Annotated in this window: 184 protein-coding genes, 4 tRNA genes and 3 rRNA genes (2 of these 191 cut by a window edge); 158 read left to right on the top strand and 33 right to left on the bottom strand. The window is 43.1% G+C overall.

Going from position 1 to position 230,686, the window contains the following annotated elements; all coding sequences use genetic code 11:
- The 18 genes from CC90_RS0114340 to CC90_RS0114255 all read left to right on the top strand — a co-directional run.
- Window positions 1-951, top strand: the 3' portion of a protein-coding gene (locus CC90_RS0114340; RefSeq protein WP_031391449.1) for a 6-phosphofructokinase. It extends 123 nt beyond the left edge of the window; only the last 951 of its 1,074 coding nucleotides appear in the window; its start codon lies beyond the left edge, outside the window; the stop codon is at window positions 949-951.
- Window positions 952-954: 3 nt separating this feature from the next.
- The gene (gene dnaX / locus CC90_RS0114335; RefSeq protein WP_031391448.1) at window positions 955-2,526 is read left to right on the top strand and encodes a DNA polymerase III subunit gamma/tau; all 1,572 of its coding nucleotides are present in this window, start codon (window positions 955-957) and stop codon (window positions 2,524-2,526) included.
- Window positions 2,527-2,559: 33 nt separating this feature from the next.
- Window positions 2,560-2,910 (top strand): YbaB/EbfC family nucleoid-associated protein, encoded by a 351-nt coding sequence (locus tag CC90_RS0114330; RefSeq protein ID WP_031391447.1) that lies wholly within the window; start codon window positions 2,560-2,562, stop codon window positions 2,908-2,910.
- Window positions 2,910-3,506, top strand: a complete 597-nt coding sequence (gene recR / locus CC90_RS0114325; protein ID WP_031391446.1) for a recombination mediator RecR — start codon at window positions 2,910-2,912, stop codon at window positions 3,504-3,506. The genes CC90_RS0114330 and recR overlap by 1 nt, the downstream gene beginning before the upstream one ends.
- 37 nt (window positions 3,507-3,543) lie before the next feature.
- On the top strand, window positions 3,544-4,590 hold the full coding sequence (locus CC90_RS0114320) for an aldose epimerase family protein (RefSeq protein ID WP_031391445.1): 1,047 nt from the start codon (window positions 3,544-3,546) through the stop codon (window positions 4,588-4,590).
- A gap of 174 nt (window positions 4,591-4,764) precedes the next feature.
- A complete protein-coding gene (locus CC90_RS0114315; protein WP_031391444.1) occupies window positions 4,765-5,394 on the top strand; it encodes a chloramphenicol acetyltransferase in 630 nt (209 codons plus the stop codon).
- A gap of 54 nt (window positions 5,395-5,448) precedes the next feature.
- A complete protein-coding gene (locus CC90_RS0114310) occupies window positions 5,449-6,321 on the top strand; it encodes a hypothetical protein (RefSeq protein WP_031391443.1) in 873 nt (290 codons plus the stop codon).
- A 90-nt stretch (window positions 6,322-6,411) separates the two neighbouring features.
- Entirely contained in the window at window positions 6,412-7,332 is a 921-nt protein-coding gene (locus CC90_RS0114305) for an acyl-CoA thioester hydrolase/BAAT C-terminal domain-containing protein (protein WP_031391442.1), read from the top strand.
- Window positions 7,333-7,620: 288 nt separating this feature from the next.
- Entirely contained in the window at window positions 7,621-8,292 is a 672-nt protein-coding gene (locus CC90_RS0114300; protein WP_031391441.1) for a hypothetical protein, read from the top strand.
- 256 nt (window positions 8,293-8,548) lie between these two features.
- Entirely contained in the window at window positions 8,549-9,754 is a 1,206-nt protein-coding gene (locus CC90_RS0114295) for a DUF5711 family protein (protein ID WP_031391440.1), read from the top strand.
- Window positions 9,755-9,765: 11 nt separating this feature from the next.
- Window positions 9,766-10,239, top strand: coding sequence for a CvpA family protein (locus CC90_RS0114290; protein ID WP_031391439.1), 474 nt, complete (start codon window positions 9,766-9,768; stop codon window positions 10,237-10,239).
- 404 nt (window positions 10,240-10,643) lie between these two features.
- A 16S ribosomal RNA gene (locus tag CC90_RS0114285) occupies window positions 10,644-12,175 on the top strand.
- 241 nt (window positions 12,176-12,416) lie between these two features.
- A 5S ribosomal RNA gene (gene rrf / locus CC90_RS0114280) occupies window positions 12,417-12,534 on the top strand.
- 4 nt (window positions 12,535-12,538) lie between these two features.
- Window positions 12,539-12,611: transfer RNA gene (locus CC90_RS0114275), tRNA-Ala, on the top strand.
- 342 nt (window positions 12,612-12,953) lie between these two features.
- Window positions 12,954-15,878: ribosomal RNA gene (locus CC90_RS0114270) — 23S ribosomal RNA — on the top strand.
- The 16S, 23S and 5S rRNA genes sit together here with 4 tRNA genes alongside, the layout of an rRNA operon.
- Window positions 15,879-16,044: 166 nt before the next feature.
- Window positions 16,045-16,116: transfer RNA gene (locus tag CC90_RS0114265), tRNA-Asn, on the top strand.
- Between the two features lie 82 nt (window positions 16,117-16,198).
- Window positions 16,199-16,270 (top strand) — tRNA-Glu (locus tag CC90_RS0114260).
- Window positions 16,271-16,362: 92 nt separating this feature from the next.
- Window positions 16,363-16,433 (top strand) — tRNA-Cys (locus CC90_RS0114255).
- A gap of 266 nt (window positions 16,434-16,699) precedes the next feature.
- Here CC90_RS0114255 and CC90_RS0114250 read toward each other — a convergent pair.
- Window positions 16,700-17,347 carry a TetR/AcrR family transcriptional regulator gene (locus tag CC90_RS0114250; protein WP_031391438.1) on the bottom strand — a complete coding sequence of 216 codons (648 nt, stop codon included), beginning with the start codon at window positions 17,345-17,347 and terminating at the stop codon, window positions 16,700-16,702.
- 519 nt (window positions 17,348-17,866) lie between these two features.
- Between CC90_RS0114250 and CC90_RS0114245 the strand changes: the two genes are divergently transcribed.
- The 20 genes from CC90_RS0114245 to CC90_RS0114150 all read left to right on the top strand — a co-directional run bounded on the left by CC90_RS0114245 (window position 17,867) and on the right by CC90_RS0114150 (window position 53,870).
- Window positions 17,867-18,787 carry a transporter substrate-binding domain-containing protein gene (locus tag CC90_RS0114245; RefSeq protein WP_031391437.1) on the top strand — a complete coding sequence of 307 codons (921 nt, stop codon included), beginning with the start codon at window positions 17,867-17,869 and terminating at the stop codon, window positions 18,785-18,787.
- 89 nt (window positions 18,788-18,876) lie between these two features.
- Window positions 18,877-19,581, top strand: coding sequence for an amino acid ABC transporter permease (locus CC90_RS0114240; protein WP_035315723.1), 705 nt, complete (start codon window positions 18,877-18,879; stop codon window positions 19,579-19,581).
- Window positions 19,582-19,592: 11 nt separating this feature from the next.
- The gene (locus tag CC90_RS0114235; protein ID WP_031391435.1) at window positions 19,593-20,300 is read left to right on the top strand and encodes an amino acid ABC transporter permease; all 708 of its coding nucleotides are present in this window, start codon (window positions 19,593-19,595) and stop codon (window positions 20,298-20,300) included.
- Window positions 20,301-20,340: 40 nt separating this feature from the next.
- The gene (locus tag CC90_RS0114230) at window positions 20,341-21,114 is read left to right on the top strand and encodes an amino acid ABC transporter ATP-binding protein (RefSeq protein ID WP_031391434.1); all 774 of its coding nucleotides are present in this window, start codon (window positions 20,341-20,343) and stop codon (window positions 21,112-21,114) included.
- A gap of 165 nt (window positions 21,115-21,279) precedes the next feature.
- Complete coding sequence (locus CC90_RS0114225; RefSeq protein WP_031391433.1) at window positions 21,280-22,482, top strand: MalY/PatB family protein; 1,203 nt, start codon at window positions 21,280-21,282, stop codon at window positions 22,480-22,482.
- Window positions 22,463-24,190 carry an ammonium transporter gene (locus tag CC90_RS0114220; RefSeq protein WP_031391432.1) on the top strand — a complete coding sequence of 576 codons (1,728 nt, stop codon included), beginning with the start codon at window positions 22,463-22,465 and terminating at the stop codon, window positions 24,188-24,190. Before CC90_RS0114225 ends, CC90_RS0114220 begins: the two co-directional genes overlap by 20 nt.
- 93 nt (window positions 24,191-24,283) lie before the next feature.
- Complete coding sequence (locus CC90_RS0114215) at window positions 24,284-25,288, top strand: 2-hydroxyacid dehydrogenase (RefSeq protein ID WP_035315722.1); 1,005 nt, start codon at window positions 24,284-24,286, stop codon at window positions 25,286-25,288.
- 13 nt (window positions 25,289-25,301) lie between these two features.
- On the top strand, window positions 25,302-26,717 hold the full coding sequence (locus tag CC90_RS0114210; protein ID WP_031391430.1) for an MATE family efflux transporter: 1,416 nt from the start codon (window positions 25,302-25,304) through the stop codon (window positions 26,715-26,717).
- Window positions 26,718-27,797, top strand: a complete 1,080-nt coding sequence (locus tag CC90_RS0114205; RefSeq protein WP_051869618.1) for a pyridoxal phosphate-dependent aminotransferase — start codon at window positions 26,718-26,720, stop codon at window positions 27,795-27,797. It begins immediately after the preceding gene.
- Between the two features lie 607 nt (window positions 27,798-28,404).
- On the top strand, window positions 28,405-34,947 hold the full coding sequence (locus CC90_RS0114200) for an Ig-like domain repeat protein (RefSeq protein ID WP_031391428.1): 6,543 nt from the start codon (window positions 28,405-28,407) through the stop codon (window positions 34,945-34,947).
- A gap of 68 nt (window positions 34,948-35,015) precedes the next feature.
- Window positions 35,016-36,686 (top strand): hypothetical protein, encoded by a 1,671-nt coding sequence (locus CC90_RS24425; RefSeq protein ID WP_051869617.1) that lies wholly within the window; start codon window positions 35,016-35,018, stop codon window positions 36,684-36,686.
- A gap of 28 nt (window positions 36,687-36,714) precedes the next feature.
- Window positions 36,715-36,960, top strand: a complete 246-nt coding sequence (locus CC90_RS22455; protein WP_051869616.1) for an ATP synthase F0 subunit C — start codon at window positions 36,715-36,717, stop codon at window positions 36,958-36,960.
- Between the two features lie 23 nt (window positions 36,961-36,983).
- Window positions 36,984-37,799, top strand: coding sequence for a hypothetical protein (locus CC90_RS0114185; RefSeq protein ID WP_031391427.1), 816 nt, complete (start codon window positions 36,984-36,986; stop codon window positions 37,797-37,799).
- Window positions 37,783-39,108 carry a hypothetical protein gene (locus tag CC90_RS0114180; RefSeq protein ID WP_051869614.1) on the top strand — a complete coding sequence of 442 codons (1,326 nt, stop codon included), beginning with the start codon at window positions 37,783-37,785 and terminating at the stop codon, window positions 39,106-39,108. Before CC90_RS0114185 ends, CC90_RS0114180 begins: the two co-directional genes overlap by 17 nt.
- Window positions 39,105-39,896 carry a F0F1 ATP synthase subunit gamma gene (locus CC90_RS0114175; RefSeq protein ID WP_031391425.1) on the top strand — a complete coding sequence of 264 codons (792 nt, stop codon included), beginning with the start codon at window positions 39,105-39,107 and terminating at the stop codon, window positions 39,894-39,896. Before CC90_RS0114180 ends, CC90_RS0114175 begins: the two co-directional genes overlap by 4 nt.
- An 11-nt stretch (window positions 39,897-39,907) precedes the next feature.
- Entirely contained in the window at window positions 39,908-41,272 is a 1,365-nt protein-coding gene (locus CC90_RS0114170; RefSeq protein ID WP_031391424.1) for an ATP synthase beta subunit C-terminal domain-containing protein, read from the top strand.
- Window positions 41,262-41,576, top strand: coding sequence for a hypothetical protein (locus tag CC90_RS0114165; RefSeq protein WP_031391423.1), 315 nt, complete (start codon window positions 41,262-41,264; stop codon window positions 41,574-41,576). Before CC90_RS0114170 ends, CC90_RS0114165 begins: the two co-directional genes overlap by 11 nt.
- A gap of 27 nt (window positions 41,577-41,603) precedes the next feature.
- Window positions 41,604-42,137, top strand: coding sequence for a hypothetical protein (locus CC90_RS0114160; RefSeq protein ID WP_031391422.1), 534 nt, complete (start codon window positions 41,604-41,606; stop codon window positions 42,135-42,137).
- A gap of 15 nt (window positions 42,138-42,152) precedes the next feature.
- Window positions 42,153-42,875 (top strand): hypothetical protein, encoded by a 723-nt coding sequence (locus tag CC90_RS0114155; RefSeq protein WP_031391421.1) that lies wholly within the window; start codon window positions 42,153-42,155, stop codon window positions 42,873-42,875.
- A gap of 3 nt (window positions 42,876-42,878) precedes the next feature.
- Window positions 42,879-53,870 (top strand): hypothetical protein, encoded by a 10,992-nt coding sequence (locus CC90_RS0114150; protein WP_031391420.1) that lies wholly within the window; start codon window positions 42,879-42,881, stop codon window positions 53,868-53,870.
- A 132-nt stretch (window positions 53,871-54,002) separates the two neighbouring features.
- Here the strand turns inward: CC90_RS0114150 and CC90_RS0114145 are convergent, their stop codons facing one another.
- Window positions 54,003-54,215 carry a hypothetical protein gene (locus CC90_RS0114145; protein ID WP_031391419.1) on the bottom strand — a complete coding sequence of 71 codons (213 nt, stop codon included), beginning with the start codon at window positions 54,213-54,215 and terminating at the stop codon, window positions 54,003-54,005.
- Window positions 54,216-54,609: 394 nt separating this feature from the next.
- Between CC90_RS0114145 and CC90_RS0114140 the strand changes: the two genes are divergently transcribed.
- The 11 genes from CC90_RS0114140 to CC90_RS0114090 all read left to right on the top strand — a co-directional run bounded on the left by CC90_RS0114140 (window position 54,610) and on the right by CC90_RS0114090 (window position 70,558).
- A complete protein-coding gene (locus CC90_RS0114140; protein WP_242843311.1) occupies window positions 54,610-55,638 on the top strand; it encodes a zinc-dependent alcohol dehydrogenase family protein in 1,029 nt (342 codons plus the stop codon).
- Between the two features lie 92 nt (window positions 55,639-55,730).
- Window positions 55,731-56,795 (top strand): sugar ABC transporter substrate-binding protein, encoded by a 1,065-nt coding sequence (locus tag CC90_RS0114135; RefSeq protein ID WP_051869612.1) that lies wholly within the window; start codon window positions 55,731-55,733, stop codon window positions 56,793-56,795.
- 83 nt (window positions 56,796-56,878) lie between these two features.
- Entirely contained in the window at window positions 56,879-58,369 is a 1,491-nt protein-coding gene (locus CC90_RS0114130) for a sugar ABC transporter ATP-binding protein (protein ID WP_031391416.1), read from the top strand.
- A 9-nt stretch (window positions 58,370-58,378) separates the two neighbouring features.
- Window positions 58,379-59,326 carry an ABC transporter permease gene (locus tag CC90_RS0114125; RefSeq protein ID WP_031391415.1) on the top strand — a complete coding sequence of 316 codons (948 nt, stop codon included), beginning with the start codon at window positions 58,379-58,381 and terminating at the stop codon, window positions 59,324-59,326.
- Window positions 59,327-59,398: 72 nt separating this feature from the next.
- Entirely contained in the window at window positions 59,399-60,175 is a 777-nt protein-coding gene (locus tag CC90_RS0114120) for an SDR family oxidoreductase (RefSeq protein WP_031391414.1), read from the top strand.
- Between the two features lie 42 nt (window positions 60,176-60,217).
- Complete coding sequence (araB, locus tag CC90_RS0114115) at window positions 60,218-61,897, top strand: ribulokinase (protein ID WP_031391413.1); 1,680 nt, start codon at window positions 60,218-60,220, stop codon at window positions 61,895-61,897.
- A 140-nt stretch (window positions 61,898-62,037) separates the two neighbouring features.
- Window positions 62,038-63,168: a sugar ABC transporter substrate-binding protein gene (locus CC90_RS0114110; protein ID WP_051869608.1), complete on the top strand. Its 1,131-nt coding sequence runs from the start codon at window positions 62,038-62,040 to the stop codon at window positions 63,166-63,168.
- A gap of 35 nt (window positions 63,169-63,203) precedes the next feature.
- Window positions 63,204-64,931 (top strand): cache domain-containing sensor histidine kinase, encoded by a 1,728-nt coding sequence (locus CC90_RS0114105; RefSeq protein ID WP_031391411.1) that lies wholly within the window; start codon window positions 63,204-63,206, stop codon window positions 64,929-64,931.
- Window positions 64,924-66,600 (top strand): sensor histidine kinase, encoded by a 1,677-nt coding sequence (locus tag CC90_RS23250; protein WP_051869606.1) that lies wholly within the window; start codon window positions 64,924-64,926, stop codon window positions 66,598-66,600. The genes CC90_RS0114105 and CC90_RS23250 overlap by 8 nt, the downstream gene beginning before the upstream one ends.
- A gap of 3 nt (window positions 66,601-66,603) precedes the next feature.
- Entirely contained in the window at window positions 66,604-68,268 is a 1,665-nt protein-coding gene (locus CC90_RS0114095; RefSeq protein ID WP_031391409.1) for a response regulator, read from the top strand.
- A gap of 217 nt (window positions 68,269-68,485) precedes the next feature.
- Window positions 68,486-70,558, top strand: a complete 2,073-nt coding sequence (locus tag CC90_RS0114090; protein ID WP_031391408.1) for a methyl-accepting chemotaxis protein — start codon at window positions 68,486-68,488, stop codon at window positions 70,556-70,558.
- A gap of 198 nt (window positions 70,559-70,756) precedes the next feature.
- On the opposite strand, the gene CC90_RS23245 is transcribed toward CC90_RS0114090, so the two are convergent.
- From CC90_RS23245 to CC90_RS0114070, 3 genes are all read right to left on the bottom strand, one after another.
- Complete coding sequence (locus tag CC90_RS23245) at window positions 70,757-76,009, bottom strand: S-layer homology domain-containing protein (protein WP_051869603.1); 5,253 nt, start codon at window positions 76,007-76,009, stop codon at window positions 70,757-70,759.
- A 263-nt stretch (window positions 76,010-76,272) separates the two neighbouring features.
- Window positions 76,273-76,935: a response regulator transcription factor gene (locus tag CC90_RS0114075; protein ID WP_031391407.1), complete on the bottom strand. Its 663-nt coding sequence runs from the start codon at window positions 76,933-76,935 to the stop codon at window positions 76,273-76,275.
- Window positions 76,932-78,224, bottom strand: a complete 1,293-nt coding sequence (locus CC90_RS0114070) for a sensor histidine kinase (RefSeq protein ID WP_031391406.1) — start codon at window positions 78,222-78,224, stop codon at window positions 76,932-76,934. The genes CC90_RS0114075 and CC90_RS0114070 overlap by 4 nt, the downstream gene beginning before the upstream one ends.
- Window positions 78,225-78,581: 357 nt before the next feature.
- On the opposite strand from CC90_RS0114070, the gene CC90_RS24840 reads away from it, so the two are divergent.
- Entirely contained in the window at window positions 78,582-78,707 is a 126-nt protein-coding gene (locus CC90_RS24840; RefSeq protein WP_278245478.1) for a hypothetical protein, read from the top strand.
- A gap of 101 nt (window positions 78,708-78,808) precedes the next feature.
- Here the strand turns inward: CC90_RS24840 and CC90_RS0114055 are convergent, their stop codons facing one another.
- From CC90_RS0114055 to CC90_RS0114030, 6 genes are all read right to left on the bottom strand, one after another.
- Complete coding sequence (locus tag CC90_RS0114055) at window positions 78,809-79,246, bottom strand: MarR family winged helix-turn-helix transcriptional regulator (protein WP_031391404.1); 438 nt, start codon at window positions 79,244-79,246, stop codon at window positions 78,809-78,811.
- Between the two features lie 73 nt (window positions 79,247-79,319).
- Complete coding sequence (gene trxA, locus CC90_RS0114050; protein WP_031391403.1) at window positions 79,320-79,631, bottom strand: thioredoxin; 312 nt, start codon at window positions 79,629-79,631, stop codon at window positions 79,320-79,322.
- Between the two features lie 18 nt (window positions 79,632-79,649).
- Window positions 79,650-80,525 carry an NAD(P)/FAD-dependent oxidoreductase gene (locus tag CC90_RS0114045; RefSeq protein ID WP_031391402.1) on the bottom strand — a complete coding sequence of 292 codons (876 nt, stop codon included), beginning with the start codon at window positions 80,523-80,525 and terminating at the stop codon, window positions 79,650-79,652.
- 52 nt (window positions 80,526-80,577) lie between these two features.
- Window positions 80,578-81,000, bottom strand: coding sequence for a flavodoxin family protein (locus CC90_RS0114040; protein WP_031391401.1), 423 nt, complete (start codon window positions 80,998-81,000; stop codon window positions 80,578-80,580).
- A 173-nt stretch (window positions 81,001-81,173) separates the two neighbouring features.
- Window positions 81,174-82,415 carry a sensor histidine kinase gene (locus CC90_RS22445; RefSeq protein ID WP_051869601.1) on the bottom strand — a complete coding sequence of 414 codons (1,242 nt, stop codon included), beginning with the start codon at window positions 82,413-82,415 and terminating at the stop codon, window positions 81,174-81,176.
- The gene (locus tag CC90_RS0114030; RefSeq protein WP_031391399.1) at window positions 82,412-83,086 is read right to left on the bottom strand and encodes a response regulator transcription factor; all 675 of its coding nucleotides are present in this window, start codon (window positions 83,084-83,086) and stop codon (window positions 82,412-82,414) included. Before CC90_RS0114030 ends, CC90_RS22445 begins: the two co-directional genes overlap by 4 nt.
- Window positions 83,087-83,304: 218 nt before the next feature.
- Here CC90_RS0114030 and CC90_RS0114025 point away from each other — a divergent pair, with 218 nt between their 5' ends.
- The 8 genes from CC90_RS0114025 to CC90_RS0113990 all read left to right on the top strand — a co-directional run bounded on the left by CC90_RS0114025 (window position 83,305) and on the right by CC90_RS0113990 (window position 92,904).
- Window positions 83,305-85,206 carry an HlyD family efflux transporter periplasmic adaptor subunit gene (locus CC90_RS0114025; RefSeq protein ID WP_031391398.1) on the top strand — a complete coding sequence of 634 codons (1,902 nt, stop codon included), beginning with the start codon at window positions 83,305-83,307 and terminating at the stop codon, window positions 85,204-85,206.
- Entirely contained in the window at window positions 85,203-87,020 is a 1,818-nt protein-coding gene (locus tag CC90_RS22440; RefSeq protein WP_035315720.1) for an efflux RND transporter periplasmic adaptor subunit, read from the top strand. The genes CC90_RS0114025 and CC90_RS22440 overlap by 4 nt, the downstream gene beginning before the upstream one ends.
- Before the next feature lie 57 nt (window positions 87,021-87,077).
- Window positions 87,078-88,790 (top strand): efflux RND transporter periplasmic adaptor subunit, encoded by a 1,713-nt coding sequence (locus CC90_RS0114015; RefSeq protein ID WP_031391396.1) that lies wholly within the window; start codon window positions 87,078-87,080, stop codon window positions 88,788-88,790.
- Window positions 88,791-88,800: 10 nt separating this feature from the next.
- Entirely contained in the window at window positions 88,801-90,126 is a 1,326-nt protein-coding gene (locus CC90_RS0114010) for an ABC transporter permease (protein WP_031391395.1), read from the top strand.
- A 25-nt stretch (window positions 90,127-90,151) separates the two neighbouring features.
- Window positions 90,152-90,526 (top strand): DUF4179 domain-containing protein, encoded by a 375-nt coding sequence (locus CC90_RS0114005; protein WP_031391394.1) that lies wholly within the window; start codon window positions 90,152-90,154, stop codon window positions 90,524-90,526.
- A gap of 53 nt (window positions 90,527-90,579) precedes the next feature.
- A complete protein-coding gene (locus CC90_RS0114000) occupies window positions 90,580-91,242 on the top strand; it encodes an ABC transporter ATP-binding protein (protein WP_198528791.1) in 663 nt (220 codons plus the stop codon).
- A gap of 298 nt (window positions 91,243-91,540) precedes the next feature.
- On the top strand, window positions 91,541-92,014 hold the full coding sequence (locus CC90_RS0113995) for a sigma-70 family RNA polymerase sigma factor (protein ID WP_051869599.1): 474 nt from the start codon (window positions 91,541-91,543) through the stop codon (window positions 92,012-92,014).
- Window positions 92,015-92,022: 8 nt separating this feature from the next.
- On the top strand, window positions 92,023-92,904 hold the full coding sequence (locus CC90_RS0113990; RefSeq protein WP_031391391.1) for an RsiV family protein: 882 nt from the start codon (window positions 92,023-92,025) through the stop codon (window positions 92,902-92,904).
- Window positions 92,905-93,237: 333 nt separating this feature from the next.
- On the opposite strand, the gene CC90_RS0113980 is transcribed toward CC90_RS0113990, so the two are convergent.
- Both CC90_RS0113980 and CC90_RS23240 read right to left on the bottom strand, forming a co-directional pair.
- Entirely contained in the window at window positions 93,238-93,855 is a 618-nt protein-coding gene (locus CC90_RS0113980; RefSeq protein ID WP_031391390.1) for a manganese catalase family protein, read from the bottom strand.
- Window positions 93,856-94,314 carry a spore coat protein CotJB gene (locus tag CC90_RS23240; RefSeq protein WP_051869597.1) on the bottom strand — a complete coding sequence of 153 codons (459 nt, stop codon included), beginning with the start codon at window positions 94,312-94,314 and terminating at the stop codon, window positions 93,856-93,858.
- A gap of 234 nt (window positions 94,315-94,548) precedes the next feature.
- Here CC90_RS23240 and CC90_RS0113970 point away from each other — a divergent pair, with 234 nt between their 5' ends.
- From CC90_RS0113970 to CC90_RS0113950, 5 genes are all read left to right on the top strand, one after another.
- A complete protein-coding gene (locus CC90_RS0113970; RefSeq protein ID WP_031391388.1) occupies window positions 94,549-95,718 on the top strand; it encodes an amidohydrolase in 1,170 nt (389 codons plus the stop codon).
- A gap of 161 nt (window positions 95,719-95,879) precedes the next feature.
- Window positions 95,880-96,557, top strand: a complete 678-nt coding sequence (locus CC90_RS0113965; protein ID WP_031391387.1) for a response regulator transcription factor — start codon at window positions 95,880-95,882, stop codon at window positions 96,555-96,557.
- A complete protein-coding gene (locus tag CC90_RS0113960; protein WP_031391386.1) occupies window positions 96,554-97,654 on the top strand; it encodes a sensor histidine kinase in 1,101 nt (366 codons plus the stop codon). Before CC90_RS0113965 ends, CC90_RS0113960 begins: the two co-directional genes overlap by 4 nt.
- 92 nt (window positions 97,655-97,746) lie before the next feature.
- Window positions 97,747-98,535 (top strand): ABC transporter ATP-binding protein, encoded by a 789-nt coding sequence (locus tag CC90_RS0113955; RefSeq protein ID WP_031391385.1) that lies wholly within the window; start codon window positions 97,747-97,749, stop codon window positions 98,533-98,535.
- The gene (locus CC90_RS0113950) at window positions 98,535-100,556 is read left to right on the top strand and encodes an FtsX-like permease family protein (protein WP_051869595.1); all 2,022 of its coding nucleotides are present in this window, start codon (window positions 98,535-98,537) and stop codon (window positions 100,554-100,556) included. Before CC90_RS0113955 ends, CC90_RS0113950 begins: the two co-directional genes overlap by 1 nt.
- Before the next feature lie 2 nt (window positions 100,557-100,558).
- Here the strand turns inward: CC90_RS0113950 and CC90_RS0113945 are convergent, their stop codons facing one another.
- The gene (locus CC90_RS0113945) at window positions 100,559-102,610 is read right to left on the bottom strand and encodes a methyl-accepting chemotaxis protein (RefSeq protein ID WP_165919297.1); all 2,052 of its coding nucleotides are present in this window, start codon (window positions 102,608-102,610) and stop codon (window positions 100,559-100,561) included.
- 207 nt (window positions 102,611-102,817) lie between these two features.
- Between CC90_RS0113945 and CC90_RS0113940 the strand changes: the two genes are divergently transcribed.
- The 48 genes from CC90_RS0113940 to CC90_RS0113690 all read left to right on the top strand — a co-directional run bounded on the left by CC90_RS0113940 (window position 102,818) and on the right by CC90_RS0113690 (window position 157,042).
- Entirely contained in the window at window positions 102,818-103,534 is a 717-nt protein-coding gene (locus tag CC90_RS0113940) for an NAD-dependent protein deacylase (RefSeq protein WP_031391382.1), read from the top strand.
- 253 nt (window positions 103,535-103,787) lie between these two features.
- Window positions 103,788-103,970 (top strand): DUF951 domain-containing protein, encoded by a 183-nt coding sequence (locus tag CC90_RS0113935; RefSeq protein ID WP_031391381.1) that lies wholly within the window; start codon window positions 103,788-103,790, stop codon window positions 103,968-103,970.
- A gap of 101 nt (window positions 103,971-104,071) precedes the next feature.
- Window positions 104,072-104,362, top strand: a complete 291-nt coding sequence (gene rpsF, locus CC90_RS0113930; protein ID WP_031391380.1) for a 30S ribosomal protein S6 — start codon at window positions 104,072-104,074, stop codon at window positions 104,360-104,362.
- Between the two features lie 18 nt (window positions 104,363-104,380).
- Window positions 104,381-104,836, top strand: coding sequence for a single-stranded DNA-binding protein (locus tag CC90_RS0113925; protein WP_031391379.1), 456 nt, complete (start codon window positions 104,381-104,383; stop codon window positions 104,834-104,836).
- 75 nt (window positions 104,837-104,911) lie between these two features.
- The gene (gene rpsR, locus CC90_RS0113920; RefSeq protein WP_031391378.1) at window positions 104,912-105,175 is read left to right on the top strand and encodes a 30S ribosomal protein S18; all 264 of its coding nucleotides are present in this window, start codon (window positions 104,912-104,914) and stop codon (window positions 105,173-105,175) included.
- A gap of 343 nt (window positions 105,176-105,518) precedes the next feature.
- On the top strand, window positions 105,519-108,011 hold the full coding sequence (locus tag CC90_RS24420) for a YhgE/Pip domain-containing protein (RefSeq protein ID WP_051869593.1): 2,493 nt from the start codon (window positions 105,519-105,521) through the stop codon (window positions 108,009-108,011).
- 95 nt (window positions 108,012-108,106) lie between these two features.
- Entirely contained in the window at window positions 108,107-108,406 is a 300-nt protein-coding gene (locus CC90_RS0113910; RefSeq protein ID WP_031391376.1) for a WXG100 family type VII secretion target, read from the top strand.
- 188 nt (window positions 108,407-108,594) lie between these two features.
- Entirely contained in the window at window positions 108,595-109,071 is a 477-nt protein-coding gene (locus CC90_RS0113905; protein WP_031391375.1) for a hypothetical protein, read from the top strand.
- Window positions 109,037-109,282 carry a hypothetical protein gene (locus CC90_RS0113900; protein ID WP_031391374.1) on the top strand — a complete coding sequence of 82 codons (246 nt, stop codon included), beginning with the start codon at window positions 109,037-109,039 and terminating at the stop codon, window positions 109,280-109,282. The genes CC90_RS0113905 and CC90_RS0113900 overlap by 35 nt, the downstream gene beginning before the upstream one ends.
- A 37-nt stretch (window positions 109,283-109,319) precedes the next feature.
- The gene (locus tag CC90_RS0113895; protein WP_031391373.1) at window positions 109,320-110,432 is read left to right on the top strand and encodes a type VII secretion protein EssB/YukC; all 1,113 of its coding nucleotides are present in this window, start codon (window positions 109,320-109,322) and stop codon (window positions 110,430-110,432) included.
- 18 nt (window positions 110,433-110,450) lie between these two features.
- Window positions 110,451-114,836 carry a type VII secretion protein EssC gene (gene essC, locus CC90_RS0113890; protein ID WP_051869591.1) on the top strand — a complete coding sequence of 1,462 codons (4,386 nt, stop codon included), beginning with the start codon at window positions 110,451-110,453 and terminating at the stop codon, window positions 114,834-114,836.
- 5 nt (window positions 114,837-114,841) lie between these two features.
- Entirely contained in the window at window positions 114,842-115,261 is a 420-nt protein-coding gene (locus CC90_RS0113885) for a hypothetical protein (protein WP_031391371.1), read from the top strand.
- Between the two features lie 13 nt (window positions 115,262-115,274).
- A complete protein-coding gene (locus CC90_RS0113880; protein WP_031391370.1) occupies window positions 115,275-115,571 on the top strand; it encodes a hypothetical protein in 297 nt (98 codons plus the stop codon).
- 21 nt (window positions 115,572-115,592) lie between these two features.
- Window positions 115,593-115,883: a hypothetical protein gene (locus CC90_RS0113875; protein ID WP_031391369.1), complete on the top strand. Its 291-nt coding sequence runs from the start codon at window positions 115,593-115,595 to the stop codon at window positions 115,881-115,883.
- Between the two features lie 25 nt (window positions 115,884-115,908).
- Complete coding sequence (locus CC90_RS0113870) at window positions 115,909-120,417, top strand: DUF6531 domain-containing protein (RefSeq protein WP_031391368.1); 4,509 nt, start codon at window positions 115,909-115,911, stop codon at window positions 120,415-120,417.
- 19 nt (window positions 120,418-120,436) lie between these two features.
- Window positions 120,437-121,192, top strand: coding sequence for a hypothetical protein (locus CC90_RS0113865; protein ID WP_132038475.1), 756 nt, complete (start codon window positions 120,437-120,439; stop codon window positions 121,190-121,192).
- Window positions 121,193-121,258: 66 nt separating this feature from the next.
- A complete protein-coding gene (locus tag CC90_RS0113860) occupies window positions 121,259-122,011 on the top strand; it encodes a hypothetical protein (protein WP_031391366.1) in 753 nt (250 codons plus the stop codon).
- A gap of 62 nt (window positions 122,012-122,073) precedes the next feature.
- Entirely contained in the window at window positions 122,074-122,829 is a 756-nt protein-coding gene (locus CC90_RS0113855; RefSeq protein ID WP_132038476.1) for a hypothetical protein, read from the top strand.
- 62 nt (window positions 122,830-122,891) lie between these two features.
- Entirely contained in the window at window positions 122,892-123,647 is a 756-nt protein-coding gene (locus CC90_RS0113850; protein ID WP_132038477.1) for a hypothetical protein, read from the top strand.
- A gap of 63 nt (window positions 123,648-123,710) precedes the next feature.
- Window positions 123,711-124,466: a hypothetical protein gene (locus tag CC90_RS0113845; RefSeq protein WP_132038478.1), complete on the top strand. Its 756-nt coding sequence runs from the start codon at window positions 123,711-123,713 to the stop codon at window positions 124,464-124,466.
- Between the two features lie 62 nt (window positions 124,467-124,528).
- Window positions 124,529-125,206 (top strand): hypothetical protein, encoded by a 678-nt coding sequence (locus tag CC90_RS0113840; RefSeq protein WP_132038479.1) that lies wholly within the window; start codon window positions 124,529-124,531, stop codon window positions 125,204-125,206.
- Complete coding sequence (locus CC90_RS0113835) at window positions 125,203-125,589, top strand: hypothetical protein (protein ID WP_031391361.1); 387 nt, start codon at window positions 125,203-125,205, stop codon at window positions 125,587-125,589. Before CC90_RS0113840 ends, CC90_RS0113835 begins: the two co-directional genes overlap by 4 nt.
- A 94-nt stretch (window positions 125,590-125,683) precedes the next feature.
- Window positions 125,684-126,433, top strand: coding sequence for a hypothetical protein (locus CC90_RS0113830; RefSeq protein WP_031391360.1), 750 nt, complete (start codon window positions 125,684-125,686; stop codon window positions 126,431-126,433).
- Window positions 126,434-126,914: 481 nt separating this feature from the next.
- Entirely contained in the window at window positions 126,915-127,667 is a 753-nt protein-coding gene (locus CC90_RS0113825) for a hypothetical protein (protein WP_031391359.1), read from the top strand.
- A 223-nt stretch (window positions 127,668-127,890) separates the two neighbouring features.
- Window positions 127,891-128,019 (top strand): hypothetical protein, encoded by a 129-nt coding sequence (locus tag CC90_RS24835; protein ID WP_278245477.1) that lies wholly within the window; start codon window positions 127,891-127,893, stop codon window positions 128,017-128,019.
- 25 nt (window positions 128,020-128,044) lie between these two features.
- Window positions 128,045-131,539 (top strand): DUF6531 domain-containing protein, encoded by a 3,495-nt coding sequence (locus CC90_RS0113815; RefSeq protein ID WP_031391358.1) that lies wholly within the window; start codon window positions 128,045-128,047, stop codon window positions 131,537-131,539.
- Window positions 131,499-132,749: a C40 family peptidase gene (locus CC90_RS0113810; protein WP_031391357.1), complete on the top strand. Its 1,251-nt coding sequence runs from the start codon at window positions 131,499-131,501 to the stop codon at window positions 132,747-132,749. Before CC90_RS0113815 ends, CC90_RS0113810 begins: the two co-directional genes overlap by 41 nt.
- A gap of 64 nt (window positions 132,750-132,813) precedes the next feature.
- Window positions 132,814-133,380 carry a DUF6287 domain-containing protein gene (locus CC90_RS0113805; protein ID WP_031391356.1) on the top strand — a complete coding sequence of 189 codons (567 nt, stop codon included), beginning with the start codon at window positions 132,814-132,816 and terminating at the stop codon, window positions 133,378-133,380.
- A gap of 215 nt (window positions 133,381-133,595) precedes the next feature.
- Window positions 133,596-133,844, top strand: a complete 249-nt coding sequence (locus CC90_RS0113800; protein ID WP_132038481.1) for a hypothetical protein — start codon at window positions 133,596-133,598, stop codon at window positions 133,842-133,844.
- 970 nt (window positions 133,845-134,814) lie between these two features.
- Window positions 134,815-135,525 (top strand): IS110 family transposase, encoded by a 711-nt coding sequence (locus CC90_RS24650; RefSeq protein WP_031391354.1) that lies wholly within the window; start codon window positions 134,815-134,817, stop codon window positions 135,523-135,525.
- Window positions 135,526-135,555: 30 nt separating this feature from the next.
- Complete coding sequence (locus tag CC90_RS24645; RefSeq protein WP_242843310.1) at window positions 135,556-136,044, top strand: transposase; 489 nt, start codon at window positions 135,556-135,558, stop codon at window positions 136,042-136,044.
- 165 nt (window positions 136,045-136,209) lie between these two features.
- A complete protein-coding gene (locus CC90_RS0113780; RefSeq protein ID WP_031391352.1) occupies window positions 136,210-136,857 on the top strand; it encodes a hypothetical protein in 648 nt (215 codons plus the stop codon).
- Between the two features lie 325 nt (window positions 136,858-137,182).
- Window positions 137,183-137,602, top strand: a complete 420-nt coding sequence (locus CC90_RS0113770; RefSeq protein ID WP_031391351.1) for a hypothetical protein — start codon at window positions 137,183-137,185, stop codon at window positions 137,600-137,602.
- A gap of 111 nt (window positions 137,603-137,713) precedes the next feature.
- On the top strand, window positions 137,714-138,970 hold the full coding sequence (locus CC90_RS22425; RefSeq protein WP_051869589.1) for a WG repeat-containing protein: 1,257 nt from the start codon (window positions 137,714-137,716) through the stop codon (window positions 138,968-138,970).
- 362 nt (window positions 138,971-139,332) lie between these two features.
- Window positions 139,333-140,139: a hypothetical protein gene (locus CC90_RS0113760; protein ID WP_031391349.1), complete on the top strand. Its 807-nt coding sequence runs from the start codon at window positions 139,333-139,335 to the stop codon at window positions 140,137-140,139.
- A 265-nt stretch (window positions 140,140-140,404) separates the two neighbouring features.
- Window positions 140,405-141,022: a hypothetical protein gene (locus tag CC90_RS0113755; protein ID WP_132038482.1), complete on the top strand. Its 618-nt coding sequence runs from the start codon at window positions 140,405-140,407 to the stop codon at window positions 141,020-141,022.
- Window positions 141,023-141,042: 20 nt separating this feature from the next.
- Window positions 141,043-141,714, top strand: a complete 672-nt coding sequence (locus CC90_RS0113750; RefSeq protein WP_051869587.1) for a hypothetical protein — start codon at window positions 141,043-141,045, stop codon at window positions 141,712-141,714.
- A 515-nt stretch (window positions 141,715-142,229) separates the two neighbouring features.
- Complete coding sequence (locus tag CC90_RS0113745) at window positions 142,230-142,493, top strand: zinc ribbon domain-containing protein (protein WP_031391346.1); 264 nt, start codon at window positions 142,230-142,232, stop codon at window positions 142,491-142,493.
- 461 nt (window positions 142,494-142,954) lie between these two features.
- Window positions 142,955-144,712 (top strand): extracellular solute-binding protein, encoded by a 1,758-nt coding sequence (locus CC90_RS0113740; protein ID WP_035315718.1) that lies wholly within the window; start codon window positions 142,955-142,957, stop codon window positions 144,710-144,712.
- Between the two features lie 94 nt (window positions 144,713-144,806).
- Entirely contained in the window at window positions 144,807-145,697 is an 891-nt protein-coding gene (locus CC90_RS0113735) for an ABC transporter permease (RefSeq protein ID WP_031391344.1), read from the top strand.
- 11 nt (window positions 145,698-145,708) lie between these two features.
- On the top strand, window positions 145,709-146,590 hold the full coding sequence (locus CC90_RS0113730; RefSeq protein ID WP_031391343.1) for a carbohydrate ABC transporter permease: 882 nt from the start codon (window positions 145,709-145,711) through the stop codon (window positions 146,588-146,590).
- 11 nt (window positions 146,591-146,601) lie between these two features.
- The gene (locus tag CC90_RS0113725) at window positions 146,602-148,992 is read left to right on the top strand and encodes a glycoside hydrolase family 31 protein (protein WP_031391342.1); all 2,391 of its coding nucleotides are present in this window, start codon (window positions 146,602-146,604) and stop codon (window positions 148,990-148,992) included.
- A 15-nt stretch (window positions 148,993-149,007) separates the two neighbouring features.
- On the top strand, window positions 149,008-150,912 hold the full coding sequence (locus CC90_RS0113720; RefSeq protein ID WP_031391341.1) for an alpha amylase N-terminal ig-like domain-containing protein: 1,905 nt from the start codon (window positions 149,008-149,010) through the stop codon (window positions 150,910-150,912).
- Window positions 150,913-150,990: 78 nt separating this feature from the next.
- The gene (locus CC90_RS0113715) at window positions 150,991-152,013 is read left to right on the top strand and encodes a LacI family DNA-binding transcriptional regulator (RefSeq protein ID WP_031391340.1); all 1,023 of its coding nucleotides are present in this window, start codon (window positions 150,991-150,993) and stop codon (window positions 152,011-152,013) included.
- Window positions 152,014-152,195: 182 nt separating this feature from the next.
- A complete protein-coding gene (locus CC90_RS0113705) occupies window positions 152,196-154,241 on the top strand; it encodes a DHH family phosphoesterase (RefSeq protein ID WP_031391339.1) in 2,046 nt (681 codons plus the stop codon).
- A 46-nt stretch (window positions 154,242-154,287) separates the two neighbouring features.
- Complete coding sequence (gene rplI, locus CC90_RS0113700) at window positions 154,288-154,737, top strand: 50S ribosomal protein L9 (RefSeq protein ID WP_031391338.1); 450 nt, start codon at window positions 154,288-154,290, stop codon at window positions 154,735-154,737.
- A gap of 36 nt (window positions 154,738-154,773) precedes the next feature.
- A complete protein-coding gene (gene dnaB, locus CC90_RS0113695; RefSeq protein ID WP_031391337.1) occupies window positions 154,774-156,102 on the top strand; it encodes a replicative DNA helicase in 1,329 nt (442 codons plus the stop codon).
- Between the two features lie 193 nt (window positions 156,103-156,295).
- On the top strand, window positions 156,296-157,042 hold the full coding sequence (locus CC90_RS0113690; RefSeq protein WP_031391336.1) for a helix-turn-helix domain-containing protein: 747 nt from the start codon (window positions 156,296-156,298) through the stop codon (window positions 157,040-157,042).
- Between the two features lie 32 nt (window positions 157,043-157,074).
- Here the strand turns inward: CC90_RS0113690 and CC90_RS0113685 are convergent, their stop codons facing one another.
- The 5 genes from CC90_RS0113685 to pflB all read right to left on the bottom strand — a co-directional run bounded on the left by CC90_RS0113685 (window position 157,075) and on the right by pflB (window position 160,901).
- On the bottom strand, window positions 157,075-157,245 hold the full coding sequence (locus CC90_RS0113685; RefSeq protein WP_031391335.1) for a DUF362 domain-containing protein: 171 nt from the start codon (window positions 157,243-157,245) through the stop codon (window positions 157,075-157,077).
- Between the two features lie 276 nt (window positions 157,246-157,521).
- The gene (gene pflA / locus CC90_RS0113680) at window positions 157,522-158,283 is read right to left on the bottom strand and encodes a pyruvate formate-lyase-activating protein (RefSeq protein WP_031391334.1); all 762 of its coding nucleotides are present in this window, start codon (window positions 158,281-158,283) and stop codon (window positions 157,522-157,524) included.
- Between the two features lie 74 nt (window positions 158,284-158,357).
- Complete coding sequence (grcA3, locus tag CC90_RS0113675; RefSeq protein ID WP_031391333.1) at window positions 158,358-158,603, bottom strand: autonomous glycyl radical cofactor GrcA3; 246 nt, start codon at window positions 158,601-158,603, stop codon at window positions 158,358-158,360.
- A gap of 20 nt (window positions 158,604-158,623) precedes the next feature.
- Window positions 158,624-158,827, bottom strand: a complete 204-nt coding sequence (locus CC90_RS0113670; RefSeq protein WP_031391332.1) for a hypothetical protein — start codon at window positions 158,825-158,827, stop codon at window positions 158,624-158,626.
- A 34-nt stretch (window positions 158,828-158,861) separates the two neighbouring features.
- Window positions 158,862-160,901 carry a formate C-acetyltransferase gene (pflB, locus tag CC90_RS0113665; protein ID WP_031391331.1) on the bottom strand — a complete coding sequence of 680 codons (2,040 nt, stop codon included), beginning with the start codon at window positions 160,899-160,901 and terminating at the stop codon, window positions 158,862-158,864.
- Window positions 160,902-161,163: 262 nt separating this feature from the next.
- Here pflB and CC90_RS0113660 point away from each other — a divergent pair, with 262 nt between their 5' ends.
- Complete coding sequence (locus CC90_RS0113660) at window positions 161,164-161,355, top strand: DUF1858 domain-containing protein (RefSeq protein WP_031391330.1); 192 nt, start codon at window positions 161,164-161,166, stop codon at window positions 161,353-161,355.
- Between the two features lie 61 nt (window positions 161,356-161,416).
- On the opposite strand, the gene CC90_RS0113655 is transcribed toward CC90_RS0113660, so the two are convergent.
- A complete protein-coding gene (locus CC90_RS0113655) occupies window positions 161,417-162,199 on the bottom strand; it encodes an adaptor protein MecA (RefSeq protein ID WP_031391329.1) in 783 nt (260 codons plus the stop codon).
- 801 nt (window positions 162,200-163,000) lie between these two features.
- Here CC90_RS0113655 and CC90_RS0113650 point away from each other — a divergent pair.
- From CC90_RS0113650 to CC90_RS0113605, 10 genes are all read left to right on the top strand, one after another.
- Window positions 163,001-164,695, top strand: a complete 1,695-nt coding sequence (locus CC90_RS0113650; RefSeq protein WP_031391328.1) for a glycosyl hydrolase family 18 protein — start codon at window positions 163,001-163,003, stop codon at window positions 164,693-164,695.
- A 68-nt stretch (window positions 164,696-164,763) separates the two neighbouring features.
- Window positions 164,764-165,489 carry an N-acetylmuramoyl-L-alanine amidase gene (locus tag CC90_RS0113645; protein ID WP_242843309.1) on the top strand — a complete coding sequence of 242 codons (726 nt, stop codon included), beginning with the start codon at window positions 164,764-164,766 and terminating at the stop codon, window positions 165,487-165,489.
- Between the two features lie 168 nt (window positions 165,490-165,657).
- The gene (locus tag CC90_RS0113640) at window positions 165,658-166,512 is read left to right on the top strand and encodes a hypothetical protein (protein ID WP_031391326.1); all 855 of its coding nucleotides are present in this window, start codon (window positions 165,658-165,660) and stop codon (window positions 166,510-166,512) included.
- Window positions 166,502-166,903: a sigma-70 family RNA polymerase sigma factor gene (locus CC90_RS0113635; RefSeq protein WP_242843308.1), complete on the top strand. Its 402-nt coding sequence runs from the start codon at window positions 166,502-166,504 to the stop codon at window positions 166,901-166,903. Before CC90_RS0113640 ends, CC90_RS0113635 begins: the two co-directional genes overlap by 11 nt.
- Window positions 166,900-167,136 carry a hypothetical protein gene (locus CC90_RS0113630; protein WP_031391324.1) on the top strand — a complete coding sequence of 79 codons (237 nt, stop codon included), beginning with the start codon at window positions 166,900-166,902 and terminating at the stop codon, window positions 167,134-167,136. Before CC90_RS0113635 ends, CC90_RS0113630 begins: the two co-directional genes overlap by 4 nt.
- 196 nt (window positions 167,137-167,332) lie before the next feature.
- A complete protein-coding gene (locus CC90_RS0113625; RefSeq protein WP_031391323.1) occupies window positions 167,333-168,394 on the top strand; it encodes an L-threonylcarbamoyladenylate synthase in 1,062 nt (353 codons plus the stop codon).
- A gap of 24 nt (window positions 168,395-168,418) precedes the next feature.
- Window positions 168,419-168,871, top strand: coding sequence for a ribose 5-phosphate isomerase B (rpiB, locus tag CC90_RS0113620; protein ID WP_031391322.1), 453 nt, complete (start codon window positions 168,419-168,421; stop codon window positions 168,869-168,871).
- Between the two features lie 42 nt (window positions 168,872-168,913).
- Entirely contained in the window at window positions 168,914-169,543 is a 630-nt protein-coding gene (upp, locus tag CC90_RS0113615) for a uracil phosphoribosyltransferase (RefSeq protein ID WP_031391321.1), read from the top strand.
- 37 nt (window positions 169,544-169,580) lie between these two features.
- Window positions 169,581-170,066 (top strand): deoxycytidylate deaminase, encoded by a 486-nt coding sequence (locus CC90_RS0113610; RefSeq protein ID WP_031391320.1) that lies wholly within the window; start codon window positions 169,581-169,583, stop codon window positions 170,064-170,066.
- 41 nt (window positions 170,067-170,107) lie between these two features.
- Window positions 170,108-171,280 carry a cell wall hydrolase gene (locus tag CC90_RS0113605; RefSeq protein WP_031391319.1) on the top strand — a complete coding sequence of 391 codons (1,173 nt, stop codon included), beginning with the start codon at window positions 170,108-170,110 and terminating at the stop codon, window positions 171,278-171,280.
- A 128-nt stretch (window positions 171,281-171,408) separates the two neighbouring features.
- Here CC90_RS0113605 and CC90_RS0113600 read toward each other — a convergent pair whose 3' ends face one another.
- Complete coding sequence (locus CC90_RS0113600; RefSeq protein ID WP_031391318.1) at window positions 171,409-171,885, bottom strand: DUF402 domain-containing protein; 477 nt, start codon at window positions 171,883-171,885, stop codon at window positions 171,409-171,411.
- 189 nt (window positions 171,886-172,074) lie between these two features.
- Between CC90_RS0113600 and CC90_RS0113590 the strand changes: the two genes are divergently transcribed.
- The 5 genes from CC90_RS0113590 to CC90_RS0113570 all read left to right on the top strand — a co-directional run bounded on the left by CC90_RS0113590 (window position 172,075) and on the right by CC90_RS0113570 (window position 178,326).
- A complete protein-coding gene (locus CC90_RS0113590; RefSeq protein WP_031391317.1) occupies window positions 172,075-172,467 on the top strand; it encodes a hypothetical protein in 393 nt (130 codons plus the stop codon).
- A 139-nt stretch (window positions 172,468-172,606) separates the two neighbouring features.
- On the top strand, window positions 172,607-173,740 hold the full coding sequence (locus CC90_RS0113585; RefSeq protein ID WP_031391316.1) for a class I SAM-dependent methyltransferase: 1,134 nt from the start codon (window positions 172,607-172,609) through the stop codon (window positions 173,738-173,740).
- A 96-nt stretch (window positions 173,741-173,836) separates the two neighbouring features.
- Complete coding sequence (locus CC90_RS0113580) at window positions 173,837-176,389, top strand: hypothetical protein (protein ID WP_031391315.1); 2,553 nt, start codon at window positions 173,837-173,839, stop codon at window positions 176,387-176,389.
- 162 nt (window positions 176,390-176,551) lie between these two features.
- Window positions 176,552-177,355 carry a helix-turn-helix domain-containing protein gene (locus tag CC90_RS0113575; protein ID WP_051869583.1) on the top strand — a complete coding sequence of 268 codons (804 nt, stop codon included), beginning with the start codon at window positions 176,552-176,554 and terminating at the stop codon, window positions 177,353-177,355.
- Between the two features lie 2 nt (window positions 177,356-177,357).
- The gene (locus CC90_RS0113570; protein ID WP_031391313.1) at window positions 177,358-178,326 is read left to right on the top strand and encodes a DUF4097 family beta strand repeat-containing protein; all 969 of its coding nucleotides are present in this window, start codon (window positions 177,358-177,360) and stop codon (window positions 178,324-178,326) included.
- A 115-nt stretch (window positions 178,327-178,441) separates the two neighbouring features.
- Here CC90_RS0113570 and CC90_RS0113565 read toward each other — a convergent pair whose 3' ends face one another.
- The 6 genes from CC90_RS0113565 to murC form a co-directional block, all read right to left on the bottom strand.
- Window positions 178,442-178,924, bottom strand: a complete 483-nt coding sequence (locus CC90_RS0113565; RefSeq protein ID WP_031391312.1) for a QueT transporter family protein — start codon at window positions 178,922-178,924, stop codon at window positions 178,442-178,444.
- Window positions 178,925-179,075: 151 nt separating this feature from the next.
- A complete protein-coding gene (locus tag CC90_RS0113560; protein ID WP_157837553.1) occupies window positions 179,076-180,428 on the bottom strand; it encodes an MATE family efflux transporter in 1,353 nt (450 codons plus the stop codon).
- Window positions 180,429-180,653: 225 nt separating this feature from the next.
- Complete coding sequence (locus CC90_RS0113555; protein ID WP_031391310.1) at window positions 180,654-181,844, bottom strand: ribose-phosphate pyrophosphokinase; 1,191 nt, start codon at window positions 181,842-181,844, stop codon at window positions 180,654-180,656.
- Between the two features lie 32 nt (window positions 181,845-181,876).
- On the bottom strand, window positions 181,877-182,845 hold the full coding sequence (locus CC90_RS0113550) for an ATP-binding protein (protein ID WP_031391309.1): 969 nt from the start codon (window positions 182,843-182,845) through the stop codon (window positions 181,877-181,879).
- Between the two features lie 17 nt (window positions 182,846-182,862).
- The gene (locus CC90_RS0113545; protein ID WP_031391308.1) at window positions 182,863-183,960 is read right to left on the bottom strand and encodes a DnaD domain protein; all 1,098 of its coding nucleotides are present in this window, start codon (window positions 183,958-183,960) and stop codon (window positions 182,863-182,865) included.
- A gap of 468 nt (window positions 183,961-184,428) precedes the next feature.
- Entirely contained in the window at window positions 184,429-185,808 is a 1,380-nt protein-coding gene (gene murC, locus CC90_RS0113540) for a UDP-N-acetylmuramate--L-alanine ligase (protein ID WP_031391307.1), read from the bottom strand.
- Window positions 185,809-186,214: 406 nt separating this feature from the next.
- Here murC and CC90_RS0113535 point away from each other — a divergent pair, with 406 nt between their 5' ends.
- The 5 genes from CC90_RS0113535 to mfd all read left to right on the top strand — a co-directional run bounded on the left by CC90_RS0113535 (window position 186,215) and on the right by mfd (window position 193,325).
- Window positions 186,215-187,489 carry a glucose-1-phosphate adenylyltransferase gene (locus CC90_RS0113535; RefSeq protein ID WP_031391306.1) on the top strand — a complete coding sequence of 425 codons (1,275 nt, stop codon included), beginning with the start codon at window positions 186,215-186,217 and terminating at the stop codon, window positions 187,487-187,489.
- Window positions 187,486-188,604, top strand: a complete 1,119-nt coding sequence (glgD, locus tag CC90_RS0113530; RefSeq protein WP_031391305.1) for a glucose-1-phosphate adenylyltransferase subunit GlgD — start codon at window positions 187,486-187,488, stop codon at window positions 188,602-188,604. The genes CC90_RS0113535 and glgD overlap by 4 nt, the downstream gene beginning before the upstream one ends.
- 36 nt (window positions 188,605-188,640) lie before the next feature.
- Window positions 188,641-188,916 (top strand): septation regulator SpoVG, encoded by a 276-nt coding sequence (spoVG, locus tag CC90_RS0113525; RefSeq protein ID WP_031391304.1) that lies wholly within the window; start codon window positions 188,641-188,643, stop codon window positions 188,914-188,916.
- A 232-nt stretch (window positions 188,917-189,148) separates the two neighbouring features.
- Complete coding sequence (gene pth / locus CC90_RS0113520) at window positions 189,149-189,724, top strand: aminoacyl-tRNA hydrolase (protein ID WP_031391303.1); 576 nt, start codon at window positions 189,149-189,151, stop codon at window positions 189,722-189,724.
- 55 nt (window positions 189,725-189,779) lie between these two features.
- On the top strand, window positions 189,780-193,325 hold the full coding sequence (mfd, locus tag CC90_RS0113515; RefSeq protein WP_031391302.1) for a transcription-repair coupling factor: 3,546 nt from the start codon (window positions 189,780-189,782) through the stop codon (window positions 193,323-193,325).
- Here the strand turns inward: mfd and CC90_RS0113510 are convergent.
- Window positions 193,322-194,095 (bottom strand): GNAT family N-acetyltransferase, encoded by a 774-nt coding sequence (locus CC90_RS0113510; protein ID WP_051869578.1) that lies wholly within the window; start codon window positions 194,093-194,095, stop codon window positions 193,322-193,324. The two genes, mfd and CC90_RS0113510, sit on opposite strands and share 4 nt — an antisense overlap.
- 342 nt (window positions 194,096-194,437) lie before the next feature.
- Here CC90_RS0113510 and CC90_RS0113505 point away from each other — a divergent pair, with 342 nt between their 5' ends.
- The 22 genes from CC90_RS0113505 to CC90_RS0113400 all read left to right on the top strand — a co-directional run bounded on the left by CC90_RS0113505 (window position 194,438) and on the right by CC90_RS0113400 (window position 221,363).
- Window positions 194,438-195,019, top strand: a complete 582-nt coding sequence (locus CC90_RS0113505; RefSeq protein WP_031391300.1) for an RNA polymerase sigma factor — start codon at window positions 194,438-194,440, stop codon at window positions 195,017-195,019.
- Window positions 194,988-195,827, top strand: coding sequence for a hypothetical protein (locus tag CC90_RS0113500; protein WP_031391299.1), 840 nt, complete (start codon window positions 194,988-194,990; stop codon window positions 195,825-195,827). Before CC90_RS0113505 ends, CC90_RS0113500 begins: the two co-directional genes overlap by 32 nt.
- Before the next feature lie 148 nt (window positions 195,828-195,975).
- Entirely contained in the window at window positions 195,976-196,410 is a 435-nt protein-coding gene (locus CC90_RS0113495; RefSeq protein ID WP_031391298.1) for a LytTR family DNA-binding domain-containing protein, read from the top strand.
- Between the two features lie 95 nt (window positions 196,411-196,505).
- On the top strand, window positions 196,506-196,934 hold the full coding sequence (locus tag CC90_RS0113490) for a DUF3021 domain-containing protein (RefSeq protein WP_051869575.1): 429 nt from the start codon (window positions 196,506-196,508) through the stop codon (window positions 196,932-196,934).
- A gap of 174 nt (window positions 196,935-197,108) precedes the next feature.
- Window positions 197,109-198,377, top strand: coding sequence for a 5-bromo-4-chloroindolyl phosphate hydrolysis family protein (locus CC90_RS0113485; RefSeq protein WP_051869573.1), 1,269 nt, complete (start codon window positions 197,109-197,111; stop codon window positions 198,375-198,377).
- Between the two features lie 11 nt (window positions 198,378-198,388).
- Window positions 198,389-199,549, top strand: a complete 1,161-nt coding sequence (locus tag CC90_RS0113480) for a toxic anion resistance protein (protein WP_031391295.1) — start codon at window positions 198,389-198,391, stop codon at window positions 199,547-199,549.
- Window positions 199,550-199,552: 3 nt separating this feature from the next.
- Window positions 199,553-200,452, top strand: a complete 900-nt coding sequence (locus CC90_RS0113475; RefSeq protein ID WP_031391294.1) for an SPL family radical SAM protein — start codon at window positions 199,553-199,555, stop codon at window positions 200,450-200,452.
- A gap of 150 nt (window positions 200,453-200,602) precedes the next feature.
- Window positions 200,603-201,430, top strand: coding sequence for a peptidoglycan recognition protein family protein (locus CC90_RS0113470; protein ID WP_242843307.1), 828 nt, complete (start codon window positions 200,603-200,605; stop codon window positions 201,428-201,430).
- A gap of 70 nt (window positions 201,431-201,500) precedes the next feature.
- Complete coding sequence (locus CC90_RS0113465) at window positions 201,501-201,917, top strand: secondary thiamine-phosphate synthase enzyme YjbQ (protein WP_031391292.1); 417 nt, start codon at window positions 201,501-201,503, stop codon at window positions 201,915-201,917.
- 18 nt (window positions 201,918-201,935) lie between these two features.
- Window positions 201,936-202,340, top strand: coding sequence for a secondary thiamine-phosphate synthase enzyme YjbQ (locus CC90_RS0113460; protein WP_031391291.1), 405 nt, complete (start codon window positions 201,936-201,938; stop codon window positions 202,338-202,340).
- A 177-nt stretch (window positions 202,341-202,517) separates the two neighbouring features.
- Window positions 202,518-203,930, top strand: coding sequence for a carboxylesterase/lipase family protein (locus tag CC90_RS0113455; protein WP_051869571.1), 1,413 nt, complete (start codon window positions 202,518-202,520; stop codon window positions 203,928-203,930).
- Window positions 203,852-205,798, top strand: coding sequence for a sialate O-acetylesterase (locus tag CC90_RS0113450; RefSeq protein WP_081906000.1), 1,947 nt, complete (start codon window positions 203,852-203,854; stop codon window positions 205,796-205,798). Before CC90_RS0113455 ends, CC90_RS0113450 begins: the two co-directional genes overlap by 79 nt.
- Window positions 205,799-205,858: 60 nt before the next feature.
- Complete coding sequence (locus CC90_RS0113445) at window positions 205,859-207,625, top strand: sensor histidine kinase (protein WP_031391288.1); 1,767 nt, start codon at window positions 205,859-205,861, stop codon at window positions 207,623-207,625.
- A gap of 21 nt (window positions 207,626-207,646) precedes the next feature.
- Entirely contained in the window at window positions 207,647-209,236 is a 1,590-nt protein-coding gene (locus CC90_RS0113440) for a response regulator transcription factor (protein WP_031391287.1), read from the top strand.
- 154 nt (window positions 209,237-209,390) lie between these two features.
- Window positions 209,391-211,115: a type 2 periplasmic-binding domain-containing protein gene (locus CC90_RS0113435; RefSeq protein WP_031391286.1), complete on the top strand. Its 1,725-nt coding sequence runs from the start codon at window positions 209,391-209,393 to the stop codon at window positions 211,113-211,115.
- 86 nt (window positions 211,116-211,201) lie between these two features.
- On the top strand, window positions 211,202-212,161 hold the full coding sequence (locus CC90_RS0113430; RefSeq protein ID WP_031391285.1) for an ABC transporter permease: 960 nt from the start codon (window positions 211,202-211,204) through the stop codon (window positions 212,159-212,161).
- Window positions 212,162-212,235: 74 nt separating this feature from the next.
- A complete protein-coding gene (locus CC90_RS0113425) occupies window positions 212,236-213,150 on the top strand; it encodes a carbohydrate ABC transporter permease (protein WP_035315713.1) in 915 nt (304 codons plus the stop codon).
- An 80-nt stretch (window positions 213,151-213,230) separates the two neighbouring features.
- Window positions 213,231-214,871 (top strand): type 2 periplasmic-binding domain-containing protein, encoded by a 1,641-nt coding sequence (locus CC90_RS0113420; RefSeq protein WP_031391283.1) that lies wholly within the window; start codon window positions 213,231-213,233, stop codon window positions 214,869-214,871.
- Between the two features lie 77 nt (window positions 214,872-214,948).
- Complete coding sequence (locus tag CC90_RS0113415) at window positions 214,949-216,457, top strand: glycoside hydrolase family 43 protein (RefSeq protein WP_031391282.1); 1,509 nt, start codon at window positions 214,949-214,951, stop codon at window positions 216,455-216,457.
- Between the two features lie 142 nt (window positions 216,458-216,599).
- Window positions 216,600-218,006 carry a family 43 glycosylhydrolase gene (locus tag CC90_RS0113410; RefSeq protein WP_330373234.1) on the top strand — a complete coding sequence of 469 codons (1,407 nt, stop codon included), beginning with the start codon at window positions 216,600-216,602 and terminating at the stop codon, window positions 218,004-218,006.
- Between the two features lie 17 nt (window positions 218,007-218,023).
- Window positions 218,024-220,219 carry a methyl-accepting chemotaxis protein gene (locus tag CC90_RS0113405; RefSeq protein WP_031391280.1) on the top strand — a complete coding sequence of 732 codons (2,196 nt, stop codon included), beginning with the start codon at window positions 218,024-218,026 and terminating at the stop codon, window positions 220,217-220,219.
- A 10-nt stretch (window positions 220,220-220,229) separates the two neighbouring features.
- Window positions 220,230-221,363 carry a glycosyl hydrolase family 8 gene (locus tag CC90_RS0113400; RefSeq protein WP_031391279.1) on the top strand — a complete coding sequence of 378 codons (1,134 nt, stop codon included), beginning with the start codon at window positions 220,230-220,232 and terminating at the stop codon, window positions 221,361-221,363.
- Window positions 221,364-221,605: 242 nt separating this feature from the next.
- On the opposite strand, the gene CC90_RS0113395 is transcribed toward CC90_RS0113400, so the two are convergent.
- Genes CC90_RS0113395 through CC90_RS0113385 form a run of 3 tightly spaced genes read right to left on the bottom strand, consistent with a single transcriptional unit; the run spans window position 221,606 to window position 223,830 of the window.
- Window positions 221,606-222,913, bottom strand: a complete 1,308-nt coding sequence (locus tag CC90_RS0113395) for a DUF4097 family beta strand repeat-containing protein (RefSeq protein WP_031391278.1) — start codon at window positions 222,911-222,913, stop codon at window positions 221,606-221,608.
- Window positions 222,897-223,496: a DUF1700 domain-containing protein gene (locus CC90_RS0113390; protein ID WP_031391277.1), complete on the bottom strand. Its 600-nt coding sequence runs from the start codon at window positions 223,494-223,496 to the stop codon at window positions 222,897-222,899. The genes CC90_RS0113395 and CC90_RS0113390 overlap by 17 nt, the downstream gene beginning before the upstream one ends.
- Window positions 223,489-223,830 carry a PadR family transcriptional regulator gene (locus CC90_RS0113385; protein WP_031391276.1) on the bottom strand — a complete coding sequence of 114 codons (342 nt, stop codon included), beginning with the start codon at window positions 223,828-223,830 and terminating at the stop codon, window positions 223,489-223,491. The genes CC90_RS0113390 and CC90_RS0113385 overlap by 8 nt, the downstream gene beginning before the upstream one ends.
- Before the next feature lie 364 nt (window positions 223,831-224,194).
- Here CC90_RS0113385 and CC90_RS0113380 point away from each other — a divergent pair, with 364 nt between their 5' ends.
- The 3 genes from CC90_RS0113380 (at window position 224,195) to spoVT (ending at window position 225,452) form a co-directional block, all read left to right on the top strand.
- Window positions 224,195-224,566 carry an arsenate reductase family protein gene (locus tag CC90_RS0113380; protein ID WP_031391275.1) on the top strand — a complete coding sequence of 124 codons (372 nt, stop codon included), beginning with the start codon at window positions 224,195-224,197 and terminating at the stop codon, window positions 224,564-224,566.
- 21 nt (window positions 224,567-224,587) lie between these two features.
- A complete protein-coding gene (locus CC90_RS0113375; protein WP_031391274.1) occupies window positions 224,588-224,794 on the top strand; it encodes a hypothetical protein in 207 nt (68 codons plus the stop codon).
- 112 nt (window positions 224,795-224,906) lie between these two features.
- Window positions 224,907-225,452 carry a stage V sporulation protein T gene (spoVT, locus tag CC90_RS0113370; RefSeq protein ID WP_031391273.1) on the top strand — a complete coding sequence of 182 codons (546 nt, stop codon included), beginning with the start codon at window positions 224,907-224,909 and terminating at the stop codon, window positions 225,450-225,452.
- A gap of 105 nt (window positions 225,453-225,557) precedes the next feature.
- Here spoVT and CC90_RS0113365 read toward each other — a convergent pair whose 3' ends face one another.
- Together CC90_RS0113365 and CC90_RS0113360 are read right to left on the bottom strand one after the other, a co-directional pair.
- Entirely contained in the window at window positions 225,558-226,439 is an 882-nt protein-coding gene (locus CC90_RS0113365; RefSeq protein ID WP_031391272.1) for a DegV family protein, read from the bottom strand.
- A 34-nt stretch (window positions 226,440-226,473) separates the two neighbouring features.
- The gene (locus tag CC90_RS0113360; RefSeq protein WP_031391271.1) at window positions 226,474-227,928 is read right to left on the bottom strand and encodes a nicotinate phosphoribosyltransferase; all 1,455 of its coding nucleotides are present in this window, start codon (window positions 227,926-227,928) and stop codon (window positions 226,474-226,476) included.
- 699 nt (window positions 227,929-228,627) lie between these two features.
- Between CC90_RS0113360 and ileS the strand changes: the two genes are divergently transcribed.
- Window positions 228,628-230,686: the 5' portion of an isoleucine--tRNA ligase gene (ileS, locus tag CC90_RS0113355; protein ID WP_031391270.1), read on the top strand. The gene runs 1,103 nt beyond the window's last position; 2,059 of the gene's 3,162 nt are visible here — the first part of the coding sequence; its start codon is at window positions 228,628-228,630; its stop codon lies off the right edge, out of view.

Here is a 230,686-nt window from a genome sequence, read left to right as displayed (position 1 = left end):
GGCTATAAGGGGCTGATTTACGGCAATTTCCGTATGCTGGCCAGTACCGATTTTTCGGGAATACTCACTAAGGGCGGAACAATACTTGGAAGTTCCAGAACTCCTTTTAAGCAGATAAGAGAACCGGATGAGAACGGAATCGATAAAGTGGATGCGATGAAACAGAACTATCACAAGCTGCGTCTGGACTGTCTCGTAATTTTGGGTGGAAACGGAACCCATAAGACGGCCAATCTTCTGCGCGAGGAAGGGCTTAATGTCGTGACCCTCCCCAAGACCATCGACAACGATCTGTGGGGGACGGACATGACCTTCGGCTTTCAGAGTGCTGTTAATATCGCAACAGAAGCCATCGATTGCATCCATACAACAGCAGCTTCCCATGGACGGGTATTTATCGTGGAGGTAATGGGACATAAAGTTGGATTTTTGACGTTGAACGCCGGAATTGCCGGAGGTGCTGATATTATCCTCATCCCCGAGATTCCTTACGATATCGATAAGGTAATTCATAAAATTGAAGAAAGAAGTAAAAACGGACGTAAATTTACGATTTTAGCAGTTGCGGAGGGCGCCATTTCCAAGGAAGACTCCAAGCTGTCGAAGAAAGAATATAAAGAAAAATTAAAAAATTACAAATTCCCTTCTGTTTCCTACGAGATTGCGCAGCAAATCAAGGATAAAACCGGCCAAGATGTGCGCGTTACCGTTCCCGGACATACGCAGCGCGGCGGAAGCCCCTGCCCATATGACAGAGTATTTGCAAGCCGCCTCGGCTCAGAAGCCGGCAAGATGGTTTTGGACGGAGAGTACGGCTGTATGGTAGGCTACAAGAATCGTGAAATAGTAAAGGTTCCTTTGGAAGAGGTGGCGGGAAAGCTGAAGATGGTTTCTCCTGAATCCGGCGTCGTCAAGGAAGCCAAAATGTTGGGAATAAGCTTTGGAGATTAAACTATGTCTTATACCGCGTTATATCGCAAGTTCCGGCCTAAGGGCTTTAAAGATGTCAAGGGGCAGGACCATATAGTAACCACGCTGAAAAATCAAATAAAAGCAGAACGCATCGGTCATGCATATCTTTTCTGTGGAACGAGGGGAACTGGTAAAACCTCGGTGGCAAAGATTTTCGCCAGGGCGGTAAACTGCCAAAGCCCGAAGGATGCAAGCCCCTGCGGGGAATGTGCCCTATGCAGGGCAATTGCATCGGGAGCCAGCATGAACGTTATCGAGATAGATGCTGCCTCTAATAACGGTGTGGATAACATCCGCGAAATCGTAGATGAGGTATCCTACTCTCCCGCGGAAGGAAAATATAAGGTTTATATTATCGACGAGGTTCATATGCTATCCATAGGAGCCTTCAATGCCTTGCTGAAGACCCTGGAGGAACCTCCCTCTTACGTCATTTTTATACTGGCGACCACGGAAGTCCATAAGATACCGATAACGATATTGTCCAGATGCCAGAGATATGATTTTCGCAGAATTACCATAGATACAATTTCCGACAGGCTGATGGAACTGATGCAGGCAGAAGGTGTACAAGTAGAGGATAGGGCTCTTCGCTACGTCGCCAAGACGGCGGATGGCTCCATGCGAGACGCTTTAAGTCTGTTAGACCAGTGTGTTGCCTTTCATTTTGGCGAAGAGCTTACCTATGACAAGGTGCTGGATGTGCTTGGTGCAGTGGATACTGTATTTTTCAGCAGATTGTTCGCACAGGTTCTGGATAGAAACGTATCCGGCTGTATAGAGCTGTTAGAAGAGATAGTCATTCAAGGAAGGGAATTGTCCCAGTTCGTGACTGATTTTACATGGTATTTGAGAAACCTTCTTTTGGTGCTTACTTCTGATGACATTGAGGACGTTATAGATGTGTCCAGCGAAAATTTGGAAAGGCTGAAGGAAGAAGCACAGAAGACGGATATGGATACAATTATAAGATATATCCGCATTTTTTCCGAGCTTTCAGGGAAGCTTCGTTATGCGACCCAGAAAAGGATATTGGTAGAGATATCTCTTATCAAGTTGTGCAAGCCAAGCATGGAGACGGATGAACAGTCCTTGCTCGGCCGGGTGAGAGAGCTGGAGGATAAAGTAGAAAAAGGTGTGACCGTAGTAATGCCCCAAAGTGCCGGTGTTCCGGACAGAGGGCGGACGGAGCAGATAAAACGGGCAAAAGCAGAGCTGCCCAAGGCAGTTCCGGAGGATGTAAAAGCAGTGGTGGAACGGTGGCCCTCTATAGTAATGAATACGGACCAGCCGATGAAGACCTATCTCAAAGATGCCAGACTGAGTCTGGGAGGGGATAACAAGCTGATAATAGTGGTGGCGGACGGGTTGGCCTCCGACTACCTGATGAAGAATCCGGACAATAAGGAGCAGTTGCAGCGCATCATTTCTGATGCGGTACAAAAAGAAATCGAAGTGAACGTACAAGGCATAGGAAGCGATAAAGAATTTGAAGATTCGTATATCGACCTGAGCCAGGTCATTCACATGGATATAGAAATAGAAAATGAATAAAGAATAATTTGAAAATAGGAGGATTGAAAGCAAATGGCAAAGCGTGGAGGATTTTCCGGAGGTATGCCGGGCAATATGAATAATCTGATGAAGCAGGCACAGCGCATGCAAAGACAGATGGAAGAAAACCAGAAGGAAATGGAGACGAAGGAGTTCATCGCGGCAGCAGGCGGCGGGGCCGTTGAAGTTACGGTAACGGGCAAAAAAGAAATCACAAAGGTGAAGCTTTCTGCGGAGGTAGTAGATCCTGAAGATATCGAGATGTTGGAAGATTTGATTGTTGCGGCAACGAACGAAGCGCTTCGTCAGGCAGAAGAGGCGAATGCGGAAGTAATGAATAAGATGACCGGCGGTTTAGGTCTTGGAGGAGGCTTGCCGTTCTAATGGACCTATACAGCGGACCTATTAATAAATTAATCGATGAATTATCGGGACTTCCGGGAATCGGTGCGAAATCGGCGGGGAGGCTGGCTTTTCATTTGATCAATATGCCCAAGGAGAGAGTTCAGCGGCTGGCGAACACCATATTGGAGGCAAAGGAGAACGTCCGCTACTGTCAGAACTGTTTTACGCTGACTGACCAGGAATTATGTCCTGTGTGTGCAAATGGAAAAAGAAACCACGGCATCATTATGGTCGTAGAGAATACCAGAGATCTGGCGGCTTACGAGAAAACAGGCAAATACGAGGGAGTATATCATGTGCTTCACGGCGCTATTTCCCCCATGCTCGGCATCGGACCAAGCGATATTAAGCTGAAGGAGCTTATGGCGAGGCTGGAAGGCGAGGTAGAGGAAGTAATCATAGCTACCAACTCCAGTTTGGAGGGTGAGACTACGGCTATGTATATTAGCAAGCTTATCAAGCCCGTCGGAATAAGAGTGACCAGAATCGCCAGCGGGGTGCCGGTAGGCGGAGACTTGGAGTACATCGATGAGGTAACGCTGCTTCGTGCTTTGGAAGGAAGGACCGAGCTATAACAATATAAGAGCGAAAGAAGAGATGGAGGTAATTAGGATGGGTATAAGAACAACGCGATTTGGAGAGACGAACGACGGAACGGTAATTAATCTTTATTCCCTGGAGAATAAAAATGGAATGCAGGCACAGATAATCAATTACGGTGCTATACTCCAGAGTCTCTGTGTACCGGATAAAGACGGAAAGTTTGCAGATGTGGTTCTTGGCTATGGAGACCTTGAAGGCTATTTTGTCAATGCTCCCAATCACGGAGCGACGATAGGACCGAATGCCAACCGTATAGCGGGAGCGTCCTTCGTACTAGAGGGTGTGACCTATAAGCTGGATATGAATGACGGGCCGAATAACCTGCACAGCCATGCGAGTCTGGGATATCATAAAAAAGTGTGGGATGTGACAGAGGCTACAGAAACCAGTATTGCTTTATCTTTGGAGACCAAGGACGGAGAGTTGGGATTTCCAGGAAATAAGAAGATAACGGTAACCTATACGCTTACCGATGATAACGAGCTGCGGATTCACTATCATGCGACCAGCGATAAGAATACGATTATAAATATGACGAATCATACATATTTTAACCTGGCCGGACATGGCGCAGGCGAAATCTATGACCATGTGCTTACCATAAATGCGGGCAATTATACACCGGTAGTGGAGGGAGCAATTCCCACTGGTGAAATCGCACCCGTGGCAGGAACCCCTATGGACTTCACAAGTCCCAGACGTATCGGAGACAGAATCGACGACGATTTTGAACAGCTTAAGCTTACGGGCGGTTATGACCACAACTGGGTATTGGGTGGAGAAGAAGGTACTATGCGTCATATTGCCACCGTGGAAGAGCCTTCCAGCGGAAGAATTATGGAAACCTATACAGATCTGCCGGGCGTTCAATTCTATGCAGGCAACTTTATGACAAAGGATACCGGAAAGGGCGGCATTACTTACAATAGAAGATATGGCTTATGTCTGGAGACTCAATATTATCCCGATACGGCAAACGAACCCTCCTTCCCGTCAGCGGTTTTCGGGCCGGACAGGGAATACGATACCACCACTGTTTACAAATTCGAAGTATAATACAAACTTGGTCCTCCAATAAGGATGTTTACGAAAATCATAGATGTTTAGCGCATAGCCAAACGATTACTGATGAATTGTAAATAATCTTTATTGGAGGATTTATTTCGTTTTGGAAGTTAAATAATTGCTTGATGAGTAATATTGAAATCATTTATTGAGGAGAGATGATCAATGGCTGATAATTATGAAGTAGTTGATGAAAATAACTGGAAACGAGCATTGCATTGTCAAATATTTAGGAACAGCGTTGAGCCCTCATACTGTGTCACTTTTGAGTTGGATATAAGCAACTTCTTAGAGAAAATTAAAGAACTAGAGTATTCGTTTACAATAGCGTTAATTTTTGCTGTTTCTAAATGCGCAAACGAAATCGAAGAGTTCCGATATCGCTTTGTAGATGGTCAGATAGTACTATATGATAAGATTGATACGGCTTTTACGTATATGAACAAAGACACCGAGCTTTTTAAGGTCGTTAATGTAGAAATGCAGGATACATTAGAAGAATACATGATGTCCGCCATAGAAAAAGCTGAAAATCAAAAGGAATATTTTACTGGACCATTAGGTAATAATGTGTTTCAGTTTTCTCCCCTTCCATGGGTATCATATACTCATATTTCGCATACAAACTCTGGGAAAAAAGATAATGCGACACCTCTGTTTGATTGGGGGAAATTTTTTCAAAGGGATAAGAAATGGATTCTTCCTTTTTCTGTTCAGGTACATCATTCCTTTGTAGATGGGATACATATTGGAAGGCTGGTCGATGGTTTACAGAATTACTTAAACAGGTTTTAATATTGATAAGATAATAATGATTATGTTCAGTAACGAATTTCCAGGAGGTGTAACATGGATTCCGCATTAGTTTTGAGGATTGCTTCTGAAAAAAACGAATATTTGAAGACTGAAGAAATCTTGAGTCTGCTGAGTCAATCGAAATTAGTCGGGAAGCTGACAGCGGATTTTGTAGAGCATCCTCTGTTTGCTGCCTTTCGGATTATGGGTCTGAGCGAAATCCCACATATTGAAAGACTGCCTTATATGCAAAAAATGATTGCCTATATAGATCGGAGTATTGCCACGGCAGAAGGTTTTTCATGCCTAGGTGGAGTGGAAGAAATAGTTCCCTGCTACAATGCCATGCTGTTAGAAGCCTATTGCCGGCTTGGGCTTGCTGCCAGTAAAGAAGCACAGGCAGCTTTAAGCTGGATAGAACAATATCAGCTTTTTGAGCGTAATCAAACTACTTCATGGTCTTATAAAGAGGTTTGCAAGCATGGCGGCTGTCTTGGAAAAACGCCATGCTATATCGGAATCGGCAAAACGGTCCGTGCGCTAGTAACTTATTCGGAATGTATTAAGCACGAAAATCAGAAGGTGGAAAGACTCCTTATGCAGGGAACAGGATATATGCTTGCGCATAACATGTTTCAGCGACTATCGAACGGCAGACCAATCAGTCCTCATATTACGGACATCATGTTTCCCCAGAGCTATGCACTTTCCCTTACAGACTTAATTTATATCGCGGGGAAAAGGCGGCTGGCGGCACATGAAAACACCTCGTATCTGCTATATCTTCTCCGGGAAAAACAAATAGGTGAAAACCAATGGAAGATCGATTATCATTACAGCTATAAAGGCTATATAGGTTTTGAAACCGGACGCAAAGCATCGGAATGGATTTCCTCTTTATTTCCGATATGGCTGTCTGGTTCATGATGAGCAAACTGCGCAGATCATGTAACTGCTCATTATATTTATGAAGCAAAGACTTGCACATAGGAAAATATGAATTTGAAAGGGGATAACATGAAAAGAATATTTTTAGATACAGAGAAAGACGGGTTTTATGGAGCATATTATCCTAACATTGAAAAAAGCAACAAAGCGATCATCCTGATGCTTGGTGATGCTGTTGATGACAGAATGGCTGTTTCAGGTGTGAAATGGTTTCAGAAGCAGGGATGTAATGTATTGGCCATGTCTCCTGCGAAGAAGGACTATGGTCATCATAATTATCCTTTAGAGAGATTCGAGGCAGCCATTCAATATCTTAAAACACAAGAGAACAATAAAATTGGCATTGCCGGAGCCTCCACTACCGGTATGCTGGCTTTGGTTGCCGCGTCATATTATCATGATATTACATTAACGATTGCTATAACGCCGAGCGATTTTATTATGGAAGGCTTTTATCAGGATAGGCTTGATGGTGCCCATGAAAGGCCGGGTATAAATGAATCAAGTGTTTCATATAAAGGAAAGCCTTTGCCGTATCTTCCGTATGCCTATCGTCATCCTACATATTGGCAAATGATTAAAAAGGAATCAAAAGAGAGTGGGAATTTTATTGCAAGCAGAGAAATGTTTCGTGAATCAGAAAGACTGCATCCTGTAAGCGAGGAAGAAAAAATAAAAGTTGAGAATATTAAAGGCAAAATTATCTTTGTAGGCGCTGAAGACGACGTGCTGTGGGACACCTGTAAGTACATTAAAAGAATGGAAAAAAGACTTGAAGCCTATGCCCATGACAGTCAATATCAATCGTTGCTTTATAAGTACGGAACACATTTTGTTTTTCCACAGACTATGCTTGAGTCTATCATACCACTGGTTTCCGGCTTGTTAATTAGATTTGCATTTAAATCCGGGAGGCAAAATCCGAGCGAATGCAAGAAAACAAGAATGGATATTGATGCAAAATTATCAAAAGCGATAGTAAAATGGTAGTTTTTAAATTTCAATTTGATAGGGAGGAATTGCTGTAATTTAAACGCACCATTTTCTCAATTTGCCGTTGAATTTTTATGATAATTCGTCATCTGACAACTGGTATTGATATATTAACCTCGGATGTTATTTCTGTAATACTACTGGCATTTTTAAGCGGAGAGGATAATATAGAAAATTTAGTGCTGTTCTTTGTCGATAAAAGTCTCAAAAACCGTGACATATTCCGATAAAAATATGAGCAAGGCAGTGCTATAATGGGCGCATCCAGTATGAGGAGGTGCGCCCATGAAAGTGCCGGAAATTGTCAAAAGAATTGGGAAAATAGACGGTAAAAGAAAAATTTATATAGAAGATTATGTGCTCTCTTATTTAGAGCGGTTCAAGATTGAGGAGACGGAAGGAAACGAGCGAATCGTTTTATATGGAAAAAGAGAAAGAAATTCCTGTGAGGAAACTTATATCATATATGGTGCAGAAAAAAGGGATATGAGGGGAAATGCTGAAAAAGAAAGCTTTTTTTCAGAATGCGAAGAGGTTGGCTGTCTGAATACGGATATGTGGAAGCATACAGAAGGTATGTGTGAGGGGATACTGATCGGCGATGGCAACGGAGGACAACCTATCGAGGGTTATTATATTTTTTATGAGAAAGAACCTGTCATGGGAAAATATCTGGGTCTTACTTATGAAGAAGAAGTGAAAAGGGTGCCATATGCGAGACAAAGTGGAAAGAAAGAAGAAGAGGAGAAGGCCGCTTCTTCGCAGGCGGAGCTAGTGGCACTAAGTCAGACCGAGGTATTGCCGGAATCGCCGGTATATGATATTATCCGTGCAGTAGTCATATGCATTTTTATTATCATATGCGCGATGGCGATAACTACGGTCAACAATTTTGAGAAGATGGAAGAGTTCAAAGAAGCGGCGGTAGAGATGAATGAAGCGCTGGAGGAACCGTAGTTACTGTTCACTCCGTTCTCAGTAACGCATGATTTCTGCATTTAAATTCGCTTCGCGAAGCAGAAATCATCTCTTGCATCACGTTCTTACGTAGCTTAACAGCAAGTGTTAAGCTACTGTGTGAACAGTAACGAACCGTAACCGTTAAGATATATGGAAACTAAAATAATTGAAGCCGTCCTGCAAGTGTGATAAAATAAAAAGCACATGGTTTAGTGTTTCCAAATAATAGCAGCAAAGGGGCATCGTTATAATAATGGCAAATGTCAGGGAATATTTGCGCTCCAAGGAAAAAAGAAAGAGCGGAAACCGCAATATTAATTATAAAGAGAGAATAAGAAGCCATAAGCTGACGACTTTTTATAGAGTTCTATTGGGAGTCCTGCTGGTAGCTGCCATTGCCGCGATTCTTTTGGTAAGCTGGCAGAACAGATCCTACAGCGAGAGCATAGTGACCAGCTCTGTTCCAATTTCAAAAGTGGAAGGTTCTTATTATTGCTCCTTGGGGACGAGCATCCTTACTTATAGTAAGGACGGTGCTAACTGTATGAACAGCAAAGGAAATGTACAGTGGAACCAGACCTATGAGATGCAGAATCCCATGGTGGATGTGAATGGCTCTGTAGTTGCGATAGGAGATTACAATGGCAGGACAATATATGTAATGAACGAAACGGGGAGCATGGGAGAAATAACTACCAATATGCCCATCCGGAATTTCTGTGTTGCAAGAAACGGTGTGGTTGCCGCGATATTGGACGATGCGGATATTACAAGAATTAACCTGTTCGATACGGCGGGAAATATATTGGTGAAGGCAGAAACGACTATGGACAAGTCGGGATATCCCATAGACATGAGCATTTCCCCTAATGGAGAACTGCTTGCCATTTCTTATTTTTATGTGGACAGCGGCATGATGAAGACTTCTATAGCATTCCACAATTTTGGAGAGGTGGGACAGAACCAATCCTCAGACCGGTTTGTCAGCGGTTATGATTATCAGGGGACGGTGGTGCCTTTTATCAAATTTATAAATTCAAGTACTGTTTTTGCGGTAGCAGATGATAGAATCATGTTTTTTACCGGGAATCAGAAGCCCACAAGCGCGGCGGAGAACCTCCTTGGTGAAGAGGTACAGAGTATTTTTTACAGTGACCAATACGTGGGCTTAGTGTTTCTGGATACGGAAGGCGATGCGAAATATCGATTGGACGTCTACAATGCGGAAGGAAGGCTTGTAACCTCTAAAAAGTTCGATATGGAATACAAGGACATTATTTTTGATAAGGGTGATATTGTTATTTACGGCGAGACGGAATACAGTGTAAGCAATATGCAGGGAGTGGAACGCTTCAAGGCACCTTTTGAAGAAACAGCCTATTTATTTGCGCCTACGGAAAAAACGAACCGCTTTATTATGATGACTCAGGATGCGATGAACATAATCGAAATGAAATAGGAGCGAAATACGTGAATTTATTAGTAATAATTTTTATTGCTTTTGCGCTGTGGCGTGCTTTAAAGGGATTTAAAAACGGATTTGCAAAAGAAGTGAACAGTTTGGTATCGTTATTTATGGCTTTAGTCGTACTTTCCATGGCACTTCTGCTTTTTGCTAGCGTTATGCAGAAAAATACAAAGACCACAATAATTTCTATTGTCCTGTTAGTTGTGGTTAGCATGCTGTATCGTCTAATAGGTGTATTGATGAAATCGCTGGAAACCATTGCAAAGCTTCCGGTCATTAATCTTATCAATAAACTATTGGGAATGGCAGCGGGTGCTTTAGAGGTATTGGCAGTGTTCTGGATATTATATGTCGTTATCGGAAGCTTCCCGACGGGACAGTTCGGTGAAAAGGTTATGGAATGGACTCACCAGAGTACAATCCTCATAAATGTATACAATAAAAATTACATCGCCAATTGGATTGCCACGTTATAGTTAATAGGCTTTAATCCGGGCTTTGTACCCATTATATATAGAAGAAAAACAGTCGGTAAAAAATCCTTAAAGATTTTTCCAAAAATGTGTTGACAATCCCATATCAGTAATGATATACTCATCTTCGTTGCCGACAAAGAATGACAGAGCGGCAGCGAGCAGAACCTTGACAAGTAAACAGTAATACAACCCTGAAAATTCTGAAATACCTGCACAGCTCGAAAGAGCAAGAAGCAGGAAATGAATGAAAATTCAGAGAACGGCATCCGAAAGGATGCAACCTAAAAAAACAGTAAAGAAGTCGTAACGAGTAGAGAACACTCGCATCGGAGTCCGCAAGGAACAAAGATGATGACTACGGGAAAAGATTAGCCAATGTTAATCTTGGATCGGAGAGAACTTTTCAACATGAGAGTTTGATCCTGGCTCAGGATGAACGCTGGCGGCGTGCCTAACACATGCAAGTCGAACGGAGTAATTAAGCGGAAGTCTTCGGATGGAAGCTTAGCTACTTAGTGGCGGACGGGTGAGTAACGCGTGGGCAACCTGCCCTGTACCGGGGGATAACACTTAGAAATAGGTGCTAATACCGCATAAGCGCACGGTCTCGCATGAGACAGTGTGAAAAACTCCGGTGGTACAGGATGGACCCGCGTCTGATTAGCTAGTTGGTGGGGTAGAGGCCTACCAAGGCGACGATCAGTAGCCGGCCTGAGAGGGTGACCGGCCACATTGGGACTGAGACACGGCCCAAACTCCTACGGGAGGCAGCAGTGGGGAATATTGCACAATGGGGGAAACCCTGATGCAGCGACGCCGCGTGAGTGAAGAAGTATTTCGGTATGTAAAGCTCTATCAGCAGGGAAGAAAATGACGGTACCTGACTAAGAAGCCCCGGCTAACTACGTGCCAGCAGCCGCGGTAATACGTAGGGGGCAAGCGTTATCCGGATTTACTGGGTGTAAAGGGAGCGTAGACGGCAGGGCAAGTCTGAAGTGAAAGCCCGGGGCTCAACCCCGGGACTGCTTTGGAAACTGTCCAGCTGGAGTGCAGGAGAGGTAAGTGGAATTCCTAGTGTAGCGGTGAAATGCGTAGATATTAGGAGGAACACCAGTGGCGAAGGCGGCTTACTGGACTGTAACTGACGTTGAGGCTCGAAAGCGTGGGGAGCAAACAGGATTAGATACCCTGGTAGTCCACGCCGTAAACGATGATTACTAGGTGTCGGGGGCTATTAGACCTTCGGTGCCGCAGCAAACGCAATAAGTAATCCACCTGGGGAGTACGTTCGCAAGAATGAAACTCAAAGGAATTGACGGGGACCCGCACAAGCGGTGGAGCATGTGGTTTAATTCGAAGCAACGCGAAGAACCTTACCAAGTCTTGACATCCCAATGACAGCATATGTAATGTATGTTCCCTTCGGGGCATTGGAGACAGGTGGTGCATGGTTGTCGTCAGCTCGTGTCGTGAGATGTTGGGTTAAGTCCCGCAACGAGCGCAACCCTTATCTTTAGTAGCCAGCAGTAAGATGGGAACTCTAGAGAGACTGCCGGGGATAACCCGGAGGAAGGTGGGGATGACGTCAAATCATCATGCCCCTTATGATTTGGGCTACACACGTGCTACAATGGCGTGAACAGAGGGAAGCGAAGGGGTGACCTGGAGCAAATCCCAAAAAACACGTCTCAGTTCGGATTGTAGTCTGCAACTCGACTACATGAAGCTGGAATCGCTAGTAATCGCGAATCAGAATGTCGCGGTGAATACGTTCCCGGGTCTTGTACACACCGCCCGTCACACCATGGGAGTCGGAAATGCCCGAAGTCTGTGACCTAACCCGCAAGGGGAGGAGCAGCCGAAGGCAGGTCTGATAACTGGGGTGAAGTCGTAACAAGGTAGCCGTATCGGAAGGTGCGGCTGGATCACCTCCTTTCTAAGGAAGAAGAAGTAAGGGTTGTATTACTGTTTAGCTGTTAAGGAAGTGGAATGAGTAACGAGTAGAGAACACTCGTAACGAGTAGAGAACACTCGTAACGAGTAGAGAACACTCGTAATGAGTAGAGAACACTCGTAATGAGTAAAAAATACTCATAGGACACTCAGGACACTTAAGAAAGATGATATCCTGGAGGGCGAGAGCTTAAGGGAAGAAGTCAAGGAAGCTAAGAAAAGATTCTGGTGGCGATGCGCTTAGGGGAGACACCCGTTCTCATCCCGAACACGAAGGTTAAGACTTAAGCGGCCGATGGTACTATGCTGGAGACGGCATGGGAGAGCAGGTGGCTGCCAGATTTACGGGGGCATAGCTCAGTTGGGAGAGCACCTGCCTTGCAAGCAGGGGGTCGAGAGTTCGAATCTCTCTGTCTCCATCGTCGAAGGACTGTAACAAGTAAGAACGACTCTTTCGGAGTAAGGAATACTTGCAATCGTTACAGGAAAGCGACGGAAAAAGGGAAGGAAGCAAGCATTGTTCCTTGCCGGAAAAGAACCGTACCTTGAAAACCGAATACCGAAAAACAATCAAGTATCAAAGACATCCGAGGTCCATCCGAAAGGATGACCAACAAGTGTATTACACTTGTATTTATAAATGTTAGAGACAACAAGCCTGACGAAAGTCAGGCGCTGAACGAGTAAAGAACACTCGTAAGAGTGGGACTGCTCGCAGAAGCAGACCAGCCTGCGTTCCTCACGCTAGAGGGACGAGAAGAGGTTAAGCAAGAAAGAGCACAGGGTGGATGCCTTGGCACTGAGAGCCGAAGAAAGACGTGATAAGCTGCGAAAAGCTGCGGGGAGGAGCAAATATCCTACGATCCGCAGATATCTGAATGGGGAGACCCACATAAGAAGACCTTATGTATCCCTGCATGAATCCATAGTGCAGGGAAGGGAACCCGGTGAACTGAAACATCTAAGTAGCCGGAGGAGAAGAAAACAACAGTGATTTCCGAAGTAGCGGCGAGCGAACCGGAAGGAGCCCAAACCGGAGTGCGTGCACTCCGGGGTTCGGACCGCATCAACTGATTCAGGAAGGGTAACGGAATGGTCCTGGAAAGACCAGCCAGAGAGGGTGAGAGCCCCGTACGTGAAACCAGACCTGACAGAGCGGTATCCAGAGTACCACGAGACACGAGAAACCTTGTGGGAATATGCGGGGACCACCCCGTAAGGCTAAATACTACTCAGTGACCGATAGCGCATAGTACTGTGAAGGAAAGGTGAAAAGGACCCCGGGAGGGGAGTGAAAGAGAACCTGAAACCCTGTGTTTACAAGCTGTGGGACCACGTTAAGGTGGGACCGCGTACTTTTTGTAGAACGGTCCGGCGAGTTGTGCATACTGGCAAGGTTAAGCACTTAAGGTGTGGAGCCGAAGGGAAACCGAGCCTTAATAGGGCGCAAGTTAACTAAGTTAACTTTTAGTCAGTATGTGCAGACCCGAAACCGGGTGATCTATCCATGTCCAGGTTGAAGTTGCCGTAAAAGGCAATGGAGGACCGAACGCACATCCGTTGAAAAGGGTGGCGATGAGGTGTGGATAGGGGAGAAATTCCAATCGAACCCGGAGATAGCTGGTTCTCCTCGAAATAGCTTTAGGGCTAGCCTCATAAAGAGTCTTGCGGAGGTAGAGCACTGAATACCCTAGGGGGCGTCAAAGCTTACCGAAGGTTATCAAACTCCGAATGCCGTGAAGATGTTATATGGGAGTCAGACTGCACGAGATAAGTTGGGCAGTCAAAAGGGAAAGAGCCCAGACCTACAGCTAAGGTCCCAAAGTGCGTGTTAAGTGGAAAAGGATGTGGGATTTCAAAGACAACTAGGATGTTGGCTCAGAAGCAGCCACACATTCAAAGAGTGCGTAATAGCTCACTAGTCGAGAGGTCCTGCGCCGAAAATGTCCGGGGCTGAAACACGACACCGAAGCTTAGGAATCATACATTCGTATGATTGGTAGAGGAGCATTGCTGATGCAGGGAAGCGGTACCGTAAGGAGCCGTGGAGCGTCAGGAAGAGAGAATGCCGGAATGAGTAGCGAGAAAGAGGTGAGAATCCTCTTGGCCGAATATCCAAGGATTCCAGAGTAAAGCTGATCTGCTCTGGGTAAGTCGGGGCCTAAGGCGAGGCAGAAATGCGTAGCCGATGGACAACAGGTGGAGATTCCTGTACTGCATAATGACAGAACTGTAGGGACGCATGTGGAGCGCATGAGCCGGGAAAGGAAAAACCGGTGCAAGCGAGGTAGGAGAGAAAGAGGCAAATCCCTTTCTCAATCCAAAGGCGTGAAGCGGAGCGAAATAAAGTAGCGAAGCATGCAAGCCATGTGCCAAGAAAAGCTGCTATTGTTCATTATGTACCCGTACCGTAAACCGACACAGGTGGATGAGGAGAGAATCCTAAGGCCGGCGGGAGAAGCATTGTCAAGGAACTCGGCAAAATGACCCCGTAACTTCGGGAGAAGGGGTGCCCCAGAAATGGGGCCGCAGAGAATAGGCTCAAGCAACTGTTTAGCAAAAACACAGGTCTATGCAAAACCGAAAGGTGAAGTATATGGGCTGACGCCTGCCCGGTGCTGGAAGGTTAAGAGGAGAGGTTAACACGAACTTGTTCGTGTGAAGCCTTGAATTTAAGCCCCAGTAAACGGCGGCCGTAACTATAACGGTCCTAAGGTAGCGAAATTCCTTGTCGGGTAAGTTCCGACCCGCACGAAAGGCGTAATGATTTGAGCGCTGTCTCGACAATGCACCCGGTGAAATTGAAGTACCAGTGAAGATGCTGGTTACCTGCGCCAGGACGGAAAGACCCCATGGAGCTTTACTCCAGCTTGATACTGGGATTCGATGCTGTATGTACAGGATAGGTGGGAGGCAATGAAGTGGAGACGCCAGTTTCCATGGAGCCAATGTTGGGATACCACCCTTGCAGTATTGGATTTCTAACCGAGGGCCATGAATCTGGCCCCGGGACAATGTCTGGCGGGGAGTTTGACTGGGGCGGTCGCCTCCGAAAGGGTATCGGAGGCGCTCAAAGGTTCCCTCAGAATGGTCGGAAACCATTCGCAGAGTGCAAAGGCATAAGGGAGCTTGACTGCGACACCGACGGGTGGAGCAGGTAGGAAACTAGGACTTAGTGATCCGGTGGTATAAAGTGGGATTGCCATCGCTCAACGGATAAAAGCTACCCTGGGGATAACAGGCTTATCACTCCCAAGAGTTCACATCGACGGAGTGGTTTGGCACCTCGATGTCGGCTCATCGCATCCTGGGGCTGTAGTAGGTCCCAAGGGTTGGGCTGTTCGCCCATTAAAGCGGTACGCGAGCTGGGTTCAGAACGTCGTGAGACAGTTCGGTCCCTATCCGGCGCAGGCGTAGGATATCTGAGAGGAGCTGTCCTTAGTACGAGAGGACCGGGATGGACGGACCGCTGGTGTATCTGTTAGGTACCAGACCTATGGCAGAGTAGCCAAGTCCGGCAGGGATAAACGCTGAAGGCATCTAAGCGTGAAGCCCCCCTCAAGATGAGATATCCCCACGAGCAATCGTGTTAAGACCCCTTGGAGAGTACGAGGTAGATAGGCTTAAGGTGGAAGCGCAGCAATGCGTGTAGCTGATAAGTACTAATCGGTCGAGGGCTTATCCTTGTAAGGCTGGTGATGAGTGGGAAATACTCCTAGTGAGTAGAGAGCACTCATAAGAGACAAGAAAGAAACGGATGAAAGAGATATGAGAAAGTAAGGGTGGATTCCTGAAAGGGAAGAAGCTCATTGGTATTCGGTTTTGAGGGTATGGCCCCTTAAAGAAACAGATTCCTCGATAGCTCAATGGTAGAGCACGCGGCTGTTAACCGCGGGGTTGTAGGTTCGAGCCCTACTCGGGGAGTAACAGGTAGAAGACACCTGTAACAAGTAAAGAACACTTGTAGAAATACCTGACCGTGGCAAAGTCCATAGGAAAGAGATAAGGCTCCGTGGTCAAGCGGTCAAGACACCGCCCTTTCACGGCGGTAACACGGGTTCGATTCCCGTCGGAGTCATTTTTAGTCGATAAGTTACAGCAAATCAATGCGATTTTTTGTTGATGTTAATTGACTGTGGTTTATCGATTTGTTATAATTAGACATTGTATGGCGTCTTAGCCAAGTGGTAAGGCATGGGACTGCAACTCCCTGATCATCGGTTCAAATCCGTTAGACGCCTCTCCTATAATCCCCGAAAATGTTCATTTTACGGGGATTTTTTTTGTTCAAAAATGTTATTATACATTTATACATATATATCCGTTCTTTTCCATCTCCGCCTGTATGTAGGTATAATATTTTAACAATACTATCCTGCGCCGAGCAGCGCGAGTGTGCATAAACATACTTTGGCCGCTTGCGGACAAGGTATGTCTTGATAACAACCTTAAATACATTATGGCAAATCCGGACATGCGTGGAGAATAATTCCGACACCAACTATTTTTATAATAATTTAGCCAAAATTGGAGTGAAATTACCTGCAATATTGATATAATACTTTTTTAACATATTTAAGTAGTTGATAGATAAATCGGTATCTATTCCAAAATAGTGTAATTGTTGTTGTAAATAATAATCAATATAAGTATCTATCTTCACTTTCTTATCTAAAGAAAGGGAAGATTCAACCAAAGCAGGCTTAACTGCCGAAACACTTACACCGGCAAGATAAGGATAGTCATCGCTTCCCTCATAGATAGCATGTTTTGTAAACACACCGATAATATAGTTAAGAGTTCTAAAATGTACAGTTGGTTCAAATATAATTTCATGGAAAAAACGACCATAATTGGAATTTTCCAAACAAAGGTATAATTCAACTGCACTAGAAAATAAAAACAAATCTATCTCAGATAAATCAGGTTCGTTTTGTAAAATTAATTTGTCAAATGTATTCCTTATATCATAATAAACGGTAGCACCGATTTCAATTTTTCCCTTAAAATAATAATTTAATAAACCTAGATTTGTATTCGAATGATTTGAAATCATGCGGGCTGTTGTAGCATGATATCCATATTCATAAAACAATTCCCGACTGCATTTAATGATATGTTCTTTTGTGTCCTGCCCCTTACTTTGATTTTTCATTAACCCCTCCATTTATGCAGTTTGTAAAGCACAAATTGGTAGAATAGTCCTCTTAACAGATATGTGGAAAGTATATCATAGAATAAGTGATATGAAAAGGACAGCGAGAGAGCAAAAGGCATATTATGTAACTGTAAAAATTATACTTGTATAAATTTATTGGAATTATCAGAAAATTGAAGTAAATATTTTGTATATAAAACAAGTTTAAAATTCGCTTTTAATAGAATTAATTACTAAAAATAGAAAAAACCATTGACATAAAAATTATACAATGTATAATACTCGCATAGATAACTTTAAATTTGATTTATCTATGTTAGATAAATAAAACCTTATGAACGAAGGCGTTTACTACCTGATTCAGGCAGCAAACGCTTTTTTGTATTGGCAGTGCAAAGAAATAAGGAGCTATATATCTAGAGATGTAACTGATGAAAGCGGGGTAGGAATTTGTAAAAGTTAGCTTTTTGCATCTACCGGATTGTGAGTGCGGCAAACGCACAGATGGAGGTCATTATGAAAAAAGAAAAGGTATTAAAAAAAGCATGTTGTTTACTAATGGTAGCCACGATGATTATTGGCATGACGGGTTGTTCAGGTAGTAAAACTGCTTCGTCTGATGAGGCAACTCCAACAAAGGAGGCAGCTTCAACAAATGAAAATGCATCAGCAACTGATACTGCTTCTGACAGCACAGCAGTTACAAAGGTAAAAGTAGGAACTGGTAATGGAGCGGCTCCGTTTTGCTATCTGGATGAAAATGGAGATTCCGTTGGTTATGACTTGGATGTGTTGGCAGAATTGGATAAGAGACTTGAACAGTATGAATTTGATATTGAGGCCATGGATTTTTCTACTTTAATTGTTTCGATTGATTCCGGAGCGATTGATATGATTTCACATCAGTTAGTTAAGAGCGATGCAAGAAAAGAAAAATATCTATTTCCGGAACAGTATTATTGCTTATCTCCTATGAGTTTATGTGTTAAAAATGACAGTGGTATTACATCTATGGCAGATATGGCAGGCAAAACACTGGATCAGAATCCAAGTGCTTATGAATATCAGATGTTGTTAGCGTATAATACAGCACATCCGGGAAAAGAAGTTGTAATTAATGCAGTAAGCGACCAGACGACCGCAGATGGATATAAGAAAGTATCCAATGGGCAGGTAGATGCATCATTAACTTATCAGGCAACTTATGACAGTGTCGTGAAGGAACTTGGAATTGATAACTTAGTTTTAACAGATGTTGTTATGTGTGAAGACACTTATATGATGTTTGGAAAGAATCAGCCGGAATTGTGTGCGGCAGTAGATTCTGCTTTAAAAGAGATGCTGGAAGATGGCACGCTTTCAGAAATTTCCAATAAGTGGTTTAAAGAAGATGTATTTTCAAAATATGCGGATATAGTGACAATTGTTGCCGAATAAGGAGTAAGATAAGAGCTTTATGTTTCGCCCAAATATAACGCACCAGTTCATGAAGAACTGGTGCATTCATAAAAAAGGAGTGAGTTGAATTGGAAAACACATACGATTTAAGTACGGTTCCAAGCTATATACCTAAAATACTGAAGGCTCTTCCTGTGACGGCAGAAATCTTAATTTTTTCTCTTTTGTTCGGATTGCTGTTAGGTGCATTGGTTACGATGGGAGCACTTGGTAAAAACAAAATGGTGAGAATCATATCCAATGGATATATATCTTTTATGCGGGGAATACCGACTTTAGTTCTGATTTTCTTGCTGTATCTGGGTTTACCGCAGCTCATGGTTGGAATCGGAATTGATTTATCAGCAATCACTAAAACAAAATATATTATTGCATGTTTATCTTTGGGATCTTCAGCAAATATGGCAGAAATGATGCGAGCCTCTTACTTAGCGGTTGATAAGGGACAAAGAGAAGCGGCATACAGTGTTGGAATGAAAGGATTTACTGCATTTCGAAGAATTATTTTACCCCAGGCAGTTGGAATTGCAATTCCGACATTAGGAAATAACATAATTATGTTATTTAAAGAAACGTCGCTGGCATTTACTGTAGGAGTTATTGATCTTCTGGGTAAGGCAAGGGCAATAAGCTCTGCAAGCTACGGAACAAATCGCTTGGAAGTATACATTGCAACAGGAATCGTGTTTTGGATTATTTGTATTTTAATGGAATACATAAGTAAAGCGGTTGAAAAAGTTTATACAAAAGGAAGAAAACAAGCAACTAGTTAGGAGGTGGTAATGTGATAAATCTTGGATTTATATTGGAATCAACACCGGCAATTATAAAAGCAATTCCGATTACGCTCCTAATGGCTTTTTCATCAGCAATCATTGGATGGATACTTGGACTGGGTATTGCATTAATCCGAAAGGCGAATATAGCTATTGTTGCACAGGTATGTGCCGTATTTGTATCCTTCATGAGAGGGGTGCCAATGGTTATCCTGTTATATATTGCTTACTATGCATTACCCATTTTGATATATAACTATGGATTGAGCATAGGAGTTGAAATTGATGTAAATGCTGTACCTCCGGTAATATATGCAATTTCCGCACTATTACTTGATCAGGCAGCATATTCATCGGAAATTTTTCGATCCGCACTATCAGCTGTAGATGAAGGACAAATGGAAGCAGCTTATAGTGTGGGAATGACAAAAACGCAAGCATTGGTACGAATTATTTTTCCGCAGGCTTTTGCGATTGCCATTCCCAATTTAGGCGGATTATTCTTAGGTTTAGTAAAAGGAACTTCACTTGCTTATTATGTAGGTGTATATGAAATAACAGCAACAGCAAACTTATTAGCAATGCCAGCCCTTAATTTTATTGAATCTTATATTATGACAACGATAGTGTACGAGGTAATTAGTTTTATCATTAACAAATTATTCCGCTATAGTGAAAATAGGTTGAAACGATTTCGAGCAGGTATGACAGTATAAAGCAAAATGTGATATAAGGAGGATTAATAGTATGGAAAGCATGGTCGAACTGAAAAACATTCACAAATCTTTTGGCGAAAATCACATTTTAAAAGGGGTTGATATGAAGATTAAAAAGGGAGAGGTAGTCGTAATTCTTGGTCCAAGCGGCTCGGGAAAAACCACACTTCTAAGAACAATTAACTTCTTGGATTCAGCAGATGACGGAAGCGTATCTGTTCATGATTTTAAAGTAAAATGTAAAAAACATACCAAATCCCAGGTAATTGAACTTAGAAGAAAAACGGCAATGGTTTTCCAAAATTATAATTTATTTCAAAATAAAACTATTTTACAAAATGTTATGGAAGGCCTGGTTACTGTTAAAAAATATAAAAAAGCGGACGCGGAGGTAAACAGTAGAAAAATTCTGGAAAAGGTAGGGCTTTCTGAAAGATGCGACTTTTATCCATCCCAGTTATCAGGCGGTCAGCAGCAAAGAGCAGGAATTGCAAGGGCTCTGATTCTGGATCCGGATGTAATATTATTTGATGAACCAACGTCCGCACTTGATCCGGAATTAGTTGGTGAAGTATTAAAAACAATCAAAGTAGTGGCAAAGACAGGTATTACAATGATTGTTGTTACCCATGAAATATCTTTTGCAAGAGAAGTTGCATCAAGAGTCATATTCATGGAAGGAGGAGTTGTAGTAGAAGAAGGACCTCCGTCAGAAATACTGGTCAATCCAAAAGAAGCCAGAACACAGCAGTTTCTGCAACGTATTACTAATCCTGATAACAAAGAGGAGGAAACGTTACTGTTCACACAGTAGCTTAACGCTTGCTGTTAAGCTGCGTAAGAACGTGATGCAAGAGATGATTTCTGCTTCGCGGAGCGAATTTAAATGCAGAAATCATGCGTTACTGAGAACGGAGTGAACAGTAACGAAGAAACTGCCTGAAAGCAGGATACGTGATTAATCTGGAAGGAGAAAACGATGATATATGATTTTGAAACAGTAATTAATCGAAAAAATGCAGGATCAATAAAATGGAATCTTATGCAGCAAATGAATCCCGATGTTTCTGCCGATATTGTTCCTTTCTCTGTAGCTGATATGGAATTAAGAAATCCTCCTGAAATAATAGAAGGTTTAAAAAAATTTTTAGATGAAACAGTTTTGGGTTATACAGAAACATACGATGCCTACTATCAAAGTGTATTGAATTGGATGGAAAAAAAGCATGGATTCCGCCCGAGAAAAGAGTGGTGCGTTGAAACAGCAGGCGTGGTACCGGCACTTGATTTGATGGTTCCGTTGTATACTGATCCAGGAGATGGCGTTATGATTATGACTCCTGTTTATTATCCTTTTAAAATGGTAATTGAAAAAAATGGAAGGCGGGTTGTATCAACAGAACTAATACCGAACGATGATAAATACGAGATTGATTTTGAAGATTTTGAAAACAAGATAAAACAACCGGACGTAAAATTATTGATTTTATGCAGTCCCCACAATCCTGTCGGAAGAGTCTGGACCGAAGAAGAATTAATGAAAATAGCGGATATTTGTCTGGAGAATGACGTTTTTATTCTGGATGATGAAATTCATTTTGATTTAATCATGCCTGAATATCAACATATATCCATGGGGAGATTTGAAAAAAAATATATAGATAATTGTGCTATTTGCACTGCACCGAGCAAAACTTTTAATCTGGCAGGTATGCAGGTGTCAAATATTTTTATTTCAGACTTCACGAAAAGAGAAATGCTCAGACAGAAATTGGGATTTTCATTACTTAATATTATGGGGATGAAAGCATGTGAAATAGCGTATACAAAGTGCGAAGAGTGGTTAGCTCAATTACTTATATTAATTCGGGATAATAAGGACTATGTGGAAAATTTCATGAAAATAAATATTCCTGAAGTAAAAGTTTACGAATTGCAGGGTACTTATTTACAGTGGATGGATTTTCGCTTTCTCGGTATGGAAACGAAAGAATTAGAAAAATTCATGAAACTCGAAGCGGAAATATTTTTTGATGAAGGATATTTATTTGGAGAAGGCGGAAGAGGATTTGAGAGAATCAATCTTGCCTGCCCGAAGAATGTTTTAGAAGAGGCAATGGAGAGGCTGCTGTCAGCAGTAAATAATGTAAAGAAAAGAGGGAATGCGTATGTCGGCAATTAATACAATATGGGTTTTGCTTGGTACGGCTTTGGTTTTCTTTATGCAAGCTGGTTTTACAATGGTAGAAACCGGATTTACACGGGCTAAAAATTCCGGAAATATTATTATGAAGAATATATTGAATCTGTGTATTGGATCAGTTGTTTTTTGGTTTCTGGGATTTGGGGTCATGTTTGGTTCTGGAAATAGCATATTTGGAAAAATTGATTTTTTCATTTTAGGTGACTATACCCCATTTTTATCCGACGGAATATCAAAATGGACATTTGTAATATTTCAAACAGTATTTTGTATTACCGCATCAACTATTGTTTCAGGAGCGATGGCAGAGAGAACGAAATTTTCTGCATATTGTATTTATAGTGTGGTTATTTCTTTGGTAATCTATCCTGTGGCCGGACACTGGGTCAGGGGAGGCGGATGGCTTTCGGGCTTAGGTTTTCACGATTTCGCAGGCTCAAGTATCATACATATGCTTGGTGGCGTGACCGCTATAGTAGGAGCAGTAATGCTTGGCGCCAGAATCGGCAAATACACAGAGGATGGAAAATCGAAAGCAATTCCGGGACATAGTATTACGTTAGGTGCATTGGGTGTATTCATTTTGTGGTTTAGCTGGTTTGGATTTAATGGATGTTCTGCTCTGGGAATTGGAAATGACATGACTACACCGGGTTTAATTTTTATGAATACCAATTTGTCGGCATCAATGTCTGTAATCGTTACAATGCTTTTTACCTTTTATCGATATAAAAAACCAGATGTATCAATGACGTTAAACGGTGCACTTGCAGGTCTTGTAGCAATTACAGCAGGATGTGACGTGGTATCACAGGCCGGAGCGGCTGTCATAGGTGCTTGTGCAGGAATTGTAGTCGTTTTGGTTATTGAGATGGTGGATAATAAGTTCAAAATTGACGATCCTGTAGGTGCGATAGGGGTACATGGTGCATGCGGTGCCCTCGGAACAATTATGGTAGGTTTATTTGCAAGAGAGAATGGATTATTTTACGGCGGTGGTTTTCACTTATTAGGAGTTCAATTCTTAGGAGTGACCAGTATCGCGATATGGGTAGCATTGATGGCATTTTTGACATTTAAGGCAATTGATAAAACCATAGGTCTCAGAGTAAGCAGAAGAGAAGAAATTGAAGGTCTTGATACAAGTGAGCATGGTTTATCCAACGCTTATGCGGACTTCTTACCGACTGTTCCGGTTGACAGCCTTGTAGAAGAAATTGATCAGGTACTGGGTGTCCTGCCGGTTGTAAATGATATCCCTGTGGATGTAGCGATACCGATTAAGAAACATGCAGAAATAAATTATGGCGGTGCAGGTTCGGTATTAACCAAGGTGGATATTATTACGAAGCAATCCAAATTTGAAGAGCTAAAAACAGCGATGAATCAGATCGGGGTTACAGGCATGACAGTTACACAAGTCCTTGGATGTGGTATACAAAAAGGTGCAACGGAGTATTACAGAGGCGTACCGGTAGATGTGCAGCTTTTGCCAAAAGTTCGTGTTGAAATTGTAGTTGCAAAAGTACCGGTAGAGCGCGTTGTGGCCACAGCAAGGAAGGTTCTTTATACAGGGCATATCGGAGATGGTAAGATTTTCATCTATGATGTCAGGGATGCCATGAAAGTACGTACCGGAGAAACGGGATATGATGCAATGCAGGGAATTGAAGAAAAAATTGATTAATGATATAAACTACGGTGTATAAGCAACAGTAAATTATAGAATTTACAGTTAAGATTAAATATATGGGTCAAACAGCATTCGAGGAGGTACATTATGAAAATCGTAATATGTCAGGGAGAGCCTATAGGAGGTTCTCCGTCGAGAGAGGCATTGTTGAATTATTGGAATGAACAATTAAAACCTTTAAAAAAAGAAAATGAAATTATATTTCGCGGTGGATTTAATTACGAGAAAATGGATGAAATAGTAAAAGACGCAGATGCTTTGGTCGGAACCTATATTAAAGATGATTATTATAATGAAGAATTTTTTAAAAAATATCCAAAACTCAAATATATAGCTACCTATGCACATGGATACGGAAGATTTGATAAGGCAGCCGCAAGAAAGTATGGGGTTATCATTACAAATACCATATACGGAGATGTAACAATTGCCCAGTTTGCAATGGCATTGCTTCTTGATATCTGCCACAATGTCAGACTTCAGGATCAGCATTACAAAGAAGCCATGGATAATCATATTACTGTAGCCAGGGGTTCCAACGTAAGAGTAAAGACAAAGCAGATTGAATTATATGAAAAAACGATTGGAATTATTGGACTTGGCAGTATTGGAATATGGACAGCAAGAATGGCTGCCGGATTTGGTATGAAGGTCATTTCCCATAACAGAAGTAAAAAGACTGGTGCAGAATATGACTTTGTAGAACAGGTTTCTATGGAAGAACTTCTTGAAAGAAGTGATGTGATTTCCCTGCATTGTCCATTGACGGATGAAACAAAGCAGATGATTAATAAAGAATCCATTTCGAAAATGAAAGATGGAGTCATACTCGTCAATACTGCAAGAGGAGATTTAATTAATGAGGCAGATCTGGTTGAAGCATTAAATTCAGGCAAGATTTATGCAGCAGGACTTGATGTGGTAGCAAATGAACCAATCAGTGAAAGATGTGCGTTAATGTATTGTAAAAATGCAGTTATTACACCACATATTGCGTGGGCGCCGGAAGAAGCAACGTATCGAACCGTTAGAGTTGCAACTTTGAATTTACAAAATTGGCTGCAAGGTACTCCTACCAGTGTAATAAGTTGAGGCGATGAATCCTATGGAGGTTAATGAGAGTACAAAAAGAATGGGAACTGCCCCTATATTTCCTATGCTTTTATCAATGGCAATCCCAGGACTTCTTGGAACCATGACAACGTATTTGTATCGCACAGTAGACCAAATTTTCGTTGGAAATTATGTCGGTAGAAATGCGTTAGGAGGTATTTCAGTATTAGCGCCATTTAATAATGTCATCATTGCGCTCTCCCTGTTTATAACAGTGGGAGGCGCATCCATTCTTTCCTTGACAATGGGAAGAAATGATTATGAAAAAGCAAATAAATTATTTACTAATATTGTAATACAGTCAATTGGTATGTCACTTATTGTTTCTTCCCTCTTTTTCGTGTTTGCAAAGCCGTTTGTAAGTCTATGCGGAGCAAAAGAAGGAACAGAAGTCTATGATTACGCGGTTACATATTTAAAAATAGTAACATTTGGGCAGGTATTTAATATGCTCAATCAAGGGCTGGCAGCAATAATAAGAACTGAAGGAAATGCTAAATATTCCATGTTTGTCAATATGATTGGAGCGGTCTGTAATGTTGCTTTCAATGCACTGTTTTTAATTGTATTTAAGATGGGGATTGAAGGTTCAGCAGTTGCTACGGTTATAAGCCAGTTCATAGGAGCAGCATTTAGTATCTTATATTTCTTTGGAGGCAAAAGCAATTTACGTTGGGAAGGTTTCAAAGTAGTAGATTTTAAACAAATGCTATATATTGCTAAAATGGGAATTGCCCCATCTATTTTTCAGATGCTTTCTTTCGTCACCAATATTATGCTTAACAAAGCATTGCAGCATTACGGAGATTTAGATCCGGTATTTTCTTTGATTGGCGGTGGAGAATTATGTATTTCAGCAGTAGCAATTGTTAATACAGTAGATAATTTTATTGTATCTGCAACAGCAGGTGTAAATCAGGCAGTGTCACCAATCATCAGCTATAACTATGGAGCACAAAAATATGGCAGGGTGAAAAAAGCATCACTGACAGCACAGGCAATGGCATTTTCCATCGCATTTTTAATTTGGGTTTTCATGATGATTGTTCCTGAATTTGTTGTGAATCTTTTTAGTAACGGTGATGAAGCGCTTATTAAATACGGGGCCATGGCCATGAGAATATGTAAGATTTTTGCTTTGTTTGGTGGGTTCCAGATGTTGGTCAGTATGTACTTTTCGGCAATAGGAAAGCCGCAAATCGCAACATTGGTGTCTTTTTCCAGAAATGGAGTTTTTCTTATTCCGGCACTATACATTCTTCCAAGATTCTTTGGCTTAAAAGGAGTGTTATATGCCAATGCATTTTCAGATGGCTGTTCTTTGATAGTTGTTACTATAATGTATATTTATGAAATGAGCAGGCTGGGACGTATCGTAAATTATAATGAGAAAAGAGAGGTAATATGAATGAATCTAGAAAAATTATTAAGTGAAGCAGTGCTAAAAAAAGAAGAAAGCAAAAGGGCCAGCAGACTGGCACCGGGTACGGATATTTCGAGACTTATCCGCATGGGATTTAATGAACATCCTTTTGGAATGTCTCCTAAAGTTATGGAATCGATGGAAATTGCAAATACAAAGGCTAATTTCTATGGTGATTTCATGGCGATAGGTCTTAAACAAGAAATCGCTAAATTTTATGATCTTGAAATTGAAAATGTATTAACAGGATCAGGATCAAGCTCCTTGATAGAAGTAACAGGCACAGCATTTTTAAATCCTGGAGATGAAGTCTTGATGTGCCCTACATTTGCAGCATTTTTGGATATGGCAGGCATTCGTCAGGCAATACCGGTAATTGTTGAGTTGAAGGAAGATAAAACCTATGACTTAGACGGTTTGTATAAAGCAATTACAGACAAAACAAAAATGATTATTATTTGTAACCCAAATAATCCAACAGGAACTTACGTTGGAAGGCAAAAGTTAATCGAATTTATTAAAAAGGTTCCTGATAATATTGTTATTCTAATGGATGAAGCATACCTTGAGTTTGCCACCGCAAAAGATTGCTGCAGTATGTATCCGCTTATCAATGAAATGCCGGAGAAACCGATTGTTGTGTTAAAGACATTCTCCAAGTACTATGGAATGGCAGGTGTCAGAGTTGGTTATGCACTGGCTAATAAGGAAATTATACAGGCAATGGCAAAATGTCCGAACACAATAGTAAGTAAAGCGGGGCAGGCAGGCGCAATCAGTGCATTAAAAGACCGGGAATATTATAAAAGAGCAAAAGAAAAAGTAGTAGAGGGAATGATTTATTTGGAGCAGGAATTAGAGGCAATGGGATGTACCGTATATCATTCTCAAACGAATTTTATTATGTTTGATCCTCATATAGATCCATTGATGGTAAAAACAGAAATAATGAACCGCGGCATCATAATTAATACTCCTATGCTTTGCAGAGTGTCAGTCGGCACGATGGAAGAGAATAGAATTTTTATTCGAGCTATGAAAGAAGTAATGAAGCTGGTTGCATAGAAAGAGTTATGAAATAAAAGCAGGAGTTAAAATTTTTTGCTTTATGGAGATTTCGTAACAATTTCTAAAACTATGGCTGTTAGAGAGTATGCTTATATTTAGAGCCCAAATAGCATTTTTATAGCATAAAAAACCCCGGTCCATTTTATTCTCATGGTACCAATATTAATTTATTAATAAAAAATAACAAGACTTTTGTTGTAATCATTACTTGCAGCAAAAGTCTTGTTATTTAGTTACGAAGCAGATTATAGAATATTTGAACATGTAAAACATAATCGTATTGATGCCATCGTAAACACCGATTCGGTGTCAACTACTTCCGTTTGATATGAGTACTTTATTAGAAAGAGATAGGAATATCAAATAATTTATTATTTGGTACAGATAACTCGAAGACATATTAAATAAGAATTAAATAGAAATTTTAATTTTTTCTTGTACAAATTTTAATTATATTATATAATATCATAGGCATATTAGGCAAAATAACAGGAATATTGTTGCAAAAAGTCGAATATTAGTGTGAAATGACAAAAATAATAGATATGTAATATACGAAAGAAAGTCCATACAAAAGAACGCAAAGGGCGGGGGAGATAACTGAATGAAAGTAAAAAGAGGCATCTTGATTATCGTGGTAGCTGTATTGTTATTAGCTACCGGGCTTATTTCATTAAGCACTGTTAATTACCGGAAAAATACAAAAGAGTTTCCGGCAGATGGTTTCATATTAAAACCTTCCGAGCAAGTTAATGTAACAATGGAAGTGAATGAACAGTATTATTTCAGCCAAGGAGCAAAATATAAAGAAAGATATGGAGAAAAAGTCCTGTTTAAAGATAAAACGGGGACGGATGTTGCTCTCGATGCCGAACAATTTTTGCACTATGCCGACGGATCGTTAGGTTCGTTTACCAAAGGCGTAATTATGAGCCTGAGCGATATAAAGGAAGGCCAGTTTGGATATTACAGTCTTACAAAAAATACAATTCTTGTAAAAAACGGCAACTCATATGAGATGAGCAGCAGAGGCGAATCGATGAGCCTGTCGGAATTCATATGGAAAATCTCAGACACAGATTATATGATCACTTCTCCTGAGGTAACATTGCGCTTAAGTGAATCTACTGAAATCACATTACCTGGCTATGCCCAAATTAAATATGTAGATAACGGAATCGTTCGAATCGTGCACCAGCAAGGTACTTATCAAACGGTTTCGGCAGACACTTTTCTCAGTACCCAGAATGGCGCTGAGCTTAATTTAGTTGGAAAAAGTTTCTATATAAACGGAGAGCCTGCGGTGTCCTTGGATTCTATGTCAATTGATGATGACAGTTATATCGAACTGGATGAGAATGCCGATTCTCCTGTGTTGAAAATACCTACATTTAATGTCGTAAACGGCAAGGATGGCGCCGCCGGAACAGAGGGAGCAGAAGGCGAAGAAGGCGAAGAAGGTGAAGAGGGAGAAGTAGGAGAAGCAGGAGAAGCAGGAGAAGAAGGAAGTGAAGGAGCAGAAGGTGCAGCAGGAGCGCAAGGAAGCAATGGTATAAACGGCGCAGATGGTTTGGACGGACTCGAAGGCGACAGCGGCGTTATGGGATATGACGGTGCGAATGGAGTCGATGGAAAAGATGGAAAAAGAAAGGAAGATTTATCTGGAATTGTCGGAGTAGAAGTGCTGTCACGCCCTATTGTAACTATGGATAGCAGTAGCTTTGACATTACTCCGGGCGGTGTGCAAATGAAGCTCAATATGTCCGATTCGGATAACTCTCTGTTACAAGGTTCCACTGAAGTAAAGATTTATGATAGAGCAACGATGCAGGAAGTATCGCCGCCAAATAATGGCTGGGGAACCAGTTTAGAGCAGAATGGCAGCTTTCAAATAAATATGAATACGCTTTCGTCGGATAAAGAATATATATTGATTGTTTCCGGCAAGTACGTATCAGAAGAGTCTGATTTAGAAGGAAAAGAGGCTAATCTGTTTACAAAAGTGTTTAAAACGGATGCATTGGGATTAACGCTTGAGAAACAAAGCGTAACAGATGCTTCTCTGACTTTAAGAACAATAATGACATCTACATCTATTGGAAATTATGATGTACTGCTTTATCGGTATGATAATGATGGAAATAAAGTAGAACTGGCGAAATATCCGGCATTATCAAGCAGCAAATCCGACTTATTATTTAACGAAAATACTCCAAGCGACAGCAATAGAATCAGGAATTTCGTAATAGAAAGCAATACTGCATATTATGCTGCGCTTACTAATGTGACAACAGCCGGCAGCGGTGCGGTTATTGCAACAGACGGAACTGAGATTAAAGTTAAAACATTAAAGAAGAAACCCTATAAGGCGGGCAGTGATGAGAATAATAAGGTATTAATTTCTGCAATGGCCCCAACCTTAACTGCAAATGATAAATTCCGTACGCTTACAGTCACGCTGGATGCGCTGACAGACAAGGATAATGGAATTCAAGGATATCGCTATGAACTATATAAAGCTTCCGATGTTACGGCGGCAATTGACAGTAATTCACTGACTAACCTGACACCGGCATATACTTTAGAATCCTCTACCTTAAAGGTACAGACGTTCAATCTTCCAACAGATGACAAGGAAAATTATGTGGCCAGAGTAGTTATCATTTTTGATGATAATGAGAAGGAAGTAGAATATTCTACACTGTTTTCCACAGGAGCCGGCTTGTCCGATGCAACGTTTCCAGCAGTGGAAATTATCCAGGTAAATAAGACACCGGAGACCGGAGGCTTTCATGAGACAATAGACGGATATGTAAGAGTGGTCGATGCAGGAAATATGCTGACTCAATATATTTCAGATACATATCCTCTTGTACTTACCATATCGAGTGAGTATGAAGATGTTTATAGTATAAAGCTGGTAAATACGGTAAATGCACCTGAGACAAACCCGGGAAAGGCAGTTTATTATTATTTTAAGCAGACAGGGCTCAGAGCGAAAACTGCTTATGCGCTATCGGTGAGCGGTCCTGTAGATACGGATAATAACAGCTCGATAAGCGACGCGGAGAAGTTTACTTATCTGGTGGGCATCAGAGCCGAAACAACGGACACATACGGACTGAGTGCGGTTTTCACAACTGTTTCGGATGCAACGACTGCGTTTAAAAAACTTATAAACTTTACTTCAAGCGCGTCAGGAAGTATTCCAACAGATTTTTATAAGTATGAAACCAAAACGATGGAGACTCTGAAACTGGAGTTGGTGCACAGGACGGATGATGGAGTTGAAAAAGTAATCGGGAATCCATATATCATCAAAGATAGTGATGCAGATACGCATGGAAGTATCTTCTTCAGCGGGGGATGGGTTGACCGCGGTGTGGTGACTGCGGACGGTACAAACGGTCTAACTACAGCTAATCCTAAAACCGGAGAAAATAAGCTTTTGATCTCTCCGGCATCTTTCGGATTGGATGATAATGATTCCGTATTCTTTGGCGGCGGAACATTTATTATTCGGGTTGTAACAGCAACTGACTATACGAATCCTCATCAAAATGTCATTCCATTTACAGATAAAGAAAATTTAATGGAATTCAAAATTAAGAAAAAGCATATTCAGGCAGCCGATCCAACAAGTCAGGTAAGTTCTTCCGTCATCTTGAATAAGGATGCGGATGCGGAGCATAAGGATGCGAACCTGAGAGAAGATACACCGGTAGGATTGCTGCTTCAGGCGAACTATCCTTATGCGGATGCGTTGGAAATTACATACCAAATATATAAACTCAAGGATAATGAAGTTTCACCGGACGGAAGCGGTACCGGCACCAGCAAAAATATTTATCCGGGAGGAACGGATCCGGCTTCCATTACAGATGGCGGAACGGTAGGCCTTGGAGAATTAGTCTGTGAACTTACCCTGAAGAATTTACAGGGTAACGTGGGGAACGGAAAAGCAGAGCCGATCACACTCTATTTTAGTGATCTGGCAGAAGCTAATAACGACCTTACATGGGAAAATAAAACAGGTAATCCTGCAAATCAGGTAATAACAAGAGGCGGAAGATATTATGTTGCTTATCAGGTGAAGGCATCGAAAGATCCTGTATTTGGCTATGATTGTGATGATGATGGCAATCCCGATATTTATCCTTACTGTACATATAATGCAGGTGAACCAGTACCTTATTACCGTTCCAAAGTGGTATCGGTAGTAAAACAGACACCGAAAGTACAACGCTATCCATGGACAAGCGATAAAACTTCGATGACATGGAAGTACAAGATGGAAGATCCCGACAAAGCGATAACCTTGGATGCAGGCGGTACGAAAGCTCAGTTGAAGCTAAAGAGCTATGCGTCTATTGGGGCTGCAGCAACATCAATAGCTACTGTTGAAGCAGAATTAGCAAATTATCTTACTGACTTTACACAACTGCAGTTAAAGACTCTTACAAACGGATATTATTATACGGTTACAGTTCCCTATAAACTGCTGACAAGTGAAACGACAGAGCAAGAGATTATTTCTGCACCGGTTCAGTTTATTGCATCTGTAGACACGGCTCCTTCTAATATTGAGGCCCGGGGAAAAGTGGCGGATGAAAGCGTTGCAAGTGAAAACAGAACGCCGGACGGTCATGAGATGGCGCTGATTAATCAGGGGGGATATCTGTATCGTTTGACCCTTCGCGGCAGCGATATTTATAAATATGCGGCCTTACGTGTCACATTTATAGGAAAAGATGCAAGTAATAACGAAAAGGAGAGAGTGGTGTATGACCCCGTATATCTCGATATCCAGCAGGGAACGATGCAGGATACGCAGGGAGGGACTCAATATCCGTACGGTTATGCGTATATGGACACCTCGCCGCTTAAAGCAATGAAGGAGAATGCGGACATTTCCGCGGTGGACGTTATTGTACAGGGATATTACAGCACATTTGAAACAGGTATGTCCGGTTATGCCTCTACACAGGCGATTGGAGACTCAAAAAAGGAACTTGTGGATGAAACCCTTTATGCGTTAAAGAGCTATGACCAAACCGGTAAACCTAAATATATCTATTTTTCGAATAATATTTTCGTTGATACGGCGAAAAGGGAAGACGGAAGTTCTCAATTGAACAAATCTCTTTTTGTACCGGGAGCGGTACAAGGCAATGGTTTTACGGAAAACGAGTTGTCTCAAAGATACGCAGGGATTCCCCTGGTGCTGCTGTCTGGAAATTATTTACAAAGTAAGACGGTAAGCATTGAGTGCGACCAAAGCGGTATGAAGGAAAAGGCGGCGGTAAATGCGTCCTACTATACGGCAGAGAAACTGGCATTGTCCGGGGCACTTAACTTTGGAGGCAATGATACATCCTATCATGTTAATTTGGGAGATATTCTTCCGGCGGTAAAATTAATCAATTCCAGCCAAGGCGTTATGAGTGTACTTCTTAACTTTGAAGTGCTGGGAACAGGTGCGACAAACGACAGTAAGCTTTATGCTCAGATTATGGAGCGGCAGTCGGATGGCAGCTATAAGAATTTGAAGGTAGCCGTAGATAATGAAGTGCGCGACAGTGAAACGATATACTATTATATAACGGATGACAGTGACAGGTATACGGATGCAGCAGATTATTATAGCCAAGGCAACTATAAGGACAACACCATTCCAGTCATTCCAAAGGATGGAAAAATAACACTGCCGCTTCGTGTCAGGGGACTTAAAGCTAATACGGAATATCGTATTATCATGTTTGCTTATGATACCGCAGGCAACAGGAAGGATCTGTATTCCCTTGACGGAGAAACCAGCCCTTATGCTTATGAGATTAAAACTAAAAATCAGATTACGATAAATACCAATGGACCGGACTATATTTATAATTCGTATAGCGATAAACGGGCATCCTTCGGATTTGCGATTCCCGGAGATGAAGGTACAGGAATGATAGTAAAATATTCTATCATAGACAGCAATGGCAATGTCGTATATGGTCCGACGGACCTTGCACCTCTTGGGTCAGGGGATAAGTCATATTATTCTCAGAAAATAGAAGAGAATAATAAAATGACGATTTTGATGAATCCTAGTGCAAGCGGCAATATATTAAAACTGGGAACGGAATATAAGCTTAAAGTTGAAGTCTTTGACAAGCTGCAAAATTCAATAGTGGGAACTAAGGAAGTTATATTTACAACACCTGCTAAATTAGATATCCCTGATTTTTATATCCAGTTAAGCCAGGAGACTACAGGAGAGGATACTGCAAAAGTTACCGCGAATATCGTCTGTACGGATTCGCAGTTCAGTGCTGTTGACAACATGTATGTGGTAGAAATTTATAAGGGGAATACAACAACAGGTTCGCCGATTGAGACTATGACAGTGACAAAACAGAGCGATAAAAAAGTACAGACAGTGGTATTTTCAGATTTAAGCCAAGAATCTTTATATACTGTTTCCGTGAAAGCAAATGCGGATGTTTTGAACAATGCAACATCATCAACCTATGAGCTCGTTGAAAAGAAAATGACGATTACTACTTCCGGCGGAGCTTCTGCAACTTTGGGAGCAGCGGGAACAGCGAAAGAACTGACATTAACATTGTCTAATCTGAAAAACTTTTCCGGTGTCAGAAAGATTCTGGTAACTGCTTATAAAGACGGAGTGAAGCTTTATAACACGACGGATACAGGGTATGATGGTTCCCAGACAACATATGAAATGGTTTTAAATTGGGGTTCCCAGAGCGATATACCTGCAGGAACTTATGAAATACAGGTCCAATATCAGACAGGTTCCGGCGAAATGCTGGGAAATGATGTCATTACAGTTAAAGTATCGGGAACAGGAAATTTTTCTCTGTTTAACTCGGAGGCATCTCAGAATAATAAAAGTACAACAGATCCGTCTCTCATAGAAGAAAACGGCGCCGAAAGTGCGCCGGCGCCGGAGGCTGGAAATAGTGCAGAAACAGGCCAGACAACAGGCCAGACAACAGGCCAGACAACAGGTCAGACAACGGGCCAGACAACAGGCAGCAATACGGTTCAGACAGGGACAGCCGACAATACGAGCCCCCAGACAAACGGAACCAATAATGCTTCGGATACAAACAGCAATACTGCTCCAGCGGAATAAGTGCTTACCTGTAACAGTTCAGCCGAAGGCCGAACTGCAACTCTTACTTATAGTGAGGAAGGAATACTATGAGGAATATTAATAAACAAAATACCATGACATTTAATATATTCGGAGCATTAATAGCAGTGGCATTAATCGCTTTTTCCGTTGTAGTTTATGTTGTTCTTAAACAAAGTGATTCTGATTATGAGATTGGTCAAAACAGCATTGTTTATACGGAAGATAACGAATATGTGGAAATGATATCGGATGCGAAGCTTTCCAAAAAGTGGGATGAAAAGTATTATCTCAAAATGAATCAGGATAAAGCGGTCTATTGCCTTGGAAAGAATACGTTAATTTTTGATAAGGATAAAGGGAGTTTAACTATTTATGGAAGCGCCTACCAGATTCATGAAGACGGAAGAGTTGATAATACTTCCGAAATTACCGAAGTAGAGAATTTACATAATGCAGCTTTATACAAACTGCGCGACAGAATGTATGTTATGACAGGACAAAACATTGTTTCTACGGATAATAGTTTTGGCACAGAAGATTACATAGCGGTAAATATTCATAAATCAGGTACAGCACTGCTTATGAATGATAATTATTATGTAAATATGATTCAACCTATTATGTTAGAGAGTGCGGGGCTATACTTCGATATTGCAAGCGAATATATGGTATATGATAAGCAGGTAGTAAATCTGAAAAATATAATTGGAAGCAGTAATCTATATACCGGAAGAGCTTTGATATATGAGGAAGGTTTAGTCGAAGAGAGCGATGCGCTTCTTGCAGCAAATAATCCGGATGTCATTACTATTGTAGGCGGAAGCGGAGGAGCCGGCGGAAGCGGAGGCGATGGCGGAATCGGAGGCGATGGTGGTGCCGGAGGCATTGGCGGCGATGGCGGAACCGGAGGTACCGGCGGCAATGGCGGTATGGGCGGTGTCGGAGGTATTGGCGGTAATGGCGGTACAGGCGGTATGGGCGGAACCGGAGGCGTAGGCGGAATCGGCGGCAACGGCGGCATGGGAGGCGACGGAGGTATGGGCGGCGACGGCGGAATCGGAAGTGATGCTGCTGTTTCTGCAACCAAGTGGATTAGCCTTAATAAAGTGACTGCCGGTATCGCTACTATTGATGTTGATTATATGGTGAGCGATGTTACAAATGATCTGGTGGATGTCTTTTTAAATATAAAGGATATCAAAAGCGGAACGTTAAAAGAAACGGTGCATTTAGATAAAACCAGTAATTCGTATACTGTGATGGGATTGGATCCCGGTACTTCCTATCAGGTAGAAATGGGATATCGTGCTTATATAAAAGAAACCTCAGACAGTCCGGCACAGCTGAAGGATGTTATTCAGGATATCGTAAAAGTGATGACCAGCGGAGAACTTGCAACAATGGAATTGAATAAAATCAGTACTATCTATAACAGCAGTAAGAATAAAAGCGAAATATCGGTAACCTACACCGTTTATTTGAACAAGACATATCAATTGGAAGAGGGATTACAGCTTTTGATCTATTGTGACAAATATTCAAGCACGGACAAGGCTGCAAGTGATTCGGTCAATATTAAAAAAGCAGTCACCTCTGCAGGTTATCAGTCGACCGTTACTTTCCAAGTGGACGGAACTGCCGATGGTTCAAAAGTATGGTTAAAATTTGCAAATGCAAAATATAACGGGAAGTCAATGGAAGCATATTTGAATGAAACAAATGGGTTAGTACAATAAAAAGATATTATTCAGAATGGAGGAAGTTATGGAATCAATTTTAGCGGCAACTTTACAGGCGATAGGATGGATATTGGGTCTTGCTTTTTTGGGGACGGGAATTGGTATGGGAATACTTGGTTCAAAAGTAGCTGAAGCTATTGGCAGAAATCCGGAAACCAAAAGCGATGTCATACAATCCGTTATGTTTGTGGCAATTGTGCAGACATTATTATTACTTTTATTATTTGCATTTGTACTTGTATTATTGTTTTTTAATCCCTTGGCAGTGTAAGAAAAAGCGGTGGAGGCATAAAGATGACTGCGGTTTTTATCTCTATATTTTTGGTAATGGGTGTCATGATTTATTTTATCATCATATCCTTGAGGCTCGTTATTGAAAATGCGACAAAGAAAGTGAACGCTTATTTTTTATCAAAATTAAGCGAATATGATGATGATTTTCAAAAAAAGATAGACGAGATACAGAATCTGGAGTTTAGCAAAGAAGAGCTGAAGCAGGAAATAAGAATGCTTCAAATGGATCATAACTCTTTGGGAACTTCAAGATTTTACCGGCCGCGTCCGGTTGAAAGAGATATTTTTATTCCTACGGCCAGATATATTGATAACGTATTTTTTGAAGATTATAAATTAGTAAAGAATCTGCTCATTATAGATAAAGAAGAGATTATTCGCACGATTCTGGATAAATTTCCTTATGCAGGCGATAAAAAAAGATATAATGCAGCAAAAAGCATTCTGCAAACTCTTAATTTTGAAGCTGTTTATGACTTGAGCAGCCTCCCGGAAGAAACACAGCTGAAATTACTGGATGAGGAATTGAAACGAGAAGAAAAAAAGTTGCTGAAAGAATATCTGGAACCTTTGCGTGAAGCAAAGGAGTTTAATCTATTAGGATTTCTGAACTGGATCAATGAGGTCATAACGAAAGAAAGCCCCATACTAATGGCTTATTTAGGGGAAAAGGATGAAGATTATTCTTATATAGCGGACAATGTGATATGTCAATTTGACAGCAATGTATGTGAAGGTATCAGAATTGTTTATCAAAACAGGCTATATGATTACAGTGTCTACGAATCGAGGAGAAGAAATGAGTACATTTATTGAAAATCTGGTCAATACAAAATTAAAGAATATGAAAACCATGAATAATGTATATGAAGTAGGTTATGTGTCAAAGGTGAAAGACTATATCCTGGAAGTTGTGGGATTGGAATCCGTAGGATTCTATGAACGTGTGGTCATTGCCAATCATTCGGTAGGATATGTAACTTCTATTGGAAAAAACTCTGTTATGATAGCTATGCTGCAAAGAACGAATGTCATCTATGTAGGCGACGAAGTGGTAACGACTGATCTGGACTTTTGCGCTATGTATTCGAAATCAGCAATGGGGCATATTGTTGATATTTTTGGAGAAGACCGTCTGATAGGTGAAAAATTTGAGAACTTGATTCCATACATGATAGAGACTCCGGCAATTCCTATTATGGAAAGAGGAGAAGTGAAACGCCCGTTTTACACAGGAATCTCAGGCATTGACATGATTTATCCGATAGGATATGGACAGAGGCAGCTGATTATCGGGGATAAAAAGACAGGAAAGACCCAGATAGCTATGGACACAATTATTAATCAGAAAGACCATAACGTAATTTGTATTTACATAGCAATCAATAAAACGAAAAAGAATATAAGAGAGCTGTACGATAGTCTTATGAAAAAAGGGGCAATGGAATATACGTTAATTCTTGCGGCTTTTAATGATGATGAACCGCCGGTTTCTTTCTTCACGCCTTATGCGGGACTTTCTATAGCAGAAGGATATATGAGAGAAGGCAATGATGTTCTGGTAGTCATTGATGATCTGAAATCCCATGCGGATATTCATCGGGAAATTAGTTTATTAGCGGGAAAAGTGCCTGGAAGAGATGCATATCCGCCGGATATTTTTTATACGCATTCCAGACTTCTCGAGAAAGGCTGCCAGCATAAGGACGGCGGTTCCATTACGATCTTGCCTATCGTTGAAACAAGGGGCGGCGATATTACGGATTATATTTCTACCAATATTATATCCATAACGGATGGACAGCTTGTGTTGTCGAAGAAAAACTTTGAGAAAGGTTTAAAACCAGCCATCGATTATGGACTCAGCGTTTCCCGTTTGGGCGGTGCCGTGCAGGAACCGGAGATGAAAAAATTAGGTGCGGTAGTCAGACGTAATTTTTTGAGTTATCTGGAAACGAAAGAAGTATATCAGTTTGTCAATGTCGATGAAATGAGTCAGGAAATGCAGCATAACCTCAAAGAAGGTCAAGCATTGCAGGAAAGATTGCTGCAATATAAATTCTCACCGAGAAATCCGGTAGAGATCAAAGAGCACTTTATGGAAGTTGTGGGAAGCCAATTATGAGTATAAAAAGCGTAGTAAAAGTTATGAATGTTCATTCGCTTTTACGAGTGGAAAAATCCAGGAATAAGGCAAAGAAGTACGCGGCTGTTGAAAACGTATTGACAGACATGATCGATAATATCGTAAATAACAGAAACATTGCGCTCGATTATGCGGTTTTACGCACGAAGGAAAGCAATCCTATTCTGAATATCTATATCGGCAGCGATATGGGCTTTTGTAATAATTTGAATTCCTTGGTAAACCGAGTCCTCCATGATGAGGAAGAGGATGCAGTACAAGTTGTCATAGGGAGAAAAATTCGCCCGACGGTGAGAAAGAAACTGCTTCTTCATTTAACAAGGGAAGAGTACGATAATGATAAGTCAAAAGTAATGGAAATACTTGAAAGCGGAATCAGGGGGCTTAAGTATTCCAAGATCAACATCATTTATAATCATTATTATAATTCATCGCAGGTACAATTTGAGCAAAAGCAAATCTTTCCTTTGGAAAAAAATATGAGGAAAGAAAGCGCATCTGAGCATTATAAGGAAGACTTTACATTTGAAGGCGATGTGAACAAGCTGTTAGAGGATCTGATGGTACTCTATACGAAATATTCCTTAGAAATAGCAACGGTAGCAAGCTATGCGGCAGAAAATATATCGCGGCAGAGTGTGACAACAGAATCTCTTCACCGTATTGCTGAACGGGAAGAGGCGATGGTGATGCGGGAGAGAAAAGCTGAAAAAGATAAACAGTTCGCAAAAGTACTGGATAATTACAATAAGCTGAGACAATATTAGGAGGCGCTTTAATGAGTGATGTATTTGTGGGAAAGATTATCTCCATATCAGAATTAAATGTATCGATATTGGTTAACGATGAGAAAGTAAAATATCATGATATTTTATATGCGGTAAATAATGGAAAGAGAATTGAATTTGAAGTAGCCGAAGAAGATGGTAAAGTGGTTTCTGCGATTCCTTTTCAAAGCGTGGTCGGACTAAAAAAGGGTATTGATGTATTTAAAGCACCTCGCGGACTTGAGATACAATATAGTGATGAAATTCTTGGAAAAGTATTCGATTCCTATGGAAATTTGATCGATGATAATAAGATAGAAAATATTAGTACAAAAAATGTTTACAGCAGAAATGTCTCATTAGAGGAGATTAACTTAAAGGGCGGTATTCTTTGGACAGGCATTAAGGTGCTGGATTTTTTTGCACCTATGCAAAAAGGATATAAAATGGGACTTCTTGGTGGTGCCGGCGTTGGAAAGACAGTATTGATCAAAGAGCTGATCAACAACGTTTATAAAGGATTGAACTCCAATTCTGTTTTTGTCGGTGTAGGAGAACGTTCGCGTGAAGGGAAAGAGCTGTATGATGAAATGAGGGAAGCCAATTTGCTCGATAAGATGGCAGTTGTGTTCGGACAGATGGGGGAAAACTCAGCCGCCCGTTCCAAAGCTATTTTCTCGGGACTTACGCTTGCGGAATATCTAAGGGATGAGAAAGAACAAGACGTGCTTTTGTTTATCGACAATATTTATCGTCATGTGCAGGCGATGAGTGAGATTAATGCAGAACTTAGCCGCATTCCTATTGAAAATGGTTATCCTGCCAATATCAATACTGCGATCAGTCAGGTAGAGGAGCGGATCAATTCTACGGAAAAAGGCTCTATTACCTCGTTTCAGGCTATTTATATTCCTGCAGATGACATTACGGATCAGGCAGTTCAGACAATTACAACACATTTGGACGGTCAAATCGTATTGGACCGAAAAGTGGCCGAAAAGGGCCTGTATCCGGCAGTCGATGTATTCAGTACACAAAGCAAATTGATAGATATTGAAAAAATTGGTGAGCGGCATTACCAATTAGTGGAAGAGGCACTGCGGTATTATTCCCGTTATCAGGAACTGGAGGAAATCATTGCTGTTTTGGGTATTGAAGAACTCTCCATATCGGATACCAACGTATTTTATCGAACGAGAAAACTTAGAAATTATTTTACTCAGCCAATGTTCGTTGCGGAGAATTACACGGGCATAGCGGGTGAATTTGTAGATATTGATGATATTCTCGACGATGTGGAAAATATTTTATCCGGAAAATATGATGACTACGATGAAATTAATTTTTTGTATATAGGTAAATTTAATGGAAGATAAAATCAGGGAAAAGAAAAAGTACAAGATTAGTGCGGAAATTGTGGATTCTGAGACCGGTGTGGAAAAATACGATAATATTAAAATGATTCGGGTAAAAAGCAATCATCATAATTTATTGATCATGGAAGACTTTATACCGGTAATAGGTGAGCTCACAGGGTTTATTCAATTGGTTTTTGATAATAAGACGATTGACTATAAGTCGATTCATGGTTTTTATATGCATAAAAAAAATAAATTCTCCTTACTGATCGAAAACCGCATTGCCGAGGCTGCAAAGCCTGAAGCAGAAGATCTTAAATAAAACAAAAGATAAAATGAGGGTATAGTGATGATTGAAGCGATTGTTGAGCAGATGATATTGCTGAAATCCATGATAATAGTGACGGCAGTAAGTACTATAATACTTACAATACTATGTTTTGTGTATTGCCGCAGATTCAGCTGGGAAAGTTCAAACATGAAACTTATTGGTTTCTTATATGACATGAATATGTCTGATACATTTGTATTAGCGGTTTGTATGCTGAAATTGTTTTTGGTAGTTTCCTTACTTTTCAATAAAGGCAGGATTGAGATTGTTCACATTGCCTTTTTTGGAGTATTGGTACTTATTTATAACTTATCCCGGCGTAAAATAAAGGATGCGGCAGTCAGCCTCTTTAACGGGACAGTAATCATGGCGGTTCTTTTTGTATCCAATCTGCTGCTGTCGTATTTGCGGGAGGTTCTGTTCGATATAAAAATTGCGGCAGCATTGGCCTTTCTTGCTGTTTTCTTAGTATTGTATGCGGTATATGATGTAGGATATTGTATTCTTTCTATTGTGGACAGCGCAGAAAGAAGAAAAGGGATGAAGAAATAAGGAGCGGATGAAAGAATGAGACGCAGAAGACAGCCTACGGCAGGAATGCTGATTCAAATTGGAATTGCAGGTATATTACTTATATTATTAGTTCTTCTTGTTGTATGGTATGGGGACGGTTTGAGCAGTTATAAGCCGGATGAAGCTACATTTCAATATGTAGCGGGCATTAAAGTGGAATATTCAGAAGATGCTACTTATAGAAACAAAGAGGGGATGGTCAGTATAAGGGAAGGTTCTGAAGAAAATGTGGTTGATTCCATACCGATTCTCTATCCCGGAACGAGAAAGATGACTTTGCCTAAAAATATGCTCATAATGACACCTGCCCAGGGGCAGAGTGTAAAAAGAGTGAATTATTTTACAACGCTGAAAGAACAAGATGGCGTTGTTACTTTGGAGAATGATAAGAAAAAGGCGAAAGTATTCGGCGGATTTTTATATGATGGGGAAAATACGTATGTGTTTTTGGAAAAGATGGTATTGAGCATAGGAAAGCAAGAAGTCCAGATGGAGCCATTGTCATATGTAAGGGTGATATACCGCCAGTTTGTTGAATATTACAATAGTGCGGATGAATCCTATGAATGGATTGGAATTGAGAGCACGGATATAAAGGCGGAATCGGAAACCGGATACGTCATCGATTTAGGCAAAGATATTATTGATATGGGGGATGGTGAGGCCTTAATTTATTCAGCGGTAGATTCCCTTCCGGTTATTACAATGAGGAAATAACATATGAAGAAAATTTGGTTAGGCATTGGAGCGGCAGTTATCATTATACTATTGCTTCTGCAAACGAAGTTTAATACATATTTGAGAGTGGAAGATAGCGGATATGCTATTTCCGGTAATGCCATAAAAGAAATGCTCATGGCCGACATAGAAGAGAGAAAAGATGCGGAAACAATTCCTTATTACCGTTTTGACGCGCTTGATTATATTTACAAACGGGGAAGCTCTTTTTATATGGGGGAAAACAAGAAGACGGAGGTGGACCTATCTTTTCCTTTTTATATCAATGGTGATGCGGGAATTATCTTTATGGAGAATTCCGGAAAGCTTTTTGATTTGGAATTCAAAGAAAACGATACTTATCAAGGCCTGACAGTCAGTGAGAGAATTTCATACAATCCGGGAGGCGAGCGGGCTGATGCAACAGAATATCTTTTTTGCAGGCTTACAAACGGTCTTTTTATCAATTTGGATCAAGTCGCTTATCAGGACAGGAATGAACAGCGCGAAATAGCTATGAACAGCATTATTTATTTTAAAGAAGGTTATTTTACCTATTGTGAACCAAATGATGGAGCAGGTGTTTATCAGGTATGCCGTCAAATAGATGACAACGATATCATTACGATAAATAATACCCCTTATACTTACCATGACCTTTTATTAAAGCTGCATGTTATTACTGAAAAAAAGGAAAAGAGTGAGAAAAAAGAAGGAGAGACGGAGTTCCTGATTCCGGAAACAGTAGTGGACGATAGTCCAAGGGAACAGACCGAAGTCTCCGAAGAGCAGAACAAAACAGAGAAAGATAAAGAAGAAGACAAAGAAACTGTAAAAAAAGAAAAAAGGGATGTTCAGAAAGCAAAGCAGCCGGAGGCATCCTCGTCTCAGCAGAAGACGCCTTCCGGCGAAAAAGCAAAGCAGCCCTCCAGACCGCCTCGTTCAGAAAGCGGCGGTTCGGCTAATCAGGGGGGAGGCAGTATGGGAGTGCGCCCGGATTCGATGCGTCCTGACAAGCAGCCCTCCACAGACGATACGAAACAGCCCGATCCGGAATATCAGAAGCCTTCTGTAAAAATAACTTCTATGGAAGAAGGAGTATATCGTTTAATGGTAACGGTAAAGATAAGCGACCCGGCCAGAAGATTACATCCTCTCAGAAAAGTGCAGTTTGAGATTTATGAAGTGGATAGCAGTGGAAAAGAGACTTTGGCTCTTCGTACATATACCGGCTCATCACAAACCATTACAGCAGGAAACGGAGCGATTAAGCCGGATACCAGATACAGAGTAAATGCTTATTTTACCTATTACGATGAATACGATCAAACAGTGGTGGAATCCTTATTGGACACAACATTACATACGAAATCTTATGATGCATTAGGTTCTGTTGCGTTAGATGACAGGGATATTGAGGTATTTTATGATAATAGATTGGAGCTTCCCCATGTGGAATATTTGAAGGGAATTTCCGATGAAGAAGCGGTGTACGGAATTAATCGTTCCGGCGGTTTGCTATTAACCGTAAGTGGAAAAGGTACACAGCTTGGTTTTCATGCGACTACCAATATTGATGCATTGGAAATTCGTAATTTTAAAAACGGTATGGATGTACTGCTGAAATCTATGCCTAATTTAAAAGCGAACAGCGAGTATTCCTATAAGATTGAAGCGATTGACTACTTTGGCAAGAAAATAGAGTTGATCAACAATACGGGCGAATTTATTACTTGTAAATCGCGTCCTGTCGGAGAACTGGAAATTGTTCAAAACAAAATCGGTGATTTTAAGATGAAGGTAACAATGTCAGATCCTGATAAATCCGCGATTTTAGGGGATAATAGCGGAAATTATAATATTTATCTTGTTTTCTCTTCCGAGAAAAATATGGAAACATCACCGATTACGAAGCAGGAATGTGACAAATACATAGAGAACGGCGGAAAAGTTGACGGCGGAAGAATTTATTATGCATATAAATTTACGCAGGAGGAGTATAAAAAGTATATAAGCGGTTCCGATACGGAATATGAAATAAGTATTGACGGTAAAGTTATTTCAGTCAATAGTCTGGAGTTAAACCGGAAATATTATGCTTATTTATTCTGCGATTATAACTTAAATAATGGAGCAGGTAATACCTTGTTTGGCGAAATCACAAATCTGGCATTTACGGCTGCCTCCTTGTCATCTTTGGGAAATATTTATGTGAATGCTGATATTTCCAATATTACGGCACACAGTACGGTTATCATGTATACTTTGAATACCGAGCGTACGAATGATGTCCTGGAATCATTATTATCGGATGTTAAATTTGAAATTATCAGGGGAAACGGAGCGGAAGCGATAACGGATTCCTTTATTCAATTTGATCCTACGGCAATGGCTACATTTAGCGGGTATGACCATTTAACAGATCCGCCGAACAAGGTGCAGAATGGTTCGGTATCCATGGATGCCTCGTTCTTTTCCGGTCAAAAGGAAGGGCAGAATCCGCTGAAAAGTATGACCGATTATATAATCGAACCGACCATATGGGCTACCTATAACGGAATTAAATACCCTATGAACGTAACTCTTACGCAATCCACTTTCAAGACGTTAAGAGAACCGGCTCAGGTGGAAGTGACTGATTTATTACTTGCTGCGGGAACACTGCGCTTTAATGTGAAGGTAACGGATACGGATGAAGCAATTATCGGCAATTCAGGTCATAAAGTAGTAATGAATCTGTACCAGCAGGACGGTACTTTTGTGAAAGCGCTTCGTATTCCTAAGAATACAGACGACGCGGTTCCGGTTGAAATCAAGAATTTAGATCCTAAAGCGAAGTTTAAGCTTACTTTTATTGCTGTTGAATATAATGAAGGCTATACCAATGCAACTTTTGAGTCCAATAAGATTCTGAAGGAGTTGCTGTTAAGCGATTCTATTAACTTGTCGGGAACGATTAAGCTGTATAATATTGCGGGATATGACAGTAAAAGACTTTGTGCAAATACGAAGGTGACATTAGATGATAAGGATAAAGTTCTTCAAAACCTTCCTTATTTTATTCAAGTGAAGAAAAACGGGGTGGATATTACGGGAAGCGCCGGCTATCCGGCAGCGTATACAATAGGAACCGGTGATTATGATGCTTCAAACAGAGTGATACATAATAAATCTTTTCTTGTAGATAAAGGGGATAATACATATACGCTGGTACTGTACGTAATTATTAACGGACAGATACTGGAATTGGATACATTAACCTTTACCGCAGATCAGATTGCAGAAAATATCGATAATGCGAAGGAATTCGTATGGAAAATAAAAAATGGCGGCGGTACCGGGAAATATATAATCACGGGCGACATTAGTTTGGAAAGTGATATTTACTATGAGAACCCTGATAATGCGGGACAATCTGTAAGACCTGTTAATCTGGCATCAATATTTAATGGAATTATTGATTTTCAAGGATATACGTTATCCTATAATTATAAAACCAATGGCAGTTCGTTATTTTCCAATATTGGCCCTAAGGGCGAAATATGTAATATGGTGTTTGATGTAAAGATGGATAATTATACATCGGCAGCTTATGATACAGGAGTGCTGTGCTATAACAATTACGGCCGCATACATGATGTGCATGTAAGATTTAAAGGGGGGGCGGCTGTAGCAAATAGATATTTCGGATTATTATGCCGCATTAATACAGTATCGGGAATTATTGAGAACTTTGCAATCAGCAATGATCCTGAGGATGGAATGATGCCTTTTACTGCCAGATATGAATGCGGATTGCTGTGCGGTTATAATAAAGGGATTATAAGATATGGATATGCTTACGGTGTTGATATCTATGCAGATGTGGGAACTCCGTCACAGAGCGGTGCTATCCGCATTGGTGCAATAGCGGGGGCGCAAGGCTCTAACGGCAGGATTTATAATGTTTTTAGCCTGGTAAATGTGGTGGTTCCCAGCCCTGACAAAGGAACTGCTGCTGTAACAGAGTATGGCTCCGTAGCAGGAAATGCAGGGGGAAGAATCACCAGTATTTACGGAATAGGCCAGTCATATTATAGTTCCGTATACAATAACAGTAGTTATGATGCAGATATAGGGCCTGTTCTTGGAACCAATAATTCCAGGACAAGCAATGTCTACTATTGGAATGAGAATAATATTACATATACCAAATCTGTATATCAAAATAGAATTGGTTTGGAATCATTAAATGATTTCAGCTGGCAGGCATCGGTTTTAGGAGATCAATTTATCACTTCCAATGTTGAAGTCGGATATTATCCGCACGTTAAGATGTCTGCTGAGATGCCGGAGCAGCCATATATACCGCTGCCGAGCAGAATCAATAATCGGTTGGTTGAGATTTTATCTTCGACGGTGATTGAATATACAGATAATGAGCAGGCGGCTGTTGTGGAATTTCGTCTGAGCAATCCAAGAAATGCGGATATCAGGGAAATCGTCATCGATAATCTTACAACAGAAATAGATTCCGCCTCTGTTGTGTCGGAAGATGGCTTTACGACTTTGCGGGCTAAGGTATCAGGTGCCGTCCGTTTTTGTTCAGCGTATGAAATTACAACGGTCGAGTGTTATATAAACGGGAGGATACAGAGCGTAACATTTAACCCGAATCCTATTCTCCTTGTAGATTTTTACCGAAATATTTACAATGCGCAGGATTGGTATGATTACGTAGTATGTGCGCCGACGGAAAACGCCAAATTACAAGCAGATATTGATTTTACGGGAATTGCCGCCAATCGTATTAATGTAGCGAAGGAATATAAAGGTAAGCTGGATGGTAATAAGTACCGTGGCAACACATCGGACAATCCGGCCGGGTATTCCATAAAGAATATAACGATTACAAGCAGTTATCCTAACCTTTTTGCAAATGTGAGCGGTGAGATTAAGAATTTGTGCGTCGAAAATATCACGCTTGGAACAGCGGGAACAACCGGTGCTGATGCGAGCTTGATCAGACTTTTTTATGGAGTGATCAGCAATGTTCATTTAAAACAGGTTTCTTTGACCGGATATGGATATATGGGCGGAATCGCGGCTTACAGCTATGCGATTTCTGAAATTCAGGACAGCAGTATCTCAGGTATTAATATAAAATATCTGGAACCTAAAAATACCAATACAACAGGCCGTATCGGCGGAATGGTAGGATATGGTACGGAAGCCCGTATCAGTAATTGTTATGTTCGTGAATTGAACATGGCGGTAGAAGATATTAGAAACTGCGAAGGTGCCGGAGGAATCATCGGTTTTAATAATTATTGTATTATAGACGGCGCTTATGCTACGGGGGATATGTCCGTCCGCGGTATGAATGTTGGCGGAATTGCAGGTTATTATGTCGCCAACACAACAGATAATGGTATGACTAATGTAATTTCAAGGGTAAATGTAACCGGTTATCAGGATAAAATGGGTGGAATTATAGGTGAAGCAGCATTGGTCTCCGTACTTAATTCACGAAACAATATGAGCGGTATTGCGCTGGGCAGCGTATTTGGCTCCAATCCAAATGCGGAATATGTATCCTATACGATTGGAAGTTATGCCGGCAGCATAGTTTCTTTTTATGGTTCGCAAGTGCAGCTTCTTAACGGTATGAGCGGTCAGCCTAAAGATGATAACACATTGGATTTATTAACTTATGACCAACTGCAGAATCCGGATACCTATACAACAATAGCTCAGATGGATAAAGTATATGATTATTCGGTGGTAACGCGTGGAGTCATGCCCGTATTGTACTATGTCGGAACTACGCTTCCTTTGCCGTTTCAGACCGACACCCCTCTTAGTTTGGTCCATGTTCAAAATAATGATTTGGAAGTAAGGGATGTAGGGATTAATAAAGACCAAAGATATATTTATATGGATTTGAATAATCCTAATGGATATAAAATTACCGGGGTTAAAATAGAAAATCTGAAATATACGTTTGACGATATAAGCAGCGGGAAAAACAGGATATATGCGGATTACCTGCAGGAATCCAAGCAAGAACATTGGCAGGACAGCTATTTATTGACGGAAATTACATACCAGAAAGTAGCGGATGATAACAGTATCACGATTGGGAAGGCAGATTTTTCTGATAATCCTGTCAGAGTTCCGCTCACCATGTTTTGTGATATCAAAGATGTAGATACATGGAATAAATATATTAATCTAACAAACAATTATGGAAATTATGAAAACTACCGAATTGTTAATGATATTTCATTTACCGGTGTTAATCCTACAACGAACGCCAAGATTGGACGTTTAAGGGGGGGAGTAAGTTCCGGGAAGGCGGTTCTTTCCAATGTGAATATCGGACCCGGCAAGGGAAGTCTCCAGGGAAATAATGAAAATTTTATTTTCCGGTTGAATACCGAATTGAGCAATATTGCATTTAAGAACTGCTCGGTAAATTCTGCTCTGCGTGATGGTACAGGAATTATTGGAACCTCGGCCGGAATGATAACAGATGTGGAATTTGAAGGGATTAAGATTGATAACAGGACAGCGGATAAAAATAATGTGGGAATTATAGGATACCAGATCAGCGGTAAGCTGTCAGATATCAAATTGAAAAATATCGAAGTCGGTCTGAATGGAACAAAACAAATTCAGGTAGGCAGCTTTGTCGGATTCTCGACAGGAGGCACCCTATATGAGGATATTACAGGAGAGAATATTTCCGTTAAAGGAAGCGGAAGTGTCGGAGGTCTGGTTGGAAGAACCGAGAAATCAGGCTTTGATAATATAAGCTTTAAAGACATTATTGTTACCGGTGCGGGAAATGATTATGTCGGAGGAATCGTCGGCGTAAATGCAAGTCCGAGAACAACGGTAAATGCTCCTTGTTTCAGGAATATTACATTGACGGGCACGCCAACTTATGACGGCAGCGGTAATATTATTGCTTCTACTACTGTGATCGGTGTACAGGAGACTATGCTGTCAGGTACCAATGGTAATTACGTCGGAGGTCTGGCAGGTCTGCTGTATGGATATGCGAATGGCTGGGAAGGTTCTGCCGGCAACTCGGCGGTTAATGCAAGGCCATTAGTGGTAGACGGCATTATAGTAAAAGGGCATGGCAGCTATATTGGAGGAGCGTTCGGCAGATGCTATGACGCCAGCAATACGACAGTAAAGAATACTTTAGTCACTACAAGTAAGACACCGGCATCTTTGTATTATTATGTCGGAGGAATCAGTGGTTACCATGATTATAGCGATAACTATAATGTAGTGGAAAATACGACGATCGATGTCAAAAACCATTCAAACATAGGCTTGCTCGATGGTTTCAAAGCAAATAATGGAGCGGTTAATTACTGCTATGTTAATACTTCCTCAATCAAGGCGGAAAAAACGATTGCCGGAAGCTTTGAATCTGTCGGCGGATTAGTTGGAAAAAGTGAAGCTACCGTTTCTTACAGCGGCGTTATGAATACGAATATACTTACAAGTTCAGCGATTGCTGATTCCGGCTTTGATTATGTAGGAGGCGTAGTAGGATACTGTTCAAATGGTGTAAATCGCAGCTTTTATTATGCGGAACCGGAAAACACGATATCTCCTGCGGCTAAGCAGCAATATCAGATTGTAGGATATAACGGGACAGGAGGTATTGTGGGTTTCCACAATGCAGGAGCGATAGTTGTCAGCTATTCTAATGCAAACGTGGCAGGCAAGGGGCATTCCGCAGGCGGAATATCAGGAATCTATCAGAACTCTTATACTACGGCTACGATAAACGGTAATCCGGTATACTCCTATTCAGGAGTAGGGATGAGGTATAATTATTTTGCGGGAACGGTTCATGCCAATAAATGGGCGGGAGGAGCTATCGGACGCAATGAAATGGCCTATAGTAATTCCGTAGCGGCATCGCATAAGGCGAGCGGCGGAAGAAGCAGCAAGGCAGATCAAAGCGGATATAAGAGCGGAGCCTCGAATGAAAATGAGTACACATATATGAATTTAATACTTGCCAAATCAGTTACCTCCGATATGGCAGGGACTGCACATGCTTTTTCCGGTTATCAGGATGGATTTGAAGGGAAAGCAAATGGGATATCAATATCAAAAGATAATACGTCGGCAGATAAAGCGAGACGTACTTACTTCTGGGATGGGATGAGGGTCGGAGGAACGACAGAAAATGATACATTGTATTTGGCAAAAAATGCAGATGCTCCGGATTATGCAAAGAACAGCGGTACCTATCGCTTTAAGCGCTGGAACAAAAATGAGTATAGCAGTATTGCCAGTGAAAATGCACCTAGTGATGCATATAATGTCCGTATCGTATCGGCATCAGATATTAGAAATTTACAGATGTTCCGGGCTCTTGGATGGCTTACATGGACAAGCAGTCAGTCAGGTCATGAAACGGAATGGAAAGAGGCGAACGGGACCTATAATGGCCTTAACGTAAAAGGAGACTACCACAGGTTTATTCATTCGGGTATTACAAGTACAGCAGTGTGGGATGCGTTGCTTGATGCAAGTATGTATAAGGACAAAGATTATTTGCCGCATATCCGTATTAATGAAAAATCAAATATAATATCGGATTATTTGGTAAGCTATCAGTCGGCGCACAGATTGGCATTGCCCATACCCGTATGGACACCATCTGCCCAGCGTATCGATGCTTCCCCGTTTATGCTGAGAAGTCTTAATAATACATATGCTATTATTTATCCGGTTGATGTGGATAAGGTAAATATAGAATTCAGCCAGAACTTTGTAGACGGAAACGGTTGCTTTATGCTGTCATATGGGAATCAGACAGTAGATAAGCAACTGATAACAAAACGTGTATATACCTACACCTATGATTACCGGGCGGGACTTAAGCTTCAATTAGGCGTTGCGAATCCTGACCAGTTTGTAATAGATATGGAAGCAGACGGACAGGTGTATGGAACCGATTATATGCTGGAAGATATCTTTGACTATCCGGAGGAGTATTATTGGGAAGATGGTGAACCGATTTATTATAAATCATCTGCGTTGGCAAGGCATGTCATGACGTACGGAACAAAGTATTATTATATTGATGAGGCAGGTATCGTATCGGGAACGGGTTCAACGGTGAAAGAAGAAGCGGAGGAGCAAACGGAGTCAGGAGAAGAGAGTACAGAGCAATCAAAGGGGACGAGAAAAGATCCGAGCGCTCAGACAATGGCAGGCTCTTATATCACCATCTATAATGGGAAAGCGCTGACGAAAGACGGACAGGTTATAGAGATAGAAAGCGGAACGGTACTTGGCAGCGTAGAGGGCATCGGAGCCATCGAACATCCGATACCTCTGCAAACCTTTGATTATGACGGCTATAAAGTAGAAACATATTCGAAGTTTACAGAAATCATAGGTTCAGATATTGTGCAGAGAGAAACCCAAATACTGAAGGGAAGCACAGGAGTAATGGGATTTGTTGACGGTATGATTGAGAATGTGAAAGACTCCATTTTACTTTACGTGAAGGCCGGAGACAGTTACCAGACGATTTTAGGTGATGATGGCATTATGGTAGATATGCAGCAGGGAGAGAATATCAACGCGCCGGAAGACTTTAAAAGAAGCGGAATCGTCTATATGACAAACAATCTGGATTGTTCGGCTCCATTTGTCTTAGTGGAGTATTCCAATGGAGGAATTGTCGGATATAACTATATGACAGGGGAATATTTGTTTGACTACTCATTTGCCGATGAGATAAGCTTATTGGATTATATTAAGGTATATTTTATGGGGGACAAGTCCATGTATGCCCAAATGAGCAACAGCTATGCGGCGAATCATAAGGTTGCGGAAATTGCAGGTACTGCTGACCGTCTTTTTACAATGGTAGAAGGCAACAGTTCAGGAGAAGAAAATGATGAGAATAGTACCGGAGACGGCACAAAGAGCGAACATGAAAAAACGGGAGCGGCAGAAGAAGGCGCTAAGACATCGGGTGTAACAGCGATGTCAGAAGGCGATTCCGATGGGATAAAAAGCAGCCGGGCAGAAGAAATTCCGGCAGGTGGAAAAGCGGACTCCTCCAATGTCATTTTGGATTCTGAAGAGTCGCAGGGAAGCGGCGGGAACGGAAGCGCGTTTGGAACGGATACCAATACTGCCGGACAATCAGGAGTTGCGGAAGGTGGTAATGATGCGCAGAATGGACCGATGGCTTCAGGAGAGGATGACGGTTCTGCAGGGAATCCGCCGGCAGAATCAGCAGGTATTGTTGGGGAAGGCATGGGCAATGGTGACTTGGTTGCTTCCGGAACCGCGCTTGGTAATGGTGCGGAGCCGGGAACAGACGGAAGCATTGGTGAAGTTCTAAGTCCTGATGTAGAGACTGAGTCAAGCCTTGCGGAACAGGGTTCTGCAGGGAAAGAGCCGGATGGCGGGACCCGAAAAGCCTTAAGTACCACGGACAACGATGACGAGCTTGCGGAAGAAATACAAAATAGCGGTAAAATAAAAGAAGCGAAGCCGGAAGCGGATCAGGAAAAAGAGGAGAAAGCGGGGAATGCTTCAAAAGCGTCGAAGTCATCCACCGCGGGAACTTCCGTATCGGATGAAGGAGCAGGAATAGACAACGGGCAAAAGCCGCCGCAAATAAAATCCTCAAACGGGCAGGAGGACACAGATCAGGACAATAGAGGAACGGAAGAAAAGAGCACAAATAGCGGAGATCTTATTACCGTTTACAATCAGGCAACGGGCACTTATGAAATTGTAGATATGAAACAGTATTTCAGCGCACCGGCTTACCAATCGGAAAATGTGAAGCTTGCGATTCGTGATATGAGTGCTTACTCGGGATATGCCCAGGAAAAAGAAGAGAAAAAGCATGCCAATGGTCTGGTGCTCTATATTCTTATTTCAATTGCTATATCTGCGGGAGTGGGGCTTACTATCAGATATCGTAAAAAACAGAGGTATGGAGGATAACAATCTGATATGCTCCTCTCATGATCAATATCATTAAGTTAAGTAAAAATAGAACGTTTGCATCCCAATGAGTAGATGCAAACGTTCTATTTAACAATATTATGATAAAAACAAATCAAATCCTTCCGGTAATTATTTCATCATTTCAAAGAATTCTTTTTTAGAGGAACATACGACGAGCTTACCATCGATCTTTCCATAGTATTTATCCTTTAGTTCAGGGCATTTCTTACGGCACTTGCCTATGCAGTCGAACTTTAATTTACAATTCATGTTCTCTGCCTGTTCCTTGATTTCCTTTGTATCAAAATTAGAGCAATGTTTACATACCTTTACTTTTTTCATAGTGAACCTCCTTCTAGAATAATTAGATTACTTATTCTAAATTCCTTATTGATTTTATTACAATTCCTCTTCGGATTATTTTCTTAGAAGAACCTTTCCCTTATAAATATGTGACAGGCGTTCTGAATGCTTCGTTATAGCCTTCAGGAACCTTATTAATAATATGATAATTCATATGACAAATGAAATCAAATACTTTTAACTCGTGTTTGATCTGTCTGTCAGGGCAGAAAAACAACTTCATAAGATACTTGGATAATTAGAAATCTAATGGGATATTAATTAGTTGGAAAATTAGATAAGCTAATAATATCTTAATGATACACGGATGCCTAAGGAAGCTATAGATATTCAAAAGAGAGTTTCCTATTGAAAGATCGAAGGGGGTACTGCCATGAACATGAGGGCACTAATCTATAACGGACCGAAGGATATTCGAGTGGAGGATGTGAAAGTTTCTGAAGTCGGTGATACGGATGTCTTAATTAAGCTTAAATATTGTGGGGTATGTGGTACCGATATCCATATATACAGCGGAGACGGGGGAGCCTTTGAAGCCGCACCTCCGCTTATTATGGGGCATGAATTCTCCGGAATTGTAGAAAGAACCGGGGCGAAGGTAAGCAAAGTAAAGGTTGGAGATTTGGTAACAGTAGACCCTAACAATATGTGCGGCGAGTGTTACTATTGCAAGAATGCGATGGAGCAATTCTGTGAAAATGTAATTGGAATCGGAACAACCTGTGACGGTGGCTTTGCACAATATTGTGTTGTTTGCGAGAAACAGGTATTCAAATTTAAAGAGGGCATGGATGCGTTAACTGCTGCCATGGCCGAGCCGGTATCCTGCTGTCTTCATGGTATTGATTTATGCAATATTAAGCTTGGAGATGAGGTGCTGGTAATCGGCGGCGGACCTATTGGTCTTATTATGCTGCAGCTTGCGAGAATGGCCGGGGCCAGCAAAATTGTTCTTTCAGAGCCGGTACTTGAAAAAAGGGAAATGGGAATCAAGCTCGGAGCGGATATTACGATCAATCCCCTGGAAGAAGACATAAAAGCTGTGTTGAAGGAAAATTGCAAGAATGTTAACGTAGTAATCGAATGCGTTGGCAGTATCCGGACTATTGAAACAGCCATAAAGTGTGCCGGAAAAGCGGCAACCGTTATGATGTTCGGTCTGACCGGACCGAATACAATCGTATCTGTTGATCCGGAGATGGTATTTAAGAAGGAATTAAAGCTTACCTCATCCTTCATCAATCCTTATACCTTTGAACGTTCTATTGCAATCTTAGAGTCCGGGAAACTGAATGTGACAGATATGATCAGCGATGTCATTCCTCTCGAAGATTGTGTGAAAGCTTTCGAAGATGAGAACTATCGAAGAAAAGGGAAGGTTGTTATTCGATTGAACGACTAGCCAAAGGCCTGTCGAACTACTGTGAAATAGGCAGCTTAAGGCCAAAGCTGTTTATGATATAGAAACTATAAAATTTATTAGGAGGAAAGTAAATGAAAAAAAGAATCATTAGCTTGTTACTGGTTGGAGTTATGGCATTCTCCGGATTGGTAGGATGCGGTACAAAGGCACCTACACAAGAAGCGGCAGCCCCGAAGACGGAAGAAGTCAAGGAGACAGAAGCCGTGGCAGAACCTGCAAAAGAAGAAGCTGCTGATACAGCAGAGGCTGAGAACTTCAAGGTTGGAATTACTCTTCAGTCGCTTGAGAACAGCTACTGGGCAGGAGTATTTGGAGAAGTAGAAAAGCTTTTGAAGGAAAAGGGATGGGAATACACCATTCTTGCATGTAACGATAACTCAGCGACACAGATTCAGCAGATTGAAAACTTCATAACCAATCAGGTAGATCTGATCATGGTTCATCCGTCTGATCCTAATGCAATTGAAGACTATTTAAAACAGGCGAGAGATGCAGGCATTAAGGTAATGTGCTGGGATGATGCGATGACAAATACCGATCTTAACTGGATTCTCGATAATACCAAGTTGGGATATGTAATCGGACAGGAAGCAGCTAATTTCATTAACGAGCATTACACGGATGGAAGCATAGCGGAAGTAGCAATTATGAACTATCCTCAGACTCCTATTCTTCTTGAAAGAGAAACAGGTATTCTGAGTGCTCTTGAAGAGATAGCAAACGGCAAATATAAGGTTGTAGCACAGCAGCCGGCACTTGATGCTCAGGCGGCAATCACCAATATGGAAACGATTCTTCAGGCTAACCCCGATACTAAGATTGTCTGCTCCATCGGTGCAGGCGGTGACATCGGCGCTAACGAAGCATTTATGACAAAGATGGAAGGAAATATTCCCGACGATATGGGTATCTTCTCGGCAGATGCTACACAGCAGCAGTTAGAGGCAATCGTGAACGGTGAAGCAACAAGAGCATCCGTAGGCTTTGAAGGCTCCAATAAGAAAACAGCGGCAGCAGTTGTCGATCTTTATGAGAGACTTCTTAATGGTGAGACCTTTGCAGAGCAGAATTTAGTAAGACCGCTTCTTGTTATCGACAGCTCAAATGCAGCGGAATACTTGGCAGACTATAAATAATAGAAGACAGTAGTACAAATTATGGATGTGGAGTTATTTTAGAATAACTCCACATTCAAAAACAAGAATGCGTGGTGTAAATAATGAAAGATGACTATATTTTGGAACTACAACATATTAGAAAAGAATATCCGGGTGTAGTTGCATTAAAGGATGTTTCTCTGGAAGTAAAAAAAGGCGAGATTCTTGCACTGATCGGAGAAAACGGCGCCGGAAAATCCACGTTGATCAAGACTTGTTCCGGTGCGGTTATTCCTACTTCAGGTAAGATAGTGATTAATGGGAAGGAATTCACCCACATGTCCCCTCAGCTTGCGGCAGAGAATGGGATAGCAATTATTTATCAGGAATTTAATAACGTTAAAGGGCTTTCAGCCGCGGAGAACCTTTTTCTGGGAAATCCGATCAGGAAAGGAATCGTCGTCGATAAAAAAGCGATGGAAAAAGAAGCGGAAAAGGCATTTGCACAGTTAAATATTAAGATTGATCCCAAGACTTTGGTCGGAGATCTTACCGTTGGCTATCAGCAGATGATTGAGATTGCCAAGGCAATTCTACAGGATGCAAAGGTGCTTATTATGGATGAACCGTCTGCACCTCTTACCACCGCTGAGGTTGAAAGCATGTTCAAAGTATGTGAATTGCTAAGACAAAAAGGAGTATCCATTATATATATATCCCATCGGCTTGAAGAAATATACAGGCTGTCCGACCGCATCGTAGTATTGCGTGACGGTGAATATATCAAGACGCTGATTACAAAGGATTCCCATGTAGATGAGCTGATTCAGTTAATGGTGGGTCGTTCTTTGAGTGAGACATTTCCTCCGCGGGAGGAAACATATAAGAAGGATGAAATTATCCTGGAATTACAAAATGTAAGCGGCAATGGAGATAGGAATATTAATTTACAGGTTCGTAAAGGTGAAATTCTTGGACTGGGTGGGCTGGTAGGTGCCGGCCGGACGGAACTGGTACAGATGATTTTCGGTGCGGCGAAGAAGACGGAAGGAAAGATGATATTTAAAGGGGAAGAAATCAATCCGAAGTCTCCAAGGGAGGCGATTGACCTCGGCATTGCGCTGGTACCTGAGGATCGCAAACGTCATGGCGTTTTGCTCGGCATATCCATAAAAAACAATATCAATATGCCGATTTACAAGAAGATATCCAGAGCGTCGGTAATTAACAATAAAAAGGAACTGGAAATAGCGAAGAAATGTGAGGAGGAATTATTAATTAAAACTCCCACACTGCATCAAATAGTAAAGAACCTAAGCGGCGGCAACCAGCAGAAGGTCATTATCGGTAAATGGCTTGCTGCAAACTCGGAATTGCTTATCTTTGATGAACCCACCCGTGGAATTGATGTAGGTGCTAAAGCTGAGATTTATAAGCTGATGAACGAAGTAATCGCAAGTGGCAAAACAATTTTATTAATTTCATCAGAAATGGAAGAATTAATGGGAATGTCAGATAGGATTATAGTTTTGGCGGAAGGCCGGATTACCGGAGAGCTGGGCAAAGAAGACTTTAATCAAGAAACTATAATGAAAATGGCATCTGCCGTTTAGGAGGTAAAGATGAAGAGCACAATCATAAAAATATTAAAGGAAAAAGCTATCTGGATGGTATTTATCATTCTGTTTGTAGCATTTTCACTGGCAAACCCACGGTTTCTATCTTCGAGCAATTTATTTACCATAGCGCGCCAGGTATCTATGTTAGGCATTGCGTCCATAGGCATGACGTTTGTCATCCTGATTTCAGGCATTGACCTTTCTACCGGCTCGATTATTACCTTTGTTAATATCGTTGCCGCATTCTTAATGGTAAATATGGGATTTGGCATGGTAACTGCCATTATCTTATCTTTGATATTATCGATACTCGTCGGCGTTTTAAATGGCTGCCTTATATCGACAATCGGAATTCCTGCAATTATCGCTACTTTTGCGACACAGATCGTTTTTGAGGGCGCTTCCTATCTTATTAGCGGAGGTACACCGATTTATGGATTTGATGAAAGATTTAAAGTAATAGGGCAGGGGTATTTAGGTCCGGTGCCTGTCCCGGTAATCATTATGATTGTCTGCTTTGCAATCGGATCTTTTATTTTGAATAAGAGCTATTTCGGACGTTATTTCTATGCGGTGGGCGGCAATGAGGAGGCATCCAAGCTTTCCGGTATCAGAGTAGGAGTTACGAAGTATCTGGTATATGCACTATCCGGTTTATTTGCAGGTCTTGCAGGCATTGTTATGTTATCCCGAACGAATTCTGCACAACCTACGGCAGGTCTGGGATATGAATTCGATGTGATCACCTGTGTTGTGCTCGGCGGAGTATCCATTACCGGCGGCTACGGTAAAATGTCAAACGTAATAGCCGGTGTATTGATTATAGGAATTCTTACCAACGGCATGGTTCTTATGAATGTAAGCACTTATATGCAGATGGTTGTAAAAGGTATCGTGCTTGTGCTTGCGGTAGGCTTTGACAGTTTACAGAAGAAGAGAGCGCTTACCTAAGGTTTGTGGAACTTAAGTTGGCAAGAGTGGAAAGCGGTTTAGATTAAATATAGGATAAAGGAGAAAATTCATATGGGTATTATGGAAAGAATGAGATTAGACGGGAAGGCATCATTTGTCACGGGAGGCGCGAGGGGAATTGGTAAGGCGATAGCTGTTGCGCTTGCTGAGGCAGGAAGTGATGTGGCAATTGTCGATGTAGATATAGAAGAATCGGAAAAGACGGCAAAGGAAATTGCTGACGCTACAGGAGTTAAAACAATGGCAATTAAGACGGATGTTACGAACCAGACGGATGTCGATCAAATGATTGCCGCTATTCTGAAAGAATTCGGTAAATTGGATGTTGCTTTCTGCAATGCTGGGATTTGTATGAATATTCCGGCGGAGGAGATGACTTTGGATCAGTTTAAAAAAGTAATTGATATTAACTTGACTGGGGTATTCTTAACCTCACAGGCAGCAGCCAAGGTTATGCTAAAGCAGGGCAAGGGTTCGATTATTAACACGGCCTCTATGTCCGGGCATATTGTTAACGTGCCCCAGCCTCAATGCTCCTACAATGCTTCCAAGGCAGGCGTCATCCAATTGACGAAATCCATGGCAGTTGAATTCGCAAAGCGCGGTGTAAGGGTGAATAGTATCAGCCCGGGATATATGGGTACCGAACTCGTTCTGAACGCACCGCATCTGAAAGCCTTAATCGAACAATGGAACGCAATGGCACCTATGGGCAGACTGGGACATACGGATGAATTACAGGCGATCGCTGTTTATCTTGCAGGTGATACGAGTGATTTCACCACCGGTTCAGACTTTGTGATTGACGGAGCATTCAGCTGTTTCTAATTCGGATAACTTTTATTAGTTTTAGATGCTAGGAGAAGGATAATGAAAAAATATACCATTGGTATCGATTATGGAACGCTGTCCGGGCGGGCAGTGCTGGTGGATGTTGAAAATGGCGAGGAAGTCTGTGATTCCGTATTGGAATACAAACACGCCGTTATGGATAAATATTTGCCGGATTCCACGAAACGTCTTCCAAGTGAAACCGCATTGCAGCATCCGCAGGATTACTTGGATGTCTTACAAATAACAGTGCCTGAAGTACTTAGGAAGGGCAATGTGAGCAAAGAAGATATTATTGGAATCGGTGTTGATTTTACGTCCTGTACGGTACTTCCGGTGGATAAAGACGGCACACCGCTTTGTTTTAAGGAGGAATTCAAGGATAGGCCTCATGCCTATGTAAAGCTTTGGAAGCACCATGCGGCACAGAGGGAGGCAGACCTGTTCAACAAGGTTGCCCATCGCAGAGGTGAAAAGTTCATGGCTCGTTACGGCGGAAAAATGTCTTCCGAGTGGGTAGTTCCCAAGGCGATGCAAATACTTCATGAGGATGAGGAAATTTACGAGGCGATGGACCGCTTTATGGAAGCCGGGGACTGGGTGGTCATGATGCTCGTCGGAGAAGAAAAGAGAAGCTTATGTCAGGCTGGCTATAAGGCGGTATGGTCTAAAAGGGACGGGTACCCGTGCAAAGAATTTTTTGCAGAGCTGGACTCCAGAATGGAGAACTTTGTAGAAGAGAAATTGAGTAATCACATATATGCGACAACGGACCTTGCCGGATATCTTACAAAGGATGCGGCGGAACTAACCGGACTTGTGGAAGGAACTCCTGTGGCGGTGGCAAACATCGATGCACATGTGGCCTTACCGGCAGTCAGGATTACAGGGCCGGGTAAGATGCTTATGATTATGGGAACAAGTACCTGCCATATTATGATGAGCGAGGAGGAGCATTTTATTCCGGGAGTCGGCGGTGTGGTGGAAGACGGCGTTGTTCCGGGATATTATGCTTATGAGGCAGGGCAGGCTTGTGTAGGAGATCATTTTGATTGGCTGGTCAGAAATTGTGTGGCGGGAAGCTACGAGAAAGAAGCGGCCGAAAAAGGAATCAGTATCCATCAGTTTCTTGAGAGTAAAGTAAAAGAACAGCTTCCGGGAGAAAGCGGACTGATCGCACTGGATTGGTGGAATGGAAACCGCAGCATATTGACGGATGCATCCTTAAGCGGAATGCTGTTAGGGGCTACCCTGCAGACGAAGCCGGAAGAGATTTACCGGGCTTTGATTGAAGCAACTGCTTATGGTACAAGAATTATTATAGAAGCCTTTGAAGAAGGAGGAGTCCCTATTGAGGAGCTTTATGCAGCAGGAGGCATTGCTCGTAAGAGTGAGCTGATGATGCAGATTTATGCGGATGTAACCAATAAGGAAATTCATATTTCCGCATCCAGGCAGGCACCGGCTCTTGGAGCAGCCCTGTTCGGAGCGGTTGCAGCAGGCAGTAAAAGCGGCGGTTATGATACTATTGAGGAAGCATCCGAGCATATGTCCCGTCTTCAGGACAAAGTATATATACCCAATGCCGACAATGTGAGAAGATACGATAAGCTGTTTCAGGAATATAAAATTTTGCACGATTATTTCGGAAAAGGCGGAAATGATGTTATGAAACGCCTCAGGAGCATTAAAAGTGATGCAATGAGGACCAGAATGTAAAATGTTGGGGTGTTCCTGCTTATAGGGGCATCCCATTTTGGAAAATATAAGAGGGATGAAATCCACAAGCAACGGAAAATATGTTATAATTTTTACACAAAGTAACAGATTCCAATCGGCAATATAAGGATGGTATAGATATGGGAATAAAGCGGCAAAGGGATAGAATGCGGCGCAGTAAGATATTAATAGGTATTATATTGTGCATGATGCTCTTCGCTTCATGTACCGGCATGGAATCCGACAGCATGAGGGCGGAAGAAGCTGCTGATACCGAGGAACAACCGGTTACAATTGCATTTGCACACAAAAGCTTTAATTCCTATTTTTATGCCATTATGAATGAATCGGTCAAGAAAGCGGTAGAGGAAAGAGGATGGATTTTTCAAAACTCTGTTGCTGATTATGACCCTATGAGGCAGAACCAGCAGATTATAAATTTTATAAAGCAGAAACCGGATGCGATCATTACTACTGCAATTGACAGCATTTCTATCGAAGAAGTAATCCGCCGCGGGAATGAGGCAGGAATACCTATGTGTACCATTGATACCAACGCAGTAGGAGGAACATTGGCAATCGATGTAAGCTTTGATAATTATAAGGCCGGACAGCTGGCGGCGGAAGTTATTGTGGAGCAGTTGATTGAGAAATATGGGGAAGCGAGGGGAACTGTGTTCAATGCTTACGGGAAATTAACAAGCAATGCATGGCGCCTCCGGAAAGAAGGTTTTGAAGAAGTAATCAATCGGTATCCCGATATTACTTATGTACCGAGGGCAACGGAAGGGATGCCTGAGCTTGTGAAGGAAGAGCTTACCAAAGCTTTTGAAGAAGGAATGGAAATTGATGCAGTTCATTGCTCCAGTGAGCATCCGGGGAGGGGGCTGGTGGAAGCTCTTCAGGAATCAGGACATTGGTATCCTTTTTGGAAGGACGGATATGTTATTCTTGTGACGATCGATGCCGAGCCATATTTTGTAAGCTTGATCAACAAGGGATATGTAGATGCTGCTATCGCCCAAGATGTAATTGCATATGGAAATATTACGGTGGATTTATTGGAAGATTATGTATTGGCCGGGAAAGAGATTCCGGAAGGGGAGTATTTTTGTGAGGGAACTTATTGGCAGACCTGTGACATCAGCATTACCGGCAAGCAGGCGAAGGTAACGATTCCGCCATATATTATCGATGCCGATAACAGCAATGATATCAGGCACTGGTCGTACATCGCGGAAAAATTGTGGGGATTTCAATACAATAAGTGAATGGGCGTCTGATCGAGCGGCGTATGGGAGCGTTAATGGTTAACAGATGTTTTGGCATGATAAAAGAATGGGGTTTAAATAGCCTATACAAATACAGTATTTACAGAAGGCTGATCTGGTGTTTTGTTTATATGTCTGTGTTACCGATACTGCTGATCGGCGGTTATAATGCGGTATATTCTTTTTCGAAAAACGAACGGGAAGCGAAAATGTTCTTGCAGGAATCTTCTTCTCAGATTGCCAACAACATCTCTTATTATATGTTTTCTCATATGAATCTGCTGGAAGAGGTCGCAATGAATCCGGAGATTGTGAATGAACTTATGATTTATCATCAAGTGGACTGGAATCAGAAAAGTGATATTGAAAATCACATACGTCTCGTTTTAGGAAGTACGTTTGGCGCCAGCGGTGCAGTGAATGCCTGTGAGATAGTTTCTGTGAATCGTTCTTATTTCTATTATCCGTCTCCGGTGTCCAACGGCGATTTCAAGACGAGCAAGCTGCTTTCCAGGTCAGCGAGACAGGTGCTTATGAAGGTAAGTCCCAAGGAGGTTCCAAGCGACCAGAACAGCTATGTAATACTTACCAGGAGTATATACAGCAATGAAGGGTGCGTCGGGAATATTGTCGCAGCCTTGGACCTATCCTATTTTAATAAAGTATGTTATGAAAACGTGACCAATCTCTTAAATGAGGTAATGATTATCGATGAGAACAATATTGTTATCAGTGCTTCTAATGAAGAACAGGTAGGTTCTGTCTTTGGCGCAGATAAGATGCTTTCCATATCCGTTTCAGAACCCATTTCCAATACGAACCTTACCATCGTTAATCTAATAGATATACAGACGCTTCTTAAGTCAGCTTTTATTCAGTTTGGAATTACCGTATTTACAGCCGTTTTATTTGCTGTACTGGCTTTTATATTTGCCATATTGTTTACAAGAAGCATTACGGAACCGATTAACCGTCTAATGGAAGAAATGAAGAAACCCAAGGTGGAGAAGTTTGTAGAGGATGCCGGGAACGATGAATATCATGCCGTAATAGAAGGCTTTAATAAAATGAGCAGCAATCTTGTGGAGGCCCTGCAAAAGCAATATGAAATTAAGCTGCAGGAGACAAAGCTGAGGGAGCTTCGCAGGGAAGCGGAACTTTCTGCACTGCAGCAGCAGATAAATCCTCATTTTCTATACAATACGTTGGAATCCATCTATTGGAACGGGCAATTGGAGGGCGATGAGGAAATCAGTGAGATCGTTAATGCACTTGGCAATTATTTAAGGGTCATTATCATAAAGGGGAGGGAATACATTACCATTGAAAATGAGGTCGAAAGCGTAAACAATTACATTTTTTTACAAAATAAGCGCTTTGAGAATCGGATTGTAAACTATTGGGATGTATCCATATCCATGAGGCATACAAAGATTATAAAGCTGGCGATTCACCCTATTGTAGAAGATGTGATTTCAGCTAATCTGGACGATCTCGAAAGTCAGATTGATATCGGCATATCCATTGCAGGGGAACTTGATACCATTCAGGTGACTATGACAGGAAATGCGGTGGAATATTTCTTAGGCCGGCTTGATAAAACACAGGTAAATACAAGAGGCATTAACAGTGTGGACGAACGGCTGAGGCTTTACTATGGAGATGCGTTCGGGGTTGTTATGGATAAAGAATCGGAGAAGATCAGGGTAACAATGCCTGTCTATAAGGACAACGGAAGCGAAGGTAAAAAACAATATGGATAAGTTTGTAGGATATCTCAGAAAAATTTCGATACGCAGACGCCTTCTTTATGCCTTTATTATTTTATGCGTTATTCCGATTTCGATCATGATCATTATTAGCGGAGCAATCGAATTTCTATATTATAACGATAATATTAAGCGTAATTATGATAATTTCACGTATGAGTCCGATATAAGGGTCAATGATATGTTTGACCAGCTGGAGTTAAAGTTCAAATATTTGAAAGAAAACAACGATATCCTGACAGATATATATTTGTATGCAATCTCGCCTATATACCAGACCGAAGAGGTAAGCAACCGGATTGAAAATACGATAGCGAGTATTGTTTCCAATCAGGAGGAAATAAGCTATGCGGCAATTATTCTTGAAGACGGAACATCCTTTTCCTATATGAAAATATTAGTCGATGCAAAAGAAATCAGTAAAGGACTGGAGGATGGTCCGAGCTGGAGCTATGTGGATTACGGACAGCAGCCTGCGCTATGCAGAACGGAAATGGTTGAAGTAGACTATACCAGCGGATTGAAAGCGAGGTATGTGATACTTATCAATTTGAATGCGGTAAAGGAAGTGCTTGATAATGCAGCAGGTTCCGCAAAGCAGAAAATCGCAATTACTGACATCCAGGACAGAGTTGTTGCCGGTTCCCGCTTTGAAAAACCGGAATTATTTTACGAGGTGACAGTTCCGATCTTGGATACGGGACTTAACATAAATAATACCTTTATCCGGACAAAATATGATCTTCGCGGGTTAATAACGGTAACTGTGATATTCCTGCTCGTAGTGGCCGGCACCGGAAGTACCTCATATCTGGTGCATGAAAGTATTAAGATTCCGTTGAACCGGCTGCTTGGGAGAATGGAACGGATTGAAGAGGGAGATATCTTTATTGAGCCGGAGGAAGAAGCAGATATAAACTCTCAGGACGAAAATGAGATTCTAAACAGAGTATTTACTTCCATGCTCAACAAGTTAAACGAAGTATTGGAGGAAACCTATACTACAAATATAAATGAGACGCAGCTCAGGACAAGAATCAAGGAGCTGGAACTGGTAGCCTTACAGCAGCGGATAAATCCTCATTTCCTGTATAATCTTCTGGATAATATATTTTGGATTGCACAGATGAATAACTATGAAGAGATTGGGGAGATGGTATCGGCTCTCGGTGAATTCTTTAAAACGAGCGTGTCGGAAAAAGGAGCTTTTGTATCCATCAATACGGAGATTGAAAATGTTAAAAGCTATGTATGCCTGCAAAAGATTATGCATAAGAATCAGTTCGATGTCATATGGAAAATAGATCCGGGAATCGTCCATTATAAAACGGTAAAGCTCATTCTTCAGCCTATCATTGAGAATTGTATTTCTCATGGATTTGAAGGGATAGAAGGAGGCGGAATCATTCATATTACAGGTAAGAAAGAAGCGGATACCATTATCTTCGAGATACAGGATAACGGGAGAGGCATGGAGAAGGATGTTTGTGACGGGATAACGCTGGCAATGAACGATTCTATTCTTGGAGTAGGGGATAGCATCGGTATGAGAAACGTGAATCAAAGAATTAAGATATACTTTGGCGAACCTTATGGCATAAATATTAAATCAAAAATAACGGAAGGTACAACAGTAAGTCTGTGTATCCCGGTTAAGGAGTGAGCTATGTATAGACTGATGGTAGTGGAAGATGAAAATATGATACGTAAGGGTATCGTGAACAGCATCCTCTGGAAATCCTTGGGATTTGTAGTCGTGGCGGAAAGTTCGAATGGAAAGGCGGCTTTGGAACAACTGGAGAAAGTTCAGGTGGATGTCTTATTGACAGATATTAAGATGCCGGTCATGGGAGGTATGGAGCTGGCCAGAATAGCGAGGCAGAGGTATCCTGATATCGAAATTATTATTTTAAGCGGGTTTGCGGAATTTGAATACGCCCGTCAGGCAATTAATTTCAGAACATTTGATTATTTAGTTAAGCCTGTCAATAAACAAAAATTACTGGATACCTTTACCTCTCTGAAGGAGAACATGGATCGGAAAAGGGAAATTAAGGAAGAAATATATCACAGCAATATTTATTTGAATGCGGGATACGAAACTCTCAGGAATGAATTCCTCCAGTCCATGCTGGATGGAGATATCAGCCTTTTTAATGATTTTGAGGAGAAGACAGCATCTTTGGAACTGGATTTCACCGGGCATTACTTTGCGGCGGCAACGATAAAATTCGATAGAAAGAGCATCTTTGAGGAATTGGAATCCAATTGGGGCACAGACAAGCGGTTGCTTACCTTTGCCTATCGGAACATTATAAATGAGGAATTGTGCGATATCGATGATGTTTATTATATTGTGGAGGACTGTGATAGAATTAACTTTGTATTCTGCTTCCCGTCAAAGGAAAAGCAGGATGAGCTCATGGTACCCTGCCTGGAAAGCATTAGCGACAGCATCCATAATTGTCTGTTCAAACATGTGGCAGTGCCGTACACGATAGGGATTGGCCTAAGCTATCCGTCCATTCACCATATAGCCAAGTCCTTCAGCCAGGCAAAGAAATCGATCCAGAATAATTTTTATCTTGGAGAATACAGAGTTCAGGTTTATCAGGACAATAATGAATCTAAATATGAACAGAACTTTATCCGGTTCTATCCGGAAGAAATGGAGCATGCAGCTATCGCCATCAGCAATGGAAATTATGAGGATACGAGAAAATATCTGGTATCCATGTTCCGCACGCTTTCCGAGCAGAATTTATTGCCGGAAATCGTGAAAAATTACTGTGTTGCGCTTAAACTAATGGTTCAGTCTAAGATTATGAACAGTAATGGAGCAATGGAGGAGATTATCGGAGATGAGTTTAATGAATTTGTAAAAGAAGCGCTGACCGTTAAGGAACTGTCGGCTTATATTATCAATATTATGGTAACTCTCGCAAAGGCAATTGATGAGACCATCGCCCCGATGGAAATAAAGGAACAGCAAATACTCATCGACAGGGCAAAGGCGTATATCTCCACATGCCTGAGCGAAAAAATCACCCTGAAAATGATTAGTGAGCATGTTTATCTGTCGGAAACTTATTTCAGCTTTTTATTTAAAAAAGTAACGGGAATCACTTATATTGATTATATCCAGAAGCTCCGCATGCAGGAAGCGAAGAGATTATTGGTAAACACAAATCATAAGGTCTATAAGATAGCGGAAATGATAGGATACAGCGATTATAAATATTTCTCTGTACAATTTAAGAAGTACGTGGCGCTTACACCGAAGGAGTATAGGAATCAGGGAAGGCGGGAAAAGGAGCAGCAGGAAAGGTAAGTTTGAAAGAAAAATGCTTTCGGCCTTGCTTTGGGACTCGGATGAACAGACGGGTATATTCGCCTGAGTTATGCTGAGCAAAACGGAGGTATGCGCGAAAAGACATTAAGAATATAGTATATTTTTGGGAAAAGCAATATAAATCTGGAATATTATAGAAGATGATTATGATTTATACTGTTATCGATATGTATTATGGTTCACGGGGGTAATACGAATGAGAAAATTCCTGAAAAGAATGAGTTTACTGCAAAAATTGATCAGTGTTATAGTAACGGTTGTTTTTGTGCCGATATTGATTATCGGGGTAATGGCTACCGGGATATCGAAAACAGCGCTCGAGGAACAGTCCCGAAAAGCAAAGGAGGCCCTCGCTTCACAGACGGCCGATATGATCGATCAGGAGATGGAGCGTATAAACCAAGTATTTTTACAAGTTTCTTTAAGTACGGCATTTCAGGATGTCGTTAACAATCTGGAGCAGCCGAAGGGGCTTGGAGATAAAGAAGAAGCAGAGTGGAGTATGGAGAGAAGGAAGCTCTTGCAAGTGCTCGATAAAGAGATTCAAAGTATTACTATTACAAATAAGTTTATCAGCAGTTTGTCATTAATGTACGTTACCGGGGATATGATAGGTCCGGTCTGCACTTTGCCGGAAGGCGTCACAGATATCCGTGAGACTGCTGTTTACCGGAAGTTGATAGACAGTACGGATATGATATGGTTAAATGCGGACGAGGTAGATACCTATGTGAATAGCGGATATCTCACAGTAGGAAAAGCGGTTAAAAGCTTTTATTATTCGAACACAGAGGCAGTCGGAGCGGTTAAGATTGAATTAAGTTACGATGCATTTCAGTCCATGCTATCCAAGATAAAAGTCGGTGAAAATGACAGCTCATATCTGATTGCGCCTAACGGCAACAGGATTTCTGCTCTTCCATATAGCGAGATGGAACAAGGAGAGGAAGAATCTGTTTTTACAGAAGTGGAAGAAAGGGTGATGCTGGTTGATGCCGACACCTTTACAATGGAGGTAAATGGCGTCAGTACGATTGTTACCTATAATAAATGCGATAAATCAGGCTTTATTTACATAATCATGATTCCCGAGTCAGAAGTACTTCAGGGGTCCAATGAAATTAAGAACCTAATCGTGCTGGTGGGTGTTGCTTTTTCTGCATTAGCCGTATTAGGGGGATTGTTCTTTGCACTTAATATGACAAAGGCATTGAAGGGTGTGGAAAAAACAATGTCTCTTTCGGCAGAAGGCGATTTGACAGTCACAGCCAAAACAAAGCGTACCGATGAGATCGGAAAGGTAGCAAGCTCCTTTAACGCCATGGTAAAAAGCCTCCGAACGCTCATATCGCAAAGCAATGAACTGTCAGAGGAAGTGAGCAAAACCGCAGAAGCTCTTTCAAAGATATCTGCCTCAACTACCCGTACTGCGTCGGAAATATCCAGTGCAATTGATGATGTTGCCATGGGTGCGGGAATGCAAAGTGAGGAGATTGACAATAGTGTACAGGTTTTCGCCAGCTTAGCGGATGGAATCAGCCATGCAGTAAGCAGTACAAATGCCATGGAATCTGCGGCCAGAAATGTTAAGAACTATACGGTAGAAGGAATTCAGGCTGCACAGTTACTTGATGGGAAGGCGTTAGAGGTTATCTCCATCACGGAAGGGGTTGCCGAACAGATATCAGGACTGGCAAAGAGTATAACAGTTATTAATGAGTTCACAGAGATTCTTAATACGACTTCAGATCAGACTGCGCTATTATCCTTAAATGCGTCTATTGAGGCGGCAAGAGCAGGAGAACATGGAAGAGGTTTTACGGTTGTTGCCGAAGAAATAAGAAAGCTTGCGGAGCAGTCCGGCAGGCAGACAGAAAAGATAGAGAGCCTAACAAAGGAAATCCTATCAAAAACAAAGGATTCCACAGAGTTTATCATGAAAGCAAATACGGTAATCAAGGAGCAGGCAGAATCGTCAAAGGCTTCGGCAGAGTATTTCGATAAGATTGATATGGCAATGAATGAACTGCTGCAAGATATGAAAAAGATTATGGAGGTAATTCATAATATAGATCAAGACAAGGACAGCGTTCTTGGCAGTATCAATCATATTGCGGAGGCTTCCGAAGCAGCAGCGGCAGCGTCGGAAGAAGTATCCGCATCTACGCAGGAACAGCTGAATACGCTGGAAGAGCTTGCTAATATGGCAGTTATGCTGAAGAACTGCTCTAAAAATCTGGAGGAGAACCTGAAGCGTTTTATAGTATAAGCTACTAAATTTATTCAGGAAAATTTACATACAAAATCAATGGTAGTAAAAAGGCTGTGTTTTATTATGTGGAAATAAAATCATCAGCATTTGCTCTTGACTCAGATAGCAAATCAGTCGATAGCAAAATGTTAAATACAAAAATAAAATCACAGAGAGTCTGTCATCTAACTCCCTGTGATTTTTCAATATCTGTGACTATTTCGTTTTTCTCACGCCGTTTTGATCGACCTCATATCCGTCGATGTTGGTGCTGACCGCCAGAGATCCGTCGGTGTAGAAGTAATAGCGTTTGTTGTTGCCGCCTGCGCCGATGTCACACCAGCCGGTGAGGGCCTTGCCGTCCTTGTAGTAGAAATACTGTCCGGCGTCATTTTTCGCCCAGCCCTGCGCTGTGGCAGGATCGATGGCCAGCTTGATGTAACGGTGAAGCATGGAAGAAAACTCCGCGCGGGTGGTGCTGGCTTTGGGATTAAACTTATTTTCGCTGCGGACCATCATGATGCCTGCCTGCTGCATGGCTGTTACTGCTGTTTGGTAAGTGCTTCCAATGCTGGAAGCGTCCGCATAGGTTGTAGCGGTACGGGTGACAGGCAGTGTGTAGCCGGTGGCTTTCGCAAAGTTTGTGAAGATGACCGCAATTTCCTCACGGGTAACTGCTCTGTCAGGCGCAAACTGACTGTTGCCAATGCCCTGCACGATGCCCTTTTTGTATGCCCATTCAATATATGGACGGAGGGCACTGTCGGTTTTCACATCAGTGAAGCTGTTTGTGGTGTACGTTTTGGTATCCACATTCGCCAGTCTGCCGAGGGTCGTCACCAGCATTCCCCGTGTCATGGCGGTGTCGGGTGCAAAGGTGGTTTCCATTGTTCCGGAAAGCAGCCCTCTGCCGACCACGTAATCAATGGATTCCTTTGCCCAATGGGTGCTGATGTCCGTAAACTTTGCTGACGGAGCCGTGTAGCCGATCCCGTACAGGGAGAAGTGGGTAGTGGTGAAGATCAAGCAGCCGCTGTTTGTATCGTAAGCGGAGTCTGCGATACGGGTAGAGTTGCCTGCCCCGTCTACATAGACCGCATACAGGCCGCCGACCGCTTCGTTTTTACCCGGCGTGTAGGGAACCGCAACCGTAGCCGTACCGCCGCCGAAGCCGGATACTGTGGCGTTTTTGCCATCCTTGATGTAGCTGATGGTCAGGTCATATACCGGCCTTGATCCGATCATGGCCTTTGCCGAAGCGGAAAGGCTGGTGTTCGGGGAAATGGTGATACTGATATTCCCTGTGGTCTGCTTCTGGATTTCAGCCAATGTCTTGGCATCAAAGCTGACCGTTACCGGAGAGCCGCTCAATTTAAGGCGTGTTACCCCTGCGCTTACAAGGCTGTTTAAGGAGTTACGGGTTAGAGCAGCCGTCAGGGAGGTTGCGCCCTTGGGCATGGTGACGTTCAATACCACGGAAATGCCGTTTGCGGTTTTGCCCTGTGCTTTTGCGTCGGCCTGTGCTTTGGCAATGGCATCAGTAACAGATTTTTCCGGGATGGAGGCGCTTGCCGTACCGTTCGTTCCCGCTGTCGCCGTGACAGGGGTCGCCGCCGTTACCGGCTGGTTCGGTGTCTTTCCGGGTGTAGTGGTGGTAGTCGTGCCGCCGGAGCTTCCGCTGGAGGAACCTCCGGAACTGGAACCATTGCCGTCATTTCTGCCGCTGCTGGAATAGGTGGTCACGGTTACAGCGCAGGAAGCACTATAACCACCGTCTGTGGTAGTTACGGTAATGGTTGCCGTACCGTTGCCCGCAGCCGTTACCATGCCGTTTGTGTCTACGGTGGCAACTGCTGTGTTGCTGCTCCGCCATGTCACGGATGGCTCTGTGGCATCGGCCGGGGAGACCGTAGCGGTGAGTGCTGCTGCGTTCGGTGAGGTGTTGCTGTAGAGGGACAGGCTGTTTCTGTTTAAATTCACTCCGGTTACAGCCGTTGTGCCTGCCGGAATAGGCTCATAGGTCGCCGTTGCCGTGACTGTCTGCGCGGGCATGGTGAACTTGGCGGTCTGGCTGGTTATGCCTGTGCCGTCTGTAAAGGTGACTGACGGAGTAATCGTCCAATCCTTGAACCGCTGGCCGCTCGGTGCGGTGTCTGCGGTGATGGTTACAGTTGCGCTCTGCGCATAGCTGCCGCTGCCTGTGCCGCTTGTGACAGTCACGGTGTAGGTTGTCACGCTGCCCGGCGGGTTCACCGTCACAGTTACATCGCGTGTATACCCGTCATGGCAGCCCGCAGCGGTGAGCTGGCAGCGGAAGATATAAGTCCCCGCCGTTAAATTCGTCGGGATGGAAAAGCTGCTGCCTGTCGCCCCGGCAATCATACTGTAATAAAACCCCCCTGGTACTTCGTTGCGCTGCCACCACTGACAATCGATCGGATTGCCGTTGCTGGCTGTACCCTCTGCCGACAGGAATCCGCTGATTGCGCCCTGTGTGACAGTTGCATCCTGCGGCTCTGTGGTGACAATGATCCCATGTTTCTCGAACTGAGTGCCGTTCCAGAAATATGTGCCCTCCGTCAAGCCGGCTGCCGAGGCCGGTGCGTTACTTGCGCCCACCGCGACCTGCCCGGAAGCGGTAAAGACCGTGCCCCGGTCCTTGAATTTGTTGCCCATGCCTTCGAGTTTTGAGGTCACAATTAAATAAATCCCGCTTCCCTCCTCGGGAGAAAGCGTACCGGAAGAATATTTCAGGAAGTTGCCGCCTTTGCTGCTGGAAATACCCTGGTTAACCCCTGAACCCACCTTAACGCTTAACGTGCCGCCGTCTACATGCATTGTGCCCCCCAGCATGTCAATACCCCTGTCTGTAAAAGCATTGACGTTCACCGCGGCGCCGGTGCTGATGGTCAGGGTTCTATTGTCTCCTAACCGGATCTGGCCTCCTGCTGTCGGAGACTTCAGGTTGATGGTGGCGCCGTTGCCCACAGTAATGTCCATATTGGACAGGCCGCCGGAATTGCCTGTGTTCTCCAGATCCACCGTGACATTTACAAGGTTCAGCGTACCGCCATCGATATTGCTGGTACCGTTGCCGCCCCGAATACCATTCTGGGCGGGGTTGGCGACCTTTACCGTGCCGCCGCCGTTAATGGTCAGGGCTTTGCCGTTTGTAATGATGCCCCTGTTATTACTGATGGTCAGGGTGTTGCCGTTAATGTTCAGCGTGTGGTCTGCGCCCACTGTAACGTCGGACGCGCTCAGCGTGATGGGTCCCGCGACGGTGATGGTTTGCGGCAGCGCATATTCCAGCGCCGCTTTCAGCCCGGATTCATCGCTGACGCTGGGGCTTGGACCGGAGGCCGCCTTGATCATATCGACGCAGTTGGCCAAGCCGGTTACCCCCTTGTAGGTATCCACTGCGCCCGCCGGAACATAGATGGAAGACAGATGATCGCAATATTGAAAATTTTGGTCGCCGCCGATGTCAGGTGGGGTATCGCTCTCGAAAACCACGGCGGCCAGCGTAGAACTGCCCGAAAATGCATTGCCCCCAATGGAGGTCACGGTATCGGGGATGACGACGACGGAAAGATCAGTTTCATCAAACGCAAAATCGCCGATGGCGGTAATGCCGGTCTCCACGGTGTATGTGCCGGTATTTCCGCGGGGAAAGGCGTACAGCGTGGCCCCGCCGTCTGTCAGCAGCGCGCCTTGTGGGGAGACGCTGAAGACTGTATTACCATCCGCCACCGTAAATGCGGCAATCGGGGTGCCGATAAATGCGGTGGGGTTAATCGCGTTAACACTGGCGGGTATGGTAAAGGCGGTGAGGGCACAGTAAGCGAACGCGCTGCCGTCAATGCTTGTCACGGCCGGCGTGCCGTCAAAGGTTACCGTGGCCAGATGGATGCAGCTAACAAACGCGTTGACTGGAATGCTGGACACGGCCGCGCCGATGGTCAGGGCGGTTACGGAGGCCTTGGGGTTATAGCCGGCAGCTATCCAGCCGGTCATACCCTCGTTGCTGGTGATGGTCAGGTGGCCGTCATCCAGCGTCCAGCCGTTGACGGGCGCTGTGCCGCCCGTCGTCAGCGTCGCCGTGGCCGCATTATCGGTGGTGACAGTCACCGTGCCGGTATAGCTGCTGCCGCCCGCTGTGAGGGTGATTGTCTGATCGCCTGCCGGAAGCAGGAAGCAGAGCTTGCCATCGGCGTTTGTGTTTTTGCTGGAAACGCCGTAGCCCGAGGCGGGCGAGCTGATTGCGGTCACCGGTGTTGCTGCGCTGACGCCGGAAAGCGTCAGCACGGCCTTATAGACCGATGTTCCGTCAAGCGTGACACTGCCGCCGGTAAGAAGCAGGTCTGCAAATGGAATACCCTTGAGGGGTGCGCCGGTCAGCGCAAGATTGCCGCTGGTCATATTCAGCTTCATGCCGTTCCACATAGCGAGGGCGCCGCCTATGCCGTTACCGTTGGCTGTCACTGTGCCGCCGGTGGAGATGGTGATATCCCCATTCTCAACCCAAATACCGCTGGCATCGGTTCCTGTCGCGGTTGCCGTCACATTCGCGCTGCCGCTGACGGTTACGCCCCACATCCCGTATATCACCGCCGCAGAAGGACTTGTACCCGACCCCGCGCATGTGGCGTTCACATTCGCGCTGCCGCCGATGGTTAGCGCTTGGTAGACCTCAATGGCGCAATATTGGCTGTCGCCGCTGGTGGAGTCAAGCTTCAGTGTACCGCCGCTGCCGGTGATATTCAGATTGCCAACACAATAAATTGCGCTGGCGGCGGCGCTGGTGATTGAAACATCGCCGGTATACACAAGGCTGACAGTATCTGCGGACTGGCAGTTGATGGCGATGGGCTGACCGACATAGGTATAGTCCAGCGTCAGGGTGGCGTCGGAGGCGTTCCATGCCCAGCCCTTGCCGGATGGGGTGCCTGTAGAAAGGTCATCGACAGTTGTACCACCGATGTTCATGGTGCCTGTGACGGTGCCGGTGCTCGTCAGCTGAGCCACACCGCGCGGCGCCGGGGCAGCCGGAGCAGTGACGGTCACAGTGATGGCCGGCGGGGTTACGCCCTCCGCCAGTGTCAAGCCCTCGGGCAGATTCAGCGCCGGGGTAAAGAGATAGTCCCCCTCGGCGTCGCCGTCATAGTCCGGTTCGGCAGTCCAGCCCGATACCGGGATGGCCGTTTCGTCTTCCTCGCCCTCGCTGTCCGTGGCGGTGGCCATAAGGCTTTGCGGCAGATTCAGTTCGTCCTCCGCCGTGCCGGTTTCCTCCGTCTGTTGGGACACCTCCGTGTCCAAATCCGCAAAGGCGGTGATTTCACTGCTGATCCCCAGCGGTTGACCGGAATCCTTCGCATCTGTTTCGGCAAAAGCTGTCATCGGCAACATTGTAAAGACCATGCACACCGCTAGAAACAAGCTGCTGATTTGTTTCCATGTTCGTTTCATAAAATTATTCCTCCTTAAAGATTAGCTTGGTTTTGTACTGCATCGCCGTGGGATAGAAGCATCCCAAAAATCTCCTTCAGTATGATGGAAGGCCCGCCGGGCCGGCAGATACGCTCACCGACGGTGAGCGGCCTGCAGAACACTCCGCTTTTGATCAGCGCGGCAAAGGCCTGTTCGTTTCGCTCCTATTTTAATATGGGAGAAAATAAAAAGCGGCGAGAGTTCCGAAATTGTCACTCTCGCCGCAATATTTTTGAAATCTATTATTCTTTCTCGAAGCTGTACCCCTCGCCCCTAGACCATTCGATACGCCATCCGCTGCCTTCAATTTTCTCCCGCAGACGATGGATGGTTTTTTTGAGCGCCTGACTGTCGCCGGCCAGCGGGGCTTTCCACACCTTTTCATACAAGTATTCCGCGCTGATGCAGCGCTCCTCGTTCTGCGCAAAAATCAGCAGCAGGGCAAATTCCTTCTGGGTCAGGAGTAAGTCGGTTCCGTCCAGCATCGCCACATCCGCCATAATATCAAAGGACAGCCGGCCGCGGGTCAGCTTCTCGGGGATGTTCTCCGCTCGGCGCAAAAGAGCCTCCACTCTGGCCAGCAAAACACCGAAGTCATAGGGCTTGGCAAGGTAATCGTCGCCCCCTTTGGAAAGCCCGCGCACAATATCCTCCGGCGCAGTCAGCCCGGTCAGCAGCAGGACCGGCGCATGTGAATGCTGCCGAAGTTCGCTCATAAAGTCCAGCCCGCTTCCATCGGGCAGCATAATATCCAGTACAAACAGATCGGGCATCTGTGCGTCACAAGCGTTGTGAGCATCCGCAAGGGTCAGCGCGGTGACGACCTCATAGCCCCGCCGCGCGAGCATACGCTCATTGCCCCGCATAATCTGCTCATTGTCCTCCACCAGTAAAATCCGCTTCATATCGTATCACCTCCAAATTGTCCCTCATAGGTCGGCAGGGCAAACATGACCGCCGCGCCGTTTCCTTGCCGGCTTTCGATCCATATCCGGCCGCCGTGGGATTCCACCACCGTCTTGCACAGATACAGGCCAAAGCCTGTGCCCCCGGTGGAAAAGCCCCGTTCAAACACATGGGGGAGCAGCTCCGCTGAAATGCCAACTCCGGTGTCCTTGACCGTCACCAGAATCTCATGACCCGCTTTTTCCGCCCTCAGGGTAATTTCGCCCTTCTCGGTGTAGGCGGCGGCGTTTTGCAGGAGGTTAGCCACCACCTGCGCCAACAAATCCGCGTTGCCGAACACGTTCAGCTCTCCCGCAATTTCCGTGGCCAGGGCATTGCCCTTCTTTTGCAAGTGCAGGGAGAACATCTCCGCACTGCTGCGCAGCAGAGATGTGAAATCCACCGCCTGTTTGTCCGTGTTTTCGCTCATGGAAGCCAGCGTCAGCATTCCGCCTACCATGCGGGCCAGCCGCATAATCTCCTGCTGGGCGTTTTGGAGCAGCTCCGCCGCCTCCGCGTCCTTTACCGCTTCGCCCATATCCTCCAGAATTTCGGTCACCGTCTGCACATTCACAGAGATGACTGTCAGCGGCGTGCGCATTTCGTGGGAGGTGTTGGATAAAAATTCTGTTTTCGCGCGGCTGGTCCTCTGGAGAATCTGGTTCTGCTCGTCCAGCTTTTTCTGCTGTTCGTTGTAAAGCCGAAATTGCAGCAGCATGACAATGCTCAGGGCAAGACCAACCACGACAAACCCAAACACAGCGGTAATCATCACATTCCGGCTGCTTATGTAGAAGTCTTCGGGGATAAAGAAAAAGTAAGCGTACAGGCACAGCCCTATGTATAGGAGCATTTCTACCCCCACCATGAGAAAGGCCGTTTTGCCCTCCAGCATAAAGGCGGTAAAGACCAGAGCAAAGATAAAGAAGTAGGGGATCGTCCCGTAATATCCGCCGTTGTTGAAGAAAAAGAAGGGAAAGCCCATGAGGAAAATGGTGACGATAGTGATCATATAGCAGAGCTGATACCGGCCGCTTTTGCTTGCGTACCACAAAAGCGCCGCCGCAAGCAGGCCAAATACCAGATATACGACGGCATTTTGCAGCTTTTCTCCCATTACGGCGGAGACGATGGCAGATATGAAGCTGACCATCACGCCCGCCATCGCCAGGATGTTGAACAGCCGTATCCGCAGATCAAAGCGCTTATCTAAAAAACTGCCGTGGATCAATGAAAGCAATAAGTTCATAGGTCACGCTCCTTATTCTCCGCTGTGGGTTTGCGTCCGTTGCCTTTTCGTCTGTCCTCCGGGCGCTGTGCATCCTTGGGGACCAGCCACACGCCTGCGATTTTTTGCGCGCCTTCAATGCGGCCGCTTATACAGTGGCAGACCACCATCCGAGGGGTAAGCCCCCATTTTCCCGATGTGTCTTTTGTGCTGATATATTCCATATTGGCTTCCTCTCAAAGAAATATCTTGTTATTGATATTATATTTTTTATTAAGGAAATTTTCAAGAAAAAAGAGAATGGGCTTCGTATACGCGTTGTAGCATGTTGTGTTGCTGAGGACCGGAGCTTCTCAAAACAATCGAAAGGATTCAGTTATGCAGTACGAAGAAATATTAGAAAATGAACTGACACTTCGAAGAATTGAACTCAGTCAGCAGGGCAGGGATGATGAACTGACCGCATTGTTTGCGGAAAATGTGAAACAGGAAAACATCGCATAAAACAGCACAAGGCGGATAGCATATGCCATCCGCCTTGTACATATCAATCCCGGTTCACAAACTGTTTCTTTGAACGAAAACAGAAAAGAATCAGTGCTTTTCTATTGCGCAAGCTCTCCTAAAATTTTATATAGAGTTTTATAGAGGAATTGTGATTCCTCCGATTCCAATTTTATACAAGCGCCAATGGATTTCGGTACTTGGACCGCTTTCTCCTTTAACGCATAGCCGGCCTCGGTCAAGGAGACATTTAATACCCTTTCATCTTCCGTTGCCCTGCATCGTTCTATCCATCCCTTCTGCTCCAATTTTTTTAAAACCGGTGTCAGAGTTCCTGAATCGAGATACAAGTATCCGCCCAGCTCTTTTACATTCATCTGCTTATGCTCCCACAAAACCATCATAGTAATATATTGGGTATAAGTCAGGTCCAGCTCGTCCAGAAAAGGTTTGTATTTCTTCACGATTTCCTTAGAACAAGCATATAGCGGAAAACACAATTGGTTTTCCAGTTTTAAGACATCATATTGATCGGCCATAAGTTTCCCCCGTTGGTATGAATCTATAGCATTTAATTTATCATCTTTATGCGTTTGATGCAATGTCTTTTACTTAAAGATGAGCATTGATGAACTGCAGAAGATTTGCTCTGGGCTGAAATCCTACCTGCATATCCACTTTCTCACCGTCTTTAAAAACCACGAGCGATGGTATATTCTGAATGGCGAACTGGTTTGAGAGGGCCGGGGCTTCATCTACATCTACATTAAAGAACGCCGCCTTTCCGTCAAGCTCCTTCGATACATCTTCCAGAATCGGAGCGAGCATTTTGCACGGCCCGCACCACTGTGCTGAAAAATCGATAACTGCTAATTTACTTTCTTTCACTTCGTTAAATTCTTTTTCTGATATTTTCTTTACCATATTTTTTCCTCCATTTGCTTATGCACTTTTTTGTGCTCTTCTCTTTTGATCCAAATAGGACGCGGCTGACAATGCGGCAATGTTTCCTTCTCCGGCGGATTTAATGTATTGATATGGTTTGCCTACAAGATCTCCGCATGCGAAGCAGCCCGGTATGCTGGTTGCCATTTGCTGACTCACCATTACGTGGTTATCCTCAGTCTGAAGGCCTGGAACGAGCTGACTGGGGGAGACACTCTCCCGCAGGATAAACACTCCGTCTACCTCGTAGACATGTTCCCTCGTCTGCAATGTCTCAACCTTATCCGTTCCGCATATTTCTGCAGGAAGCTCACGAATCACTTCTATTTCATCGGAGACGGATATTTCTTCCTTATACATGGGGATGTAATAAACCTTTCTTGCAACTTCCGCCATGAATTCGGCTTCGGCCTCTTCCTTTTGGCTGAATCCAATGATTGCTACCGTTTTATTTTTATATAACGGGGCATCGCAGGTGGCACAGTAGCTTACCCCTTTGCCTAACAGTTCACTTTCACCGGGATATGGTTTTCCCAGTACTACACCTGTTGCCAGAATGACCGAGCTGGCCTCATACATTTGATTTGCGGACTGAAGGGCGAAATAGTCATCCATGGCATAAACAGCATTTACTTTTTCTTCGGTAATTGCAATATTCATTGAATCAAGATGATTTTGAAAGATTTTCCCCATATCGTCTCCGCTCACGGAGGGTAGACCGAGATAGTTCTGGATGGTATGCGCTTTCTGCACCTTGGTGCTTAAGTCTCTGTTACCGATCAGCAAAATCTTTTTATTGCGGATTTTTGCCGTAATGGCGGCGGACAATCCAGCCGGCCCGGTACCTATGATCGCAATGTCATATCGTTCCATATTGTTTCTCCTCATCCTTCTATTTTCCAGTTGTAGTTGTGTACATACTTCTCTAGCTTTTTGCCCGATTCAGTATTTTTTCGGTAAAAGCTTGTACCTCTTTTAAGTCTTCCGCATCGGGTTTGCCTTTATGCAGCATTTTAAAACTTCCTCTGCAATGAAATTCTTTTTCATCCACTGAAATACCTTTTTCCTCCAATAGCTGTTTGACTTGCTTGTATGTGGAAGGAAGCAGGGCAGCGGTGCTGAAATTGACCACTTTCTTGACCTTCGTACTATCCAAAGAGGTGATAAATCTCTTTACCTCGCTGTCGATGCCGGCAGCATATACGGAGCTTCCGAGAAATAAGATATCCACGGGCTCTGTGATCGGGAGGCTGACGGTTTCTGCCAAAACTCCGGCAGCTTGTCCTATTGCATCTGCCAGTTTCTTTGTATTTCCGGTTTTAGAATAATAACGAATTGCAGTTGTCATCTTGAAATTCTCCTTTTAATTTGAATAAATTAAATTGCACACAATGTTTATAAGAAGAATTGTACACAATCTTTTCTGGATTGTCAATAGATTTATCCAAGTTTATTCGATGCACGTAACATTTCGGCAAAAAAGCGGCTTTCAGATATACACGGAAAGTCGCTTTCGTATTATTACGGCAAGGTTACAATGAACTTCGTATAAGTATGCTCGTCGCTCTTAACGAAGATATGCCCTTTATGAGCTTCTGCTATGGAGGAAGCGATTGCCAGTCCCAAACCATAGCCCCCGGATTCACGGCTTCTGGAAGCGTCGCTTCTGTAAAACCTCTCGAATACTTGCTTCTGCTCCTCTTTTGGAATGCCTTTTCCGGTGTTTTCGATTTCCAGTACCCTCTTCTCACCATGCTGAGAAAGCCGGATGGAAATGCTGCCGTTGTCATCGGAATATTTGAATGCATTATCCAACAAAATGATAATAAGCTGTTTAATACTGTTTTCACTTCCATGGAAGGAAATATTCTCATCGATGGCTATTTCATATTTCTTTCTATATTCATAGGCCATGCTTTCGAAGGAAAGCGCTACGTTCTTCACGGCGGTACTCATGTCGAACTGGGAAAATACCATGGTTTGATCGTAAGAATCAAGCTTAGCCAGCTCCAACAGATTTTTGATTAGGGTATTCATTCTCTGTGTTTGCGAGAGGATATGCTTCAGCCATTTGTTATCGCCGATTCCGGCGGCAAGCACCTCAGCATTCGTAGTGATGATAGTGAGGGGCGTCTTAAGTTCATGGGAGGCATCGGCGATGAACTGCTTCTGTTTTTCGAAAGTGGTCTGCACCGGCTTTACAATCCAGCGGGATAGAATCACCACGAGGAAGAAGATGAAGAGAATGCCGATGAGTCCGATATATAAGCAGATCCAGAAGAGCCTGAGGGATATATCCTTTTCTACGGAATAGTCCATAAAGTATATTTGCAGGCCATCTGCTCTGTCTTTCATAATATATAAATATTTGGAAAGCACTCCCCGCTCGTGTGGGTTTTCGGTTACCTTCGCAGCCAGAGCGCGAATGGTATCCTCCGTCATATCAGAACTTTCATTATAAAAAACGTCAGTAATATTGTTTTCTGAATCATACAGGACAGAAAAGCTGCGAAAGACGTCGAAGCCGCCAATAGGATTACCCGGCGGATTCTCATTTTCTCCCATCATTTGTTCATGCTTTTTTACGACGAAACCTTTGTTCCTCTCTACCGGCATATCGGCGATGCGATAGAGCAGAGAATAGCCTTGATTGCGGCTGGACAGTGTCATGGAAATATTGATGACGCACAAAATCAATATGAAAATAAAGCTGATGCAGGCCATCGTGACCAGAATGAACTGGTAACGCATTCGTTTGATCATGGCGCTACCTCCAGATAGTAACCGATTCCCCGGCTTGTCTTTATCTGAACGGCAGTTCCCAGGGAATGGAGCTTTTGTCTCAAGAAGGATACGTAGACCTCCACATTGTTATATTCGGCATCGGTATCGAAGCCCCATACCTTTTCTATCAATAAGTCCTTGGGAATTACCTGTTTGGGACTTGTGAGAAATATTTCCATCAGTTGAAATTCTTTTGCGCCCAGCTTGATGGAATTCTTGCCGCAGGACAACTCCATCGTTCCTTTGTTTAAGGATATATCCGCATGGGTGATGATTTCTCCGGTATAATTGCTGCCCCGTCTTGTCAGGGCTCGTATTCTTGCCAGCAGCTCTGTGGTGGAGAAGGGCTTGGCCAGATAGTCGTCGCTTCCGGCATCCAGACCGGTTACGATGTCCTGAAGCTCGGTTTTTGCAGTTAAAAGGATGACGGGGGTAAATATCTGTTCCCTGCGTAAGGCTTTCAATATGGAGATGCCATCCATGCCGGGCAGCATAATGTCGAGCAAAATCATATCATAGATGCCGGAGCGCGCGTAATCAAGGCCTTCCAGACCATTAGATACAGAATCTGCCATATAAGAATTCTGGCGCAGTATTTCACATAGGGCATCCGCAAGCGCTTCTTCGTCCTCTATTACCAGTAACCGCATATTGTTATCCTTTCTGCATTTGAATGATGATTTCTGTTCCGGGGGACCGGATCTATTGTAAATATATTATAGCACGAACCTTAAAATAAAATTGAAAATTTCCTTTTGGGTTTCAAGGTTATTTTAAGATTATTAAATTATCCTTATAGATGGAAAAGTAAATGCAGCGTTTTTGATTCTGAGCGGTGCTGCATTATGAATGAATGCAGGAGGCACGTATGAAGGAGAAGAAGAAAAAGGTAAATACGGATGCGCAGAAGAAGGAGAGGATAAGCCTGAAGGATAGATGGAAGGGGATAGAAAGGAAGCAGAAGATTATTTTATCCGCATGTATGCTTCTTCTTGTGGCAGCTCTTGCGTCAGGAGGTATTTATTTTTTTGTCATTAGAAATAATGCAAAAGATATGGCAGATATGAGGCCGGATATGAATGGATTTGGAGAGAATATCGTTACGGCCAGCGGATTGACCAGCACAGGGATGACGGAAGAAGAATATGAACTGGACTTTCTGGAGACACAGTTATTCGTGGAGGAAAGCTACCTTTCCATGGGTGATACGGTGGAAAAAGGAACGAAGGCATTTAAGATTTCCGATGAGAGCCTGAAGGAGGCCAAGGAAGAATTAAAAAACGCAGCTGCCGAAACGGAGCTGGCTTATCGTCAGGGGCTGATTGATTATGAGCGGAACAAGCTGGAGGCAGACAGTACATATCAAACGGCGGAGGTAAACGCGAAATATGCGCAGGCAGAATATGACAGCTCGTTGGAACAGTCGAAGGCAGATGTGGAAGATTTGAAGCAGCAGGCAGAGGATGCGCAGGAGCTTTACGACGAGTATACCGCCGTGGTGAAAAGTGATTATTACTATAGTTATTACAATATCGAGGAGCTGAAGTCAGTTTATTACGACAACTTCTCCTTTTTGATGGACTTATATGAAAGATGGGATATCGAAGGCTTGAACGACCAATACCCGAACGGTGCCGGCAGCTTAAGCGATACGGGTACCAGCCAGAGCCCGGATAGCGCGAGTACAGCAGCTCAGAGCGATTCCGGAGCTTCCGGCAGTACGGGAGGTATGCCTGGCGGCGGGATGTCGGGCAGCGGAAAATCGGAAGGCAGCAGTGCAAGCAGCGAAGCCGATAAACTTACGGTATACGATATGATGGATGAGCTTGTTACAGAGAACGGTGAAGAATACGAAGAAGCTATGGACAATTATAAAAAGGATACGGCGATGGCCACCGCTTCCCTGGATCAGGCGAAGAGTAATCTGGCGACCTTGCAGGCACGGCTTCAGGAGGCGGAGTTAGCATATGAGAAGCAGGTCATAATGAGTAAGGTAGATTACGATTCAACAATTGCGGATAGCGAAAATGCGAAGTTGGTATATGACACTACTGTCAAGAAACTGGATGAAGATTTGGAAGCCTTAAAAGATGATGAAGCAGATGCGAAAGATAATCTACAGATATTTGAAAGTACCATGGGGGATGGCTATTTTTATACGCAGAGCGCCGGAACAATTGTGATGAACAGAGTGCGTAAGGGCAGCTATCTCGGTACAGAGGACATTCTTCTGGCTTACAGCGACCCGGAGACGGTAACCGTAGCGGCATCTGTGGATCAGGCGGATATTGCACCGGTAAATGTAGGGGACAGTGCATATGTGGTAATCAGCGAATACGGAAGCTATGAGGGCACGGTAATTTCCATTAATCCCGTATCCTCCTCCGACAGTAAATCTGCGGTTACATATACGGTTACGGTAGAACTAAGCGGCGACATGAGCAATCTGGAATCCAATTTGACATCTTATGTCTATCTCGGCATGAATGAAGAACAAATGGAACAGATGCAAAGAAGAAACGCACGCAGTGCAGATGGCAATGCCGGGGCCGAAATGCGCGACGATAATATGCCGGAGGGCAACAGTGAGACCAACAATACGGAATCCGGAAATCAGGAACGGACGAACGGAAGGCCTCAGGGCAGCGCAGAAAATGAGGAAAGTCCGGGCAGCATAGGCGGAGCAGAGGGAGCAGGAACTTCGCCGTCTGTGGATGTTCAGGGGACGGGGGAAAATGAACAAGGCTCAGGCGGAGGTAACGGAGAATGATTGGCAGACTAAAGGAAAGATTAAAAAGTAAAAAGTTTTTACGCAAATTCCTTCTTGCAGCCATAGTGCTGACCGCACTTATTGCCGCTTCGATTTACACGGTATTCATCAAACCAAGGCTGAGCGAGGACAGATATATATATAAAGAAGAGCAGGTGCAAAGAGGAGATTTGATTCTCGGAATTATGGAGAGCGGAAATATCACATTGGATGAATCCAGCATCAATTATACGCTGGAGCTGGAGGATGAAGACGATGATGACGAAGATTCCGATGACGAAGACGGCGATGAGGAGGAAACCATCAAGTATCTGGAGATAGAGGACGTTTACGCGGTAAGCGGTCAGCATATCAAGGAGGGAGATGAGCTTTTTAAGCTGACTGAAAAAAGTGTGGAGGCGGTGGGCAAGAGATTGAATACGCTTTATACGGAAACGCAAATTGCCCTTTCGGAAGCAGAGACGGAATATAAGATAGAGCTTCTTACGGCAAAAGGAACCTACGATACGAGCATACTGGAAGCTAATAAGGCGAAATCTTCCTATAACTCCTCCCGGTCCATGACAGAGGAAAGCGTGAATATCCTTTCGGCGGATATTAAAGTGCTGGAAGCGGATATTGCCTATGCGCAGGAGCAGCTTGAGGATGAGGATCTATGGGAGTCATTAGATGATGCACAGACAGAATATACTCAGGCGTTAAACATCTATGAGGATACGGATGTACATAATGCTACCGCTTATGCAAGCAATTATGCGGACTATAAGAGTGCCAGGGAGCAGTTGGATATGATTCAGGGACAAATCGATGAGCTGAATCAGACGATAGAAGACAGCGAGAAGAGCATAACCGAAAAGCAGAAAGATATTGCAGCAGCACAGAGCGGCCTGGAAGTGGAAGGACTGACGAACAAAGGCGCCTATAACAACGCAGTAGTAGGCGGAGAGCTGGCCGAAGATATTTATAGTTACACGGTCAATTCTTTGAAAGAGGCGGTAGCGTCGGCACAGGCGGATATGGATGAGGCAGCGCAGAATCTGGAGGATTTTCAGTCTTTTGTTGGAGAGGATGGAATTATTTATGCGGACGGCAGCGGAGTTGTGACAAGCGTGTCATATAAGGCCGGCGATGACTTGATTGCTGCGGGTGCAATTTTAAGCTATGTAAAAGAAGATGCATATGCAGTGACCATAGACGTATCGGAGGAGGACGTTTCGGCTATTGCGGTAGGCGATACGGTAGACATCGTTATGGCAGCTTATCCTGATGAGGTATATGAAGGAACGGTAGACTCCATAACAACTACAGCCACCTCGGATTATGCTTCTACAATCAGCTATCCGGTAACCATTAAGATAGAAGGAGACATTTCCTTGCTGTTTGGAGGAATGACAGCGGATGTAACATTTGTTACGGATTCGGTTTCCGACGTTCTGTATATATCCAAAAAGGCGGTGCAGGAAATCGACGGGAAAAGCTATGTCTACACGAAAGGCCAGACAGGAAACAAAAAGCTTATAGAAGTGGAAACCGGTTTTTCCGACGGTACCAATGTTGAAATTGTAAGCGGACTTTCCGAAGGAGATATTGTTTATATAGAAAGCAAGGTAAGCGCAAGCGATGAGGAATTGTCGGAAAGCGGAATCATAGAGCAGAGTGGTTCAGGCGATGGAAGCGGACAGGAAATGTCCGGTGACGGCAGCATGCCGGATGCAGGAGATTTTTCAGGCGGTGAAAATATGCAAAATGGCGGAGGCTTTCCCGGCAATGGAGGAAATATGCCTGACATGAGCGGAGGCTTTCCCGGAAATTGATATAAAAGCTGAAGGCCAAAGCATTAAGGCCGTGAGAAAGGCATGAGGATTGAAAGAATGAAACAGAAATTTATTGCGTTTATGAGAAAAATAAAGACGGCATTCGGTACCTTAAGCGGAAAGGGAATTGTCAAGTGGAAGGAGCTTTATTCTGCGGACAGAAAAAAAGCGTATGCTTTGGCCGGTATTATCTTCGCAGTATTAGTACTCTGTATCGCAGGCCTCATAAGCCTTGCCGCAGTAAGCGGCAAGGATGAAGTCACATATAGAGAGGCTCAGGTGCAAAAAGGAAACCTGACGGTAGGAGTTACAGAAAGCGGGAATGTGACTATCGGCACATCCGAGCAGACTTTCGATCTGGACCTCAGTGAATATACGGGAAGCAGCAGTACTTTTTCATGGAACTCAGCTATGGGCGGAGGCATGGGACAGATGTTCCAGAATGCCGGAACAACCACCTCATCATCTGCCGGCAGATCGTTAGAGGTGGAGAAGGTGTATGTGTCAGCGGGGCAGGAGATTGCAAAAGGGACTCCGATTTTAAAATTGACGGATGAAAGTGTAAGCAGTATCAGGCAGGAACTTAAAGAGGATGCTTCTGACGCGCAGCTTGCCTACGAGCAGACAGTAACGAATAAGCAGCAGGTGAGTACGCAGGCGCAGGGCGATTTGGATATCAACACAGCATATGGCGCGTATGCGGAATCGGAATATAACAATACGGTGGCTGCATTAAATGAATCGGTAGAAAGTATAAAAGAACAGCTTGATGAGGCACAAGAAGATTTGACGGAAGATATAGGGAATCTGGAAGAAATGCGTACTCTGCTGGATGAGCAGAAAACGGTGCTGGCCAATGCGGAATATGCAAAGGATAACACCAGCAGGGATGACAGCCTGTACTGGTGGATCGTGGCAGTGAATACGGTAAGCGATACGAAGGATCTGATTGAGACTCTTGAGGATGAGATAGACAGTACAGAGGAAGAAACAGAGGACTTAAACGAAAGCATTGCTTCTTTGAATACCCAGCTTTCCCTGGCCCGGAAGGAGCTGGAGGCAGGAATCATCAAAGCAAAGGCCCAGAAGGAGCTTAGGCAGTACCAATATGAAAATGCACAGGAAATTTATGATGTGACAGTAGGGCAGAGTGATTTTGAAGAGGAAAAGGCCAAGGCGGATTACGATACCGCACAAGAGAAACTGGATGAATTCGACAGTATTATTCAAGACGGAATCATATCTTCGGAATACACCGGCGTCATCGCGCAGGTTGGCATAAATACAGGCGACAGCCTGGAGCAGGATGGCTTGCTTATTACGCTGAACGATTATGAAGAAGCGACGATAACAGTGACTGTGGACGAAGGGGATATGGAATACGCACAGACGGGCAATGCGGTAAATGTTGTTTTCACGGCCTTTCCGGATGATGTATTCAAGGGTGAGGTCACAGAAATCGGAGATGCACAGATCAACAGCAACACGAACACGACAACCTATTCGGTTACAGTGACCATTGCAGGAGATATCGAAGGCCTGTATGAAGGAATGAGTACGGAGGTCACCTTCATCACGAAAGAATCGGCAGAAGTGCTGTACATACCTAACCGGGCAGTTATCAGGGAAGGAACTGCGTCCTATGTGAAGCTGAGGAATGAAAAGGGGAACATCGTAACGAGGAAAGTGACTACCGGGTTCTCGGATGGCGCACATGTGGAAATAAAGGAAGGGCTTTCAGAGGGAGATACCATATTAATAGAAAGGTAAGGTTAACAACATGAGATTATCAGAAATATTTAAGCTGGTCTGGCTGAATCTCTCACAAAATAAATCGAAAGTTTTTCTGACCTCCACCGGTATCATCGTAGGTGCCGCAACGATTATGCTCGTTATCGCCATCGGTACCGGGGGTAAGATGGAGGTAGCCGAGCAATTCAAGAACCTGAACGCGGGAGCCATAGACATTTCCTATGAATACACCGACACCGGCAGCAGCGGCTTCGGCGGCGGATTTCCGGGGGGAAACATGGGGGGAGGCTTTCCCGGCGGCAATATGCGAGGGGGCTTTCCCGGCGATAGAGGAGGTTCCAGCGAAGGCTTCCCCGGCAGCGAGGAGCAGACGAATACGGAAAAAATCGTCTTGTCCGTGTCCGATATGGAGGAACTGGAAACCTTTGTCCCCGGAATCGCAAATACTACCATATCTTATACGACCAAGGCTGACGTAGACGGCGGTGAGCTGGAAGAAACGACGAATTATACAATAGCGGGAGTGAAAAGCAACTACGCTGAAATCAGCAATCTGGAACTGGCAATCGGCGATTTCCTCACCGGGGAAAATGACGAATACAAAGAAAAATCCTGCGTGCTGGGATACAGTGCGGCAAAAGAAATCTTCGGCAGCATGATAGATGCTTATGACGCTTTGGTATACATCGACAACCGTCCCTATGTGGTGGCGGGAGTATTGTCGGAGATGGGAACAGTGGCATCGGGAATCAGTCCTGACGATGCAATATTTATCCCTTACGAAACCGGAATCAAATATTTGACGGGAAGCGATATCAGCCCATCCATTACCTTAGTAGCGGAGGAAGTGAACGAGGTCGATCAAATCATTACATACGTGCAGGAAGTGATGGCAGAAAGCTATCCCAATGCGGAATTCACCATAACGGATGCGGGAAGTAAGATGGAAGCGGCATCCAAGTCCAATGAAACGCTGACGCTCTTACTCATCGCTATGGCTGTTATCGTATTTATCGTCGGAGGTATCGGCATTATGAATGTATTGTTCGTGTCTGTAAAGGAGAGGACAAATGAAATCGGTATACTGAAGGCGATTGGATGCAGTCAGAAGGATATTCTTCTGGAATTTCTCTTTGAAGCAAGCTGCATCAGCCTTATAGGCGCGGTGTTGGGGGTACTGGTTTCTCTGGGCATTACGCCCATTATCGAGAGTTTTTCCGTGCGTGTGGAACTGAGTCTCTGGGGAGGATTATTATCTTTGGCCTTCGGAGTTCTGACCGGAACTATCTTCGGCTTTTATCCTGCATATAAAGCGTCCGTGCTCATTCCGGTAGTGGCTCTTAACCATGAATAAGGCTTATGTCATAGGAGGAATATAAATGAAGCAAGAATCAAAAAAAAGGAAAAGGCGCCAGAAAACGGCCATCGCGGTGATTCTGCTGATAGGGGTAGTCTGCTTCACCGGATTTACCATGACGGCAAAAAGCGCCTCACAAAGCAATCAGGTACAGATTACCGCAGGAAAAAATGAAGAGCTCATATACGCCCGCCTTATGTCGGTAATCGGAAACGACATCACTTGTACCTTAACAGAGAGCGGAGAGGAAAAAGAATATGAGATTCCTGTAGGAACCGATGTAATTACAAGACTCGGTACAGTTACCACATTTTCCAAGCTGTCGGAGGGGAATAATGTAGCAATTTTATTGGAAAAGGGTACTGATATAGTGAAGTCGGTATGGATAACGGAATAATCCATAGTCCCAAAAAGGAGAAGAAGATGCAGGAAAGCAGCAAAAGTGATAGCATGATAGCTATGATGAATATCAATAAGGGGTATATGCTGGGAGAAGAAAAGGTACCCGTTCTCCACGATATTTGTTTTCAGGTGGAAAAGGGGGAGTTCGTAGCTATTCTGGGTCCTTCCGGTTCGGGAAAGACTACTCTTATGAATATTATCGGTTGTATGGATGTGCTGGATGAAGGGTCTTATTTTCTGGACGGACAGCCGATTCATGAAATGCCGGAAAAGCGGCTGAACGATGTGAGAAACAAGGAAATCGGCTTTATCTTCCAGAACTATCAATTGATTTCTACCTATAATATTTTACAGAACATTACCATGCCGCTTATCGTTCGGGGTATGACGACAAAGGAAGCGGAAGAAAAATGTATGGATACCATCCGTTTGCTTGGGCTGGATCATAGAATGAAGCATAAGCCTTCGGAGCTTTCCGGAGGACAAAAGCAGAGAGTGTCCATAGCCCGGGCACTGGTGGGAGAACCCGCCGTCCTTTTGGCAGATGAGCCTACCGGAGCGCTGGACAGCAACAGCGGCAAGGATGTGCTCAAGCTGTTTAAGGATTTGAACGACATGGGGCACACAATTGTTATGATTACTCATGATTTAAATGTGGCGAAGTCGGCAGGAAGAATAGTGCATATCGTCGATGGATGTCTGAAGGAATAAGAAGAGGGTGCTGCATCACATCTGAGTAACCGTGGCCCCACAGTAACACTACCGAGCAGGAAATCTAAGAACAGGTATCCTGCTTTTCTCTATGCCCTTGACAAACGGAGAGAAATGGAGCAATATTGTTAAAATTTGAAAAACTGTTTATCCTTGTAAAGAAATAGAGTTAACGACAGCTTTGAAATAAAAAGGGGAGCCTTTAAACTCTACAGTTAAAAAATCTATAAATTTCATAGTTATGAAACTTTTTCTTATGCATAAACGTCTAATTGATGTAGCTGCGAAGGAGGATAAAATGAGTAAAAATAAAACAGAAGAAATCGTAGAGAAAACATTCATTATGAATTACAGCAAATATTACAGGCTTGCATACAGCTATGTGCATAATGAAGCAGATGCCGTGGATATCGTACAGGAGGCTGCCTATAGAGCCATTTTAAAAAGCGACTCCTTGAAAAATGCTTCATTTGCAGACACATGGATATGCCGTATTGTAATAAATGAAGCTTATTCTGTGCTCAGGAAAAAGAAAACCGAGGCTTTAGAAGCGGAAGAAAATAGTATAGTACAGGAAGACAGGTATGAAGATATAGACTTAAAGAATGCGATTGAGAATCTGGATGCGGAGGATAAAACTGTAATTATCCTAAGGTATTATGAGGATAAAAAGCTGGAAGAGATTGCAGAAATCATGGAGATGAATCTCAGTACAGTGAAGAGCCGTTTATATCGTGTGCTGGATAAGCTCAGGCTTGTTCTGGCGGATTAGGAGGTATTATGAAAAAAGTAGAAGAAAAATTAATGGGTTTAAAGAAGGAATATGAAAATATGCAGGTGCCGGATGAAGGAGCAGAAATAATGAAGAAAGCAATGGATAGAGCGAAAGCGGATAAGAGAAGGGCGGAGACGAAGAAACAGTGGAACCGGGCTGTGCTCGGAGCTGCTGCGGCAATTGCTATATTGGTTATTCTTCCGAATACAAATGAAAAGGTCGCATATGCAATGGAGAGGATTCCCCTAATCGGAAAAATATTTGACGCGATTACTATCCGTGACTATACATATGATGACGGGCATAACAGCGCCGAGGTTAAGGTTCCGAAGGTAATAACGGAAGAAGAGGAGTCAAAAGAACATCCTGCTGTTAATCAGGTCAATAAAAGTGTAGATGAATATACAAAAGAGCTGCTGACACAATTTGAAAATAATATGCAGATGGAAGGATATCAAAATTTAGATGTATCTTACGAAGTAGTTACCGATAATGATACATGGTTTGCTCTGGACATAGCGGCTGTGCAGACGGAGGCAAGCGGCTATGAATTCCATAGATTCTACAATATCGATAAAATTACGGGAGAAAATGTAGAATTAAAAGATTTGTTCAAAGAAGGCAGCAACTATCTTTCTATGATCAGCGAGGAGATTAAAAAGCAGATGCAGACTAAGATGTCCGAAGACGAAGGTTCGATTTATTGGTTAGATAATCAGGATTATCCGGAGGATAATTTTAAGGAAATAAAGGCCGATCAGAATTTTTATCTGGATAATGAAGGAAATCTTGTTATAATATTCGATGAATATGAAGTGGCACCGGGTTATATGGGTGTACAGAGATTTACGATAGACAAAGAGGTGATAAGCGATATATTAAAATAAGAGCAAATAAATTCATATAATGACTGCAATCTGGATGCTTTTTCTGAAAATATCAGCGCAATGAAGGCATGACAACAGACAAAAGTTATCGGAGGAGTATTCAGAAGAAGTATAGAATATGAAAAAGACAACTTTATTCAAAAAAGCACAAAGAAACATCAAGACAAATGTGCCGCATTTATATAAAATGATAAAGAAATATAAATCCTTCTTTTAATAATGTACGAAAGTCGAATTGGTATTTGGGGGGTATATGATATAGAATCGCATTTTCTTTTGAGGAACAGCCGTATGGCCTTTTTGGGCCGTGCGGCTGTTTCTCTTAAGAGAAAACTATAACTCACCGTGGAACATATCTTTATCGAATTCCGGATTAAAGTAATAATAATTTTTACTATCCAGCTTATCTTTTGTTTTTTCCAAAGCTTCCCCGAATCTTTGGAAATGAACAATTTCTCTTGTTCTTAAGAACTTTAACGGCTCTCTGACTTCAGGCTCCGGAATCATACGAAGCAGGTTATCGTATACCGTCCTTGCTTTTTGTTCTGCGGCAAGGTCTTCTGTTAAATCAGTGATTGCATCTCCTTTAGACTGAAACTCTATTGCGGTAAAGGGTAATCCGGCGGCTGCCTGCGGCCAAAGGGCGGTAGTATGATCGATATAATATGCATCAAAGCCTGCTGTCTTAGCCTGTTCAATCGTAAGATTCTTTGTTAACTGATATACCATTGCACATATGATTTCCATATGTGCCAATTCCTCCGTACCGATATCCGTTAACAGACCTCCTACTTCTTTGACCGGCATGCTGTAGCGTTGTGACAAATAACGCATAGATGCGGATAATTCTCCGTCCGGCCCTCCGTACTGGCTGATAATTAGCTGCGCAGTCTTTGGACACGTTTTTGTGATTTTTACCGGGTACTGAAGTCTTTTTTCATAAATCCACATTTATATGCACGCTCCTTCCCATGGCATCGGGCCATCCTGCAAACAAAAGCTTGTTTCCCCGTTTTTGCAATGAGGAACGCATAGTTTGGTCAAAGGATAAAATTCCTGTGCAAACTGTTTTCTAAGCTCTGCGCACTCCTGTGCTTTTTCACGGTAAAGCTTAAGTGCTTCAGCGTCCTGTTCATGTGTGTCTAAATACAGTGTCAGGTCATCCAGAAAAAAACTGATCTGATTGATTTTTGTCATTAATTGCTCCCTGTCTTTTTGCTCTTTTGAAACTCCCAGGTTTTTCAAGCCGCTTGCAATAGGATTCGTAGTTCCCATTACAGACTCACTCGCAAAAAACGGCATATTTAAATCTTGGAATATGGTACCGATATTAAGCGCTTCTTCCTGAGAATATAATTCACCCCACGGCTGTATCGGTACATTTGCAATTGCCAAATGATTTTCAGACATAAAAAACTCCTTTCTTGTTAATACTGTTTTTGTAATGAAATATAACATTTCAAAAATTACATTATTAGTATTTCCCGGAAAGAAGTTTTTACATTGGGAATGACTTGTATTTTATTTATACATACCATACATAAATAGGTATATTTATTCTTAGTCTTACGAACAAAGTTGTGCTGCCAAAGTACTTGGCTGCGAGAGGCGCAAAGTATAGTTTTGTTCATTTGGAGGTGATTTATGCTTTTAATAAAGAACGGTATCATATATACGATTACAGGTGATTTCATAAATCCGGGAAACGTATTGATTGAAAATGACAAAATAATAGAAGTAGGAAAAGAAATTAAAACAACCTTAAAAGCGGATACCCGTATTATTGATGCGAGTGGCTTGTGGGTTATGCCGGGCATCATTGATGCGCATTGCCATATTGGAATCACGGAGGAGAAGGAGGGGGAGGAAGGAGATGACTGCAATGAAGCGACAAAGCCAATAACTCCGTATTTGAGAGCGATAGATGCTATTAATCCTCTTGACCCTGCCTTTCATAATGCTTTACAGGCGGGTATAACTTCTGTTATGGCCGGACCGGGAAGTTCGAATGTTGTAGGAGGTCAATTTGTTTTTTTGAAGACACATGGAAGAGTAGTTGATAAAATGGCTGTTCTGGCACCCGCTGCAATGAAAGTGGCATTTGGGGAAAATCCGAAGGCGGCCTATAAAGAAATAAATATGAGTCCGACTACCAGAATGTCTATAGCTGCAATGTTAAGGGAGGAATTATTCCAGGCGGTACAGTATAAGAAAAAGAAGGAAAAAGCTTTCAATAATAAGGAAGACTTTGAAGAAGATTTCAAATTAGAGTCATGGCTTCCCGTTCTGAATAAACAAATACCATTAAAAGCCCATGTTCATCGTACCGATGATATTTTAACAGCAATTCGAATTGCAAAAGAGTTTGACCTGAATATGACATTAGATCACTGCACAGAAGGACATATTATTGCAGATGAAATAAAACAAAGTGGTTTTTATGCAATAGTTGGTCCTGATTTGTCATCCAGAAATAAGCTTGAGGTCCAGAATGCTGATTTCAAAACGTCCGGAGTTTTAACAAAAGCAGGAGTGAAGGTGGCGATCATGTCAGACCACCCCGTTACGCTTATTCAATACTTACCGTTATACGCCGGCCTGGCGGCCAAAAAGGGTTTAGGAATTACGGAAGGACTTAAAGCGATTACAATAAATCCGGCAATTATTTGCGGGGTGGCAGACAGAGTAGGCAGCTTGGAGGCAGGAAAGGATGCAGATATTGCTATTTTCACAGGTAACCCGATGGAAGTTTCAACAGAAACCGTCTATACAATAGTAAACGGAGAAATCGTATTTCAAAGGAACAGCACATAAATAGTCAGGTTCGATGTTCATGCAGCTCTTGCTCCCCGGAATCGGACAATTCAGCCCCGGCACATTACAACAAGATTGACGCAGTAAGCATAATGTGAGAAAATTTCATATACGGGTAAGACAACGGTATGAAAGCGGAAGGGAAAGCAGCGAGAGGGAGTATGTATAAGATTTTAATTGTAGAAGATGACAATACCATAGCAGAGGAAGTAGGAAGGTATTTAATGAAATGGGGCTATGAAGTGGAGGCGGTTACCGATTTCGGTGATGTACTGGGGCATTTCGGCAGATTTCTGCCGCAGCTGGTACTGATGGACATCGGTCTGCCTTTTTATAATGGATATTATTGGTGCGGGGAAATACGGAAGGTTTCCCAAGTGCCGGTCATATTTGTATCCTCGGCATCCGACAATATGAATATCGTTATGGCGGTAAACATGGGCGGGGATGATTTCATTACGAAGCCCTTTGATCTGGAAGTGATGGCTGCGAAGGTGCAGGCGATTTTACGCAGGACCTATTCCTTTTCCGCCCCGACGTCTCTCATGGAATATAAAGGCATGATATTGAATCTTTCCGATATGACCTTGGTATGCCGCGATGAGAAAATAGAGCTTTCCAAAAACGAATATAGGATATTGCAGACCTTATTCGAGAATACCGGGAAAACGGTAACCAGAGAAGCTATCATGAAAAGGCTTTGGGACGAGGAGTGTTTTGTGGATGACAACACGCTGACCGTTAATATAAACCGCCTGCGCAAGAAGCTGGAGGGACTTGGTGTGGAAGAACTGATTGTTACGAAAAAAGGAATCGGCTACAGGCTGGGGGAATTATGAGGAAAAAAGAGGAAAGAACTATATTCGGGAATTATTTGAAAGAACGCAGCATTTTACTGGCGGCATACGCCGTGATTGTACTCATTTTTCTTGCACTGGCTTCTCTTTATGGTTATGACAAAAGTGTCATTAACATGCTGTATGCGGTGGTGATAACGGCGTTTATTGCAGTCTTTGCCGGGATAATAGATTATATTCATTACAGAAATAAATGTCTGAAGCTGTACGATGCGCTTTCCAAAAGAGGTGAGAGCGCTTATCATTTGCCTGAGGCGAGAATCCTTTCAGAGATGCTTTACGCCGAAATGGTTTTGGCGGCGGAGGAGGATAAGAGAAAGATTGTTTCTGAATCAGATGAAAAAAGCCGGGATATGGCGGATTATTATACGATGTGGATTCATCAGATAAAGACCCCTATTTCGGCCTTACGCCTTGTACTGCAGGGGATGCCGGATATGGAAGCCGTAGAAAACACAGCTGCCGTAGAGAGCACGGCTGCCGGAAGAGATACGGTTGTCAGACAGGCCTCCGAAGAGCTGTTTAAAATAGAGCGGTATGCAGAGATGGCGCTATACTATGCCAGATTGGACGATATGTCTTCGGATATGCTTTTTCAGGAATATGACGTAGGCGGGATTATTAAGCAGGCCGTAAAAAAATATTCCCTTCTTTTTATCGGCAGCAAGCTTTCCTTTGACCTGGAGGATTTCGAATGCAGGACGATAACCGATGAGAAGTGGCTTTCCTTTGCTATAGAACAGATATTATCAAACGCTCTTAAGTATACGGCAGAAGGTGGAATCCGTATTTACGGGGCGGACGAAAGCGGAGAGCAGCAAAGCGGAAGAGTAAACCATATTGTGATTGAGGATACGGGAATGGGCATATGCGAAAGCGACCTGCCCCGTATTTTTGAGAGGGGCTTTACCGGATACAACGGAAGAATGAACAGAAAGTCTACCGGCATAGGCCTATACTTATGCAAACAGATTATGGACAGGCTGTCCCATAAAATTGAGGTCCGCTCTGCGGTCAATAAGGGGACGAGAGTAATGCTGAGTTTCGGCCGGAATAACGATAATGTGACAAAAGTGTAAGCTTGGAGGCGAAAATGTAAGGCGAAGCGATGGCAGTACATTCCCTCTTTTTTTATAATAGAGGAAAGAATTATGAAAGAGAGGATTTATTAATGTCGCTATTAGAAGTAAAAAATGTAAAAAAAATATATACGACACACTTTGGAGCGGTAAAGGTCCAGGCCCTTTGCGATGTGAACTTTTCTGTAGAGGAAGGGGAGTACGTGGCGATTATGGGCGAATCAGGCTCGGGAAAAACTACGCTTCTCAATATTTTGGCGTCACTTGATAAGGCTACCAGCGGCAAGGTGCTTTTAAATAGTAAAAACTTGGCAGAAATCAAGCAAAAGGAGCTTTGTGCCTTTCGCAGGGACCATCTTGGTTTTGTTTTTCAGGATTTCAATTTGCTCGACACCTTATCTTTACGGGACAATATTTTTCTTCCTCTGGTCTTAGCGGGGGTACCTTTTAATGAAATGGAGGAAAAGCTGCGTTCTTTGGCAGAAAAGCTGGAGATTACGGAGTTACTTAATAAATATCCTTATGAAGTGTCGGGAGGGCAGAAGCAGCGCGCGGCGGTATGCAGAGCGCTTATTACCGGACCGGAAATCGTGCTTGCGGACGAGCCTACCGGAGCCCTGGACTCAAAGGCATCATCTAAGCTTCTGCGCCTTTTTGCGGATATTAACAGAGATGGACAGACGATTCTCATGGTGACCCATAGCATACAAGCGGCAAGCCATGCGGGAAGGATTCTTTTTATCAAGGATGGCTGCGTATTCCATCAAATATACAGGGGTAACCGTTCCAACGAGGAAATGTACAAGATGATCTCCGATGCGCTTACCGTATTGCAAACGGGGAATGGTGCAGAACCGCTTAAAAACGGGGAGGCGTCATAATGGATAAAACAATCAAAAAATGGCGTATCCTGCCTAAATTGGCATGGACCGGAATGATAAAGAACGGAACGGTTTATTATCCTTATATCGGAGCGGGTATTTTCTCCGCATTTACTTATTTTATCTTTTCATCCATATTGCACAACGATATTATAAGCATACTGCCCCACAGCGCATATGCATGGATGCTTCTGCAGATTGGACGGGTGCTTTTGGGAATTATTTTGCTGCCGTTTTTATTTTATACGAATAGCTTTCTGATCAAGAGAAGAAAAAAGGAAATTGGACTTTATAACATTCTCGGGCTGGAAAAGAAACATATTGGAGCGATGATGTTTACGGAGGCTTTACTTTCGTATACGGTGGCTATAGCGGGGGGAATCGTAAGCGGAGCGGTGTTTTCAAAGCTTTTGTTTCTGTTGCTCCTTCGTATGACCGGTCTGCCGGTGGACGTAGAGTTTGTCTTCTATCCGGCAGCATTTGCGGAAACCGCAGTATTCTTCTTCTGGATTTATGCCGTAAACCTCATTTCCAATTTAATACAGGTGGGAAAATCCAAGCCCTCAGAGCTTTTGTCTGGCAGTAAAAAGGGAGAAAAGGAACCGAAGCTTTTATGGGTCTATGCGATTATGGGCGCGGTGATTCTGGCAGGAGGATATGTCATTTCCATTCGTTCGAAGGTGGATTCCATGATATTCCTCAACTTCTTTCTTGCTGTTTTTCTCGTAATCATAGGAACCTATTTCTTGTTTACATCGGGCAGTGTGGCTTTTTTAAAGTTTCTTAAGAGAAATAAAAATGTTTATTATAAACCTGCTAACTTTATTACCATTTCCGGGATGTTTTACCGCATGAAAAAGAATGCGGCCAGTCTTGTGAATATATGTATTTTTTCCACGATGGTAATCATTACGTTGGTTTGTACCTCATCTCTGTATCTGGGATTAGATGAGGCGGTGTATTTTGATTACCCCTATGACGCAGGTCTTTATTTCCAAAGTGAAGAGGTGAAAGAACAGGAGATAAACAGCGAAGTGACGGCCCTTGGAAAAGAGAATGGTGTAGACATAAAAGGGTTGGTATCCTACGAGCGTATCGCGCTATCCTGCGGAAAGGAAGGCAACGCCTTTCAAACGAGCTTTACGGAGAAGTCACGAAACAGGGATAATTACAAGGTCAATATTATTACGCTGGAAGACTATAACAGAATAGAAAACAAGCAGGAAAATCTGGGGGAAGACGAGGTGTTCATTTTTTCCAGCGGAGCTGATTTCTCCTATGATACGGTAACATTTATGGACAGGCCGCTTGCGGTAAAAAAAGAGCTGAAGGAAATGAAGATAGAGCCAAAATCCGAAAAGAATATATTTTTGGGCGAGTTCTACATCGTTGTGAGAGATAAAAGCATGCACGATGAACTGGTGGAAAGCTGGGCAGGGAAAAACAGTGTAGAAGATATAGCGGGCTTTATAGGCAGCGACTATAGGGTCATCCGATTTAATATGGATGGAGAAGCCGCGGATCAGGATGTATTTATGAGCGGACTTAAGACGTGGAGTGAAGGCAGGCCGGGATTTGTGGAGTTTAATAATAATCTGGAAGGCCGGGCGAATATCGTTAGTATGTACGGAGGACTTTTGTTTATCGGTATTTTGTTCAGCTTTGTTTTTCTCATGTGTCTGCTGCTCATCATGTACTACAAGCAAATCTCGGAGGGGTATGAAGATAGGGACAGCTTTACCATTATGCAGAAGGTAGGCATGAGCGAGAAAGAAATCAAGACCACGATACACAGACAGATTCTTCTCGTATTCTTCCTGCCCCTATTAGGAGCGGTGCTGCACACCATAGCAGGACTTTTCATGGTGGATCAGTTATTTGCCACACTGAGGTTCTTCAACACCTCTCTGCTGGTAATCTGTGCCGCTGCGATAACTGTGGTATTCATCGCATTTTATGGCCTGAGCTACCTTATGACGGCCAAGACCTACTATAAAATCGTAAGGCAAGGCAACGGTTAATTTCATTCTGCCCGGAAGGCGGAGAGACTGCTTCGGAGCAGCGCCGATATTTCATTACACGCGTTGACTTCATCGCGGATACCATGGAGAACTACGGCGAACTCCGAGGTCAGTTGTGCGATTCCCGTGATATTTCCACTGTTTTCGTCCATAGTGGCAAAGATGTGGGAAATATTACCGTCCATAAGGGCGAAGGATGCCCGAAGCTGTTCGGCGTGTTCCGAAAAGCGCTCCATCATCCGGGAGATTTCAGTAGCATCTGCATAGTAGTTATTGGCTATATCCGTAAAAAAGACATAGTCATTTATGACAGATGTGTCAATAAAGGACAAAAGATTATCGGCATCCAGTGCCAGCCTTTCTACGGCTGCCGTTACGACGTCGCTGATGTCCTGAATCTTGCCGGCGGCGTTCTTACTGCTTTCTGCGAGGGCTCGGATTTCAGAGGCGACGACGGAAAAGCCGTGGCTGGAAGAACCGGCTCTTGCCGCTTCAATGGAGGCGTTTAATGATAAGAGGTTTGTTCGCTTGGATATATCGAGGATTTCTTCGGTCAGTTTACCGATCATCGCGGATTTACCGCTTTCTTCCATGGAAAGCTTAAGATTTTCCCGCATGGATGCAAGTACCTCCATGGCGGAAGCTTTTCCGTGCCTTGCATTTTTTTCAAGTCCCTCCGCCTTCTGCATCATATCCAGAGTATATGTTTTTCCCTCTTTGGAAAAATCAGCGATAGAGGTTGCAAAACTCAAGTTTTTGGAGGAGCTGTTTTTTAATGTCTCCGTAGCTTCCGAAGCTGCTTTCGTACCGGAGGCGATGTGCTGCAGGTGGGAGGATATATTGCCAATATTTGCATCGGAGGAGGCGATGTGTTCGGATACATCATTTACAGTAAGGGTCAAATCATGTGACTGGGCATCCAGACCGGACAGCACATGCTCTAAGCCTGCGGAGAGAGCAAATATGGAGGACTTTAACTCTTTTACTTCTTTTGTATTTTTATAAGGCAGTTTCTTTTCCCGCAAGCTGGTAACACCCGAGGACAACAGTGAGGTCTGTTCCATAATCCAACGGAACAGGGAAGAAATCCTATGGGACATCATGACGGTACCTAAGCCTCCTGTCAGGCATATGAGAAACATACTTATGACCATGGTTTTGATCAGGCCGTATACGAGCGTAAAGGATTCGGACAGAGGGGAAACGATGCACACGGACATATCCCTTATCCCCAGCGGATAATAGGAGTAGAGAAAGCTGGTGTCATTGTCTTTTACAATGACACTGCCGTTTTTCCCTTGAGTCATTGAAAGGTAAACGTTCTTAAGGCTCTCCGGAATTTGGGCGTAGGAGGCCATAGCTTCGGCATCGTCTTCATCCGGAAGCCCGAAGCGGGTGTTCAATACCAGGGATTGGTCGGGATGGGCGGAGACGGTACCGTCGGAGTTGAGCATAAAGACATAGCTGTTATTCGTAAATTGGTAGTTGTTTAATATATCGGAAATACATTCCAGCCGGAGATAACCTATGAGTACTCCGACCTTTTTGTCGTTGCGGTAGATAGGAGTGCTGATTCCGAGAACAGCCCGGCCGGTGCTGATAGAGACAGCGGGTTCGCTCACATAGGTTTTCTCCTCTTTCCAAGGCATGGCAAAGGCTTCCTGAGTGCGGATAGAGAAGCCGTGTCCCTGCTTTCCTTCGGTATGTACCTGTTCGGTACCGTATTGGTTGGCAATTAGAAAGTGGGACCAGACATCGGAACCCTCCACCGCCAGTAAAGCCTGCAAATAGGGTTCAGCTTGCGTATAGTCCATACTCTTCACACTCTCCTGCATGGCAGCGGTTTCCACGATGGAAGTATATTTCTCGATTTCCGTCCTCATTTGATTACAGAGCATGGAAGCATAAATCGTGCTTTTGCGTTCTGTTTCTTCTTTTACCGTATGGTAGGTGTAGAGGGTGATAATAAATAATAGAAGAAGGAAGGGGAGGACGAAGGTCAGAGAGAGATTCTTAAAAAATTGTATTTTCAAAGAGTGGTTTTTACGTTTCATATAAGCGACCATGCCTTTCTTATTATCCGTATAAGCTGTATATTCTGAGATTGGAACAAAAAGATAATAGGTTATGGACAGTTTATGTCATATGGATGAGAAGTTCTATCAAGGGCTTGTAAAGTTGAGGTAAAAATAATTTTACAATGGTTCCTAACCGGTCTGAAATGGTGTATAGTATAAAGAAAACGGAAAGGGGCGGATGACATGGATGGAATAGAGAAATTAAAGAAAATAATAGACGAAAGTGATAATATTGTATTTTTCGGCGGCGCAGGGGTGTCTACGGAAAGCGGTATACCTGATTTTCGAAGTGTGGACGGCCTTTATAATCAGAAATATGATTATCCCCCTGAAACGATTTTAAGCCATACTTTTTACAGAAGAAAGCCGGAGGAATTTTACCGTTTTTACAGAGATAAGATGCTGTGTCTGACGGCGAAGCCCAACGCAGCTCATATAAAGCTTGCACAGTGGGAAAAGGAAGGGAAGCTAAAGGCAGTCATCACGCAGAATATAGATGGCCTGCATCAGGCGGCAGGAAGTAAAAAGGTGCTGGAACTCCACGGTTCGGTACTTAGGAATTACTGTGAGGACTGCGGAAAGTTTTTTACTGCGGAACATATTTTGCATTCCGAAGGAGTGCCCTGCTGTGACGAGTGCGGCGGCTCCATTAAGCCGGACGTAGTTCTCTATGAAGAAGGCTTGGATTCACAGGTAATGGCGGAGGCCATGGACTATATAAGAAATGCGGAGGTTCTCATTATCGGAGGTACTTCGCTTGCGGTATATCCGGCAGCAGGAATGATCGACGGGTATAAAGGGAAAAAGCTCGTGCTTATTAACAAAACGCCGACTATGAGGGATAATGTGGCAGATTTCATCATTCAGGGCAGTATCGGTGAGGTCTTAAAGTTGCTGTAATAAGACCGCAGCATGTGCCGGACTGCTCATAAAATTAGGAAGAAAAGAAAGGTTACTGTTCACACAGTAGCTTAACACTTGCTGTTAAGCTGCGTAAGAACGTGATGCAAGAGATGATTTCTGCTTCGAGGAGCGAATTTAAATGCAGTAATCATGCGTTACTGGGAACGGAGTGAACAGTAACACGGAGTGAGCAGTAACAAAGAATGTGAGTTTTGCGTAAAAGTAGGATAGGACTGAGAGGGCAGATTGTATGGATATTCAGGTTGGAGATATTCTGAGATTGAAAAAGCAGCATCCATGCGGCAGCAAGGAATGGGAGGTACTGCGGATTGGAGCGGACTTTCGGTTGAAATGTGCAGGCTGCGGCCATCAAATCATGATAGCGCGCAGGGTGCTTGAGAAAAATGTCAAAGAAATTAAACAAAAGCCTTGAAAACAACGGGGTTGTATGGTATCATAGTAACTCGTGATATATTTTAAATTCCTTGCTCTCATCTGAGAATGAGGGCCAGAGACCAAAAGGAGGTAACGCACATGAACAAATATGAATTAGCCGTTGTTGTCAGTGCAAAAATCGAAGACGAAGAAAGAGTAGCAGTTATGGATAAATGCAAAGCTCTTGTTGAAAGATTCGGTGGACAGGTTACGAACGTGGATGAATGGGGTAAGAAGAGATTAGCTTACGAAATTCAGAAAATGAAAGAAGCCTACTACTACTTCATTCACTTCGATGCTGAGAGCACTGTTCCGTTAGAAATCGAAAACAGAATTCGTATCATGGACAATGTAATCAGATATTTATGCGTCAGACAAGACGAGGCATAAGATAGAACAGGAGAACGTATGAATAAAGTAATACTTATGGGACGTTTAACGAGGGACCCTGAAGTGAGATATTCACAAGGGGAAAGCCCGATGGCAATTGCCAGATATACACTTGCTGTAGATCGCAGATTCGGAAGAAGCGGCGACGATGCAACTGCAGATTTTATCGGCTGCGTAGCATTCGGCAAAGCGGGAGAATTCGCGGAGAAATATTTCCGGAAGGGAACGAAGGTAGCGATTACCGGACGTATCCAGACGGGGAGCTATACCAATAAGGATGGCGTAAAGGTGTATACGACGGATGTTGTTGTCGAGGATCAGGAATTTGCGGAGAGCAAAAACAGTGCCGGTGCAGACGGGGGTTTTGCCGGTAACAGTAATTTTTCCGGTGGTGGAAGACCCGAGCCCATGGCGGCAGGGGATGGCTTCATGAATATTCCAGATGGAATAGATGAAGAGCTTCCATTTAATTAAAAAATGAGAACTCGGTATTTATTACAAATATGGAGTTCATAACTGATAATTGAATATGAGATAGGAGGCACTATTATGGCTTATAATAAAGCAGAGAGGTCTGATTCTCCGATGAGAAGAAAAGGCGGCATGCGCAGAAGAAAAAAAGTTTGCGTATTTTGCGGCAAAGACAATGTTATCGATTATAAAGATGTAAATAAATTAAAAAGATATGTATCTGAGAGGGGAAAAATCCTTCCCAGAAGAATCACAGGAAACTGTGCAAAGCATCAGAGAGCTCTTACAGTAGCGATCAAGAGAGCACGCCACATCGCATTGATGCCGTATGTAATGGATTAATACTAGAAATGAGATCAACTATCGTAAACGGTAGTTGGTCTTTTTTGTTTTATGCCTAATCATCGGTGAAATGCAGGACAAATGGTATGTAGTGGCGGAATAACCCTCACATTGGAGAAGAAAAGAGGTCTTTTTCAAATGTAAATCGAGCATAGAATACACAATAAAACGAGAAATATACCAATAGCGTAGTTATGCGACCGTTAAAAGATAAACGGTTGAAAATTCTATATTTATATGATATCATAGAAAAAAATATTATAATAAGTCAACAATTGTACACAAAAGTGAGAAGTACATAAAAAAGCAGCATGTCTTTTATACATGTAAGAGGGGAAAAAAAGTGAAAATAATCAAATTTACGAAAGTATTGACGGTATTAACGGCAATATCTATTTTTCTTACAGCAGGTCTGCTATCAGGAATTCAATTAGAACAAAACAGGTTAAAACAAGAAGAGCAGCTGGAAGCTGTCGAAGATATCGCAGTGGTTAATTTGGACGAAGGTATTTATACCGATGAGGGTAAAATTAATTATGCTGCGCTGCTTATGGAGTTTCCAAGCGATAATTTTGTGTCGACAGGATTGGAGGAGGCGAGGACCGGAATATATGATGGGAGCTATGCGGCTTACATTATCGTACCGGCATCTTTTTCTGCCAATGCGGAAAGTATTAATTCAATTCCACAAAAATCGATTGTGGAATATGCTATGAATCCCAATCTGAAAAGTGTGGTAAGCAACCATATCATAGCGGAGATCAAAAATTTTGAGAGCATTATGGGAAGAAATATGTCCTACATGTATGTGGAAGCTATCTTAAGAGAGTTTCACGGCGTGCAGGATTCCGCTAAAGTAATCATGAAAAATGATGAAAAGGATATGCAGGCACTTCTGGAGCTCGATCCATCCAATTTAATCGAATTTATGGAGTTACCCGAACCCGAGCGTGTAAAAGATGAAATCCAAGACATTGATTTGTCAGATATTTACAGCGAGAATCAAAAAGCGGTGAAGGAAACAAATGAAAGCGCTAAAGAGGCCATAACAAAAGGAAAAGGCGAGTTTGAAACAGTGAGGAGCGGAAGTGAAAAGGTGACAAAAGCGGCGGAATTCCTTACGTCGGAAGCAGAAAAAATTAATTTGATGACAGACGGCTCAGGAATGCCTATTTACCAGCCTGGAATAGAAGAAATAGAAAATTATGTAACGAATTATAATGAAGTGGCGGACGGACAAAAGAATGAGCTAAAAGAAAGGCTCGGATGGGAAAAGTCCGGTGATGTAGCTGGCATAGTAAAAACCTCGGGAAGAGCTGATAATCAGGAAACGGTTTCTCCTCCGCTTTTGGTAAGTGATATTTTGCAGGCTAAGGTTGACCAAAGGTTGAGCAATATGAGCCAAACTGTTACGAACACCAATAACGAATATAATGAAATACTGAATAGCAATATGAGTAAAATAATTGAAGAACTGGATGGTCTAAGGGCGATTATAGTTGAGGCTTCCGAAAAAGATAGGGAAAAAGAAGAGGAAGGCGGCGGTGAAGAAGGCGGCGGCGAAGAAGGCGGCGGTGAAGAAGGCGGCGGTGAAGAAGGCGGCGGCGAAGAAGGCGGCGGCGAAGAAGGCGGCGGCGAAGAAGGCGGCGGTGAAGAAGGCGGCGGCGAAGAAGGCGGCGGCGAAGAAGGCGGCGGTGAAGAAGGCGGCGGCGAAGAAGGCGGCGGCGAGGAAGGCGGAACAGAAACTGTAGAAGGCAGAATGGCATTCATGGAAGGTGAAGGCGGCGGAACAGGAAGTGAAGAAGGCGGAACAGAAACCGGAGACGACGGCGAAGATGATGAAGACGACGAAGACGGCGGAGATGATGAAGACGACGGCGAAGATGATGAAGATGACGGCAAAGACGGCGAAGGTGATGAAGACGACGGCGACGACGGCGAAGATGATGGCAAGGACGACGAGGATGACGAGGAATATGTTCCTCTTATGGACTATGAAGCGGTACTGGCCAGCATAGATTCTCTTATAGTCCAGTTGGATGAAATGCCCGAATGTGAGATAACGATAGAGAATGAAACAATAGATATGCAGGAAGAAAGCGAGGAAGTCTTCGGTGAGCTGATAGATGATATAGATTCCATGAAGGCGGTAAAGCAAGAGAGCATAGTGAAAGTATTTAATGAGGGAATTATCAAGAAGATTGAGAAAAGGAGCGAAGAAGAAAAGAAGAAGCTTTCGGTTAATACGGGTAAGCTTACGGATGATATGACTACCTATCTGGGTACCCTGGAGAAATTCGATCCTTTTCAATACTATGACGAAGGAGAAATTGACAATTCCTTAATGAAAATCAACGATAACCTTCAGACGCTGGAATCTAAGTTGAATGATAAGAACATGGATTACCGTGACTTTATCTCGGACGTGTTCATGACTGCTGAAGAAAATACGACAGAGCTCCAGACTAAGGTTAATGATACATATCAGGAAACGGCAAATAACGTAACGTCCACAATGGAATCAGTGAAAACTGACAGGGTGGAATTAAACGAACAGAATAAGGGACTTCTAAACGATTTTTCTAATAAGCTTCCTTATACGAGGCTGGGAAACGTAGAATACACACAGGCATACGACTTTATTGTGAGTCCGCTTAACAGCGAGGATAAGAGTGTTGTGAAGAAAGCAGTTTCCCTTCTCTATGATTATGGCAGCGTTAAATCTATATTAATTGTGATGATTTCTCTTTTGGTTGTAGAGGGTTTGATTATGCTTGCCGGAAGATTAGTGCAGGATAATAAAAAGATAGGCGGCAAGGATTATATTTCAGAATAATATGCAGCTTATTTTAAAGAGCAGTATGTATTAATCTGCTCAGTTAAAAGGGGATGCAATTATTAATAAAAATTTATTTACAGGAGGAAAAATAAATGGGAGAAAGAGTAAGACTTAGTTACGGTGAAATGGAGGATAACTGTGGCAAATTGTTAAATGTTGCAGGAAGATTCTCCGAAACTTCTGAAGAAATGAAGAGTATTGTCAGCACATTTACCGGTGTATGGGAAGGTGATGCGGAAGAAATATTCGAAAGTGATTATGACACCTTAAAAAAGAGTCTTGATCAGTCGACAGAAGTGCTTAATGAGATTACACAGCTGGCTCAGAAATACATCGCGCAGATGCGCGAGGTTGAGAGCAACTTTGCAAAATCTCATGTAAGCATAAGCTAACAAAAGCAGCTGCTGCAGGATATAGGATATTCTGCAGCGGCTATTTGTTCTGTAATAGGATAAATGCTCCTATTATAGAACAAGAAGATGCGCAGCTACGCGCGAGGAACAAAAGCTGTGCTGCCTAAATACTTGGCCGCGAAAGTGTGAGAAGCACACTTTTGTTCTGCAATAGGATAAATGCTCCTATGATGATATCTGAAAGAGAGGGGGATGCTTTGGTGGAAGAAGAAATAAGCTTTGATGAAAGTACCATGCTCGAGCTGAGACCGGAAAGCGTGAAGGAAAAGCAGGATGCCTATACATCGCTTACGGATTTATACGGAGTGGAGGTATTTACCAATTGGTTCGAGGAAAAGGTGAGTCAGGAGGCTTCTGCCGATGCTGTGAAGGATACAGAGATAACAAGCAGCGTTTTTTCGGGCAGATATGATATGACGGATACCGGAAAAGATGAGATATACGGATTGCTTTTTACGGAAAACACATCGCAGGTACTGATGCAGGATTACAAAAATACCGGAAGGGAAATATCGGCATTTTCGATATTTATGGTCGGCATATCCATGTTGGGAGTGCTCTTGCTGTACAGAATTTTCTGGATAGAGAAAAAGGGAGGTAGGAGAAAAAATGCTTATAAGCTTAACGCTGGTTATTCGGAATGAAAGGTTAGATATACAAGTGAATAGAGAACAGAAGCTGCAGGAGACGTTGGAAATACTTGCGGACAGCGGGAGGCTGCCCTGTCTGAGTGCAGAGGATAGCCAGACGGTACATTCTATGCGCAGGAAAGAAAGAATTAATACAAAGCTGACATATGAGCAGGCAAATATATATACCGGAGATATTTTATATATTAAACAACAGGATAATTAAATAATAATACGAAATGAGGAGCAGGGGGGCCAGTAACATGGAACAGCAGTACAAATATATTTTTGAGGAAGCCGTTAAAAAATCGGCATTGAATGCGGAAGGAAAGTTCGATTATAAGAAGCTGGAGTTTAAAAGGGCCGGTCTTGCGGACTGTATCATTAAGGAAGAAAAGGAAGAGCTCATATTTACATTTGATTTAAACGACCTGAAGCCTTTTCAGGAAATAAGGAAAGAAAAAAAATATAAGAAGCTTCTTGTGCTTTTGGATGCGGCGGGGCTTGTTAATTTATATAAAGATTATTTTTTCAGATTATCCGACGACAACCTGTATTATGACAGGAATGGCAGAGTGACCGTTTTGCGCAGGGATGTCTATGAGCGCGGAACAGCAGCCGATGAGCAGCAGTTCATTACATGTTATAAGGCTCTGATAGGATATACTCTGCAGAAAAGATATAAATATGAGGATTACCTGGACGGCGGCATGAATCTGATGAAGAAGGATAAGTTTCTGGCGAAAATCATGCCGTTAGAGACCCTCGAGGAAATTGTGGATTTTCTCGGTCAGGAATATCAGGAGGAGGATATTGCTTTTCGGGAAAAAAGAATGGAAGTAGAAAGAAGCTGGTACCGGATAAACAGGTGGTATCTGTTTATAAGCTTGCTTTTGATAATTGGTGCGAGCGCATATATCATGTATGCATCGTTTGTACAAAGACCCAGGACAGACGCTATAATCAGTGCCGACAATGCTTTTATGGAATCCAATTACGTGGGTGTTATCGATTCTCTGAAAAATGTGGATATGCAGTATCTGGACAAGTATAAGAAATACATGTTATCCGTAGCCTATGTAAAAAGTGAGAATCTGACATCAGAACAGAAAGAAAATATATTAGCATCCATCAGCATCAATGGAGATGAGAAGCTTAAGGAGTATTGGATATATCTGGGAAGGCTTAATACGGACGAGGCAGAGAACATTGCGCTTCAAAGATCGGATGACCAGCTGCTTTTATATTGTTATCTGACAAAGAGATCTCTTCTGGAGAAAAATACGGAATTATCCGGTGCGGAAAAAACCGCTCTATTGAATGACATGGAAAGCAAAATAGAGGAATTGGCGGGAAAGTACGAAACCGAAGAATAGGGGAATAGGGGAGAAAGTATGGATTACATTTTAACGAAGGAAAAGAATTACTATGTAGAAAATCCGGTCAGCAAAGCTTTACATGTAGGGAGTGAAGCGCTGGAGACCGATGATGTCAGCCCGTTCTTATGGAGCAGAACAGCAAAGGGAAAGGAATATCTCTATATCAGCGGGGAGAAAGTGACGCTGGAAAGAGCAAAGGTCACGACGGTTGCGGCGCTGGACGCCGATATCAGGATAGAAGGGTTCCCCTTCAGGATTATACTGGAAAAGGATTCCTTGTATGTGGCGGAGGCCGGCAGACCGGCAGATTTCTATATGAACGGAAATAAAATAGATGTGTACGAGGGAGGCCGTGACATCGTCTTTCATGAAGGCGATGTCATATTGGCAGATACGGTCAAAATCGTGTTATTTGAAAAGCAAATCGTTATCCGCTGCCGGGAGACGGCAATGGAAACAAGCCTGCTCGAAACGGCAGGCCGTGAAAGCGTGTTTGAAGGATTTCCAAGATACAAGCGTTCTCCCCGTCTTATCAAGCGGATACCCACAGAGGAAATAAAGATAGACAATCCGCCTGCCAAGACGCAGATAAGCAAGAGCAGTCTGGCGCAGATTATTATGACCCCGATTATTATGCTATGTATCACTATCGTGATAAGCATCGTCATGAGACGGGGAATATATGTTATTATGTCAGCCGCATCGACGGTCATGAGCGTGGTCGCGTCTATTACCAAATTCGTACATGATAAAAAGGAAAGCGCGGAACGAAATAAAAAAAGGCAGGAAATGTATGAACAGTATCTGCTGGATACCCGGAAAAAAATAAACCGTGCACGGATGGAAGAGCTGGAAGCGTTGGAATATAACTATCCGTCTATCAATAAAATAGAGGAAATGGTAAATGGTTATAACAGCAGAATCTATGAACGAGGCTCGAATGACGATGACTTCCTGAAAATAATGCTGGGCAGCGTCAGGGATCAGGTAAGCTTTAAGATTAATCTGAATTATAATGATTTGTCGCTGGATCAGGATGAGCTGGAACAGGAAGCGAAGAGCATCTATGACGGTTCTTTATACATGGATCACAAACCGGTATCCGTAGATCTTAAGAAAGCTCATTTAGGAGTGGTAGGGGAAAAGGATGTCATCCATGAACAGCTGAAGCTGATCGTTGCCCAGCTTACTTTTTTTCATAGCTATCATGACCTTCAGATCATCAATATCTATGATCCGAAATATGACGAAGACTTCAAATGGATGAACTGGTACCCTCATCTGAAGCTTCATGCAATGAACGTGTATGGCAGCATTAATTCCGAGAAAATGCGGGATCAGGTGCTGGGGAGCATGCACCGGATCATAAGGGAAAGAAAGATGAAGCTGGAAGAGAGTAAAAAGGAAGCAAGATTCCTCCCGCATTATGTGTTTATCATCGATGAACCGAAGCTTATTATGGACCATTCCATTATGGAATACTTGGATAAAGAAGGCGACAATCTGGGATTTTCCATTATATATACTACTCATCTTCAGGCGAACCTGCCGGAGAATATAGGAACTATCGTTACGTTGGACAGCTCCGAGGAAGGCACTCTGCTTTTGGAAGAGAAAATGATGCAAAACCGGAAGCTCCGTCTGAACCGATCCGGAAATACCGATTTTGAAACGATGGCAAGAAACCTGAGCGTACTTATTCATGAGCAGGGAATCGTATCCCACATACCGGAAAGCATTACTTTCTTTGAAATGTACGGCATAGACACGCCCTCAGAGCTTAGAATAGAGGAACGCTGGAAAAAGAACGAGTCGCACAAATCCTTGGCTGTGCCGCTTGGAGTGCGCGCCGCGGACGATATTCTGTACTTAAATCTGCATGAAAAGGCTCACGGCCCCCACGGTCTGGTAGCGGGAACCACCGGTTCCGGTAAATCGGAGATCGTGCAATCGTATATTTTATCGCTGGCAGTAAACTTTCATCCCTATGAGGTGGGCTTTCTTCTCATCGACTATAAGGGAGGAGGAATGGCGGGGCTTTTCAAGGACCTTCCCCATCTTCTGGGCACCATTACCAACCTGGACGGAAGCGAGAGTATGAGAGCTATGGCCTCCATCAAAAGCGAACTGTCCAGACGTCAAAGGAGATTCGGAGAAAATAATGTAAACCATATCAACGCCTATAACAAGCTATTCAAGCTGGGAGAGGTGGACGAGCCTATTCCGCACCTGTTTCTGATCAGCGATGAGTTTGCGGAATTGAAAAAGGAACAGCCGGAATTCATGACGGAGCTGGTATCAGCAGCCCGCATCGGACGAAGCCTGGGTATTCACCTGATCCTGGCAACACAGAAGCCGTCCGGCGTGGTTGACGATCAGATATGGACGAACTCCCGGTTCAAGCTGGCGCTCAAGGTACAGAATGAAGCGGATAGTAAAGAAATCATCAAGACCTCGGATGCGGCAATGATAACACAGCCGGGACGCGCATACCTTCAGGTCGGAAATAACGAGATTTATGAGTTATTCCAATCCGCATGGAGCGGAGCCGTTTATTCGGACGAAATGGAAGAAGAGACTGTAGATGACAGAGTTTACATCATTAATGAGTTGGGACAGGGAGAATTGATAAACGGCGATCTGAGCCGCAATCCCGAAGGCGAGCAAATCAAGGCTACTCAGCTGGACGTAGTGGTAAACGAAGTGAATAAGGTCTATGAAGAGCAACAGCTGCCTAAAGTGAAACGGCCATGGCTGCCGCCGCTGGAATATAAAATAGTCAGTCCAAGTGCGGCCGCAGGCTGGATGAAAAATCCCGGCATAAACAGTGAGGAGGAGAAGCATCCGCTGGACCTTTCCGTGACGGTGGGCATGGTAGACATCCCGGAGGAACAAAGGCAGTGTGAATACAAAATTAATCCGGTAAAGGATGGAAATACTGCGTTCTTCGCCTCGGCAGGCTACGGAAAATCCGTATTTCTTACTACGGCAATACTCAGCATGGCAATGAAGAACCATGTGGACAACCTGAATTTCTATATTTGTGACTTTGGGAATAACGCTTTGATACCGCTGAATAGGCTGCCTCATACGGCGGATTATATCGCTGCCGACGACAATGAGAGATTGAGCAAGCTGGTCAATATTATTAATGAAGAAATAAAAGTCCGCAAGAAGCTTTTTGCGGAGAAAATGGTTCAGAACTTCGACGTATATAATCAAAGCACGGATACTCCGTTAAAGGCGATAGTAATCGCCATAGATAACTATGATATCGTGAAGGAGCTGGGATACGAGGTAGAAGACTTCTTCACAAGGCTCAGCAGAGACGGAGCAGGATTGGGCATTTACCTGTTGATTACGGCAACCCGGATGAGCGGTATCAAATATGCGGCGATTAACAACTATAAAATTAGAATATCGGGATATATATTCGATGCCTCGGAAGCGAACAGTATTGTCGGCAAATGCAGCTACAAGCTGCCGGAAGCCGGCGGAAGAGCATTCGTAAAAATGACTACGGTCAATATCATGCAGATATATACCATGATTGCTTTCAAAAATGAGGTGGATTATAACAATAATTTAAAGCAGCTCATCGAAGAAATCTACTGCCTGTATCCTACGAAGCGTGCGCCCAGAATACCGGTATTGCCTGATAAGTTCGAGTACAGTATGGTAAAGGATTACGAAGGTGCGGATAAGAATGAATTAATACTCGGTTTACATAAAGAGACCGTAAAGCTGCGCGGTTTTATGCAGAGCATGTCGCCGTTCTTAATCATCGGAGATGGTACAAAGGGTAAGACAAATATGCTGAAGGTTATTTTAGACCAGATATACATACAGCAGGGAGAGGTATACCTGTTCGATTCCAAGAACAAGGAGCTTTACTACAATCGAGGACAAGGCGGAGTACAGTATATCGATTCACAGTCTGACATAGATGATTTCGTGGAAGATTTCTCGGATATGTGCGACCGGAGAAAGGCGCTTTTCGAAAAGGCGCTGACGGAAGAGGCAACATTGAATCCGAGAGAATTCTATGGCGCTCTGAAGGTAAGCTGCATCGTCATAGACGATCTGGATGATTTTATCGAAAAGAGTCAGACTTCAGCAAAGGAAATTCTTACCTGCGTTAAAAAAGCGGTAGAAACCGGAGTCGGCATAATTGCGACGGTGAACAGCTCCAAGCCTAAGGGCTTTGACGAACTGACCAAATGGTTTAAAACTTCGGCAAACGGACTTGTAGTGGGTTCACAAGGAAACTTAAGCATTTATCCGACTGTTCCGTCAAAGGAGATGCCGGTGCTTGGAGAAGGCCTGCTCTACATAAACGGCGGATACGAAAAATTATTGCTGCCGCACTACACGAATTACGCGGCGGCAGAGAGGAGATAAGAGATATGAGTGAAGAAAGCGAAAGAAGGAGACGTGAGAGGGAGAGAGAGGAACGCAGAGCGCGTATTCGAAGTCAGATCAGCAACCTGAATGCGAAAATCTCCAGCGTAAGAAGTCTGGTCAGCAGTTTCACTTCGGCCAATGCGGAGCTGGCAGCCTGCCAAAGTGATTGGGGCAGTGCATATTCAGCCTATCAGGGGAATCAGATGGCATCTGACGTATTTGTAACGGATAAATTTGAAGGGGATACTGCGGAAAAGTTATCTGCAGATATCCCGGAAGTGCTTAAGAACATGACGCATACAAGGGTCATCGTAGGGAATGTGCGTGCAAGTATTTCGAATCAGATACAGAAATTGCAGATGTATATATCCAAATTAGAGTCACAGGTAAGCGCGCTATATGTAGAACTGAACAACGTATAGGAGGTAGGAGAACATGGCAGATTTGGTCAATATGCAGCAAACGGAGTACGATGCAGTTATTTTGAAGCTCAAAAGCCTTCATGAAGAAGAATTGGCAGCGGCAAGGGATATCATAAAGGATATAAAGAATCTGGCGGAAGTAGACGGAGGTTTTTACATACAAAAAATTTCAGCTAAGGTCGATGACTTGCTGGGTGCACTGGAAGTGAATATACTCACTTCCATGGAGGATTCGTTCCAGCTTACGGAAAAGACCATGGAGACCTTTATGAATGCTGTCGCAGCGATTGATTCACAATGCGCGGGATAGAAAAGAAGGGGGGAGTATGATATGAGCGATAATATCAGGCATGAGAGATATCTCGTAATCACTAAATTAAGCAGCATCAATAAAAAACTCAATGAATTCAAGAAGAATGCAGATGATTACACGTCGATAAAGGCGGAAATAAGTAAATCCAAATGCGAACATGTTGATGCACTCATCGAACAAATTGATGAGGATAAGAAGACAACGGAAAAGCTGAATGAGTTCTTCGAAAAGCTGACGGCCATGATGGACAAGGCATCGGAAGAGGTGGCCAGGGTAGAGAAGAACTTCACGAGACAGCGGGTAAAATAAGAAAAAGGGGATAAGGGGAAAAGGGATGAGCACATTAGAAAGGAACCGGGTATTTGAACTGCAGGCACTGGAGGAATTTCAGGAAGGGAGCATCAAGGCACTGGCGGAAGCGGAACGGATCAGCGCAGAGCTGGACGGACATATGAGGACCGTTGCGGGCCTGATCGGCCAGGTACCGGGCGAATGCAGGGAGCCCTCCTTTTCGGGGAGCATGGGAGCGGTCCCCGGGACTTTCGTTTATGAGGCATATGCCACCGCCCGCACGCGGGTGGACCAGGCGGTAGGAAGGCTGTCCGCCGAGATCCCCCAGAAGGATGGGCTGGCAGCCGGGCTCCAGCAGGAGGCAAAGGGGAAGATGGTCCGGTGCGCCGGGATGATCCAGGGACTGGAGGATCTGATCGACGCAGGGGCCCTGTCCCTGGGCTATGAGGAGTTCACCAAGGCGCTGGAGGATTACAAGGGAAAATGGGAGGAGGCAGAAGCGGGGAAGGAGATCGATGAGGAACGCGCCCTGGAGCTGCTGGGATTTGCCGATTACAGCGTCCTGACCGGCGATCCGGTGAACATCCTGACGGGCAACTTCGTCTTCCGGGAGACGGCGCTGTATATCGGGGGACGTTACCCCCTGTCCTTCGCCTACAGCTATAACTCCCTCTCCACCAAGAAAGGGAGCATGGGAAGGAGCTTCGTCCATACCATGGAGCTGCGCCTGGAGCAGAACGGGGACAGCGTTTCTTTCTGGGGACCGGAAGGGAACCGGAAACGGTTCCGTCAGAGCCCGGAGGGATACCGGAGGGAGGACGGGGTCCTGCTCCGGGAAGAGGGAGGGCTTAGGTACAAGGATAACGGTCCGGTCCAGTACGTGTTCGGAGCGGATGGAAGATGCCTCCGTCAGGAGGATATGTACGGAAGGGGAGCTTCCCTGTCCTACGACGGGGAAGGCCGCCTGTGCCGGATGGAGACGGACACGGGAGAAGCCCTGGACTACCGGTATGAAGAGGAGCGGCTGGTCCGGGTGGAGGACCATACGGGCAGGGGCGTGGACCTGGTGTACGAGGAGGGCCGTCTGGTCCAGGTGGTGGATCCCATGGGGCATGGACTGTGCTACGGCTATGGGAGCAACAACCGCATCACCAGGGTCCTGGACCGGACCGGGGCCCTTCAGGTAGAGAATACCTATGATGCCGGCCGGAGGGTGCTGGAGCAGCGCTTCGGGGACGGGACCAGGATCCATTACGAATACACGGAGGGAAAGAACCGCAGGGTGGTGACCGGACGGGATGGAAGGAGAACGGTCTTCCTCTATGACAGCCAAGGGCGGCTCATAGCCTCCCAGGAAGAAAGCGGGGAAAAGAAGAAGGATATCTTCAGCTTCGAGCAGAAGCCGGAAGATCCCCGGACGCAGGAGCTTCCGGGGATCGTAAGGGATGAGGAGGGAAATATCATACAGCTGCAGCGGACCGGGGAGGGTGCGGACCGTCTGCGGTATGATGAAAGAGGGAACGTGGTGGAGCTGGAGCTGGCAGAAGGGATCCGTTTCCGCTATGCTTATGATGCGTGGAACCGTGTGAAGGAACGGACGGACGGCAGAGGTTATACCACGGGCTACCGCTATGACGGGAATGGCCGTCTGCTGGAAGTAAGGCATCCGGACGGGACGGAAAGGAGCTATCGCTATGACGGCAACGGAAGGCTGATCGCCCGCCGTCTGGAGGATGGGCAGGAGCGGAAGTTCACTTATAATGCGGAGGGACTGCTGTGCCGGGTGCAGGAGGAAACGGGAGAGGAGATCGCCATCGGCTATGACCTCCAGGGACGCCCTGTGGAATTCCTCCGGGCGGACGGCAGCCGGATCCGGTACGGGTATGAAGAGGACGGGGAGATCCGTGTGGAAGACAGCAGGCCCGAGGGGCCGGGGACAGGCGGGTACCGTCCGGTCCTTCCTGCGCCCCCTGTCTATGACGGGGAGGCGGTCTGCACCTATGACGAGGCGGGGAACGTCACCGGAAGGGAGCTGCCGGACGGCACCTCCTTCCGGTATGCCTATGACAGCCGCAACCGTCTGATCCGGGTGACCGACGGGGAAGGCAATACCTTCCGGTACGGCTACGACCCGCTGGGCCGCTGCCAGTGGAAGCAGGACCCTATGGGGGCACAGACCCGCTATACCTATGACGCAAGGGGAAGGCTGACCAGCGTGCAGGATGCTCATGGAACGGTAACGGATGTGAGTGGGTTCACGGGGGAATGGGAAGAAGGGCTGCCGGAAGAAGGGGAGCCTCTTTCCCTGACCCTTCCGGGGATCACCGAAGAGAGGGACCAGGCGGGACGGCTCCTTCTCCGGCGATATCCGGGAGGGATCCGGAGCAGCTACGCATACGATGCCTGCGGAAGGATCGCCCGCATCCTTCATGAGGATGACCGGGGGATCATCGAGGAGCTGGGCTACGGTTATGACGGGAACGGGAGCTGCATCCGCGTGGAGAAGGCGCGGAAGGGCTGTGAAGAGGACAGCGGGGAATACCGCTATGCCTATGATGCCCTGGGACGGCTGACGGAGAGCCGTAAGGATGGAAAGGTACTGCGGCGTTACCGTTATGATGCGCGCGGGAACCGGCTGGAGATGGAGTCGGAAGAAGAAAAGATCCTTTACCGGTATGACGGAGAGGGAAAGCTGTTAAGGATAGAGAGCAGTGAGGGCGCCGCTGCCTGCAAGGGAGGCCCCCATTTAGAAGGTGCGCTCCGCTACCGGCGGCTTGCGTCGGGCGGGGGCCTGATAGAAGAAGAGACGGGAAAAGGGACCCGGCGTTATTTCTATAGCGGTCTGCCCCAGGGCTATGTGGAGGAGGACGGAACGGTGCATTATTTCCTGACGGATCATCTGGGCAGCGTGCTGCGGGTATGCAGCGCGCAGGGAAAGACGGAGAGCGTCTGCGCCTACGATGAATTCGGCGTCGTGAAGGAAGGGGAAGCTGGGCCGGTAGGGTTTGCCGGCTATCTGGCGGAAGGGGACGGAACTTTCCGGACCAGGGGCCGGCGGTATGATCCTGCTGCCGGACGTTTCCTGAGCCCGGATCCGTGGCCGGGGAATCCGGGGAACCCCCAGACGATGAACCGGTATGTGTATGTGCTGAACCGCCCGCTGAACCTGACCGATGCCACCGGGGCATATCCGGAGACCGGGAGGGAGCGGCTGACGTTCCAGATGACGCTCAGTCCTCAGCCCCAGCCAGCCTTTTCCTATGCGGATTATCCCGCACTGGAGCCTGATTATTTCAAGAATAAGATGGCGGAACAGTCGGCCCGGGCCCAGGCGCTGGGGAACAAGATCCACTATGAAGTGGACAAGACGGAGACCAATCAGGAGACATGGATCGAAAAGCTGGACCGGTATGTGGATGAGCTGATGGATAGTGCGACAGGGAATGTGCTTACCATGCTATGTGCTGCAAACAATGTCAATCCGGTCACCGGTCTGCTGGCGGCGGGCTATATGGCGTTCAGCGGCAGGAGCCTGAAGGAGGCATCGGCCGATGTCACTTCATTCCTGCATGGACTGACGGGAGGGTTACTGAAGGCGTCGGGAGAAACCATGAGAAGAATAACGTATACAGAGGATGCCATTGCTGAGATATCGAAGGAGATCCGGGAGCATGGGGTACTGGAAACCGGCAAGGCCATGCTGAGTGGGATCGGAGACAGCCTGAGGACAGCCTGGGAGGAAGATCTGATAAACGGAACAGCGAAGAGCCGTGGAGAGTTGGCGGGAAGATTAGCTGGGACAATCTTGACGGCAGTGCCAGGTGTAGGTGCTGTTATGGGAAGAAAAGCGGTAAACAAGATGATTGATAATGCTGTAGACCGTGTTTCAAATGATTTGAATCATGCATTTAATTTTGCACAGGATGTTTTTGGGAAAATAACAGATGCATATTATCCAAGGTCCAATAATAATGCGACACGTGAGAAACACAAAAAGACGAACGATACACTCTCACTCAGCCAGTTTCCTGGGGCACTAACATATGATATGTATATCAAGAATCAGAATAAATTAGGTGGTGAGGATGGATATTTGTATGCCAATACAAATGCATCAGACATGGGATGCGGAGCTGTAGCGGTATATAATGCACTGCATGCAGTAGGAGCAGATGTTTCCTTCAATGATGCCCTATATGGGACGGATATTGGAACCGTAGGCGGTGGTGCAAACATAATAGTAATGGGAGAATACATGGAAGATCAGGGATATGAGGTCACCTATCTTTTCGGAGACGAGATTGATGAAAAGAGCGGGAATTATGATGCAATTATCGTTACAAGTACGGACATAAAATTTGAAGGACATTATTATACGATGATTCCTACGGGAACGCAAAATCAGAATGGAGAAAACATATATCATTTTTACAATGGTTTTGGGGATTATATTAATGCTGTTGGATCGTATGAAGAAGGCGTCAATGTGCCAGGGGAACAAAGGGGCTTAAATATTCATGTTGCATTGGCAATACAAAAAAAGGAACAATAAGTCAAGCGAAGGGAAAATCATGATGAAAAAGATATTGGTGTTAAGTTTTATGATACTATTTGCAGTATTGTTTTCTGGTTGCGGAGATAAAGAGGCGACTCTCATATATTTTAAATCCTACAATCAATTAGAAAATTCAAAGGGCTCTGCGCAGGGAGATGACTATATATTTGAAGTAGAGAATAAAAGATACCAAGTAATGAATGGATATACGGCGCATCAGCTCCAAATAATAGGCAAAGACGTAGATAATGGATATAAGTTGATAATGGCTGATTCTGACAAAAAAGTAATTTTTTCTCTTATCACAGAAAAGGAATATGAAGTGACAGCAGTACGAGAATGCACAGATACGGACGGCAAGGTATATATCCTATACTCAAAATGGGATACGATGATTGGCAACTTGTTTCTGGAAGACTTGAAGAGCACACAGATATTGGAAATGGATATGGATAATTTCAAAGTGAAGAAACAGTATGACTTTGGAGCACAGGTACTTGTGCTGACAGTCAATGAAGGCTATGTATATACCATGGAGGATGGCAGAATATACCGAAAATTAATTAACGAGACGGGCAATAAAGATTGTATGGCAGACTTAGGATTTAGAGGAGTACCAGATGTTGAGGAAATTGGAACCCTGATATTTAGTACTGAACTAGATGGTATTAGAGTAACTGCAATTATTAAAGATGAAGAGAGTGAATATGGCCGTAGTAAAGTAGAATTGTCAAATATGAAGTATACGGATAAATCGATGGAAAGCAAATAAAAGCAGCGAATATATTAACTGATGTATGGAAAAGTAGACGCAAGGCATTGGATAAGGAAAACCATAATGAAAAAGAAATTGGCGTTAAATCTTATGGTACTATTTGTAGTATTGTTTTCCGGTTGCGCAGATAAAAATGAGACTCTCATATATTTTATATCCTACAACCAACTGGAAAATCCGGCAGGCCCTAATTTGGGAGGTGACTATACCTTTGAAGTGGAGAATAAAAGATACGAAGTCATGGATGGCTATACGGCGGAGCACCTTCAAATAACAGACGATGATGAAGATAATAGGTATAAGCTGATAATGGCTGATTCTGATAGAAAAGAAATTTTTTCCCTTATCACAGAAAAGGAATATAAAGTGGAAGCAGTACGAGAATGTACAGATACTGACGGTAAAGTATATATCCTATACTCAAAATGGGATACGGATATAGGAAACTTATTTCTGGAAGACTTGAAGAGCACACATATATTAGAAATGGATATGGATTGTTTCAAAGTGAAGAAGCAGTATGACTTTGGAGCGCAGGTACTTGTGCTGACCATCAATAATGGGTATGTATATACCATGGAGGACGGCAGAATTTATCGAAAATTAATTAACGAGACGGGGAATAAAGAATGTATGGCAGACTTAGGGTTTATAGGAGTACCAAATATTGAGGAATTTTACAAACTGATATTCAGAACTGAACCAGATGGTATCAAGGTAATTGCAGTTGTCCCGGATGAAGAGAGTGAATATGGCATTAATAAGGTAGAATTGTCAAATATAAAGTATACGGATAAATCGATGGAAAGCAAATAAAAGTAGCGAATATATTAACTGATGTATGGAAAAGTAGACGCAAGCATTTGATAAGGAAAAGCATGATGAAAAAGATATTGGCGTTAAGTCTTATGATACTATTTGTAGTATTGTTTTCCGGTTGTGGAGATAAAAGGGCGACTCTCATATATTTTGAATCCTATAATAAATTAGAAAATTCGAAGGGCTCTACTCTGGGAGGTGACTATACATTTGAAGTAGATAATCAAAGGTACCAAGTCATGAATGGATATACGGCGGATCAGCTTCAAGTCTTAGATGGAGATGAAGATATCAGGTATAAGCTGATAATGCTTGATTCCGATAGGAAAATAATTTTTTCTCTTATCACAGAAAAGGAATATGAGGTAAAAGCAGTACGAGAATTCACAGATACGGATGGAAAGGTATATATCCTATATTCAAAATGGGATACGATGATCGGAAACTTGTTTCTGGAAGACTTGAAGAGCACACATATATTGGAAATGGATATGGATAGTTTCAAAGTGAAGAAAAAGTATGATTTTGGAGCACAGGTAATTGTGCTGACCGTTAATGAGGGCTATGTATATACCATGGAGGATGGCAGAGTATATCGAAAATTAATTAACGAAACGGGGAATAAAGAATGTATGGCGGATTTAGGCTTTAGAGGAATACCAGATGTTGCGAAATTTGTCAGCATGACATTCATCACTGAAGTAGATGGTATCAAAGTAATTGCAGATGTCCGTGATGAAGAGAATAAACATGACTTTAAGAATGTAGAATTGTCAGATATAAAGTATACAGATAAACCGATGGAAAGCAAATGAAAGTAGCCAATACATTAATGGATGTACACAAAAGTAGACGCAAGCATTGGATAAGGAGAACCATGATGAAAAAGAACTTGGCGTTAAGTCTTATGATACTATTTGTGGCATTGTTTTCCGGGTGTGCAGACAAAAATGAGACACTCATATATTTAGAATCATATAATGAACTAGAACATCCGACGGGCCCTAGTTTGGGCGGTGACTTTACCTTTGAGGTGGAGAATAAAAGATACGAAGTCATGAATGGATACACGGCGGAGCAGCTTCAAGTAATAGATAGGGACGAAGATACTAGGTATAAGCTGGTAATGCTTGATTCTGAACGAAAAATAATTTTTTCTCTTATCACAGAAAAGGAATATGAGGTAAAAGCAGTACGAGAATTCACAGATACGGATGGAAAGGTATATATCCTATATTCAAAATGGGATACGATGATCGGCAACTTGTTTCTGGAAAACTTGAAGAGCACACATATATTGGAAATGGATATGGATCGTTTCAAAGTGAAGAAACAATATGACTTAGGAGCACAGGTAATTGTGCTGACTGTAAATAATGGGTATGTATATACCATGGAGGATGGCAGACTTTATCGAAAATTAATTAACGAGACGGGGAATAAAGAATGTGTGGCAGACTTAGGATTTAGAGGAGTACCAAATATTGAGGAAATTGATAGCCTGATATTCGAAGTTGAACCAGATGGTATCAAGGTAACCGCAGTTGTTCCTGATGAAGAGACTAAATATAGTTTTAAGAATATAGAATTGTCAGATATAAAGTATGCGGATAAACCGATGGAAAGCGAATGAAAACAGCTAATACATAAACTGATGTACACAAAAGTAGACACAAGGCATTCGATAAGGAAAACCATGATGAAAAAGAACTTGGCGTTAAGTCTTATGATACTATTTGCACTATTGTTTTCTAGTTGTGCAGATAAAAATGAGACTCTCATATACTTTGAATCCTACAATCAACTAGAAAATCCGGCAGGTCCTACTTGGGGAGGTGACTTTACCTTTGAGGTAGAGAATAAAAGATACGAAGTCATGGATGGATATACGGCTGAGCATCTCCAAATTATGGACAAGGATGAAGATACTAGATATAAGCTGATAATGGTTGATTCTGACAGAAAAGTAATTTTTTCTCGTATCACAGAAAGGGAATATGAGGTAAAAGCAGTAAGAGAATATACAGATACGGATGGTAAGGTATATATTTTATACTCAAAATGGGATACGATGATTGGCAACTTGTTTTTGGAAGATTTGAAGAGCACACAGATATTGGAAATGGATATGGATCGTTTCAAAGTGAAGAAACAGTATGATTTTGGAGCACAGATACTTGTGCTGACTGTCAACAAAGGCTATGTATATACCATGGAGGATGGCAGAATATATCGAAAATTAATTAACGAGACAGGAAATAAAGAATGTATGGCAGATTTAGGATTTAGAGGAGTACCAAACATTGAGAAAATTGGTACTTTGGTATTCGAAATTGAACCAGATGGTATCAAGGTAATTGCAGATGCTCATGATGAAGAGACTAAATATGGCTTTAAGAATATAGAATTGTCAGATATAAAGTATACGGATAAACCGATGGAAAGCAAATAAAAGCAGCTAATATATTAACTGATGTACACAAAAGTAGACGCAAGCATTGGATAAGGAAAACCATGATGAAAAAGAAATTGGCGTTAAGTCTTATGATACTATTTGAAGTATTGTTTTCTGGTTGCGCAGATAAAAATGCGACTAGCATACATTTCAAATCCTATAATAAATTAGAAAATTCGAAGGGATCCACTCGGGGAGGTGACTATACCTTTGAAGTGGAGAATAAAAGATACGAAGTCATGGATGGCTATACGGCAGAGTATCTTCAAATCGCAGGTGAGGACGAAGATAATGGGTATAAGCTGATCATGGTAGATTCTGTCAGAAAAGAAATTTTTTCTCTTCTGACAGAAAAGGAATATAAAGTGGAAGCAGTACGGGAGTGCACAGATACGGATGGTAAAGTATATATCCTATACTCGAAATGGGATACGGATATAGGAAACTTATTTTTGGAAGATTTGAAGAGCACACATATATTGGAAATGGATATGAATCGTTTCAAAGTGAAGAACCAGTATGATTTTGGAGCGCAGATACTTGTTCTGACTGTCAACAAAGGGTATGTATATACCATGGAGGATGGAAGAGTATATCGAAAATTAATTAACGAGATGAGTCATAAAGAATGCATGGCAGACTTCTCACGGAAAAGGAATATGAAGTGGAAGCAGTACGAGCATGTACAGATACGGACGGCAAGGTATATATCCTATACTCAAAATGGGATACGATGATTGGTAACCTGTTTCTGGAAGACTTGAAGAGCACACAGATATTGGAAATGGATATGGATATGGATCGTTTCAAAGTGAAGAAACAGCATGATTTTGGGGTGCAGGTAATTGTGCTGACAGTCAATAATGGGTATGTATATACCATGGAGGATGGCAGAATTTATCGAAAATTAATTAACGAGACGAGTCATAAAGAATGTATGACAGACCTAGGATTTAGAGGAGTACCAGATGTTGAGGAAATTGGCAGCCTGACATTCATCATTGAACCAGATGGTATCAAGGTAACTGCATTTGTTCCAGATGAAGAGAATGAATATCGCCGTAAAAAAGTAGAATTATCAGATATAAAGTATACGGATAAACCGATGGAAAGCAAATAAAAGCAGCTCATTCATGAAGTGAGGTACAGAAAGAGATTTAAATATTTATGTTACGATTGCAACTACAAAAATAGATTAAAGGAGGGGAAAGTAAATGATAAGAAAATTTTTCCCTATAATAACCATTTTTATAATGCTATTTCTCGCAGGATGTGGTATGAGAACAGGAACCCTGATTTATTTTGAATCCTACAATGAACTAGAACATCCGGCGGGTCCTAGTTTGGGAGGTGACTATACATTTGAAGTGGATAATAAAAGATACGAAGTAATGAATGGATATACAGCGGAGCAACTTCAAATTATAGATAGGAATGAAGATACTAGGTATAAGCTGATAATGCTTGATTCTGATCGAAAAGAAATATTTTCGCTTATCACGGAAAAGGAATATGAAGTGAAAGCAGTGCGAGAATGCACAGATACAGACGGTAAGGTCTATATCCTATATTCAAAATGGGATACAGATATAGGAAATCTTTATGTGGATGAATTAAAGAGTTCACATATATTGGAAATGGATATGGATCGTTTCAAAGTGAAGAAACAGTATGATTTTGGAGTGCAAGTAATCGTGCTGACAGTCAATAATGGCTATGTATATACCATGGAGGACGGAAGAGTATATAGAAAATTAATTGACGAGACAGGTAATAAAGAATGCATGGTGGATTTGGGATTTAGAGGAGTACCAAAAGAAGAAGAACTTGGAAGTTTGACATTTAATATAAAAAATGATGGAATTGAGGTAAGAGCTCATATCCCGGATGATACAAGTATTTCTAAGTATACAGAAGAAATACTTGCAGACATAAAGTATCCGGATAAGCCGATAGAAAAGTAAGTCCCAAGTCCCCTTCTTATTCAAACGTTAAGTGTTGAAATTTGGTTTTGTACGTAATTTCTAATAAGGCAAAAAAATGTATGTTCGTCTTAACGAATAAGTGATAATATTATTACGTATAGTGCATATATATAGAAGTCTCTCGCCAGATGGATAGTAGCTTTAGTAAAACATAAGTATTCAGACCCAATCTGAAGGGTGGTAAAGTAATAAGCGGGGGAGTATCAAAAACAGTGGAGTAATCTTCTAAGTATGCATAAAAGTTCAAAGATAGTTATAAGATATTCCAAAATAATGATTGTTGAATAAGTGAACATTGACTAAATAAAACATTAGGCGAAATCAATTAAGGAAACGTAGGTTACATAGATGGTTTGCATCGATACAATGAAAATCGATATAAAATATATAGATTCAGTAAATGGAATATTCATGTTGCAATGGAAAATTGAGAAAAAAGTTAGGGGAAGGGAATACCATTATGAAAAAGAAGTTGGCATTAAGTTTTATGATACTATTTGTAGTATTGTTTTCCGGTTGCGGAGATAAAAAGGAGACTCGCATATATTTCGAATCCTATAATAAATTAGAAAATTCGATGGGCTCTACCCGGGGAGATGACTATACCTTTGAAGTGGATAATAAAAGGTACGAAGTAATGAACGGATATACGGCCGAGCATCTTCAAATCATAGATAAGGACGAAAATAATGGGTATAAGCTGATCATGGCTGATTCTGATAGTAAAGAAATTTTTTCTGTTACGACAGAAAAAGAATATGAAGTGAAAGCAGTACGAGAATGTACAGATACTGACGGTAAAGTATATATTCTATACTCAAAATGGGATACGATGAATGGAAAATTGTCTCTTAAAGACTTGAAGAGCACACAGATATTGGAAATGGATATGAATCGTTTCAATGTAAAAAAACAGCATGACTTTGGAGTGCTGGCAGTTGTGCTGACCGTCAATAATGGTTATGTATATACCATGGAGGATGGCAGAGTATATAGGAAATTAATTAACGAGACGGGTAATAGAGAATGTATGGCAGACTTAGGATTCAGGGGGGTACCGGATGGTGAGGAAATTGCCAAACTGATATTTAGAACGGAACCGGATGGTATCAAGGTAATTGCAGCTGTTCCTGTTAAAGTGATTCATTTTATCAATAAGAAGGTAGTATTATCTGATATAAAGTATACGGATAAACCGATGGAAAGCAAATAAAAACAGCTAATACATATAACTAATTTGACAGCAAGGCAGAAGAAAATATTAATAAAGTTTTATTAAGGCAAAGTACTGGCAATCATACTCATTTCCTGGTTGAAAGAAAAAGGGGAGTCTGAACAGTACAAATTTCTCTCATAGATTTATAAAGATAAAAACATGGGAAAGCAGATGTTGCCTTCAGTTACAATGAAAACAATATCTATATTTGACGGAAAGAATGTCTTTTCAAGTAAGTGTATCGAAAAAGCTGAATGAGTTCTTCAAAGAGCTGACGGCCATGATGGACAAGGCATCGGAAGAGGTGGCCAGAGTGGAGAAGAACTTCACGAGACAGCGGGTAAAATAAGAAAAAGGGGATAAGGGGAAAAGGGATGAGCACATTAGAAAGGAACCGGGTATTCGAACTGCAGGCACTGGAGGAATTTCAGGAAGGGAGCATCAAGGCACTGGCGGAGGCGGAACGGATCAGCGCAGAGCTGGACGGACATATGAGGACCGTTGCGGGCCTGATCGGCCAGGTACCGGGCGAATGCAGGGAGCCCTCCTTTTCGGGGAGCATGGGAGCGGTCCCCGGGACTTTCGTTTATGAGGCATATGCCGCCGCCCGCACACGGGTGGACCAGGCGGTAGGAAGGCTGTCCGCCGAGATCCCCCAGAAGGATGGGCTGGCAGCCGAGCTCCAGCAGGAGGCAAAGGGGAAGATGGTCCGGTGCGCCGGGATGATCCAGGGACTGGAGGATCTGATCGACGCAGGGGCCCTGTCCCTGGGCTATGAGGAGTTCACCAGGGCGCTGGAGGATTACAAGGGAAAATGGGAGGAGGCAGAAGCGGGGAAGGAGATCGATGAGGAACGCGCCCTGGAGCTGCTGGGATTTGCCGATTACAGCGTCCTGACCGGCGATCCGGTGAACATCCTGACGGGCAACTTCGTCTTCCGGGAGACGGCGCTGTATATCGGGGGACGTTGCCCCCTGTCCTTCGCCTACAGCTATAACTCCCTCTCCACCAAGAAAGGGAGCATGGGAAGGAGCTTCGTCCATACCATGGAGCTGCGCCTGGAGCAGAACGGGGACAGCGTTTCTTTCTGGGGACCGGAAGGGAACCGGAAACGGTTCCGTCAGAGCCCGGAGGGATACCGGAGGGAGGACGGGGTCCTGCTCCGGGAAGAGGGAGGGCTTAGGTACAAGGATAACGGTCCGGTCCAGTACGTGTTCGGAGCGGATGGAAGATGCCTCCGTCAGGAGGATACGTACGGAAGGGGAGCCTCCCTGTCCTACGACGGGGAAGGCCGCCTGTGCCGGATGGAGACGGACACGGGAGAAGCCCTGGATTACCGGTATGAAGAGGAGCGGCTGGTCCGGGTGGAGGACCATACGGGCAGGGGCGTGGACCTGGTGTACGAGGAGGGCCGTCTGGTCCAGATGGTGGATCCCATAGGGCATGGGCTGTGCTACGGCTATGGGAGCAACAACCGCATCACCAAGGTCCTGGACCGGACCGGGGCCCTTCAGGTAGAGAATACCTATGATGCCGGACGGAGGGTGCTGGAGCAGCGCTTCGGGGACGGGACCAGGATCCATTACGAATACACGGAGGGAAAGAACCGCAGGGTGGTGACCGGACGGGATGGAAGGAGAACGGTCTTCCTCTATGACAGCAAAGGGCGGCTCATAGCCTCCCAGGAGGAAAGCGGGGAAAAGAAGAAGGATATCTTCAGCTTCGAGCAGAAGCCGGAAGAGCCCCGGACGCAGGAGCTTCCGGGGATCGTAAGGGATGAGGAGGGGAATATCATACAGCTGCAGCGGACCGGGGAGGGTGCGGACCGTCTGCGGTATGATGAAAGAGGGAACGTGGTGGAGCTGGTGCTGGCAGAAGGGATCCGTTTCCGCTATGCTTATGATGCGTGGAACCGTGTGAAGGAACGGACGGACGGCAGAGGTTATACCACGGGCTACCGCTATGACGGGAATGGCCGCCTGCTGGAGGTAAGGCATCCGGACGGGACGGAAAGGAGCTATCGCTATGACGGCAACGGAAGGCTGATCGCCCGCCGTCTGGAGGATGGACAGGAGCGGAAGTTCACTTATAATGCGGAGGGACTGCTGTGCCGGGTGCAGGAGGAAACGGGAGAGGAGATCGCCATCGGCTATGACCTCCAGGGACGCCCTGTGGAATTCCTCCGGGCGGACGGCAGCCGGATCCGGTACGGGTATGGAGCGGACGGGGAGATCCGTGTGGAAGACAGCAGGCGGGGGCGGCCGGGGACCGGCGGGTACCGTCCGGTCCTTCCTGCGCCCCCTGTCCATGGCGGGGAGGCGGTCTGCACCTATGACGAGGCGGGGAACGTCACCGGAAGGGAGCTGCCGGACGGCACCTCCTTCCGGTATGCCTATGACAGCCGCAACCGTCTGATCCGGGTGACCGACGGGGAAGGCAATACCTTCCGGTACGGCTACGACCCGCTGGGCCGCTGCCAGTGGAAGCAGGACCCTATGGGGGCACAGACCCGCTATACCTATGACGCAAGGGGAAGGCTGACCAGCGTGCAGGATGCTCATGGAACGGTAACGGATGTGAGTGGGTTCACCGGGGAATGGGAAGAAGGGCTGCCGGAAGAAGGGGAGCCTCTTTCCCTGACCCTTCCGGGGATCACCGAAGAGAGGGACCCGACGGGACGGCTCCTTTTCCGGCGATATCCGGGAGGGATCCGGAGCAGTTACGACTATGACTGCTGCGGAAGGATATCACGTATCCTCCATGAAGATGACCGGGGGATCATCGAGGAGCTGGGCTACGGTTATGACGGGAACGGGAGCTGCATCCGCGTGGAGAAGGCGCGGAAGGGCTGTGAAGAGGACAGCGGGGAATACCGCTATGCCTATGATGCCCTGGGACGGCTGACGGAGAGCCGTAAGGATGGAAAGGTACTGCGGCGTTACCGTTATGATGCGCGCGGGAACCGGCTGGAGATGGAGTCGGAAGAAGGAAAGCTCCTTTACCGGTATGACGGAGAGGGAAAGCTCTCCGGCATCGAGGGAGAGGAGAAGTCGATGGTCCCGGTGACCGATCCCCACAGGGAAGAGAGGCTGCGCTACCGGAGCTTAGCATCGGGAGGGAGCGTGACCGAGGAGGAGACGGGAAAAGGGACCCGGCGTTATTTCTATAGCGGTCTGCCCCAGGGCTATGTGGAGGAGGACGGAACGGTGCATTATTTCCTGACGGATTATCTGGGCAGCGTGCTGCGGGTATGCAGCGTGCAGGGAAAGACGGAGAGCGTCTGCGCCTACGATGAATTCGGCGTCGTGAAGGAAGGGGAAGCTGGGCCGGTAGGGTTTGCCGGCTATCTGTCGGAAGGGGACGGGACCTTCCGGACCAGGGGCCGGCGGTATGATCCTGCTGCCGGACGTTTCCTGAGCCCGGATCCGTGGCCGGGGAATCCGGGGAACCCCCAGACGATGAACCGGTATGTGTATGTGCTGAACCGTCCGCTGAACCTGACCGATGCCACCGGGGCATATCCGGAGACCGGAAGGGAGCGGCTGACGTTCCAGACGACGCTCAGCCCCCAGTCTCAGCCTGCCTTTTCCTATGCGGATTATCCCGCACTGGAGCCTGATTATTTCAAGAATAAGATGGCGGAACAGTCTGCCCGGGCCCAGGCGCTGGGGAACAAGATCCACTATGAAGTGGACAAGACAGAGACCAATCAGGAGACATGGATCGAAAAGCTGGACCGGTATGTGGATGAGCTGATGGACAGTGCTGACCACGTTATGTGCTGCAAACAATGTCAATCCGGTCACCGGTCTGCTGGCGGCGGGCTATATGGCGTTCAGTGGCAAGAGCCTGAAGGAGGCAACGGCTGATGTCACGTCATTCCTGCATGGACTGACGGGAGGGTTACTGAAAGAGTCGGGAGAAATCGTAGGAGAAATACGGAATATAGGTGCTGATATTTCCGGACTATGGAAGGAGATTCGGGAGCATGGGGTACTGGAAACCGGCAAGGCTATGCTGAGTGGGATCGGAGACAGCCTGAGGACAGCCTGGGAGGAAGATCTGATAAACGGAACAGCGAAGAGCCGTGGAGAGCTGGCGGGAAGATTAGCTGGGTCAATCTTGACGGTAGTGTCAGGATTAGCTATTTTCAAGGGAATTAACACGGCAGTAAAGGGGATAGGGACAGGAAGTAAGACTGCTGGTAATGCTTTAGCGGGTAATTCCGATCCGGTTAACAAGGGGACAAAAGATGAAAAGGAGTTAGAAAAGCCTTCAATAACCGTTGACCAGTTATATAATATGGTAATAAAAACAACAGGAGATATGCCCAGAGAAAGGAATGAATGGTTAGAAGCTGAGATAAGCAAGATAATCCCGGGCTTATCAGCGAAAGAGAAAGCAGATTTTGAAAGAGAAATGAAAGCACGAGGTCTACGGTATCCGAAGAGTGAGGGTGGTAGTAATGCTGTAGAGGGGATGGGGAATATCCCCAGCGATGTATTGAGTTTAATGAACGCTTCCATTGATTCTACTTGGTGTATATCCGATAGTACTGCTGAGGCATGGTTTCTAAGCACAAATACAGTCGTAATTAAAAAATACGATCTCAATTCTACTAATATTGGCGAAGTTACAGCAGCAATTAAAGCCACCGGTGTTTCACCCGTCTTCTTTTATGCATATGTTGTGAACGAAGGTGGCGGTGCCGGAGGTTTTATAAATCATTATGGCAAAAATTACTATGCAAACAATGGTGGTGACACAGCAGTAAATGCAGCAAGCGGTGATGCAAAATATTTAGCCTCGCAATCAGCAAAAATGAATAGCAGCCCGGCATGGATAGATGCAGGTAATCCTGTAGATTTTGTCCCCTTGAGTGTTAAGGATAGCGGAAATGCCAGCTTTGCCAGCATGCCAAGTGGCTCAATTGGTAGGGCATATATACCGGCAACGGCAGCGGCCACTTGGGAAGTCTATTATCCAGAAGGGTTGTTAAAGAGTTATAACAAAGTCCAGAACTATGGCGCGCCGATGAAAGGAGTTTTAAGGTTTATTGTAGCCATGAGTAAATACTAAGCATAAGGTGCTGATAGTCAGAAATCGTATAAAAATCTTTTTATATTTTATAGGAGTTGAAAAAATGAAATCTTTTCATAAGTATAAATTCATTCTTTTTGCGTGTATCATAGTATTAATATTTCAAACCGGATGTGTAGACGATTCACCGATAAGCACGATAGTCCCCGACCCAACGCAAGACACCCAAAATACAGAGATGAATCTCACGCAAATCCAAGCCGGGGATTATTCAAGCTTGCTCGGAACTTGGAAGGAAATAGCTTATGCAGATAACCTGTTTGACGGAACAGGGCAGCAGTGGCATACGGGTAGGTCTGACACGGTTTCTTCTACCCTCTCTGTATCAACTGACAAAATTAATTTTAATGAATCTGCGATGATTGTTCAGGGAAATACGCTTACGGACGATGCGGGTTCCCATCTTCTTTCGTTTGTAAATGATGGAATTTCACTCGATGCTTATCTCGCTGATGCAGATACCGCCATCACCTGGAACGTCACATTTTACCCAAAGGGAGTAGCAAATAATCTCGAGCCCAATAATGGCGTGCAAATTGACAACACTAAAAATCTCATTGTTATTTGGTATAGCGGAATGCAAGTCCTAACAGTTTTTGGGCAAGAATAACAAATGAATACTGTCCACTTCAAAAAAGCTGTCCGTGAGATATATTGTTATATTATGATATAAATCTGCTCCGTTCCACACTTAAAAGGTCTGATTAAAATGGTTTTGAGTGGCAACTATCTGTGATGATCCAGAGCATTTTGAAGTGAATTTACTAAATTTGTTTAAGTAATTATTAGCACAATTGAAAGATACGTGAGTATCTTCATGCCCATTTGGGATATTTAATAAAAGAAGTTAAGAGGGGAGCGAATAGCCTAAGTATCCAAGTAATGATAGAGCAAAATTTATTTTATGTTGGAAGCGAATATAAAGGTGAACATAATAATACAATTATAGGCTCTAATGATACATATCCCAACGTTATGGAAAGTGCAGCATCAAGAACCCCAAAGTATGCAATAGAGTTGATATCATTAGAATATGCGTTAACTGGAAAAGTGGAGTTTATATATTCTGAATGATAGATATTATATCAGGGATGAGATGATAGGTAAAAATAGCAGGGTAAAAATTATTACATTGCTTCAATGAAAAACTCGGAGAGATTACGTTTCAAAATAAACCTTCTGAATTTTCAAAGCTTATTGTAAAAGCCAAGAAATACTGCACGGACGGAAAAGAAATCGTCTTTGCCTTGGAAAATTCCTATGGGTATGGCAGAGCGTTAGCTGCATGGCTGATTGAAAAAGAATATCTTATAAAAGATGTTAACCCTGCCCTGTCTTATGCCTACCGCAAAAGTGTTCCACAGTACAAAGTCAGCAAAAATAAAGCAGAATAGACAAAGGAACCAAGAGGGATAAAAAACCTGCTTTGGGTATTCATAGTTATGCCATGACCATATGTCCCAAAGGCTCTGCCGGTGGGTGTTCTTTAGGGTTATGCCAGTCTTTTTGGCATAACCCCTTTAACCTGCACTATTTTCGACCCTATCTATTTTTTAGGATTTTAAGAAAATCATGTCCTTCACATTTCCCCAACAAAGTAAAAAACTCTCGTTATGGTTATTTATCTCGATTCCTCCCTGAAAATGGTACACAGGGGTAACACAGGCTCACACGAGGGCAAGAGAAAATCGATTTATGTAACGGAAACGATTCTTTGTGCATATTTTTGTTTTTTCTCTGTTTTTGCTTTTTGGCATAAAGGGAATTTTGCCCCAAAGTGTCAAATTTTCCTCCCAGTTTCCAACAATCAAAAAATGACTTGCAATTATTTTTTTTCAGAGCTAACATGACACACCACAAAAGCAATTCGTAAGCCTTTTGTGAAACCTGCAATCGCAGGAGCATCCTTTATCCAAAACTAAAAAGTGGATTGGTTGAACCACCCATGCCGACCTTGTTGCCTAGTGCGTAATTCGGGGACACTGGTTTATCAGTTGAGGTTGCCTGCATTTTGAAGTCAAACGATTGGGGAGGAAAAGATTTTATGTATGACAAAACTAAATTTATCTTCGTGGGGCTTGATCTCCACAAAGAACAACACACCGCAGTCATTATGGACTGTTTCAATGAAAAGTTGGGGGAAATAACCTTTCAGAATAAACCTTCCAAGTTTTCGAAATTAATCACAAAATCAAAAAAATATTGTACTGACGGCAAGGAGATTATTTTTGCTTTGGAAAATTCCTATGGTTATGGCAGAGCGTTAGCTGCATGGCTGATTGAAAAAGGATATCTTGTAAAAGATGTCAATCCGGCATTGTCCTATGCCTACCGAAAAAGCGTTCCCCAGTACAAGAAAAACGACAGCTACGATGCCCAGTGTGTAGCAAGAGTAGCCATCAATGAACTAAATACACTACCCGATGCTATGCCGGAGGATATGTACTGGACACTCAGCCAGCTTGTCAATCGGAGAGCAAATTTAAAAACTCACCATATCAGATTAAAAAACCAACTGCATGAACAGATTTGTATTGCTTATCCAAGCTACAAACAATTCTTTCAGGATATCGGCAGACCAACAGCACTTTACTTTTGGGAGCATTATCCATCTCCAAGATTTTTGAGGAATAAGAGTGTGGAGGAACTGGCAGAAGAATTGATTCCGGTCAGTCACAATCAGTTTTCAAGGAGAAAGTGTCAAAAGATTTTGGACGCAGTAAAAGCAGATGGAGATACTACAAGGGAGTATTAGACAGAGAGGGATGAGATTACAAGAGGACTGGTGCGTGATGTAAAGCATTATGTGAAGCAGTTGGAAGAAGTAGATCAGGCAATCAGAGAATTTCTTCCAAGATTTGAATGCACCTTAAATACCATTCCCGGTGTCAGCGATACTACAGTAGCAAAACTACTTTCTGAAATCGGAGATATCCGAAGATTTCCCAATGCGGATAAATTAGCCAAGTTTGCAGGGATAGCACCCGTAAACTTTTCTTCTGCGGGAAAAGGAGATGATAAACCCTCCAAGCAAGGAAATAGAAAACTACAAGGAACGATTTACTTTCTTGCCATTCAGATGATACAGCTATCCTCAAAGGGATTGCCAAGGAATCCGGCTTTTTATGCTTATTATCAAAAGCAGTTAGAAAGAGGCAAGACCAAACCACAGGCACTAATTTTGATTTCCAGAAGATTAATCAACATCATTTACGGAATGCTGAAAAATAAGACAGAATACCGAATGCCACAAATACAGGAAAAGTGCGACTAAAACAACGGAATTTTGTAGTAAGGACAGAGAAAATATGGTAAAATTTTAAGCAGTGAAAAGCAGTGCTTTGGAAAATGTAAATTTTTTCAAAGGAAGAAAGCCCTGCTTAGTAAAACATAAGGATTCAGACTCGATGTCAAGGGTGGTAGTGATACAGTAGATAAATTGCCGGAGGATGATAGAGAGGGGATATTTATAGGATATTTATCTTTTGGTGCCAATGGACTTGTCGATAATGATAAAGACGGTTTTTTTACATTATATGATGCTCCAACAGTATCAACAAAAGGAGAATGCTATAATTTTAGTGATTTGTATAAGAAATATGGACTAGAACCATATGGGGCATTACAATCTTTTGGAGGTAAAGGAAGTGCATTAAATAAAAAGGGGATATCGAATTATGGAAATCAAACATATAATCCTGAAAAAGGAACATTGGTATACAATGGAATAGAGCGTTATGGCATTGCGATAGGACCTATGTTGCAAAATCCAGAATGTGATTTGTCGGGAGCAATAGACCCGATAGAAATGGCTTATGGGACATGTGTAGATATAAAAATACAAGTGGAAGATAAAACTTATTATATTCCAGCGATTATTGTAGATGTAAAAGCTCATTCGGCACCAACTGGTATTTTTCAGACAGGGGTTCCATTTACTGGAGGTTATGAAAATACGGGAAGAACAGGGGCCATCATAGAGTGGTATGTAACAAAAGAACAAAACGGTAATAATATTTCAGTGGGATTAAATAAATATAATAGTAATTCATCTATCATAATCTATAGAGATGAAGTACTTAAATAGGAGATTTTATGAAAAAGTTATGTAAGGCAATACTTTTAGGAGGGGGATGCATACTTATAGTTTTGGCAATCGTCCTCTTTAGTAAAAAGACAATAGAATCCAGTACATTTATTAAAAAAATAATAATATAGAAACATTAAAAGAACAAATTAAATCTGGAGATTTTTCTAATTTAAAAGAAACCGATAATATCCGAATTGAAGAGATTAAGAGAGTATATGCAAACAAAAAAAATGATGAAGGCATCGAATGGATTGAAGGTGATTTAAATGGAGATGGGTTAAATGAGTTAATATGGCAAGAAGAGAAAAGTTATAATGAAGGTATGAAAAGGATAGTGGGGATATTTACTTTTCAGACGGATGAACCGGTATGCACGATATGGGATATAAACGATTCGACAGAATTTTTATTTATGAGTGATACTGGAAATATCATATATTATACTCAATATTATGGTACTTATTATTTTAATGGATTTGATTGTTATAAGTTTGATAGTGATTGGAACAAAGAACTATTTTATGGATTACATATTTATAATGTATATGATATTTCTGAAGTTGATGTGCAGTGGTGGCATGAGGAGCATCCAGATATGACAAATGAAGGGATATATTATAAAAGATATATTCTTAAATCGTCTTTAAAATATGAAGAAAATTTAGAAGAAAAGGAGTTTTTAAAAGAATTTGAGGAAATGTGCGGGTTTTCTTTCGATTATATGAAATTTGAGGAGTACTGATTAAATTGTATGGAAGGAAATTATAGAAAATGAAAAAGATATAAAAGGAGCATTAAAAAATGAAAACTAAAAGAATAATAAGCATATTAATAAATAAGTTTGTAATAATTTATGAAGAGATTTAATATCTTACAAATTGTTTTTATATTATTTGTTATTCAATTATGTGGTTGCCAATCCATTCAGTCACCGGAAAATTTAAATGCATCTATTTCTCAAAATGATGAATTGAGTTGGGAATGGGTAGTAGAACCGACCAAATATAAAGATTTATCTTTTGTAGATGAAAATTTGCTTGCCGCCCAAAACGATGATGGAAAATATTCCGTAATTGATACACACGATAATATAGTTATTTCGGCAAAATATGACAGCATTTCTGAATTTCATGATGAAATTGCAAAAGTAGAGAGTAACGGTAATTCTTTCTACATCGATAAAAGCGGTAATCCTATTACAGATGAAATGTTTCAAGAAGTAAACGGATTTAGCGAATCACTTGGTGGTGTAAAAAAGAATGGCTTATGGGGATTTATTAATACGCTAGGTGAAGTAGTAATTGCATATCAATTTGATGATATCGCATTATTTTCCGAACAACGAGCAGCTGTAAAAGTAGGTGAAAAATGGGGATTTATTAATGAGTCAGGAGAATTGGTAATAAATAATCAATTTGATCAAGTTCAAAATTTTAGTGAAAGTTTGGCTGCGGTCAAGCTTAATGATAAATGGGGATTTGTAGATAATTTGGGAAAGGTAATTGCTGAGTATCAGTATGATGATGTTAAAAGTTTTAGCGAGGGCTATGCGGCTGTCATGAAAAATGATAAGTGGGGCTTTATTGACAAGGAAGGAAAGGAGTGTATTGACTTAAAATATGATGCTGTCGGAGATTTTAGCGAAGGTAAAGCATCTGTTCAGATAATTAATTACAAAGAGCATATGGATGCATGGGCATATATTGATAAAAAAGATAATGTGATTATTGATTTTTATCCATATGATGCTGCAGAAGGAAGAATGATTTGGACAGGTAAATTTAAAGATGGAATTGCTTTTGTTTCAAAAACATTATATTGCATTATAGATGAAAAGGGTAATGATATATTTGCAGGTGATTCAATATTTTTTATTAGTGGCTTGGAATATAATTCCGAATATGATGCAATCCCGGCATATGTTTATACAGATGAAAAAATGACAATACAAAAATATGGTTTAATGGGGATAAAGGGAAATCAAAGACTTGAACCAGTTTTTGATTATATATATGGAATTAAAGGAAATATTCTTATTGTTGAAAAGATTATTGATGGCGAATATAAAAAAGGAATTATTAGACTGCCCGAACCTTCTGAAAGGAATTGAAGTAAACCAGGGGGTATAAGGGGGAAAGTATTCTCTTTTATACACAAAGAAAAATACAGCATCGGAGATAATACCTGATTTAAGAAGTCTTGGGATTATCTCCGATTTTTGTGCTTATTATCCTAGGTTTGCCAGTTCCATTAGTAGGAAAAAACAGCACTGCATACTCAAGGATCGCAAGCATATGTAGATAGGAATTCGGGATTGACAACGAGGAGCGCCGAGGAATATTCCATTTATAAAAATGGATATAAATAATGGATTACCTTAGTAGTTAAAATCAGGATTTCAGAAGATTATGGCGGCAAATAGTTACTATATTTAAGCGCTACTGTAACCTTAAAGAATAAGGAGATGAAAATATGTACTATAATTGTAAAAAAAGAACATTTATTATAATGATGGCCGTCGTTGAAATAGCAGTATTAACGTCTTGTGCCTATAAGAATAATGATAAAAGTGACATTTATGAAAGTTCTACAATTGATATAATAGATGAGTTAGAGCCAAAAACAAATGAACCAACTGTTTTGGAGCAAAATACGAACAGCAATGATTTTGTTGACATCACAATTTTAGGTACAAATACTATATCAATCAATAAAAATAGGATCGGTGATGGTGATGTATATGGCGTAGATCATATAGACAATAAATGGAGCCTAAGTGAAATTGATGATATCCTTAACGCAATTAAAGGTAATTGGACAATAGATGGTTATGTTGGTTTTGTCGCCCCCACAATTTATTATTTGCCTGAAAGATTTGATAATATAAGCGAAGATGCCAGATCTAAAGCGCAAAATGATTATGATGAAAAAGTTGAAATTGCAAAAGCTAATATTCCGGTTGTAAATTTTTCTATTAAAGAATACGATGGAAAAGATTCAGATAATAATTATATTTATGTAAACGATAACTATCTAAGTCCCATTAGTATTGTCTTAAGCTTGGATAGGTCAGACGATTCTTATCCTATATTTAAGGATCAGACTGCCATTTCCGGTGATTTCTTTGCTGAATATCCTGTTCTTTACGTCAAATTTTTTATGGATCATAGTGAGAATGGGCAGACAAAAGAATACAAACCGGCAACACTTGTAATAACTTCAGATAATAGGTTTTATATTCTGATTGATGGTGCATTTTATTCATTAAAGAATTTTTAACTTATATTATTTAGGCATAATCTCAACAGCTATCCTCATGCACAAATAGAAGCTGTCGACAAACGCATACTGAATACCAGGAGTACAAGAAATGTGCGATTAAAACAATGGAATCTTATGGCGAGGACAGAGAAAATATGATAAATTTTTAAGCAGAAAAACTACTTTTGGAAAATATTTATTTTTTCAAAGGAAGAAAGATCTGCTTAGGAAAACATAAGGATTCAGACTCGATGTCAAGGGTGGTAGTGATACAGTAGATAAATTGCCTGAGGATGGTAGAGGGGGAACGGAGAAACCAAATACGCCCTTGTATAACTACACAGAACAAATGGTTAATAACATAACTGCCTTGGACCCTAAATTTGATAAAGAGGTGGAAGAATTTAAAGAAGCGTATATGAGAAATAAAAGCGTATATGAGGAAATATCTAAAAAAGCAGGAGTACCACCTGAGCTTATAGGTATTATACATTATCGTGAGTCTACATCTGATTTTATAAATGGTAAATTCAACGTTTACCTCCACAATGGGGAAGCTCTTGGAGCAAAGACAACTTTGAATTTTGTGGGAAAAGATTTTAATAATTTTGTTGATACAGATGTTGATGCAATCCATGATAAACAGAACTATGTTGAAAAATATAATTTGACGTCAGACTCTAAGGATGAAGTAGCTATAATGGTTTTTGCCGAATTATACAATGGGTTGGGTTATTATAATAACGGACATGTAAGTCCATACTTGTACAGTGGAACAAATATCTATACTTCCGGAAAATATATCGAAGAATTTATAAATGGCAAACCGGTAGGCGTTTACAATCCTCAAATTGTGGATAAGCAAATAGGAGCATATTTATTATTAGAATCACTTAAATAGCCATAAAAAGGAGTTAAAATATGAGTAAGCGTTTAATTTTTATTCTATGCATCTTTTGGATTATATTGATTTCTGGATGCTCTAATACAAAAAATAATGAGAAACATATTTTACCAAAAGATACTTTACAAGAAGATTTTAAAGAAGAAAATAATAATCTTTTCTTCTTTAAAAATAATCTTTCAACTATCCATTATAAAGCAAAATTCTCATATGACGAAGGCTATAAAACAAAAGTAGTGTCTATGCAGGTTTTGAATATATCAGGGTTTGAAAACGGAGCATTGTACGAGCTAAAATTGGAACCCACAGGAGAGTTTCCAGGCGATTTGTCCGATAATAGGTTAACTATATATTTATATGTTGATAAGGAAAAAATATATAGAATCTGGAACACATATGAAGAAATAAGTCAATTTACAAATGAAAAAGATATTATCTCAAATAGTAGCATTGTTTGCCAAGAAAGTGAGCTTAGCGATATTCTAGATGAAAATGCACAAGGAATACATCATTCTATAGCGATTTATGAAAATCAAAGAATATCAAACATGTATGAATGCAACGAATATGGCAATAGAGTAGGATATTATGAATCTTTTTCTTGGGAAGAAGGTAAGGGAATGGTATGGTATAGAAGTGGATACAGAGAAGGGGCTGATTCTTTAGAATTAGAAATGACGGAAGAATAGAAAACTTCTCTTGACAATCCAATAATGGCCATGTTACAGTGGCGCAACCAGGGGTATAAGGGGAATTATTCTCTTTTATACACAGAGAAAAATATAAGACCGGAGATAGTACCTGACTTAAGACGTCTCGGAATTATCCCGATTTTGTTCTTATTATCTCAAGTCTGCCAGCTCCATTAGTAGGGAAAAACAACATTGCATCCTCATGTGGAAAATAACCATAGAATAAGCAGCATTTTTTGCATGGATAGCCTCCCTCCATTGTTCAATACCTTTGAACCGGCCTTCTAATAACTCTAAATTTTTATACTGCTCAAAAGGCACATAGAACAGAATGACAATCGAAAATAAACATAATAACAAACAAGAAAATCGAGAATTTTGTTTACAAGTATGTAATATTCCGGTAAAATATAATTCAGGTATAAATAGAACTTATATTAAAGTTGTAGAATATTAAATATTGCAACAAATTTATAAGTAAATAAAATGCATAAAAAATAAGGGGGAGTATTATGTTTATTATATGGGGAACGAGAGGATTTGAAAAGGATTTGGGATATACTAATGTTACATGTTGTTGCCCGCATTGCAATAATGTAGTAAATTTAATTGCAAAGAAGATAGGAAGGAGATTCACATTATTTTGGATTCCATTATTTCCGATTAAATTATCTTATTACATACTATGCCCTATCTGCCGCGCGGGAAAGCAGGTAAGCAAGAATGAAATCCGTCAGTGTCTGGGAGTAAAGCCGATTGATGAAGTAGTTTCATAGTATTAATAATGGACATATGTTCATTGCAAAAATAATTTGCGTAAAAGTAAATAATTCGATATAGTGTTGCCGGAAAATTTGTTAATACAGTTTTCCGGCTTTTTTAAAAACAGTGAGTAAAATCCCTATTACTGCATGCGTGGTGTAAAAGTTATTGAAAAACCTCCGGTATGGGGGAGAATGAAGCCGAGATGTATATACGTAAACGAGAGCGGACGAAGCATATTCTTGCTCTAAAGAGTAGAACAGTCCTCATTGATGGAATATCTCCGCCATATCCTCATAGGTAAACCGGTAAACTTATGAATTATGTAGAGTATAAATAAAAATAATTAAATATATACAAATATAACAAAAAATAAAAAATATATTGAAAAATATATAAACATATAATATAATCATTTCAGGTTAAGCGCTAAACTAAAAAGCAACTACTGTAGTAAACTGTGTGGAGGTTAAAAATGAATAAGAAGTTAAGACGATCACTTTCATTGCTGCTGGCAATGACGATGGTAACGGGACTATTAGGAGGATGTGCAGGTGGTTCCGATAGTGTGGATGCAGTCACGGATGTAAAAGATGCCGGGACACAGGCTGCCGGAGCGGCATCCGAAGACGGTACTTCGGACCCGTGGCAGTTGGCGGCAACATCTACTTATGAGCCGTACCCTGAGACGGTCACCTATACGATCGGCCTGAGGGTGCGTGCCGATGTAGCATATCCGGAGGGCAGTACGGATACGGCGGAGGAAAGCGCCTATACAAGATTTATGAAATCTAAATTGAACATACAAAATGAGAACGCATTCGAAGCGGCAGACGATAACGACTATAATCAAAAGGTTTCCATGGCAATCACCAGCGGGGATATTCCGGATATTATGAACGTTACCTATGATGACTTTAAGGAATTGGCCGAGAACGATATGCTGGAGGATTTAACTGATGCATACAATAACTGCGCCAGCGATTTGATGAAGGAAATTTATGCGTCCAACGACAATCGGTCTCTGGATATGGCGACCATAGACGGGAAATTATACGCAATTCCCACAACGGCTATTTCCAGCGGACCGGAGATGCTCTGGCTTAGAGGGGACTGGATGGATAAGCTCGGTCTGGAGGAGCCCAAGACCTTGGAAGATATAGAGAACATCGTTAAGGCCTTTGTGAAACAGGACCCGGGAGAGAACGGTGCAGGAAAGACAGTAGGAATTCCGTTGTGCGTGGACGGAGACACTAATTATATTTACGGAAACTATTCGGGAGCATATAAAGCTAATAATATTTTTACGAGCTTCGGCGCTTACCCCGAGCAATGGATTGAGGGCAAGGACAAAACAGCGGTATATGGTTCGGTGCAGCCGGAGATGAAGCAGGGACTGCAAGTGCTTGCGGACTGGTATAAGGAAGGCGTGATCGACCAGCAGCTGGCGGTCAGGACCTATGACGATATCAAGGCACTTGTGACGGATGGAAAATGCGGTTCCTATTTTTGCGGCTGGTGGGCACCCTATGATTTGGCCGGTTCCTATGAGCTGAATCCCGATGTGGAATGGCGTGCCTATATCCTGCCTGCAGGTTCGGATAACAAGGTAACCATGTGGTCGGGAAATCCCAATCAGAATTATTTCGTAGTACGAAAAGGGTTTGAGCACCCGGAGCTTCTCGTAAAAGCAAAATCAATCACCTTGGATTATAATCAGGGAGATGCGGCGTATACGGATGACAGTGCGGAATGTAAGGAATATCTGGATTATGTAGCCCATGGCTACGGCGTGGAGGTAATCGGCGGATTTGACTGGTACGATGCTGCGGCGCGTGCATATCAGCACATCAGCGAAGCCATCGACGGGACGAGAAATCCGGACGAAATGAATGCCTATGAGCATTCCTTGTATGAGTCCTGCACGAAATACCTGGAAGCGGTAAACAATAAGGAAAAGCCTGAAAAAGCGAACTGGCTGGACTACAATGCCCGTATGGTAGCGAGCAAGCTCATGAATGATACCGAGGTAAATATTGTACAGCCGGTATTCTTCAGCCAGACAGATTCTATGTCGCTGATGTGGGAAAGTTTAAGGACTCTGGAAAGAACCACTATTCTTAAAATAGTGACAAACGAAATAAGTGTGGACGAATTCGATACTTTTGCAGAAGAGTGGATGAATGCGGGAGGACAGCAAATCACAGAGGAAGTGAACGAAGCGATTAATTAGCATCGAACATTAGGCCTGAGCCGGTTTAGCTTATCATATCGGTTCAGGCATTTTTGCGGGACCGCGGACTGTGAAGAAAGGTATGGGTTATTTTATGAATAGACCGAAAAAGCAAGCATATTATCATTTGATGATGCTTCCGGGGATGATATTTTTAATTATTTTTAATTTTATTCCTATGGCTGGAATTGTGATGGCATTTCAGAATTTCAGCCCGGTAAAGGGGATTTTGGAATCTAAATGGGTAGGGTTTGATAATTTTAGATTTATCTTCAGCCTCCCGGATAGCAGACAGATTTTTGTTAATACAATTATCATATCGCTTGGGAAGATTTTGCTTGCAATCCTTATTCCGGTCTGCTTTTCCCTGCTGCTGAACGAAATAAAAGTGAAGTTTTTTAAACGAACGGTTCAGACAATTGTATATATGCCTCATTTTTTGTCTTGGGTAGTGTTTGCTGCGGTAGTCCAAAGTATATTTTCTTATGACGGGCCGGTCAATGTACTGCTGACGGCAATAGGAATGGAGCCTGTTATGTTTTTGGGAAGCAACCAATGGTTCCGAACGTTAATGGTTACTACCGACAGCTGGAAAGAATTCGGTTATGGCTCGATCATTTATCTGGCGGCGCTTACGGGAATAGATCCGGGGCTGTATGAAGCGGCATCCATTGACGGGGCGAGCCGATGGAAAAGGCTTCTGTATATCACCTTGCCGGGAATCATGCCGATTATTCTCATTATGCTGACGATGGCCCTGCCTAACATTTTGAACGCGGGTTTTGATCAGATTTTCAATCTATACAATCCGCTCGTTTACGAATCGGGAGATATTCTGGACACCTATGTTTACAGAGTGGGTATGTTAAAAAGGCAATACAGTCTGGGAACGGCAGTAGGATTGATTAAATCTGTGGTCGGAATGATACTCATATTAGCTGCGAATAAATTGGTCACGACATTTTCCGACCGGAGAATGTTCTAAGGAGGACAAAGATGAAAAAGCGGAAAAAAATAGATTTACTGACCGTATTCATTTACGCGGTGGTGGTAGTGATGGGCCTAAGCTGCCTTCTTCCGCTGCTGAATACGTTGGCGTTATCCTTTAGCAGCAGCGCGGCGGCTACAGCCGGTAAGGTAGGCATTATACCGGTGAGTTTCACACTGAGTTCTTATCAGAAGATATTGAATGACCAACAGTTTTGGAGATCCTTTCTCATTTCGGTATTACGGGTGATGGCAGGTACCTCGCTCAATATATTTTTAGTGATTACCATGGCTTATCCTTTATCCAAGAGCCGAAGAGAATTCGGTGCGCAGAAAATATACATCAAATTCGTGATATTTGCTATGCTGTTCAACGGCGGCATGGTTCCTACATACATGGTAGTGCAGAAGCTGGGAATGATCAATACCATCTGGTCTTTGATTTTTCCGGGAGCGGTGGGCACGGGAAATGTTATCCTGATGATGAACTTTTTCAGGAGCGTACCGAAGTCTCTGGAAGAAGCGGCGGAGATCGACGGTGCTACCCCATTTCAGATTTTATGGAATATTTTTATACCGGCATCGAAGCCTTGCATAGCTACTATTGTGCTTTTCTGTATTGTAGGGCATTGGAATGATTATTTTTCCGGAATTCTGTACATAACGAAGGTGCATAACTATCCCTTGCAGACCTATATACAAATGATAGCTACCACCTTTGATATTTCAAAAATAACTGATATTAAAAAGCTGGAAGAATTTCTTGCGGTATCCGAAAAGACGCTGAATTCGGCAAAGATAGTCGTATCCGTCATACCGCTGTTATTGATTTATCCTTTCCTGCAGAAATATTTTACTACGGGACTCGTGGTAGGAGCCGTTAAGGAGTGAGAGAAGGACGAATGAAGAAAATATATAGAATTGATGCCGAAGGAAGGGCATTGGAAGAAAATATAGTACACCGCGGGAAGCTTCGCATTACATTGCTGACCCCTGCGCTTTTCAGGATAGAATATAACAGGGAAGAAGACTTCGTGGACGCGCCTACACAGGCGGTATGGTTCCGGAAGTTTCCTGCCGTGGATTATTGCCTGGAGGAGTCGGAGGAAAGCCTGTTTCTGGAAACTGCGCGGATATGCCTTAAATATAATAAGGACAGTAAAGCGGAGGATTTCCTGACAATCAGAATAAAGGACGAGGCGGGCAGGTATATCGGAAGCTGGAAATGGACTGATAAGGCCCTGACGCTAAAGGGCACCGCCAGGACCCTGGACGAAGCGGACGGTGCGATAACGCTGGAGGAAGGTATTATTTCGAGGCAGGGGTATTCTGTTCTGGATGACAGCACTTCCTATTTAATTAAAGAAAGCGGTGAACTGACGGGCAGAAAAAGCATCGGCAAGGATATTTATTTCTTTGGATACGGTCATGCCTATCAGGAATGCCTGAAGGATTTTTTTCGGCTGACAGGGAAGCCGCCTATGCTTCCCAGATTCGCCTTCGGTAATTGGTGGAGCCGCTATCACAAATATACGGAAGAGGAGTATAAAGCGCTGATAGAAAGGTTCGAAGAAAATGAAATTCCGCTGTCCGTGGCGGTAATCGATATGGACTGGCATATTACCGAAATTGCTTCCGGCGAAGGGAGCGGATGGACGGGATACACGTGGAACCGAGAATTGTTTCCGGAACCGGAGAGGCTTCTTACATGGCTCCATGAAAAAAAGCTTCAGGTATCTCTCAATGTGCATCCGGCAGAAGGAGTTTTGCCATATGAGGAGGCTTATGATGAAATGGCAGGAGCCCTCGGTATGGATACGAAGAGGCGGGAGCCCATAGACTTCAACATTTCTGATCCTGAATTTCTGGAGGCATATTTTCAATATCTGCATGCTCCTAACGAAGTGATGGGAGTGGATTTCTGGTGGGTGGACTGGCAGCAGGGGGAAAAAAGCGGGCTGCCGGGAGTGGACCCGCTATGGCTTCTTAACCACTATCATTATTTGGACAATGGAAAGGAAAATAAGAGGGCGTTGATTCTGTCCAGATATGGTGGAGTCGGAAGCCACAGATATCCGGTGGGATTTTCCGGCGATTCTATTATATCGTGGGAAACCCTGAAATTTCAGCCATATTTTACGGCGACGGCGGCTAATATTGGATACGGATGGTGGAGCCATGACATTGGCGGCCATATGCTGGGAGCATACGATGAGGAATTGCAGATCCGCTGGGTTCAGTTCGGAGCGTTTTCCCCTATCTGCCGTATACACAGCTCGGCAAGCCCTTTCAATCATAAGGAACCATGGAACTATTCTTTGGAGACTAATATGATCATTACGAAGTACTTGCGGCTGAGGCATCAATTGATTCCCTATCTGTATACAATGAACAAGGTTTTTTCCTCGGAAGGGATTCCTCTGTTGAGACCTTTATATTATGAGTACCCGGAAAAAGAGGAAGCGTATCGTATGCCGAATGAATACCTTTTTGGAACCCAGATGATTTGCATTCCCGTTACTGAGCCTGTTATCGATGCAATACGGGTGGCTAAAGCAAACGCTTGGATACCGGAGGGTACCTATATCGATTGGTTCACCGGCATGATTTACAGAGGCGGGCGCAGGATAGACCTTTACCGGGGGATTGGGGAAATGCCTGTTCTTCTTAAGGCAGGAGCCATTGTACCGCTGAATGGAGATGAGAAGAGAAGAAACGGTGCGGATAACCGGGACTTATTAGAATTGATAGTAGCCGCAGGGGCGGACGGAGAATTCGAATTATATGAGGACGATGGTATCAGCCTGCTTTTTGAAAAGGGAGAGTATGTAACCACGCAGTTTGAGCTGGATTACAGGAACGCCGGAGAGCTTCGGATCCATGGAGCAAACGGCGACTTGAAATTAATACCGGAGAGAAGAAAATACCGGATCCGCTTCCTTGGATTTGAAAAACCGGAGACGATATGGGTAAAAAGAGATGGCACATTAGCAGAACTATCGTTTTACTATGAAGCGATAAGGAATGAAGCAGTGCTGGAATTAGAGGCAGGAGTTGATGAAGAGATTAGTATATCCTTTCAAGGGGGCATGCGGTTAGGAAACAATAAAGTACCGGAGAGATGCTTTCTGCTGCTGGATAAGGCTAAAATTGAATATACCGAAAAAGAGAAGATTTATAATATCATCACAAAAAACACATGCGGCAGGGCTTTGACAGGCTTGCTGAGCTTAAATATAAATGCTGAGCTATACGGAGCAATTCATGAACTGCTGCTTGCTGAGGAAGAATGAGAGAGGACACATCTTATGAAAAAATGGCTTCAAAGCGTCTATTCCGATGGGACAGGACATTACGTCAGCGAGCCTTATCCTGCAAAGGGTGAGCGGGTCGATATACAAATCAGAATGTTGAAAAATCAAAGTGTAAAGCATGTGCTTCTGCGTTCTAAAGAATTCGGAATTGAAAAATTAACCGAGATGAAGTTGTTTAAAATGAAAAATGGATTGGATTATTATAAGGCACAGGTTCGGATAAACGATCCGGTATACCGCTACCAATTCTACTTGGTTACGGAAGAGAAAATTTATTATTATACGCAGCACCGTATCACGGATCATATTCCCGATGAATCGAGGGACTTTGTGATACTTGCGGACTATCATCCGGCCAAATGGATAAAGGAATCTGTTTTTTATCAGATTTTCCCTGACAGGTTCTTCAACGGAAACGAAAAGATCAGCGTGAAGGACGGGGAATACAGCTATCAGGGGCATCCTGCCATTCGGGTAAAGAATTGGAATACACCAGCTGTAGACTATGGGCAGACGCACGCTCTGGATTTTTATGGGGGAGACCTGGAGGGAGTCATCAAGAAGCTGGATTATCTGTCGGAGCTTGGCGTAAATGCCATATATCTGAATCCTATTTTCGCATCCCCCTCGGTTCATAAATATGACAGTCTGGATTATTACCATGTGGATACTCATTTGGGCGGGGATGCAGCGCTGAAAAGGCTGATTAAAAAAATGCATGAGAGAGAGATGAAGCTCATGCTGGATATTTCAATCAATCACACAAGCTCCGCCGCACAGTGGTTCAATAAAGAGAACGAATTTTATCAAGCTTGTGTGGGAGCGTATCAAAATCCGGAATCGGAGCTTCGCAAGTTTTATTTTTGGGACGACAAGGGAAATTATGATACATGGTGCGGAGTGAAGACTATGCCTAAGCTCAACTATGGGTCTGAGGAGTTGAGAAGAAAGGTATATAAAAACAGGAATTCCGTACTTAAAAAGTGGATGAAAGAGCCTTACGGAATCGATGGCTGGAGATTTGATGTGGCGGATTGTCTGGCGAGAAACGAGGTGACGGATGTACATGAGGAAGTTCTTAAGGAGATAAGACAGGAACTTAAGTCCGAAAATCCCGACATTTATTTGTTGGCGGAGGACTGGGCGGACTGTTCGGAGGATCTGAAAGGAGACGCATGGGACGGAACGATGAATTATTACGGCTGTGCCCGGCCGATTCGTGAATTTGTAGGAGAAATCGATTTATTTCATGTAAGGAACCCGATACTCAGCCGCGTAACCTGTAAAATGACGGCGAAACAGTTGGCGGAAAGAATTACACAATTTTATGCGAAACTTCCCTGCTCCGTACAGTATCAGATGTTCAACCTGCTGAACAGCCATGATGTGACCAGGCTTTATAATAATCCTCAAGTGAACACGGAGGAGCACAGAGGGGCGGTCATGATGATGTTTGCATTGCCGGGATGTCCTAATGTTTATTATGGAGATGAAATCCTTTTGGAGGGACGTATCGATTCTACAGAGAGCTGCCGTTATCCCATGAATTGGAACCGGAAGGAGGAATTTACGGAGATTTATGAATTCTACCGGAAGCTGTCACGGCTGAAGAGAAGTTCCCAGGCTATGCAGGACGGGGGATTTCAGGTTTTTTGGGATAAGGATTACATATTTGCTTTCTCCAGATTTACGGAAAAGGAGGTTATCTTTGTTATTTGTTCGACGGATGACAAAGAATATGAAATAATTCTTCCAATTGAGAATTATGGATTAGAGCATTTTCGGGAAAAAGAGGATTACTTCGGCATTCCTTTGGATACGGAAAAAAGGGATGGAAAAATAATATGTCACATAAAGCCCCACCAAAGCTATCTGATAACGGTGCCCATAGAAAAATAGGAGAAAGGCCGACTGTTTTTTGCAAAGGAAATAGAGTATAATGTTCTTAACAATAACTATTTTTGAAGGAGCATTAGTATGATAACGTTAAAGGATATTGCAAAAGAAGCCGGAGTAAGCAGTGTAACGGTTTCAAATGTAATTAACGGTAATTATAAAAAAGTATCTGCCGAGAAGATTGAAGAGATTCAGGAGATCATTAAAAAGCATCATTATGTTCCTAATGCAGTAGCGAGAAGTCTCGCAGTGAAAGAGTCAAAGCTTATCGGAGTAGTAATTCCTTATGTGTCTGAGAATGAGAACTTTCTGCAAAGTCCTTATAACGCGGAAATACTCGGAGTGCTGGAAAAATGGATTCGTAAGAACGGATATTATTTGATGGTACGATGCGTGGATAGCTGTAATGAGATCATTCCGGTAATCAACACGTGGAATGTAGATGGAGTAGTCTTTCTCGGAGCGTACAGCCACGAAGTGAGAGAACTGAAGAAACAATTGCAGCTGCCGATGGTTTTTATCGATACATATACGGAAGAAAAAGGAATTGTAAATATTGGCGTAGATGATTTCAGAGGAGGCTATATCGCCACGAAATATCTGATCAGCAAAGGCCATCGTTCTATCTGTTTTGTTGGACCGTGCTATATCGACGGAAATGTAGTTGAAAAGCGTTACGGCGGATACTTGAAGGCGATGCGGGAATGCGGTTATGAGAATAATATTTTAAGTGAGCATGCCGTTGGAACTTCCTACGAGTGCGGTGTAGGCATAGGGAAAAAAATCGCGTTTGCAGAGGAAGAAATCACCGCTGTCTTCGCTACGGCGGACATATTGGCGTTAGGATTGATTCAGGGTTTGCGCTTAAGCGGAAAAAGAGTCCCGCAGGACGTATCCGTGATCGGATTCGACAATTTACTGGAATGCAGATATTCTACGCCGCAGCTTACGACTGTATCGCAGAACATTTCTGTAAAAGCGGAACGGGCGGCAGCGGCTCTGTTTCAAATGATCAGGGAAAAGAAGAAGCTGTCCATGAATGAGATAATTGAAGTGGAATTAGTGGAAAGACAGTCGGTCTGGCAGTTATCGGGCACGGACTAAAAAAGCAATGCCGTCAGGCATTGTTTTTTGATTTTACATAATATGTCGTAAAAGGATAGAAAACGACTAAATAATAGTATGGAACTTCAAAGAAAAAAATGCTATACTGTAAGAAATGTATTTTTCAAGGTTATGGGGTGTTACAAACGGGTAGATGATACCCGCAGGGAAAAGGGTAAGGTATGAAAAACAGCATTAAGTTAAAAGGCAGATTAAAAAAATATTTGCAGACTTCCGTGTATTTAGGTATTTTATTAATTATCGTAAACTTAGGAATCTATCTGATCGATTACCGCGCAGGGCTGGTCCTCACATGCTTTGTTATTTTCTATTTCGCGGTAGTTTCATCGCTTTTGCTATACAATAAGCCGGTTATCATGAACGAGCTGATCAGTTTTGCTACGCAATATGGACAGATTCAGAGAAAGCTTCTCAGGGATTTGGACTTGCCCCACGCTCTGTTGGACGATGAGGGCAAGATTATCTGGACGAACGCGGCCTTCGAGAAGACGGTACATAAGAGCAGGGGATACCGCAAGTCGATTACTTCCCTGTTCCCTACGATTACGAAGGAAAAGCTGCCCGGTGAAGCGGATGAGGTGGAATTCAGCATAAGCTTCGAGGACAGCGATTATGTGGCCAAGCTGAAGAAAATATCGTTGAAGGATATGGAAGAGGGCAGCGATATCATCGAGGTGGAAGACTATGGAGGCTATTTGATTGCCCTTTATTTATTCGATGAAACCGCTTTGAAGATCGCTCTTCAGGAGGTGGATGACCAGAGCCTTGCGGTAGGCCTGATTTATCTCGATAATTACGATGAAGCGTTAGAAAGTGTGGAAGAGGTAAGGCGTTCTCTTTTAATCGCGCTGATCGATAGAAAAGTAAATAAGTACATAGCCGGTCTGGACGGCATTTGCAAGAAGATAGAAAAAGATAAGTTCCTCGTTATCATGCGCAAGAAGGCAATCGCTTATCTTCAAGAATACCGGTTCGACTTATTGGAAGATGTAAAGACCGTCAATATCGGTAATGAAATGGCGGTAACCATCAGCATAGGTGTTGGCCTGAACGGACTTACCTATGCGCAGAACTATGAATTCGCACGCAACGCCATCGATTTGGCTCTGGGCAGAGGCGGCGATCAGGCCGTGGTGAAGACCCCCAATAACACCATTTACTATGGCGGTAAGAGCCAGCAGGTAGAGAAAAATACTCGTGTCAAGGCGAGGGTAAAGGCACACGCACTGAAGGAAATCATATCCGGCAAGGACAAGGTTATCGTAATGGGACACCGGAATGCGGATGTGGATAGCTTCGGAGCGGCGGTAGGTGTGGCGCGGATCGCGCACACGCTGGAGCGCAAGGTGCACATCGTCGTCAACAATGTGACCACATCGCTGCAGCCTATGGTCGAGATGTTCAAGAACAATCCCGAATATGCTGATGATCTGATTATCAACAGCCAGCAAGCTATCGAGATGGTAGGAAATAATGCGGTGCTGGTAGTGGTGGATGTGAACAAGCCGAGCATCACGGATTGTCCGGAAATGCTTCGTTTGTGCAAATCCATCGTGGTATTCGACCACCATAGGCAGGGTACGGAGGTTATTGAAAATGCGACGCTTTCTTATGTGGAAGGATACGCATCATCCACCTGTGAAATGGTTTCGGAGATTCTGCAATATATCGGAGATAATATAAAGATTACGAGCACCGAAGCGGACTGTCTGTATTCGGGCATTATGATAGATACCAACAATTTCATGACGAAGACGGGAGTAAGGACCTTCGAGGCAGCGGCATTTCTCAGAAGAAACGGCGCGGACGTTACGAGAGTGCGCAAGCTGTTCAGAGAGGATGCTGCAGACTACAAGGCAAAGGCGGACGCAGTCAGCCAGGCGGAGATTTACCGCAATGCGTATGCGATTTCCATCTGCACGGGAGACGATGTTTTGAATCCTACGGTGGCGGGAGCGCAGGCAGCCAACGAATTGCTTAATATTAAAGGCGTGAAGGCCAGCTTTATTTTGACCGAATACCAGAACCAGATTTATGTCAGTGCACGCTCTATCGATGAAGTCAATGTTCAGATTATTATGGAAAGGCTGGGCGGCGGAGGACATATGAATATAGCCGGATGCCAGATGGAGGACAGGTCCCTGGCAGAGGGCATCGGCATCATTAAGCATACATTAGATACGATGATTGAAAACGGCGAGATATAAGCTCAGTCAAAGGTTTTCAAAACTTGAAAGGAGTATATTGACAGATATGAAGATTATTTTGATAGAAGATGTGAAGAGCTTGGGCAAGAAGGGGCAGATTGTGGAAGTGAACGACGGTTATGCGAGAAATTTCGTGCTTCCCAAGAAGCTCGGATTAGAGGCTACAGGCAAGAACATTAACGACTTGAAGCTGCAAAAAGCCAACGAAGAAAAAATAGCGGCAGAACAGCTTCAGGCTGCCGAAGACTTCGCGGCAGAAATGGAAAAGCAGGAAGTCGTCCTGACGATAAAGGCAGGAGAAGGCGGAAAGACCTTCGGTTCCATATCCTCAAAGGAAATTGCGGAGGCTGCCAAGAGTCAGTGCGGAATGGAAATTGACAAGAAGAAGATTCAGATGCCGGAAGCGATAAAGAGTCTTGGTACATACGAGGTATCCGTAAAGCTGCACCCGAAGGTAGCAGGTAAGCTGAAAGTAAAGGTTCAGGAAGAAAAATAAAAGATACGAAAAGTGAGAGGATGAAAAGTGGCAGCAATGGAAGAAACATTGCTCAAAAGGGTACTGCCCCATAGTATAGAAGCCGAGCAATCCGTGATAGGCGCTATGATTATGGATAGGGAAGCGATTGTTGTAGCCTCCGAAATAGTGACGGAGGATGATTTCTACAGCAAGCAGTGCGGGATTCTATTTGAGGCTATGATAGAACTGAATGATGAAGGGAAGCCGGTAGACTTAGTAACACTGCAGGACAAGCTGAAGGAAAAGGATATTCCGGCGGAGATGAGCAGTCTGGAATATATCAGGGACTTGATCACCGCGGTGCCTACTTCTGCCAATATCAAATACTACGCGAATATCGTGGCGGAGAAAGCCACCTTACGCCGGTTGATAAAATTAAACGAAGAAATAGCCAATACATGCTACGTAGGGAAGGAAAGTCTGGAAGTAATCCTGGAGGATACGGAAAAGCGCGTATTCAATCTGGTACAGAGAAGAAATACGGGAGAATTCGTACCGATTCGCCAGATTGTCATGAACGCCATGGACCAAATCGAGAAGGCCTCCAGAAATAAAGGGAGCGTTACGGGTATTGCCACGGGATTTATCGATTTGGATTACCGGACGGCCGGAATGCAGCCTTCCGACCTCGTTCTCATCGCGGCCAGACCGTCCATGGGAAAGACAGCCTTCGTGCTGAATATCGCTCAGCATGTGGCTTTCAAGCTGAATCAGACCGTAGCTGTGTTCAGTCTGGAAATGTCCAAGGAGCAGTTGGTCAACCGTTTGTTTTCCTTGGAATCCAGGGTTGATGCGCAGAAGCTGAGGACGGGAAGTTTGTCTGACGGCGATTGGGAAAAGCTGATTGAGACAGCCGGAGTTATCGGCAAGTCGAATCTGATCATAGATGATACGCCTGGTATCAGTATTGCGGAGCTGCGTTCCAAATGCAGAAAGTACAAGTTGGAGCACGGGCTTAAAATGATTATCATCGACTATTTGCAGTTGATGTCGGGAAGCGGCAAGGGAGATTCCAGACAGCAGGAAATCTCGGATATTTCCCGCTCATTAAAGGCATTGGCCAGAGAGCTTAGCGTTCCGGTGCTGGCCTTATCCCAGCTTAGCCGTGCGGTAGAGCAGAGACCGGACCATAGGCCGATGCTGTCGGACCTTAGGGAGTCGGGAGCCATCGAGCAGGATGCCGATGTGGTTATGTTTATTTATAGAGATGATTATTACAACAAAGATACTGAGAAAAAAGGAATTGCAGAGATTATCGTGGCAAAGCAGAGAAATGGACCGATCGGAACGATAGATTTGGTCTGGTTGCCGGAGTATACCAAGTTCGCCAATATGCAGAAATGATAATCTATATTTTATTCTAAAAATAAGAAGATAAGATTACAAAAGAGGACATGTATAGTATACAGTCCTCTTTTTATGTATATGGTTGACAAAATAATCCGATAAAATACAAAATTCAACAAAGTATATAGCGGAGGGAAAGTGTCGAAAAAATAAACCGGAAAATATAGGAAGACAGAAAGGAGAAAAAAGAATGGAAAGACAGACACGCTATTTAATTTCGGATGCAGCAAAGCTGGTGGAGGTAGAGTCCCACGTGCTCCGCTATTGGGAGGAGGAGCTTGGAATTCCGATTAAGAGAAACGAGCTGGGACATAGATACTATACGGAAGAAGATGTGGAGTGCTTTAAGGAGGTAAAAAATCTGAAGGAGCAGGGCCTGCAGCTCAAGGCAATCCGGGTAGTGGTCCGAAATGGCAGGTTGGAACGCACAAGCGGTAATTCAATGATTGAGAACGGGCTGCTGCATGGCGAAAGATTGGACAAGACCAATGAGAACAAGAGAAAAGCATATGAAAGCGAAGGGCCGGAGTCTGTAATGAGCAAAGAACACGGAGGACAGATGATAGAGATCATCGCGTCTAAGGAATTGACCGAGGCAAGGCAGGAGAGCGTTGGTTTCGGAGCTATCGGAAGAGAAGAAAAAAGCATGCGGCTGCAAATACTTTTGCAGCATATGATATCGGAGGCGGTAAAGGAGAGTAACAAGGAGCTGTGCGACGATATTAAAGAAAGTGTCCTTAAGGAAATGGACTATCAATTCCGGATTCAGGAGGAAAAGGAGGAAGTGCGGGAAACCGAGCGAAACAGGAGAGAGGACGAGCATTATAAGAAAATCGATGAACTGCTTAGAAGTTACAGCAAAAAGGGAAGGAGGAAAGAGAAGGCAGAAGAGAAGCAAAGCCGTCTCGCTGCAAGAAAAAAGCCTTCAATCGTCTGATTGAAGGCTTAAGGAGCGTTATTATAATAATATTAGCCCTGAGAAATAGCGCCGGTAGGGCAAACGCCTGCACAAGAACCGCAGTCGATGCAGGTACTAGCATCAATTTCGTACTGGCTGTCGCCTGCGCTGATTGCGCTAACCGGACACTGTCCTTCACAAGAACCGCAGCTTACACAAGCATCACTAATTACATATGCCATAATGATATTCCTCCTTAATATGTATCCTTATTGATAAATTGTTATCAAACTATACCTTATTTTAATATAAAACCGGGTTAAATACAAGTGAAACATAAAATATTAAGTTACTGTTCACTCCGTTCTCAGCAACACATGATTTCTGCATTTAAATTCGCTTCGCGAAGCAGAAATCATCTCTTGAATCACGTTCTTACGCAGCTTAACAGCAAGTGTTAAGCTACTGTGTGAACAGTTAACAATGTTAACACAAAACCAGAAAGCCTCTTATAGCCCTTAATGAGGCTGACCGGGTTCCGAACGGCGCTTCTTGATTCCCTCAAGTATTACCTTTTTCTTCTCGGGAATCTTATTCTTGTCCATAGCGGGAACGCCGGAAAGTTTGTATTCTATATTGAGCTGTTTATACTTAGCTTCTCCCATCGTGTGATAAGGGAGCACATCGAGCGCTTTCAGATTACTGAATTGACCGATGAAATATCCTAAGTCGAACAAATACTTATCATCGTCGGTAAGTCCCGGAACAATCACGTGACGAACCCACATATCCACATGCTTTTCATTCAGATAGGCAGCAAATGCGAGGATATCTTCATTGGGCTGCTCTGTAAGTTCCTTGTGCTTCAGGGAATCGATATGCTTTATATCCAGCATAACCAGATCGGTCAAGGTCATTAGCTGATCCAGCTTTGCGATCCACTTCGTGTTCTGCGCTTTGTATGTGATGCCCGAGGTGTCGATGCAGGTATGAACGCCTTCTCTTTTTGCGATGGTGAATAAATCGATCAGAAAATCGATCTGCATCAAAGGCTCTCCGCCGGTTACCGTCATACCGCCGTTTTTATAAAAGGCTTTGTTCCTATTGTATTGTTCAAATACTGCCTCCGGCTCCATGAGATTGCCGGCATTCATTTCCCAAGTGTCGGGATTGTGGCAATAAGCGCAACGCATAGGGCAGCCCTGCAAAAAAACGACAAATCTCGTACCTGGGCCGTCCACCGTACCAAAACTTTCAATTGAGTGTATTCTGCCTTGCATGTCCATCTTCCTTTTCTTTTAAAAAGGGCCCTGAAATGGTTTCAAGGCCCTCGATGATAATTGTTTTTGCGCAATTATACGGATTCGTGGAATGTACGTGAAATAACGTCATTCTGCTGTTCGGGAGTCAACTTGATGAAGTTAACTGCATATCCGGATACGCGGATAGTAAGCTGAGGATAGTTCTCAGGATGTTTCTGGGCATCCAGAAGAGTGTCTTTGTTAAGAACGTTAACGTTCAGGTGATGTCCGCCCTTCGTTGCATATCCGTCTAATAATGATACAAGGTTATCAACCTGTGCTGCACTGATATCTGCCATTTTACTTATCTCCTTTTTCTTTATCGATAGTCGTCCAAGCCCTGTTCCAAGGTAGGAACACTGCATGCTAACGGGGTTCTGGAACAGTCTGTACATCCCAAAGTCTGAACGTTTTTCGATTCTTCCTGAGAATTGTCCACGTCCACATTTATGTGACCTACACCTTGAGCCACGCCGGAATCCAACATTTTTACAATATCGTCAATCATTGTTTTCTCATCCATAACAAACCCCTTTCTTGTTTCGTTTTATAGTTAATTAGCTGTTCAAATCCAAATCGATGTCGCCGGCAAATACTCTGTCTTCTTTGCCGAGAGCTCCCGGGATGATGGAGAAGGTATTGGAGATACCATCCTGTGCATCTTCGAAAGGAAGCTTTGCAACGGAAGAGAGAGAAGCGATAGCGCCATGTGTATCGCGTCCGTGCATCGGGTTAGCGCCGGGTGCGAAAGGCTGGCCTTTCTTACGTCCGTCAGGTGTGTTTCCGGTAGCCTTGCCGTAGGTTACGTTAGAAGTAATCGTAAGTACGGACATGGTAGGAACACCATTTCTGTAGGTGTGATGTCTTCTGATAGCAGTCATAAATTTGGAAACGATGTCGTGAGCAATCTTGTCTACGCGATCATCATCGTTACCGTATTTCGGAAAATCACCGGTGGTCTTGAAGTCTACGATAACTCCGTCTTCGTCTCTTATTACTTCAACCTTCGCATATTTGATTGCGGACAAGGAATCGGCAACGATAGACAATCCTGCGATACCGGTTGCGAAATAACGCTTTACATCTCTGTCATGAAGAGCCATCTGTGCTTTTTCATAGCAGTATTTGTCATGCATATAGTGGATAACATTCAAAGTATTAACATATACGTCTGCCTGCCACTCCATCATATCTGAAAACTTGCTTATTACATCATCGTAATCAAGAACGTCGCCTTCCACCTTGCGGTATCTCGGGCCTATCTGTTTCTTTGTTACTTCGTCCACACCGCCGTTCAAGGCATAGAGCAGGCATTTTGCGAGGTTAGCACGTGCGCCGAAGAACTGCATTTCTTTACCGATTACCATAGAAGATACGCAGCATGCGATACCGTAATCATCCGCATGTGTTACTCTCATAAGGTCATCGTTTTCATACTGTATGGAAGAAGTCTGAATGGACATCTTAGCACAGTATCTCTTGAAGTTCTCGGGAAGTCTTGTAGACCAGAGAACAGTCAGGTTCGGTTCCGGAGAAGCACCCAGGTTAGTCAGCGTGTGCAAGTAACGGAAAGAAGATTTCGATACCATGTGACGTCCGTCAACACCAACGCCGCCGATGGATTCTGTTACCCACACAGGGTCACCTGCGAAAATCTGGTTGTACTCAGGAGTACGAGCGAACTTTATGCATCTTAACTTCATAATGAAATGGTCGATAAACTCCTGAATCTGCTCTTCGGTAAAGGTTCCGTTTGCCAAATCTCTTTCTGCGAAGCAGTCGATGAAGGTAGAAGTACGTCCGAGGGACATAGCAGCACCATTTTGCTCTTTTACTGCACATAAATATCCGAAGTAGGTTGCCTGAATAGCTTCCTTTACGTTAGTAGCCGGATTGGAAATATCGCAGCCGTAAGAAGCAGCCATTTTCTTCATCATCTTAAGAGCTACGATCTGCTCGGAAATCTCTTCGCGAAGGCGCATAACCTCGTCGGTCATAACGCGTCCGGTCGAATCCTTCTGAGCCAGTTTGTCTTCAATTAATCTATCGATGCCGTAGAGTGCGATACGTCTGTAATCGCCGATGATACGTCCGCGTCCGTAAGCATCTGGAAGTCCTGTGATAATATGGGAAGAACGGCATGCTCTCATATCTTCGTTATAAGCGTCGAAGCAGCCGGCATTGTGTGTTTTTCTATGAGTAGAGAAGAATTCGCTGATTTCGGGATCTACTTCGTAGCCGTTATCGGAGCAAGCTTTTTCTGCCATGCGGATACCGCCGTAAGGCTGTAAAGAACGTTTGAACGGTTTGTCTGTCTGGAAACCGACGATCGTCTCTTTGCTCTTGTCCAAGTAACCCGGTCCGTGAGAAGTGATGGTGGATACAACCTTCGTGTCCATATCGAGAACACCGCCGGCTTCACGCTCTTTCTTCTGCAAATCAAGTACCATGTTCCATAAGTCTTTTGTGTTTTGTGTAGCGTCAGCTAAAAAGGATTCATCTCCGTCATAAGGATGATAATTTTTCTGGATGAAGTCGCGAACGTTGACCTCATTTTCCCATTTGCCGCCTACAAAGTCTTTCCATTCTGGTCTCATTTTAAATAAGCCTCCTACTTTGTTATATGATTAGTTTTTTAATTATGCAATTCGGGCACACTCATTATAAGTGAAAGCCTCTTACTGCGTCAAGCGACGGAATGTACTTTTTTAGGAACATTCAGGCGTTATGACAGTTCAAATATAAACATTTTGTTAATATTATTAAGAATTCGGAATAGGTTGCCAGAAGGTGGAGAAAGTATTATACTATTAGTAGTTTTCCCAGAAAACATTTTTTATACAAAAGGAGGTAGAAAAGATGGCAGAGATAACGAAGGATATGACCATTGGAGAAATATTGAGAATAAATCCTAATGTGGCACCAATTCTTATGGAAATAGGAATGCACTGCTTAGGTTGCCCTTCCGCTCAAGGAGAAACGTTGGAAGAAGCGGCTATGGTTCATGGCATAAAAATAGATGACCTGATGGAAAAAGTCGCAGAGGCATAAAGTATCCATTTACATGAAATAGAGGTGTATCGGTAATCCGATGCACCTCTTTCCTTTGTGTTTATATTTGACTTAACGACTGTATTGCATTATTTTTTATAATGGGTTCAAAATGTTCTTCTAAATATGCTTCAGTAGCAAGAGCATATTTTTCATTGGTTCCGTATTCAGATAAAATATTGCATATTTTGTTAAATTCAACCGGCGTATGGCTGCCTTTAGCCACTAACAGCACATAACGGCGATTGGTGTCATTTTTGTATAGAGAATTGCTTCCGCTGTAGTTGGGAGCCAGCAGGTGAGAAATCCGGGAAACCACACCGAGGGAATCGAAAGAGAAGATTCTCGTCAGGTTGTAATTCTCATGAACGGAGAGTTCAGGTTTCTTGGTACCTTTCTTCTGCGGCATGTCTGGATTAGCGGTAATTTCCTCCGCATCCTCCTGTGTGCTTGAAAAATTGCCATCGTGAATTTTTTTGAACAAATCAAGCACGTCATCGGCACCTTCGGAAAGACTGTCTATCATTTCATCGAGTTCTTCTTCCGTATCGTGAACTGAAGGAGCAAATTTGGAAAAACGTGTATCCAGTTCTTCCGGGTCCTCCACCTTCGTAATGATAAGAACGATACAGTCTGAATTCAGTGGAATTGCTTCTATCATCAGCGGAATATCCTCAGCCTCGAATCCAAATTCAAAGGATGCTTGCTGCATCATATCTCGAAACAGATTTTTCGCTTTTTCGGTTCCGTATGCGAGTTCACTGATCTTTAATTCACGGTCGGCTAAATCTTCTCTGGTAAGTGTACAGCGAATCTGATGGTCGTTAACTTTTTCAATTTTCATGTTATCACATCCTTACTATAAGATACTGCCATTGTTTTATCTTGTGACTAACCTGAACCTATTAACCCTAAAGAATAATACTTTACAGTTAAATGTATATTATACTTAACCTAAGTTTAAGTCAATAGAGTTGATTCAGTGTTTAATAAATTTTAATAAAAAATGGATTTTCCTTCAAGTTTTACTTGAAATATCCGGAAAAGTTGGTTATAATTACTACTGCGGGATGTCTCCGGATAGTCAGTATCGGAAGGAGGCATAGCAGTTTTTATATACTTATTGTATCATTTTAAAGCATATATTGGAATATCTTTCACAGATTTAATAGTGATTTAATATTCCAATTCTTATCCTCTTACATAGTATGGAGGATGTCTTACAAGCTTATGTGCTTGTCCGTCAAATAAAATTTTCCAACTAATTTTCACAATATTATAATTCGCGTATAGTTTTTTAAAAAAGGGACAATTTTATTTTTATACCATTTATTTGATACACGTCCAGACATTCCGTCACTGTTTATTATCGTCAAATTATCGAAAAGTATAAGAAAATTTACAAAAAATATATCACGGTTTTGCTGTTGGTCATAAAAAGGGTAACAATCATTCTCTGCGCAAAAATGAGCTTAGGCTTTGTTGCATCAAACAGGAAGACCCCCGAGACTGTAAGGTGCAGTGAAATAGGTGCCTGACGAAACATAATAAAAAGCCGACAAAAAGTATTAAAAAGTCAAATTTGGTAATGACGGTATTAAAATAGTTTGTTATAATAAAGGACGATTGGAAGGGAGCTGGATAAATGAAGAAATTGATTCCGGCAATAACTGCGGTCGTCCTTATTATCGTGGTTATTGCAATAAGTGTTGGTATAAAGATTATGGATAAATACTCGTATTCGAAGGAGAGAAAGGATCTCGACGAATACTTTTCGATAGAAAGCGCCGACGAGGTGCCGATTATTTTGCAGGACGAGCTGATCGAGGAATCGGCCAGGCTGATCGAGGGGACTTACTATCTCGATTTAGCAACGGTTCATAAGTATTTTAATGACAGATTTTACGAAGATGGGAACGAAGGCTTATTGCTGCTTACCCTGCCGCAGGAGACGGTCCGAAGCGAGATCGGCTCTTCTCAGTACAGCACGTCAGCCGGCGATACTTCTGAGGAGTATGTTATATCCAGATATGAAGGGGATACCTTTTATATAGCGATAGACTATGTGAAAAAATATGCGAATTTTTCATATGAAGCTTTTACCGATCCCAACCATGTGCAGATTTTTACGAAGTGGGAGGACCGTAAGACAGCCCAGCTTACCAAGGATACGGCAGTACGCTATCAGGGCGGAGTGAAGAGCCCGATTTTAACGGATGTGGCTGAGGGTGACACTGTGACGGTCATCGAGGAAATGGAGAAATGGAGCAAGGTAAAGACTTCCGATGCTTTTATCGGCTATGTAGAGAACAAGCAGTTAGACAACTACGGTACGCAGTCGCCTATTCCGGTTACAGACTATGAGGAGCCGATATATGCGAACATTTCCAAGCCCTATAAAATCAATCTGGCATGGCATGCAGTTGCGGGAACGGCAGGAAATGACACACTTGCCTCTGCCTTGGAGAAAACCAAGGGAATTAATACGATTTCACCCACATGGTTTGCGCTAAGCGACAACGATGGGAACTTTACAAGCTTTGCTACCAGGGACTATGTGTCAAAAGCACATGATCAGGGAATTGAGGTATGGGGGCTTATAGATAACTTTACGAATAAGGAAACGGTAGATACGTATGAGGTCTTATCCTATACGAGCAAGCGAACCTATCTCATTGGAAATTTGATAAGTACTGCTTTGGAATATGATTTGGACGGAATCAATGTGGATTTCGAGGAAATTAGTCAGGATGCGGGTGAGCATTTCATACAGTTTATCAGGGAACTGTCCGTTGCCTGCAGGGCGAATGGAATTGTGCTTTCGGTGGATAATTATGTTCCTACAGGCTACACGGATCATTATGACAGGGAGGAACAGGGAGCAGTGGCGGACTATGTAGTCATTATGGGCTACGACGAATATTATAAAGGAAGCTCCGAAGCGGGAAGCGTAGCTTCTATCGGTTTTGTGGAGAACGGGATCAAGAAGACAGTAGAGCAGGTACCAGCCCAAAAGGTAATCAACGCAATTCCATTCTATACGAGAATATGGGAGACAAAGGGCGCCGAGCTCACCAGCCAGGCGGTGGGAATGGATCTTGCGGAGGAATTCGTGCAAAATCATAACATCGAGACGAGGTGGGATGAGGAGACTTGCCAAAACTACGGCGAGATACAAGAAGGCGACAGCTTCTATCAGGTATGGCTGGAGGACGAGCAATCCATAGAAGTCAAGCTGAACATCATGCAAAAATACGATATTGCCGGCGTGGCGGAGTGGAAATTGGGATTTGAAAAAGCATCCGTATGGGATGTGATCGGGAATTACCTGAACAAATAGAAAGTGTTCATTTTTCTTTCTTATATTTCATAGATTGAAGTAACGGCAGGAATATAAGCAGGATATCAATGATAGATGAAAAGCAGAAAAAGATTTTAGGTATTGTGATGGCGGCAATTCTTCTGGTGTCCATGTATTTTGTGGCGAGGGAGAGTGCCGCCTATGTTAATGCGGACAAAGTTCTCTCGGGAAAAAGCAAGGGCAGCCCTGAGGAAATCTGTGTTGTTATCGATGCGGGGCATGGGGGAACGGATCCTGGCAAGGTGGGCATTAATGGAGTCTTGGAAAAAGACGTTAACCTTAAGATTGCAAATCTTGTTAAGAAATTCTTAGAGGCACAGGATATAAAGGTGGTTATGACGAGGACGGATGAGGGTGGCTTGTACGATGCGAACGCTTCCAATAAAAAGGTTCAGGACATGAAACGCAGAATTGCCATTATTGAAGAGGCGCAGCCGAAAATTGTAATAAGCATTCATCAGAATAGTTACCAGGAAGAATATGTGCATGGAGCGCAGGTTTTTTATTATACAGGCAGTGAAACGGGAAAGGCGCTTGCAAAGACGATACAGAACTGTTTTATCGTTAGTGTGGACCCTGAAAATAAAAGGGAAGCGAAGGCGAATGATAGTTACTACTTATTAAAAAAGACTTCGGTTCCTATTGTTATTGTGGAGTGCGGGTTTCTTTCTAATAAGGAAGAAGCAGAGAAGCTGAATTCGGAGATTTATCAGGAAAAGGCGGCTTGGGCGGTACATATGGGGGTATTACAATATTTGAATTCACAAAAATAGAAATAAGTTTATGGTACAGGGCAGCAGGGAGAAGCCGAAGCAGACGGCGGCATTCCTGTTGTTTTTGTTTTAAAAATATAAAAAAATTTATTTATGCAACCTTTTCAAACGCTCAAAAGTATTTAAAGTAGAGAAACAAAAAATATATTCTTGAGAGGATGGAAGAAAATGAAAAAAAAGATAGTGATGTGTTTGATAGTGAGCTGCATGGCAGTAGGTATGTGGGGCTGCGGAGCATTGAAGCTGCCGGTACCGACTGCCAATACGGGAACAGAAGTAGAAGTTGACGGAGATGCAGAAGTGAAAGAGGATACAAAAGAGGAAGAAACGGAAGAAAAGGAAGAGACCGCTTCCGAGACACCGGTACTTGGGCAGGAGGATATCGACGGTTATGAAGGTTTCACATATCTGTATGATGAAATATTGAGAACGGACAGCGAAGAGAATAAAGAAACCGGAAAAATGGAGAAAAAGCAGATAACGGTTTATATTCCTCAAGCGGATTACGCAAGCGTTAATAGAAGCAATGCCTACAGCACGGCATTTGGAGTTACCTTAGAGGTGGAGCTGGAGCCTTACATTCAATATAACATGGAAGATTATCTGGTCACGGAAAATCTGGAATGTTATTTAGAGGAACGCTTTGATCCTTTTTATACCGCCGACTACAAGGATTTGGTAAAGAGTGAAGTGGAAGAAATCGGGGAAAATGCGGCGAGAGCTACAGTAGAGTATTGTGAATACGATAGCTGGGATGACAAATATATTACGTTCTTTGTAACCTACTATCTGGTTGAGCTGGAAGACAAGATGGTATTGGTAACGACCACAGTGGATGAAAGCAGCGTTACGGGAAAAACGCCCAAACTGTTGGAGGAATTGGAAGCATTCTATCAGTTTGAAATCGACTGGGATGCAAAAAGAGCGGAGCAGAAGAGAACCGATTACCTGGCAAGCGGAGGGTGCCATAGAACGGTACGCCGATATGGTGTACCGGCTGGCATTGTCCCAGATGGGAAATAAGCAAGATGCGGATGATATTTTTCAGGAAGTATTCGTACGGCTGGTAAAACATGTCCATAATCTACAGACTTGGAAGCATGTAAAAGCATGGCTCATAAAAGTGACGATCAACTGCTGTAAAAAACATTTTGCTCAATATTGGAACAAAAACGTATATCCGATGGATACACCGGAAATCGGACAGACCGTGGAAGAAGGGGTTCCGGTAACGGCTGTAGTAGGCAAGCTGCCACCGAAATACAGGTATGTGATATATCTGTTTTATTATGAGGAGCTGTCAATAATAGAGATAGGTAAGGTAACAGGGCAAAAAGAATCTACGATAAAGTCACAATTATTCCGAGCGAGAGAAATGCTGAAGGAAATGCTAAAAGGAGATGTAGATATATGAAAGACCAGTATCAAGAGGAAATATCCCGGATACATGTCACGAAAGAACTGTTGGAGAAAACCAAAAAGGCGATGAAAGAGGAAGAAGTAAAGGAACAGAAAAGGAAAAAGTTCCTTTCTTATAGAAACTTATCGATTGCTTCCGCTGTGGTTCTCTGCCTATGCATTTTTGTGCCTATGATGGCAAGGAATCAGGGCAGTTCCGCTCAGATACAGCTGTCCAGGCAGGAGTAGTATGCGGCTTATGAAATCATGGGCGATGATATCGATATTATATGGATATTAATAGAAAAGTGCTCCTATTACAGAAAACATAGATGCGCAGCACATCTTTTGTTCTCGGCAAATTACAATTTTACAGTTACAATTTGCCATACATAAATAGAGACAAAAAAAAACGATTGTGGTATACTATACGGGGTGAATTTAAATGGAAACGAAAATAATCCGTATGGATGAACAAAATATAGATTATGAAGCTTTAAAAAGAGCCGGGGATATTATCAGAGCCGGCGGTCTGGTGGCCTTTCCCACAGAAACAGTATATGGACTGGGGGGGGACGCATTGAATGAGGAATCTTCGGGGAAAATATATCGTGCCAAGGGCAGGCCCTCGGACAATCCTCTTATCGTGCATATATGTAAGCTGGAGGATATGGGACCTATCGTAAAAGAGGTTCCACGGACGGCGAAACTGCTGGCGGAGGCTTTCTGGCCCGGTCCCCTTACTATCATATTGAATAAATCGGATAAGGTTCCTTATGCCACTACCGGCGGTTTGGATACGGTGGCTATTCGGATGCCGGAGCATAAAACAGCGCTGGCCTTTATAGAGGCATCCGGCGGATATATTGCAGCACCAAGCGCCAATATCTCCGGCAAACCAAGCCCTACCATCGCCAAATATGTGGCGGAGGACATGGACGGCAGAATAGAGATGATCATCGACGGCGGTGAGGTGGGCATTGGATTAGAGTCCACAATTGTAGATCTGACGGAAGAGACTCCTATGATACTGCGCCCCGGCTATATCACGAAAGGAATGTTGGAAAAGATTCTGGGGGAAGTGAAGGTGGATGAGACGATATTGGGCGGCAGCCCGGGAAAAGCGCCGAAGGCTCCGGGAATGAAGTACAGACATTACGCTCCCAAAGGCAGGCTGACCATTATCACAGGGCTTCAGGGAAAAGTGGTGCGGGAGATAAACGACAGGGCGGCGGACATGCGAAAAAGGGGAGAAAAGGTTGGAATTATCGGGACGGATGCCACTGTTTCCCTTTACAGTGCGGACAGCATAAAAAGTGCGGGAAGGCGGGAGGATGAGGAGTCCATCGCCAGGACGCTTTATCGGATACTGCGTGAATTTGACGATGAGGATGTAACGGTGATTTACTCCGAGGCTTTTGATGGGATTTCGGAGAATGGGGGAATAGGACAAGCTATTATGAACCGGCTGTTGAAAGCGGCAGGGCATCATATAGAAAATATATAAAATAGTATGAATAAGGAGGCGCTTATGTCTATCGCATTAGGATGTGACCATGGAGGATATGGTCTGAAACTGGAAATAATAAAATACTTGGAAGCGCAGGGTATTGCATACAAGGATTTCGGCTGCAGGAGTTTGGATTCCTGTGATTATCCCGAGTACGCGCGGGCTGCGGCAGAAGCGGTGGCGTCGGGAGAGTGCGAGACGGGAATCGTCATCTGCACCACGGGTATCGGAATATCCATTACTGCGAACAAGGTAAAGGGTATTCGCTGTGCGCTTTGTTCGGACACGGTTTCTGCAAGGCTGACAAGAGAGCACAACGATGCGAATATGCTTGCTCTCGGAGCGGGTATCGTAGGGACTAATCTGGCGCTTGGAATTGTGGATGCATTTCTCCATACGGAATTTTCCGAAGAAGAGAAGCACCGCCGGAGAGTTACCAAGATTGCGGCGCTGGAAGATGAACTTTTAAATTGAATATAAAAATATTTTACAACAGCATACACAGGAGGTATTGCAATGGCAAAGGTAGTAATAATGGATCACCCGTTAATTCAGCACAAAATCGGTTATATCAGGAGAAAAGATACTGGTACGAAGGATTTCAGACAGACAATTGGTGAGATTGCCATGTTAATCTGCTATGAGGCTACAAGAGATTTGCAGCTTTCCGATGTAAAAATAGAAACACCCATCTGCACTGCTACAGCAAAAGCGTTAAAAGGCAAGAAGATGGCAATCGTTCCTATTCTCCGCGCGGGACTCGGAATGGTGGATGGTATGCTGACTCTTATTCCGGCAGCAAAGGTAGGGCACATCGGTCTATATAGGGATCCGGAAACCTTAAATCCGGTGGAATATTACTGTAAGCTTCCGGCAGACTGCGCGGAAAGAGAAGTGTTCGTAGTGGATCCGATGCTGGCTACAGGTGGCTCCTCCGTAGCGGCGATTCAGATGCTAAAGGACAAGGGCTGCAAGAACATCCATTTTATGTGCATCATTGCAGCGCCTGAGGGAATCGAGAAGATGAAGAAAGCTCATCCGGATGTAGATATGTATGTAGGAGCATTGGATGAGAAGTTAAACGATCACGGATATATCGTTCCAGGTCTGGGGGATGCGGGGGACAGGATATTCGGAACCAAATAAGGATGATTTTTTGAGTCCGCCAAAGCGGACATGGGGTATGTACATGAAGAGAAAAAACTATATTTCTTGGGATGAGTATTTTATGGGGGTGTCGAAGCTTTCCGGGATGAGATCAAAGGATCCCAGTACTCAGGTTGGGGCGTGCATTGTCAGCGAGGATAATAAGATTTTATCCATGGGATATAACGGTTTTCCGGCAGGCTGTTCGGACGATGAATTTCCGTGGGACAGAGAAGGAGATGTATATGATACTAAATACGCCTATGTGACGCACAGCGAATTGAACGCTATATTGAATTACCGCGGCGGCAGTTTGGAGGGGGCGAAGATTTATGTGTCGCTTTTTCCCTGCAATGAATGTGCGAAGGCGATTATCCAGTCGGGCATCCGGACTATCGTATACGACAGCGATAAATATGCGGAAACGCCCACGACCAAAGCTTCCAAGCGGATGCTGGATGCAGCGGGGGTGCGATATTACCAGTACCAGAGGACGGGCAGAAAAGTAGAACTGGAAATGTAATGGGGGACCTTTCGGTCACCGGGCCAAGGCGGGTAGGATAAATGAAGCATACAGGAAAACAGAATATGGCGGCAGTACTCATCGCAGTATTGCTGGCAGGGTGTATACCCATGACGACTGCGACCACTGCATATGCGACAGATGCTACCAGGAAAAAGCTGCAGGAAGCGCAGAATCAGAAGAGTCAGGCGCAGGAAGACTTGAACCAGACGCAGGAAGATCTGCAGAATTTGAATCAGGAAAAGGACTCGCTTCAAGGAGCGCTGAATACACTCAACAGCCAGTTGAAGGAGGTCAGCAATAACTTGGAGGAACTGGAAACGCAGATTGACGATAAGGAAGCTGAGATAGAACAGACGCAGGAAGACTTGGCAGAGGCAAAGGCCACAGAGGAACTCCAATATGAGAGTATGAAAAAAAGAATCCAGTTTATTTATGAAACGCAGGATTATGTCATGTTGGAAATGCTTTTTGCTTCCGCGAATTTCTCTGATTTTTTAAATCGCAGCGATTACATCGATCAGCTTTCTGCTTACGACAGGAAGAAGCTTCAGGAATATACGGAGACGAAGGAGCAGATCCAGGCGACCGAGAAGCAGTTGGAGGAAGAGAAGAAGGAACTGGATGACTATAAAGCCCAGGTAGAAGTGGAGAAAAGCCGCGTATCGGGGCTGGTAGGTCAGACTTCCACAAGTATTGCCGGAAAGAAAAATGAAATATCGCAGGCGGAAGCTGAGGCTCTGGCATATGAACAAAGCATAAAGGAGCAGGAAGAAAACATTTCCAAGCTCCAGGCACAGCTTGCCGAAGAAATTCGTCTCTCCCAGTTGGCAGCGCAGTCTGCATGGAGGGATATTTCCGAAGTAGGCTTTGCCGAGGGAGACAGGTATCTTCTTGCGAATCTCATTTACTGTGAAGCCGGCGGTGAGGGATATGCCGGACAGCTTGCGGTAGGCTCGGTCGTCATTAACCGTGTACTTAGTTCTGTCTATCCGGACTCGGTGGTCGGAGTCATCTATCAGGGAAGGCAGTTTTCCCCTGTAGCAAGCGGACGGCTCGCAATCGCTCTGGCGGAGGGAAGGGCTACTGCCAGTTGCTATCAGGCTGCGGACGATGCCATGAAGGGAAATACCAATGTTGGAAATTGCGTGTACTTCCGCACTCCCATCGAAGGGTTGAGTGGAATTAACATTGGAGGACATGTGTTTTATTAGGATTTCATATAAAAGGCATGACAATTCTTTGAAAGTGAGCTGCCCCTCATAAGTTAGACGAAAAAATCTAACTTATGGGGGGCAGTTCAAGTGTCGTGCCTATTTTATGTAATAGAAAAATGCACCTACTACAAAATGTCCTCGATATATTTCTGTAAGGCGGAAAATTTTCCGGCATATATAATCTGAAGCAGATGATTTAGGCGAAACAGACATTTCTTTACTAAATCGCTCTGCACCAATTCTTTATCTAAAGCGATAACCAGTTCGTCCAGATCCACAACCTTCACAAAGCCATCGGGATAGATGATGACATCGGCCAGCAAGTCTAAGGAGGTCAGAGTATTCTTCGCTTCATCATAAATGTATTCTACAATATCGCAGTACCAATATAAGAGAGAACCGTCTTCACGGTAGAACTTGCTTACTTTGAAGCCCTGTTTCAGAAAATAACAGGAATAACCGTGATGCAGATCCTTTTTCGGCTTTAAAGCGTTCCATTTGGTAATGATTACCTCATCGTTACATGTGACAATAATATCGTCCTTAAGTAAAATGCACTCGTCCGGCATGATTCTTTTACGGTAAAGAATAGGATTTGTCATGCGTCCTCCAGGAATGCCGCAAAGCGAAGAAAAGGGAATGGCAGCTCGCGGCTGGTTGCGGTTTGTAGTAAAAGGTATATATGTCCAAATCTTACACTTGCCTCAAACAAAAGTCAAGCGGGAAAGTCAAAAAAGGGAAAAACGCATATAATAACATAAAAAATAATCTTTTTATGAAGGACGTTGCTCATGTATAATCAAAGAATTTTGCCCTTTTATATGACATATCCGCTGCCCCTTTATTATCAGGAAGAAGATACGGCAATGAGAGATTTGGAGTACTTACAGCAGATGTATCCGATAGAGGCAAAAAGGTACCAGAAAGTGGTAGCCAGCATGTTGGATAAGCTGGATTATGAAGGCAGTATGATTTATGACGAATATCCCGATAAGTGGCAGATGTACAGACTATCTCAGAATATTTTAGATGTTATCAGAAGGCAGGAAGAAGAGGAAAAGGCAGGCGAGCTTGTTGCGCAAGAGAAGCTGGATTCGATTTCTGATGTGGTGCAGGTTATTCTCTGCTATGAGATTTATAAGAGAAGACATAATCGAAGCCATAGCGGTATTTTAAAGTTTTAGTTGTAGTTTTATAGTAAAGTCAGTAAAATATAGTCATGGCATAAATTGTCATGACTATATTATTGTGCAGTTGAAGTATCTGGCTACAAGAGTTCGTGAAGCACACTTTTGCTCCGGATGTTCAGGAAAAGGATAAAAAATGGAAGAATTGTTGCAGGAAGCAATCGGAGAAGGGCTGTACCAGATTATTTTAAGCAATCCGACGGATAAGGAAAAAATGAGCAAGGTGAAGGTACGCCCTGTGATGTTGAAGGATAAATTGTATTTTCAGGAAACAGCTTATATCGGAGCGCAGGTATTTCACGAGAACTACGACAAGGAAGCCTTAATAGCTCAAATTATGACACATATGTCAGAGAATTTCCGGCAATGTGAGATAGAGACAGAGAAAATAAAGGCAACGGTGCTCGTAAGTAAAAAAGGAAAAGTAACGATCAATAAGAAGATGGCGGCAGGACAGAAAGAAATTGATTGGTCCCATAATAGAACGAAAACATATATTCTGGAGGAGGGAAGGACCGTTCCTTTTCTTGTGGATCTGGGCGTACAGACCTCGGACGGAAAGGTAGTGAAGTCCAGATATGATAAATTTAAGCAGATTAACCGTTTTTTGGAATTTATTGAGGATATTCTGCCCACACTCCCTAGAGAAAGAACGATTAAAATCATTGATTTCGGCTGTGGGAAGTCTTATCTTACGTTCGCTGTCTATTATTATTTGAAGATATTGCAGGGACTGGATGTGCAGATTATAGGATTGGATCTGAAAAAGGACGTGATTTCACGCTGCAATGCTCTCGCCTTAAAATATGGATACGAGAGCTTGAGATTCTTGCAAGGAGACATCAGTACCTTTGATGGGGCACAGGAGGTGGATATGGTCGTGACCCTTCACGCATGTGATACTGCAACCGACTATGCGCTGGCAAAGGCGGTGGAATGGAAGGCGAAGGTGATTCTGTCTGTTCCATGCTGCCAGCACGAGGTGAATGGGCAGATAATGTGTGAGGAGCTGACACCTGCTCTTAAGTACGGGCTGATTAAGGAGAGGATGGCAGCACTTCTTACCGATGCGGTACGCGCCAATATTTTGGAAGAACATGGATATGAGGTGCAGATACTGGAATTCATAGATATGGAGCATACGCCCAAGAACATCTTAATACGTGGGATAAGACGAACAGAGAAAACCGGGAAACACAGAGAAACGAATGTGAAAAAAATGACAAGCATGATGAATGTGGAAACTACCTTGCAGAAATTAATGCAGTGAAACCGCGTATTTATATTATGAAGTTAATGACCTGTGAGCAGAAACCAAAGCCAAGTCAGCTTAGCTCGTTGCTTATGGGAGAATAAGGAATGGAAAATGAAGAAAACAGCGATAAAATGTTTATATCTGGCGGCTGTGTTTTTTATAGCTCTTTTTATTATCAGTGCGGTGGTAAACCAGGGCAATACCGAGATGACGATGGAAATGGGACCGGCGACCTATCCGGTTATCCACATGGTGGTAGGCGGCAGAGAGGTAAACAGCCTGCACGGATATAAGGAAAGCATGGAATGCAGTTACCAAAGGGATAGTATAACGCCTCTGGGACAAGGGAGAAAAGTAAATATTGCCGTGGATAAATACGGAGAGACGATAGAAGGACTGTCCTTTGAGGTGCGAAGCATCGATGGGGAGAGGCTGGTGGAGAATACCCGGCTTACCGAATATAAGGAAACGGAAGAAACCATAGAGGCGGAATTTTCCATAAAGGATTTGATTGAAGAGAATACGGAATATATGCTCGTGCTGCTTCTTACCGACAGCAATGGGAGGACGATTTATTATTACACAAGAATTATCCAGACCGAAAATTATTTTGCGGACGAAAAGGTGGACTATGTGCTGGACTTTCATAGGAAAACCTTTGATAAGGAGGCGGCTAAGGAGCTGACCAAATATCTGGAGTCCAATTCTGACGGAGACAATACGACCTACAGCAAGGTAACGATACACAGCAGCTTCCATCAAGTTACATGGGGAGATTTATCCGTAAATAAATTAACGGAGCCCGATATAACAATAAAGGAACTGGCATCCCAGACCGGTGCTTTGGAACTGAATTACCTTGTATCCATAGAAGACGGCAGGCAAACGAAGATTTATCAGATCAAAGAATTCTACAGGATACGTTATACCTCTGACCGGATTTATCTGCTGGACTTCGAGAGGACGATGAATCAGATTTTTGATGAAAAAACAGATGCTTACAGCAATAACAAGATCGACCTCGGAATAATCCAGCTTGAGGACATCGATTTGGCAGAGAGCGACGGCGGAAACGTAGCCGCGTTTACCGATGGGAACAGATTGTACTGCTATAATGTGCCTGACAATAAGCTTTCCCTTCTGTTCAGCTTTTATGACGGAAATTACGACGATGAGAGGACCACTTGGGAGAAGCATGAAATAAAAATACTCAATGTGGATGAGGCGGGAAATGTTCAATTCATTGTCTACGGATATATGAACCGCGGAAAGCACGAGGGAGAGGTCGGCATATCCGTATATCATTTCAGCGGGCTCTTAAATACGATTGAAGAGCTGGCCTATATACCAAGTGCGGGTTCCTATGAAATACTGAAGGCGGAGCTGGAGCAGCTTTCCTATATTAATAAGTCGGCAATTTTCTTCTTTATGCATGCGGGCTCCATTTATGCGGTGAATCTTGAGGATTGTACTTGCGAGGTCATGGTTTCCGGTCTGATAGAAGGCAGTTATAAGGTATCGGACTCTAACCGGATGGTGGTATGGCAGACAGGAGGGGACCAATACGCCAGCAAAAAGCTGATACTCATGAATCTGAACACAAAGGAAAAGATAGAAATAGCTTCGGGAGAAGAATCCGGAGCAGCGGAGGAATACATCGCACCTCTGGGTTTTATGGGCGAGGATTTGATATATGGACTTGCTAAAAGCTCAGATGTGGTTCAGGACAGCACCGGAAGCATATTGTTTCCTATGTATAATATTAAGATACAAAACGAGAGCGGTGAAGTGCTTAAGACTTATAGGCAGACGGGAATCTATGTGGTCGGAAGCGAGATTCAGGGCAATCAAATCAGCCTTCTGCGTTTGGAGAAAAATGAGGAAACCGGAGTTTATACGGAGATTTCCAACGACCAGATCGTAAATACCAAAATAGAGACCGCCGGAAGTAATACGGTGGAATTCATTCCTACGGATAAATTTGAAAAAATAGTGCAGATAGTCGTAAAGAGCAATATCAATACGAAGACCTTAAAGAGGCTGACGCCAAAGGAAGTGTTATTCGAGGGCGGAAGGGAAATCGCTCTGGAAGAAAGCGAAGCGGAAGCTTCCCGATATTTTGTATATGGAAAGGGCGGAGTGGAAGGAATCTTCACCGACGAAGGAAATGCAGTCAATCTGGCCTATGAGCTTTCCGGTATCGTAGTAAATGAAAAGGGCGATTATATTTGGATCAAGGGCAATAGAAGCGTGAAGAACCAGATTATGGCGATCAAAGAGGCAGCGATTACCGAGGAAAAGAACAGCCTTGCCGTATGCCTGGATACGATTCTCCAATATGAAGGCGTAATGCGTAATTCGGAGTATTTATTAAACCGAGGGGAAAATATACTGGATATTATGAAGAGCAATTTGGAGGGAGTTCAGGTTCTGGATTTAACAGGGTGCACTCTGGATGCTATATTGTATTATACCAATAAGGACATACCGGTGCTCGCCACCTTAAACGACGGAAGCGCAGTTTTGATCGTGGGCTTCAACGAGCTCAATACAGTATTGATGGATCCGCTTACCGGTACAATTTACAAAAAGGGTATAAATGACTCGAAGCAAATGTTCGAAGAAAATGGAAATCGCTTTATCACTTATGTTAGGGGAGAATAATGAAAAAACAGCGTGTTTTAGCTGTTCGCAACCGATGGTTGCGTCCATTCAAACTAGAATTGGTAGTGCAACCGGGGGGCAATTTCTATAATTAAATTAAGAAAGTTCCCAATGTGAAAATTCCCATAGAGGGTTTTTGCATTAAGAAAAGGAGAAAGTATTATGAATATTGAAATTGCAAATCGGTTAGTGAATCTGCGAAAAAACAATAACTTGTCGCAGGAAGCCTTGGCTGAAAAACTTGGAATCAGCAGGCAGGCTGTTAGCAAGTGGGAAAGGGCGGAGGCTTCGCCGGACACGGATAATCTGATATTACTGGCGAGGCTGTATGGAGTATCTTTAGATGAGCTTTTAAAAACAGAGGATGAGATTCCCCTTTCCAAAGAGGAAGCGCAGGGGATTTCGGATTCCGGGGAAGTACCTCCATCCAGCGATGATGATGAATATGTTCACGTGGGCTTCGGCGGAGTGCATGTAAAAGATAAGGACGGAAGTGAAGTGCATGTAGGCTGGGACGGCATACATGTGGACGACAAAAAGAGCAGAGATAACGTTCATATCGACAAAAGAGGAGTTTATGTAAATGGGCAGAAATATGATAAGGAATGGTTCAGCCATCACCATCATTTCCCATTTACCCTGATTATTGTGCTGCTTTATATTCTGGCGGGAACGTTTTTTAACGCATGGCATCCGGCGTGGATGCTGTTCCTTCTGATTCCGCTGTGGCACAGCTTCGTCTCGGCGATAAAAAATGAAAATATGCATTTTTTTGCTTACCCGGTATTAGCTACGCTGTTATTCCTTTGCGCGGGCTTCTTTGCGAACGCCTGGCATCCGGCTTGGGTAATCTTTTTGACGATTCCAATCTACTATCCTTTTGTATCGTATATGCAAGGTCTTAGGAAGGAACAGGAATATGAAGAATATCGTTCCCCGTATTCGGACGAAGATACGGAGGAATAAATATGAAAAGAACGTGGATAGGTTTCATCATATTTTTATGCGGGGCAATCGTAATCTGTGCGGCGTCTGCAAGCTATGCAAGACACTATAATTACGGTTCTCTCCATTTTATAGGAGGATTCGGAATGGTAAGCTTGAAGAATACAGAGGAATTTGCGGCGAATGGTATTGAAAATATAGATATTTCGTACAGTTCAGAAAACATTATCTTCTTAAAAGGAGAGGCGGATAAAATCGTTATAAAGGAATATCTTCACGATGGCGGAAAAGACCATACGAGGATGGAAGTGGAAGGAAATACCCTATATGTTAAGAAGAACGAGAGGATGAATGATATCTATTTTCTGAGTTTTTTGACGGGCAGGGAGAGAATAGAAATATATTTGCCTGAAGTCTTCGGCGGAAGTGTAAATGTCACGGCTTCCAGCGGAAATATCACGTCGGACCCGGCCTGGAGCTTTAAGGAGTTCTATGCAAATGTAAAAAGTGGAAATATTACCTGTAAAGAAATTGAAGCAGAGAAAATTACTGCAGAGACTTCCAGCGGGAACATCTCCTTCGGTAAGGCGCAAGGAGAAAGAACGTTAACTGCCTCCAGCGGAAATATTGTAGTATCTTCCGGAGCGGGAGACACTTACGCCTCTGCTTCCAGTGGAAACATTACGGTAGAAGGAGCTTCCGGAAATTTTAAGGCCTCAACTCACAGCGGGAACATCAAAGCAGAATTAATCAGCTTGGGTGAAACGGTAGGAGCAGAAGTGAGCAGCGGCAATATCAGGCTGGATATCCCTAAGAACAGCGCTTTTTCCTTTGAAGCGGAAGCGAGCAGCGGAGTCATAGATACTGACTTTGACGAGTATGTCTTTTATAACAAGAAAGGCAATACAGCAAGCGGAACCTATGGGGAAAATGTAATAACATCGATAAGAACCAGAGCCTCAAGCGGTAATACGGAGATAAAGTTCCGCTAGATCGGCAGGCGATAGAAAAGAACAAAAGTGTGCTATCGAAGTACTCGGCTGCAAGAGTATACGAAGCACACTTTTGTTTGTGTAATAGGGTAGAACTTATATGTTTTTGTCCGGTTTATTGATTGAAAATACGGTCTTTGTATTTCTCCAAGGAAAATAGCAGAAGCATTCCTAAGATGCCGCAAGAAATAATTTCCCCGGCAGTAACGGTAACTACAGAAAACCATAAGGGGCGTATGCCATAAGCGTAAAGCAGCACTGGCGGAACCACGATCATGTTCGTGACGATGGGCGGAACCGGTGCCAGCCACTTGTAGCGGCGAAGCTTATAAGTGAGAAACGCGCCAAGCAGGGTGGCGAGACTTCCGAATATAATATCGGGCAGGGCGCATCCTGTCAGTATGTTGCTGAGCAGACAGCCGATAAATAATCCGGGTATTGCTGCGGGAGTGAAAAAGGGAAGAATCGTAAGAGCTTCCGAGAAACGGACCTGCACCGCGTAGTTGGCGAGGCCAAAGGCGTTGGCTGCAAAAGTGAGCACAACATAAATAGCGGCAATCATCGCCGCTTGGACCATTAGTAATACTTTCTTGTTCATGTAATTTGTCTCCTTTAGTTTTGTTTTTTTCCCGCTTTATGAACGGGTCGGTCAGGAAGGTTTCGAACTGACCGGGAAAATTTTGCAACCCGATAAGTGTATCATAGGTATGAGTAAAATTCAAGGTCCTGGATGAAATTCATGGAGTAAGCTAATCTATGGTATTCTTCGTCAGCCACGCTCCCGAGCGGTAGCGAAGATAATAAATAACCGTCCGTACTGCCCACTCGATTCCCATGCAGATCCACACGCCCTGCACGCCGAGGCCCAGGGGAAGAGCGAAGAGATAGCCCAGTCCGACTCTGACGACCCACATGGTAATGAGAGAGGAGATGGAGCTGTAATTGGCATCGCCCGCGGAGCGAAAGACGCAAGGCAGAATATTGGATGCCGACCAGAAGAGGGGCATGGGAATGGCCGCAATCCAAAGCAGGTTATATATTAAGGAAAGTGTCTCCTCCGGCGCTTGATACAGCCTCAATATAAAGGGCATGAGAGGCATGAACACCACTAAGGATAAGGTGATGATAAAGGTACCTAACCATACCAGCTTCGCTCCGTAACGCTTTGCCAGCTCCTTATCTCCGGCGCCGATACACTGGCCTACTACGGTGATGGCAAGGGTACTTATCGCCATTCCGCTGGAATACAGGATAGAAAAAGCGGAGCTTGCGATAGCGTTGGCTGCAACGCTGATCGTACCGAGAAAGACGATATAAGTCTGAACGAGCATGCCTCCTCCGTTAAAGAATACCTGCTCCAAAGCGAAAGGAACGCCTATTTTAAAGACGGATCTTAACATAGAAGAATTAATGTGGAAAATATCCTTCGTATAAATCCTGAATATACTTTTGGGGCGCACCAATAAAAAGACCGCAAAGCCGCCGCCGATAAGTCTGGCAATGTTTAAGGAAAGGACCGTTCCCATAATATCCATATGAAAGCCGTTAATAAAGAGCATGCTGGCGAACAGATGGATTAGATTGATGAGCATCGTAAGGCGCAGACAGGTCTTCGTCTCCCCCAACCCTCGTAAAACGGCAAAGGATCCCATATAAAAGGAATGAAAAATCATGGAAAGAGATACCCCGATGAGGTAGTTGCAGGCCTTTTCCTTAACGACAGGGTCTGCTGCTCCAAATAAGGTATATACTAACGGGTTTGAAAAAATAATTAAAAGAGTGCATAAAACAGTAGCTACCAGGGAGGTGGCAAACATTACCTGTCCTGCAGCAGTACGTATCTTCTCTGTTTCTCCCCGTCCTTTGTACTGTGCAACGACTACGGTGCCTCCGGCGGCTATGGCATTAAAGATGGAATAGGCCATCATATTCAAGGGGGATACGAGGCTGACTGCGGATACGGATTCCTGACTGGACGAACTTATCATAGCCGTTGTAAGCAGTCCGATGATATTAATAAAAAACTGATCAAGAATAAGCGGAAGCAGCATGGAAAATAGTTCCCCATAGGAGAATTGATTGCTTCCAAGTTGTTTGCTCAAAAATAAATCGGCCCTTGAACCGGACCGGATAAGTGAAATTTTATGTGCGGAGTGCAGTTTCATAAAATAATTATGCCTTTCTCATATCCTGCGGACTTCCTGCCGCAAGCGCAAATTTTTATCCATATGGTTTAAACGGATAGTCGTTCAAACCATATGGATAATAAAACACTTCGTCTTTATAAATCAGTGTGCGGACCGCTTGATATCTTGACGGACGGCACGCTAGTCTTCCAGTTCGCCGTTCTTATATTTTGCCACAACGCTTTGAATACGCTCATTAGGATCTAACAAATCGCTGATAGAGGCGTCGTGGTTCAAAGTATCGATAAGATATGCGATATACTTGCTCATATCGCAGTTAATGTACCATTCTCTGGAAAGCAGCTCCGGTGTCTGGTAGATTAAGTTGGTGGTGAGTACTTTGTCGATGATCTTGTCCTCAAAGGCCTTGTCGAAACCGGAGAGGCCGCCGGTAAAGAGACCGAAAGTTGCGCAGATAAATACCCGGCCCGCTTTTCTCTTCTTGAGTTCAGCCGCTACCTCGAGGGCACTTTCGCCGGAAGAAATCATATCGTCGATGATGATCATATCCTTGCCTTCTACGCTGGTTCCGAGGAACTCGTGGGCTACAATCGGATTTCTGCCGTCTACGACCCTCGTGTAATCGCGTCTCTTATAAAACATACCCATATCCAGACCGAGTACATTGGCCATATAAATTGCACGTCCCATGCCGCCTTCGTCGGGACTGATAGCCATCATATGGTCGGAATCCAAAGTCAGGCCTTGCACATGCCGGAGAAGTCCCTTGATGAACTGATAGGTGGGCTGTACTGTCTCAAAGCCATGAAGAGGTATTGCGTTCTGTACCCGCGGATCGTGTGCATCGAAGGTAATGATATTGTCTACGCCCATGGCAACCATTTCCTGAAGAGCCAGCGCACAGTCCAAAGACTCTCTCGTGCTTCTCTTGTGCTGTCTGCTCTCATATAGAAAAGGCATGATGACTGTAATCCTTCTCGCCTTGCCGCCTACTGCAGCGATAATTCGTTTCAAATCCTGATAGTGATCGTCAGGGGACATGTGATTCGGATGTCCGCATAAAGAGTATGTGAGGCTGTAGTTCGCCACATCAACAAGGATATAAAGGTCGGTTCCGCGAACGGATTCCATGATAATTCCCTTTGCTTCACCGGTGCCGAAGCGGGGAACCTTCGCGCCAAGAATATAAGATTTACGCTGATAACCTGCAAATGCAAGAGAATCTTTGTGTTCGCTTTCTCTCTCCGTTCTCCAATTTACAAGATAGTAATCAACTTTTTCCCCCAAAGATTTACATCCTTCCAAAGGAATAATGCCCAGAGAACCGACGGGAATGGTCTCAAGATTTCTTTTTTCTTCACGCTTTGCCATGAAAAAATCCTCACTTTCTGCTGCGCAGGTACTTAATTTGCTCTGTTTAGTTTTTTATATATTCGGATATCCGGCCCGGATAATTTACATAATGTATAGTTGCTGGTAATCCTCGAAAATATTCTGTCGGAGTAGCGCACGCGCAGTTCCTCCAACGAAAGGTTAGTAGAGATAACCGTATCCTTGTGCCGGATATGTCGCTCGTTCAGACAAGAAAAGAGCTGGGAAGAAGTATAGTTGCCCACAACCTCTGCACCCAGATCATCGATGATTAACAAATCGCAGTCGTAAATGTCGTCGTATGCCTCACCTAACCCATTCTTATTCCTGAATCCGTAAGAAAGCTGTGATAAGGTCTCGAAAAAGGAAGAGGAACTGAAATAAAGAACGGAACGGCCCTTTTCAATCAGCTCTTTTGCGACGCAGCCGGACAAAAATGACTTGCCAGACCCTACTGTACCATAAAAGAATAAATTTTGATAGATGGAATTAAAATTTTCTATAAATTTCTTGCATGTATTTACGGCGTCCGTAAAAAGCACGAGGTCGTCGTCCTTATAATACTCATAAGAAAGATTGGAGAAATTCTCGTGCTGCAGCATCTTGCTGATGTGAGACTGCTCATAAAGCATGGAAATTTCGAACTGGCGGAAACAATGACATTTCTGTCCGTCTATGTATCCGGTATCCTTGCAGTCGGGGCAGTCGTAAACCGGCTCCAGATAATCGGAAGGATAGCCGGAAGAGACCAAAAGATTTGTCTTGCTTTCAGAAAAGTTCTTAATAATTACTTTTAAATCATCGAGGGCCGAGTTATCACCGCTCAAAAGCTTTTTTCCATGTTCTACGGAAATGGAGGCTATGGAGTCATCAAGCTCCTTGTAGCCGTCCACATGCTCATAAATGTAGGCGCGGCGCTTCTCTAACAAATGCCGGTTCTTGTCCTGCTTTTCCTCATATGTGCGAATAATGAAATTATATTGAACATTATTTAACGTCACAGCGAAGTCTCCTTAAGTTATCGGATTTTTAAGAGTTCCTTTTCCAGCGTCTCGAAGTCATAGTCGTGCTGCTTGAACTGATTAAAGGCATTGTTCGAAACGGACTTGGGCAGTGTGCGGGAAGTTTTGCCGCGCAGGAATTTCTCATCCTCCTTGGCAATATCGGAAAGATGATGGACACCCGCATCGTTCCAGCTCTTTAGAATAGTATCGGCATATTCGAAACGATGTTTATCCGTTCCCATAACAGTACGCTCACAGGCAACGCGAATCACATCCATTTCAAAGCCAAGCTCCTTCGTCCAGCGCCGGATGTAATCCGCTTCTTTGGAAGTGGGAGAGGTATTCTTACCCAAAGAATTCATAATGTCGTAAACGGATTTATCATATTTGTAAGCATACTTTTCCGCATCCTTTGGATTGGTAATTCCTGACTGTGCCCAACTGACAGCCACTTTTTCTATGTAACGGAAGTCCTTCTTCCCGCGTTCTACGCAATACTGAACCAGGTAATCGATTAAGTCCACGGAGAAAGCGAGCTTATCCGAAATAAAAAATATAGTTCTCACTTCGGAGGGAGATAAGGTCTTTCCTATGTATTGTTCCACGATAAATAATAATTGCGAGGTTTCTTCTTTCGATTTAAACTCTTTTAACTGGTCTAAGGAATAGGACGGCTTTTCATATGGTTCTTCGTCCGTTTGCTTATCTTCCGGAGCGGAGGCCGGCTCTGAAGCGGTTTCTATAGGGGGAGAAACGGACTCCTTGGCAACCCGCGCCGTTACCGGAGCAGCAGGCATAGAACGTCCGTTTATCTGGCGGCTCAAATCAAGAAGATGAATGCCGATCAAATTTTTGGATTCGTCGTATTCTAAGGAAAGAAGATGATTCTTCTCCCAATATTTGAGCGCACGCATCACGTCTTTTTCCGTATGGTTAAATTTGTCCGCAATATCGGACAGACTGAAAGACAGATTGGCATTCATCATGCGGATAAGATAAATGTATATTTTAAGCTGTGCATCGTTAGCATCCGTCATATATTCGTCAATAAAAATATTGGATACAGCCGTTGCATCCACATAGTTGTCCTTATAAATTGTTAAACGCCCCATTTATCTCACCCATTTTCATTATATGTTACTGTTCACTCAGTTCTCAGCAACGCATGATTTCTGCAATGCAGAATTTCTGCATGTAAATTCGCTCTGCGAAGCCGGAAATCATCCCTTGAATCACGTTCTTACGCAGCTTAACAGTAAATGTTAAGCTGCTGTGTGAATAGTAACCATTATATTACTATACTCATTTCAAAGCAAGTTGAATTATAACATAACCCTTCTCAAAAATAAATAGTCAATTTGCCAGAAAACGCCGTAAATACGCCATTTTCCAGAAATGTGGACGATGTGGATAATGTGGATAATTATAGTTCAAAAAAGGATATACGATGGATAAGGATATGTAAAGTTCATGTAAAAATCAGGGGTTACGGGGGGTACTTTCCCAAAGGGTCAAAAAGCTGAAATATCCACAAATTTTAAAAAGCATAGGGCCCTTAAAATTGTGGATATTGTGGATAGCTATTTTTTTAGAAGATTTTCTCCCACTTTTACGATATCCCCAGCCCCCATAGTTATCAACAAGTCATTTTTAACACAGCTCTCTGATAAAAAATTCTCAATTTCTTCAAAAGAAGAAAGATAGAAGCATTCAGCTCCCAGCTTATTTATTTCCGACTGAAGATTGGCCGAGCTGATACCGAGATTATCCGTCTCCCTGGCCGCATATATATCGGAAAGGACTACCTTGTCTGCCAGAGAGAGTGCGGCTGCAAATTCTTTTAAGAAGGATTTCGTCCGCGTATATGTGTGAGGCTGGAAAACACACCACAATGTATTGTGAGGATAATTTTGGGCAGCCTTCAAGGTCGCAGTAATTTCCGTAGGGTGATGAGCATAATCATCGATGATGGTAACGCCGTCTTTTTTGCCCTTATATTCAAAACGCCTGTCGGTGCCCGAAAAGTGCAGAAGAGCCTTTTTCACAGTCTCGCTGCCGATGCCGAGGACATCGGCGAGGGCGATGGCAGCCATGGCATTATGCACATTATGTTCCCCGGGAACCATAAGGGAAAAGGCTTCGGATAAACCGTTTCTCCGGTTCAGCATAAAGGATGCATGGGCCAGCTCGTCAAAATGCAGATTGGTATAGCTGTAATCACAATCGGGAGTGGAGCCGCAGGTAACGACCTGACAAAGCAGCCCTTCCGTGATTTCTTCGTAATTATCTATGTCTCCGTTAATGATAAGAGTCCCATCCGCTGGCAGAAGCTTGGCAAATTTATGGAATGAAGTGCGTATATCGTGAATATCTTTAAAGAAGTCGAGATGATCTTCTTCTATATTAAGTATAATTCCGATCTTCGGAAAAAAGCTTAAGAAGCTATTGGTGTATTCACATGCCTCCGTTACGAAGTATTCGGACTTGCCTACCCGGATATTGCCTCCTATGGTCTTGAAGATGCCGCCGATGGAAAGCGTAGGGTCACAGTCATTCTCGAGGAGAATCTCCGATATCATGGAAGTGGTGGTAGTCTTGCCATGGGTGCCGCTGACGGCGATGGGAAGCTTGTAATTTTTCATCATCTGACCGAGGAGCTCGGCTCTTGACAGATGGGGAATACCCATTTCCTTCATGGTGACGAACTCGGGATTATCGGGATGGATGGCACTGGTGTACACGATGAGGTCGATATCGGAGGTCAGATTCTCTGCCCTTTGTCCGTAATGGACAACCGCCCCCTTCTCCTTCAAGGCTTCGGTCAAAGGAGACTGCCTCATATCCGAGCCGGACACTTTGAAATCCTCCGTCAGAAGAATCTCAGCGAGACCGCTCATGCTGATGCCTCCGATGCCGATGAAGTATATGTGAATAGGGTGTTGAAAATCAATGTTATACATAACCGCACTTCCTGTTCTTTTTTTGCTTATACTGTACTGCCCGGGGTGACAACATGTTTTTTCCTTCGGACGATACGCATACTATATTATACTCACATAGCCGGAAAAAACCAATAGCAATTTGAGTCGGAAATTGTCATAGAAGGAAACAAGCCCCGTAATACGGCACATTTTGACTAAAAGTGACTGCATAGTACGCAGAAAATTCCAAAAAGATATAAAAAATATACAAATAATTTTCTTTAAAGATAAAAATATTGTAAAAAATTTACATAAAAAATGCCGTAAATCGAAAAGTATTTTGTAAAAAATATTCACTTTCTTAGTATAATATGGTATAATCTAAAACACAATATAGTAATTACTTAAGTGTGACTAACAGGTAAGACTAATAAGAGGTGATGACATGATTAAAAAAGAAATGATTGCCATGTTGTTAGCTGGGGGACAAGGAAGCCGTCTGGGCGTTTTGACATCGAAGGTGGCAAAACCGGCGGTAGCCTTCGGGGGAAAATATAGAATTATTGATTTCCCTCTCAGCAATTGTATTAACTCCGGTGTGGATACGGTGGGAGTATTGACCCAGTATCAGCCTCTTAGGCTGAATACGCACATAGGAATAGGTATTCCGTGGGACCTTGACAGGAATATCGGCGGTGTGACGGTTCTTCCGCCTTATGAAAAGAGCGCCAACAGCGAGTGGTACACAGGAACGGCCAACGCTATTTATCAGAATATCGATTATATCGATAGCTATAATCCCGACTATGTGCTGATACTTTCCGGAGACCATATTTATAAGATGGATTACGAGGTAATGTTAGACTTCCATAAGGAGAACAACGCCGAGGTAACGATTGCGGTCATGCCGGTGCCCCTGGAGGAAGCGAAGCGGTTCGGTATCATGATTACCGACGACAAGAAACAGATAACGGATTTTGAGGAAAAACCCGAACATCCGCGAAGTAATCTGGCTTCTATGGGGATTTACATATTTAGCTGGAAGGTTCTGAAGGACTCCCTGATTATGAATTCGGAACAGCCGGCGCTGGATTTTGGCAAGCATATCATTCCATATTGCCATAAGAAGGGTTCGCCGCTGTACGCATATGAATTTAACGGTTATTGGAAGGATGTAGGAACGCTTAGCTCTTACTGGGAAGCCAATATGGAGCTCATTAACATCGTTCCTGAGTTCAACCTGTATGAAGAATATTGGAAAATATATACGAGAAGCACTATATTGCCTCCTCAGTATATATCCTCCGAGAGTGTAATTGAGAAGAGCATCATCGGAGAAGGCTCGGATATTCACGGGGAGATTTACAATTCGGTAATCGGCTGCGGTGTTACTATCGAGAAGGGTACTGTGGTGAGGGATTCCATCATCATGAACGAGACCCATATCGGTTCGAACTGTGAACTGAACAAAGCAATTATCGCGGAGAATGCAGATATCGGGAATAATGTAAAGATGGGAATCGGCGATGAGGTGGCTAACGAGACGGATCCGCACATCTACAATGAAGGAATGGTTACGGTGGGGGAGAAGAGCGTAATTCCTGAAGGCGTGACGATAGGAAAGAATACCGTAATCTTTGGATCCACGACGCTGGAGGACTACGAACAAGCAAATCTTTTAAGCGGCAGAACATTGATAAAGGCGGGTGAAGAACATTGAGAGCGATTGGTATTATTTTAGCAGGCGGCAACAATCACAGAATGAAAGAGCTATCCCAGAAGCGCGCAGTATGCGCGATGCCCATTGCGGGAAGCTACCGAAGCATCGACTTTGCTCTTAGCAATATGTCCAATTCGCATATTCAGAAGGTTGCGGTATTTACGCAGTACAATGCCAGAAGCCTGAACGAGCACTTAAGTTCTTCCAAATGGTGGGATTTCGGACGTAAGCAGGGAGGATTATTCGTTTTTACGCCGGCGGTTACGGCAGAGAGCAACTTTTGGTACAGGGGAACGGCGGACGCTATTGCCCAGAACCTCACCTTTTTAAAGAACAGTCATGAGCCGTATGTAGTAATTGCTTCCGGTGACGGAATCTATAAGATAGATTATAACAAGGTGCTGGAATATCATATCGACAAGAAGGCGGATATTACGGTTGTATGCAAGGACATGCCGGTAGATATGGATGCGGGAAGGTACGGCGTCATTAAGATGAATGAAGAGAGCCGTATCGAGGAATTTGAAGAGAAGCCTATAGTTGCCAGATCCAATACCGTTTCCTGTGGTATTTATATAGTAAGAAGGCGCCAGCTCATTGAGATGATAGAAAAGGGCATGGAGGAAGACCGATATGATTTTGTAAAAGATATTCTCATCCGTTATAAGAATATGAAGAGGATATACGGCTACAAGATCAAGTCTTACTGGAGTAATATAGCGACAGTTCAGGACTACTTCGACACGAATATGGATTTTCTGAAGCCTGAGATCAGAGACTATTTCTTCAGGCAGTATCCTGACGTATATTCCAAGGTGGATGATTTGCCGCCTGCGAAATATAATGTGGGAGCAAATGTAAAAAACAGCTTGATTTCCAGCGGAAGCATCGTAAATGGTACGGTGGAGGATTCCGTTATCTTTAAAAAGACATACATTGGAAATAATTGTTACATAAAGAATTCCATTATTCTGAACGATGTTTATATCGGGGACAACACCCATATCGAAAACTGCATAGTGGAGAGTAGGAATACCATCAGGGCCAATTCCTACCATAAGGGCGAGGAAGGTATTAAAGTTGTGATAGAGCATAATGACAGGTATGTCATATAGCGATAAACCTATGATTAGCCAAGGGGGACAAACGACATGGATATTACAGACGTAAGAGTGCGTAAGATCACGAAGGAAGGAAAGATGAAGGCAATTGTATCGATTACCTTGGACGAAGAGTTCGTAGTTCATGATATCAAGGTAATTGAAGGCGAGAAGGGACTTTTTATAGCAATGCCGAGTAAAAAAGCGACGGATGGAGAATACAGGGATATCGCCCATCCAATCAATTCGAGCACAAGGGAGCGGATTCAGGCGACGATACTGGAGAGCTATGAAAAGGCACTTTTAGAGCCGGATGAAGAAGAATAGGATAAAAACAGAAATAAAAACGAAGAAAAACATGCGAAGAAACGGGAATGCTCTAAATGGGCATTCCCGTTTCTTATTTCGACTATCAGAAAACACTTTGTTGAAATGTAGAAGGTTTAAGGTTAAAATGATGTGTAAGCGTTAACGGACAATAGTAGAAATAAGGTTGAATAAAAATGCGTATTCAACTATTGATTTGAGTGCGCGCCGCAACGCGCAGATGGGTATAAAGATGTATATTATTGCTGGCCTGGGAAATCCGGGAAAAGAATATGAAAATACAAGGCATAATGTGGGTTTCGATGTGATAGATGCCCTTGCGGACAAATATAATATTAGTGTAGCTGAATTGAAGCACAGGTCGATGATTGGAAAGGGCTATGTGGGAGGTCAGAAGGTAGTTTTAGTAAAGCCCCTTACATTCATGAACCTAAGCGGAGAAAGCATCCGCCCTGTCATCGATTATTATAAGGCGGAAGCGGAGAGCGATTTGATTGTCATTTCGGATGACATCAGTCTGGAACCGGGGCAGATACGCGTCAGAAAGAAAGGCAGCGCCGGAGGGCATAATGGATTGAAGAACATTATAAAGCAGTTGGGACACGATAATTTTCAGCGGATACGCATAGGCGTGGGAGAGAAGCCGAAAAACTATGACCTTGCTGACTGGGTGTTGGGACACTTCAATAAAGAGGAAAAGGCGGCCGTGGATGAGGCGCTGGACAAGGCGGTAAAAGCGTTGGAAATTATGCTGACGGATGGAACTGATACCGCTATGAATGAATTCAACCGCAAAGTATCGTTATAAATGTATCGGCGATTGCTGCAAGGAATTATAAAACAACCAGGAGAGGAATATTTAGATGAGGACATTTACCGCACCCTTGTACGAGCTGGGTGAATTCGAAGAAATTACAAAGCTCCTTAGTAAGCCGCAGGCAGCTGTGTCGCTGATAGGATGTGTGGATTCGCAGAAACTTCATATGGCGTATGGGCTAAGCGAGGGCTTTAAATATAAGATCATTGTTACCTATAACGACCTGAGGGCGAAGGCGATATATGAGGATTGCAAATTATATGACAAGAATGTCACAATGTATCCGGCAAAGGATCTGATTTTTTATCAGGCGGATATTCACGGAAACCAGATCGTTACAGAAAGAATAAAGGCACTTAGAAGAGTGATCGAAGGAAGGCCGCTTACGGTGGTGACTACCTTCGACAGCTTTATGACGCCTCAAGTGCCCCTGTCCGTTTTGGAGAAAAATGTAATCCGTATAGACTGCCAGGCCTCTGTAAATGAAAGAGAGCTCGCCGGGAAGCTTGTGGAAATGGGATATGAGAAGAATTATCAGGTGGAGGCGCCGGGACAGTTCTCCATTCGCGGCGGCATTGTAGATATTTTTGATTTGACGGAAGAGAATCCTTACCGAATCGAACTATGGGGAGAAGAAGTGGAATCTATCCGAAGCTTCGACATTTTAAGCCAGCGTTCCATTGAAAAGCTGCAGTCTATCTGCATTTATCCGGCTACGGAAATGGTTCTTACCGCCGAGGAAATGAAAAAAGGAATAGAGCGGATAGAAGCGGAGGCTAAAAAATGCGGTGACAGATTCCGAAAGGAGTTTAAAACCGAGGAAGCACATCGCATTACTTCTCAGATTAAAGAACTGAAGGAGCAGATTCTTGAATTTAAGGAAGCTGCAAATCTGGAAAGCTACATACGCTATTTCTATCCGGAAACGGTTTCTTTTATGGAGCTCTTCGATAAGGATAAGAGCTGCATTTTCATCGATGAGCCAGCACGGGTAAAGGAGCATGCGGATGCGGTAGAGCTGGAATTCAGGGAAAGTATGATGCACCGGATGGAAAAGGGGTACGCTTTGCCCGGCCAGGCAGATATCCTGTTCGGCTCGGAAGAAGTGGCGGCCAGAATGGCGAAGAACAGGGCGGTGACCTTGGCGGCGATGGATTTGAAGAATTCTCTCTTCAAAGCGGATAAGAAATTCGATATCGGAGCTAAAAGCGTCGCTTCCTATAATAACAGCTTCGAAGCCTTGCTTAAGGACTTGAAGCGCTATAAAAAGAGCGGATACCGGGTTCTTCTTTTATCTGGTTCACGAACAAGAGCGAAGCGTCTGGCGGAGGACTTAAGAAACGAGGAGCTGACCAGCTTTTACAGCGATGATTCTTTCCGGGAAATACAGCCCGGAGAAGTAATGACTTTTTACGGCCGCGCACAGAAGGGCTTCGAATATCCTCTGATAAAGTTCGTCGTTATTTCGGAGAGCGATATTTTTGGTGCGGAAAAGAAGAAAAAGCGGAAGGTCAAAAAATATGAAGGCCAGAAAATCAACGGCTTCAATGACCTTAAGGTGGGTGATTACGTAGTTCATGAAAATCACGGACTTGGCATTTATAAGGGAATCGAAAAGGTCGAAGTAGAAAAAGTAGTCAAAGACTATATCAAAATAGAATACAGGGACGGCGGTAATCTCTATATACTCGCCACCGGTCTTGACGTAATCCAGAAATACGCCTCGGCGGATGCCAAAAGGCCGAAACTCAATAAGCTGGGTACGCAGGAATGGAGCCGGACGAAGAGCAAGGTAAAAGGGGCGGTAAACGAAGTGGCAAAAGACCTTGTGGAGCTGTATGCGGTAAGGCAGCAGAAAGAAGGCTTTATTTACGGGAAAGATACGGTATGGCAGCAGGAGTTTGAAGAGATGTTTCCGTATGAGGAGACGGAGGATCAGATGACAGCCATCGCAGCCACAAAGAAGGATATGGAAAGCACGAAGATCATGGATCGCCTTATTTGCGGCGACGTCGGCTACGGCAAGACGGAAATTGCCATTCGTGCGGCATTCAAAGCGGTTCAGGAAGGTAAGCAGGTCGTATACCTGGTGCCTACCACCATTTTGGCGCAGCAGCATTACAACACGTTTGTACAGAGAATGAAGGACTTTCCGGTGCGCGTGGATCTGCTTTCCCGTTTTCGGACATCGACGGAGCAGAAGAAAACGGCAGAGGATTTGCGAAAAGGTCTTGTGGATATTGTTATCGGCACCCACCGGGTGCTTTCTAAAGATGTTGTTTTCAAGGATCTGGGTCTTCTCATCATCGATGAGGAACAGCGTTTTGGCGTGGCCCATAAAGAAAAAATAAAAAAGATGAAGGAAAATGTGGATGTGCTCACCCTTACGGCAACGCCCATACCGAGAACCCTTCATATGAGCCTTATCGGTATCCGTGATATGAGCGTGCTGGAAGAAGCGCCGGAGGATCGCCTTCCGATTCAGACCTATGTCTTGGAATATAACGAGGAAATGGTAAGAGAAGCAATCGTCAGGGAGCTTTCCAGAGACGGTCAGGTTTATTATGTCTATAATCGGGTGAATAATATTGCTGATGTTGCTTCGGGTATCGCCGAACTCGTGCCGGAGGCGAACGTTGCTTTCGCTCACGGGCAGATGAAAGAGCACGAGCTGGAAAAGATTATGTATGACTTTATTGGAGGGGAAATCGACGTATTGGTTTCGACGACCATCATAGAGACCGGTCTGGACATCTCCAATGTAAATACGATGATTATACACGACTCCGACAATATGGGGCTTTCCCAGCTTTATCAGCTCAGAGGCCGGGTAGGCCGTTCTAACCGTACCGCCTATGCATTTTTGATGTATAAGCGGGATAAGATGCTGAAGGAAATTGCCGAAAAACGTCTGGCTGCCATTAAAGAATTTACAGATTTGGGCAGCGGCTTTAAGATAGCCATGAGAGATTTGGAAATCCGCGGTGCGGGCAATCTGCTTGGCTCGAAGCAGCATGGACATATGCAGGCGGTAGGATATGATTTGTATTGCAAAATGCTGAATGAGGCGGTAAAGAACCTGAAAGGAATGAAAACGCAGGAGGATTTCAATACTTCCGTAGATTTGGATGTGGATGCATTTATTCCGCCGTCTTATATCGTGAATGAGTTCCAGAAGCTGGATATCTATAAGCGGATTGCTGGTATCGACAACAGGGGAGAAAGTGATGATATGAAGGAGGAATTGTTGGATCGTTTCGGAGAAATTCCGAAATCTGTGGATAACCTCCTTAGAATCGCCCTTGTGCGTGTAAATGCCCATAAGCTTTACATGCCGGAGGTACGGGGACAGAATGGAGAGATACGCTTTTTACTGAACGCTGATGCGAAAATTAAGGCGGAGAATATCCCCGCCCTTTTAAAAAAATATTCTAAGCTTACTTTTAACGCCAAAGGAGTTCCGTTCTTCCTCTTCCGTTACAAGAAATGCGCAGTGGTAGAGAAGGATGCAGAAAACCTGCTTACGCTGACTGAGGAGCTTCTCGCGGATATGAACGAAATTTTGCTTGAGGAAAGTACCGTTTTGGATTAAGATTTTTCTATTACAATGTATGTGACATACTCATCACCCAGATGATATCCAAGCCTCTCTGCCAGCGTTACGGACTCTTTGTTCATAGCATCCCAGCTTGGATAAAGCCCTTTCTCCAGGCATTCCAAGATCAGACGGGAAGCGCAGATGAAAGCGAGACCCTTTCTGCGGTATTCGGGGAGCGTATCCACCTCAATTTCGATACCCTTATCATAGACGGTATAGGAGGAGGCTCCGGAAACGATGGTGTCTTCGCACATAACGACAAATCCCAGACCATGTCTTTCATAGGCTTTATAGCTGCTGAATACAGAACATAAGTCACGAAGCTGATCCAGCTTCAGGAGGCGGCGGTAGATTGCTTCATCAATCCGGTGAAGAGAATATCCGTCGGGAAGATCTGCAATATTGCCGGAAAGTGTTTCTTTATGAAATGCTTCCGGTTCTTTTTTTATGGAATAACGCATAAAGCGCTCAAAACTTTCTGGATAAGTTTCTTCGATAAGGACTCCCCAGCCCGGGCTTTCAGGAATGAGGAGCAGAAGGCCCGAAGGCGAATCCACATGGATATTAGCTGCCAGCTCACGGTCAGGGGCACCTGCAAAAAAGCAGAAATCGCCCACGACGATTTGGGCGCTGGAAGGATGCTCCAGGTCATCGGTCCATGCTCTCCCCATGTACCCTTGAAGGCAGGACCAAATAATGGTGTGAGAGGCGTTTTGAAAAAGCGGTGCGATTTTAGACATATCCTTACTCGATACTTCGTACATGTACATCCTCCTTTTATATTACACGGCGATTTTCTGTTTCCATATGAATGATTTGGTAAAAAGTGTAACAAAGAACGAAGTTCAGTGCAAGTGTAATTATGCTAAAATAAAAATAGATTGATCAGAAAATGTTACTGTTCACACAGTAGCTTAACACTTGCTGTTAAGCTACGTAAGAACGTGATGCAAGAGATGATTTCTGCTTCGCGAAGCGAATTTAAATGCAGAAATCATGCGTTACTGAGAACGGAGTGAACAGTAACCAGAAAATGAACCTTTTTCATAAAAGAGTACTCTCATAGTCAGATACGTATCGGAAGGAAGAGGAAGGAGTCCAAGGTCGTGGAAGAATTAAAACTGGTGCAGCAGCTAAAAGGCGGAGATAAGGCGGCCTTTGACGCGCTGTATGAAAAATATAAAAATATACTTTTGCGCATGGCATATCTGGTGAGCGGCAATAGGAATGATGCCGAGGACATCGTACAGGAGACGTTTGTAAAATGCTATCTGCATATCGGTGAATTAAAAAAGGACGAGGGTTTTCGGCCTTGGCTTTTTCAAATATTGTACCGAACGGCATATAGACAGACCAAGAAACGCGGCAGGGAAATTCCTGACGAAGATATCGGCATGCAGGCGGAGGCCACGGACGGAGTCACCTCTCTGGATAAGCTTGTGAGAAACGAGACGGAAAAAATGATAAGCGATGCGGTACAGAGCTTAGACATCAAACATCGGACAGTAATTGTTCTGTATTATTACAACGAGCTGTCCGCAGGAGAGATTGCAAAGGTGCTGGGATGCACGCAGGGAACCGTAAAATCCAGACTGCACAATGCGAGAAAAAAGCTAAAAGGAGTATTGAAAGAGCAGGAGGAAGGAGGCAAAGAGTATGAAAAGCAAAAAGGATTGTATGATTCATAAAGATTGGGATGAAAAGGATGAAATATTGAAGGAAACCCTTTATGAAATGAGCGGACGGATAAGTGCCTCCGAAAGCTTGAAGCGGCAAATCGACAGCCGGCTTTTTAAAGAAGAGAAAGGAAGGACTATTTCTATGAAGAGGTTCAGTATGAAGAAGATGGCAATAGGAGTGGCGGCAGCATGTCTTGTGTTGGGAACGGCATCGATTGCAGGAAGCGGAATAAAATCTTATGTGAGTCATGGCTCTGCAATACCGGATTATACGAAGTTTGAGGATTTGGGAAAGGCGGAAGAGAAAGCAGGCTACCGGATAGATGCGGTGGAGGTCTTTGAAAACGGCTACAAAATGAAGAGCATAGATATATCTGATGTTTCGCTACAAAATGAGGCGGGACAAAAAGAGCAAGAGCAAAAGGAAATTTATATCTATTATGAAAAACCGGGAGCTGAAAGGATTTGGCTTTCCGCATGTAAGCTATTTGCCGGCGAAGCCCCAGAAACGGCATTTAATATTTCTGCGGCTGATAAAACGATGCAGTACGGCGATGTTATCATGATTTTTAACAAGACTACGTACAAATTTGTTCCCCCCGATTATGAACTGACTGATGAGGACCAAAAGGCGTTGGAAAGCGGCGCTGTGGAGATTTCTTATGGTACTTCCGATGTGGAAATAAAGGAAGCTTATTCTGTAGGATGGGTGAAGGACGGAATCGTGTATAATCTGGGTGGCTTCGACCTTGCTCTTGCTGCGGACGAGATGCTTGGCATGGCAGGAGAGATAATCGAAAGCGGAGTAAAATATTAACCGGAAGAAGCTTTTAACAGAAGGCAGATGAGCGTTTATGCAGCTCATCTGTCTTTTTGTGCGTGTTACTTAAAAAAGACTGACAAAGCAGCGAAAAACAGTTATTCTAATATCGAACCGGTTTACAAATATAATAGGAGGCGGGATTGTGAAGGTGGAAATAAAACTATCTGCGGATATAAAAGAACCTTATGCAGTAATTTATGCAAATGCAGTAACGGAAGAAGTACAGCGCGCTGCGGAAGCCTTTGAAGCGAAGGGGAACGTGATCACTGCAAAAGAAAATGAGAAAATCGTTGTTTTGGATGGGTCCGAAATTTATATGGTACGTGCGGAAAACAAGGAGGTTTTCCTGTACGGCCAAGATAAGAAATATCTGTCCAAAAAAAAGCTTTATGAGTTGGAAAATATACTGGGAGAAAATTTTATGAGGATTTCCAAGACTACCATTGTGAATCTGAAGAAAATTGACAGCGTGGAGCCGGCTTTTAATGCCATGATGTATCTTGTGATGAAGAACGGCTGTAAGGACTATATTACCAGAGCTTATCTTATGGAATTCAAGAAATACCTCGGACTTTGAAACGGCTGTGGAAAGTATGAGCAGCCTGAATGAATGGATGTTAGCAATCCAATATGCAAAATGTGAAAATTCAAATTAGAAAGTGAGGAAAAATTATGTTTAGAAAAATATTTAAATTGATATGTGTCGGTATCTCCTGGGGATGTACCATTTCTTGCCTGATTTCGATGGCGGGTTATACCATGATGGGAAATGAGTGGTTTTTGTCTTCACCCAGAGGCTTTAATGCGCAGGTAGCGGCTGCGATAATCGTAGGAATGGGCTGGAGCCTTCCAACTGTGGTGTACGATAATGAAAAGCTATCCAAAGTGCAGCAGCTCTTGATCCATGCAGCGATAGGTTTTATCGTGTATATCCCGATAGCTTTTTATATGCAGTGGATACCATTGGGAAATATTTCTCTTATGCTTGCAAGCATCCTGATAGCGATAATCAGCGCGTTTATCGTTTGGCTCTGCTTCTATTTCTACTACAAATGGGAGGCCAGTGAAATCAACCGGGAAATTAAGGAAAAAGGCCTATAAGAATTAGAATAACGTGAAGGGGAGACAGTAAAGGTCTCTCCTTTACTGTCTCTCCTGTATTTGTATGAAAATAGCTACTCGCTTCTTGTACTTTACACCGTCAATATGCTATACTACTAAAGTAAATTTCTATAGATTGATTTCAGTATATTAAGAGCAGCGGAGAATGGTAAGATGAACGATATGGATTTTTCCAATTGGGGGCGTGATATTGGAGAAAAAATTGATAAATTCGTAAAATCCAAGGAAGTTATGGAATTGCAGGAAAATATTAGAGCGACGGTAGAGAACACGGTGAAGGAAGTGAACCGCTCGGTAAAGGAAGCTGCTGATAACGCGAACAAGAATGTGGAGCAGCATCGGAGCAAAACATATCAGGGCGTGTCACCAAAAGAGAATTATCAGGATACCTATCGCCCGGGACAGTACGTGAAAAATGCACAGCCTATGAAGGAATATCGAAATAAACGACAGCTTCCGGTAAGGAGAAGCCCTCAGGGAAGCGTATCCGGCGTGTTGCTTACCGTATTCGGAAGTCTTGGCGCGGTGCTTTCCTGGAGCTATGCGCTGGCACTATATTCACTGTCCTTCGTCGTAGTTAATCTGTTCGGAATAGGAGTCCTGTCCATAGAAATACCGTTGGTGTTAGGTGGTATCTGCACAGTGGCTGCTGCATCGGGAGGATTTTTAAGACGCAGAGCAAGGCGGTTTAAGAAATATGTAAGAGCCATGGGAGCGAAGGATTTTCATTCCATAGAGAGCCTTGCCAAGGCCGTAGGAAAAAAGGACAAGTTCGTTATTAAGGACTTAAAGCGCATGATAAGGCGCCGATGGTTTCGCGAAGGGCATCTGGACCGGCAGGAGACATGCTTTATGCTGACGGATGAATCTTATAAGATGTATCAGGATGCGCAGAAGGAACTGGAACGCCGCAAGGAAGAAGAGGAGCGCCTCGCCAGGGAGAAGGAGCTGCTGGAGCAGGACCCGGTGAGAAAGCAGCTTATGATTATTGTGGAAGAAGGAAAAGAATATATACGCCGTATCAAGGCGGCTAACGATAGCATGCCGGAGGAGGAGATTTCCGGCAAACTTTTACGCCTGGAGCGAATTTGCACCCGCATCTTCGAGCATGTGGAGGAGAATCCTGAGAAACTGTCCGACATACGCAGGTTCATGAACTATTATATGCCGACTACGCTTAAGCTGGTGGAAGCATATCAGGAATTCAGTGTGCAGCCGGTTCAGGGAGAAAACATTACCACGGCTAAAAAAGAAATCGAAGAAATGCTGGACGATATAAACGGAGCTTTTGAAAAGATGTTTGACAAGCTTTTTGAAGATGATGCAATGGATATTTCCACGGATATTTCCGTATTATCCACTATGCTTGCACAAGAAGGCCTTCTAAAGGATGAATTTAAAAAAGAGAATGAGGGAGAATAAAGGAGCGGATTATGGCAATGGAAGAAAACAGAAATGAGGTACCGGTTTTAACATTCAGCCCGTTTGAGGAGATGGCAAAGGAGCCGGAGGCACCGGCGGTGGTTCTGTCCTCCGGCGCGGGGAAGCCGGAACAGATCGAGGTTTTGGATGAGAGTACATTTACCCCCGAGGAGCGCAGGATGGTGGATGACTTCGCTTCCAAGATCGATTTGAACAATTCTACTATAATTTTACAGTATGGAGCGGGTGCTCAGAAGAAAATTGCAGATTTTTCCGAGACTGCGCTTTCCAACGTTCGCAGCAAAGATCTGGGAGAAATCGGCGAGCTTTTATCCAGTGTGGTATACGAGCTGAAGAAGTTCGACGAGGAAGAAGAAAAAGGCTTTCTAGGAGTGTTTAAAAAGGGCAGCAATAAAATAGCGTCTATTAAGAGCAAATACGACAAGGCGGAAGTCAATATAGGCAAGATCTGCAGTGTGTTGGAAGATCATCAGATTCAGCTCTTAAAAGATACGGCGATGCTCGATAAGATGTATGATCTGAATAAGAATTATTTTAAAGAGCTTTCCATGTACATTCTCGCGGGCAAGAAGAAGCTTGGCAAGGTAAGACAGGAGGAGCTTCCTGCACTTATGTCGAGAGCGCAGGCGAGCAATCTGCCCGAGGATGCACAAGCGGTGAATGATTTTGTGGCGCAGTGCGATCGTTTCGAGAAGAAGATTCACGATCTGGAGCTGACAAGAATGGTATCTATCCAGATGGCTCCGCAGATCAGGCTGGTACAGAGTAACGATACCATTATGTCGGAAAAGATTCAGTCCACCCTCGTGAATACGATTCCTCTCTGGAAGAGTCAGATGGTGTTAGCGCTTGGCATTACCCATTCTTCCCAGGCGGCTCAGGCACAGCGTGAGGTTACGAATATGACCAACGAGCTGCTTAAGAAAAATGCGGCAGTACTGAAGGTGGCTACGGTAGAAACTGCCAAGGAGGCAGAGAGAAGCATCGTAGATATCGCGACGCTGAAACAGACTAACGAGTCTTTGATTTCTACGTTGGATGAAGTAGTAAGGATTCAGGCGGAAGGACGTCAGAAGAGAAGAGAGGCGGAAGTGGAGCTTGCCCGTATCGAAGGCGAGCTGAAAAACAGGCTGCTGCAGATGCAGGTATAGTACATGATAGAATATATTCCGGCAAAAACAATCATAACTAAAACGAAGAGCAGTGAATGGTTTGGTACGGATTATAACATGAACATATATAAGGGCTGCTGTCACGGCTGTATTTATTGTGACAGCAGGTCGGAGTGCTACCATATCGAAGACTTCGACAGGGTGCGCGCCAAGGAAAATGCGTTGCAAATAATCCGTGACGATTTGCGCCGCAAGGTGAAAAAGGGAGTGATAGGCACCGGTGCTATGAGTGATCCTTACAATCCCTTTGAAAAGGAACTGTGTCTGACCAGACATGCTCTGGAGCTCATTCATGCCTTCGAATTCGGGGTGGCTATCGCGACTAAGAGCCCCTTGCTTGCCCGGGATATCGATATTTTGATGGATATAAAAGAGCATTCTCCGGTGCTTTGCAAGGTGACGATAACTACGGCAGATGATGAGCTGGCGGCGAAGCTGGAGCCGGGAGCAGCGGTTTCTTCCAGGCGGTTTGAAGCGCTTTCAAATTTACGGGAGAACGGAATATTTGCCGGCATATTGCTTATGCCGGTTTTGCCATTTCTGGAAGATAACGAAGCAAATATCTTGAATATTGTACATAAGGCGGCGCAGTGTTCTGTTAACTTTATCTATCCGGCCTTCGGTATGACGCTCAGGCAAAACCAGAGAGATTATTATTATGAAAAGCTGAACGAACTGTTTCCTGATGATAATCTTGTAGGAAAGTATAGAAATCAGTATGGGGAATATTACGAGTGCCGGTCACCCCGGTCGTCTCAGCTTTATAAGGTATTTGCAAAGGAATGCGAGAAATATGGCATTCTTTATAAAATGAAGGATATCGTACACGGGTATAAGCGAAATTACGGCGAAAATCAGCTTAACTTTTTAGATATGATATAAACTTCAGATATGACATGAACGTCGTTAATTCTTAATAATTTATGAATAAGTGAACCATTTTTATTTTCACGGCCACTAATTATGTATAATGAATACATATTGCCGTAAAAGGCCGAAGGGGCTGTCCGAGGGGCAGAGTCGTGTTTAAAAATGGAAATACATAAGATGCAGATAGAGGATGCGGTCAGGCCGGAGAAGCGAAAGTGTGCTCTGACGCAGGAAGAAAAAATCCGCAGGAAAAAGCGCAAGAGAAAAAGAAAATTAATTAGAATAGCAGCCATAGGCATGACGATCGCGCTGAGTTTTGCCTTGATTGCAGGTATTATTGCCCTCGTATTCTTCGTATCCGGCAGGACCGGAAGACAATCGCGCATACAGACGGTGCTAAGCGAAGAAATTCAGACTTTGAAGGATGGAAGGAAGGGCAAGTGGCAGGACTTCTATGCCGCCGAATTGGCTATGCCGGCGCTGGATGTGGAGCTGCTTACGATCAACGAGTTTTCCAGACCCGGAATCGCTTTGCCGGAGGTTAAGAATATTTTTATTCATTATACGGCAAATGCAGGTACGACGGCACTGCAGAATCGAAGCTACTTCGAATCTCTTGCCGAGACTCATGAGCGTTCGGCAAGTGCCCATTTTATTATAGGCTGTGACGGAGGCGTGGTACAATGTATTCCCACGGGAGAGATTGCCTATGCGGTAATGAAGCGCAATTACGATTCCGTTTCGATTGAGTGCTGTTATGAAAGGGAAGACGGGCAGTTTACGGACCGGACCTATCAGTCCTTGATAGAGCTGACGGCATGGCTTTTGCACAAGTACGAGCTTGCGCCGGAGGATGTCCTTCGCCACTACGATGAAGGCGGCAAGATATGTCCTAAGTATTATGTGGAAAATGAAGCCGCGTGGGAGCAATTCCTTGCGGATTTGAGCGAATATATGGAGCAGAGGGCAGGTATGTTTATGGATCTGTAAAGAAACCTGCTAAGAAATGAATTTGTCTGGTGTGCTGTCATCGATACAGCGCAATCGGGAGGGTATGGCTATGAAATCTTACAGGAAAGAGCTGCATTTTAATTTTCCTTCAAGGAGAGGACTTCAGAACATTACGGGTGAGGTTCAGAGGGCAATCGAGGAAAGCGGAATTAAGGAAGGCCTTGTGCTGATAAATGCCATGAATATTACAGCCAGCGTGTTCATCAACGACGACGAAAGCGGGCTTCATCACGACTATGAGGTTTGGCTTGAGAAGCTGGCACCGGAGAAGCCTTACAACCAGTATAACCACAACGGTTATGAGGACAATGCGGATGCCCATTTGAAGCGCACGATCATGGGACGCGAGACAGTATGTGCGATTACCGGCGGCAAACTGGATTTCGGCACGTGGGAACAAATCTTTTATTTTGAATTTGATGGAAAGAGGAACAAGAGAGTACTCATTAAAGTGATTGGAGAATAGAGAAAGCGGGAGGAATGTATGGGAAAGGTATATGAAATTCCGGTGCGGACCGGCGCACATACGCAGATGATAGATATCACCGGAGAAGTGAAGAAGCTTGTGGCCGAGAGCGGGATAAAGAGCGGCATATGTATGATTTACGTGCCTCACACTACAGCAGCGGTCACCATTAATGAAAACGCCGACCCGGATGTAGTGCGGGATTTCACTATGGAAATCGACAAGATTGTTCCTTGGGAGGACGGCTATCATCATATGGAGGGGAATTCCGCAGCTCATTTGAAGGCCAGTATGATGGGATTTTCTGAGTCAGTAATCATAGAAAATGGGAATCTTCTTCTGGGCACCTGGCAGGGAATTTATTTCTTGGAATATGACGGGGCGAGAAATAGAAAAGTGTATGTGAAATTAATGGAAGGATAGTATAGACTAATAGAGTAGAGAAATAATTGCTAAGAATTATTTCTCTACTCTATTTTGTAGGGTATTTTTCTATAATATTCCCCTTAAAAAACAAAGTGAAACTTGCTAAAATAAAATCGGGTATTTTTTTCTCTGTACCAAAAAATAACTTTGAGAAAAGTTGGAATTGAGGACTGAATGATTCGAATAACGCAAACAAAACAGGGCCTTGTGAGAGGACTTGCAGCAGCAGATCCTTATATTACATCATTTAAAGGTGTTCCTTTTGCAGAACCACCAGTGGGAGAATTACGATGGAGAGCTCCACAACAGGCAAAATTATATGAAGGAATCAAAGACTGCTTTGAGTTCGCACCAATCTCCATGCAGAATACACCCGGTGAAGACAAAGAAGATTTTTATAGTAAAGAGTGGAATCTGTATCCGGAGATTCCGATGAGTGAAGATTGTCTATATCTAAACATCTGGACACCAGCAAAGGCAACCCAGGATAAGCTGCCGGTGTATGTCTGGTATTTTGGAGGCGGCCTTCAATATGGCAATACGGCGGAAATGGAATTTGATGGGGAACGAATCGCCAGACGAGGGATTGTTGTGGTTACGGTGAATTATCGAATAAATCTATTTGGTTTTTTGGCACACCCGGAACTGACAAGCGAAAATCCTAAGGCCCCTGCCAACTTTGGCAACCTGGATCAGAAAGCGGGTTTACAATGGGTGTATGAGAATATTAAGGCTTTTGGAGGAGATCCAAAACAGATTACGATAGGCGGGCAGTCTGCTGGTGGCGGTAGTGTGCTGACGCAGTTAAATGATCCTTCCAATCAACCTTATATCAAACGTGCAGTGGTAGAAAGTGGTATGTTTCTAAGTCCTTTTCATGACAGTCCATATATAACTTTGGAACAGGCAGAAAGACAGGGAGAAGAATTTTTTAGAATACTCGATATCACGTCTTTGAAGGAAGCAAGAGAACTGCCTGCGATTTATCTCAGGGACAAAAACAGGGAACTTGGATTTCAGTGGTGGACAGCTATTGATGGAGTATTCCAAAAAGAGTATTATCTGAAAAACTTACTTACTGGAAATATATTAGATGTACCATTGTTTTTTGGTTATACAAAAAATGAATTTATAGAAGAACAGAATGGAAAAAAAGTCAATACAATACAGTTAGCTATGGCGGCGGCTGTTTTAGCTATGAGAAGAACAGGCCGACACAAATTTTCTTATTGCTATGAATTTGCTCTAGATATGCCGGGGGAAGACCAACCGGGAGCTTTTCATTCTTCCGATCTATGGTTTTTCTTCGAAACCCTTGCAAAATGCCATCGGACGTTTACTGGGATTCATTATGATTTGGCAAGAACCATGTGTGATTCTCTTTCTGCTTTTATCAGGACGGGGAATCCGAATAAAAATACCAAAAAACATTCTCGACTTCCAGAATGGAAAGATTGTCATAGTAAGAATAGAAACCTGATGCTATTTGACAAGGAAATAATCTGTAAATGTTTGGACTCGGAAGAAGAGCTGCTTTTCATAGCAGAGTCATGTATCGGACAGGATCAAATATCGAGAATACACTAGAAAAGGATAGAATTATGTTGCAGTTAGAAAAGATATTTCAAGATCATATGATGTTACAAAGAAACTGTGAAAATCGTATTTACGGAAAGGATTTACCCCATGAGAAAATCAGACTTCTGTTTCAGAATCAGGTCTATGAAAGTAAATCGACTGAAGAGGGGAACTGGGAAATCGTAGTTGGACCATTGCCTGCGGGCGGTCCTTATTCCATGTTGTTTTTGGGGAGCTGTCAGATAGAAATCAAGGATGTTATGATTGGAGATCTGTATTTTCTATCCGGACAGTCTAACATGGAAATGAAACTGACAGAAACCATTGATGTGACCAGATTAGATACACTGTTGGAAATACCTTCTATTCGATTTCTTTCTGTAGTACCAAATTATATTTTTCAGGAAGGAGAGGAAGTTCTGCCACTTCTTTCCTGGAAACAGGCCGTAAAAGCAAACTTTTCAGATATGAGTGCCATTGGCTACTTTTTTGCTTTAGAGATTACAGAAAACCAGAACGTACCAATTGGGCTTATTCAGACTGCGGTGGGAGGCAGTAGTATTGAGGCGTGGATGAAAAGAGAAACATTGAATAAATTAGGAAATTCCTGTGAAGAAATTGCATATTTTCTGACACCTCATGCATTAGAAACTATTATTCTGAAACAGATGACAGAGAAAGAGCGCTGGATGAAGCCCATATTGCAGGAGAAGATACCAGCCCATGCCGAGTGGGAGGATTGGTATCTTTCGCAGACTATAGGACCTTGCTCCATATCGCCCTATTATGGCTCCATCTGGCTCAAAAGAGAGATTTATCTGGAAGAAAAACCGGCAGAAGACGGGGTTTTAAGGTTGGGTTTGATGATTGATGGAGCAACCATCTGGATTAACAACCATTATGTCGGAAGCGGTTTACATCGATATGAAATGCTAAACTTCCCTGTCTGTAAGGATATTTTACAACAGGGAAGAAATGAAATTATGGTCCGATTAGTGATAGAAAATGGTGTTGGTGGTTTCGTACCTCAAAAACCATATCGTCTTACAATTGGACCTAAGGAATTAGATTTAAGTGGAATCTGGAAGACCTGCAAAGGAACAGTACAGAAGGAAAAAGCTCCAGATGTCCTGTTTCCACCATTATTTCCCCTAGGGTTGTTTTATGGAGTTTTGCGTCCTCTTCGTCATTTGCAGTTTCGAGCTATTCTATGGTATCAGGGAGAAAGTAATGTGGGTCATCCTGAAGATTATAAGACAATGTTTTATGAGATGAAAGCTGACTGGGAACAAGAATTTCGGAGACCTTTGAGTTTCTGCTGTGTTCAGCTGGCTAATTATCAGGATCCACTGAATCAGGTAACAGATACGGGGTGGGCAAAAATTCGAAATGATCAAAGACGGTGCAGAAAGGAAGTAAGTTCTTCGCCTGATCGAATAGGTGTGATTACAGCCATGGATTTGGGTGAAAAGACAGATTTACATCCTCACAACAAAAAAGAAGTTGCTTACCGCCTCAGTTTATGGGTGCGGAGGCAGATATATGGAGAAGAAATCTGTTGCCATGGACCTGTTTTAAGTACCTATGAAAGAATAGATGATAAAATAATTCTTTATTTCAAGTATGATGATTCTATTTTGCAAGAAATCACAAATTTTGAAATATTAACGGAGGTTGGTGAGTGGAGGCCTGTGAAGGCTCTGCATAGACCTGGTCAAGTGGAAATTATGTTACCGGAATCTATGAAACCGAAGAACGCAGGTTCCGCGAAACCAGTAATCCAGGTTCGATATGGATGGTATGATAACCCGGGACCTTTAAATTTTTACAATAGTGATGGACTTCCGGCAGAAAGTTTTTTCCTGGAAATAGAATAGCAAAGTGGGTAAGGATTATGATAAATTAGAAATATGAATTCAGTCAGGTGGGGGAACAGGATGGAGAAGTTTTTAAGACGTTTTGAAAGTTTTATGGATGATTTTGAAATACGTAAAAAATTATTTATTTTGTACATTGTCTGCGTAATCCTGCCACTGATTGTCACAGATGGTTTTATTATTTATTTTGTTGTTCATTCAGAACAGACAGAGCGGCAACATGATATGGAAAACATTGCCAATGCGGTACAGTATAATTTTACCAATAGCATTAACAATGCTTCCGGTGTCGCCAGAAATATTTACATGAATAAATACATCAATGATTTTCTGGGAAAAGAGTATGAAAATCCGCTAGATTATGTGACTTCTTATCAGGAGTACTTTAAGAGTGTGTTGTTTGACAGTGGGTTTGGCTCGGATAATATTATTGTGAAGATGTATTCAGATAACCAGACTATAGTAAGAGGTGGAAAGTTTGGGGGTCTGGATGAAATTATAGATAGTGAATGGTATCAGCAGTTACAGCTTTCAGAGACCGACAAGACGATTATGTTTTTATATGATAAAAGCAAAGTTCCGATGGTTGAGGCAAAGAGAAAAATTATTTTTGCACAGAAAATGAACTTCTATAATGGAGATTCTTTTGAAAAGGTTCTGACTGTTGAGATTGATTATAGTTCACTAGTGCGTAATCTTGTGAAAATGAATTATAATATGCCGGTTTTTGTTTGTAATGACAAACAGATTTTACTATCCAATGAGGATTATAACAGTGTTGGAAAAAATTATCAGGAATTTAAATTTGAAAACAGAGTTGGATATCGCCAGGATATGAGTCTTTATGGTATGGATTTTCAAATTTATATTTTGAAACCTGAAATGACTATGGTCAGTCAGATGATGAACAACATGCCATTATTAATCATATCGCTTATAGTGGCTAACATTATATTGCCACTTGTTTTGGTGCGTGGTTTTAACCGTTCCTTTACTGTACGAATTAGTGAATTGAGTGATGTTTTTCAGAAAATCGACGATGAGAGACTGGTACAGATCTATGATGTTCGTGGGCAAGATGAAATCGGAGAATTGATGCGTAATTACAACAAAATGGTAAATCGTATTAACTCACTGATTGAAACAGTGTATGTAGGCAGGATGAAAGAACAGGAAATGATGGTAGCCAGACAGAATGCAGAGCTTCTGGCTCTGCACAGCCAGATTAATCCGCATTTTCTATTTAATGCTTTGGAAAGTATCCGTATGCATAGTATTATTAAGATGGAGTATGAAACAGCAGATATGGTGGAGCGGTTGGCAATTATGCAGAGACAGTATCTGGAATGGGGGAATGATCTGGTAGCAATCTATCAGGAAATGGATTTTGTGAAGGCTTATCTGGAGTTACAGAAATACCGTTTTGGAGAGAAGCTTTCCTATAGTCTGGAAATGGAAGACTCCTGCAGGGCTTATAAAATTCCAAAACTGACGCTGGTTACCTTTGTGGAAAATGCCTGTGTTCATGGTATAGAAAGTAAGTCAAAGCCTGGATGGATTTTTGTCCGTGTTTTTGAAAAAGATGAGACTCTTTGTCTGGAAATTGAAGATACGGGACATGGTATGGAAGAGGCGCAGATGAAAGACCTTCGGATGAAGATGGATTATGCAAGTATAGAAATGTTACAGAATAAGGGTAGGGTAGGTACTGTGAATGCCTGCCTTCGTCTGAAAATGCATACAAACAACCAGGTTCGGTTTCATGTAGAAGGTGAAAAGGGAATGGGTATGGTGGTACAGATGTATATACCGTTAAAGTATGTGTAAGGCTTTTGGGAGGAAACTGGAATGTTAAAAGTGCTATTAGTGGATGACGAACCATTTATTATGCAGGGTTTAAAGGTGCTGTTTGATTGGGAACAGGAAGGATTTGAGATTGTCAAAACGGCTGGTGATGGTCAGGAAGCACTGGAGTTTCTGAAAGAATGTCAGGTAGATTTGATTATTGCGGACATTAATATGCCGGGAATTAATGGTTTAGAACTGTTGGAGAAAATCAGAGGAGAAGCAATATCGGACGCTTATTTTGTGTTTTTAAGTGGTTATGCTGATTTTTCCTATGCCCAGAAGGCTATTTCCTATGAATGTACGTATTATCTTCTAAAACCTGTTGAAAAAGAAGAATTGATCAAAGTTTTGAAAAAAGTACGGAAAAAAAATGATAAACGGGTTGAGTCCAGACAAACCAGTGTAAAAATGGAACGTGCCTATCAGGCAAGAAATATGATTTCTGTTATTCTCGGGAAGTATGATTCTTCCAACCTGGAATATGTGAAGGAATACACCAGATTTTCTGATACAATGTATTATGTGGAAATTGAACTGGATGGAATGCAGATGGAAGAAGAAATCACCGATCAGAAAAAACGAGAATATCAGCGAAAACTATTCCAGTCCTGTCTTGATTTTCTAAAAGAAGATGGAAACCACTGTATTTTTGATGTATCCGGACATGAAAAAATATATGATATAGGGTTTGTTTTCTGTGATTATATGGCTCATCAGGAAGGAATGACAGAAGCAAAGTATTTAGAATATTTCCAAAAATATCTTCAAGATGCTGTTGGGCTTCCGGTTATTATGCTGTTAGGTAAAAAAGTAAATGATATTTCTCAGATAGCAAAATCATACCGGTCTGCATGCATGCTTCGTTCTTTTCAAGGATTTCACAGTAAAAAAAGCATTTACTATTATGAAGAGGATATCCAGGTCTCCAATACGGGAATTGTGTTATGTAAACAAAGCCTAGATCAACTGGTACAGGCCATTGAGCAGAATGATTCTGCTACGATTATCAAAAGTGTATCTTTATTCTTTGAAGAAATGCAATCCAAAGGGCTTTCAGAAAAAATTATTAATTTGAATATTAATTATCTTCTGTTCCAACTGATTCATCTGGCAACAGAGCAGGATGATGGAATAAATCAGGAAGAAATCTTGCGAGTGATCAGTGAAAGTACGTTTGAAGAAGGAATTATGCGAGGCAGTAAAGCCCATATTACCAGATTTGCCTGTGAATATGGAGATTATCTGACTCAGTTGAGAAAAAAGGTTTCCAGAGGGGTTCTTGCAGAAGTGAAAAAGGAGATCTGGGACCGTTATGCAGAGAATCTTACCTTAAAAGATTTAAGCGAAAAATATTATGTAAACAGTGCTTATCTGGGACAACTGTTTCGAAAAAAATATGGACAGTCCTTTAAAGACTATTTAAATGCTTACCGAATTGAACAGGCAGCCAATCTGTTACTGAGAACCGATGATAAAATCTACTGTATCGCTGAGGCGGTAGGGTATCATGATCCAGACTATTTTGTGAACCGTTTTATTGCACTGAAAGGCTGTACACCAGCCAGATTTCGTAAGCAGGCACAGGAGTAATTTGCAAATTCAACTACAAACAGCAAAAAATTAGCAGGGTAAAGTATAGAAATCGATTCTATACTTTGCCCTGTTTTTATATATAGTTTCTCCAATTGTTTGAAATTGCAGGGAAGTTATAATAAGAGTATCAAAAAACAAGGGAGGGTTCAAAATGAAAAAGAAACAACTTTTGAGTTTGTTACTTGGAGCAACATTATCCATTGCATTGCTGGCAGGCTGCGGTAGCAAAACAGATGAGTCAGCTACTGAAACATCAACAGATTCTGCAACCACAACAACAGAAGCTGATGCAGGTGAAACATCAAATGGAGAAATTAAAGAATTCACTGCATTCTTCGCGGTAGCTGGAACTGAAATCAACGATGATAACGAGATTCAGACGATCATTGCTGAAAAAACAGGTGCTAAAGTGAAAGAAACATGGTTAACAGGACAGACTGACAAAGAAGCAATTGGTACTTTTATTGCGGGTGGTGAATATCCAGATTTTATTGAAGGTGGTAGCGGAACGCCTCAGTTAATCGATGCTGGTGCACTGGTTGCTTTGGATGATTACATCGAAAAGTACCCAAATATCAAAGCTTTATTTTCAGAAGAAGACTGGAACAAACTTCGCCAGACAGATGGACATATTTACTTTATTCCACAGTTCGGTACTGTAAAAAATGAGGAAAAAGTATGTACCCATAATGACGAAGCTTTCTGGATTCAGACCAGAGTATTAAAATGGGCTGGTTACCCAGAAGTGAAAACTATGGATCAGTATTTTGAACTGATTGAATCTTATCAGGCAGCAAATCCTACCATGGAAGATGGTACAGAAAATATCCCATATACCATTCTTTGTGAAGACTGGAGATATTTCTGTCTTGAAAACGCTCCGCAATTCTTAGACGGATATCCGAACGATGGTTCTGTAATTGTAGATCCTGTAAACTTAAAAATTATTGATTACAATACAACTCCTACAGCAAAACTCTACTTCCAGAAATTAAATGAAGAGTACAAAAAAGGAATTGTAGATCCTGAATCTTTTACACAGACTTATGATGAATATATTGCAAAACTTTCAACCGGACGTGTTCTCGGTATGATCGACCAATGGTGGGATTTTGCATACAATGTAAATGATGCTTTAAAACAACAGGAACTTGATGCACAGGGCTGTAATTATGTTCCACTTCCAATTACCATTTCAGAAGATGTTAAAAATCAGTGGCACAACTCTGGTGCAGTATTAAATGTTTCCAGTGGCCTTGCAGTAACAACAAGCTGTGAAGATGTCGATGCAGCGATGAAATTTGTAAATGATATCTTAGCACAGGACATCCATGATTTACGTTTCTGGGGTGTTGAAGACGTAGATTATAATGTTACAGAAACTGGAGAATTTGCACGTACAGAAGAACAGAGAATGAATGCATCTGACACAGCTTACAAAGCTTCTAACCTTTGTACATATTCTTACTTCCCGCAGTATACAGGAACCAGTGATGATGGAATCAATGCAAACAGACCAGATGGTCAGGCAAGCGAATTCTATGATGCTTTGCATCCAGTATTACAGGAATGTTTTGCTGCATATGGTGCAAAAACATATGTAGATATGTTAGGAACCAATGAATCACCAGGATCATGGTACCCAATGTGGTCATTCTCCAACTCTTTAAATACCAGCACACCAGGTGGTACTGCATGGGTTAAAATCGGTGAAGTAAAACATGAATGGCTTCCCAAAATCGTTATGGCTAATGACTATGAAGGCGCTTGGGCAGATTACATGGAAGTATATAAAAACTGTGATTCACAGGCATTCTTAAGTGAAATGCAGACAGAACTTGATCGCAGAATGGCTGAATCAGCAAAGTTTAATTAATTCTCAATTATAGTAAGAAAAAACTTAAGGCAGGCAGATGTAGAGTGTTTCATCTGCCTGTTTTTAAAAATAGGAGTGAACACGAAATGTCTCTTTTGATGAAGAAAAAAGTAAAAGAAAAAATCAATGAAGTACCCATACAGATTACCTGGAAAGAAATCAAACGGCAGAAGGTTCTTTTATTCTGGTCATTCATAATTGTAATATATGGCGTTATTTTTTATTATCTTCCACTAACCGGCTGGGTGATGGCATTTCAAAATTATAAGCCAAAAGATGGTATCTTCCATTCACAATTTATAGGTTTTGCCAAGTTTGAACAGCTATTTCATGATGCAACCTTCCTTAGAGTAATTCGCAATACTTTGGGCATGGGTGTAATCAATCTGGTGGTTTCCTTTATTACTGCCATTGTATTTGCCATACTGTTGAATGAATTGCGTAACAAAAACGGGAAGAAGTTAGTGCAGACAATTTCTTATCTCCCCCACTTTTTATCATGGATTATTGTTACTGGTATTCTTCATGAAGCGTTATCAGGAAGTGGTATTGTAAATGAGTTATTAGTAAAATTTAATTTTATTGATGCCCCTATTAATTTTTTTGCACATCCCAAATTCTTCTGGCCTATTGTTGCATTTGCCAACATTTGGAAGGAAACAGGATGGAACGCAATTATTTATCTGGCGGCCATAACGGCAATTGATCCTTGTCTCTATGAAGCAGCAGCCATTGATGGAGCAGGAAGATGGGCACGTATAAAATATGTTACACTGCCAGGAATTAAACCAACCATCATTATTCTGCTTTTGATGAATGTAGGAAATGTACTCAATGCAGGATTTGAAATTCAGTATCTATTAGGAAATGGACTGGTACAAAGTGTTTCCCAGACAATTGATATCTACGTGTTAAAATGGGGAATCAGCCAGGGAGACTATGCGATTGGTACCGCAGCAGGTATCTTCAAAAGTCTTGTCAGCATTATTTTGATTGTAATCGCAAATATGATTGCTAAGCACAATGATGAGGAACGTTTATTCTAGCATGCATTTTTTTACAGGCTAAACTGTTCTGATAAAAAGTACTTGCAGTCAAAGTTTATAGAATATTGAAAGGCATGGTTGCTGAAATGAAATTACTCAATAAAAATAAGAAAAAAACATCTCTGGGAGATATGATTTTTTATCTCTGCAATGGGATTTTTATGATAGCCTTTGTTATCATTACACTATATCCGGTGTTTAACACGCTGGTGATATCCTTTAATGATGGAACAGATGCATTACGTGGAGGAATCCACTTGTGGCCAAGAAAATGGACGCTGAAAAATTATGAAACAGTTTTAACGAAAGATAATCTGATTACAGGTGCTTATATCACTGTTACAAGAACAATTATTGGTACCTTGCTTGCGCTGGTTACCAATGCTCTGCTTGCCTTTATTGTAAGTAGGAAACGCTTCTTGTTTAAGAGACAGCTTTCCCTGTTCTGGGTGGTAACCATGTATGTGAATGGGGGACTGGTTCCAACATTTCTTCTTTTTAAAGGATTGGGTCTCACCAACAGTTTTGGGGTTTATGTTATTCCTGGTATGCTCAGTGCATTTAATATGCTGGTTATCAGAACCTTTATGAATGGAATTCCTGATTCCCTTGAGGAATCAGCACAACTGGATGGGGCCGGTTATATGACAATATTTATCCGGATTATCTCACCGTTATGTAAACCTGTATATGCGACTGTTGCGTTGTTCGTGGCAGTAGGGCAGTGGAATTCCTGGTTTGATGCCATGATCTATAATCGTATGAGATCAGACTTGACAACATTACAGTATGAGCTTATGAAACTACTCTCCTCTGTTACAAATCAGGGTGGTTCTGTAGAAAATTTAAAAAATGCAGCAGGGGCTGTTACGCCTACATCGGTACGAGCAGCAGCGACGATTATAACTATTTTACCAATTATTATGCTATACCCATTTTTACAAAAATATTTCGTCACAGGTATGACACTTGGAGGAGTAAAAGAATAATGTAAAGCATGGACGCTTTTCTTGTATTTAAGATTTCGTCTCGGTATAATCATAGTAATAAAAGAAAGCAGGTATTTACTATGAGAAGAAGAATTATAAACAGCATATTCTTAATTGGTATGGTAATCATAATTTTAATGATTACTTTTTCCAAAAAAGAGTCTGCACAAAATAATACTTTAAAAAAGTTTACAGCATTCTATGATGTGCAGGGCGATAAAATTGATGAAAATAACGAAATAAAAAGAAAAATTGCTGAAATTACCGGGGCAGAATGTGAAGAAATTTGGTTGGGATCTCAGACAAAAGCAGATGCTATTAACTCTTATATTGCCAGTGGTGAATATACAGATTTTATCATTGGTGGGCTTGAGTTATATCAGGTTGGGGCCTTACTACCGATTGATCTGTATTGGGATGACTATCCAAACATCAAAAAATATATGACAGAAAAAGAGTGGGACAGACTCCGGCTGGAGGATGGACACATCTACTGGATTCCTCAGTTTGGAGTTGTAAACGGGAAAGATATAGAAACCATTCATGAAGGTGAAGCCTTTTGGATACAGACCAGAGTATTAAAGTGGGCAGGTTATCCTGATGTTCGCACACTGGATGAGTATTTTGACCTGATAGGCGATTATTATGAAGCAAATCCTGTTATGGAAAATGGAACTCCCAATATTCCCTATACGATTTTGTGTGATGACTGGAGATATTTTTGTCTGGAAAATCCACCACAATTTTTGGATGGATATCCCAATGATGGAAGTTGTATGGTGGACCCGGTGAATTTAAAAGTTCTGGATTATAACTTTACAGATACAGCCAAGCGTTATTTTATGAAATTAAATGAACAAAATAAAAAAGGGATTGTAGATCCAGAATCTTTTACCAGTACCTATGAAGAGTATATTGAAAAACTTTCCAGTGGGGCTGTTCTTGGAATGGTGGATCAGTGGTGGCAGTTTTCTTATAATATTACTTCTCCATATGAAAAACAAAATCTGGATGAGGTGGGATGTAATTATGTTCCCCTGCCCATAACCATAGACAGATCCATAAAAAATCAATGGCATGTGAAACGCTCTAACGAACTGGATATATCATCTGGAATTTCAGTAACCATATCCTGCCAGGATGTGGATGGTGCTTTTCAGTTTATCAATGATTTATTAGATGAAGAAATACAGAATCTCAGATACTGGGGTATTGAAAATGTAGATTACTATGTGGACGATGGGGGAGTTTTCTATCGGACGGATGAACAAAGAGAAAAGCATAATCTTGCTGATTATCTGGCCTCCCATTTTTGCGCATATGCTTATTTCCCCAGAAAGGAAGGGATTAATAGTGATGGCGTCAATATGTTTTCGCCAGAATATCAACTGGGTGAATTTCAAGCCTCCTTGCCTCAGGATGTAAAGGAATGTTTTGATGCTTATGGAGCCAGTACTTATGTAGATATGATTGGAACAAATGATCAGCCCGGAAAGTGGTATCCGATGTATTCCTATTCTACGTTATTGACCAATCAGACACCAGCAGGTGTGGTGTGGAAGGAAATGACAGCACTGAAGCAGTCATGGCTTCCCCAGGTAGTCATGGCAGATAATTTTGAAACCACCTGGGCCCAGTACCAACAGGCCTATAATAATATTAGCTCTCAAATCTTTTTTGACGATATGCAGTTGGAACTGGAAAGAAGAATCAAAGAGTAGCAGCATGATTTTCTGTAAAAGCAATACGAATTAATAAAAAACATAGTTAGAATATAAGAGACGGGAAATAAGTAGCCATGGAACAGATTAAAAACCCTATACTCAGAGGAATGTATCCAGATCCTTCCATTTGTGAAGCAGGAGGGAAATATTATCTCATAACCTCCACATTTACATATGCACCGGGAATTCCAATTTTTGAAAGTGAAGATTTACAGAACTGGACTCAGATTGGAAATGTTTTAGAGACTTCAAAGCAATTGGATTTAATGGATTTGGAAGTATCTTCTGGGATATTTGCAGCAACAATTCGTTATCATAAGGAAAAGTTTTATGTAATTACAACAAATGCCGGAAGAGGTGGCAACTTTTATGTAACCGCAACGGATCCAAAAGGTCCCTGGTCTGAACCAGTATTTTTGGAACATGCCTCTGGAATTGATCCCAGTCTATTTTTTGCGGGTGAGTGTTGTTACTATGTTGGACAGCGATTTGAGGCAGATGCCAAGTACTATGGCGACTGTGAAATCTGGGTGCAGAAACTGGACTTAAGCAATGGCACCTTAGTAGAAGAACCTCATGTTCTATGGGATGGTGCTGCTAAGAACGTGGTATGGCCGGAAGGACCACATCTCTACAAAAAAGATGACTATTACTATCTGATGATTGCAGAGGGTGGAACAGCTCATGAACATAGTGTAAATATCGCAAGAAGCAAAGAACTCTATGGACCTTATGAATCATGCAAAAATAATCCTTTGTTAACACATAAGCATTTGGGGTTGAACTATCCACTTCAGTATATCGGACATGCCGATCTTGTAGAAGACACTGATGGAAGCTGGTTTGCTGTAATGCTGGGAACCAGAATGTATAAAGGAAAGAGTTCCATGGGTCGGGAGACTTTTATGGTTCCTGTTATTTGGGAAGAAGACTGGCCTGTTTTCTGTGCAGGAGAAGGAAAAATTCCTGTATTACCAGAAACTCTGTGCGGAATGGGGATAGTAAAAAAAATCAATTGGACGAATCCGCTTCCCCTTTGTTGTGTTATGTTACGTAGCGTACTGGATTCTTCAATTAGAAACGTATTAGATGGAAGTCTGTACCTGAAACTTGGAACACAAAAACTGGAGGGAGAAAAAACACCGTCCTATATTGGAATCCGAGTTGCGGAGCATCAGTTTTCGTTGAGAGTTCCAATGACATTTCTCCCAGAAGAAGGGGAAGAAGCTGGATTGGTATACTATTACAATGGGGACAACTTTATCAGATTTATTATCTTAAAGCAAAACAACATAATAATAGCAAGTATTATTAAAAAAGAAAAATCAGTAGAAACCTGTATTTTCAAAGAAGAAGCAGATCAATATAGGGGAAACGTTATTTTGGAATTGCAGACTGAAAAACATAGTATGAACTGTATCTTTAATGGAAGAATATTGGAAGAATCAATAGATATTGCTCAGCTAACGACCCAGGGAGCTGGTGGTTTTGTCGGCTGTACCATGGGGGTGTATGGATATACAGACAAAGAAAACAGTACAAATTATGCTGTTTTTGGCCCCATGACTGTCATCTATCCTTAATAAAACACTACTCTATATGTGGAAAACCAGGCTGCCGATTCGTAATATTTTATTTTTCCAGACAGGAAGCGGGAGATATGTTGATTTTATGAAGTTTCTTTATTTGGATTATAAATAAGCAGGAAAGAGGAACAGGAATCAGATGATGGATGAAAAAAAGCAAGCATTTAATCCTTATTTACCATCCTGGGAATATGTACCAGATGGGGAACCCTATGTATTTGGAGACAGACTTTATCTATATGGATCCCACGACTTTTATAATGGCCCTGTATTCTGTCCTGGAGACTATGTATGCTGGTCAGCACCCGTTGAAGATTTGGGAAACTGGCGTATGGAAGGGGTAATATACAAAAAAACCGATGACCCTGAAAATCCTTATGGAAAAATGTGTTTATATGCACCAGATGTAACTCAGGGTCCTGACGGCAGATATTATCTCTACTATGTTCTGGATAAGATTTCGGTGGTATCAGTGGCAGTATGTGATACTCCATATGGTAAATTCGAGTTTTATGGATATGTGAGATATGAGGATGGAACGAGACTTGGCGAAGGAGAGCAGGATGAACCCCAGTTTGATCCCGGAGTATTAACGGAGGGTGATAAATCATATCTTTATACAGGGTTTGCTGCACATGGAGATACAGGCAGACATGGAGCAATGGTTACTGTTTTAAAGGAAGATATGATAACTATCGAAACGGCCCCAGTATTTGTGATTCCCAGTAAATCCTATGGACAGGGTACAGATTTTGAAGGCTTTGAATTCTTTGAAGCACCATCTATCAGAAAACGTGGAAATCTGTATATTCTTATTTACTCTTCGGTACAAATGCACGAATTATGCTATGCATACAGTGAAAATCCATGTTCAGGTTTTCGTTACGGTGGTGTGGTTGTGAGCAATACGGATTTGCACATTGATACTTATAAACCGGCTCTGATGCCCGCTGCATATGGAGCCAATAATCACGGGAGTATTATTGAGATTCAGAATCAGTGGTATGTTTTTTATCATCGTCATACCAATAATTCATGGTATTCCAGACAGGGCTGTGCTGATAAAATTGAATTTTGGGACAACAAGACAATTCGTCAGGCGGAAATGACATCATGTGGTCTAAATCAGGGGGCTCTGACAGGAAAAGGTGAGTATCCAGCATTTATCGCCTGTAATTTATTTAGCCGAGAAGAGTCTGTATATGTCGGGGGGGAAGGATTCCCAAGAATACGACAGGATGGCAGAGATGGGGATACAGATCCTGCTTATATCAGTAATGTGACAGATGGATCTACAATCGGGTTTAAATATTTTAATATGCAACAAGTCAGTAAAATCGGGATTAGGATACGCGGGTATGCAAAAGGAGTATTTCATGTAAAGACAGCCTGGGATCAGGAGCCACTTGTATCTATACCCGTGGATTTCAGCAATGTATGGGAAGATTACCAAAAAGAAATAGCACCACTGACAGGAGTATATGCATTGTATTTTACTTTTGAAGGACGGGGAACAGCAGATTTTTATTCATTTACAATGGATTAAACGACGGGGGATTAGCAATGGCAATCAGAAAAAAGGGACGGGTAGAAAAGAAAAGTAATCAGCGGAATCAGCTAATACAGTCAGGACAGGCAGCACAGCCGGAGCAGCCAGGCCAGGGGAGCAAGAGAAAAATGAGGATGCTGGATAAAGAAATAAAGATGCAGCAAAAACAAGATGCAAACTCCGTAAAATGGTACCATAGTATTCGAATAAAATTAATTTCTGCGTTTATGATTCTGGTAATTTTGCTGGTGGTTTTAGGCACTTTTTCTTATCAAAAGGCAGCACAGGGAATTATTCAGAATTATGAAAGTGCCATGAATTCTTCCTTAAATTTAATGCTTCGCTATTTTGAAACAGTCAGTATATCTGCTGAAGCTAAAAATTTGCAATTAACCAGAAATACCACTTTAAGAAAGTACTATGCAGGACTTTATGCTGAGGATTTAATCGAGCAGAAAAAAGTTTTTACGGAAATATCTTCGCAAGCCTATGCTACTGCCATGACGGAAAAAAACATCAGTGAAATCTATGTGTTAACAGAAACGGGAAAACCAATCGGAGCGATTAATAATCTTTTACCTGCAGATACCTATGACCAGTTCGCTGCTTCGGAGGAATTCAAACTACTGGAGAATCTTGGAAATCAGGAAACAATATGGCTTGGTTTTCACCCGGGACTGGATATTCCGGCAGAGAAAAAAATTGACTCTTATGGAATTTACTGTGTCAGAAGACTTTTTGATCAGTATGATAAACCAGTTGGTTATGTCATTGTTGATTTATCCAAGGAATTTATTACAGACACTTTAAAGACAAGCGAGTTACCAGAAGGCAGTATGGCTGTTTTTCAGACCAGCGATGGCAGAAATTTGTTTGATGGTGAGTATGATGAAGCAATGCTGGAAGAAATTATGCAAAAGAAAGCTGAACTTACAGACGGGAAAGGCTATATCAGTTATCAAGGAAATAGTTATCTTCTATTAGAGGGAAATGTGGAAGAGGTGCAGGGCAAGATCATCACATTGATTCCAAGGTCTGCCATCATTGAACAGGCTCAGGCAGTTAAGAATACTACCATGATACTTGTAGTTCTTGGAGGTCTCATCGGAATCGGTTTGACAGTAATTCTCTCCAAAGAGATTGCAAAAGAAATTGAAAAGGTTAATTTTGTTCTGAAAAAAAGTGCAAAAGGCAACCTGACCAGCCTGGTAATGGTACGTGGAAAAGATGAATTTCAGTTACTTGGAAATTGTGTGAATGAAACGATACTTGAAATAAAAAAAATGATAGAGCGGGTGCAGCAATCCAGCAATAAAATTGCAGTATCTTCCGGATATATGAAAACAGTATCGGAAGAGTTAATGAACGCCAGTGATGGAATTCATCATGCATCTCATGAAATCAGCTGTGGAATGAGTCAGCAAGCAGAAGATACTGTAAATTGTGTGAAAGAAATGAATGAACTGGCAGTATTAATATCCAACGTAAATGATGCCATTGGACTGATGAATCAGGTGCTTACAAAAGCGGACAAGCTCTCCTATGAAGGAATTGATGTGGTGAATAAACTTTGCCAGAGAGAAAAAGCAACGGTTTCCATTACCAATCAGGTAATTACCAATGTGGAACAGATGGAAGAAAATTCGAAAGAAATTAGTGAGTTTATTAAGGTTATTAATTCCATAGCAGAAAGTACGAATCTATTATCCTTAAATGCCTCCATTGAAGCAGCCAGAGCTGGAGAAGCAGGACGTGGATTTTCTGTTGTGGCAGATGAAATTCGTAAGCTTTCAGCACAGTCAGAGCAGGCTTCAGCAGAAATCGGCAGAATCATTTCCCGTATGAAAAAAGAAACAGTTGATACGGTAGATAGTGTGAGACAGGCAAAAGCGGCAATGGAAAGTCAGGAAAAAACTTTAAATGAAACTGTTACTATGTTCCAGGGGATGAATCAGGAAATCATGTCCCTTGCGGATCATATGAATCAAATCCATGGAAAGATGGAAAATATGGATCAGTCAAAAGATGAAATGCTTGGAAGTATCCAAAGTATTTCGGCAGCAGCAGAAGAAACGGAAAGTGCAGCAGGACAATTAGAGGAAAATGTAGCAAATCAGATGGCAGTTGCAAAGAAAATTGAGGAGGCTGCAGAAGATTTAAATAAAGAATATGAAGAGATGGAACGGATGGTAAACAGATTTACCATTTAGGAGGAGTAACGTGAAGCAGAAACAATATCGCAATGTTTTTTTGGAAGCTGGTTATCAAAAAGAAGAAATAGAGAAAAGAGTAGAGGATACTTTTTGGCAGATTTTTTATGGACCGAATAAATTTTATTTTGAAAATGAAGACGGGACTGGTTATGTGATGGATACTGGAAATTATGACGTAAGAACCGAAGGTATGTCCTATGCCATGATGATGTGTGTACAGTTAGGTAAAAAAAAGGAATTTGATGCTCTTTGGAAATGGGCAAAAACTTATATGTATATGGAAGAAGGGGTTAACAAAGGATATTTTGCATGGAGTGTCCACCCAGACGGAAGAAAGAACTCCTATGGACCAGCTCCTGATGGTGAAGAATTTTTTGCTATGGCGTTATTTTTTGCGGCACATCGCTTTGGAGATGGAGAAGGAATTTTCTGCTATTCAAAAGAAGCAAGGGATTTATTGTCTACCTGTGTTCACAAAGGAGAAGATGGGATTGGATTTGCCATGTGGAATCCAGACAATTATTTAATACGGTTTATTCCTGACAGGGAATTTACAGATCCATCCTATCATCTTCCGCATTTTTACCAGTTATTTTCTCTGTGGGCGAAGGAAGAGGACCAAAAATTCTGGACTATTGCAGCTGAAAAAAGTAGAGAATACTTGAAAAAGGCCTGCCATCCAGAAACTGGTCTAAGCGCAGAGTATAGCACCTTTTCTGGAGAACCTTACCCCTTGGAGCAGGAAATATTTGGTAGACATGACTGGTATTTTAGCGATGCATACCGCACGATTGCAAATATTGCGTTGGATTATGAATGGTTTGCAAAGGAAACTTCGGAAGGCAGTTGGCATAAGGAAACAGCAGAAAAACTTCAGTATTTTTTCTGTGAAACCATAAAACATAACTCGAGAGCCATTTACACCATCGATGGGAAACTTGCGGGAGATGAAGCGCTCCACCCAATTGCAATCACAGCAACCAATGCACAGGCGTCTCTTGCCTCTGATGGACCCTTTGCCATTGCTTGTGTAAAAGATTTCTGGAACACCCCACTTAGAACAGGTGAAAGAAGATACTACGATAACTGCCTGTATCTTTTCGCCATGCTGGCTTTAAGTGGCAATTACCGCATTTGGTAGATGGAAAAGCAAAGCAAGCTGGAAAATTGAGGAAAGCTAAGAATAGAGGATGTCTGTACTTGGCGGTAAATATCCAAGGCTAGACTTTCACTAGCTAGATTAGTGCCATGCCTGGCACACAAAAAGCTGCTGTTCTTATATATTATAAGAACAGCAGCTTCTGATTGTATCAAGATATTATGAATCCTAAGAAATAACATATTCTGCAATCAATTGGATTTATAAATTCTCTCGCATATGAATTATAAGCCCTTTATGTCGATGTTGCCGGACTCGCAAGAGACCGTAATATGCTTTCCTATGTCGGAAGAGGAAAGCGGCTTGTATTTTTCTCCCATATCCTGCCCTTCAACTTTAATAGTGCCGTATTCTGTAAATAAATCGTAGGAATAATCGGTGGCTGGAGAAGAGAATTCCAGAGAAACGTCTCCATATTCATTATCTGCCGTTAAAGTCTGAAGACTGGCATCTTTCATGTGAAGGGAACCGGTTCCCATGGTAATATCCGCATCTCCTGATATGGTGATTCGCTCTGCGTTGGTTTCACCGTATTCGATGTCTGCTGCGAAAGTATTTGCTGTCATATCTGTTATCTCGAGGCTGCCTGTGTTTATTTCTACGGAGAAAGAATCGGTCTCTGCGGAGCTTAACTGAAGGCCACCGTAATCGATTGCTGTTTCAATAATGCCGGAATCGATATCCCTTATATTCACATTGCCGGTATTCATTTTCAAAGTGACGCTGGAAGCATCGATGGTGCTTAGGCCGGCATCTCCGTAATCGGCAGTTACTGTCAGAGTATCTGCAACTATACTATCCAGATTCACATTACCGGTGTTTACCTTCAACGCAGCGGTAGAGGTATCGATGGTGTTTAGTGTGATATTTCCGTAATCGGTAGTTACTGTCAGGGTATCTGCAATTATATTGTCCAGATTCAAATAGCCAGTGTTTACTTCCAGAGCAATACAAGGGGCATTCATGCCAGTCAGGTTTACATCGCCGTAATCCGCAGATATAGAGACGGAAGAAGCATTTAGGGAGGAAAGATTAGTATTTCCGCAGTCGTTATTCACCGAAATACTATTTAATTCTACATTCCCGGGAATATAAACAGTGACTGATTCATTCTCCCGGATATCGCCGCCTTGAATACCTGAAAAGCCAAGGAACATATAATGGAAGGAAGAGGAACCTGCAGCATTATTCGCTTGAGTTATATGCAGCGTACCGTCTTTGATTTCATAAGATAACGGGTGATTCTGTGCCGTTTTATAAGAAATCTTAAAGCGGTCTGATTCTTTGATTTCCACATTGGCATAGGAAACCTTCATGTCGATATTTTGAAAGGCATCCAGTTCGATGTCTGTCATTTCTATAAAGTCAGTTTCATTCAGTTTTGTCTGGTTCCAGCTATATACCTGAAAGCCGTCGTTGCTTATGCCGATACCGGTAACGCTTTCTCCGAGAAAAAATCCTGTAATATATAAGATGATGCCTAAACCGACAAAAGCAGCGCATAGGGCAAGAAACTTATTTGTTTTGCTCATTTTTTCTTCCTCCTTTTTCGATCAGATGTCCAAAGAAACGTACCATGCGGGTGAGGAACCATTGACAGAAGCGTATCATGCCAAAGGTCAGCAGCATACCGAGTCCCATGGAGACAAGGCCGGCCCCCAGGCAGCTAAGAAAGGCGGGGAAATTGGCAACGGCCACGGTGAATCCGGCAACGATGTAAAGAGGCCCGGCAATAGCTATTATAATACCTGCAAAGATAAAGCATAAGATGACCGCCAATATGCATAAAACAAAAGCGATGATTACCATGGCAAAGCCCAGAGCCAGAGGAAGAGCAAAGGGCGCTGCACATACGGCGAGTACGCCTACCCAAACGGCATTTAAGCCTTTTTTCACATCTTTGACCGGTGCGGCGGCGTTTTTGCGAACAATGTTGGCTACGATTTGTTCTGCGGCGAATTCGGGTGTTCCCAGATCCTCAATTACCTGAGCCTCTTCCTCGGCGCCTGCGTCGGAAAAGTATTCTTCAAAATAATCCACGGCCCTTTGGAAGTCCTCTTTTGGAAGATGCCGCAATTGTTTTCTTAAAGATTGCATGTATTCCGCTTTATTCATTTTCATTTCCTCCCTCTTGGAAAATTCTTTTCTCATTTATAACTTTTTCGATGGTGGCGGTATGCTGCTGCCACTCATTTTTCAGGAATTGCCATTGGTTTTCTCCAGCCTCGGTAATCCGGTAGTATTTGCGATTGCGGCCCTGAAAAGGCTGGTCATAAGTAATGACGAAATTGTTGTCGGACAGGCGGCGAAGGATGGGGTAGAGCGTGGAATCCTTCATATTGGATACGCTTTTTAATTGCTGGCTGATCTGGTAGCCGTAGCTGTCTTGCTGCCGGACGATAGAGAGAAGGAGAAAGTCGAGCAGGGGGGCACTGATTGGGTATATCATATGAGCTCCTTTCTTCGGCATAGGCTCTTGGTATGCGCCTGAAATTACGAAGGCGCCGGAAAAGGCCGATATCGATAGATTTGTTTTTTACATATATAATTATTATGTATATTATATATTGTATAATATACATTGTCAATATATATATTTATAAATAATAATTATAGAAAACCATCATGTTACTGAGAACGGAGTGAACAGTAACAGCATCAATGTAAAGCTAATATTTACAGGATGTTACGGAAAGAATTCGGAGTGTAATATAAAATGAGATGTTGTATGTAAATCGCAATCATGTGATAATATGATAGAAAGAAACAGAAGTGAATATGTAAACTAATAAGTTTTGGAAAAGAGGGATGCTATGAACGTTTTATTTGTGGAATATCCGAAATGCAGTACTTGTAAAAAGGCGGGGGAATGGCTGAAGGCACATGGAATTACGTATGCAGACAGGCACATTAAGGAGGATAATCCTACGGCGGCAGAGCTGAAGGAGTGGCATGAGAGGAGCGGGAAGGATATAAAGAGCTTCTTTAATACGAGCGGGAACTTGTATAAGGAAATGCAGTTGAAGGATAAACTCCCGGGAATGACCTTGGAAGAGAAATATGCACTTCTTTCCACGGACGGAATGCTTGTGAAGAGGCCGGTCGTGGTAGGAGAAGATTTTGTTTTGGTTGGTTTTAAGGAAGCGGAGTGGGCGGATAATATCATACTTTCTTTCACAAAATAGTGATCAGATAAGATACAAATTATGCGAAAGAGTATAGGCGTTAGAATCCTCGGTTTAGTAGCCATATTGCTGCTTACAGGTTTGGCGAGCAGCATTACCGGTACATTTCTGGTCAGGAATATGAATGAAATAGTGCCTTCCATCGAGTTGATAACGGATAAGACGAAAGAGAGTAAAATTGTCGGAAAAGAGTTACAGTCGGAAGTGAGCGTTTTTGAAAATATTTAGGTATAATAATCCACCATTTACAAATACTAGCAACACATCGCTGTAGATTCTCGAGCCAGAGAAGAATGGCAGCGAAAAGACTGAAATATTTGGAAAATGGAGGAAACAGAATATGAAAGCAACTGGGATAGTCCGCAGGATTGACGACTTAGGCCGTATTGTAATACCCAAAGAAATCAGGCGCACGCTGCGCATAAGGGAGAGCGATCCGCTCGAAATATTTACGGACAGAGAAGGCGAAATCATCTTGAAAAAATATTCTCCAATTGGAGAAATGAGCACTTTTGCGAAGCAATATGCAGAGAGTCTCGCACAGGTTTCCGGACATACCGCATTGATCGCTGACAGGGATCAGATTATCGCAGTGTCCGGCGGATATAAGAATCTCATGGGGAAAAGCTTGAGCAAAGAACTGGAAGAGAAAATAAACAATCGGGAAATGGTGCTGGCATCGAAGGGTGACCGCAATTTTATCCCGATTTCCAGCGACAGCGGAGAGGAATTTTTTCATGAAGCGATCAGCCCCATTATATGCGAAGGGGACGTAATCGGAGCAGTGATTCTTGTGGGGAACGATGAAAAGATGAAGCTGGGAGAGGTGGAGCAGAAGCTCATCCTATCCGCTTCGGGTTTTCTGGGAAGGCAGATGGAGCAATAAAGATAATAAAAGCCGTTTGAGGTTTAAGTTTATAATCTTAAATCGCAGACGGCCTTTTTATGTAATAAGAAAGTGCTCCTATTACATAAAAATACTTCTCTATATTTATAAGTATTCCTTATATTTGTCGTCGGAAGTATCAAAAAAGCAAATGCCGATAACGCCTCGTCCGGTATGAGCCCCTATGGCACAGCCTACGGTGGAGATCAGCTTATCCTTCGGTCTTAACAGTTCGTCGGATAGGTCAAGAACAAAAGAAAGTGCCTTTTCATCTTCGCCATGGCAAAATGCTATGGTTTGGTCAGAGGCATCGTAAACATTTTCTTTTGTATAGTCTACCAGAGCCTTTAAAGATTTCTTGTGCCCTCGGACCGTCTTGATAACCTGAAGGCTTCCGGATTTATCCACGATGAGAATTGGCTTCATATCAAGTGTTTCCGCAATAGTTCCTTTGAACTTGGAAAGCCGTCCGCCTTTTATGAGGTAAGCGAGGGTGTGGACGGTAAAGACATGGTGTACGTGGGAAATATAATAATCGGCAGCCTCGATGAGAATTTCTTTGGGGGCTCCGTTTTCCAGCATAGTGACCAACTTGGATACGAGCAGTCCGAAACCGATGGAAGCACATTTGGAATCGATGATCGTCAGATCGAAATCCGGGTATTTTTCCAAAATATTTGCTTTTGCAATATTCGCAGCATTGAAGGTACCTGCAATCCCGGTGGAAAAGCAAAGATAAATGATGCTGTCTCCTGCTTCCGCATAGGGAAGAAAAGCGTCTTCGAACATAGCGGGGTTGATGTGGTAGGTTCTTATATCTCTTTTTGTATCGTCTAATATGTTATAAAACTCGGCAGTTTGAATGGTCTTTCCGTCCAAATAGTCCACCTCGTCGATGACGACAGGGGTAGGGATAACGTGTAATTTATGGTCTTGCACGTACTGCTTCGGCAAATCCGAAGCGGAGTCGGTAATAATTCTAAGCATATGAATGCCTCGCTTTCCGTTACAAATTGACGTTTTAAGATTGACTCATGCGGTCGAGCAAATCGATCTTAATATCGTACAGCTTCTTGGATAAATCCACATATACTTTATGGGGATTGATGAGACGCCTTGTCTCATCCCATAGGGTGTCTAACTCTGTCTGGCAGTACGCTCGGATATCCATAACCTTCGGAGACTCATAACAGCACTCGCCGCCCAAAAAGATGGGAGCCATAATTTCCCGAAGCGTATAGCTTCCGCCGGAGAGTCTTGTTTTTTTCCAAGGCTCCAGAGGATCGAAGAGAAGAAGGGATTCTTCTTCGTCAAAGTGCTCTTCCATAAGGCAGATTAAATCGGCCTTGATTTTTCCCGACTCCTTTTCATAAACACGGTAAATCTTCTTATTTCCCGGGTTTGTTACCTTTTCAGTATTTTCGGATAACTTGATCTTGGGAATGAAGGTTCCGTCCTTGTCCTTGATCGCCGATAATTTATATACGCCGCCGAATGCCGGGCAGTCCTTGGAAGTGATAAGACTGGTGCCTACGCCCCACGAGGTAATGGAAGCGCCCTGAACCTTAAGGCTATCGATTAAGAACTCGTCCAAATCGTTGGAAGCGGAGATGACCGCATCGGGGAAACCGGCTTCGTCCAGCATCTTACGGGCTTTCTTGGAAAGGTATGCGAGGTCGCCGCTGTCCAAACGGATTCCGTAGTAGGAAAAGGGAACTCCGGCTTTGCGCATCTCTTTGAACACGCGGATGGCGTTAGGAACGCCGGATTTTAAAGTATCATAAGTATCTACAAGCAAAATACAAGCAGAAGGATACATTTCAGCATAAGTCTTGAAGGCGGTATATTCATCGGGAAAGCTCATAATCCAGCTATGAGCATGAGTCCCTTTTACGGGAACGTTGAAGAGCTGTCCGCAGAGAACGTTAGAGGTGGCCACACAGCCGCCGATCATGGCAGCTCTTGCGCCATACACTCCGGCGTCCGGACCTTGCGCGCGGCGAAGGCCGAATTCCATAATTCCGTCACCTCTGGCCGCATAGCATACTCTGGCCGCTTTGGTAGCAATCAGGCTTTGGTGGTTGATGATATTTAAGATAGCCGTCTCCACGAGTTGTGCCTGCATGATAGGCGCGATGACCTTTACCAAAGGCTCCCTTGGAAAAACAACCGTTCCTTCAGGAATCGCATAAATATCTCCCGTGAATTTAAAGTCCTCCAGATAATCGAGAAAGTCCTGCTGGAAAATGGAAAGCCCTGCCAGATAGTCGATATCCTCCTGCGAAAAATGCAGTTCCTTAATATATTGGATTACCTGCTCTAAGCCCGCCATCACCGCATAGCCGCCGTCGCTGGGATTGGAACGGTAAAAAACGTCAAAGATTACGGTTTCGTTTTGGCTTTTGTTTTTGAAATAGCCCTGCATCATAGTGAGTTCGTAAAGGTCTGTGAGCAAGGTCAGATTTTGTCTGTCCATTTTGCCTCCTATTTTGCCGGAATTGTCCGACAAGCTATTTTTTAGTAAATTATAAAATATTCTAGCACATATTTTCTACATTTGCCATAGCTTTCATTCGGTTGACCCTTGACAATGTTACAGTTAAGCCCTTGGCTAAACTGCAACATATATGCACACAAAATGTGATAAAACTACATTTTGGCGCTTGCAGCCCTTGTAAAATTTCATAGAGACGCAATTTTGGCTTCGCGGTATTGAAGGCTGAACTATTACTTGACAATTCTTTGTTTCACGCTTTATAATCTCATTTATATAGTATATAGAAAAGCATTGACGAAGACAGTAAGTATCTTAAGAAAGGCACAGCGAACCGGTGAATGGTGTGAGGCCGGTGCGAGTAAGAGGATACGGAATATCACTTCCGAGCTGCAATGCCCAAACTATCGGAGTAGGCGTTGCCGGTTTTCTTCCGTTAAAAGAAATCATATATCCCGCATTTTTGCAAGCATGAAATATCGCACAGCAGTATACTTTATGTATCAATTGAGGCTATGAAGCCGAAGGCTGAATGTAACGGCGGGCGTATGTTGTAACAGGTGGTAACGCAGGAGTTTTGACCTCGTCCTTTTACAGGATGGGGTTTTTTTGATGATTTTTTACTATTATAAGAGCAATTCATAAAATGTGTTGCTCGTTATTTCAGAAAGGATGAAGAGAATGTATCAGAAAGTATCTGCCAATTTGAATTTCGTAGAGCGCGAGAAACAGACGGAAAAGTTCTGGAAGGATGAGCGCATATTTGAAAAGAGTATGGAAAACCGCGAAGGCTGCCCGACCTACACCTTTTATGACGGGCCACCCACAGCAAACGGCAAGCCTCATATCGGCCATGTCCTCACCCGTGTTATCAAGGATATGATTCCCAGATACCGCACGATGAAGGGCTATATGGTTCCGAGGAAAGCCGGCTGGGATACCCACGGACTTCCGGTGGAGCTGGAGGTAGAAAAAGAATTAGGACTGGACGGAAAAGAGCAGATCGAAGAATACGGCCTCGACCCGTTCATTATGAAATGTAAGGAAAGCGTGTGGAAATACAAAGGCATGTGGGAGGATTTCTCCGGTACCGTAGGTTTTTGGGCGGATATGGACGATCCGTACGTTACCTATCACGACGATTATATCGAATCGGAATGGTGGGCGCTGAAACAGATTTGGGATAAACAGCTTTTATATAAGGGATTCAAGATCGTTCCCTACTGCCCCCGCTGCGGAACTCCCCTCTCCTCTCACGAGGTGGCACAGGGGTATAAGGATGTAAAGGAAAAGTCTGCGGTAGCACGTTTTAAGGTAAAGGACGAAGATGCTTATATTCTGGCATGGACCACCACGCCCTGGACCCTTCCCTCCAACGTGGCTCTTTGCGTGAACCCTTCGGAAACGTATGTTAAGGTGAAGGCGGCGGATGGCTATACCTATTATATGGCCGAGGCACTTTTGGACAGCGTGCTGGGAAAGTTTGGTGATAAAGAGAAGAATATTGCGGCTTATGAAATACTTGAGACCTATACCGGCAAGGATTTGGAATATAAGGAATATGAACCCCTTTTCGACTACGCGCTGGAGATTTGCGAGAAGCAGCATAAAAAAGCGCATTATGTGACCTGTGACAATTATGTTACGCTGACCGACGGTACGGGTGTGGTTCATATCGCCCCGGCCTTCGGTGAAGACGACGCCAACGTCGGGCGTATCTATGACCTGCCCTTCGTACAGCTGGTGGATTCCAAAGGCGAGATGACGGCGGAGACGGACTATGCAGGAGTGTTTTGCAAAAAGGCCGATCCGATGATTCTGGCAGATTTGGAGAAGAAGGGACTGCTGTTCGATGCTCCCAAGTTCGAACACAGCTATCCTCACTGCTGGCGTTGCGATACCCCGCTCATCTACTATGCCCGCGAGTCGTGGTTCATCAAGATGACGGCGGTAAAGGAAGACTTGATCCGCAACAACAATACGATTAACTGGATTCCTGAATCCATCGGCAAGGGCCGTTTCGGTGACTGGCTGGAGAACATTCAGGACTGGGGGATATCCAGAAACCGTTACTGGGGAACACCTTTAAATGTATGGGAATGTCAGGGCTGCGGTAAGATGCACTCTATCGGAAGCCGCGAAGAGCTGGAGAAAATGAGCGGCAACGAAGCGGCGAAGACCGTTGAGCTGCACAGACCTTATATCGATGAAATCACGATCCCGTGCCCGGAGTGCGGCGGAACGATGAAGCGTGTGCCCGAAGTGATCGACTGCTGGTTTGATTCCGGTGCGATGCCCTTTGCGCAGCATCATTATCCCTTTGAAAATAAGGAACTGTTTGAAAAGCAATTTCCTGCGCAGTTTATCAGCGAGGCGGTAGACCAGACGAGGGGATGGTTCTATTCCCTCCTTGCGGAATCCACGCTGTTATTTAATAAATCGCCTTATGAAAATGTAATCGTGTTAGGACACGTTCAGGACGAGAACGGCCAGAAGATGAGCAAGTCCAAGGGCAATGCGGTAGACCCTTTCGAGGCTCTGGAAACCTACGGGGCAGACGCTATCAGATGGTACTTCTATATTAACTCCGCTCCATGGCTTCCCAACCGTTTCCACGGCAAGGCCGTACAGGAGGGACAGCGAAAATTCATGGGTACGCTTTGGAATACCTATGCGTTCTTCGTACTGTATGCCAACATCGACAGCTTTGATGCCACGAAATATGAGCTGGAATACGATA

Origin of the sequence: Kineothrix alysoides (assembly GCF_000732725.1) — a bacterium.
Lineage (GTDB): Bacteria > Bacillota > Clostridia > Lachnospirales > Lachnospiraceae > Kineothrix > Kineothrix alysoides.
The sequence above is the reverse complement of the archived record's forward strand: the minus strand, read 5'-3'. Positions and strand labels throughout refer to the sequence as shown.

Coding starts and splice junctions, on each gene's coding strand:
- CC90_RS0114155 (WP_031391421.1), top strand. CDS start 42,153: ATGAGACGCAGAAGACAGCCTACGGCAGGAATGCTGATTCAAATTGGA.
- CC90_RS0114170 (WP_031391424.1), top strand. CDS start 39,908: ATGAGTGATGTATTTGTGGGAAAGATTATCTCCATATCAGAATTAAAT.
- CC90_RS0113850 (WP_132038477.1), top strand. CDS start 122,892: ATGATGAAAAAGAACTTGGCGTTAAGTCTTATGATACTATTTGTGGCA.
- murC (WP_031391307.1), bottom strand. CDS start 185,808: ATGTATAACATTGATTTTCAACACCCTATTCACATATACTTCATCGGC.
- CC90_RS22445 (WP_051869601.1), bottom strand. CDS start 82,415: ATGATCAAACGAATGCGTTACCAGTTCATTCTGGTCACGATGGCCTGC.
- CC90_RS0113935 (WP_031391381.1), top strand. CDS start 103,788: ATGGATATTCAGGTTGGAGATATTCTGAGATTGAAAAAGCAGCATCCA.
- CC90_RS0113545 (WP_031391308.1), bottom strand. CDS start 183,960: ATGGGGCGTTTAACAATTTATAAGGACAACTATGTGGATGCAACGGCT.
- CC90_RS0113830 (WP_031391360.1), top strand. CDS start 125,684: ATGATAAGAAAATTTTTCCCTATAATAACCATTTTTATAATGCTATTT.
- pflB (WP_031391331.1), bottom strand. CDS start 160,901: ATGAGACCAGAATGGAAAGACTTTGTAGGCGGCAAATGGGAAAATGAG.
- CC90_RS0113420 (WP_031391283.1), top strand. CDS start 213,231: ATGAGAAGAAGAATTATAAACAGCATATTCTTAATTGGTATGGTAATC.
- CC90_RS0113365 (WP_031391272.1), bottom strand. CDS start 226,439: ATGCTTAGAATTATTACCGACTCCGCTTCGGATTTGCCGAAGCAGTAC.
- CC90_RS0113360 (WP_031391271.1), bottom strand. CDS start 227,928: ATGGACAGACAAAATCTGACCTTGCTCACAGACCTTTACGAACTCACT.
- CC90_RS0113565 (WP_031391312.1), bottom strand. CDS start 178,924: ATGAACAAGAAAGTATTACTAATGGTCCAAGCGGCGATGATTGCCGCT.
- CC90_RS0113750 (WP_051869587.1), top strand. CDS start 141,043: ATGAGTAAGCGTTTAATTTTTATTCTATGCATCTTTTGGATTATATTG.
- CC90_RS0113425 (WP_035315713.1), top strand. CDS start 212,236: ATGGTTGCTGAAATGAAATTACTCAATAAAAATAAGAAAAAAACATCT.
- trxA (WP_031391403.1), bottom strand. CDS start 79,631: ATGGTAAAGAAAATATCAGAAAAAGAATTTAACGAAGTGAAAGAAAGT.
- rpsR (WP_031391378.1), top strand. CDS start 104,912: ATGGCTTATAATAAAGCAGAGAGGTCTGATTCTCCGATGAGAAGAAAA.
- CC90_RS0114330 (WP_031391447.1), top strand. CDS start 2,560: ATGGCAAAGCGTGGAGGATTTTCCGGAGGTATGCCGGGCAATATGAAT.
- CC90_RS0114315 (WP_031391444.1), top strand. CDS start 4,765: ATGGCTGATAATTATGAAGTAGTTGATGAAAATAACTGGAAACGAGCA.
- CC90_RS23250 (WP_051869606.1), top strand. CDS start 64,924: ATGGATAAGTTTGTAGGATATCTCAGAAAAATTTCGATACGCAGACGC.
- CC90_RS0114140 (WP_242843311.1), top strand. CDS start 54,610: ATGAACATGAGGGCACTAATCTATAACGGACCGAAGGATATTCGAGTG.
- CC90_RS0113670 (WP_031391332.1), bottom strand. CDS start 158,827: ATGGATGAGAAAACAATGATTGACGATATTGTAAAAATGTTGGATTCC.
- CC90_RS0114220 (WP_031391432.1), top strand. CDS start 22,463: ATGCGTATGTCGGCAATTAATACAATATGGGTTTTGCTTGGTACGGCT.
- CC90_RS0114010 (WP_031391395.1), top strand. CDS start 88,801: ATGAGATTATCAGAAATATTTAAGCTGGTCTGGCTGAATCTCTCACAA.
- CC90_RS0114090 (WP_031391408.1), top strand. CDS start 68,486: ATGAGAAAATTCCTGAAAAGAATGAGTTTACTGCAAAAATTGATCAGT.
- CC90_RS0113445 (WP_031391288.1), top strand. CDS start 205,859: ATGGAGAAGTTTTTAAGACGTTTTGAAAGTTTTATGGATGATTTTGAA.
- mfd (WP_031391302.1), top strand. CDS start 189,780: ATGAGGACATTTACCGCACCCTTGTACGAGCTGGGTGAATTCGAAGAA.
- CC90_RS0113725 (WP_031391342.1), top strand. CDS start 146,602: ATGAAGAAAATATATAGAATTGATGCCGAAGGAAGGGCATTGGAAGAA.
- CC90_RS0114205 (WP_051869618.1), top strand. CDS start 26,718: ATGAATCTAGAAAAATTATTAAGTGAAGCAGTGCTAAAAAAAGAAGAA.
- CC90_RS0113940 (WP_031391382.1), top strand. CDS start 102,818: ATGGATGGAATAGAGAAATTAAAGAAAATAATAGACGAAAGTGATAAT.
- CC90_RS0114145 (WP_031391419.1), bottom strand. CDS start 54,215: ATGAAAAAAGTAAAGGTATGTAAACATTGCTCTAATTTTGATACAAAG.
- CC90_RS0114165 (WP_031391423.1), top strand. CDS start 41,262: ATGGAAGATAAAATCAGGGAAAAGAAAAAGTACAAGATTAGTGCGGAA.
- CC90_RS0113835 (WP_031391361.1), top strand. CDS start 125,203: ATGATTGGTAACCTGTTTCTGGAAGACTTGAAGAGCACACAGATATTG.
- CC90_RS0113810 (WP_031391357.1), top strand. CDS start 131,499: ATGGCGTTCAGTGGCAAGAGCCTGAAGGAGGCAACGGCTGATGTCACG.
- CC90_RS0113580 (WP_031391315.1), top strand. CDS start 173,837: ATGAAGAAAACAGCGATAAAATGTTTATATCTGGCGGCTGTGTTTTTT.
- CC90_RS0113885 (WP_031391371.1), top strand. CDS start 114,842: ATGAGTGAAGAAAGCGAAAGAAGGAGACGTGAGAGGGAGAGAGAGGAA.
- CC90_RS0113490 (WP_051869575.1), top strand. CDS start 196,506: ATGTTTAGAAAAATATTTAAATTGATATGTGTCGGTATCTCCTGGGGA.
- CC90_RS0114095 (WP_031391409.1), top strand. CDS start 66,604: ATGTATAGACTGATGGTAGTGGAAGATGAAAATATGATACGTAAGGGT.
- CC90_RS0113945 (WP_165919297.1), bottom strand. CDS start 102,610: ATGAAACGTAAAAACCACTCTTTGAAAATACAATTTTTTAAGAATCTC.
- CC90_RS24650 (WP_031391354.1), top strand. CDS start 134,815: ATGTATGACAAAACTAAATTTATCTTCGTGGGGCTTGATCTCCACAAA.
- CC90_RS0113840 (WP_132038479.1), top strand. CDS start 124,529: ATGATGAAAAAGAAATTGGCGTTAAGTCTTATGATACTATTTGAAGTA.
- CC90_RS0113405 (WP_031391280.1), top strand. CDS start 218,024: ATGGCAATCAGAAAAAAGGGACGGGTAGAAAAGAAAAGTAATCAGCGG.
- CC90_RS0113740 (WP_035315718.1), top strand. CDS start 142,955: ATGAATAAGAAGTTAAGACGATCACTTTCATTGCTGCTGGCAATGACG.
- CC90_RS0113475 (WP_031391294.1), top strand. CDS start 199,553: ATGATAGAATATATTCCGGCAAAAACAATCATAACTAAAACGAAGAGC.
- CC90_RS0113535 (WP_031391306.1), top strand. CDS start 186,215: ATGATTAAAAAAGAAATGATTGCCATGTTGTTAGCTGGGGGACAAGGA.
- CC90_RS0113575 (WP_051869583.1), top strand. CDS start 176,552: ATGAATATTGAAATTGCAAATCGGTTAGTGAATCTGCGAAAAAACAAT.
- CC90_RS0114175 (WP_031391425.1), top strand. CDS start 39,105: ATGAGTATAAAAAGCGTAGTAAAAGTTATGAATGTTCATTCGCTTTTA.
- CC90_RS0113990 (WP_031391391.1), top strand. CDS start 92,023: ATGAAAAAAGTAGAAGAAAAATTAATGGGTTTAAAGAAGGAATATGAA.
- CC90_RS0114015 (WP_031391396.1), top strand. CDS start 87,078: ATGAAACAGAAATTTATTGCGTTTATGAGAAAAATAAAGACGGCATTC.
- CC90_RS24425 (WP_051869617.1), top strand. CDS start 35,016: ATGAGGAATATTAATAAACAAAATACCATGACATTTAATATATTCGGA.
- CC90_RS0113650 (WP_031391328.1), top strand. CDS start 163,001: ATGAAGAAATTGATTCCGGCAATAACTGCGGTCGTCCTTATTATCGTG.
- CC90_RS0114230 (WP_031391434.1), top strand. CDS start 20,341: ATGGTCGAACTGAAAAACATTCACAAATCTTTTGGCGAAAATCACATT.
- pflA (WP_031391334.1), bottom strand. CDS start 158,283: ATGCAAGGCAGAATACACTCAATTGAAAGTTTTGGTACGGTGGACGGC.
- CC90_RS0113625 (WP_031391323.1), top strand. CDS start 167,333: ATGGAAACGAAAATAATCCGTATGGATGAACAAAATATAGATTATGAA.
- CC90_RS0113465 (WP_031391292.1), top strand. CDS start 201,501: ATGAAATCTTACAGGAAAGAGCTGCATTTTAATTTTCCTTCAAGGAGA.
- CC90_RS0113880 (WP_031391370.1), top strand. CDS start 115,275: ATGGCAGATTTGGTCAATATGCAGCAAACGGAGTACGATGCAGTTATT.
- CC90_RS0113910 (WP_031391376.1), top strand. CDS start 108,107: ATGGGAGAAAGAGTAAGACTTAGTTACGGTGAAATGGAGGATAACTGT.
- CC90_RS0113460 (WP_031391291.1), top strand. CDS start 201,936: ATGGGAAAGGTATATGAAATTCCGGTGCGGACCGGCGCACATACGCAG.
- CC90_RS0113470 (WP_242843307.1), top strand. CDS start 200,603: ATGGAAATACATAAGATGCAGATAGAGGATGCGGTCAGGCCGGAGAAG.
- CC90_RS0113870 (WP_031391368.1), top strand. CDS start 115,909: ATGAGCACATTAGAAAGGAACCGGGTATTTGAACTGCAGGCACTGGAG.
- CC90_RS0114185 (WP_031391427.1), top strand. CDS start 36,984: ATGACTGCGGTTTTTATCTCTATATTTTTGGTAATGGGTGTCATGATT.
- CC90_RS0113955 (WP_031391385.1), top strand. CDS start 97,747: ATGTCGCTATTAGAAGTAAAAAATGTAAAAAAAATATATACGACACAC.
- CC90_RS0114250 (WP_031391438.1), bottom strand. CDS start 17,347: ATGAAAAATCAAAGTAAGGGGCAGGACACAAAAGAACATATCATTAAA.
- CC90_RS0113590 (WP_031391317.1), top strand. CDS start 172,075: ATGTATAATCAAAGAATTTTGCCCTTTTATATGACATATCCGCTGCCC.
- CC90_RS0113555 (WP_031391310.1), bottom strand. CDS start 181,844: ATGGCAAAGCGTGAAGAAAAAAGAAATCTTGAGACCATTCCCGTCGGT.
- CC90_RS0113805 (WP_031391356.1), top strand. CDS start 132,814: ATGAAATCTTTTCATAAGTATAAATTCATTCTTTTTGCGTGTATCATA.
- CC90_RS0113390 (WP_031391277.1), bottom strand. CDS start 223,496: ATGAATAAAGCGGAATACATGCAATCTTTAAGAAAACAATTGCGGCAT.
- CC90_RS24835 (WP_278245477.1), top strand. CDS start 127,891: ATGTCTTTTCAAGTAAGTGTATCGAAAAAGCTGAATGAGTTCTTCAAA.
- spoVG (WP_031391304.1), top strand. CDS start 188,641: ATGGATATTACAGACGTAAGAGTGCGTAAGATCACGAAGGAAGGAAAG.
- CC90_RS0113970 (WP_031391388.1), top strand. CDS start 94,549: ATGCTTTTAATAAAGAACGGTATCATATATACGATTACAGGTGATTTC.
- recR (WP_031391446.1), top strand. CDS start 2,910: ATGGACCTATACAGCGGACCTATTAATAAATTAATCGATGAATTATCG.
- CC90_RS0114055 (WP_031391404.1), bottom strand. CDS start 79,246: ATGGCCGATCAATATGATGTCTTAAAACTGGAAAACCAATTGTGTTTT.
- CC90_RS0114215 (WP_035315722.1), top strand. CDS start 24,284: ATGAAAATCGTAATATGTCAGGGAGAGCCTATAGGAGGTTCTCCGTCG.
- CC90_RS0113865 (WP_132038475.1), top strand. CDS start 120,437: ATGATGAAAAAGATATTGGTGTTAAGTTTTATGATACTATTTGCAGTA.
- grcA3 (WP_031391333.1), bottom strand. CDS start 158,603: ATGGCAGATATCAGTGCAGCACAGGTTGATAACCTTGTATCATTATTA.
- CC90_RS0114200 (WP_031391428.1), top strand. CDS start 28,405: ATGAAAGTAAAAAGAGGCATCTTGATTATCGTGGTAGCTGTATTGTTA.
- CC90_RS0114000 (WP_198528791.1), top strand. CDS start 90,580: ATGATAGCTATGATGAATATCAATAAGGGGTATATGCTGGGAGAAGAA.
- CC90_RS0113770 (WP_031391351.1), top strand. CDS start 137,183: ATGAAAAGGATAGTGGGGATATTTACTTTTCAGACGGATGAACCGGTA.
- CC90_RS0114305 (WP_031391442.1), top strand. CDS start 6,412: ATGAAAAGAATATTTTTAGATACAGAGAAAGACGGGTTTTATGGAGCA.
- CC90_RS22440 (WP_035315720.1), top strand. CDS start 85,203: ATGATTGGCAGACTAAAGGAAAGATTAAAAAGTAAAAAGTTTTTACGC.
- CC90_RS0113950 (WP_051869595.1), top strand. CDS start 98,535: ATGGATAAAACAATCAAAAAATGGCGTATCCTGCCTAAATTGGCATGG.
- CC90_RS0114070 (WP_031391406.1), bottom strand. CDS start 78,224: ATGAACTTATTGCTTTCATTGATCCACGGCAGTTTTTTAGATAAGCGC.
- CC90_RS0113455 (WP_051869571.1), top strand. CDS start 202,518: ATGATTCGAATAACGCAAACAAAACAGGGCCTTGTGAGAGGACTTGCA.
- CC90_RS0113845 (WP_132038478.1), top strand. CDS start 123,711: ATGATGAAAAAGAACTTGGCGTTAAGTCTTATGATACTATTTGCACTA.
- CC90_RS0114225 (WP_031391433.1), top strand. CDS start 21,280: ATGATATATGATTTTGAAACAGTAATTAATCGAAAAAATGCAGGATCA.
- CC90_RS0113605 (WP_031391319.1), top strand. CDS start 170,108: ATGAAGCATACAGGAAAACAGAATATGGCGGCAGTACTCATCGCAGTA.
- CC90_RS0114105 (WP_031391411.1), top strand. CDS start 63,204: ATGGTTAACAGATGTTTTGGCATGATAAAAGAATGGGGTTTAAATAGC.
- CC90_RS0114045 (WP_031391402.1), bottom strand. CDS start 80,525: ATGGAACGATATGACATTGCGATCATAGGTACCGGGCCGGCTGGATTG.
- CC90_RS0114005 (WP_031391394.1), top strand. CDS start 90,152: ATGAAGCAAGAATCAAAAAAAAGGAAAAGGCGCCAGAAAACGGCCATC.
- CC90_RS0113895 (WP_031391373.1), top strand. CDS start 109,320: ATGGAACAGCAGTACAAATATATTTTTGAGGAAGCCGTTAAAAAATCG.
- CC90_RS0113655 (WP_031391329.1), bottom strand. CDS start 162,199: ATGAAAATTGAAAAAGTTAACGACCATCAGATTCGCTGTACACTTACC.
- rpsF (WP_031391380.1), top strand. CDS start 104,072: ATGAACAAATATGAATTAGCCGTTGTTGTCAGTGCAAAAATCGAAGAC.
- CC90_RS0113825 (WP_031391359.1), top strand. CDS start 126,915: ATGAAAAAGAAGTTGGCATTAAGTTTTATGATACTATTTGTAGTATTG.
- essC (WP_051869591.1), top strand. CDS start 110,451: ATGGATTACATTTTAACGAAGGAAAAGAATTACTATGTAGAAAATCCG.
- pth (WP_031391303.1), top strand. CDS start 189,149: ATGTATATTATTGCTGGCCTGGGAAATCCGGGAAAAGAATATGAAAAT.
- CC90_RS0114310 (WP_031391443.1), top strand. CDS start 5,449: ATGGATTCCGCATTAGTTTTGAGGATTGCTTCTGAAAAAAACGAATAT.
- CC90_RS0113385 (WP_031391276.1), bottom strand. CDS start 223,830: ATGATATACCCAATCAGTGCCCCCCTGCTCGACTTTCTCCTTCTCTCT.
- CC90_RS23245 (WP_051869603.1), bottom strand. CDS start 76,009: ATGAAACGAACATGGAAACAAATCAGCAGCTTGTTTCTAGCGGTGTGC.
- CC90_RS0114245 (WP_031391437.1), top strand. CDS start 17,867: ATGAAAAAAGAAAAGGTATTAAAAAAAGCATGTTGTTTACTAATGGTA.
- CC90_RS0113705 (WP_031391339.1), top strand. CDS start 152,196: ATGAAAAACAGCATTAAGTTAAAAGGCAGATTAAAAAAATATTTGCAG.
- CC90_RS0114160 (WP_031391422.1), top strand. CDS start 41,604: ATGATTGAAGCGATTGTTGAGCAGATGATATTGCTGAAATCCATGATA.
- CC90_RS0113855 (WP_132038476.1), top strand. CDS start 122,074: ATGATGAAAAAGATATTGGCGTTAAGTCTTATGATACTATTTGTAGTA.
- CC90_RS0113610 (WP_031391320.1), top strand. CDS start 169,581: ATGTACATGAAGAGAAAAAACTATATTTCTTGGGATGAGTATTTTATG.
- CC90_RS0114130 (WP_031391416.1), top strand. CDS start 56,879: ATGAAAGATGACTATATTTTGGAACTACAACATATTAGAAAAGAATAT.
- CC90_RS0113485 (WP_051869573.1), top strand. CDS start 197,109: ATGAACGATATGGATTTTTCCAATTGGGGGCGTGATATTGGAGAAAAA.
- CC90_RS0114120 (WP_031391414.1), top strand. CDS start 59,399: ATGGGTATTATGGAAAGAATGAGATTAGACGGGAAGGCATCATTTGTC.
- CC90_RS0113925 (WP_031391379.1), top strand. CDS start 104,381: ATGAATAAAGTAATACTTATGGGACGTTTAACGAGGGACCCTGAAGTG.
- CC90_RS0113375 (WP_031391274.1), top strand. CDS start 224,588: ATGCGAAAGAGTATAGGCGTTAGAATCCTCGGTTTAGTAGCCATATTG.
- CC90_RS0114040 (WP_031391401.1), bottom strand. CDS start 81,000: ATGACAACTGCAATTCGTTATTATTCTAAAACCGGAAATACAAAGAAA.
- CC90_RS24840 (WP_278245478.1), top strand. CDS start 78,582: ATGCAGTACGAAGAAATATTAGAAAATGAACTGACACTTCGAAGAATT.
- CC90_RS0114025 (WP_031391398.1), top strand. CDS start 83,305: ATGAAGGAGAAGAAGAAAAAGGTAAATACGGATGCGCAGAAGAAGGAG.
- CC90_RS0113685 (WP_031391335.1), bottom strand. CDS start 157,245: ATGGCATATGTAATTAGTGATGCTTGTGTAAGCTGCGGTTCTTGTGAA.
- upp (WP_031391321.1), top strand. CDS start 168,914: ATGGCAAAGGTAGTAATAATGGATCACCCGTTAATTCAGCACAAAATC.
- rpiB (WP_031391322.1), top strand. CDS start 168,419: ATGTCTATCGCATTAGGATGTGACCATGGAGGATATGGTCTGAAACTG.
- CC90_RS0113630 (WP_031391324.1), top strand. CDS start 166,900: ATGAAAGACCAGTATCAAGAGGAAATATCCCGGATACATGTCACGAAA.
- dnaX (WP_031391448.1), top strand. CDS start 955: ATGTCTTATACCGCGTTATATCGCAAGTTCCGGCCTAAGGGCTTTAAA.
- CC90_RS0113510 (WP_051869578.1), bottom strand. CDS start 194,095: ATGTACGAAGTATCGAGTAAGGATATGTCTAAAATCGCACCGCTTTTT.
- CC90_RS0113585 (WP_031391316.1), top strand. CDS start 172,607: ATGGAAGAATTGTTGCAGGAAGCAATCGGAGAAGGGCTGTACCAGATT.
- CC90_RS0113760 (WP_031391349.1), top strand. CDS start 139,333: ATGTACTATAATTGTAAAAAAAGAACATTTATTATAATGATGGCCGTC.
- CC90_RS0113410 (WP_330373234.1), top strand. CDS start 216,600: ATGATGGATGAAAAAAAGCAAGCATTTAATCCTTATTTACCATCCTGG.
- CC90_RS0113435 (WP_031391286.1), top strand. CDS start 209,391: ATGAAAAAGAAACAACTTTTGAGTTTGTTACTTGGAGCAACATTATCC.
- CC90_RS0113600 (WP_031391318.1), bottom strand. CDS start 171,885: ATGACAAATCCTATTCTTTACCGTAAAAGAATCATGCCGGACGAGTGC.
- CC90_RS0114180 (WP_051869614.1), top strand. CDS start 37,783: ATGAGTACATTTATTGAAAATCTGGTCAATACAAAATTAAAGAATATG.
- CC90_RS0114320 (WP_031391445.1), top strand. CDS start 3,544: ATGGGTATAAGAACAACGCGATTTGGAGAGACGAACGACGGAACGGTA.
- spoVT (WP_031391273.1), top strand. CDS start 224,907: ATGAAAGCAACTGGGATAGTCCGCAGGATTGACGACTTAGGCCGTATT.
- CC90_RS0113415 (WP_031391282.1), top strand. CDS start 214,949: ATGGAACAGATTAAAAACCCTATACTCAGAGGAATGTATCCAGATCCT.
- CC90_RS0113500 (WP_031391299.1), top strand. CDS start 194,988: ATGAAAAGCAAAAAGGATTGTATGATTCATAAAGATTGGGATGAAAAG.
- rplI (WP_031391338.1), top strand. CDS start 154,288: ATGAAGATTATTTTGATAGAAGATGTGAAGAGCTTGGGCAAGAAGGGG.
- CC90_RS0113660 (WP_031391330.1), top strand. CDS start 161,164: ATGGCAGAGATAACGAAGGATATGACCATTGGAGAAATATTGAGAATA.
- CC90_RS23240 (WP_051869597.1), bottom strand. CDS start 94,314: ATGTCTGAAAATCATTTGGCAATTGCAAATGTACCGATACAGCCGTGG.
- CC90_RS0113645 (WP_242843309.1), top strand. CDS start 164,764: ATGATAGATGAAAAGCAGAAAAAGATTTTAGGTATTGTGATGGCGGCA.
- CC90_RS0113715 (WP_031391340.1), top strand. CDS start 150,991: ATGATAACGTTAAAGGATATTGCAAAAGAAGCCGGAGTAAGCAGTGTA.
- CC90_RS0113480 (WP_031391295.1), top strand. CDS start 198,389: ATGGCAATGGAAGAAAACAGAAATGAGGTACCGGTTTTAACATTCAGC.
- CC90_RS0113395 (WP_031391278.1), bottom strand. CDS start 222,913: ATGAGCAAAACAAATAAGTTTCTTGCCCTATGCGCTGCTTTTGTCGGT.
- CC90_RS0114110 (WP_051869608.1), top strand. CDS start 62,038: ATGGGAATAAAGCGGCAAAGGGATAGAATGCGGCGCAGTAAGATATTA.
- CC90_RS0114210 (WP_031391430.1), top strand. CDS start 25,302: ATGGAGGTTAATGAGAGTACAAAAAGAATGGGAACTGCCCCTATATTT.
- CC90_RS22425 (WP_051869589.1), top strand. CDS start 137,714: ATGAAGAGATTTAATATCTTACAAATTGTTTTTATATTATTTGTTATT.
- CC90_RS0113745 (WP_031391346.1), top strand. CDS start 142,230: ATGTTTATTATATGGGGAACGAGAGGATTTGAAAAGGATTTGGGATAT.
- CC90_RS0114295 (WP_031391440.1), top strand. CDS start 8,549: ATGGCAAATGTCAGGGAATATTTGCGCTCCAAGGAAAAAAGAAAGAGC.
- CC90_RS0113875 (WP_031391369.1), top strand. CDS start 115,593: ATGAGCGATAATATCAGGCATGAGAGATATCTCGTAATCACTAAATTA.
- CC90_RS0113815 (WP_031391358.1), top strand. CDS start 128,045: ATGAGCACATTAGAAAGGAACCGGGTATTCGAACTGCAGGCACTGGAG.
- CC90_RS0114075 (WP_031391407.1), bottom strand. CDS start 76,935: ATGAAGCGGATTTTACTGGTGGAGGACAATGAGCAGATTATGCGGGGC.
- CC90_RS0113380 (WP_031391275.1), top strand. CDS start 224,195: ATGAACGTTTTATTTGTGGAATATCCGAAATGCAGTACTTGTAAAAAG.
- CC90_RS0114030 (WP_031391399.1), bottom strand. CDS start 83,086: ATGCGGTTACTGGTAATAGAGGACGAAGAAGCGCTTGCGGATGCCCTA.
- CC90_RS0113980 (WP_031391390.1), bottom strand. CDS start 93,855: ATGTGGATTTATGAAAAAAGACTTCAGTACCCGGTAAAAATCACAAAA.
- CC90_RS0114135 (WP_051869612.1), top strand. CDS start 55,731: ATGAAAAAAAGAATCATTAGCTTGTTACTGGTTGGAGTTATGGCATTC.
- CC90_RS0113995 (WP_051869599.1), top strand. CDS start 91,541: ATGAGTAAAAATAAAACAGAAGAAATCGTAGAGAAAACATTCATTATG.
- CC90_RS0113450 (WP_081906000.1), top strand. CDS start 203,852: ATGTTTGGACTCGGAAGAAGAGCTGCTTTTCATAGCAGAGTCATGTAT.
- CC90_RS22455 (WP_051869616.1), top strand. CDS start 36,715: ATGGAATCAATTTTAGCGGCAACTTTACAGGCGATAGGATGGATATTG.
- CC90_RS0113900 (WP_031391374.1), top strand. CDS start 109,037: ATGCTTATAAGCTTAACGCTGGTTATTCGGAATGAAAGGTTAGATATA.
- CC90_RS0114150 (WP_031391420.1), top strand. CDS start 42,879: ATGAAGAAAATTTGGTTAGGCATTGGAGCGGCAGTTATCATTATACTA.
- CC90_RS0113440 (WP_031391287.1), top strand. CDS start 207,647: ATGTTAAAAGTGCTATTAGTGGATGACGAACCATTTATTATGCAGGGT.
- CC90_RS0114300 (WP_031391441.1), top strand. CDS start 7,621: ATGAAAGTGCCGGAAATTGTCAAAAGAATTGGGAAAATAGACGGTAAA.
- araB (WP_031391413.1), top strand. CDS start 60,218: ATGAAAAAATATACCATTGGTATCGATTATGGAACGCTGTCCGGGCGG.
- CC90_RS0113735 (WP_031391344.1), top strand. CDS start 144,807: ATGAATAGACCGAAAAAGCAAGCATATTATCATTTGATGATGCTTCCG.
- CC90_RS0113430 (WP_031391285.1), top strand. CDS start 211,202: ATGTCTCTTTTGATGAAGAAAAAAGTAAAAGAAAAAATCAATGAAGTA.
- CC90_RS0113690 (WP_031391336.1), top strand. CDS start 156,296: ATGGAAAGACAGACACGCTATTTAATTTCGGATGCAGCAAAGCTGGTG.
- CC90_RS0113570 (WP_031391313.1), top strand. CDS start 177,358: ATGAAAAGAACGTGGATAGGTTTCATCATATTTTTATGCGGGGCAATC.
- CC90_RS0114125 (WP_031391415.1), top strand. CDS start 58,379: ATGAAGAGCACAATCATAAAAATATTAAAGGAAAAAGCTATCTGGATG.
- CC90_RS0113860 (WP_031391366.1), top strand. CDS start 121,259: ATGAAAAAGAAATTGGCGTTAAATCTTATGGTACTATTTGTAGTATTG.
- CC90_RS0113635 (WP_242843308.1), top strand. CDS start 166,502: ATGGGAAATAAGCAAGATGCGGATGATATTTTTCAGGAAGTATTCGTA.
- CC90_RS0113720 (WP_031391341.1), top strand. CDS start 149,008: ATGAAAAAATGGCTTCAAAGCGTCTATTCCGATGGGACAGGACATTAC.
- CC90_RS0113905 (WP_031391375.1), top strand. CDS start 108,595: ATGATGATATCTGAAAGAGAGGGGGATGCTTTGGTGGAAGAAGAAATA.
- CC90_RS0113965 (WP_031391387.1), top strand. CDS start 95,880: ATGTATAAGATTTTAATTGTAGAAGATGACAATACCATAGCAGAGGAA.
- CC90_RS0113730 (WP_031391343.1), top strand. CDS start 145,709: ATGAAAAAGCGGAAAAAAATAGATTTACTGACCGTATTCATTTACGCG.
- CC90_RS0113640 (WP_031391326.1), top strand. CDS start 165,658: ATGAAAAAAAAGATAGTGATGTGTTTGATAGTGAGCTGCATGGCAGTA.
- dnaB (WP_031391337.1), top strand. CDS start 154,774: ATGGAAGAAACATTGCTCAAAAGGGTACTGCCCCATAGTATAGAAGCC.
- CC90_RS0113960 (WP_031391386.1), top strand. CDS start 96,554: ATGAGGAAAAAAGAGGAAAGAACTATATTCGGGAATTATTTGAAAGAA.